Here is a 228,779-nt window from a genome sequence, read left to right as displayed (position 1 = left end):
CATGGCGCTGGTCGCCGGGCATTTCCGGCCCCAGCCATATCGCACAGTATTCGCCGGCGTCTGCGCCGCAGTGAGCCGGCGACTGAATGACGCTGCTTAACGTTCCGGTGTCATCAGTTAACCCGTTATCTGTCAGGTGCAGCACTTTCTCGGCCAGATGCGATGTAGCACCGTCCGTTTCTGCAATCCAACGGCCCGGGCGCTGCGACACCCAAGCGGCCGGGCGCATGCCGTCCATCAAGTAAACCCGATAGTCGGGGTCTGCTTCCACGCCGGTGTCGATCCCTTTGAGCCATTGGTCCCACCAGCGCAGCGCTTCTTGCAAGAACCCGATACGGGGCTCGGGGATCGCGAAATGTGGATATTTATGTACCCAAGGCCCAACAATACCCTTGGCACCGGGCAAGGCTTCGACCAGTTGAGGCACGGCGTTTTTATATGCATCACCCCAGCCGCCGATCGCCAGAACCTTGGCTTTGATTGCCGAATAATCCTCGATCACCGACCCCTGCTTCCAATAGGTATCGCGGGTCTGATGGCGCAGCCACAGTGAAGGGAGAAAGGGCTCCGCCTTCAGCCGTTCGAGCCACATCTCGCGCCAGTCGGGGCGCAGGGCAGGATCCGGAGCGCGGCTGGAATATGCCCACATGGTCGCGCCCCAGCCAAGGTTTTCGTTCAGCAGGCACCCGCCTTTATAGTGGATGTCATCGGCAAACCGATCAACGGTGGAACACAGGGTGATTACCGCCTTTAGGGGTTCGGGATCGTGCGCAGCCACTTGCAACCCGTTGAAGCCGCCCCAGCTGATCCCCATCATCCCGACACTGCCGCTGCACCAAGGCTGTGACGCGAGCCAGTTTATCACTTCGATGCAATCGGCCTGTTCGCGGGGGGTATATTCATCCTCCATGATGCCGTGGCTGTCACCGTTACCCCGCATGTCGACGCGGACGCAGGCATAGCCGCGTTCGGCGAACCACGGGTGTGTAAGCGCGTCGCGCGCCGTGGTCCCGTCGCGTTTGCGATAGGGAAGATATTCCAAAATCGCGGGTACCGGTTCTGCATCGGCATTTTGTGGACGCCAAATTCTTGCCGACAGGCGGCACCCGTCGGACAGGGTGATGCCCACGTCAGGGTCTTCGACCAACGGTAGTGGAAGGTTCGAGGTGTTTTCCATACATGTAGCCTTGCCAGCCCCGGCCGGGTTGTCAACTGGACACCTGATTTGCGCCTCCCGATCGAATGAGGAACAATCGTTAACAATTTGAATTTGTTCGATATTGGCATAGACGATTATTTGGTTGGTCAACCTCAACCACACGTTGAAAGTGTGGCCGATGTGCACAGGCAATTGTGGCAGCAATGTGCCGTTTTCAATTAAATCTTGGCTTTTTCAGGGCAAAAAGGGTATGCAATTTGCAATAATAAGTTTCGTTTAAAATAGCGAACATCACCAGGCGGCTGCACGGTTCACATAAGGGCCGGTGGTCATTCAATAGTTTGGTGCCGCGCGAAAGGCAGGCGCCGAGGCAGAGCGGGAGTATTATGGAGACGATAGATTTCGTCGTTCGCGATCAAGCGGGCGCATTGCAGCGTGGCACGGTTCTGGATGGTGTTGAGGGGCAGATTATACAGGCCCAGTCGGGTCAGGAAATTTCGCTGAACCTTCGCCAGACTGACTTTCTTTCTCAACAACGTGCAGGCAGCGACCTTTTGCTGACGCTTGCTGATGGTCGTGTCATCACGATTGAAAATTACTTCAATCAATCCGGGACGCCCAATCGTCTGTTCATTTCTTCGGATGGATATCTGAACGAGGTCGCTTTTGTCGAAGCGGACGGTGACAATCTTTTTGCCCAATACGGCCCTACCGAGCAATGGGGCAAGTGGAGCCCTTCGGACGATTTGATCTATCTCGGTCGCAGCGACGCAATCATGCCCCCAGGTGGCGCAATCACCGGCGGGGATGACGAGGTGTCGATGTTGGCGGCACCCTTGCTTGGTGGTATGGTCGGTGGCGGTGGGGCTGCGACAGTCGCGGCCGCAGCCGCGGTCGGTGGTGCTGCCGTGCTGGGCGCGGGCGGGAATGGTGCCGGCGGCGGCGGGTCAAAGGCGGCTCCATTCGTGAACGAACCTGACTCTTCCGCCACAGTCGGGGGCGATGGGGCCACGAAAAGTGTGACGGTCACCGGTGGGGGCGAACCGGGCGCAGAGGTCGTCGTCACGATAGGCGACAAGCAGATCACGACCACCGTTGGTGATGACGGTACTTTCGAAGCCGTCTTTGACGGTGAGGATTTTCCTGCGGACGGCAACCACGAGGCGGTTGTCACCGTAACGACGGACGGTGAAACAGCGACGCTGGACGGCCCGAGCTTTGTAATCGACACCACGGCACCGGTAGTGGCGGTGACCGAAGGGACCAAAAGCGTTTCGGACTACTTCAATGCGGACGGATTTACCAAAGGTGTCACCCTGAAGGGCACTGGCGAAGCCGGCACGGATGTAGAGGTCACGGTTGCTGACAAGGTGGCCACCACAACTGTCGCCGAAGACGGAACATGGTCGGTGACCTTCCAACCCGGCGATCTCGAAAGCGGTGAATACGAGACCGAAGTATCGATCCAGTCGACCGATCAATATGGCAACACATCCACCAGCGTGGAGACGTTGGTTGTCGATACACTGGCACCGACGGTAAAGGTCACGTCAGGCTCGCAGTCGGCGGGCGACATGTTTAACGGGGCCGCGTTCAGCAACGGTGTGACCCTTTCCGGCGAAAGCGAACCCGGCGCGACTGTTCATCTGACCGTGGGGGGCATCACGCGCACAGCCACGGTTGGGGAAAACGGCACGTGGTCCGCGACGTGGCAACCCGGCACATTGCCCGAAGGGGAATATGTCAGCGACATTACCGTTGTCGCTACCGATAAATTCGGCAATGCGACTACAATCACCGAACAGTTGGTCGTGGATACGGTTTCCGAAGTTACCCTTGCTGCGGACAGCGTCGAAGTGGACGGCGTGGTGAACGCGGCCGGGCGGGCCGACGGCGTTACCCTGACAGGCACGGCGCAGCCGGGGTCGACCGTCGATGTCACTTTTGGTTCGGCGACCAAAGCCGCAACTGTCGATGCGAACGGAAACTGGAGCGCGCAATTCGCTACGTCCGAAGTGCCCACCGGTGAAACGGTCGCGACAGTTACGGCGGTTGCCACCGATAGCGTCGGAAACAGCTCGACTGTGACCGGCCAGATACAAATCGATACTTTGGTGCGCGATCTTGCCTTTACAGGCCAGACCGGAGGAAGCGACGGCATTGTGAACGGTGCCGAGGCAGCGCAGGATGTCGTCATGACCGGCACGGTCGAACCCGGTTCTTCGGTGGTGGTCCAGCTCGGTCAGGTGTCCCATGCGGCTGCTGTGGCCCCCGACGGCAGCTGGAGCGTGACTTTCGCACCGTCGGATATTCCGGCGGGAACATATACCACGACCATGACCGCCACAGCCACCGATGCGGCCGGTAACACCGATAGCGTATCTCAATCGGTATCTGTCGACACGGAAGCTGGGCTGCTGACCATTAACCCGGCCCCGATCGAAGGTGACGACGTCGTCAATGCGGCCGAAGCAAGCGACGGCGTGGCTGTTTCCGGTACCGCTGACCCGGGCGCTGTCGTGCAGGTTACCCTTGCGGGAATTACCCATACTGTCGTGGCGGACGCAAACGGTCAGTGGACATCGTACTATGCAGCTGGAGAGGTCGCTCAGGGCGTTTATACCGCTGACATCACCGCCACGACAACCGACAACGCAGGCAACACGCGCAGCGCGACAGACAGCGTGCAGGTCGACACGCGGGTCGACAACCTTTCGCTGAACAAGGTTGAAGGCGACGATATTGTCAGCGGTGCAGAGCGCCTTGCCGACGGAGGCGTGACCGTATCGGGTACCAGTGAGATCGGGTCCACAGTGCTGGTAAGCCTTGGCAACGCGTCGATGAGCGGTGTGGTGGATGCGAACGGTAACTGGACGGTGACCTTCGCCCCAGGGCAAATCCCACAAGGCACGACCGACACCATCGTTTCCGTGAAAGCGACCGATAAGGCAGGGAACTCCGCCAGCGCAAGCCATGCGGTGCTGATCGACACGGTGGTTGATCCGTTGAACATGGCGCAGGCCGGTGGAAACGACGGGATCGTCAGTGCCCGCGAAGCCGAGGCCGGGATCGACCTCAATGGTCGGGTCGAAGCGGGCTCGACTGTCGTGGTCACCTTCGACGGCACGAACTACACCGCATCGGTCGACGCTTCTGGCAACTGGACAGTTATGATCCCCCCGGCGAGCATTCGTCCCGGTACCTATGACGCCGATATATTGGTCACAGCAACCGACCACGTGGGCAACACCGCCTCCATCTCTGACACGCTGGCGATTGACACCTATGCGCCAGAGGGTCCCGTCATCGCTTCCTATACGCGCGATGGGGATGGCATACGCGGCATCTCAACCGAAATCAGCCCGGACACGCTGGATGTTCATCAGGTCAACGCAGATAGGTCCATATCCGAAGTTGAATCGACCAGTTTTGACATCGACGCCATCGGAGAGCGTAACTTTCAGTTCAAGACCAACGTACCGGATGGGTCAGACCTGGTGGTGACAGCGACCGACACGGCGGGAAACTCTTCCGGTACCTATCTCGCACTGGATGACGAAAGCGCCAATACCCGGCTCAACCTCAGCAATCCCAACCTGGCGCAATACAATGTCGAAACTGTTGATTTGCAATTCGCCGAGGAAGCGCAACTGACGATCACCGAGGCGGCGTTGATAAATCTGTCGAAGAATACAAATTCGCTGGTCGTGAATGGTTTCAGCGATGACACGGTGACAATCACCGGCGCAGTACGCGACGGCGTTGAAGTCAAAAATGGCCAAACCTACGACATCTATACACTGGGTTCCGAGGGGACATTGATGATCGACAGTGACATCAATGTACTTATCTGAAGTCAACAGGCTGTAGCTAAAGACGGGACGGGGGCCGGTTTCCCCGGACCATCAAAATAATAATACCGGCACGTTAAGGGCAGGATATGGGGCAGAGCGTAAAAGGGGCAGGGGGCATGTGCGTTTTGGCGCTGGCCCTGTCCGGCTGCATGTCGGACATCGGGGAAAGGTATGCATCTGCCGACCTCGTCACACGCTTCAGATTACCTGGCGCGTCTCAGGCCATCGGGCCGACCTATGCGGAAACGATCACCGCCGACAGCCCGATTATCCAAGGGTTGGCGATGCGCACATCCGTTCTGCCTGCAAATTCCGTCGCGGCCACCGTCGCGTCGTCGGTTCTGGCGGCAAACAGCCGCACGGCAGAATCCGAGGTTCGCGCAGCCACGCTTCGGTCAGAGGCCGCCAGCAAGAATTGGCTGCCTAAAATCGGTCCGCAGATCAGCCTGACATCGCTTGGGTCGCTTGCCGCAAACCTAGTTGTTGATCAAGTGTTGTTTGATAACGGGCGTCGTGCCGGTGAACGTGCGTTTGCGGTGGCCGACGTCGAGGTTGCGGCCGTGTCGCTGGCGCAAGATACCAACGACCGTGTTGCTACCGCACTCAAGCTTTATACCACTGCGGCGCAGGCGCATGAGAACGCGGCGCTGGATGTGGTGACGCTGAAGGACATGACCCATTTTGAGTGGGTCATGCAAGAGAGGGTGAAGGGCGGTGTTTCGGACATGTCCGATCTGACGGTGCTCCGCCAGAAACTTGCCGAGATAAGGGCCCGCTACGAGGCATCAATCGAACGCGAGGCGACGTCCATTTCGGAACTTAACGCCATGTCGATTGCGCCGCTTGGAGATTTGCGCGGCATACCCGAATTTCATGTGAACGCATTTGCTGCGGAACCGCTGATTGTTGTCCGGGCGCAGGCGGAAAAGATCAGGGCGATCGCTTCGGCCAAGGTCAATCGCGCGAGCTTGTTGCCCGGATTATCCGCGGGCGGCACCATCGGCAAGGGAAGCAACCTGGGATTGCATGTCAAATCCGACAGCTTGCTGGGGTTTGGTACCGGTGCCTCGCTTGAAGCGGTAAAGATGGCCGAAGAAACCGCCACGCGAAAATTGCACCAGTCCACCGAGGATGCGAACCGCGATCTGCGGCGCCTTGAAAAGCAAATCAGCGCCAAGGCCCGGCAAGCCGCCGAAGCAACCACGCTGGCAGCCCAGGCCAAGCGCAATCTGGATATATTTCAGGCCCAGTACGATGCAGGCCAGCGCCAGGTTATGGATGTGGTTGGGGTCTACGAGACCTATACGCGGCAACAGCAAGCTCAGGTCGCGTTGAAATACGACGTGGTAAAACTGCGCGTAGAGATGGCGCGCATTCAGGGCGTTCTTGCCGACGGGAGCGCGATTTGACGCAGAGATCTCCTTTCACGCTGACCATCACCAATGGCAATCAAGGGCGTGTGACCTCTTCAAAGGCTCCGAAACCCAAGGCGGAAAATTCCAACCGGTTGGAAGATCGGCTGATGGCGCGGGCAAAACTGGCGTCGGTTTATTCGGGGGTGCTGGGTGTCAGCGCCTCGGCCAACGACATCTTCGAGATAATTTCGCGGCATTCCGTCGTCGGGGCACAGGCCGAGCAAGAGGCAAGCAGCATCGCCAAGGGTTTAGAGGCCGCAGGATTGTTGACGCAGGTAAGCCGCGTGGAGGCGATATCCAAAGAGCTTTGGCCGGCGCTGGCCTATATGACCTCTGGCCAGCTCTTGCTGGTGATGGGCCAGACGCGTGGCGAATTGATAGTGTATGACACGACTTGCACAGACAACCGCGCGATGGTGCCGGTGACTGACTTTGATCCGTTTTTTGCCGGGGTGATCGTCCGCGCCGAGGCCACGTTGCAAGCCGTGGCCCGGACCCACAAGACCGACGCCGCGCCGGCACATTGGTTCTGGGGTGAATTTCCACGGTTTCGCCGCCAGCTTGCCGAAGTCGCATTGGGATCGTTCGTCGCCAACCTTCTGGCGGTCGCTGTCGCGCTGTTTTCGCTGCAAGTCTATGACCGCGTCATCCCGCACCAATCGGAAGCGACCCTTTGGGTGTTGGCCATCGGTGCGATGTTGGCGCTGTTGATGGAGGCGTTCCTGAAAATGGCGCGCGCGCGGCTGATGGATGGGGCAGGGCGTCAGATTGAGCTGTCTGTCCAAGACCTGTTGATGAAACGGGTGCTGGGGATGCGCTCTGATACCCGAGGTCAGGCACCGAACCAATTATATTCGGCTATGCGCGAATTCGGTTCTGTGCGTGAATTCTTTACCGCTTCCACCATCGGTACCATCGCCGACATCCCGTTTATTTTCGTGTTTCTGTTTCTGGTCGCCAGTATCGCGGGCAACGTCGTATGGGTGTTGATCGTGGGCGGCATATTGATGTTGGTACCGGGATTCTTCCTGCAAAAGAAAGCCATCCAGCTCACGCAGGAAACCCAAGGTGCTTCGACCAAATCATCGCGGCTGCTGCACGAAGCGATATTCGAGCTCGACACGGTCAAAACCCAACGCGCGGAAGATCGTATCATCCGACTCTGGACCGAGCTGAACACCTTATCCTCGGTCAAATCCTCGGAACAGCGCGCATTGGCCTCCTTCCTGACCTTCTGGAGCCAAGGCATCCAGCAAGCGACATATGTGGCGGCCGTGATCGTCGGAACCTACTTGGTATTTGCCGGCGCTTTCACCGTGGGTTCGATCATTGCCGTGGGGATCCTCACCGGGCGAACCCTGGGGCCGCTCACTCAGTTATCGGGCACAATGGCGCGATGGGGCAACGTCAAGGGGGCGCTCGATGGGCTGGAAGCGATCGTAGCTGCGCCGCAGGACAGTGAAGCGGGTCGCACCTATCTTCGCCGTGTAAAATTGAGCGGACAGTTCGAGCTACGCGATGTGGTCTTTCGCTACGAAGACGACGGCCCTCCGACCGTCGATATCAAGGGGATACTGATTCAACCGGGCCAGCATGTCGCGGTGCTTGGCGCGAACGGTTCAGGAAAATCGTCTCTTCTCAAGCTTTTAAGCGGACTTTACGCGCCAAGTTCGGGACGTATCTTGCTGGATGGAACTGAATTGGGTCAGATCGAGCCGCGCGACCTGCGGCGTCTGATCGGTTATCTGGGTCAGGATGTCCGCCTCTTTTCCGGAACGCTGCGCGACAATCTGAACCTGACCTTGCTGGAGCACGACGACGACCGCCTGCACGCCGCCTTGGATTTCGCGGGGCTGGGGCTGTTCGTGCGCAACCACCATAAAGGTCTTGATCTTGAGATTCTAGACGCAGGCGCAGGCCTGTCGATCGGACAGCGTCAATCCATCGGCTGGGCACGGCTGTGGTTGCAAGATCCGTCGATCTGCCTACTGGACGAACCTACCGCCGCATTGGACCAGAAACTGGAAGCGTCGCTTGTCGCGCGCCTGCATACATGGATGGAAGGGCGCACCGCCGTCATCGCGACCCACCGGGCACCTATTCTGGCCCTTACCGAGCGGTCACTGGTGCTTCAGGATGGGCGGATGACGGTAGATGGCCCAAAGGAAAAAGTGCTTGCGCATTTGGCCAGCCGCCACGGAAGCGTTGCATGAACGCCGCCCCGGGGACGCGCTTTGGCACCCAGATAAACCTGCGTTTGCGCGGGCCGTCCATGGTCGTCTGGCTTTGTGCAGCCAGTGTGCTGGTGTTTTTGCTATGGGCCGCTTTTGCATGGGTGGATGAAATCGTGCGTGCCGAAGGCTCGATGGTATCGTCTTCGCGACCTCAGATCATTCAGAACCTGGAAGGCGGCATTCTGGCAGAACTCAGCGTCGGTGAAGGCGATATCGTGGAAAAAGGGGATATGCTGGCCCGGCTTTACGGGACGCAGTTCCAATCATCCGTCGACGACCTGGAGGATCAGATCAGCGCCTTCGAAATCCGGCGTCTGCGACTGGAGGCCGAGTTTGCGGGCCAGTATGATTTCGAGGTGCCAGCCGAATTGTCACAACGCACGCCGGATATTGTTGCATCCGAGCGCGCCCTTCTCAAGGCGCGGCAATCCGATTTCGTATCGCGATCAGACGGCGCAAAGCGGGTGTTGAAGGAAGCCACCAAAGAGCGGGATCTTTTGGAAAATATGCTGCGCAAGAAGATTGTATCGCTGATCGAGGTCACACGCGCGCGCAAGGTGCACGCCGACGCGAGGATCAAGCTCGACGAGATCATCACCGGTACCGAACTGGAGCGGGCGCAGGAATATTCCGACGTTCTGAAGGAGCTTGCAACGCTGAAGCAGAACCTGAAGGCGAGCACCGACCAGTTGAACCGGACCGTTCTGGTGAGCCCGCTGCGCGGCATTGTCAATAATCTGAGCATTACGACGATCGGCGGTGTCGTGCGCCCCGGTGAGGAAATATTGCAGATCATTCCCCTTGATGAAGAGCTTTTCGTAGAGGCGCGGGTGAAGCCCAAGGATATCGCCGGGGTGCGCCCCGGACAGGAGGCGACTGTCAAGCTCTCGGCTTATGATTATACGATCTATGGCACGCTGAAAGGAACGGTGAAGGTAATATCGGCGGACACGTTCAAGGATGAAAGGTCGCGCTCCGCCGATGGCGATCCACATTACAAGGTTACCTTGCAGGTGGACACCGAACATCTGACCCAGCGTCAGGCGTCATTGCAGTTCAGGCCCGGCATGCAGGCAAGTGTGGAACTGCATACCGGATCGAAGACTGTTCTGCAGTACTTGTTGAAGCCGCTTTACAAGTCCACAGAGGCGTTTCGAGAGCCATAGGGCAGAATGGGGGCTGTCTGCCCCCAAACCCCCGAGGATCAGGTGCCATTTGGAATTCAGAGATGTTCCGTATCGATCCAGATGGTGCAGGGACCCTGGTTCGTGGAACAGATCGACATTTCTGCACCGAACTCACCGGTTTGGGTTGGAATATCGAGCCGCCGCATGGACGCGATAAAATGCAGGTAGAGCGACTTTGCCAGGTCGGGGTGGCCCGCTCGGCTGAACCCGGGGCGCGTGCCGCGCGATGTATCGGCGGCCAAGGTGAATTGACTGACGATGAGAGCACTGCCCCCGGTTTGCGCAAGACTGAGGTTCATCTTGCCCTCTTTGTCCTTGAACAGGCGCAGTTTGGCGATTTTGGCGGCGAGACCTTGTGCGGTCGCCAAGGTATCGGCTGGCATGGCACAGACGAAGACGAGCAACCCCGCGTCTATTTTGCCGGTGACAACGCCATCGATTGTGACAGAGGCGTCGGTGACCCGTTGCAGCACTGCGCGCATCTTAACCGTGCCAGTCGATTATATCTGAGGGGGCGGCGCGGTCGGTGCGGAACTGGTTTACCGCAGCATCCGCATCAGGATAGCCGAATGAGATTGCGCAAAGGATCAATCGTGATTCAGCGATCCCGAGGTGTTCGCGAACGGTCGGGGCGTAGGCAGCAATGGCGGCCTGTGCTATTGTCGCGACCCCGAGAGCGGTGGCTGCGAGTGTGAAAGCGGTCACGAAGCCGCCGCTGTCCATCGCACCGTATGCGCCCAGTTCGGCGGGAGAGGAAACGATCGCGACGTGGGGCGCGTCGAACAGCGCATAATTGCGTCGCATTTGGGCCTGACGCTGGACGACGTCGGATTTGGCGATGCCCGCGGCTTGGTAAAGTTGGTAGCCGCAGGCGCGACGGCGGTCGCTGTAGACCCCGGTGTAGCTTGTGGGCCAGGCCAGGTCAGGTTCTGGCGGCGAGCCCATGTCGACTTGGGCGGCGAGCGCCTTGCGAAAACGATCGGTTGCATCGCCCCTGGTGATTGCCACCTGCCACGGTTGCGCGTTGCACCAGGACGGCGCGTGGCGCGCCGCCGCGACGATCCGTGAGATCACCTCATCGGGTACCGGCTCGGGCCGGAAGGCTCTGCAGGAATAGCGAGACTTCAAAATGTCGGTCAGTGTATCGATCTGGGTCATTGTTGCTGTGCCATGAAATATCCGATGATACCTGCAATGATCAGGCCAAGGATCACTGCGAAGGTAATTTTGAGGGTGGAGTAGGGCCGTTCGCCCTGGACATTGCCGGTGCGTCCATTGACGACAAAGCGGTAGGTTTTGCCCTGGTATTTATAGGCTGCCAGCCACACCGGCAGCAGCACATGTTTGAAAGTCACGTTGCTTAGCCTGGTCTGGATGTCGTGAACCTGCTGACGGTCGCCGCCGATATCAAAGCGCACATCGCGTTCGATCATCCGGTCCATGATCTGGCGGGCCTCGGCGAAGCCTTCCTCGAGCGTGACCGCATAGGCTTCGGCCCGGAAACCCGCGAGGTATTCCGGCGCGTAGGGTTCCAACGCGGCAAGATCCCAAGGCTCCAGTCCATCGGTAAACCGTTTTGGCAGCGAGCGTGACGCCAGCACAAGCACGTCGTCGAAAAACCGGCTTACCCGACCCGAGACCGATCGCCAACGGACCTTGGGAACCTGTTGCTGGACCGGCTTGCCGTCTCGCATCACGGTTTGTGTCACGTAATAGACTGTGCCGCGTTCGCCGGAGTAGCTGGATTGGGTGTCAGCATCATAGGTCCAGTATGGAACGTAAATGCCCTGCATCCGCCGACCCTTGCGCGCATAGGCCTGCAAGTTGTTCGGGGCGAACCAAAGACGGCCCAACCATTGGGCCATTGCGTCGCGCGCAGCTGTTTCGGTCAAGGCAAAGGGCAGCACGGCACGGGGTTTGATGTGACGGCTAGTGCCGGTGTCGATCACCACCGGTGTGGCACAGAACGGACACACCGTTGCGTGCTTGCCGGGGTCGAATTCGACCTGTGCCGCACAGTTGGGGCAGGTGCTGACCCGGATCTCTTCCATCTCGGCTTGCGGCAGTTGGCGGGTGATCGCCTTGCTAAAGTCGAGTTCCGCGATCGGTTGGTGCCGGCGGCGATCCGAGATGGATTCTGTATTGCCGCAATAGTCGCAGACAAGCAAGTTTTGCTGCGGATCAAAGCGCATGTCCGATCCGCAGGACGAGCAGGGAAACCGATGTTCCTCGACCGGGGTGCGTGGCGGGTCGTCAAAGGCAGGAGTGGGCGGCATCTGGGATCCTTTGGTCGGGCGTGGTCTAGACATAGAGCAGCGACACCACGCTCACCAGAGGTGCATCACAAAAAACGGTGCAGGACCTTGGGGGCGACAATCCGCAAAGCGTTGTCCCGAAGGGCGTAGTGACGCCAGATGTGAAATCCTGCATGCAAGGCGGCGATAAACGCCAAGCCGTAAAACTGAATACTGTGGATCAATCCGACCCAGCGGTGAGCACGGGGCAAGTCAAGGGGCACGGCGATAGGCACAATGCCACCCGCCCACAGTTGCACCGTGGATGTCAGACCAATCAGCAAGCCCGTCACTGCAACGGTGAATATTCCCCAGATCAACGTCTTGTGCACAACCGGGTGCATCCGCCGCGCCCAACCGCCAAGTTTTGGTCCGGGCCTGCCGAGCAATCCGCGACGCAGGTAGAAGAGGGTCCAAAACAGGGCCAGGCTGACGAACGCCAATCCCATGACGCTGTGAAAGCGAACCGCCATGGGACCAAGGCGTGCGACATCGGCCGGTTGCACGATTACGAACCAGGCAAACAGCGGTACCATCGTCCAGTGAACCACCTTAAACAGGCAACGCGCACGACACGCCTTGAATGGCGAAAACGTCTTCATGCCCCACACACGGTTGCGGCGACGCGTAAGTTTCGTTCGCCGTAAAATGCTACCGGACGCGGCCCGGGGTTATGTCAGTTCGGCCGAGCCCGGTGCAACCATTGAATATCAGGCATCAGGCATCGGGGGGGGCGGCGGCAGAACCGTGAAAAGCTGCGCCAGTTCAGCCACATCGTCAGCCTTTAACCAGCCATCCTGACCGGGGGTCCAGACAAATGTTGCCCGGGTGAGCCCGCCATCCGCTGCCATCCGACCAAGCGCGGCCTTTGAGAACGGGCCTTTGGTCTGACCGTCCTGAGCAAGATGCCACACCTTTTCCGGTGGCGGGGGCGGCGGCGGCGTGTGCGCAGCAGCCGGTCTGGGCCCCCACGGGCCCGCCTGCGCCGCCGCGGCATGGCCCATCTGCATACCAAGCCCGGCCCCCAAGCCGGTTTGCATCGCGCTTCCCGCCGGGCCTTCTTGCCCCAGAGCTTCGGCCGCCTGGAACTGGGTGTATTTGTTTAAATCCCCGATCACACCCATGGAAGACCGTTTGTCCATCACGTCTTCTACGGCTGGGGGAAGTGATATGTTTTCAATGTACAGCTCGGGAATGGTGAGGCCGTATTCCTCAATAGTTTGCGAAATTTCGCCGCTGACCAGTTTGCCCAGCTCGCGGGTGTTTGCCGCCATGTCGAGCACCGACATATTTGACAGCGCGATACGTCGCGAAAATTCCTGAACGATGATATTGCGAATTTGATAGCTGATTTCATCCATGGTGAATTCGCCGTCGGTACCGACGATTTCAGTGAGGAAACGCGCCGGGTCCGATACCTTGACCGTATAGGTGCCAAAGGCGCGCAGCCGTACCGGGCCAAATTCGGGATCACGCACGATAATCGGGTTTTTGGTTCCCCATTTCAGATTGCCGAAACGCGTTGTGTTTACGAAATATATCTCTGACTTGAAGGGGCTCTTGAACCCGTGGTCCCAATGCTGAAGGGATGTCATGATCGGCATGTTGTTGGTTTCGAGCATGTAAAGCCCCGGTGTGAACACGTCGGCCAACTGACCCTCGTGCACGAATACCGCCGCCTGACCTTCACGGACCGTCAGCTTGGCACCGTATTTGATTTCGTGGCCTTCGCGTTCAAACCGCCACACCATCGTATCGCGTGTGTCGTCTGTCCAGTGAATAACGTCGATAAATTGGCCAGAGAGAAAATCAAGAATACCCATCGGATAAGATCCTTTTGAGAAAGACAAGGCAATGCAGTCGGCCGGTCAAACCGGCCCACCGGTAAGTTCACGGGTGATGACACGCGTCACAGGTGCGGCTTCTTCGGCGCTCATTCCGGCTTGAAGTCGCGGATCGTAAAGCATCTTGAGCAGCAGCTCATCATGTTTGGTGAGCAGCGCAAATTCGTCGTCATCATTAAAGATGGACGGACGGGCGGTGGGGCTGTCATTGGCAAGCCCCAACCCTTGGGCGATCTCCTCGTGGATGCATGACATCCGCATCAGGTCGGGATTTTCAGCGCGGATAACCGCGACCGCCGCCGTATAGGTATTTGGATCGACGCCGCCCGCATACGCCGCCACGATACAATAGGTGTCGCGGCGCAAGTCGTTAAGGGTCTTCAGGCTTTCGGTGGTCACACCGGGCAAACGCCTCGCAGCTTTGTCCAATAGCGCCGAACGGTCATCTTCATTCGCGACGATAACGATGAAATTAGGAGACCCCGATACACTGATCGGGTGCTGAGTGACCTTTGCCAGACGGCGGGCATACGCCTTGATCGCCGAAGTGTCACTGATGCGCTCTGACGGCGGGACGCTTTCCCCGAACATGATCTCCATCCGGACCGGTTTTTCCCAGCGGCGCATCGAGGTCTTGTCGCCTTTCCCGGTCAGGGTGGCATTATATTCGTTGTAGAATGCGATTTGTTCGAAATTGCGTGCAAGCATATCGGCGGTAAAAGGCGTGTCCCCGCCGCCACCGTCGCTGCGCATCAGGCCCTGGCTCAGCTGGTTCTTCTGAATGTCGTTGAAATAGCTGCGCAACATGGCGCTCTTTTCCGAGGTGGGCTTGGCCACGACCGGGGCAGGAGGCTTGACGGGTGGTGCGGGCCTTGCCACGGGTTTTTGTACCGGTTCGGCAGGGGGCGGGGGTGAACAGGCCGACAGAATGGCGATGGCAACTGCTGTCACCGCCAAGGATCTGATCGAAAATCGGTACCGCTTCATGCCAGCCTGCCCCCCGCAGATTATGCAGCCGAAGCCGCAGGCTTTGACGCTTTGGCCGACGCCAGAGTGTCACGCAAGTTCGCCTCCATTTCCTGAAGCTCTTTTTCGGCCAGCGCACGACGCGCTTTGCCTTCGTCAGCAATTTGCAGCGATTCCTGAATGGTGCCTATAAGATCGGCATTGGCTTGTTTCACGGCCTCGATGTCAAAAACGCCGCGCTCCATCTCGGTGCGGATAACCTTGTTGCTGTCGCGCAGATTCTTGGCATTCGATGTCAACAGCTCATTGGTCAGGTCATTGGCCTCGCGCACAGCCGACGCCGCTTCGACGCTGCGCTGGATCGTGACCGCCTGTGCCAATTGTGTTTCCCACAGTGGTACGGTGTTGACGAGGGTCGAGTTAATCTTGGTGACCAGGCTCTTGTCGTTTTCTTGTACCAGCCGTATCGAAGGCAGTGACTGCATGGTGACCTGACGGGTCAGCTTCAGGTCATGGACCCGGCGTTCCAGATCGTCGCGCGCGGCACGAAGGTCGCGCAGCTCTTGCGCCTGCATGACCTGATCTTCCTCCGAGGCGGCTGTCACCTCGGCATCTTTGGCCGGGATGGTGGTGGCAGCGAGCTCGGCAAGCTTCGCTTCTCCTGCGGCGATATACAATGCGAGTTCATTGTAAAATTGCAGCGTCTTTTCGTATAGCATGTCGAGCGATTTGATGTCTTTCAACAAGGCATGTTCATGCTTGAGCAATTCATCGGTAACGCGGTCGATCTGGCCCTGGACTTCTTCAAACTTGGCCGTGAACTTGGCAAAGGGCGCGGCGCGACCCAGTAAACGTTCCCACCAGCTTTGATCGCGACGCACATCCAGTTCCGACACCGAAAACCCGCGAATGGTGGTGACGATATCGCGCAGGCTGTCGCCGGCGGGGCCGACATCCTTGTTGCGTACGTCCTGCAGCATCGCTTGGCTGATTTCCTGCAACTCTGCCTGTGCGGCAGAACCGAACCCGATGATGGATTGCGTATCGGCCATATCGATCTCGGCCATGCGGCTTTTGATCTCGGCGGCCTTCGACCCTTGGGCGTTTTCCAACGACACGATCTCGTCGGCCGATCCTGGGTCTAACAAAACCGACGCGTTTACTTCGTCGATAAGCGCGACAGAGGCGGCGGCTTTTTCGCGGACGGTATCAGACATGGTACATCTATTCCTATGCTGGGGGGTACGTCAGTCCAGACGCACGCCTTCTCGGGAAAGGCGCTCGCGCAGCACCTCAATTTCGATATTCAGATCGGTCTTGTCTTCCAGTAGAGATTTATGCGTACGCGCGGCAAAGTTTTTGTCCAGATCATCCAGCAATGCCAGATAATCGTCCCGCGCCTGACTGTCGCGGGTATTGGCGTAGATGTCCGCGAACTTGATCGTGGCATCGCGAGCACCGAGCAAATAGACCGAAAGATATTTACGGGCACCGGTCAGATCACGCGGGTCCTCTTCGACGGTGCGGATCAATGTCCGGGCGGTGGTCTGAAACTGCGCCAAACGATCCTGAACGGGCCGGTCCGATATCCGCAGCAACGCCGCGGTCATTGAGGCAAGATGCTGCTCTGCTTCGTCAACCACACGGGCGACCCGACCCTTTTGGTAGCTGTCGACGCCCTCCATCCCCTTGGATGTCAGAGGGTCTATCCCGAAAGCCGCGACATGCAGGCCCAGTGCCGCGATACCATACAGAACCGTGGCCAAGACGCCGGGGTCGTTTTTGTAAGCGGCAAGCGCCACACCGCTGCCGGTCAATGCGGCGGCCAGGATCTTGCGCGGCAAGGCTGGGCGTTCGGCAACTTTGCGAGCGCGGTAGGCCGCTTCGGCCTTCAGACCCTCGCGCAGCAACAGGGCGGCACCGCTTAGCACCGTGGCCGCCATCAGGCCAAGGACCAGACCCAACGCCCCGTCATTAAGGGACATGAACACAAGCAAAATCGGAGGGATAAACAGCGCATTGGCCCGTCCGCCAACGGGGTTCACCTCGGCGCGTGCGGCGCGCGGCGACACAGATTGCCGACCGTCGGCGCTATACTTCCCACCAAAACGCTGCGCCATCTGTCACAGCCCTCCGAGCCAGCCGGTGGCGATACCAAGCAGCAGCAAGATCAGCGCTGCATATGTAATCTGTTGAAATGGTGTCGGTACCATCCGGCCCTCTTTGCTGTATTCGTCCCGGGGTTCAAACGCTGAACGCCCAGCATCCAGAACCCGCCCTGCAATTGTCACCAAAAGCGCAACAATAGCAACGACCAGCGCAATTATGACAATAAACAGAAGCAATCGACTCATAGGACATTCCCTTTGATCGACATATAGGTGCGCCTCGCCCGCGCTTCTAGGGTGTGCGGGTGACAAGTCGAACCCTGCAGCCGCGGACCTGGCAAATTCAGGGCTTGCGCGTGCTTTTTACCCTGACACCGAATTTGCGCGGCGCTGTGGCATCGTGTGCGGGCCGGGAAGGCTTGGATTTGCCATAGCCGGGCTTGGGCTTGCCAGAAGCGGAATTAGCCGTCGCAAGCTTTTCCGTTGGTGCCTTGGGCAAGCCCGGGCGTCCCGGGCCGGGCGCACCGGGTTTGCGAGGGGTGCGTTTCAACTGGCTGGGTTTTTTCTTGACAGCGGTGCCTGAATTGTCAGCCAGCTCGATCCCGAGCTGATCGCGCACAACTTTCCGTTTGATCTCTTCGACTTCACCAGATTTCAGCTCACCCAATTGAAAGGGGCCATAACTGGTTCGAATCAATCGGTTGACCGAAAGGTGCACCGCCTCCATGGCGCGCCGGATTTCCCGGTTCTTGCCTTCACGAAGGCCGACGGTAAGCCAGGCATTGGCACCGTGCTGACGGTCTATTGTAACGGTCATCGGTTGGAATTGCTCGCCGTCCACTGTGATACCCTTGCGCAGGGGCTCAACGGTATCCTCGGAAGGACGTCCGTTCACCCGGACGCGGTAGCGGCGTAACCAGCCATTCGAGGGCAGCTCAAGCTTGCGTTTGACCTCGCCATCATTGGTCAACAAAAGCAGCCCTTCCGAGTTCAGATCAAGACGTCCGATGCTCATCACGCGCGGCATATCGTCCGGAAGGTCATCAAAGATGGTACCGCGCCCCTTTTCGTCGCGGTTTGTCGTCACCACACCAGTAGGCTTATGGTATAGCCACATCCGGGGCGGTTCCGGGTCGCCGACCAGCACACCATCAACCGAGATTTCGTCACGCGCCGTGACATTGAGGGCAGGGGAATCAATTTGGGTGCCGTTTACGCGCACCCGCCCTGCTTCGATCATGCGTTCGGCTTCGCGACGGCTGGCAATACCAGCACGCGAAAGGACTTTTGCAATGCGGTCTCCGGGAACGGAGCTCGACTGCGGGGACTGTTTGGGTGTGTTTTCGCTCATATTCCAGCGCATATCCTGTTTCAGACGCTTGCGAAAGGGTGGCATTTGCAGGCAAGTGAAGCAATGACCTTTACCTCTCATATGTCGTTGGCGCTTGATGCGGCGCGCGCCGCCGCCGGGCGCGGAGAAGTGCCGGTGGGGGCTGTCATTGTATCACCGGATGGACATGTCGTGGCCGTAGCTGGCAACCGGACGAGAGAGCAGAATGACCCGACAGCCCACGCTGAACTGCTGGCCATCCGCGCGGCCTGTGCGGCCCTGGGGTCACAACGGCTGGGCGGGCACGCCATGTACGTGACGCTGGAGCCTTGCGCGATGTGCGCGGCCGCCGTTTCAGCGGCGCGGATAGAAAGGTTGTACTACGGCGCATCAGACCCAAAGTCGGGCGGCGTGGCGCAAGGGGCGCGGGTGTTTTCACATGCGCAATGCCACCACGTACCCCAGATATTCGATGGCATTTCGGCCCGCGATTCCGAGGCTCTGCTGAAAGAGTTTTTCGCGAATAAAAGAAAAGGATAGAATAGTTTGGCAAATCGCGATGACTTGACCCTGTTCGTGCGTGAAGCACTGATTGCGGGCAAGAGCAGGGCAGAAATATCAGCCGCGTTGCTGCATGCAGGCTGGAGCGCCCCCGAAGTCGGGGATGCCTTGGCAGGGTGGGATGAGACCCCGTTTTCGCCACCGGTACCCAAACCTCGGGCGGCGGTTTCCGCCCGCGATTTCTTCGTCTATGCGCTGACCTTTGCGGTGCTGATATTGGGAGCGTTCAATCTGGTCGTCGTGCTGCAGGCCTTGGTGGATCTGGGATTTGCTGCGCAGGACCGTGCGGCCGATCGAGAGATCAGGTGGGGCGTCGCGGTCTTGATCATTACGGTGCCGTTGTATCTGTGGCTTACCTTTCGAGAACGGCGCAAGTTGGCCCAAACCCCGGCCCTGCGTCGATCCGCGATCCGGAAATGGATGATCCACATCGGGTTGTTGCTTGCGGCGCTTACCTTGCTGGCGGATTTGATCGCGACGGTATACGCTTTTCTGACCGGCGACCTGACCGCGCAGTTCCTGCTCAAAGCCGGGGTTGTCGTGGTCATAGCTGGCGGAATTTTCCTTTACTATCGCACTGTAGGGCTGCGGGCCGACCAACGGTGAACAAGATCTTGCTGATGCTTCTGCTGGTCTTGGTCGGCGGCGCGATTGCCGGTGGGTTGCTCGTCGTCGGCGGCCCCGGTCGTGCGCGTGCGGAACGTCAGGACGCCGCGCGTCTGGCCGATCTGCGCAGCTTGCACACATACCTGAGCTGCCCCGGGCGATCGAAGAGGCCGCTGCCGCGGGCCCTGGATGATGCCGAGTATTGCCCCGGTCCTTCAGGCGGTATCGCGGGGGCCCCCCATCTACGTGATCCGGTTTCCGGTCAAGCTTATGCCTATACCAGACTGGATGACCACCGTTTTGAAGTTTGCGCAACCGTGGCGGTGGATCCCGCCAAGGCACGCCAAAGGATCGGTGAAGAAAAGGGCGTGGTCTGGCATGGCCAGAATCTCATTTGTCTGCCCGGCGACAACGGGACGTACAGGCGTTGACCCCCCTGGAAAGGCACCGGGCAAGCGGTTTTTGCTTATAGCTTGATCGCCGTCATCACCTGAGGTTCGATCACATCGACACCGGGCAGCCCGTCGACAAGAGCGTCTGCCGTCTGTTCAAGCGCGCCGAATGTTCGATAATGACAAGGTATGACGGTTTTGAAGTCAAAGTATCTCTTGGCGGCATAGGCGGCTCCGGCCATGTCCATCGTGTAATGCCCGCCGGCGCTGAGAATGCCGATATCTGGTTTATGGTAATCGCCCATCCACTCCATATCCGCCATGATCCCCGTGTCTCCGGAGAAGTATATCGTGCGGCCCTCGCCTTTGATCATGAAACCGACTTCGGCACCCATATAGACCGGCCCGTTGTCGCCGTCGACTGAGGAGGAATGCGACGCCGGAACCATTGTCACGGCGACCTTGCCGCAGCTGATTGTACCGCCCTTGTTGAAACCGGTGGTGTTCTTTACACCTTGCGCGTCGAAGTAACCCATCAGTTCGACCATCCCAGCCACCGGTGCCCCTGTTTTTTCTGCCACCATGATCAGGTCTTGGGTATGGTCGAAATGTCCATGTGTGACAAGAATTTGTGTGGTGCCGTCCAAGGCGGTATCATAATTGCTTTCCTCGAGCATCGGGTTGCCCGTCAGCCACGGGTCGACCAACAGGATCTGGTCTTCGATTTCGATGCGAAAGCTGCCGTGACCTAGCCAAATGATATTCATGAGTGTTTTCCTTTGTGCGTACTGACGCGGAGTGTAGCGCGTGTTGCAGCGTTTGGGAGCCTCCGGCGGGAGTTTATTTGGCAAAATGAAGTTGTGCTGCCTTGTTTGGCCGGTCGGGAGCTAGCCCAGCCTTGCAGGGGCGGGCAGGGGGCGATAAACGGCATGCAAAGAGATAGAGGAGCACCCATGTCCATTGACGAGACCACAGCCGCACGGGTGGCGAAACTGGCCCGTATCAAGGTTGAACCCGATGCGTTGCCAGCCCTTGCGCAGGAATTCAATACCATCCTTGGCTTTATCGAACAGCTAAACGAAGTGGATGTCGAGGGGGTGGAGCCGATGACTTCGGTCACACCGCAACTGTTGAAAAAGCGCGACGACGTGGTGCGTGACGGCAACCAGCAGGCCAAGGTGTTGGCAAATGCGCCGGATGCGCGTGAAGGATTTTTTGCGGTGCCGAAGGTGGTCGAATAATGTCTGAACTGAACAAGATGGGCCTGGCAGAGGCGCGTGATGCATTGCGTGCAGGAGATACGTCATCTGTCGAATTGACCGATGCCTGTTTGACCGCGATCAACAGCGCCAGTGCATTGAACGCCTTCGTGCATCACACCGGTGATCTGGCGATGGAGCAGGCCACCGCAGCGGATAAACGTATCAAGGCAGGCGACGCACCGGCGATGTGCGGGTTGCCGATCGGGATCAAGGACCTGTTCTGCACCAAGGGCGTGCCATCGCAGGCAGGATCACGTATTCTTGAGGGGTTTTTACCCCAGTACGAGAGCACCGTGTCGCAGAAGCTCTTCGACAATGGCGCGGTCATGCTTGGAAAGCTCAACATGGACGAGTTCGCCATGGGCTCGTCTAACGAGACATCAGTTTACGGTAGTGCGGTTAATCCGTGGCGGCGTTCCGGCGAAGATACCAAGCTGACCCCAGGGGGGTCCTCGGGTGGTTCTGCGGCCGCGGTGGCCGCGGATTTATGCCTGGCTGCGACGGGTACCGACACGGGCGGGTCGATCCGTCAGCCTGCCGCGTTTACCGGCACAGTAGGCATCAAGCCAACCTATGGTCGCTGCTCGCGGTGGGGCGTAGTGGCATTCGCGTCGTCGTTGGATCAAGCGGGACCGATGACCAAGTCGGTCCGTGACGCGGCAATCATGCTAGAGGCCATGGCCGGGTTCGATGCCAAGGACAGCACTTCGGTTGATCTGGCGGTACCTGATTTCGAAGCCGCGCTGACCGGTGACATTCGTGGCAAGAAGATCGGGATCCCGCGCGAGTACCGTATGGATGGTATGTCGCACGAAATCGAAAAACTGTGGGCTGACGGAGTCACCATGCTGCGTGACGCTGGGGCCGAGATCGTCGATATTTCGTTGCCGCACACCAAATACGCACTGCCTGCTTATTATGTGATTGCGCCTGCCGAGGCGTCTTCGAACCTCGCACGGTACGATGGGGTGCGCTATGGCCATCGCGCCAAGATGAATCATGGCGACGGCATCACCGAAATGTACGAAAAGACCCGTGCCGAAGGGTTCGGCCACGAGGTTCAGCGCCGCGTAATGGTGGGAACTTACGTTCTCAGCGCCGGTTTCTACGATGCCTACTACAATCGCGCCCGCAAGGTGCGTACGCTCATCAAGAAGGACTTTGAAGACGTCTTTGCATCTGGGGTCGATACGATCCTGACGCCGGCAACGCCTTCGGCCGCTTTCGGACTGAACGAGATGGCCGAGACCGACCCCGTGGCAATGTACCTCAACGACATCTTTACCGTGACTGTCAACCTCGCTGGCCTTCCCGGCATTGCGTTGCCTGCGGGGACCAGCGCCCAAGGGTTGCCTTTGGGATTGCAGCTTATCGGGCGCCCATGGGAGGAAGCCGAGTTGCTGTCTACCGCCTATGCGCTGGAACGGTCCGCAGGGTTTATGGCCAAGGCTGAAAAATGGTGGTAAAGAGTTCGGCAACTAGGCAGCACATGTATAAAGTAGGTCCGATGATCACACGCGTTTCAATCGTCGCAGTCTTGGGCGTCGCCCTGGCTGCTTGCCAACCTGCTATTCCTGATAGCGGAAGGGGTGTAGGTTTCGATGGTACCTTCGAGGCGCAGCAGGCTGAACGCGACCGGGCATTGGCAGCAAGCGGAGCGTTTGCCGGGACGGCGATGCCGGCACCTCCGCAGGTCGCGTCGGCGTCGCTTGAGCCGGTAAACGATGGATCACCTGCGGCGGTCGCTGCCGAAACCTCGCGCATTCTTGACGCGACCCGGCCGGGCGGCGTCGGCAATGAGGCAGCAACGAATTCCGGCGTTGAACCTTTGAATGCCAGCCCGTCAAATCCGCCCCCTCCGGTGTTAACGGCAACGGGAATTTCAAGGGAAAACAACTTCGATGCCGTCGCGGGTCAACGCACGATCGAAAGCGACGCCGCACGCATCGCCGCCAACCGGGCGCAATACCGTGTCGTCGCGCCCGAAGCTTTGCCCGACCGGAGCAGTGCGGGACCGAACATCGTGGCCTATGCGCTACAAAACAAGCATGCCGTGGGGACACCGATCTATACGCGTCGTGGCTTTAACAAAGACCGCAAATATGCACGAGCTTGTGCACAGTACTCACACCCCGATCAGGCGCAACTGGCATTCTTAAGCGATGGTGGCCCGGCTAAGGATCGTGCCGGGATGGATCCTGACGGGGATGGATATGCCTGCGACTGGGATCCACGCCCCTACCGTCGGGGTGTCGAAGGCTGACGAAAATGCTTGCCGACGTAACCCTGCGGCCGTCACCCAATTTTGGGGTGCGCCGCAACGGTTTGAAGCCTTCCTTGATCGTTCTGCACTATACCGCCATGGATAGCGCCGCAAGCGCGCTTGACCGGTTGTGCGACGCCGCAAGCGAAGTGTCGGCGCATTACCTGATTACCGGACGGGGCAAGACGTATCAGCTGGTGGCAGAAGATCAGCGCGCATGGCATGCGGGGCAGGGGGAGTGGCACGGCCTGGATGACGTCAACTCACGGTCAATCGGGATCGAGCTGGACAATCGCGGCAACCACCCTTTCTCCGAACCGCAGATGGTCACGCTCGAAACGTTGCTGCGCGACATCATGGACCGCTGGCACATTCCGCCGTCCGGGGTGATCGGTCACTCTGATATCGCGCCCGGCCGCAAGATCGATCCCGGCCCGCGTTTCGACTGGGCACGCCTGGCCCTGGTGAACCTTGCGGGGGCGGGGGGCTCGTTTGACACTGGCGCAACGCCGTCCTCGGCTCAATTCAGCAGCGCAGCCCAAGCGGCAGGCTTCACTGCCAAGGTCGATATCGATACACTGCTTGCGTCAACCCGCCTGCGCTTTGCGCCGTGGCGGCAGGGTCCGCTCTGCGCGGCCGACATGGACCTTTGTCACAAGTTCTAGATGCGGCACCGGCTTCCAAATGGCCTTAAATCCCCGCCGGAGGCTTCCTCCCTACGAAACCGATTGACCCGCGTTGATCTTTACCGCTAGGTCTGCGCTGCGCGGAGAGCTGGATGGCCGCGGTCTTGGTAACAGGGTCGAGGAAAGTCCGGACTCCCAGAAGAAACGGTGCCGGGTAACGCCCGGGCGGGGTAACCCGACGGACAGCGCCACAGAAAACAAACCGCCATTGCGACGGGTCGGGCGACCGATACCACCGCGGTGGTAAGGGTGAAACGGTGCGGTAAGAGCGCACCGCGGAGGTGGTAACATCTCCGGCATGGCAAGCCCTACCGGGAGCAATGCCGAATAGGGACCGCGCGCCGCGCTTGGCAACAGGCAAGGCGGGGCTGCTTCTGCCCCAGCAGGTCCGGGTTGGCAGCTATAGCCGTGCAGGTAACTGCGCGGTCAGAGGAATGGTCATCCCCTGTCGCAAGGCAGGGACAGAATCCGGCTTACAGGCTCTCCGCGCAATTTGGGAACCTCATATGGAAATTACTCTCGGAAAACTGAATTTTTACGCGCTGTTTCGTGCTGCTTTTTGAAATAGCGGTTGACTCGGGCGCAGGCGTGGCTAGAACCCAAAACTCAGGATTTCACGAGTACCGGTCGATCAACGGCCTGCTCGTCGTTGCAGGAGAACGACTATGGCGAAGCCAACCACGATCAAGATCCGTCTGAACTCGTCCGCGGGCACAGGCCATTTCTACGTCACAAAGAAAAACGCGCGTACCATGACCGAAAAGATGGTCATCAAAAAGTATGACCCCGTTATTCGCAAGCACGTTGAATACAAAGAAGGCAAGATCAAGTAAGATCTTTCCGACAATGTGATAGCAGGACCGCACCTCGAGAGTGCGGTCTTTTGCGTAGTGCCTCCACGAATTGTAGCATTTCTGTCTAGAAAGCCATGCGATGCCCAAAGAAGGTCACTATATCAATCGCAGCAATTGGCTTCGTGCCGCCGTTCTTGGGGCCAATGACGGTATCGTTTCAATTTCCAGCTTGCTGGTCGGCGTTGCCGCTGCGGGCATGGCTTCGGGCAGTGTCGCCCTTACCGGCTTTGCCGGCCTTACAGCCGGTGCCCTGTCCATGGCGGCGGGGGAATATGTGTCGGTCTCGGCCCAGGCTGATGTTGAGGCTGCCGATCTGGAGCGTGAACGGATCGCTCTTGAGGAAGACCCCGATTACGAGCTCGAGGAACTGGCCGAGGGGCTCGAAAGTCGCGGCGTCGAAGCAAAACTGGCCATGAGGGTCGCGACCCAGTTGACCGACCATGACGCGCTTGCCGCCCATGCCCGCGAGGAGCTGGGGATGTTTGGGCTTGCAGGTCAGGCAGATCCACTTCAGGCGGCCGGGGCATCGGCGTTGGCCTTTGCCGTCGGTGGAATATTTCCGTTATTGGCTGCTTTGCTTGCGCCGCAAGGGGCTGCGGTCCTCCCGATCGCGGTTGTGGCGACCTTGGCGCTGGCGCTTCTTGGGGGCTGCGGTGCCAAGCTGGGAGGGGCACCGATGCGACCCGCTATCCTGCGTGCCGTGACATGGGGGGCGGTTGCGATGGTGTTTACCGCAGGGGTAGGTCAGTTGTTCGATGTCGCGGTTTGACCCGAGCTTCTTGAATCGACTGTTTCCGGCTTCCGCACGCAGCGACGCGCCTTACACATCGTTGCTTACTGCGCTAGGCGGCACCCTCCCGCGTTGGTGCGACGGTCGTCAGGCATACTGTTTGATCAGCCTCAACATTCATCACTGCAAATAAAAACGCCTACCGGAAGGAATTCCGATAGGCGTCAGACCCTTGCTTGGTCATTCTGCAAACTGGCAGATAGACTTATTCGCGATTGCCGAACAGCTGCAACAGCATCATGAACATGTTGATAAAGTTCAGGTACAGGCTCAGCGCGCCCATGATCCCCGACTTTTGCAACCATTCCTGATCACCGTGCTGCGCATGGGCAAGATAGGTGTTCTTGATGTTCTGGGTGTCATAGGCGGTCAGACCGGCGAAGATCAGCACACCGATGGCCGAAATTGCGAACACCAGTGCTGGCGACCCGAGGAAGATGTTAACGATCGATGCAACGACCAGACCGATAACGCCCATGATCAGGAAGCTACCCCAGCCCGAGATGTCCTTTTTGGTTGTATAACCCCAAAGAGACAAACCGGCAAAGGCGATCGAGGTCACGAGGAAGATCTGGATGATCGAGTAACCGGTGAATACCAGAAAGATCGAGCTGATCGAAACGCCCATTACCGCCGCAAACGCATAGAACAATGTCTGCGCCGTAGCCGCCGAAATCCTGTTCATGGCTGCGCCAAGACCGAAGACAAAGGCGAGAGGGGCGAACATCACGACCCACTTCAGCGGCGACATGTATAGCGCCGATCCGAACGATGTCAGGTATTTGCCAGTACCGATCTGCGCGGCGGCAGCGGACGGGTCAGTCGTGACAGCGAGACCAGAAATGGCCCAAGCTGCTGCAAAGGTAATCAACATGCCGATCGACATGGTGCCATACACTTTGTTCATGTGGGCGCGCAGCCCTTCGTCGATAGCGGCGGCGCGGGTTCCGGCTGCGGACCGGATGGTGTTCACGTCGACCATGAATGTCCTCCAATTGGTACAAGAGTTGCGAAGCGGATTGTCCGACCTCGGTATTGCCTTGAATATCGTGACAGGAGTCAATGTTTTCAAGAGTTTTTGATACATAAAATATATCAAGTTATCGTTCTTCTTGCTAGTGTCACATCCGGAGCATTGGGAGCTTTCACGAGCTCATGCCGAGCGAACGGGTTGTCGGGTGGCCTCTATCCATAAATGACTGGGCAGCAGACGTAATTTACCATTTAGCGGTTTTCCGGCAAACATGGCCGCTGAGCCGAAATTGCTGCACCCGCGTTTTTGCGATATCATGAAGGTGCCGGTAATTTTTAGATTCCGGCGTGTAATCATAAACGTCAAAGTCAGGGAAATACGGCATGATTCCCTGATATGACTCGAAAACCGCTTGGACGGCGCTAAATTTGAGGAAATTACTCAGGAAAACTGTTTCATCCAAGATTGCGACGTAAAGTTTATTCAATCGTCGGGGGAATATTGTAGATTAATTTTGAAACAGTGTGTTTCCAGAATAATTGTCTGGCGCGGTAGGCCTGACTTTGCGTCAACGAACCGAAAGCTTGGACTATATCATAGAAAACTTGAACTAATTTGCATGAATGAAAGAAGTTCTTTTTTGCGGAGGAGTAAATCATTGCTAACCTAATCGCACGGATAAGGTGTAAACTTAGTTGTTGTTGCAACGTACGATGATTCTGATGCGCGGAAACTCTGGAAAATATTGGACAGCCGTCCACTTTCATTTCGTTTGCGCATGAAGCTTAAATTTGTAAGTTGCACCCCAGTTTGGAAATTGTCTGATCTTAAGGGCTGTTTCTTGTGAAAGTAACGAATAGCGCAAATCTACGCGCTTTTGTCAGGAAAGAAAATTGATGCCGCACAAAGTAGATGTTCACGTAGGGCAACGTATCCGTCAGCGTCGCTGGTTGGTGGGCATGACCCAGCAAAAGCTTGCTGAAATGGTTGGCATTAAGTTCCAGCAAATCCAAAAATACGAAACAGGGGCCAACCGGGTCAGTGCTTCGCGTTTGTGGGAAATAGCGGATGCGCTCGATATTGATGTGGCGCATTTCTTTGAAGGCATAGAAAACGAAAAAGTCAACGCGGGCTCAACCCCGTCGAATGTGCCGGCCGATCTGGTCGGCGACAAGGAAGCGATGGACCTTGTACGGTCTTATTACGCGATACCTGAAAACCAGCGGCGCCGCTTGTTCGAGCTTGCCCGCGTGCTGAGCGATGTGGCTTGAGGCTGTACATTACCATCTGATGTTGTAACCGTAGGGCGAAACTTCAGGCCGGTTACATGAATAAAAGCACTCATTTTGATCCCGACGTCTTGCGGGTAGGGCATTTGCTGGCCGATGCGGCGCGCGCCGCCACGCTGCCGTTTTTTCGCAGGGCTGATCTTGTCGCCGACAACAAGCTGGCCGGTGGCTATGATCCGGTGACCATCGCGGATCGTGAAGCAGAACGTGTAATGCGCGAGATACTTGCGCGAGAGCGCCCTCGGGATGCGGTTCTGGGTGAAGAATACGGTGCCTTGTCCGGGACGTCGGGTCTGACATGGGTGCTTGACCCGATCGACGGAACCCGAGGGTTTGTGTCGGGAACGCCGACCTGGGGTGTTCTGATCGCGCTTGGCGACGCCGAGGGGCCGTTTTTTGGGATCATTGACCAGCCCTATATCGGTGAACGTTTTGTCGGAACGCCGTCAGGGGCCGAATTGACCGGCCCTGCGGGAAAAACCGCGCTGGTAACGCGGGCTGCACGCGATTTGTCCCAGGCCACTGTCATGACGACGTTTCCCGAAGTGGGCACGCGCGACGAGGCGACAGCGTTTGCCGAGGTATCGCGCCAGGCAAGGCTTACCCGATATGGGATGGATTGCTACGCATACGGGTTGGTGGCGGCGGGCCAGATCGACCTGGTGATCGAGGCCGGATTGCAACCTTATGACATCCAGGCACCTATCGCTGTGGTTCAGGCCGCGGGGGGCATTGTGACCGATTGGCAAGGGGGCCCGGCCCATAATGGCGGGCGTACGGTCGCTGCTGCTAATGCCGACATCCACGCGCAGGCGCTGGCTGTGCTGGGATCTTGTCCGCGATGATTGAACTGCTGATCCGAAACGCCGGGCATATCCTGACGATGGATGATACGCGCCGTGAGCTTTCGAATGCCGATGTGTTGATCCGTGACGGAGAGATCGCGGCGATCGGGCAGGGCCTTGTCACGACCGGCGAGACATTGGACGCAGCGGGCTGTGTCGTAACGCCAGGCTTGGTAAATACACATCATCACCTATTCCAATCCTTGACCCGCGCGGTGCCGGGCGGCCAGGATGCCTTGCTTTTCGGATGGTTGAAAACGCTGTACCCAATCTGGGCCAGATTCACGCCGGACCATATGTTTGTATCGGCACAGGTCGGGCTGGCCGAGCTGGCGCTTTCTGGATGCACGCTCAGCTCGGACCATCTTTACCTGTATCCAAACGGTACCAGCATCGACGACACCATCTATGCCGCCGCAGAGATCGGCATGCGGTTTCACCCGACACGCGGCGCGATGAGCATAGGTGAAAGCAACGGCGGCTTGCCGCCGGATCATCTGGTCGAAACCGAAGCCGCGATTTTGGAAGATTGTGTCAGGGTCATCGACAGGTTTCACGACACGGCGGCCTCTTCTATGTGCCGGGTCGGGGTCGCGCCCTGTTCGCCGTTCTCGGTCAGCCGCGATCTGATGCGTGACGCCGCAATTCTTGCAAGAGACAAAGCCGTCATGTTGCACACGCATCTGGCGGAAAACGATCAGGACATCGCCTATTCACTTGAAACCTTTGGCTGTCGGCCCGGCCAATATGTGCAGGATCTGGAATGGGTCGGGTCAGATGTTTGGCATGCCCATTGCGTCAAGCTGGACCAGAGCGAAATTGATCTGTTTGCGGCAACCCGAACCGGCGTTGCCCACTGCCCATGTTCGAACTGTCGGCTTGGGTCGGGGATCGCACCGGTTCGCGCCATGCGAGACCGAGGCGTCCCCGTCGGCATCGGCGTGGACGGATCGGCCAGCAACGATGCAGGAAACTTGATCGCCGAAGCGCGCCAGGCGATGCTGTTGCAAAGGGTGGCAAACGGCGCGGATGCCATGAGCGCCCGCGAAGCGCTGGAGCTTGCCACCCGTGGCGGTGCCGATATTCTGGGACGCCCGGAATGTGGCCGTATCGCCGTCGGAGCGCGCGCGGATATTGCAATCTGGGACGTCAGCGGGATAGAATCTGCGGGGAGCTGGGACCCAGCTGCGCTGCTTCTTGCCGGCCCCACAACCGTTCGGGACCTGTTGGTTGAGGGACGCAGGGTGGTGCGCGACAGGCAGATATGTACCATCGACCTGCCGGCGCTGATCGCGAGGCAAAACAAGCTCGCCCAGGCTCTGAAGGACTGTCTATGAAAAGTTTCATTATTGGTTTCGCGTTGACCCTCGCCACCGCATCATCTGGTTTTGCTGATCCAGAGGCGACCCGGATCGTGAACGAGATACGCGCGGCGAAGGGTCGTGCAGGGCTGGTTTATTCGTCCAGGCTCGAGGCTGCTGCCAGAGTTCATGCGCTGGACATGGCCAAGCATGGCTATTTCGCCCATGAGGGGCGTAACGGAGAAACCGTCGGTGATCGAGTGCGCAACCAAGGCTATGAGTGGTGTTTCGTCGCGGAAAACATTGCCAAGGGGCAGCGCGATCTGAATCAGGTGATGCAGGGTTGGGCCGCATCACCGGGGCATTACAAGAATCTGACAAGCGGTAAAGCGGTGGCGTTCGGGCTGGCGCGGGGACCAGGGCGAATATGGGCGATGGTTCTCGGCGCGCCATGTTAGCCTTGGGAAGCGGTATCTGCTTTGCGCTGATGGCCCTGGTTTTGAAAGCAGGTTGTCAACGTGACCGGCGTGGGGGTTGATTGCGCTGGACGCTCCGCGGGGAGTTTATCTGGCAAAATGAACAGCAGGATCAGGGACGTTTTCGCCCGTTGACCCAGACCGATTGGACCGCGCGGTCGTCGCCCATCATGATCGTGGCAAATAGCCTGTCCCAGACTGAATTGGCATTTGCGCTACGTTGTTCGATAGCGGGGGTCGAAGCAAGGTCGAGCACGGTGATATCCGCCTCGCGCCCCGGGGTCAGGCTGCCGATTTTATCGTGCAAATGAAGGCTGCGCGCCGAGCCGGCCGTTGCCAGCCAGATCAGCTGGGCTGCGTGCAGCGGGGTGCCGCGAAGCTGTCCGATTTCATAGGCCGCGGCCATGGTTCGCAGCATTGAGAAAGATGAGCCACCGCCTGTGTCGGTCGCCAGCCCCACGGGGATCTGCCGGGAGGCGAGTTTGGCCATATCGAACAGGCCCGATCCGATGAATGTGTTTGATGTCGGACAGTGGACGACGGCGGCACCGGTTTCTGCCAAACGGTCCAGTTCACGTGGTTCCAGGTGGATGGCGTGGCCGAACAGGGCGCGTTCCCCGATCAACCCGTGTTCCTCGTAGGTGTCGAGGTAGTCGCGCGCGCCTGGCACAAGATCGCGGACCCAGGCGATTTCGTCCAATTGTTCGCTCAGGTGGGTTTGCATCAGGCAGTCCGGGTGCTCGGCCCAAAGGGCCCCCAAGGCCGCAAGCTGGTCCGGGGTCGAGGTCGGCGTGAAGCGCGGGGTGATGGCATAACCGGCGCGTCCCTTGCCGTGCCAGCGTTCGATCAGTGTCTTGCTGTCATCATAGGCGGATTGTGCCGTGTCGCGCAGGCCTTCGGGGGCATTGCGGTCCATGCAGGTTTTGCCAGCGACGACGCGTTGACCCCGCTGCGCGGCGGCGGTGAATATCGCGTCAACGCTGTGAGGCGCGACAGTGGCAAAACTACAGACGGTGGTGGTGCCGTGGTCCAACGTCAGATCCAGGTACCGCCCGGCGATCCGCGCTGCATAATGCGGATCGGCCAGGCGCATTTCTTCGGGGAAGGTGTAGCTGTTAAGCCAGTCGATCAGTCGTTTGCCCCAACTGGCGATGATTGCGGTTTGTGGATAGTGCACGTGGGCGTCGACGAAACCGGGGCAGAGCAGCGCATCGCCATAGTCGTGAACTGTTGCTTCGGGATGCGCGGATCGCAAGGCCGAGGCAGGGCCGACGGCGATGATCTTGCCCGCCGCGACCAGCACCCCGCCCGCGCTGTCGATCCGCACCGTGTCTTCCCATGACGTTGTCATCGGGTTGCCTGAAAAATGCAGGGTCTGGCCCAGCAGAAGGTTCGTTTTTGTCATGGCACCTGTCTAAGGGCCATCTTTGACAGGGACAATCGGCTTGATGCTGATTTTCACGCCATTGTAACCGTTGCTTGCCGCGCATATGGTCTGAGCCAACAACAAACGGGAGCAGCCATGGTAGACGAACCTCAGGAATTCGAACTGGCCGCCGATGCTGACGATGATTCCGAAGCCTACAAGCTGAACAAGCGGGCGGTGGATTCCATCCTCTATGCGGTCGAGATCGACGATGCCGCGAAGCTGACCGAATTGATGGAGCCGTTGCACGCAGCGGATATCGCGGACCTTCTTGAGCAAATCAGTGGATTTGAACGGACCAAGCTGATCCGTCTTTACGATCGGGAGTTCGACGGTGAGATCCTGTCGGAACTCGACGAATCGATCCGTGAAGAAGTCATTGCCATTCTGACGCCGGAAGTTCTGTCGGATGCGGTTCGCGACATGGACAGCGATGATGTCGTTGACCTGATCGAAGATCTAGAGGATGCACAGGCCGCGTCTATCCTGGGTGCCTTGGAAGATGCCGACAGGGTCGCGGTTGAGCAGGCGCTGACATACCCCGAATATTCGGCTGGTCGCCTGATGCAACGCGAGGTCGTGATGGCCCCTGAACATTGGACCGTAGGCGAGGCGATTGACCATTTGCGCGCCACCCCCGAGGAGGACCTGCCGGATCAGTTCTATCACATCGTGATGGTAAACCCGCGCCTGCACCCGGTGGGCAACGTAACTTTGGGCAAGCTGATGCGGTCGAAGCGCAATACGTCGCTTCGTGATATCCTCGAGGAGACCTTTCAGGTCATTCCCGCCCTGCGCGACGAGGGCGACGTGGCTTATGCCTTTAACCAGTATCACCTGATCTCTGCCCCGGTGGTAGATGACGAGGGCCGGTTGATCGGTGTGATTACCATAGATGATGCGATGTCCGTGTTGGATGAAGAACACGAAGAAGACATCCTGCGCCTTGCGGGTGTCGGGGAGGGGTCGCTCTCTGACCGCGTCATCGAAACCACCAAACAGCGCCTGCCTTGGCTGGCCGTCAATCTGGTCACAGCGATTGCCGCGTCGCTGGTGATCGCCCAGTTCGAGGTCGCGATCGCGCAGATTGTGGCGCTGGCTGTCCTGATGCCGATCGTTGCGTCGATGGGGGGCAACGCAGGCACGCAGAGCCTGACCGTTGCCGTGCGGGCGATTGCGACCCGCGACCTTACCGGTTCCAACGTCTGGAGAGTTATCCGCCGCGAATGTCTGGTCGGACTGGTCAACGGGGTGATATTTGCCGTCATCATGGCTATCGTCGGGTTCATCTGGTTTGGATCGCCCGCCCTTGGCTATGTGATCGCGACGGCGATGGTGGTAAATATGGTGGTTGCCGGTCTGGCCGGTACGGGTATCCCGATTTTGCTGGAACGTATCGGTGTCGACCCTGCATTGGCATCGGGCGCATTTGTGACGACCGTGACGGATGTCGTCGGGTTCTTTGCCTTTTTGGGGCTCGCGGCGGCTGTGCTTTTGTGACTGATCTGGCGACTGTCAAGGCAGCAGCTCGCAAGGCCGGGTTTGCCCGCCGAAAACCGCTGTTCGAAGCGGCGACTGCCGCGCAGGCGGGGTATCTGAGCGAGGTGTTGGCAGGATATCGCGCGGTACCTCTGTCGGGCTTCATGCCGATCAAAACAGAAATAGACCCGCGACCCGCAATGGCCGAAGCCGCGGCGCATGGTCCTGTGGGCGTACCGGTGATTATCGATGCGGCCAAGCCTTTGCGCTTTTCACGCTGGACGCCGGATGCGGTTCTGGTCGGGGGGCGCTTTGGGGCGCAAATCCCCCAAGTCGAAGATTTCTTCGACCCTGAAATCGTGATTGTGCCGTTACTGGCATTTGACCGCCGTGGGGGGCGGCTTGGCTATGGCGGCGGCTTTTACGACCGCACGCTGGAACAACTGCGCGCCCGCCGCGCTACGCTTGCCATCGGGTTTGCCTTTGCGGGGCAAGAGGTCGACGATCTGCCGCTTGAGCCGACCGATCAGCCGTTGGACATGATCGTCACCGAGACAGGGGTGATCGAGGTAGCAGCCAAGCGGGGTTGAATCTCGAAATCCTCGTTGCCCTCTTGCCCTTCGCGTCTGCGCGGCCTAACCGTGGGGCATGAAAATACTCTTTCTTGGCGATGTCATGGGCCGTGCGGGCCGCCGCGCGATTACTGAAAACCTTTCGCGTTTGCGGACGGAATGGAAGCTCGATTTTGTCGTGGTGAACGGTGAAAACGCGACTTCGGGAATGGGGCTTTCGGGCACCCACGCGAAGGCGCTGCTGGACGCGGGCGCAGATTGTCTGACCTTGGGCGACCATGCGTTCGATCAAAAAGACATGCTCGGTTTCATTGAACAAGAACCGCGCATCATCCGTCCGCTGAATTTCTCAAAGAACGCGCCCGGCAAAGGAGCACGTCTGTTCACGGCACAAAACGGGCGCAAGGTACTGGTGACGCAGGCCCTCGGCCAAGTGTTCATGAAACGGCCCTACGACGATCCTTTCTCGGCGCTTGAACCGGTGCTCAAGTCGCACCCTTTGGGGGGTATGGCGTCGGCTGTCATCGTGGACATACACTGCGAGGCTACGTCGGAAAAAATGGCCATGGGGCATTGGTGTGACGGACGCGCCAGCCTCGTTGTGGGAACCCACACGCATGTACCTACATCGGATGCGATGATCTTGCCCAAGGGCAGCGGATATCTGACCGACGCCGGTATGACTGGCGACTATAATTCAGTGATCGGAATGGAGAAAACCGAACCCCTGCGTCGCTTTGTTACCGGTATGCCCAAAGACCGTTTCACGCCCGCCAACGAAGAGGCGACCCTGAGCGGCGTCTATATCGAAACCGATGACCGTTCCGGCAAAGCCACGCGCATTGTGCCGATCCGGCAGGGCGGCAAGCTGCAACAAAGCGCACCGTGACACGTCGGCAGATTGCGTTCTACACCGCGTTCCTCGCAGTGTTGGGGGCAGGCTGGGGCTTTACGCAACCGATGACCAAGATTGCGGTCAGCACCGGATATCAGCATTTCGGGCTCGTGTTCTGGCAAATGGTCATTGGGGCGGTCTTCATGACCGTGATCAACACGTTTCGGCGCAAGCGCTTGCCGATCAGGCGACCCTACCTTTGGCTGTACCTGCTGCTTGCCCTGATCGGCACAATCATCCCCAATACGGCCGGATATCAAGCGGCGGTCTGGCTGCCGTCCGGCGTGTTGTCGTTGTTGCTCAGCATTGTGCCGATGTTCGCATTCCCCATCGCGTTGGCAATGGGGCTTGACCGTTTCAGCATACGTCGTATGGGGGGCTTGGCGTCCGGGCTTGCAGGGGTGCTGGTGCTGGTGGTGCCGGGGTCCGACCTCTCGGGGTCGCTACCGGCATTCTGGATATTTGTCGCGCTGATTGCAGGCCTGTGCTACGCGTTGGAAGGCAATATCGTCGCCAAATGGGGCATCCTCGACCTTGATGCCTTTCAGGTCCTGCAAGGTGCCTCGGTTACTGGTGCGTTGATCATTCTTCCGGTGGCGATAGCGACGGGGCAATTCATCGACCCGACACCACCGCTTGATGCTGCACAAATGGCGCTGCTGGCGTCGTCTGTTGTGCATGTCCTGGTGTACTCTGGATACATGTGGCTGGTGGGGCGCGCCGGTGCGGTATTTGCCGTTCAGGTAAGCTATCTGGTGACGGGGTTCGGGCTGATCTGGGCCAAGATCATCCTGTCCGAGGCATATGCGCCTACGTTATGGATCGCGCTTGCGATGATGTTTGCCGGGCTTTATCTCGTGCAGCCGCGCCCCAAGGCAGCGCTTGCCCAAGTTGATCCGATCAGCGACACTGACAGCTGAATTTCATCTGCCTGTGCTGGATATATTTGAATGGATTTTCTGAACCTTTCGCAAGGCTCCTCTGCAATATTGGCCTTGATCGTCGTCGTCGTGATGTTGGTCTTGTTCGTACGCGAAACGCTGCCCACCGAAGTCGTCGCCCTGGCCGGCACCGCCGTCATGTTGGCGCTTGGCATCTTGCCTTATGACGACGCCCAGGCGGTGTTGCAGAACTCGGCCCCCTGGACCATCGCGGCGATGTTCATCGTGATGGGCGCGCTGGTGCGTACCGGCGCGCTTGATGTGCTTACACGGCTGGCCGAGCGCTATGCCAAGACACATCCCAAGACCGCAGTCGTGGGGGTGATTATCGCCGTCATGGCGGCGTCAGCGATCATGAATAACACGCCGGTGGTCGTCGTGATGATTCCGGTTGTCGTGCAGCTTAGCCAAACCTTGGGCACCAAGGCATCCAAGCTGCTGATCCCCCTCAGCTACGCTGCGATAATGGGGGGATCACTGACCCTGATCGGTACCTCGACCAACCTGTTGGTCGACGGCGTCGCCCGCTCCCAGGGGCTGGAACCTTTCGGTATTTTCGAGATATTGCCGATCGGTTTGGTCGTCTGTACGTGGGGGCTGATCTACATGGCGGTGTTTGCTCCGAAATTGCTGCCGGCCCGTGACAGTATGGCCAATATGCTGTCAGACCGTTCAAAGATGAAATTCTTCACCGAAGCGGTGATTCCGCCCGAGTCCAATCTGATCGGCCGTCAAGTAACCGATGTACAGTTGTTCAAACGCGAAGGCGTGCGTCTGATAGATGTGGTGCGCGGGGACCAATCACTGCGACGCGACCTGTCGGCGGTGCAGCTTCAACTAGGCGACCGCGTGGTCTTGCGCACCCAAATGACCGAACTGCTGAGCCTTCAGGCGAACAAGGAACTAAAGCGTGTCGATCAGGTGTCAGCCGTCGAAACCTCCACGGTCGAGGTGCTGATTACGCCGGGCTGCAAGATGGTAGGCCGCTCCCTGGGGGCGTTGCGCCTGCGGCGGCGATACGGGGTCTATCCGCTGGCGGTACACCGCAGAAACCAGAACATAGGGCGGCAACTTGACGAACTGATCGTCAAGGTCGGCGACACACTCTTGCTCGAAGGCGCGATGGCCGACATCCAGCGCCTCGCCTCGGACATGGACATGGTAGATGTCTCGCAGCCCTCGGCCCGGGCTTTTCGCCGGGGCCATGCGCCCATCGCGATCGCGGCGCTGATCGGCATCGTGGTCCTGGCAGCTCTGAACGTTGCACCGATCCTGCTGCTCGCCGTCCTTGCGGTGGCACTCGTGCTTGTCACCGGCTGCATTGACGCAGAAGAAGCCTTCAGCTTTATAGACGGTCGCCTTCTGGCGCTGATTTTCTCGATGCTTGCCGTTGGCGCCGGCTTGCAGAATTCAGGGGCGATCAATCTTATTGTAGACAGCACCGCTCCGTTTCTAAGCACATTATCGCCTTTCTACGTGATCTTCGCCGTCTTCCTTTTGACCACAACACTGACCGAAATCGTGTCGAACAACGCCGTCGCCGTAATCATGACACCCATAGCGATCAGCCTTGGCTCGGCGCTGGGCCTGGACCCGCGCCCGCTGGTCGTGGCTGTGATGATCGCCGCTTCATGTGCATTCGCCACGCCCATAGGATATCAAACCAACACGCTTGTATACGGCCCGGGCGGGTACAGGTTTACCGACTTCATGCGCATCGGCATCCCCCTGAACCTGACAATGTCGCTGCTGGTGTCCGCCGTGATCCCGCTTATCTGGTAAAGCCGCCAACAGCCCCCAAATGGAACGAAATCCCGGGGGTCCGGGGGCTGGCCCCCGGTTTCCCCCCAAACTGCTCTAAAGGGGCCAGAACACCAGGATCGCCGGGATGGACACGGCAACAACAATGATCTCCAATGGCAGACCCATTCGCCAGTAATCGCCGAAAGAATATCCGCCCGGCCCCAGTATCAGGGTGTTGTTCTTGTGCCCGATAGGCGTCAGGAACGCACTTGATGCAGCCACGGCGACCGCCATGAGGAATGGATCGGGCGATACATCCAGGGTCTGCGCCATCGTGATACCCACCGGGGCCGCGACGATTGTGGTTGCGGTGTTGTTCAATACATCCGACAAGGTCATGGTGACGATCATCAAAACCGTCAATACCACCCATGCAGGCATCCCATCGGTCAGGCCGATCAAGGCGTTCGCGATCAGTTCGGTCCCTCCCGATGTCTCAAGCGCCGCTCCCAGCGGTATCATGGACCCCAGCAATACGATCACGGGCCATTCGATATGGGTGTAAAGCTCCGACAGGGGTACGATACGGGCCAGAACATAGGCGACCACCACAAGCCCCAGGGCCACCGGCAAATAGATCAGCCCAAAGCTCGCCGCTGTGACGCCGCCGGCAAAAAGACCGATCGCCAACCAAACCTTGCTGTCTTCGGTTACCGCCAGCCCGCGATCGGCAAGTGGCAGCACACCGAGCCATTCAACCACATGGGCCGCTGTGTCCCGCGGCACCAGCAGCAGCAGGATATCACCGGCCTGAAGCTCGGTCTTGCGCAATTGCGATGTTATGCGTCTGCCGCGGCGGGAAATTCCCAAAAGCACCGATCTTTGCCGCCACGAAAGACCGACCGCCTGTGCGGACCGGCCATGCAACCGTGAATCAGGGGTGACCACCACCTCGACGATCTCGACGCCTTCTCCACCAGCCTTGAGCAACTCCTCACGATCCGCGTCAGTGACGTTCAGGCCCAAGGTGGTGCGAAATTCGTCCAGTGCATCAGGGGTTGCCTCCAGCACCAGTGCATCACCTTGCTTGAGCGATACGTTGCGCGCTTGGCCATACATCCGGTTGCCTTCCCGTATGAGGCCGAGAATGACGACATCGGCCTTGTCGGCCGCCTCTTGCAGCTCGGCCAGACGCTTGCCAATTTGCGAATTACCCTCCGGTACAGTCAATTCGGCGATGTATTGCGAAAGATCTTCTGGCTGCAACGCGTTGTGTTCTCGCGCAGGTATGAACCGCCAGCCGATCAACGCGACAAATGCAAGCCCGGCAACCGCAGCGATGCCTCCGACCGGGGCAAAGTCGAACATTCTGAACGGCGCACCCAGCGATTCTTGCCGGATGGACGCGATGATGATGTTGGGCGGGGTCCCTATCAAGGTGACCATGCCGCCCAGAATGGTCGCAAAACTCAGGGGCATGAGGCTCAGCCCCGGGTTGCGCTTGGCCTTGCGCGCGGTCTGAATGTCTACGGGCATCAGCAGGGCAAGCGCCGCTACGTTGTTCATGAACGCAGACATCACCCCGCCAATCACCCCCATCAGGGTGATGTGCGCGCCCAGGCTACGCGAGGCATCTACCAGCGTGCGCGTGATCAATAACACGGCACCCGATCTGACCAGACCAGCCGATACCACGAGAACCAGTGCCACGACCAGCGTTGCCGGGTGACCAAAGCCGTCAAAGGCGTTCTCGCTGTCGACAACACCCAATACCACAGCGATCATAAGCGCGGAAAATGCCACTAGATCATACCGAAACCGCCCCCAAAGCAGCATACCGAATACGGCTGCAAATAACGTAAAAAGAATAATCTGGTCTGGGGTCATGGGGCTTTACTCTGATAAGGTTACGACAATCGCCTTACCAGCCATATCAAAGCCTGTCTGCCTTAAACACAGGCCCGCGTCGGGATTGACCATACGGCAGGTGACGGTCGGGCGGGCTTCGGGGTGGCTTGTTCAGCGCCGTGGGCTGGCATATAGAGAGCCAATTCCAGCTTTTAACACATGAGGTCACCATGGCAGGTCACTCAAAATGGGCAAACATCCAGCACCGTAAGGGGCGCCAGGACAAGATCCGCGCCAAGGTGTTTTCGAAGATGTCCAAGGAAATAACGGTTGCGGCCAAGATGGGCGACCCCGACCCCGACAAGAACCCGCGTCTGCGTCTGGCGATCAAAGAAGCCAAGTCGGTATCGGTACCGAAGGACGTGATTGATCGCGCGATCAAGAAGTCGCAGGCGGGCGAGGGCGAGGATTACGAAGAAATCCGCTACGAAGGCTATGGCCCCAACGGCGTCGCTGTTATCGTCGAGGCGATGACCGATAACCGCAATCGCACGGCGTCGACGGTACGGTCCACCTTTACGAAGAATGGCGGAAATCTGGGCGAAACCGGCAGCGTCGGTTTCATGTTCGACCGTAAAGGCGAGATAACCTACCCGGCCAGTGTCGGCGACGCGGATACTGTGATGATGGCGGCGATCGAAGCCGGGGCCGAAGACGTCGAAAGCTCGGAAGAAGGACATGTGATCTGGTGTCTCGACAGCGACTTGAACGAGGTCGCGACGGCCCTGGAAGCCGAACTGGGCGAATCCGACAGCACCAAGCTGGTGTGGCGTCCCACGACGACAACCGAAATGGACCTCGAGAGCATGGAAAAACTGATGAAGCTTATCGATGCGCTGGAAGACGACGATGATGTACAACGGGTCACCAGCAATTTCGAAGCCTCAGACGAAGTGATGTCACAGCTCTGAACTTCGATGGGGCCCGATATGCTGGCCGCGTGGCCGATATGCATGTGAGATTGATCGAAAACGAAAAAACCGCCCCTTGATCAGGGGGCGGTTTTTTCTATGCAAATCCAAACCTTGGGTGGTTCCTAACCGAACAGGCGCGACATCCGGAAGATACTGCCCATTCCCCGCTTGTCGGTGCGCGACCGCGCAGGTTTCTGAATATCTATGGTCGCAAGAACGCGTTTAACGTCGTTCAAGCGTGCCAGCGCTTTCGATCCGCCAGCGCTGGCCTGCACCCCTAGTATTTTTGATTGCGTGTGAAGCGCTGCCTCAATGAGGGCTAGCTCGTCTTGGCTGATTTCCAGCTTCTGTTTTTCGTCCAACATGACTCGTTCCTTGCTTGTATGCGGCTCAGATAGGGGCTGTGCTTCGGTTTCGCCAGTAGTTACGGCGGTGTTCACGTATTTGTTTCACGTTGCGCGGAAATATTTCCGTCGCTCTTTTCGTCGGTGACATGTAAAGGGCGGGCGTCCACAAGAGTTTATCGCTGGATCCAGGTCACCACAGGTTGAATATGACATCTGCATTCTTGCCAGGTTTTGCCCTGAGTTTGACGTTGATCCTGGCTATCGGAGCGCAGAATGCGTTTGTCTTGCGGCAAGGCCTGAAACAGCAGCATGTTTTTTGGGTCTGCGCGACCTGCGCCTTGTCGGACGCTTTGTTGATCGCAGCGGGGGTGGCCGGGTTTGGAGCGCTCGGGGTGGCGCTTCCGTGGTTCGAGCCGATCATGCGTTACGGCGGGGCCGCTTTTCTGATTTGGTACGGGGCGCAGAACGCGTTGTCGGCGTGGCGAGGGGGCGAAGCTCTTACCGCCGACGGGGGGGCGAGTCGTAGTTTGTACCACACGATCCTGACGCTGTTGGCACTGACCTGGCTCAACCCGCATGTTTATCTTGATACCGTGGTCTTGTTGGGTTCGGTCTCTGCACAGTACCAAGATCGGTTGGCGTTCGGTATCGGCGCTGTCTCGGCCAGCTTTATCTTCTTTTTCGGCCTCGGCTACGGTGCACGCCTGCTGACGCCATTGTTTGCAAAGCCTCGCAGTTGGCAAATACTCGATATGTTGATTGCTCTCACCATGTGGGCGATCGCCGTGAAACTGCTGTTGATGTGACCTTGCTCTTGGGGACGCATTAGGAAATGTTGCTGTCATGACAACAGCGCTTCCTCATCGACCCCTCTCAGGCATTTTTTGGATGGTCGTCACCGGTCTTTGCTTCATATGCGTGACCGCCCTGGTAAAATATATGGGCCCGCGCCTGCCATCAGCCGAAGCAGCCTTTATTCGCTATGGCTTCGGTTTGGTGTTTCTGCTGCCAGCCTTGGGGTCGTTGAAGGCGGCACATCTGACCAGACGGCAGTGGACCCTGTTCAGTGTGCGGGGAGCATTGCACGCGATGGGGGTGATCTTGTGGTTCTATTCGATGACCCGGATCTCAATCGCCGAAGTAACCGCGATGAATTATCTTGCGCCCATATACGTGACGATCGGTGCCGCGCTTTTTCTTGGTGAAACCTTGGCGTTGCGCCGCATCACAGCGGTCATCTTGGGCTTGGCGGGGGCAGTTATCATCCTGCGCCCGGGTTTTCGTGAATTGACGGGGGGGCATTTTGCGATGTTGGTCGCCGCCGTGGTGTTTGGTGGGGCATATCTGCTGGCCAAGGTGTTGGCAGACGAAGTGAGAGCGTCGATTGTCGTGGGCATGATGTCCCTGTTCGTGACGCTGTTTCTGGCCCCAGTCGCCTATTATGCGTGGATAGCACCTTTGTGGACGGAAGTGGTCATTCTCGCCGCTGTCGCGTGCTTTGCCACTGCCGGCCACTATACCATGACGCTGGCCTTCGCCGCAGCGCCGCTGACCGTGACCCAACCCGTCACCTTCCTGCAACTGGTCTGGGCGACTGCATTGGGCGCTTTGGTCTTTGCCGAACCCATTGATGTCTGGGTCATAATCGGCGGGTTTGTCATCCTCGGCTCTGTGACCTTCATCACCTGGCGTGAGGCTATGCTGAACCGCCAAATCACCCCATCGGCACCTGCAACCAAGCTATAGAGGGTCCTTTTCGACCCCGAACTGCGACCTGGCAAGGGGCGCGCGCGCTACAGTTTTTTATTGACTTGTCAGTCAATATTATTACCAGATAGGGGAAAGCCGCCACTCAAACACCAAGGACATCGGCCTTATGCCCAAGCTCGGAATGGAACCCATTCGCCGCGATGCGTTGGTAAAAGCCACCATTGCTGAGATCGGAGCCGCGCAATCGCTGGACGTTACGGTTGGCCAGATAGCGAGAAGGGCAGGTATGTCGTCTGCGCTGGCGCATCATTATTTTGGCGGCAAGGACCAGATCTTTCTGGCCGCGATGCGGTACATTCTGACAGAATACAGCGCCGAAGTCCGCCGCGAGCTGCGCTTGGCCAAATCGCCGCTGAAGCGGGCGGAGGCAATCGTTCGGGCCAGTTTCGACGAAAGCTGCTTTGATCCCGCCACGGTCAGCGCCTGGATGACGCTCTATGCGTCATCGCGGACGAGCACGGAAACCTACCGTCTGCTGGTGGTGTATCAAGGACGGTTGCGGTCAAACCTGACCCACGCCTTGCGCCCCATATCGACCGATCCGGCCGGTGATGCCGAAACCATCGCCGCATTGATCGACGGGTTGTATCTGCGGGCGGCGCTATCAGACGGCGGCAGTTCCACCGCGGCCAGTGCGCAGGCGCTCAGCGTGTTGCACAAACTGCTTGGAGAAACCGAATGACTGCCCCCAACATATTGATTTTGATGGTCGATCAGTTGAACGGCACATTGTTTCCCGATGGTCCTGCCGAATGGCTCCATGCGCCAAACCTGAAAAAGCTGGCCGCAAGGTCAACCCGTTTCAAGAATGCCTATACCGCCAGTCCTTTGTGCGCCCCTGGTCGCGCGGCATTCATGTCTGGTCAGTTGCCGTCGGCTACGGGTGTCTACGACAACGCTGCCGAATTCCCGTCAAGCGTGCCAACCTATGCGCACCACCTGCGCCGCGCCGGGTATCAAACCTGCTTGGCCGGCAAGATGCATTTCGTCGGCCCCGACCAACTCCACGGGTTCGAGGAACGCCTGACCACCGATATCTACCCCGCCGATTTCGGCTGGACCCCCGATTACCGCAAGCCCGGAGAACGAATCGACTGGTGGTATCACAATATGGGGTCCGTGACCGGTGCCGGAGTGGCCGAGACCACGAACCAGATGGAATATGACGATGCCGTCGCCTATGAGGCGACGCGCAAGATTTATGATCTGTCACGCGGTCTGGACGATAGACCTTGGTGCCTGACCGTCAGCTTCACGCATCCACACGATCCCTATGTCGCGCGCAGGAAATACTGGGATTTATACGAAGATTGCGATCACCTGCTGCCCACCGTGCCCGACCTTGGCTATGATCAGCAAGACCCGCATTCAAAGCGTCTGTTCGATGCCAATGACTGGCGCAGCTTTGACATCACCGAAGACGATATCAAGCGGTCGCGCCGGGCCTATTTTGCCAACATCAGCTATCTGGACGACAAGATCGGCGAGATTTTGCAAACAATGGAGGACACGCGCCAGGAAGCGATCATCGCGTTTGTATCCGATCACGGTGATATGCTGGGCGAACGCGGCTTGTGGTTCAAGATGAGCTTTTTCGAAGGCTCGTCGCGCGTTCCGATGATGATCAGCGCACCGCAAATGGCACCGGGCCTCCAAGAGGTTCCGGTCAGCAACATCGATATGTGCCCGACCTTGTGCGATCTGGCTGGCGTTTCGATGGACGACATCGCGCCGTGGACCACAGGTCAATCCCTGTTGCCGATGGGGCAGGGGGTTGAACGGACCGAACCCGTCGCCATGGAATACGCCGCCGAAGGGTCCTATGCCCCGTTGGTGTCGCTGCGATATGGCAAGTGGAAGTTCAACCGCTGCGCATTGGACCCGGACCAGTTGTTCGACCTTGAGGCTGACCCGCACGAGCGCACGAATCTGGCCGAAGAACCCGCGCATCAGGGGACCCGTATGACGCTATCGGCCAAGGCCGAGGCGCGATGGGACCTGAAAGCCTTTGATGCCGAGGTACGCAAAAGCCAGGCCCGCCGCTGGGTTGTGTACGAGGCATTGCGCAAGGGTGGGTATTATCCGTGGGATTACCAACCTCTCAAGAACGCATCGGACCAATACATGCGCAATCACATGGACCTGAACCTGCTTGAGGAAAGTAAACGCTTCCCGCGGGGCGAATGACCGACCCTCGGCCGGGAAAAGGCAATCGGAACCGTGCGGTTCGATATTTGTCACGAGGCCGGTTCCGAAGGCTCGCCCAGACAGGCACGGCAACCTGTCGCGAGATCTAAATGCAAAGGCCGATCCGACAACACGGGACTTGGCGCAACTGAAAAAGAGAGACCAATGCAAACGCAACCCAAAGCGAGCCATTTCATCGGCGGTGAATATGTTGAGGATACCAATGGCACGCCGATCGAGGTGATCTATCCAGCGACCGGTGAAACCATTGCAACCGTCCATGCCGCAACGCCCGCAGTGATTGAAAAGGCGATAACGGTGGCGCGGACAGCGCAGGTGGAATGGGCCAGAATGAGCGGGACCGAACGCGGGCGCATCCTGCGCCGCGCCGCTGACATCATGCGCGAGCGCAATCATGAGCTGTCCGTGCTGGAAACCTACGACACCGGCAAACCGTATCAGGAAACCTCTGTCGCAGATGCGACCAGCGGCGCGGATGCACTTGAGTATTTCGGCGGCATCGCGGCGTCGCTTACCGGCGAACACATACAACTGGGCGACGACTGGGTCTATACCCGCCGCGAGCCGCTTGGCCTGTGCGTGGGGATTGGCGCGTGGAATTATCCGACGCAAATCGCCTGCTGGAAGGGCGCGCCCGCGCTGGCGTGCGGCAATGCGATCATCTTTAAACCCTCCGAGACCACGCCGCTTTGCGCGCTGAAGGTCGCTGAGATCCTGGTCGAGGCGGGATTGCCGGCCGGTCTATACAATGTGGTTCAGGGCATGGGCGAAGTCGGTGCATCGCTGGTATCTGACCCGCGCGTTGACAAGGTGTCGCTGACCGGGTCGGTGCCTACGGGGCGCAGGGTCTATGCCGCCGCGGCCGAAGGGATCAAGCACGTCACGATGGAGCTGGGGGGCAAATCTCCGTTGATCGTGTTCGAGGATGCCGATATCGAGAACGCCGTCAGCGGCGCGATCTTGGGCAACTTTTACAGCTCCGGGCAGGTGTGTTCGAACGGCACACGGGTATTTGTCCACCGGGATATCAAGGAGGCTTTCCTGAACCGGCTGGCAGAGCGGCTTGGACGGGCGGTGATTGGTGACCCGCTGGACCCTGCGACCAGTTTTGGCCCGATGGTATCGAAGCGGCAGTTGGACATAGCCCTGGGCTATATCGAAAAGGGCAGGGCCGAAGGCGCGCGTGTTGTGTTTGGCGGAGCCGCGATCGACCGCGACGGCTTTTACATGCAGCCTACGGTGTTTGCGGACGTGACCGACGACATGACCATTGCGCGCGAAGAGATTTTCGGCCCGGTGATGTCTGTGTTGGATTTTGACGACGAAGACGACGTGATGGCCCGCGCCAACGATACCGAATTCGGCTTGGCGGCGGGCGTGTTCACGCGCGATCTGACCCGTGCGCACCGGGTCGCGGCAAGGTTCGAAGCAGGAACTTGCTATATCAACACCTATAACGACGCACCCGTGGAAGCACCTTTTGGCGGCATGAAGAATTCCGGCGTCGGGCGTGAAAACTCCAAGGCGGCAATCGAGCACTACAGTCAGCTGAAATCCGTCTACGTGCGCATGGGGGACCTGGAAGCGCCCTTCTAGCAAAGGGTTGATTCAATGGAGCGCTGACGCGCACATGATTTTTGGTGCGAGACCCGGGCCTGAGCCCACCCTTGCGGGGGATAGGCAAGAGGTCAGCCGGCTTGGGGAAATGCTGAGAGGTGCTTGAGGGATCGGTCTGATCCTCAAGTCACCTCGACAATTTTGGGATGCGAGTCGTGAGTGCGTCAAGGACCAGCCGCGCAAAAGCGCGGTGCCTGACGGCATCCTTGACCCGCCCAAGACTCACGAGAAAGGTGATAGGATGGACGCGGAATTTATCATTGTCGGGGCTGGTAGCGCAGGGTGCGTGATGGCGTATCGGCTGGCTTTGGCCGGGCGCAAGGTATTGGTTGTCGAGCATGGGGGCACCGACGCGGGACCGTTCATCCAGATGCCCGCGGCGTTGTCTTATCCGATGAACATGCGCCGCTATGACTGGGGGTATACATCGGAGCCGGAACCACATTTGAACAACAGGCGTCTTGCCTGCCCCAGGGGCAAGGTCATTGGCGGGTCATCCTCCATCAACGGGATGGTCTATGTCCGGGGGCATGCGCTGGATTATGATCATTGGGCGCAAGCCGGTGCCGACGGCTGGAGTTACGCGGATGTGCTGCCGTATTTCAAACGGATGGAGACGTGGCATGACGGAGGGCATGGCGGTGACCGCGCGTGGCGTGGGACCGACGGCCCGATGCACGTGAGCCGAGGGCCGCGCAAGAACCCTCTGTTCGAGGCTTTCGTCGCGGCGGGTAAGCAGGCCGGCTATGAGACTACCAACGATTACAACGGTGAAAAGCAGGAGGGTTTCGGCCCGATGGAACAGACCGTTTGGATGGGCCGGCGGTGGTCGGCCGCGAACGCGTATCTGCGGCCTGCGAGGAAAACCGGCAATGTGCGGCTATTGCGCGCCCATGCGCAGCGCGTGGTGATCGAAGACGGCCGTGCCGTTGGGGTCGAGGTACGTCACAGCGGCAGGACCGAAGTAATCCGCGCCAGCGGAGAGGTGATCGTGGCGGCGTCGTCGATCAATTCGCCCAAGCTGTTGATGTTGTCGGGTATCGGGCCCGCAGCGCATCTGGCCGAACACGGCATCGAGGTTGTCGCCGATCGTCCCGGTGTGGGACAGAACCTGCAAGACCATCTTGAGCTGTATATCCAGATGGCGTCCAGTCAGCCCATCACGTTGTACAAACACTGGAACGTGTTTTCCAAGGCAGTCATCGGGGCGCAGTGGCTGTTCACCAAGACCGGTATGGGGGCTTCGAACCAGTTTGAATCGGCGGCCTTCATCCGATCAAAGGCCGGGATCAGGTACCCTGACATCCAGTATCACTTTTTGCCGATCGCTGTACGGTATGACGGCAAGGCGGCGGCCGAGGGGCACGGGTTTCAGGCCCATGTCGGGCCGATGCGGTCGACATCACGCGGAAACGTGACGCTAGCGTCGAACAACCCCGAGGCCGCCCCGAAGATTGTGTTCAACTACATGTCACAAGAGCAAGACTGGGAAGAATTCCGAAACTGCATCCGGCTGACCCGCGAGATTTTTGCTCAGGATGTTTTCAAACCCTATGTGAAAAGCGAAATCCAGCCCGGTGCCGCGTTGCAGACCGACGACCAGCTTGACGCCTTTATTCGCGACCACGCCGAGAGCGCGTATCATCCGTGCGGCACATGTCGGATGGGGCGGGCAGATGACCCCGATGCCGTGGTGGACCCGCAGGGGCGGGTGATCGGGGTCGCCGGATTGCGTGTCGCCGACAGTTCCATTTTTCCGCGCATCACCAATGGCAATCTGAACGCGCCGTCGATGATGGTCGGAGAAAAAATATCCGATCATATCCTGGGCCTTGACCCGTTGCCCGCATCGAATGGCGAGCCGTGGATCAACCCTGCGTGGGAAACGTCGCAGCGCTGAGGGATAATTAACTTAGATTAACAAAACATGTTGCCTGGCCCGTGAGAACGGTCCAAATCAGGAACATGACAAGATTAATCGCTTATTTAAGTTTGTGTATTACGGCGAGTATGTGGGCCGTACCGGCGATCGCCGTGGATATGAACGTTTCGGGTGTGGTGCATGTTGTTGATGGGGATACCATTGATGTCGGTCGCACGCGCGTACGTCTTTTTGGCATTGACGCGCCTGAAGCAGACCAGACCTGCGTCGGGGCTGATGCGGCTGTGCTGCCGTGTGGGGCATGGGTTACGGCCCAGGTGCGGGCAATTTATCAGGGTGAACATGCGAATTGCGTACGTGTCGACACGGATCGTTACGGGCGCACGGTCGCGCGATGTGACGTGGCGGGCAATGACATCGGCCAAACGCTTGTCGCACGCGGCCTCGCGTTTTCCTATCCACGCTACAGTCGCGATTACATCGACCTTGAGGCTTCGGCGCGTCGGGCGGCGGTGGGGGTGCATGCGTATGAAATACTGCGCCCTGCCGACTACCGCGCGACCCGAAGGGTGGGAAGCAAGGTCAACCGGGGGGCAGGGCACCAGACGGTTGTCTCTGATTGTCTGTTGAAGGGAAATATCAATGCCATGGGGGCACGGATATTTCACGCCCCCGGTCAACGCGATTACAGCAGGACCAAGATAAACCCGGCGAAGGGAGAGCGCTGGTTCTGCACCGCCGCGCAGGCGCGCGCCGCCGGCTGGCGTGCCGCGCGACGCTGATCATTCGACCTGATAGGGCAGTATGTCGCGCAGGTTTGCGTTGACGGTCAACTGGCGTTCCAGCGGCGGCACCGAGCGCTGGTGGCAGGCTTTCCGTTCACAGATACGGCAGGAAATCCCGATTGGTTCGAATGCGGACGCGCGGTTGGTGTCCATTCCGTCACCGTAAACCAGCGCCGGGGCGTGTCGCACTTCGCACCCCAACGAGATTGCATAGCGCCGGACCGGTGCGCCGAAACGCCCCGCTGGTTTCGAGATATCTCTTGCCAGTGACAGGTAGCGCACGCCATCCGGGGTCTCTGCAAGCTGGCGCAGGAAGCGCCCCGGCGTTTCAAAGGCGCGATGCACATTCCAAAGCGGGCAGGCCCCCCCGAACCGAGCGAATTGCAGGCGCGTAGCGGAATGCCGCTTGGTGATGGTGCCAGCCTGATCAACGCGCACAAAGAAGAACGGGATGCCCTTTGCGCCGGGCCGCTGCAACGTCGAAAGGCGGTGTGCGACCTGTTCGATCGAAGCGCCGAAATGCCCGGCGAGAACCTCAAGATCATGACGGCAACCCTGCGCCATATCCAGAAATGCACGGTAGGGCATCAGGGCTGCTCCGGCAAAGTAATTCGCGAGTCCGATTTTGGCGATGTCACGGGCGGATGTGCTATGAAAACGCGCGAGGTCAAGCGTGGCTTCAAGCAGGTCATTCTGCCGGGTCAGCGCGACTTGAAGCAACAGCTGGAATGTCTGCGTCTCGTGAGCTGCGCGTGCGGACATGTGCAGTACCCCGGTCTCGGGGACATAGCGGCGCAGGGCATCGACGTCGTCGAATGTTACCTTGATATCGGATTTTTCCAGCGCCTCGAGCGCTATGCGGCGTAACGCATGGGGGCCGTTCGTGCTGGATGCGAAATATTCTGCGGCGCGATCGATTGGGTCGATGTAGTTATCGCAGTAATGAAAGAAATCGCGCACTTCTTCCCATGGGCTGGGAGAGGCCCGGGCGTCTTCGCGCCCCAACGCTTCATCCAGATAGGCAAGCCGTTCGTGGGTCTGGCGATGGCTCTGGTGCAGCTTGATAAAGGCGCGCGCCAGCCCCGGGGCATTGGAGGCCGTCAGTTGCAGGTCGGCCAAGGGGATGATGTGGCCCTCGAATACCGGATCGGACAAGATTTCGCGCATGTCGCTGACAAGGCGCTCCGTGTCTCCGCTGGCAAGTTCCGTCACATCCATGCCGAATTCAGAGGCAAGCGCCAAAACAACGGTCGTACTGACCGGGCGGTTGTTGTTCTCCATCTGGTTCAGATAAGGCAGCGAAACCCCAAGGCGGGCGGCAAAATCCTTTTGCGTGTGCTGCAGAGTTGTACGGACTTCACGCAGCTTTGCCCCTGCATACAGCTTTTGGGTCGCCATTTTACAGGGTCCTTTGCAAATTCTCGCTCCTGTCAAAGCCTAGCTTTGCAAACTCTTGGCTTCAAGGGGTCAGTTTAACCCCAGCTTTCGTTCGCGTCTGATGACGACAAGGATCGAACCCACCCCTGCCACAGCGGTGACAAGCATGATCCAGATCAACGGATACGCACCTGTTTCCGTGCTTAGCAACGCACCTGTAAGAATGCTAAGGCCAGCTCCGCCCCCGATCATGATAGCCCCGCCCAGGCCCGATGCCGTGCCCGCAAGATGCGGACGGACCGACAGCAGGCCCGCTGTTGCATTAGGTATGGACAGCCCATTTCCCAACCCGACCAGCGTCATCATGCCGAAAAATGCGAGCGGCGACCCCAAACCAGCGAGAAACAACAGCAACGACAAAACACCACCAAGCAAGTTGGCCAAACACCCCAAAAGGACCAGTTTGTTGACGCCGTAGGCGGTCGCCTTTCGGGCGGTGATGAAATTGCCTGCGAAATATCCGATGGCAGGGGCACCGAAATACAAGCCAAGCTCGGCAGGTTCCATGCCAAAGACTTCGCTACCGACAAAAGGCGCGCCGCCTAAGTACGCGAAAAATGCACCGGAGCTGAACGCGGCCGCCATTGAGTAACCCCAGAAGCGCGGTGAGCCGAGCAGCTCTGGATATTCTCCGAACTGCTGGACCAGCGTCTTGCCGGATTTCACCGATGTTTCGCCCAGATCATACCATGTGACCGTAAACACCAACGCGCCGATCAGAAACATCAGCCAGAATGTTGACTGCCAACCAAAGTGCTGCTGCAACACGCCGCCAATCGCCGGAGTGATCATCGGTACGACTGCCATGCCCATGGTCACATAACCGATCATGGACGCCGCCTTGTCCTGGGTGAACATGTCACGCACGACTGCGCGGCTCAGGACCATGCTGACCGCCACGATGGCTTGCGCGCAACGAAACACGAGGAAAATGCCCGGGGTCGGTGCATAGATACATCCGAGCGTGGCGATCATGAAAATGGCAATGCCCCACAGCAACACATTTCGCCGCCCGAGGTTGTCCGAAACAGGTCCAATAATCACCTGCAACCCCGCGCTGCACAGCAAATACAGCGGCACGGAAAGCTGCATGATGGCATAATCAACCCCAAAATAGCGCGACATTGCCGGCAAGCTGGGAAGAAACATGTTCATCGCCATCGCACCGATACCCGACAAGAGTATCAAAGTGGAAATGTGTGGCGGGGAGGTTTTGTCCAAAAAGCGGACGGGGTTATCGCTGTGCATGCATATGCACTTATGCTTACGGTTGTTTGTTGTCTACGCTCATCGCCAGGCTTAGCAAATTTTCAATTAACAGACGATGTCATGTAAATTATTTGCAAATTTGCAAAATTGCTCTTTGGTTGACGCTCCACCATCGTTATTGTGGCGAAAATATCAAAGGGGTCCGTCATGAAAGATATTCTGGAACAGCTCGAAGATCGCCGCAGTCAGGCCCGACTGGGTGGCGGCCAATCGCGTATTGACGCTCAGCACGCCCGTGGCAAGCTGACAGCGCGGGAAAGAATTGACCTGTTGCTGGACGATGGATCTTTCGAAGAGTTTGACATGTTTGTCACCCACCGCTGTACCGACTTTGGCATGGAAAGCCAAAAGCCCGCCGGTGACGGCGTGGTGACCGGGTGGGGCACCATCAATGGGCGTCTGGTCTATCTGTTCAGTCAGGATTTCACGGTATTTGGTGGCTCGCTTTCCGAAACGCACGCTCAGAAGATCTGTAAAATTCAGGACATGGCGATCCAGAATGGTGCGCCGGTCATTGGGATCAACGATTCCGGTGGCGCTCGTATTCAGGAAGGCGTCGCGTCGCTGGCGGGTTACGCCGAGGTATTCCAGCGCAACATCGAAGCGTCGGGCGTCATCCCGCAAATCAGCGTGATCATGGGCCCATGTGCAGGGGGGGCTGTGTATTCGCCTGCGATGACCGATTTTATTTTCATGGTCAAAGACACGTCTTACATGTTCGTGACAGGCCCGGATGTGGTCAAGACGGTTACAAATGAACAGGTCACCGCCGAGGAACTGGGTGGGGCCTCCACCCACACCCGGAAATCTTCCGTCGCTGACGCAGCCTTTGAAAACGACGTAGAGGCCTTGGCCGAAGTGCGGCGTCTGGTTGACTTTCTGCCAGCAAACAACCGCGAAAAACCACCGGTCCGTCCGTTTTTCGACACGCCCGACCGGATCGAGCCTTCTTTGGACACTTTGGTGCCAGCGAATGCCAACACTCCCTATGACATGAAAGAGCTGATCCATAAACTTGCCGACGAGGGAGATTTTTACGAGATCCAGGAAAACTATGCAAAGAACATCCTGACCGGCTTTATTCGCATCGAAGGGCGTACCGTGGGTGTGGTTGCAAATCAGCCGATGGTGCTGGCGGGGTGTCTGGATATCGACAGCTCGCGCAAGGCGGCGCGGTTTGTGCGTTTCTGCGATGCATTTGAAATTCCGATCCTGACACTTGTCGACGTGCCCGGCTTTTTGCCCGGGACCAGTCAGGAATACGGCGGCGTGATCAAGCACGGGGCGAAGTTGCTTTTCGCCTACGGCGAGGCCACGGTCCCTATGGTCACGGTGATTACACGCAAAGCCTATGGTGGCGCATATGACGTGATGGCGTCCAAGCACCTGCGTTCTGATTTCAATTATGCATGGCCCACAGCCGAGATCGCGGTTATGGGGGCAAAGGGAGCGACCGAGATCATCCACCGCGCCGATCTGAACGACCCCGAGAAAATCGCAAGTCATGCCGCCGACTACGAGGCCCGATTTGCGAACCCCTTCGTGGCCGCCGAACGCGGCTTTATCGACGAAGTAATTCAGCCCCGCACAACGCGAAAGCGCATCGCAAGGGCGTTTGCATCGCTGCGGAACAAGAAGGCCGTTATGCCATGGAAAAAGCACAACAACATACCGCTTTAGGCAACCTGTTGACGTAAAACGAAAAGAGAGGCCCACGTGGCTTGGTGTTCAATATATAAAGCGGCGCGGTTTGCGGGCTTGCAGGGGCGGTGCATATGAAGCTGGCTTTGGCTTTCATATTGGCGGCGACGACGGCCCAGGCTGTTGATGTCCCTTCGGGGCAGCCGGTAGAGCTGCAAGAAGTGCTGGTTGATCAGGTCAGTGGTGAGACTTGGCTGCGGTTTCGGTTTGTCGCGCCGCAGATTGCCCGCGATACAGGCAGCATTGATGCTGTTCAGGCTGAATCTGACATGGCATTTCTATGCGAAGCAGTGGCGGCTCCGTACATTACGCAGTATGACTTGCAGGGCGATGTGATCGTCATATCCATGTCTGACAAGCGTGCAGAATTCGGAGCTGCGGACCCCGAGATGACGCAGTTTTTCGAGCTATACCGTCTTAAAAATAACACCTGTATCTGGGAAGGTTTGTGATGCGCCCACTACATATTGCGCCAAGGCATATGGTCGCGGTTCCGACTGCGTCTTTGGGGACACATGTTTCCGGTTTGAACCGAGCCCCGTATCCAAGGCGATTGAACTGCGGTAATGTAAACTTAAGGAATACCCGAGTATCCCTTGCCTCTCATCTGGGGTCCTTTTGGCATGAGGCAGTGCCAACCCCTTTAACCAACGTCAGGAGACATAGATGTCAAAGAGCATCGCAATGTTGGCCGCATTCGGCCTTATCGCAGCCGTTTCGGCCTGCGCACCTAAGCAAGAAGAATACGTTGTGGTTGCACCCGAGCCCATCTCGGTTGAGCCAGTATACACAGGTAAGTACAAGTAAGACTTGCCGGGGGCAGGCCGATGTGCCTGCTCCCACGCAACCACAACCGTGCGTGACCCTTGTTGTTCGGGGGGTATCATGCTGAAACATCGCGGTTTTCCGGGTCGCATGCCCGGTTCGGACTTTCAATTTACAATTCGTCGCGCCAATCCAAAAGGCGTTACGCCGTTGATACGTCGTGAACGCCGATCGGACCGCAAATCTGTGGATCGTCGCGCCGACACGGCATTTATGCAGGCATTGTGGGACTGCTTCGGCTCTGAACCATTCGAAAGAGGCAATCTGGACGCCGGCCGCTTGTCATGGCTGTTCGGTCGCGAGGTTGTTGCTGCGCAAGATCCGTTCGATCCTGCCGATTACGAAGCTTTGCTGGTCATCAATGAAAAGATAGCGAGAGCGTCCTATCCTGACGTCTTTGAGGATGAAACGTGAGCCTGCTATTCCCGATAAACAACGTCATTGACCAGAGTGAGCGCGCCGCGATGAGCAGGTTTGCGCCCACCGGGTGCAAAGAATTTGCAGCGATGGAACCTTCGGCAACGAGAGGCGTTTGTCACCGTAAGTCAAATGTAACTTCGCCTATCGAAAAAGGAATACCATCATGTATATCAAGAATATTTTGCTCGCCATTACCGCTTCGGCTGGTCTGGCCGCGTGCGGTGACACCATTGGGAAGCAAGCTCTTGGTGGTGGTGCAGTCGGTGCTGGCGCTGCGGCGATCACGGGCGGAAGCCTCGCTCAGGGTGCTGCAATCGGTGCAGGCGCAAACGTACTTGCCTGCCAGTCTGGCGCAGTCCGCTGTAAGTAAGTCTTATCCTGCTGAGCTCACGACGTTCGGCAGAGATCTAAAAGTGAAACAACCCCGCTCAGCCGACGCTGATGCGGGGTTTTTCCGTGTATCAATATCAAAAGGGATGGCCCATGTTTAACAAGATCCTGATCGCAAACCGGGGCGAAATTGCCTGTCGTGTAATCAAGACCGCACAGAAGATGGGCATCCAGACGGTCGCCATCTATTCGGACGCAGACGCTCAGGCGCTCCATGTCCAGATGGCCGACGAGGCGATTCATATCGGTCCGTCCGCAGCCAACCAGTCATATATCGTGATTGACAAGGTGATGGCCGCAATCAGGCAATCCGGTGCCCAAGCGGTTCATCCCGGTTACGGCTTTTTGTCGGAAAATTCGAAATTCGCCGAAGCACTTGCCGCGGAAGGGGTGGCATTTGTCGGCCCTCCGGTGGGGGCGATTGAAAAGATGGGTGACAAGATCACCTCCAAGAAAATTGCCAAGGAGGCCGGCGTTTCTACCGTTCCGGGGTATATGGGGCTGATTGCTGACGCTGACGAGGCTGTGAAAATCTCGAACGAAGTCGGGTATCCGGTGATGCTCAAAGCGTCTGCGGGGGGCGGCGGTAAAGGCATGCGCATTGCCTGGAATGACGACGAGGCGCGCGAGGGCTTCCAATCGTCGAAAAATGAAGCTGCCAACAGCTTTGGTGATGATCGTATATTCATCGAAAAATTTGTGACCCAGCCGCGCCATATCGAAATACAGGTGCTGTGCGACAGCCACGGCAACGGGATCTATTTGGGCGAACGTGAATGTTCGATCCAGCGGCGCAACCAGAAGGTCGTTGAAGAAGCGCCATCGCCGTTTCTGGACGAGGCGACGCGAAAGGCCATGGGCGAACAAGCCGTCGCGCTTGCTCAAGCCGTAGGATACACGTCGGCAGGGACCGTCGAATTCATCGTCGATGGCGACAAGAATTTCTACTTCCTTGAGATGAACACACGTTTGCAAGTCGAACATCCGGTGACCGAACTGATTACCGGGGTCGATCTGGTCGAACAGATGATCCGGATTGCCAACGGGGAAAAGCTGGCCCTGACCCAGGATGACGTGAAGCTGACCGGGTGGGCCATCGAAAACCGTCTTTATGCAGAAGATCCGTATCGGGGTTTTCTACCGTCGATCGGGCGTCTTACACGGTACCGTCCACCCATGGAAATCGCCGCCGGCCCGCTGCTGGACAACGATAAGTGGCAAGGTGATGCGCCGTCGGGCGAAACGTCGGTGCGCAACGATACCGGCGTGTATGAGGGCGGTGAAATCTCCATGTACTACGATCCAATGATCGCCAAGCTATGTACCTGGGCACCATCGCGCGAAGAAGCGATTGAACGCATGCGCGTGGCTCTGGATAGTTTTGAGGTCGAAGGTATCGGTCATAACCTTCCGTTTTTGTCTGCGGTTATGGATCATCCCATCTTCATCGCAGGAGAGATGACCACAGCCTTTATTGCAGAGGAATTCCCCGACGGTTTCAACGGCGTTGACCTGCCCGAACAGGACTTGCGGCGTATCGCAGCGGCAACAGCCGCAATGCATCGGGTGGCTGAAATTCGCCGTACGCGGGTTTCTGGTCGGATGGACAACCACGAACGCAAGGTCGGCACCGCGTGGAACGTGGCGCTTCAGGGCCATTCATTCGACGTGGATATTCAAGCCGATCATGCCGGCGCAACCGTCAAGTTCGACGATGGCAGTGCATTGCGGGTTGCGGGGAACTGGACGCCGGGTGACCAACTGGCCAACATGACCATCGACGGCACGCCGTTGGTGTTCAAGGTCGCTAAAATTTCCGGCGGTTTCAGAGTGCGGGCACGCGGGGCCGACTTGAAGGTGCATGTACGCAACCCACGACAAGCCGAACTGGCCCGGTTGATGCCCGAGAAACTGCCTCCGGATACTTCAAAGCTGCTGCTTTGCCCGATGCCTGGCCTGATTGTCAAAATTGACGTCGAAGTTGGTGATGAAGTTCAGGAAGGTCAGAACTTGTGCACCATCGAAGCGATGAAGATGGAAAACATTCTACGCGCCGAGAAAAAAGGGAAAGTGTCCAAGGTAAATGTCAGCGCCGGAGACAGCCTGGCCGTAGACGACGTTATCATCGAGTTTGAATAATCGACATGATTGCCGACACCCGCACCACCACACCCGCTTGCCTGGCAGATGATGCCGGTCAGGTAGGTGGCGGTGTCGGCATTCCGGTTCGACCGCCAAGCAAGATCCACCAAGCTGGTGTCGCAGACACGTCTCAGTCGAAAATTTTACCGGCTTTTTCCTTGTTCTCACGAATTTCACGCTGTCGGATCGTCGTTTTGTCGATGCTGCGTGTGATTTCCCTCACGTCCCAAGGCCTGGGTTTGCGCAGCTTGATACCACCATCCTTGCCGACCAGGACCAACATAAAACCGCGCGGGCGCATCTTTAGTCGCAAGGCGCTGCGCGCAGCGGGGTCTGTATCGGTCAACACGATCACGTCAAGCTCAAGCAAATCCTGGGGTTGTTCTTGCAATAACTCCATCTGTACGCGAAACGCAGGGTCATCTTCGCTGTTGGCAAATACCAAAACGGGTCTTTTTTTCCAGAGAAATTCGCTCAAATCAGCCATATCTGCTGGCGCGAACAATCCCGGAGGAGGTGTTTCGGGTATCGTTTGCGACGCCGTAGAGGTGGCGAACAATCCTGCAAAAACAACGGTGATCAGACGTTTCATTTTTTCTCCTGTTCGTACGAATATAATCTTCATCAACAGGATTACGATATGCAATCCCACCCAGAGTGGGATTAAGCTTAGTGCAACAGGTTCGGGCGCATGACTGGGGGGGTTACCCTTGGCGGGCCGGATCGGGTGGCCCCTTGGCAAAGATTGGGCTATAGGCTGATGGATATTTTTCTGCATGTTGGTGCGCATCGTACGGCAACCACTAGTTTTCAACATTACCTGCACGCCAACACAGGACCGATAAAGGCCTTGGGCGTAAGCGTCTGGGGGCCACGCCAGGTTCGCAATGGTCTGTTTTCAGGTATCTTCCCGAAATACCGCGCGGCCCCGAACCCTGCTTCGGTAAAAAGAGCTTGCGGGCGGGTGTCGCTGCAACTTGCAAAAATCAGCGACGCCGGTACCTCAAAGTTGTTGGTGTCGGAAGAGAACATGATCGGATCCGCGCGGCAATGTGTGCACAACGCAACGTTGTATCCGGCCATCGGCGAACGTATGGCGCGATTTAACGAAATCTTCGGGCACCGGGTGAAGCGTGTCATGCTCACACTGCGCTCTCCGGATATGTGGTGGTCTTCGGCGATTGGATATACGGTGTCGCGGGGCCACACCGTTCCCGATGACGCGGCGATTGGGTCTATCGCGGCCTCGCCACGCAGTTGGCGCGATGTCATAACCGATTTGGCCTGCGCGCTGCCGAATACGGAAATTCAAGTCAGCACCTTCGAAGAATACGCTGCCCGTCCCGATGCCCTGTTCGCGCGGATCACCGATGAACCTGCGCCGCCAAACACCCAGACGTTCTGGCGCAATCGCACCCCCGATCTGACCGCGCTTCGCAGGTTGCTGGCGGAATATGGCAAGCCGCAAAATCCGTTGCCGCAAACGACCTCCGGGCGCTGGCAACCGTTCACCGATGCCCAAACGCATGCGATGCGTGAATCATATGCAGATGATCTGTTCTGGCTGGCAGCCGGGGCCGATGGTCTTGCCACACTGACAGTGGATCCGACCCGTAAAAGAGCAGGCGCGAGTCAGCCGCCGGGCGAATTGAAAAAAGGACACGACAATGACAGCCGACAAAGAAAACTGGCGTAACCTGGCCGAAGCGGAATTACGTGGCCGCAGCGTCGACGACCTGACCTGGCATACTCTGGAAGGCATAGCCGTCAAACCGCTTTATACCGCCGAAGATACGGCGGGCGTGGACCATCTGGGCGGTATTCCCGGGGCGGCACCGTTCACGCGCGGGGTGAAGGCCACAATGTATGCAGGCCGGCCCTGGACTATCCGTCAATACGCCGGGTTTTCGACGGCAGAGGAGTCCAATGCATTTTATCGGCGAGCGTTGGCGGCAGGGCAGCAGGGCGTCTCTGTGGCGTTTGATCTGGCTACGCATCGCGGGTACGACAGTGACCACCCGCGCGTAGAGGGGGACGTCGGCAAGGCCGGGGTCGCCATCGACAGTGTGGAAGACATGAAGATCCTGTTCGACGGCATCCCCCTCGATAAGGTGTCAGTGTCGATGACGATGAATGGCGCGGTCATCCCTATCCTGGCCAATTTCATCGTCGCGGGTGAAGAGCAGGGGCATGATAAATCAGTGCTTTCCGGCACGATCCAGAATGACATTCTGAAGGAATTCATGGTCCGCAACACCTATATCTATCCGCCTGAACCTTCGATGAAGATCATTGGTGATATCATCGAATACACCTCGGACCACATGCCGAAGTTCAATTCGATATCGATCTCGGGTTACCACATGCAGGAAGCCGGGGCGAACCTGGTCCAGGAATTGGCATTCACCCTGGCAGACGGGCGCGAATATGTGCGTACCGCCATAGCCGCGGGTATGGATGTTGACCGATTTGCGCCAAGGTTGAGCTTTTTCTTCTGCATTGGCATGAACTTCTTCATGGAGGCCGCCAAGCTGCGGGCCGCACGCCTGCTTTGGTCACGGATCATGGCGGAATTCGAACCCAAGAACCCCAAATCCTCGATGCTGCGCACCCATTGCCAGACCTCGGGAGTGAGCTTGCAAGAGCAAGACCCCTATAACAACGTGATCCGAACCGCTTACGAAGCCATGAGCGCGGTACTGGGGGGGACACAATCGCTTCATACCAACGCGCTTGACGAAGCCATCGCACTGCCGACCGAGTTTTCGTCGCGGATTGCGCGAAACACCCAGTTGATCCTGCAGGAAGAGACTGGCGTAACCAATGTCGTCGACCCGCTTGCAGGCAGTTACTACGTCGAAAAGCTGACCCATGATTTGGCCGAAGCGGCCTGGACGCTGATCGAGGAGGTCGAAGAGCTGGGGGGCATGACCAAGGCTGTGGCCACTGGCATGCCCAAACTGCGCATCGAGGAAGCCGCAGCCAACCGACAGGCAAAGATTGACCGGGGTACCGATGTGATCGTCGGGGTAAACAAATACCGTCGCGAGACCGAAGACGCCATCGACATTCTTGACGTGGATAATGTGGCGGTACGTGAAAGCCAGATCAAAAGGCTGGTCAAAATTCGCGCGTCCCGCGATGAAACGGTTTGCACCGCCGCACTTGCCGAATTGACCCGGCGCACGACGGAGGGCGGAAACCTTTTGGAAGCCGCCGTCGAGGCCGCCCGTGCCCGCGCTACCGTAGGAGAAATCAGTATGGCGATGGAAGAGAAGTTCGGGCGACATCGTGCCGAGGTGAAAACGCTCGCCGGGGTTTATGGTGCCGCATATGAAGGCGATAGTGGATTTGCGGAAATTCAGCAGTCCGTCGAGGAATTTGCGCAGACCGAGGGGCGTCGCCCGCGCATGCTGGTCGTGAAAATGGGGCAGGACGGGCACGACCGGGGCGCTAAGGTCATCGCTACGGCCTTTGCCGACATCGGGTTTGACGTGGATGTGGGTCCGCTGTTCCAGACCCCGGCGGAGGCTGCGCAAGATGCCGTCGACAATGACGTTCATGTTATCGGCATCTCGTCGCAAGCAGCCGGACACAAAACGCTTGCCCCGCAGTTGATCAAAGCACTGAAAGCCGCCGGAGCGGAAGATATTCTGGTGATCTGTGGTGGCGTCATTCCGCAGCAGGATTACAAGTTTCTCTACGATGCCGGGGTAAGGGCAATTTTCGGACCTGGTACCAATATCCCGAACGCGGCTCAGGATATTTTGAAATTGATCCGCGCCGCCCGCTCGTGAGGCCGCGATGAGGGGGCTGTCGGCCCCCTCAAACTCCCCCGAGGATTTTTGACCATTTGGAAAGCGCGATGAAGTTGGAACTGGATCATATCGCTGTCGCCGGCGAGACTTTGCAGCAAGCAACTGACCATGTAGCGCATAGCCTGGATGTAGCGATGCAAACCGGGGGCGAACATGCGGTTTTCCATACTCATAATACACTGTCGGGCTTGGGAGACGGGCTGTATCTTGAGGCGATCGCGATCAACCCGGATGCACCTGAGCCCGATCGTGCCCGGTGGTTTGATCTTGACCATTTTTCCGGAGCGGCGCGACTGACCAACTGGATCTGTCGATGCGATGACCTTGATGCTGCTCTTGAGGTATTGCCACAAGGTTTCGGGCGACCTGTGTATATCCAGCGGGGAGATCTGCGGTGGCGTATGGCGGTGCCAGAGTCCGGCGTGCTTCCTTATGACAACTGTGCGCCGGCATTGATGGAATGGCTGGGAGACCTGCGCCCGATGCACCGGCTTCGCCCAGGCGACAGCCGATTGCGGGGGTTGGAAGTCCGTCATCCAAACGCATTCGACATGGCCGCCATGCTGGCCCCCCATCTGCGTGATCCGCGTGTAACATTTACGGAGGGACACCCTGGGTTATCGGCTCGTTTCAAGACACCTTCGGGGTATCGGACCTTGTCATGAGAATACGCGGTGCACAGCCGGACGATGCCGAAGCCTTGGCCGCGATGTGGAATGTCATGATACGGGAGACCTTGTTCACGTTCACCACCGAGGAGAAAAGCCCCGGTGGGATCGCGACCATGATCAAGGATCGGCCGGGGGCGTTTTGGGTGGCGGACGCGCCGGAACCTGTTGGGTTTGTCACATATGGCCAATTCCGTGCCGGACCTGGTTATGCCGCAAGCGTCGAGCACAGCATTGTTTTGACGCAGTCGGCGCAGGGCCACGGGATAGGGCGCGCCTTGATGACCAAGGCTTTTGGAAGCGCCGCGCAGCAGGGGCGTCACGTCATGATGGCGGCGATCAGTGGTGCCAATCCCGGCGCGGTGGCGTTTCACAGCGCGTTGGGATTTTTGCCGGTTGGACGGTTGCCAGAGGTCGGTCGAAAACACGACCAATGGATAGATTTAATTTTGATGCAGAAAATGCTGAGCGGGCGCTGACTTCCTGAACGGGGGGTATTATGGTTGATGCTATGTCTATCTGGTCTCGTATTACTGAAGCATTATCGGCGCTTACCGCAGGTGAGACGCTTGCGTCGGTGTTTGACAAGTTACGCAGCCCGCCTGAGCGGTCGGTGGCGTTTACCATTGCCGTCATCGCCCTGGGGGCGAAGATGGCCAAAGCGGACGGGCAAGTCACCCGGGATGAGGTGACTGCGTTTCGCGAAGTGTTCCAGATTGCGGATGCCGATCAGCAAGGGGCGGCACGTGTCTTTAACCTCGCGCGTCAAGATGTTGCCGGATTTGAGGATTATGCCACACGGATCGCCCAGATGTTCGAGGGCCAGCCCGAAATGCTGCGTGACCTGGTAGAGGGGTTGTTTCACATTGCCATGGCGGACGGTCAGTATCATCCGAACGAAGACGCCTTTTTGGCCCGTGTCGCCGAAATATTCGCAATGGACGAAAGTGATTTCGCGTCGCTGCGCGCGCGTTTCGTTCCTGATACATCGCCGCTTCCGCATACGGTGTTGGGGATCAGTCCCAACGCCACATTCGAGCAGGCGCGATCGGCGTGGCGTAAGCTGGTCCGCGATAATCATCCCGATGTATTGGTCGCGCGGGGATTGCCGCAGGAGGCGGTCGCGATTGCCCAAAAGCGCATGATCGATATCAACCGCGCTTGGGAAACCTGGTCTGGCAAAAGCCGCTGATGCGGGTCGCCACCTATAATGTCGAATGGTTTACCAACCTGTTTGATGAAGAGAACCAGCTTTTCAACGATACTGAGTGGTCCGGTCGTCGCGATGTGACCCGCGCGCAGCAGACTGAGGCCTTGGGCATCGTCTTTGCTGCAATCGAAGCCGACGCGGTGATGATCATCGAAGCGCCGGACCAGAATCGCAAACGCAATACTGTCGCGGCATTGATGGCTTTCGCCGCCGCGTACGGGTTGCGGGCGCGGCGTGCGATACTGGGGTTTGCCAACGACACCCAACAGGAAATCGCGCTGTTGTATGACCCTGACAAGATTACCGCACGTCACGCCCCGGGTGGGGACGCTACCGATGAGCACGGGGCGGCGGGGGCACCACGGTTCGATGGAACCTTGCGTATCGACCTCGATATCGATGCAACAGAAGATCTGGTCCGATTCTCGAAACCGCCGCTGGAGCTGAGAGTGGAGACGCGCGCGGGATTTATTTTCCAGATGATCGGGGCTCATTTGAAGTCGAAGGCACCGCATGGGGCAAAAACACCGGAAGACATGTTGCGCATCGGGATTTCCAACCGGCGCAAACAACTGGCGCAGGCGATTTGGCTGCGCCGACGTATCGACACGCATCTGGATGAAGGCAGCGCCGTCATGGTGCTGGGGGATCTGAATGACGGACCGGGGCTGGACAGTTTCGAGGATCTATTCGGGCGGTCTTCCGTCGAAATCATATTGGGCCACCGCGGCCCAAACGCGCTCAGAGATCCTCATGCGGCAAGGGCGCTGGCACAGCGCATCGGCGCGATGCCTACGACATCAAGGTTTTGGATCGCGCCTGAAAACCGATACCTCCAGGCGTTGCTGGATTATATCATGGTTAGTCCCGACTTTGACGTGCGGTCACCACGTTGGCGGATATGGCATCCCTTCGATGACCCGCAATGTTGGTCAGATCACCGTTTGCGCAATGCGCTCATCGCGGCATCGGATCATTTTCCGGTCACCATCGATTTTGACGATGAAATCATAGCGCGAGCAGGCTACAGTGAGACAGCTTAGAGAGGGCATGGTTGGGCAAATGAAATATATCATCTTGATCATTGTCTTGTTGGCGCAGCCGGTCATCGCGTTTGCTGAAGATGACAAGCCTTCGGGTTTGTCCTTGATGGGGCGAGGCGCAAAGGATTTCTTTGAGGGGATGAAGCAGGAAATGGCACCTGCCATCGAAGGCTTGTCCGATTTGGGAAGCAAGGTCAGCCCGGCACTGCGCGACTTTACCGCCCAGATGGGGCCGGCATTTACAGAGCTGTTGAACGATGTCGACGACTGGAGCGTCTACGAGCCGCCGCAGAAGATGCCCAACGGCGACATCCTGATCAGACGCAAGCCTGAAAAACCACCCGCACAAGATGCGCCACCGGTGATTTTGCTGGATGAGGTACCGCAGGTCGACCTTTAGACAGACCAGGGTTGGATCAGGATTTTCCGGTTCTCAAATGAACCTCGGCACCGAGCGATGATGCGAGCGAGTTGAACCGCGCTTCGGCGACTTCCCCGAACAGGGGGATCATGTCATTGGGTAGCCAAAGTTCCAGTATCTTCTTTTTGGGGAACCAGCGCAGAGTGCTGCGCTGATCGTCCTTGTTCATCCACATCATCGCCCCGAAACGCATGGCTTTACCCAAAATCTCGGCCTCGTTGCGGGTCTTTTCATCCACCATCTGATACAGGTCTTCGAAACGGGTATTCTCGCGCTTGTTTGAATACCTGTGCAACAGGGCAAGGCCCAGATAGATGCGTTCGGAGTGTTTCAATCCCCCTAGGTTGGCGCGGGTCGCATTGTCAAAGCAGACCTCGGCGCGATAGTCGGGATGCGCGCGCCAACTGACATCATGAAGCAGGCAGGCCGCCTTTACCAAGCGTTTACGCTGCGGTGGCGCAGCCTTGTAGAGCGGCAGGATGAAATCATACAACACCTTGCCAAAGCCCGGAGTGCGGGCATCTTTGGCTTCGGCGAACCGGCAGGCTTCTATCAGGGGATCGCGGTCACGCAACCGTTGCGGCATTTGTTCGTAAAGCATGCCTTCGCGAATGCCATAGCTGGAGACGGCGATATCTTTGGGTTTGAAGGTCTTGACCAGACGGGACAGAACCTCGGCCGCATAGGGGACAAGGGCCATTCGGCTCGCGGAAACTCCGCTGATTTGTCGAAGCTCTTCAAGATCATATTTCTGAATGTGCTTGACGGTTTCACGCACAGATTTCGCCGTCATGCGATATTCATGCAGAACATGGAGCGGATAGCCCCGGCGCACCATGTCGATCCGCGCAATTGCACGCCACGAGCCGCCGACCAGAAACAGCCGGTCGCGTTGCGCGCCCATTTTCTCGGTCAGGGCCTGCATCGTGTCCCTGATATGCGCTTCGCGCGCCTTGGCACCTCCGCTCATATCGCGCAGTTTCAGCGGCCCAAGTGCAGAGCTGACCCGTTTGCCCACGCGGCCACCGGAAATTTCCGCCAGTTCCATCGAAGAGCCGCCGATGTCGCACACCAGCCCGTAGGCCCCCGGCCAGCCCAACAATACGCCCTGCGCCGACAGACGGGCTTCTTCCTCTCCGTCGATGACCCAAATCTTGAGGCCGGTTTCACGCTGGACCTCATCACAGAACTCGCGCCCGTCCGACGCATCACGCACAGCCGCTGTGGCGACGACGGTCAGTTCGGTCAGCTCCATGCGTTCAGCCAACTTGCTGAAGCGGCGCATGGCCGACAGCGCGCGCGCCCGACCGGTTGGCGACAGGTGACCTGTTTCGGCCATTCCCGCCCCCAGAGCGCACATGATCTTTTCGTTGTAAAAATACGCCGGCGACCGGGCCGCGCCGTCAAACACCACCAAGCGCACCGAATTCGAACCGACATCAACGACACCGACGCGCGCCAGGGCCCGGGCGGACGGGTCCAGAAAGAGTGGTTTGCCAAAGAGCCCCAAATCAGCCACCCCGGTTTCGGGCACAAGAGAGGGCGGAGGATTGTCGGTTCTATCTGCCACGGACGCTCCTGCGAGGCTTGGGTTGTCGGGTAAATTGGCGCAGCGGGGGGGTAAGGTCAATCACTAACCTTGGTGAGGCGAGTATGACAAAGCCGGTATTGACCGCAGAAACCACATGCATATTCCCGTTACCCGCCCGTGAACGAACACTGCCGGGATCGCAGACGAGATGTGCGCCTTCGGCGAGAGTTTTCAGGGCAAAATGAAATGATCAGTCTTCCGCATGGGTGAGCATTGGAACGTCAGATGCCCCTGCTGATCCGCGCCCGGACAGGGAAGGGTTTTCCATAAAGAAGCGGTGGCAGTTGAAGGCGAATGTGCCCTCTTCGAGGTCGGGGCGAGAAAAGCTGCCATCGGGGGCCATGACCCAACTTTGCGCGACATCGGCAAGGTTGGCGGCCATGATCTGGCTGGTGATCTGGGCCTTGACTGTGGCGTTTTCGATTTCCACCAGGGTTTCCACGCGTCGGGTCAGGTTGCGCCCCATCCAGTCGGCGGAGGAGATGAAAACCCGTGCTTTCTTGTGGGGCAGTCCGAATCCGTTGCCGAAACAGACGATGCGGGAGTGTTCGAGGAAACGCCCGATGATGGATTTCACACGTATATTTTCGGATAGCCCCTTTATACCCGGGCGCAAGCCACAGATGCCACGCACCACCAGGCTGATCTTGACCCCCGCCTGGGAGGCGGCATAGAGCGCGTCGATCACATCTGCATCGATGATGGAGTTCATTTTCGCCCAAATCTCGGCTGGCCGACCGGAAGCTGCGTGCTTTGCCTCGGCGTCGATCATCGCGAGTAGACGCGGTTTCAGGGTGATCGGAGAGATCGCCAGGTTATCGAGCCTGTCGGGCTGTGCGTAACCAGAAAGATAATTGAAGACTTTGGTCGCATCCCGGCCAAGTTTCTGGTCGCAGGTGAACAGCGACAGATCAGTGTAGATGCGGGCGGTGATCGGGTGATAATTGCCGGTTCCATAGTGTGTATAGGTGACCAGTTGGTTGCCTTCGCGCCGGACGACCGTGGAAATCTTGGCATGGGTTTTGAGATCGATGAATCCATAGACCACATGGGCACCGGCGCGTTCCAACCGACGGGATTGGCGAATGTTGGCGGCTTCGTCGAACCGGGCTTTCAGTTCGACCAAGGCGGTGACCGATTTGCCGTCTTCGGCAGCTTCGCACAGGGCTTCGACGATCGGGCTGTCCCGCGAGGTCCGGTAGAGCGTTTGTTTTATCGCGACGACATCAGGGTCGCGCGCCGCCTGCGCCAAAAACCGCACGACCATATCGAAGGTCTCATAGGGGTGGTGCAACAGCATGTCCTTGGAGCGGATTGCCGCGAACATATCGCCATCGTGGTCTTGGACCCGTTCGGGGATGCGGGGGGTAAACTGCGGCCAGAGAAGATCGGGACGGCTGTCGATCACCAGTTCGGAAAGGTCGTTGATGCCGATCATTCCGTCCAGTTCGATGACATCTTGCGGTCGTACTCCGAGTTCGGCCATCACCACGGATTTCAGTTTTTCCGGGGCTCCTGCGGAATGGGTAAGCCGTACGACTTCGCCGCGGCGTCGGCGTTTCAGCGCCACTTCGAATTCGCGCACCAGATCTTCGGCTTCGTCCTCGACTTCGAGGTCGCTGTCGCGCAGCACCCGAAATTCGAAATGCGCCTTGAGCTTGTAGCCGGGGAACAGGCCCGGGATATTGAGAACCAGCAGGTCTTCGAGCGGGAGGAAACGGTGACACCCGTCCGGGGCCGGGAGGGCGACGAAGCGGTCAATCTGCGCGGGGATCGGCAAAAGCGCCTGCAAGGGGCGTTTGTCAGCGCTACGTTCCAGTTGTAGTGCCAGAGCATAGCCCGTGTTCGGGATGAAGGGAAACGGGTGTGCGGGATCGATCGCCAACGGCGACAGAACCGCGAAAACCTGGTTGAAAAAGACATCCTCCAGATAGGCCCTGTCGTTGTCGTCCAGGTCGGCGGCCCGTTCCAACATGATGTTGTTTCTGTCCATTTCGCCCATGAGATCAAGCAAAACCCGTTGCTGGGTCATCATGAGCTTGCGCGCATCTTCGTTGATCAGAACCAGTTGTTCGGCAGGCGTCAACCCGTCGGCGGCGGGTGTCATGTTGCCCGCTTGGGCCAATTCACGCAATCCTGCCACCCGCACGGTATAGAATTCGTCAAGGTTACCCGCCGAAATCGACAGGAAGCGAAGCCGCTCCAGCAACGGCACCCGGGTATTTTCAGCTTCTTCGAGGACGCGCCAGTTAAAGCCCAGCCAGCTTAGTTCGCGGTTGTAAAAGCGACCGGGACCGGTGGCGTCTAGATCAGCAAGATCTTGGGCCTCCGGAAACGGAGCTTCTAGGAAATCTGCGTGCGTCATGCCGACCTTATGGTATTGGAATGTAACGGGTTTGCTAATAATTTTGGTGAGTATCGCGCGGCTCAGGCGTCATTGTCCAGTACTTGCGCCGCAAGGCCACGGGTCACGGGCTTTTTCTGTGCCAGGCTTGCCTTGTCGAGAGCGGCCACCAGTTTGCCCGCCGCAGCGAAAGATCGATCCATGCGCCGGAGCAGATACGGGATCAGGTCAGGTTTAGGCGTCAACTGTCGATCTGCCAGCAACTTGACAAGTACCGCAGTGAGCAAGACGTCATCAGGGGCTTCGAGCGCCGCGGTAGGTGACGCGCGCATTCGGCTTGTCAAATCGGGTAACCTTAGGTTCCAACTGCCGATAGGGGCTGTTCCTGTCAACAGCAGGCTGTGGCGTTCGGCGAGCAACAGGTTGTGCAGGTGGAACAATGCTGTTTCCGCACGATCCCGACCTGCGATGTCGGGGACGTTTTCAACGGCCAGATTGCCTTGGCAAAGGCTGGGGATATCCGCCGTTTCGAGCATGTTGGCGTCGATTATTCTCGCGTTGGCCAGGTTTGCCCACACGTGGGTAAGGTGGGTCTTGCCCGCGCCCTGGGGGCCGGTCAGGACCAGTTTGGCCCCGGCCCAGGTGCGCCAGCCGTCAATCATTGCCGCGGCAATGGCGTTTGAGGGGGCGATGAAGAAATCTTCGCGCCCCAGTGCGGTGCGGCTGGGAAGCGCGAGGCCAAGCTGTTGTGCCATGTCAGTCTGCCGATTCATCCAGTGATATGGCCGGGGCACCCTTGTACAGCTCACTTTGTCGATACTGTTCGGTCGCGAACCGGGCGATCACCCCCAAGGCCGCCGCAATCGGGACCGCGGCCAGCATGCCGACAAACCCAAAGAGCGAGCCGAAGACAGACAATGCCAGGATCAACCAAACCGGGTGCAGTCCGACGGAATCGCCAACCAGTTTTGGCGTGAGAAAATTGCCTTCGACAATTTGGCCGACCACGAAGATACCGGCGACCAACCCGATTGAGAACCAGTCCCCCCAGAATTGAAAGAGCGCAAGTCCGATTGCCAAGGTCCCTCCTAGCATGGCCCCAAGGTAGGGGATGAAGGTGACCAGCCCGGCGATAAATCCGACGACAAGGCCGAATTGCAGACCGACAAGCATCAAGGCGATGGCGTAATACGTGCCAAGGATCAGGGAAACGGTGCCCATGCCGCGAATGAATCCGGCGAGGGTCTTGTCTATTTCGCGGGCCAGTCTGCGAATGGTCGGGGCATGGTCGCGTGGCAACAGGCTGTCGATCTGCGCGACCATGCGGTCCCAATCCAACAACAGATATACGGCGACCACCGGGACAATGACGAACAGAATGAGCAAATTCAACAATGAAGCCGCCGAAGCCACGGCAGTATTGAACAGCTCTCCGCCCCGTTCCTGTACTGTCGCGCCGATCGAATTGACCGAGCTGCGCAGAGAAGACTCCTGATCCAGAAGCGTGGGGAAACGTTCTGTCAGAAAGTTGACGAAATTCTTGGCAAGTTCGGGTGCGACCGCGACAAGGTTGCCGGCCTGGTTGATCAGGGTCGGAACGACCAGTACCGCCATCAGGACGAAAATCAGCAAGGCCACCAGCGTAATGACCATCGTGGCCATCGTACGGCTGAGCCCCCATTTTTCGAGCCTGTCTGCCACCGGATCGAGGAAATACGCTATCGCCGCTCCGATTATGAAGGGCAAGAGTATATCACCGGTAAACCACAGGATGACCAGCACCACCGCCCCCGCGATGCCCCAGTACTTCATATGATCTTTGTTCGGCAGAGCCATGTGCTGTCCTTGCGACCGGTTTAGACTGACATTGCGCAATAAGAGCAGGTTTTCAAGGGTGGTGATAGAGCGCAAGCGGGGGCGGGTATTGCGGTGGCGGTGCCTCCGGCGGTGATTTCAGGCCATTTGGAAGGGCGGGCGCGGTCAGTGGATTCGGACATTCTGGACGCGCAGGGTCTGTTGCACAGCCTCGATCGAGACCTGATCGAGGGCGCAGCGTTGCGCGATTGCCAATGCCGCTGCGACTCCAGCGCCCTGGCCGGTGACCGCGCAACAGGCCATGTTGCGGGTGGCGGCGTGGGCGATCCTGTCGCCGCCGATGGCGCGGCCCACCACCAGCAGGTTCTTGACCTGTTTGGGGAGCATTGCGCGGTAGGGAATGTGCATGTAGCGGCCGGTCGTCGGGATGATCAACACGCCGTACCCGTCGATGAATTCGGGGTAGATCCCGATGCTGTCATCGAAGCGGGCCTGTTGGCGCACGTCTGTTTCGGTCATGTTGTAGCGGGCGTCGATCTTACGGGTGTCGCGAATGCCGATGCTCATGCCGAAATTGCGCAGACGCGCCGCCTCGCAGCCCGGGGTATAGGCCTTGAGCGCATCGATGGCGTGCATGGCCTGGGCGCGGCCTTCGATTTCAAAGCGTGTCATGCTGTCGGGATCGGTGCCGTCGCATTCGGCGAGATGCACGAGGTTCATGTAGGTCATTTCGCCGCTGTCGTGCACAGCGCCCCAGGTGCCGCCGATAGTGTTGAGATTGGCGGGCATTCTGCCGTCGCGGATCGCCTGGGCAAAGGGCTTGGCGAGAAAGGGTGAGAACATGGAATCTTCTTTGCCGTCGGTTTCGACCACCCATTCGCCAGTGGACCAATTCGCATAGGTTTGCGGATCATCCTTCACGCCGGCCATGAAGGCGGCCTTGTCCACTCCTGCGATATGGAACATGACCGAAGCCGCCTGCATTTGCTCGACCGGTGTTTTGCGGGTGGGGGCACCTGCGCGATATGCGACATCCGCGTCACCGGTGGCGTCGATCACGATTCTGGCGAGGATCGCCTCGCGGCCTGCCTTGGATTCGACGATCACGCCTTTTATAGCGTCGCCGTCCATGATCGGGGCAACAAACTGGCGGTGCAGCATCGGGTGCACGCCTGCTTCCTCCACCAGACGGTCGGCGACCAACTTGAAGCCCTCGCTGTCCAGTTCGTAGCTGAGTGATTGCGATTCGGGCGTAGCAGCCCCCATGGCCTTGGCACGTTCTTCGAATTCCCGGCCGATGCCGCCAGCCTCGACGGTCTGTTCGTGACGGTACCATGCGAAGCCTTCGACCCCCACCACGGTGATGTTGCCACCAAAGCAGCCAAAACGGTCAAGCAGGGTCACGTCGGCCCCTGCGCGTGCGGCGGCCAGGGCGGCAGTGAGCCCGCCGGGGCCGGAGCCGATGACCAACACGCCGGTTTCATGGATCACTGGTGTTTCGCGGGCGGGTTCGAATATCGTGGTCATGGGGGGGTCTCCGATCGTGTGGCGGCTTGCAGGGTAGCGGATAATTGATCGGTCAATCAAGGACTACCCCGCTTGACAACGCGACCGGCCAGGCAGTCTTTTGCAGGGTCAATGGGAGTCTGAAAATGCGTAGTGATTTTGATCGAGAATTGGAAGAGCGGCTGGTGCGGTACGCCGCGATCGACAGCCAGAGCGACGAGGCCAGCGCACAGCGCCCGAGTACTGATGTCCAGCTGGAAATGTCGCGGTTGCTGGTATCGGAGTTGAACGCCATGGGGGCGGTGGACGTGACGTTGACCGACTATGGCGTCGTGCTTGCGACAGTGCCCGCGACCGCCGAAGGAAAAACCGTGATGGGATGGTGTGCCCATGTCGACACCGCCCCGCAATACAATGCCACGGGGGTCAAGCCGGTGGTGCATCGAGGCTACAACGGTGGCGATATCACATTTGCCGATGCCCCCGACCTGAAGCTGTCACCCGCCAATTCGCCCTATTTGGCGCAGAAGCTGGGCGAAGATATCATAACGGCCAGCGGCACCACGCTATTGGGAGCTGACGACAAAGCAGGTGTCGCGATCATCATGACCGCCGCGAGGCATCTGTTGGAAAACCCTCAGATTCCCCATGGAGCGGTGCGTCTTGCCTTTACTCCGGACGAGGAAATCGGGCGCGGCGTCGATCCGCGCCTGCCGGCTGATTTCGGTTGTGATTTCGCCTATACATTTGATGGGTCCAAGCCCGGCGAGATTGAATACGAGAGTTTTTCTGCGGACGGGGCCGTCGTGACGATAACCGGCGTTTCGGCGCATCCGGGCTGGGCCAAGGAAAAGATGGTGAACGCGCTCCATCTGGCAGCGAAGATATTGATGACCTTGCCGCATGCCACGATGACGCCCGAGACCACAGACGAGCGTGAGGGGTTCATTCACGCCACGACAATCAAGGGTGGGTCGTCAGAGGCTGAAATCAAATTCATCCTGCGCGACTTTGAGCGTGATGGGCTGGCGGCCAAGGGTGATCTGCTGCGCAAGGTATGCGCGGCGGTGCAGGCATCGGAACCACGGGCAGGGATACGTTGTGAGATCACGCCACAGTACCGCAACATGCGGTACTGGCTGGAAAACGATATGACGCCGGTGGAACTGGCGCGCGATGCGGTCCGGGCAGGAGGGATGGACCCGGTATCGGTTGCCATTCGTGGTGGTACCGACGGGTCGCGCCTGACGGAGATGGGCATTCCATGCCCGAACATCTTCACCGGCATGCAGGAGATACACGGCCCACTGGAATGGATTTCGGTGCAGGATATGGCAAAGGCAACGCAGGTGGCGCTGGAACTGGCGATGCGTACCGCGACACTCCCCACGTCCGAATAGCAAACGCGGCGCGCCGACAACGCACACGGATGACCCAAGCCGTCTGGTCAGCCAAGTATCTCGGGTCTTGGTGATTGTTTCCCTCATGGGTTTGGCATAATCAGGTCTGAATTCAGTCTGAGAGGATCATCATGCGTCTGTCCCGTTATTTTTTGCCTGTGCTCAAGGAAAACCCGTCCGAAGCGCAGATTGTCAGCCACCGGTTGATGTTGCGGGCGGGCATGATCAAACAATCGGCGGCGGGGATTTATTCTTGGTTGCCGTTGGGCTTCAAGGTGCTGCGTAAAATCGAGAACATCGTGCACGAAGAACAGCAGCGCGCCGGGCACATTCCCATGCTCATGCCAACGCTTCAATCCGCCGATCTTTGGAAGGAATCGGGGCGATATGATGCGTATGGTCCTGAGATGCTGCGCATCAAGGACCGTCAGGACCGGGACATGCTGTATGGTCCGACTAACGAAGAGATGATCACCGACATCTTTCGCAGCCACGTCGGATCATACAAGGATCTGCCGCTGACCCTGTATCACATCCAGTGGAAATTCCGCGATGAAGTCCGTCCTCGGTTTGGGGTGATGCGGGGGCGCGAGTTTCTGATGAAAGATGGGTACAACTTTGATTTGACAAAAGAGGACGCATTGCACGCCTACAATCGCCACTTGGTCAGCTATTTGCGCAGTTATGAACGCATGGGGCTGCAAGCCATCCCGATGCGCGCCGACTCCGGGCCCATCGGCGGCGATGATACGCACGAATTTCTGGTGCTGGCGGAAACCGGAGAATCAGAAGTGTTCTATGACAGCCAGATCACTGAACTGAATTTCGGTGAGCGCGAGATTGACTACGATTCGGTTGAACAGTGCCAGTCGGTGCTCGAGGAGTTCACCTCGCGGTACGCGCGGACAGATGAAACTCATGATGCCGCCTTGTTCGAGGAAATTCCGGAAGACCGACGCCGCACGGCCCGTGGCATCGAAGTTGGCCAAATTTTCTATTTCGGCACCAAATATTCCGAGCCTATGGGGGCTACCGTGCAGGGCCCCGATGGCAAACCTGTGCCGGTGCACATGGGTTCACACGGGATCGGGGTCAGCCGTTTGGTCGGGGCGATCATTGAGGCAAGCCACGACGACAAAGGCATCATCTGGCCGGAAGGCGTCACGCCGTTTCACGTCGGGATCGTCAACCTCAAGCAAGGCGACGATCAGGCGAACGGTGCGTGCGACGCCTTGTATGACAGCCTAAAGGCGTTGGGTCTTGATCCGCTTTATGACGATCGGGATGAACGGGCGGGCGGCAAGTTTGCCACGATGGATCTGATCGGCCTTCCGTGGCGTATCACGGTTGGCCCGCGCGGGTTGAAAAACGGTGTGGTTGAATTGACCTCGCGGCGGACCGGCGAAAGCGAGGAGATGGCCCCTGAGACAGCCGTCGAAAGGTTGGCCGGGATTTATCGCGGTATCGTCTAAACGCAACACGGAGGGTCGAGAGATGGGAACGATGACCGCTGGCTCGACTGATGCCTGGTTCCCATGATCCTTCGCGCGCTGACATTTGCTGGCGGAATCACCGGGGCGGTCCTGGCATCGCAGTTCCCCGAGTATTCGCAGCAGTATCTGCAAAGGCTGGGCGGGGCGGTCGATGCCTTGCACGAGGTCACCGCTGATTTCGACGCCAGCGCCCAGGCCGTGGGCATGTCACGCGCAGAGGCGTTGGCCCAAATGACCGGAAGCCCCTTCATGGAGCGCCATCGCATGGACATGTCAGCGACATTCACGCGCTATGAAACGCTGCGCGATACGCTGCACAAGCTAGAGGGGCAGGGACCGTTCATGCGCGCGTATTATCTGCCGCGCATGAACGACCCGCAGATAGCCAAGGCCGCATGGGGGGCTTTCCAGCCTGCGGTGCCGCTTGGGTTTGCCGGGGCGGTATTTGCGGGATTTGGGTTCGTGATCGGTGCATTAGGGGTGGGCATCCTGCTAGGGGTATTGGCGCAGCCTTTCAAACGGCGCAGGCACCGAACGCAACTTCCGTCGCATGATTGATATCCGCACCCGCTGACTTTAACCTATACCGACCCTTGCTCATCACTCGCAGCTTGACCCTATGCGGCTAAACCAGCAGGTTGCGCCCGATTGATCCTTGCCCGGAGACCCCCCTTGGCCAACCCAGTTTCCAAGACACCACCCTTTGCCCCATTCGAATGGATGATCGCATGGCGATATCTTCGGGCGCGACGTGCCGAAGGCGGTGTCAGCGTCATGACGTGGATCAGTCTGATCGGCATCACGCTGGCCGTGTTTGCGCTCATCGCTACTTTGGCGGTCCGGTCGGGGTTTCGAGCTGAATTCGTCGATACGATCCTGGGGGCGAATGCCCATGTGACCGTGTACAACATGGCGGCCGTGGACGACAACGGCGTTACCCAGACCGGGATCGCGGATTATACCGAAATGGCCGCGCGGGTCGCCCAAGTTCCCGGCGTCACCCACGTAGCCCCGTTGGTGCGCGGGCAGGTTATGGCGAACAAGGGCCAGGCGAACGCGGGCATCGAAGTGTACGGGATCGAGGGTGCCGATCTTGCGAAACTTCCACGCATCGCCAACCCGGAAACCGCCGAAGGTGACCTTGCCGATTTTGACCAAGGCATTGCGATCGGTTCCGGTGTGGCACAGGCGTTGCGCGTCGGTGTGGGCGACAAGATCAAGCTGATCTCTCCGAACGGCGTCAAGACAGCATTCGGAACCAGCCCGCGGGTGAATGCCTATGACGTGGTGTATATCTTCAGCGCCGGGCGCTATGATATCGACCGTACCCGGGCCTATCTGCCGCTGGCTGAAGCGCAATCGTTCTTCAATCGCGAGGGCGTCGCTGACGAGCTTGAAGTCATGGTCGAGAACCCCGACAACGTCGATGCGCTGACCATGCCGTTGCTCTCGGCTGCCGGTGACCGCGGTATGATCTGGACATGGCGAGATGCGTCCGGGTCATTCTTGGATGCTCTTGATATCGAGGATCGGGTGATGTTCGTAATCCTCAGCATTCTGGTGCTGATCGCTGCAATGAACATCGTGTCGGGGCTAATCATGCTGGTCAAGAACAAGGGCCGCGATATAGGTATTTTGCGCACGATGGGGTTGAGCGAGGGATCGGTCCTGAGGGTCTTTTTCATCTGCGGGGCCTTCACAGGCATCATTGGAACGGTGATGGGGGTGATTTTGGGCAGTCTTTTCGCGCTGTATGTCGACCAGATATTCGGCGTTGTGAACTGGCTTTCCGGGGGAACCGCTTGGGATGCGTCGATTAGGGGCATCTATTTTCTTCCCGCCAAGCTTCAGCTCGGTGACGTTCTGTCGGCGGTGGGGCTTTCCTTGGGTCTCTCGTTTGTGGTGACCATATTTCCCGCGCGTCGTGCCGCTCGGATGAACCCGGTAGAGGCGCTGCGCTATGAATGACCCCGTGTTGCGCCTTGCCGGCATCGACAAATCCTACAACCCCGGATTGCCCAACCAGGTAAACGTATTGCGCGGCATCGACCTGACCGTCGCCTCGGGCGAGGTCGTCGCCCTGGTCGCCCCATCGGGTGCAGGAAAATCCACACTGCTGCACATCGCGGGGTTGCTGGACACGCCGGATAACGGCATCGTTGAAATCGCCGGGACGGACATGACCGGTGAATCGGACCGCAAGCGTACCGGAGTGCGGCGGCGTGATGTCGGGTTCATCTACCAGTTTCATCACCTTCTGCCCGAATTTTCCGCACTTGAGAACATCGTTCTGCCCCAGCTTGCCAACGGCGTATCGCAAGCGGATGCGCGCAGCCGCGCCCTGTCATTGTTGGACGAGGTCGGCATCGGTCATCGCGCAGATCACCGTCCCGCAGCCCTGTCGGGGGGCGAGCAGCAACGTGTCGCTTTTTGCCGGGCGCTTGCCAATGCACCCAGATTGCTGCTGGCCGACGAACCTACGGGTAACCTTGACCCTGCGACGTCTGATCAGGTCTTTGCCGCGTTGATGGCGCTGGTGCGTGGGACCGGCCTGTCGGCGGTGATTGCCACGCATAATCTTGAACTGGCATCGCGTATGGATCGGCAAATAAGGTTGGACAGTGGTCGCCTGGTCGCCATTTGAATCCATTCACTGGTTGAAAAACGCCCATTGGTGACACAAAAGCAGGGTAAACGCCTTATTTATATCACATGTTCACCCAAAAGGTGACATGCTGAATCAGCATACCGATTCCGAACAGGATATTGATATGTCACCTCTTTTATTACTTCTTTTCGCAGCCTTTGGTTCGATGGTTGCCGTATTCGACCCGTTTAGCGGGAACGACGACACAGACATGCCTGAAGATGATTCGATGCGGATAGGCGACGAAGACCAGTTTGTCGACAGCAATGGAACGACCTTGTCAGAATTCGCCGCAGAACTCGAGGCAGAGAGCTCGAATGAAGGGCTAAGCGACAGCGAGTCCGTTTCGGGAAGCGACGATGACGACATCCTGAACGGGAGTTCGGGGGCTGACATCATCGAGGGCGGCGACGGGGACGATGTGCTTTCAGGCAGTGAGGCGGGCTCCGCTGACGACGACATGCCCGATCAGTTATTCGGAGAAGACGGCGACGACCTCTTGTACCTCGGCTCCGAAGACACGGGCACGGGTGGAGAAGGCGCGGACACCTTCATTGCGACAGCAGATGCGCAAGGGAACGTGACGATAGAAGATTATAACGTCGAACACGACGCGCTGGTTGTCGAAACCGATGACGAGAACACGTTCGTCACGCATCAGACGGTGTCTGAGGGATCGCTGAAAGTGTCATTGAGCACCGGTTTGACGATCACCTTGCCAGGTGTCGATAACCCGTTGAACGACGATGTCATTTCGTTTGTTCTGACGAACCCGCTGCGCGACGGGGGCTGATCGGCTGTGCCTGCGTATCGCGCCGCACCAGCAATGCAAATCACCGCTACGCCGCAATCGGAGCCGATCGTTTAGGCGCGTCCCCCAAAGCCGGGGCGGGGCAACGCTCACCCGCAGATGCCGTTCAGATCAACGCCGCTCCAAGGCATCTTTACCTCGTATGTGCGATTTTGCGGCAGCTCGGCCACGGGCATGACCTGGCTGATCAACGCGCGCAGACGCTGGGTCCGGGGCGCTTGCGGCGCAAGTGCGCGGCAACAGACGAATTCCTCGACTATGGAGCCTTGTTGTTCATAGGCGAAATCGCTGAACTTGGGATCAGAGTCGAGATCGAACAAATACGGATCAACCCCGCCGGTGTGTTCAAACGCCGCGCGCAGGGGGCTATAGCCGGTGGTCGCCCGGTTTTGCCATTGCCAAACATGGGTCAGCTCGTGGCTGAATATCATCGCGGCGATCAATCCGATCCGGTCGGGATAATCGGGCAGATAATCGTCGAGATACCAGTCCTTGTCGAACAACACAGTATTCCAAAGCGCAATGGCGGCGGGCTTGGTGGTGATGACTTCGCCGACCTTTTCAGGCGGCAGGATCCGTTCGCGACAGGTGGTGCGCGGCCGCGCCTGACGCGTCATCGTCACCCCCCGCGAAGGCGACCCATTATGCAGCCGCGCTTGGCGTACGTTCAGGGTTTCGCCCATGATGGTGCGGGCGAATGCCTGCTCATTCTCGGTTAACGGGCGCCCACAAGAGGCGAGGAACAGCAAAAGGGTGAGGGTACGGATCATACCGAAACGTTGGGTGAAAGCGGGGTGGTGATCAAGCGGTATTTTGCGAGGGGGGTGAGACCCGTCTCGGAAACCTTCCGGGGGAAGGTTTCAGGGTCGAACGGGCGGGGCCTCGGATGGGCGGCAGTTAGGGGCCGTAGCGGATACCCGGCGGAACAGATGTTAAGGGTCGTGCCTGACCCTGGGGCGGAGGCCGTCTTGCAAACTGTCCGGGGGACAGTTTGAGGCTGGAGCGGTCGAAGACCAGGGGGCACGAAGTGCGCCCTCCCGTCGGGAGGGTCGGGCGCGGCCCGAGGCGGGGCCTCGGGTGGTAAATACCAATGTGTCGAGATTAATATTAAACTTCGTCAAAAAACGTTTCGTCCAGTTCCATTAGTCTAACGACTGATTTTTGGCGACATCCAATTCCATAAGTTATCATTAAGTTTGCCAGTCTTTCGCCATCGATTAGCACGATGCGGCCTCCCAATGCTTGTGCGGTGTCCTTGGCGGAAGTGGTGAACTTTGACGTGGTTACAAATATACCTTTGGTTGCTTTATGGATGCTCAACGCACCAAAAAAATCTCTGATATCACCTGACCCAACAACATTTTCGGAAGCATAGCGCTTTGCTTGGATATATATCTGGTCGACGCCAAGAGGATCCTGGTCAATTACGCCATCAATACCGTTGTCACCTGACTTCCCAAGTGCACGGCCAGCGTTTTCTGACGAACCTCCGTAACCCATGCCAATTAACAATTCAACAATGAGTTGTTCAAAGAACGCGGGGGAGGCTTCCTGTGTAGCTTTCAATAAACTGGTTGAAAGAGTTTTGTTCCAGCGCTTGAGGGCATCCTCAATTTGTTCGTCCGGGGTTTCGCCTTTAGTCGCAGTTGTATCAGAAACTTCTAGCTCACCAGTCTTATTTGAACGCTGGCGAAACTCCTGAAATGCTTCGTACTTATCTAGATACTTGACGTCTATTTCGTTGGTGACGTCGTTGAGCGCTAGTAATCCTGTATCTGTTAACTCGAACCACCCCCGCTGGGTATTTTTGACAAGCCCGGCTTGCTTTAGATAGGATCTTGCCCAGTGTATACGGTTGGCGATTACGGTCTGTTTCCCACTGGGAAGCAAGACTTCGCGTTGATTGCTAGATAAGCCTAATGCGTCAGAAATTTCCTCTACAACTTCCGATATCTTTCGGGGACTACTTTCAGCTGACTTCAAAACCGGTCGCATGAGCATTTGGTAGGTCGGAATGCCATCCCTTTCATCAAACATCCAGCTCCTCCACAAACTGGGCGTTCTCCTGGATGTACTGGTATCGCAGTTCCGGTTTCTTCCCCATCAGACGCTCGACCAGATCGCTGGTTTCCCCGGCGATGTCCTCTTGCACGGTGACGCGGATCAGCTTGCGCGTCGTGGGATCCATCGTGGTTTCTTTCAGGTCCTTCGCGTCCATTTCGCCCAGACCCTTGAAGCGTTGCAAATCAATCTTGCCTTTGCCGCCAAGACCTTTTTCCAGCCACATGTCCTTTTCTGCGTCGTCAGACACATAGACGCGCTTGGCGCCTTGGGTCAGGCGGTACAGCGGCGGGCAGGCGAGGTAGAGATGCCCCGCATCGATCATCGGGCGCATCTGCGTATAGAAGAACGTCATCAGCAGCGCCGCGATATGGGCCCCGTCGACATCCGCATCGGTCATAATGATGATCTTGTCATAGCGCAGATCATCAAGGTTGAACTTCGTGCCCATCCCGACGCCAAGCGCTTCGCACAGGTCGTTGATCTCGGCGTTGGTGTTCAGCTTGCCGGATGCCGCGCCCAGAACGTTCAGGATCTTGCCCTTTAGCGGCAGCAGCGCCTGATTGACGCGGTTGCGCGCCCCCTTGCCGGAGCCACCGGCGGAATCGCCCTCCACGATGAACAGCTCGGTGCCTTCGCGGGTCTTGGACGTACAGTCGGTCAGCTTGCCGGGCAGGCGCAGCTTTTTCGTGGCGGTCTTGCGCGCGGTCTCTTTTTCCTGACGACGGCGCAGGCGTTCTTCGGCGCGCAGCACAAGGAAATCAAGGATCGCCCCGGCGCTTTTGGTATCCGCCGCCAGCCAGTTGTCAAAGTGGTCGCGCACGGCGTTTTCCACCATGCGCTGCGCGTCCACCGTGGCCAGCCGGTCCTTGGTCTGGCCGACGAATTCCGGCTCGCGGATAAAGCAGGACACCAGCGCGCAGCCGCCGGTGATCAGATCATCGCGGGTGATGGTGCCGGCCTTCTTGTTGCCGACCAGATCGCCGTAGGCTTTGACGCCCTTCAGGATCGCGGACCAGAAGCCGGCCTCGTGGGTGCCGCCTTCGGGGGTGGGGATGGTGTTACAATAGGACTGGATGAAGCCATCGCGCGACGGCGTCCAGTTGATTGCCCATTCGACCTTGCCCGGTGCGTTGAATTTCTCGCGGAAGTCGACGGTGCCGCCAAAGGGGTGTTCGGCGTAGGTTGTCGACCCTTTCAACGTTTCGTTCAGATAATCCGATAGGCCGCCGGGAAAGTGGAACGTCGCCTCTTGCGGGGTGTCGCCGTCCTGCTGGCCGCATTTCCAGCGGATTTCGACGCCGGAAAACAGATAGGCCTTGGACCGCGCCATCGCGAACAGCCGCGCGGGCTTGAGCTTGAGCGCGCCAAAGATCTCTGCATCGGGGTGGAAGGTGACAGAGGTACCGCGCCGGTTCGGGGCCGCGCCGATCTTTTCAAGCTTGCCTTGGGGGATGCCGCGCGAAAACTCCATCGCGAAAAGCTCGCGGTTGCGCGCGACCTCGACCCGCAGGTGGTCTGACAGCGCATTCACGACCGACGAGCCCACGCCGTGCAGACCGCCCGATGTTTCATAGGAATCGCCCGAGAACTTGCCACCTGCATTCAGCGTGCAGAAAATGATCTCCAGCGCCGATTTGCTGGGGTCTTTGGGGTGCGGATCGGTAGGGATTCCGCGCCCGTTGTCGCGCACGGTGACGTGGCCGTTTTCATGCAGCTCCAGCTCGATCCAGGTGGCATGGCCCGCAACCGCCTCGTCCATCGAGTTATCGATGATTTCCGCGACCATATGGTGCAGCGCGCGGTCGTCCTTGCCCCCGATGTACATACCGGGGCGCAGGCGCACGTGCTCCATATCCTCGAGAACCTGGATCGAAGAGGCATCATATTCCTTGGCTTTGGGCTGCGCACCGGAAAGGAGATCGGACATGAAGGGGCCTGCCTGTATATTGCTTTTGTTAGGGTGGTACTATGCCAGACCGTTAGCGTCGGGGGAAGGGTGGATGGCATCGCAAAAACCACAGTTTGCAGAGGTTGTGGCGTCGGACCGCAGCTTGGCTGCGCACGGGCCCGTGGCGGGACCCGCGAGGCGGCGCTCGTTCCTAGAGCCACCTGAGAATCGCGTCGGCGATTTCGTCCGGCTTTTGGTGGTGCAACCAGTGGTCGGCACCGTCGATCGACACGCGGGTCAGGTTCGGGGCAAAGTCTTCCAGCCCTTCGGTAGACTCGGGCAACAGCGCGGTGTCGTCCCTGCCCCAGATCAACAGGTGAGGGCAGCGGATTTGCAGTCGGGCGGGGTCGAATGTCAGCGCGTTTTCCAGCCGCTCGCCCGGCCCACCAAGTCTGAGAGGCGATGCACGATACCAGTTGATCATCCCACGCAAACCCGCTGCATCACGCCACGCCGCTTTGTAGCCGACCAGGGTATCGCCGTGCAGCCAACTCATGTTCATATGCGCGGAAAACAATCCCATCAGTTTAGCAAAATCATCTGCGGCAAGAATATCCTCGGACCCCTCACGCCGCAAAAAGTGGATGTATTGCGAGGCATCGGTCTGCGGACCGCCCTTGGCAAGTTCGCGCTGGAATGGCGCAGGGTGAACGCCGTTCATGATGCTAAGCTTTGACACAAGATCCGGGCGGCCGATCGTCAATGCATAAGCGACCGACGCCCCCCAGTCATGGCCCAACACGATAACGGGCGCGTCCCCGATAAGCGCCACCATATCCGACACCAGTTGCGACGTTTTATAGTGTTCAACTTCTGACGGTCGCCAGCTTTGGCCATAACCGCGTTGGTCGGGGGCGATGCAGTGGAACCGTTCAGCCAATAAAGGCGCAAGTTCGGCCCACGCGCCCGAATGCTCGGGGAAACCGTGCAGCATCAATAACCGTGGTGCATTTTCATCGCCCCAGTGGCGGATGTAAAAGGGCTTGCCATTCAGGTCGACGGTTTCGGTCCAATGGGCTGTCATGCTGTCATCTCCATTTTTCGGCACGGCTGGGTTGAAATTTCGCGGTCGTCACAAGACAAGCGGGTCTTTCCCTTACCACGATCGCACAGTATGTGGGAAAGATGACAATGAAAATGACATATGCGGGGCACGCGCGCGCGATCACCATAATGGGTCTGCCGCTGGTCGGAGGACATCTGGGGCAGGTGGCCATTGGGGTCACCGACACTGTCATGGTGGGGTGGTACAGCGTCGAAGGGCTTGCCGCCGTCACACTTGCAAGCACCTATTTCTTTGTCCTGCTGATATTTGGATCGGGCTTCGCATGGGGGGTGATGCCAATGGTGGCCGCCTTTGACGCCGAAGGCGACGAAGTCGGGCTGCGCCGCGCCACCCGCATGGGGCTGTGGCTCTCGCTCGGATTTGCGCTGCTCGCGTTGCCGCTGTTCATATGGTCCGGGCCGATCATGGGATTGATGGGGCAGGAACCTGAGCTGGCTGAAATGGTCCGGCAATATCTGATGATCGCAGGCTGGGGCATCATTCCTGCGCTGCTGGTCATGGTGCTCAAAAGTTATCTTGCAGCGCTAGAGCGCACTCAGGTTGTGTTCTGGATCACGATATTTTCCGCGGTGGTGAACGCTCTGGCCAACTACATGTTCATTTTCGGGAACTGGGGCGCACCGGAACTGGGGGTGCGCGGCGCGGCCATTGCATCGCTGACGTCGCATAGCGCGTCTTTGCTGGCGGTCGTTATATACGTGCTGAAAGCGATGCCTGAACATCAGATTTTTGTGCGTTTATGGCGTCCCGATTGGGAAATGCTGGCACGGGTATTCCGCTTGGGGCTTCCCATCGGGGTGACAGGGTTAAGCGAGGTAGGGCTGTTCGCGGCGTCCGCGGTGATGATGGGGTGGCTGGGTACTATCGCACTGGCCGCCCACGGTATTGCGCTGCAACTGGCGTCTATCACGTTCATGATCCACCTGGGAATCAGCAATGTCGCGACAATACGCGCCGGCAATGCCTTTGGCCGTCGCGATCCAGCACACCTGGTTCGGGGTGCGGTTACAGCCACGACGATGTCGCTGTTGGTGGCAGCGGCGACCATTGTCGGTTTCGTTCTATGGCCGGAGCCATTGATCAATGCATTCATGCAGCGTGATGAGCCCGCCCGGGACCAGATTCTTGCGGTTGGGGTCGGCCTGCTGGCGATGGCAGCGCTGTTTCAGCTGGTCGATGGGGCCCAAGCCGTGGCACTGGGGCTATTGCGGGGCGTTCAGGATACCAAAGTGCCGATGATCCTTGCCGGGATCAGCTATTGGGTCGTCGGCATCCCGGCGTCTTATCTTTTTGGGTTCATGTTGGGGCTGAACGGCATCGGGGTCTGGCTTGGTCTGGTGGTAGGGTTGGGTGTGGCGGCGCTGCTGCTAAACGCACGCTTTTGGACGACCACCCTGAAGGCACTAATGCCGGCCCCAAGCATTAACATCTGACTAAGGAACGTGCGCCGGAGCCTAATTGAGCCGGTCCGCCTTTTTACGCACCAAGGCGTTGCGCAAATCATGCATGGCCATCAGCAAACGGTCAGTAACGACGTCAAGCTGGTCTTCCGTCGCCTTGGACTGAACCCATTGAGTGGTCAGGTTCAGGTGGTCCAAGGCACGGTGGATGTCATCCATTTCACGTCGCGCAAGAATTTGTTTTCGCTCTTCCATCCATGCCTGGATACGCGCCAGGTCGTCGTCGGACAGCACACGTTCGCCTTGTGGCTTGATCTCTCCGTTACGGATATTGACCACGGCAATCTGATCCATCTCGATCCGACGTTGCCGATTTTCGGTATCCACACGAAACACCGCTGCTCCGTTTTCGCGAACCCTAAAGTAATAGTCTGGCAAATCGCTCGACATGGCGTGGTCCTTCGTGCTTCAGGTCAATTTTGCGCAAAAGCTCTGAATTCGTGTGCAAGCTTCCTTGAGCGCCTCGTCGGAGGTTGCATAGCTGATGCGAAAATTCGGTGACAGACCGAACGCCGCCCCGAAAACCACAGCGACGCCGGTTTCCTCCAGCAATGCGGTGGCAAAGCTTTCGTCATCGGAGATTTCGACGCCCGCCGCCGATGTCTTGCCGATCAGCCCCGCGATGGAAGGATAGACATAGAATGCGCCTTCGGGAACAGGACACACGATGCCGTCGATATCGTTCAGCATATCCACCACCAGATTGCGACGGCGCACGAACATCTTGTTGTTCTCGGGAATGTAATGCTGCGTACCATTCAACGCTTCTACCGCCGCCCATTGGCTGATGGTGCAGGGGTTTGACGTGGACTGCGATTGTACCTTGCGCATCGCCCCGATCAGCTTTTCTGGACCGGCGGCATAGCCGATGCGCCAACCCGTCATGGCATAGGCTTTGGACACGCCATTCACGGTCAACGTGCGGTCATACAGGGCCGGTTCAACCTGCGCGGGGGTGCAGAATTTGAAATCATCATAGGCCAGATGTTCATACATATCGTCGGTCATTACCCAGACATGCGGGTGCCGCATCAAAACATCCGTAAGCGCTTTCAATTCATCCCAGCTATAGCCCGCGCCGGTGGGGTTCGACGGCGAGTTGAAGATGAACCATTTGGTATTTGGCGTAATCGCTTCTTCCAACGCGTCCGGCGTAAGTTTGAAATTATTCTCAAGCGTGGCGGGGGCAATAACCGGAGTACCGCCTGCCAGCAGTACCATGTCGGGGTAGCTGACCCAATACGGGGCCGGAATTACCACCTCTTCGCCGGGGTTCATTGTCGCCATCAGCGCGTTGTACAAGATCTGCTTGCCGCCGGTGCCAACGCTGATCTGCGCGGGCACATAGTCCAACCCGTTGTCGCGCTTGAATTTGTCGCAAATCGCACGCTTCAGTTCGGGAATCCCATCGACAGCGGTGTATTTGGTCTTGCCTGCGTTGATTGCAGCGATACCGGCATCCTTGATATTCTGCGGCGTGTCGAAGTCGGGTTCACCTGCGCCGAGCCCAATCACATCCTTGCCTGCGGCTTTCAGTTCGGCTGCCTTTTGGGTTACAGCGATGGTGGGCGACGGTTTTACGCGCGCAAGGGTCTTGGACAGCAGTTCCATTTCGGCCTCAGTTTGATATATGTACGTCACCCTCATACGGCTGAGCCACGCACCGTTCAAGCGACATCGGTGTCAAAAACAGGAGAGACACAATGACTGAGAATGAAGACTGGTACGGATCCGAGGTTGCTACCTTTGGTGATCGTGTCGCTGCTGCACGCGAGAACGCAAACATGACCCAAGCGGCATTGGCCAAACGTATCGGTATCAAGCAGTCAACGTTGCGCGCCTGGGAGGATGATCTGTCTGAACCACGCGCGAACCGCCTTTCAACCTTGGCGGGTATACTGGGGGTCTCCATGATGTGGCTGATCAATGGTGAAGGCGAGGGGGTCGATGCGCCCGAAGACGTATCGACAAATGCTGCAAGCGTGAAGGAAGTCTTGATCGCGCTGCGTGAAGTGCGTGCCGACATGCTGAAGCGGGCCGAACAGGTCGGACGTCTGGAAAAGCGACTACGTGGCATTCTTCAGGGTGAAACCCGTGACTGAGCTTTATGAATATAAGGTGAAACGCTTGCATATGAGATCGATGCGGCGTGGCATAAAGGAAATGGACCTGATCTTGCCGTCCTATGCTTCTCAAAGGCTTGCGACGATGGATGAGGACGGTTTGTCGCTGTATGATCAAATGCTCAGCGAAAATGATCACGATCTTTATCAATGGGTTACGGGGCAGTCTGTCGTACCGGATGAATATTCGGGCCTAATTGCGGATATCCAGGCGCATCTGGCGGACAACCCTCTGTAAGTCCCGAAACTTGCGCGAAAACCACCCATTTGAACGGCATCCGTTTGGTTTAACGATATATTTTAGTTTCTTCTCCAGTTTCTGACCCACAGTCAGAGTTGGAGAAGAAATATGAGTATTCAAGATTCCCTTACCATACCGGGCTCTCATGCGAACTTTATGCAAGGTTATCTTGATGCATTAAGCCTTGTTGAAAGATTGCACCGCTTGCTGCTGGACGTGATCAAAGATGAATTCGAACGGGTCGGGGTGATAGAAATCAACGCCGTTCAGGCATTGCTCCTGTTCAACATCGGGGACAACGAAGTAACCGCGGGCGAGCTGAAAACGCGCGGATATTACCAAGGCAGCAACGTCAGCTACAATTTGAAAAAGCTGGTTGATATGGGCTATATGCATCATCAGCGATGCGAGATCGACCGCAGATCAGTGCGGGTGCGCCTGACGGAAAAAGGCCGGCATATAAGCGGGGTGGTATCGGACCTGTTTGGCCGTCACGCTGTAGGGTTGAAAAAGAAAGGTGTTCTTGGCCCGGCCGGGATGGAAGATGTCACCCTCTCGCTCAAGCGGATGGAGCGATACTGGTCCGATCAAATTCGCTATATTTACTGACTTTCTTCCGTACGCTTTTTGATATGAGGCATTCCGGATCAGTGGGTCTGGACCTCGGCAATCTTGCGGATCATGATGGCGTCATGCACGAAACCCTAGGTTAGGCGGAAAATGAACCTGATGCACCCATTGCGGCTTGCTGCTTTCGCGATTGACCAACAGGGGGGCAATCCTGCCGGGGTTGTGATCGCGGATCACCACCCAACGGACGCAGAGATGCGCCAGATCGCAGCTGATGTGGGGTATTCCGAAACAGTTTTTGCCCGCGCCGCCGGGGACGGATGGCGCGTTCGTTATTTCTCGCCGGAAAGCGAAGTCCCTTTTTGCGGTCATGCCACCATTGCCTTGGGGGCTGCCTTGGCGGATCGGTTCGGCGACGGCATCTTTGATCTGACCTTAAATGCAGCCCAAATAACCGTCGAGGGTCGACATTCAGACACCCATTTACACGCAGCGCTGCAATCGCCGCCCACGAAAAGCAAACCCGCAACGGAGCCGGTTACCGAGGCGGCGCTGCAATTGTTCGGCCTAACCGCCAACGACCTGGACCCACGGATAAAACCCTCGCTGGCCAACGCTGGTGCAGATCACCTGATCCTCACTTTGAACAGTCGCGCCACGCTGGCCGGCATGGCTTATCCGCTGGATCCAGGCAAGAAGTTGATGAGGACGCACGGATTGGTCACCATCGCGCTGGTCTGGCCAGCATCCGACACACTGTTTCACGTAAGAAATGCCTTTGCCTCCGGCGGTGTCCTGGAAGACCCGGCCACAGGGGCTGCGGCGGCGGCATTTGCCGGGATGCTGCGCGATATCGACTGGCCCCATGGGGGCGAGATTACCTTGATCCAAGGCGAGGATATGGGCGCAAAATCAATGATAACCGCCCAGATTTCGCCCACTCCGGGAAGCTCGATCCGCATCAGCGGGGGGGTGCGCTATCTTTGATCCGCCGTAAGCTGGGCGACAGACAGACCGGCCAATTCACGCAATAACTTGCGTACCATTGCAGCCTCATAATCGGCATACCCTCTCGCGGTCTCAGCAAAAGCGTCGGCACCTGTAATGACTTCCGCTTTGAAATATGCCGCTAGATCTTCGTTGCCGGCATCGCTACCTTCAACGGGGCGCGGACGGTCCAAAGTGACAACCAGCGCATTGACCGTTATCCCCATGCCCGCCATGTTGTTTTTGACATCTCGGGGACGTGGCCCGAGGTTGGACTTTCCATCACCCGAAATGTCCAAGGTGCGCTTTGCACAATCCGGGCGCTGGCTCAGGTGTTGTGCGCCCGCTGCCATGGCCGCGCCAAGTGCGGTACCCGGCGACGCATCGCGACGCGCGGTGCTGGCCAACTGATCAATAACTTCATCTATTGTGGCGCTTCCGGAGATATCGGTCCAAGGCACCAGAACTCTTTGATCATCCGGGCCGCTCCATTCATAGATCAGCACCGAAACCACTGCGGGTCGTGTTGCCAGCAAAGCGTCACGCACATTGGGGTTGCCCAAGGCTGACGCGACACCATCCAGCTGCAATCGATATTCGCGCGCATCGACCGATCCCGAAACATCAAGCCCCAGAACCAGCGCTTGGCGACATGGGGCGGCGTTTGCAGTCCCTGTCAGTGCAAGAGCCGCGGCCAACGCCCTTATCATCCGGCGGACTCCGGCTTGCGAAGCTGCCCAATGGCAGGGGGTGTCAGTTCTCTCTCCAGTTTAATCCGCATCGCGCGCTCATAGTCTCGAAAGCCGTTGGCTATGATCAGAAAAGCCCCCGGGCCGTGCAGCACCTGGTTTTGGTAATAGTCAACCAGTTCCACTTCGGCTTCAAACTCTGCAGCGTTCACCACCAAACCGTTGACCGTCACGTCGCCAAACGGGAATTCCGTATAGGCAAGCTGCGGTCCAAAACCTTCGTTGTTTTGACCGTCACCAGCCATGTCGAGAGTGGCATAAAGACATTCCGGCCCGCGCTCCAGCAGTGCCGCCCCAAAACCAAGCCCGTATCCCATGGCGGTAGGGAAATCATTATAGCTCCGCTTGCTGTATGCGATGGTTTCCGATGCTTCGCGCAGGGCGGAGGGGCTATCGATCATCCGCCAATCCAGTATGATGTGCTGATTGTATCGCCCTGACCATTCATAAACAGCCAGAGCGACAGGCAGATCAGACGAGAAAAAGGCTGTTCTGACCGGTTCGGACAGCAACGCCGAGGCCAATCCGCCGCGTTGCAACCTGTCTTCTTCGGCATCGACCGAACTGGACACATCCATCGCCAGAACCAAGGCCAACCTGCACCCTGCGGCGGATGCCGCCGCCGGCACAGTCATCAACAGTACTGAAAACGATAAATTTTTCAGCACCTTTCCGATCATTACCAATGGCCGGTGTTTGCCATGCTTGCCCAAGGTTCGGCTGGCTCAAGCGCGTCACCTTCTTGGAGCAATTCGATTGATACATTGTCAGGCGACCGAATAAACGCCATGCGCCCGTCACGTGGGGGGCGATTGATCGTCACGCCGTTATTCCGAAGCATCTCGCAAGTCTCGTAGATGTTTTCAACCGTATAGGCGAGGTGACCGAAATGGCGACTGTCGTCCGGCAATGCATCATCACCGTCCCAATTATAGGTAAGCTCTACATCCGCATGACCGTCATCCTGGCCCGGGGGGCACATGAATATAAGCGAAAACCGGCCTTCTTCATGATCGATCCTGCGGCGTTCTTGCAGCCCCAGCAGTTCATAGAAAGCCTGGGATTTTTCCAGATCTTTAACGCGTACCATTGTGTGAAGATACTTGATCGGCATGGGAGGTCCTTTTGATCTAATTGCGCCTTGAACCTAGCATGGCTGGTAGATCATGCCAGCACTTCTCAGAATTTTGATCGAATGCCCACGGCGACAGAGATTTCTCGGGTATCGAACCTGCTGACATTCGACTGGGTGCGTCCTGCGCGGATCCTTACCGTGGGGGCAAAGCCCGCGTAATCCATATCAGGCAAAAAGATATTCACATCTGCATAGGCTGACCGGTCCTGTTTGCCGCCGGGCACGTTGAAAACGGCTACGTAGTCTGGATAATCTGATCGGCCAAGCACCAGCCCCACGCTTACCAGCGCGGGACCAATCTGGTCGGCAAAGCTATAGGTCATACGCACGGCGGCGGCCGAGACACGGCTGTTTACAAAGTCGCTGGCGGTGTTCAGCAGGTTCAGTGATACAGAGACACTGTCCCCCCATCCCAAAGTGTGCCGCGCACCGGCGACGACCCCGAGCGTGCGGCTGTCATAGATGTCTGACCGCGCGGAAAATCGTTGTTCCACGCTGGAGTTCAGGGTCAATGCCGTCCGCGCGTTCATCTGCCACTGATGGCCTGCCCCCAAGCGGACAAAGCCATAATTGGGGTTACCCCCTATCCAGTATCGGCCAACCGCGGCATTAACGTCTACGCTGCTTCCCGGGCTACCGATCGCGAATTGTTGGTTCAACGCGATTTCGCCATAGGTGCTTGCCAAGTCGCTGTTGCGCACATTGGGCGCGGTTGTATTCGCTGCGCTGTCCAATGCGATGCGCTGCACAAACACCCGCGCGGAAACGTCCATGCGCGACGTAGCCGTACCGCGCAATCGATAGCCCACGATCCCGTCGATTGACCCAATCACGCCGGACAACGCCTGCGCCGATCCGCTTAGCTGCCCCGTGAACGGAAGCCCGTCGATCACTTGCTGGGCGGTATCCGCCCCGTTGTTGACGTTGGTAGAAGGTCTTAGCCCGCCGCTCAGAGAAAAAGAAAACGGGTTTTGTTGCCGGACTTTGGCGTAATCCTTTGCCAGCTGTGCCTCTATCTGCGCGGAGGGAGCGTGCTGCACCGCGCGACGCAACCATAGCTGCGTCAGGGTAGGCCGTTCTTCTGCATAGGAAAGCCGGGCTGCCAGCTCGGCCGCCTCGAATTTCTGGACGGGTACTGTTGAATAGCGATAGGCACGTGACGCCGCCTGGCGGCCTTCGCGGTTGCGGCCCATCTCGGCGTAAGCGTTGGCCAGCACGTAATGCCCATATGTGGATCTGGGGTCGGCCTCCAGCAGACCGCCGGCTATCTTTGAGGCCAGTTCGGGTCGGCCATTGGACAATGCGTGCGCCGCCAATGCCCGTGCCTCGGGTAACGAAAGCTCAACAGCGTTTTGCTGCGCCCGGGTCCAGTGGGGGGCGACGGATAGGGCAACTGCGACGCAGACCACGGCAAGAGTTTGCGGTTTCAAGACACCTTGCATGCGCGCCCTTAGCGCACGGGCTGATTGCAGATCGGATCTTCGTTCGGCTGGCCACACTGCGCCAACACGAATGCACCATATTCGATTACCGGGTCCAAGTTGTCTGTCGGGGATGCCAGATGCTGCTCGGCGCGAACCACTCCTGCCACCTCGGTCGCGCCGACACCGCCGAAAATCCCGCCATATTCGCCGACGGTCGTATTCCTCTGCGATGCGGTACCAAGGAAGCTCCCGTCTTCGGCAATAGCCGTCCCATCCAGCGCAATGTTGGGAACGCTATAGGGCGCGTCGGTTTTATAGTCCACGATTTCCCGCTGGTAGATGATCCCATCAACGGTTGCATCGGTAAAGTCGCCGGTGATAACTACTTTTCCGGTAACCTCCGCCGCCTGCACAGACAGCGGGTCATCCGGTGTGCCTGGCGTGACTGAGGTCAAATCCTCGCCTGAGCCTTCGATATTCAGCAGCCCGACATAATTGCCAGCATAAGTCACCAGACCACCTTCGCCCTGCGTTCCGGGTTGTACCGGTGCTACATACGACGCACTTGAATATCCAGCGCCCGAAAAGAATTCCTCAAACTGGCCGCCGGTAACGATTACAGTTGCACGGGTACCATTGATGTCTTTCACGTAGGCGGTGACGTGGCGATCCAGTGAACCGTCCTGTGCTGTGTATGCTTCATATCCCGCTCGATCCAAGCCAGGACGGCGGCGATAAGCTGCGGTAAACTGGCTGTCGTCTGCGTTGATGCCCGTAACGGTGAGGGTCTGGGCAGTGGGGTTATACGCGAAGCTTTTCAAGTTGTTGGCCAGTGTTTCGGGGATGGCGGTGCCGCCTGTCCCGTTTCCACCACCATTTACAACGGTCACGGAGTTGAACGGGGTACCACCGCCGCATGCCGCCAACCCCAGACACAGCGCGAACCCTGATACACCGGTTTTCATAATCCATTTGCCTCAAATATTCTTTTTGTTGAGACAACAGTCGCTATTTCGCGGTGCGATTGTCAATGTTCCAACAACGTTCGGGCGTATTCTCCGCGAAAGTGCTACCCAAAAACAATACTGCATATAGCGGTTTCGATGTGGGCTTGGCGCAGATATAGTGAGGGCCGAATCTACGCCCATATGACAGGACGTCCCCCATGCCACTGAATAAAGACCAACAAGCCGAAATCGACGCCCTGCGCGCGCATCCCAGACCTACCTTGCGGGCTGTGTCCGAAGGCATGGAGGCCCATCTGTACAAGGCGATCCCCGTTCTGGACCACGGGTTTGTGCGCGTCATTGACTATATGGGCGATGATGCTGCGATTTGCCAGGCGGCACGGGTCAGCTATGGCAAAGGCACAAAAACAGTACAGAATGACGAAGGGCTGATCCGCTATCTCATGCGGCACTGGCATTCCACCCCGTTTGAAATGTGCGAAATCAAGTTGCACGTCAAACTGCCGGTATTTGTCGCGCGGCAGTGGATACGCCACCGGACAGCAAACGTGAATGAATATTCTGCCCGCTATTCGATCCTTGACCGCGAGTTCTATATTCCGAGCCCCGACCACGTGAATGCGCAAAGTGTCGTGAACAATCAGGGGCGCGGCGGCGTGCTTGAGGGCGAGGAAGCGGCCCGTGTGCTTGAAATTCTCAAGACCGACAGCAACCGCGCATATGACAACTACGAGTCGATGATCGGCGAAACCGGCCCCGATGGGCAGCCCCAGGACGGCCTGGCACGGGAACTGGCGCGGATGAATCTACCCTCAAACATCTACACGCAGTGGTATTGGAAGGTAGATTTGCACAACCTGTTCCATTTCCTGCGACTGCGGGCCGATGCCCATGCCCAATACGAGATCCGCGTTTACGCAGATGCAATCTGCAACCTCGTGGCAGATTGGGTCCCAGCCGCTTATTCCGCGTTCGAGGATTACCGCCTGGGCGGGGCGACACTGTCGGGCAAGGCTCTCGATTGCATTCGCAGAATGGTGAAGGGCGAAGAGGTCACCCAGGAAAGTTCCGGGATGTCAAAAGGGGAATGGCGCGAATTTCAGCAGGTTGTACGGTAGCCCGCTTTTTTTAAATGAAATCAGCAGCATAAGCTACCGCTCCTCCTGCCCTGAAGGTCGGTGATGCATGCGAAGCGGCCGTCTCGTGCAGGATCTTGAGCGATCGCCTTGTTGCTTCTGGAGACGTTCCGCGCATTGACATAAAATGACCTCTGTGTTCTCGATCGGAAAGCAATGTCGGCCGGAAAGCTACATAGTATGCCCGAACCCTTTGAGCGCCTCGTAGAGCGGCAAATCCAGAAGGCCCTTGCTGAGGGCAAACTGCGTGGCCTAGAAGGTGAGGGGAGACCGCTAGCAGACCGCTCGGGCGAGGCATTCATTGACATGGCGACGGCAGTAGCGGGCCGCATAATGGCCGAGGCAGGTGCCTTGCCCGAGGAATTCAAAATCAAGAAGCTGCTCGATGCGGCGAAGCAGAGCTACAGGGAGGCAGAGGGTGACGATGCCAAACACGTTGCGATGGCTCTGATCGCTGACCTCCAGCAACGTTACAACATAGCCGTGGAGGCGCGGCGGCGGTTCATGGGGACTTAGCAGCAAGCGGTTCAGTGTCCGCCGCACAGCATCGGAAAACGCGGACCCGGAGCCAATCCACCACTGCATGGGGACCACCGACACACGCCTTGTCTACCTCGACGATATACTCCAGCGGCCGCAGCTCTGCGTTCCGGTCGTTCATCAGCTGCGTGATGGCGTGACCCATCGTCCACGCGGTTTTCTGCTTCCGCACTTCATAGGCAGCGTTGACACTCCGACGAAACCGGGCACATTCAAGGCATGTTCACCCTCTCATCGCCCCCGGACGGATTCATCGAGGATCCGTTTCCATTTTACGATCAGTTGCTGGATCAGACTCCGGTCTGCCCTCAACCCGATGGGTCATTCCTGATCTGCAAACACGCAGACCTGAGCGCGATCTACCGCGATACCAACATCTATGTATCTGACAAGAAAACGGCTTTTGGCCCGAAGTTCGGGCAGGGGTCAGCGTTGTATGAGCACCACACCACGTCACTGGTGTTCAATGATCCGCCGCTGCATACCCGCGTGCGACGCATCATGACTGCCGCCCTGACGCCCAAGGCGCTTGCCCGGATGGAACCGGGACTTATCGATGTAGTCGATCAATTGTTGGACACGATGCCGCGCGAACCTGACCTGATCGACGATTTCGCCGCGACCATACCGGTTCAGATTATCGGTAATCTGCTGGACGTGCCCATGGCCGAACGCGGACCCCTGCGGGACTGGTCGCTGGCCATCTTGGGTGCGCTGGAGCCGACGTTGACCCAGACCCAGCTTGAACAGGGAAACCGGGCGGTCAGCGAATTCAAAACCTATCTGCAAGACTTGATCGCGCGGCGCAAAGCGACCCCGGGCGACCCTGATACCGATGTGCTCACCCGGCTTATCTTTGGCGACAGTCACGGGGAACTGACAGAAAACGAGTTGATTCATAACTGTATTTTCATCCTGAACGCAGGGCATGAAACGACAACGAACCTGATTGGGTCGAGCCTTGCGTTGCTGCATGACCACGCCGATCAACGCTCCAAGCTTGCGCGTGATCCAAGCTTGATTACGTCATGTATCGAAGAGGTTTTGCGCTTCCGGTCACCCAATCAGTTTGGCAATCGGGAAACAACAAGGCCTGTAGCGATCGGCGGGTATGAAATTCCGGCTGGAACGAATCTGCATTTGTGTATCGGCGCGGCCAATCGCGACCCCGAGGTATTCGACAATCCGACCCATTTTGATATTACCCGGCACCCCAACCGTCATCTGGCATTCGCAGGTGGCCCGCATGTCTGCGTCGGCCTGACGCTTGCCCGTATGGAAGGGCGGATCGCGATTGATCGTTTCCTGAAAAAGTACCCGAAATTCAGTCTGTCCCCTTCGCGCACATATGGCAGGCGCATACGGTTTCATGGGCCAGCGCACCTTCCTACACGGCTGTTTTGACACCTGAAAATCGGCTTTCCGGACGAAATGACTAGACACATGCGGGTGAGCTGGGCACATTGAAAGAAGGTTATTCAGATATCGCGGGGGACAAGATGCGTTTTAAAATGGAATTATTTGGCATAATCGGGATGGTCGGGGCGGTCTTGGTGCCCGTTCAAGGTTCTGCCGAGGTGAAAGTATACCCTTATCCCAGTTCGGCAAACTATTGTCCCGCAGGGCTTCAGCCGGTCGCTATCAACGGTATCATTTCTTGTGGTACCCCAAACCAGTCTATGACCTATCAACAGGTCAAGGTGCACCCGGCACGCCACAGAGCTCACCACGAACGCCACTATCATCCGCAACACCAACCCCGGGCTGTCCGGTATTCCTGTTTCCCGGGTGACAAAGGCTGCCGCTAGTCACGACCAGGCCGGCAGAGCCGGTCAGGGCGGCCGTTCGTTCATGCGCCAACGGTCGTCCGTGTGCTGTGCCACGCGCTGAAAACCCAATAGGATGATGACAGCGCCATGATAACGCACCCCGTTTGCAATACGCCCGCATGATAACGCGCTCCCGTATTGACAAGGCAGGATGCTGCGGTGGCGTGAAGCCAAGCTAGGCAGAACGCGTAAATTTAGGATTGAGAATGCTGATCTACGGACTCAAGAATTGTGACACTTGTCGCAAGGCAATGCGAAGCCTACCGGATGCAAAGTTGGTTGACGTCCGCGCACTGGGTGTGCCCGCCGATGTGATGGGCCACGCCTTCGAGGCGTTTGGCGAAGCGCTGGTGAACAAGCGTTCGACCACGTGGCGCGCGTTGACCGACGCTCAACGCGCCGAAGATACCCTGGTGTTGTTGTCGAACCATCCGACATTGATGAAACGCCCGTTGATTGCGTTCAACGATCAGGTTTTTCTAGGTTGGAACAACGAAATAGAGGCCGAAGTTAAAGCTTTGTCATAGCGCATTTTGAAGCCGGGAGGGTCGCAGGCCTGCCAAGCGGTCGACAGCGAAAGGCCCGCCGCCCTTTATGACCAGCGTCAAAAGCACAAACACCCAGAAACTCCGCTGGTCCAATATTGTACTGTCGGGAAATCTGTCAAACCAGCCGCCCAACGCATCAACCTGTCCGTGCCCAAATACATCCGTGAATGACTGCACCATCACGAATACGATCAAACCCAGGGCTGCAATTCTGGTGAACAGCCCCAACACGATGAGTACCGGCAAGATGAATTCTGCGAGTATGCCGGCGTATACGATGATGTGCTGAAGCATGCCCAAACCCGACGGATCATAACCGGCGGCCTCGAACGCTTTGGGGAGAATTTGGACATATGCGCCCATCGAGGGCGATAATGCACCGCTAAACCCTTGGCCAATCTTGGTTAAGCCGGAATTGATGAAATACATAAAAAGGGTCGCAGCAAAAAGCAGGCGGCCACAAGTTGGAATGATCCATTCCTGATCCGCCATATTAGCTACGATATTGCCATAGATGTTCAGGGGTCTCAGCATCTCAAAAACCCTGAACTTTGCAGAACGCAGCGCTTTGGAATGCTACAATCAAGCTTTTCGAGAGATCAAATTCTGGCGTGGCGGCCAAGGCTGCATCGTATGCTTGTTCAAATGTATCACCCATGCCGAGCCTATTCAGCCAAAAGGCAGCACCCATCGGTAACAGGTAGGGTTGGGGGTCGAATTCAGGACGCGTTATCAAGACATCCTGCGCCTGCGGTGTGGGTTTTGGCGCGTCCGCGACATTGTTGAAGCGCCAGATGTCGAATATCGGCCAGTTGGATCGCAGGATGCGCGTGGAGGCCGCAAGCAACATCCTTTCCTGCATCAACACGTCCAGCGGCAGAGATTGAAGCACGGTGGGGTCAATCGGAACAGTGTCCGCCGCATGGTATGACGCGCGAAAAGCAAGGTCTAGCTTGGCGCAATCTGCCAGATACCCAAACTTGGAAAGCTCTGGCATGTCGGCCAGAAACTGAGGAAATTCAGCGCCATAATGCATCATCAAAGGAGAACGGGGCGGGTGCGCCCGTACAAACGCCGGTGCCAGGGTGTCAAAGCTTTTTCCGCCCAGAATTTTGTATACCAGCGGAAAGGCTGTCCGAAGTGCGGCGATCAGCGAATGTGTGACGTTGTTGCGGTAGACGTCATAGCGATTGCCTGCGGCCTGGCGGGTGCCGTTTTCCAGACCCTTAGGGGCGGGGTAGCCGGGATCGAGCAACCCCAAGCGGAATGTATCAAGGGATGTCATGCGGCCAGAACCTCTGCGATGCGTTTGGTTTCGGCTTGTAGCGCGGGCCAATCGGGCACGTCGTTGTCCCATTCAACCAATACTGGCTTGGGACCGGTTTTGCCCAACGTGTATTTCAAAAGCTCCCAAACTGGCTCATCCACTGGTTGACCGTGTGTGTCGATCAAGAGCGGCGCGCCGGAATCGTCGGTTTGCGTATCGTGGCCCCCGACGTGAATCTCGTGAACATGGTTAATCGGATAGGCATCAATGTAGTGGGACGCAGATATGCCAAGATTCACTGATGAAATGAACACATTGTTGACATCCAGCAAGAGACCGCAGGAAGTCTTGTGGACAACTTCGGCAATAAAGTCAGTTTCAGATAAGGTTGATTCAGCAAAAACAAGATAGCTGGATGGGTTTTCCAGCAGCATCTTTCTACCTAACGTGTCTTGAACCTGATTGATGTGATCCGCAACACGCGCCAGCGTCGCTGGTGTATAGGGAAGCGGAAGAAGGTCGTTCAGGAACTCTGAACCGTGGGTGGACCATGCAAGATGTTCCGAGAAACTGGCCGGTTTTGCCCAATCGCATAGGGCTTTCAACCGTTTAAGGTGGTCGACATCCAGCGGCATTTCTCCTCCGATGCTAAGTCCAACCCCGTGGATCGAAAGGGCGAACCTTTCAGACAGCGCGGCAAGCTGCGCGCGGGGGCGGCCGCCGTCACCCATATAGTTTTCCGCATGCACCTCAATCCATTCAACTGGATCAGGATCGTCGCAGAGCTGTTTGAAATGCTGAGGTTTATATCCTACGCCAGGCGTATTGGGGAGCCGGTCAAATTGTCTGGTACTGTCAAGCATGACATGTCTCCCCTCGAGGTTGGCGCGGTCTGACGGCGGCGCATGAAACCATTGATATCATGCGCCTCTGTAGGCTTAGCTAGGAACGTCGCGGGTCAATGCTTCCAGCGAACCGGTGCGCTTGGAACCGTCTGCCGCATTGGGCAATTCCATGGTTTCGCACGTTCCCGCATCAACCAATGTCCACGAGTTGCCTTGATAGTCATTGACCGATGTGCCGGCGCAGGTCGTACCGGGACCGGCTGCACAGTCGTTTTTACCCGCGAGCGAAACGCCATAGCATTTTTCTTTCGAGGCCGCGTTGGCGCTGGTAGCGGGTGCGGACATTGCCGCGGCGATCGCTCCGGCGACCGCAAGGGATTTCATAGTAGCTGACATATGTTCGTCCTTCTAATGGTTTGGTTTGATGGGTGATAAGACAAGTAAATCCGCGAACCTGCGACAAATCCACTCACGTAGCAGTGTGTCACAGCCGCGTCAGTATTTGGGTAGGTTTCTTGTAACAATCGGTAAATTATCACGGATCGTAACCGCATTGTTGAAATATTCAGTTATATTCCAAACAATGCGGTCGCGAAATAATTACGAATGTTTCAGTCAGCGGCGCAAATCGGGGGGGGTGGCCTCAAGCGCCAAAGCGTCCGCCACCTCGGCCAAAGGTTGGACCGAAGTCTGCTTTTCGCCCAAGCGTCTGACCGAGACAGTCTTCTCTTCCACTTCACGTGCGCCGACCGCCAGAATGACAGGCACTTTGCCGACCGAATGCTCGCGCACCTTATAGTTGATCTTTTCATTGCGCACATCGGCCTCGGCGCGCACACCTTGTGCTTGTAGCGTCGCAACAACCTCGCGGACATAGTCATCTGCGTCTGAGGTGATGGATGCAACGACGACCTGGCGCGGAGCCAGCCAGAACGGCAGCTTGCCCGCATGTTCTTCGATCAGAATCCCGATAAACCGTTCAAATGACCCCAAGGTCGCCCGATGCAGCATCACAGGACGGTGCTTCGCGCCGTCCGACCCGATATAGGACGCATCCAACCGTTCCGGCAGCACAAAATCAACCTGGTGGGTGCCACACTGCCAATCGCGGCCAATGGCATCGGTCAATACAAATTCAAGCTTTGGGCCGTAGAACGCGCCTTCGCCGGGATTCAACGTCGGTTCAATACCGGCAGCGCGGGTGGCAGACAAAAGGGCGGATTCCGCTTTGTCCCACACCTCGTCAGAGCCTGAGCGTTTTTCGGGGCGGTCTGAAAATTTGACGCTGAAGCTTTCAAAACCGAGATCTTTGTAGATCTCAGACAGGAACGCGATGAATGTGGCGGTTTCCGCTTCGATCTGGTCTTCGGTGCAGAAAATATGTCCGTCGTCCTGGGTAAATCCGCGCACCCGCATGATGCCGTGAAGAGCCCCAGAGGGTTCATACCGATTGCACGAACCGAACTCAGCCATGCGCAACGGCAAGTCCCGATAGGATTTCAAACCCTGGTTGAAAACCTGAACGTGGCAGGGGCAGTTCATCGGTTTAAGCGCGTTGACGGCTTTTTCCCGCGCATGTTCTTCATCGACTTCCACGATGAACATGTGGTCTTGGTATTTTTCCCAATGGCCCGACGCTTCCCAAAGTTTGCGATCGACAACCTGGGGCGTATTCACCTCGACATAGCCACCCTTGCGTTGTTTGCGGCGCATATAGTCTTGAAGCTGGGTATAGATCAGCCACCCGTTGGGGTGCCAGAAAACCTGTCCGGGTGCTTCTTCTTGCATGTGAAACAGGTTCATCTCGCGACCCAGCTTGCGGTGGTCGCGCTTGGCGGCTTCTTCAAGCATATTCAGGTGGGCGCGCAGTTTCTCCTTGCCGGTGAAGGCGACACCGTAGATGCGCTGCAACATGGGGCGGTTGCTGTCGCCGCGCCAGTATGCACCGGCAATGGACATCAGTTTAAACGCGTCGCCGGGAACCTGTCCGGTGTGCTGAAGATGCGGACCTCTGCACAAATCCTGCCAGTCACCGTGCCAATACATGCGCAGCGGCTCATCGCCGGGGATCGCGTCGATAAGTTCGACCTTGTAGGGTTCGTTCAGGTCTTCGTAATGTTTGATGGCGCGGGGGCGGTCCCATACTTCGGTGCGGATAGCGTCACGCTTGTTGATGATCTCTTTCATCTTCTTTTCGATCAGACCAAGATCTTCGGGGGAAAACGGTTCCTTGCGGTCAAAATCGTAATACCAACCATCCTTGATGACCGGCCCGATGGTCACTTTGGTCTCTGGCCAGATTTCCTGAACGGCGCGGGCCATGATATGCGCAAGGTCATGGCGCAGCAATTCGTTGGCCTGATCTTCGTCCGCCATGGTATGGATCGCGATGTCGGCATCGGCGTTGATTGGCCACGCCAGATCGACATGCGCACCATCCACGGTCGCACTGATCGCCTTCTTGCCAAGCGACTTCGAGATGTCGTTGGCCACGTCGCCCGCAGTTATACCTGCGTCATATTGCCGTGCGTTGCCATCGGGAAGGGTGAGAGTAATCTGAGCCATGCTGGCCTCCTCGTCGGTTTGGCGCCTACGAGACGCCCGGTTGCGGGTTTATATCCGTGGCCTATCTGGCGGTGCTGCGCAGGCTTGTCAATATCACGACGGCACCGGCGTGGCGTTTGCGACCGTTGCGGACCCATAGGCCGGGTTGCCCCGGGGCGTCTGCGGCAATTGGTCCCGCGCGGGCCCAAGGTGCCGATTGAACGCAGGCGACACAGCTTCTATGATGCAAGGATGAATTTGATCCAAGAGAGGTTCATCATGTCCAACTACAATCGCAATTTCGATCTCTCGATAAGCGATATTGACCTGATCGAGGCAGCACTGCACGTGACCAAGCGCGATCTTTCCATGGATGCCCTAAACGGCACGCAGGCGATGTTGCCTGTCGATGCGACAGAAGATTCCTTGCGTAAAATCGACGATCTGCTTGGACGCCTGCACAATCAAAAGATTTTCTATAGACCAACCAAGGGCACGTATCTGGGCGGATGACAGCGACCTCGTATCTGGACACGCCACAAGGCCGCAAACTGGCCTTTCACCGGGTTGAGGGACGCGGCCCCTGCGTTGTTTTTCTGGGTGGTTTGAAATCAGACATGCTGGGAACCAAGGCGGTTTTCTTGGAAGAATGGGCTGTTCGGACAGGCCACGCCTTTTTGCGCTTCGACTATTCTGGTCACGGAGAATCCTCGGGGGTATTCACCGACGGCTGCATCGGCGATTGGGCCGAAGATACAAGAGCCGCTGTTACGGCACTGACTGACGGCCCGATCATTCCGGTGGGGTCATCGATGGGGGGGTGGCAGGCGTTGCTGCTCTCGCGGGCTATGCCCGATGCTATTGCCGGATTGGTCACCATCGCCGCAGCCCCCGACTTTACCGAAGACGGTTATTGGGCCAGCTTCACGGATGCCCAAAAGCGGACGCTTGTCGATGAAGGGCAGGTCGAACTGCCGTCGGACTATATGGAGCCCTACGTCATAACGCGCCGCATGATTGAGGATGGCAGAAAGCAATTGGTGCTGCGCGACACGCTTTCCCTGCCGTTTCCCACGCGGTTTCTTCAAGGAACAGCCGATACTGCGGTCAGCGTTGCCACCGCTGTGCGTCTGCTTGAACATGCACAAGGACCAGACATGCAGTTGCAGCTGGTCAAGGATGCTGATCATCGGTTTTCTGATGACAGATGTCTGTCGTTGTTGTCGGATGCGCTGAACCAGGTGATCGCATTGGCGACCTAGGCAAGCCTTGAACTGCGCAAGGCGACGTGGTTCGAAACAAAGGACGTGTCCATGCGAAAACCTGCCAGCATGTGGAGCCTGGAGACCTTTGGAAGGACGCGCCTGTCGAAGCACTTTTTCATGCGTGACTTTCTTTTTTCTGAGATATCCGCCTTTCACGGCATCCCGAATATTCCCGACCGGCCAGACGTGGCCATCAAGAACGGGCGTGCCTTCTGCACGACGCTGCTTGACCCCCTTGAAGAAACGTTCGGCAGAATAGCGGTGCGATCGGGGTACCGTTCACCCTCTCTCAATCGCTTTGGGAACGTTCACAAGCTTAACTGTGCCGCGAACGATAATCCGGCCGAATGCCATATTTGGGACCGGGGCAGGGGCGCTGATGCGATCGCCGGCGCAACCATCGTCATCCCCTGGTTCGCGGATCAGTACCAACAAGGGCGCGATTGGCGCGATCTGGCCTGGTGGGTCCATGACCATCTGGCCTATTCCGAGATGTGGTTTTTCCCCAAGCTGGCGGCATTCAATCTGGTTTGGCGCCCCGGTCCGCTGCGAACGATATCCAGTTACGTCACACCAAGGGGCATGCTTTTACGTAGCGGTGCGATGCCGTCAGAGCCTCCCGACCTTCGCAAACAACGCTACGCTGATTTTCCGCCCTTGCGTGGGATCGCCTATCCGTGATGTTATCGGCCGTAATGGCCGTGTTACATCATATCCGCAGGCGAGGAACGAAATGAAAAGTCGGTGTGACGCTTATGGCTGAACCTTTGGTTCTCTTGCCCGGTCTGATGTCCGACGCACGAGTCTTTTGGCCGCAAATCGCCGCTCTGTCATCGACGCTTTCCGTTACCGTTGCCCCAGTCACCTTGGGTGAAAGGGTCGAGGAGATTGCCTCGGGGTTGTTGGATCAACTGCCTAAACGCTTTGCTTTGGCGGGTCTTGGGCTAGGCGGCATTATCGCCTTGGAGGTCATGCGCCGTGCCCCGGATCGCATCACGCGGATTGCGTTGATCGACACCAACCCGATAGCCGAAACGCCTCAGGTCGCGGCGGCGCGGGAACTGTTGATCGTCAAGGCGAAATCCGGTCGGATGGCGGATGTCATGAACCACGAAATCCAACCGGGCTTTTTGGCACCGGGGCCCAACCGCAATGCGATTATCGACATTGCGATGGATATGGCCGAAACGCTCGGCCCCGAGGTGTACGTGCGCCAGGCGCGTGCCTTGCAGCGCGGGCGTGATCAGCAACCGGTATTGCGCAAGTGCAAAGTCCCCGCTTTGGTGATGTGCGGCGATGTCGAAAAGCTGAACAGGATCAAACGTCACAGTTTCCATGGCGGAACTCATTCCCAACGCGACCCTGAGCGTCATCGCCGGTGCCGGTCTGCTTCCCACCCTGGAGCAACCTCAAGCGTCAACCGTCGCTTTGAGAAGTTGGATGAAGATACCGTCTGCGCTTCGCTGAAAATGGCAAGACCCGCCCAAACACCCGGTCAGGGGCGATTATGGGCGGGTGATAGATTAGACTGGCGTCGATTTGGTCGGCGGAGTCTTGGCTTCGGGTGCTGGCGTGGAAGGCCCCTTGGCTTCAGCAGTCTTGGGTGATGTCGCCTTGGCTGCACCGGGTACCGAAGCAGGCGCTGGACTCGCCGCCGACTTTGACGGCGCGTCTTTGGCGCTGGCAGGTGCAACCGGCGCGTCTTTGGCGCTGGCAGATGCAGCCGGCGCGGCTTTGGCGCTGGCAGGTTTTTCTACGACTGCTTTTGTCTGCGGTGCCTGGTTTGCATCGATGAACTTGAGAACCAGAGGGCGGATGTTGTCGCGCCAGCTTTTCCCCGCGAAAATGCCATAGTGACCGGCACCCTCTTCAAGATGGCTCGCCTTTTTGTCTTCCGGCAAGCCGGTGCATAGGGCCAGCGCCGCGATACACTGGCCGGGCGCGGAAATATCGTCTTTCGTCCCCTCGACAGTTTTGACGGCAACAGTGGTGATCTTGCCGATATCGATTGGCTTGCCGCCGACGCTGAACTGGTTTTTCCCGACTTCGTTATTTTTAAAGATACGTTCAACCGTGGAAAGATAAAATTCGGCGGGCATGTCCATGACAGCAAGATATTCGTCGTAGAACTTGTTGTGTTTATCGTGATCAGTCGCTTCGCCCTGCGCGACCCGCATGATTTGATCACGGAAAGCCTTGGCGTGAGTTTCCATGTTCATCGAGATGAAGGAATTAAGCTGAAGCAGACCGGGATAGACTTTGCGTCCCACGCCCTGATGCTGGAAGCCGACTTGCTGGATCATCATCTCCTTGAGCTGGCCCATGTTCACGCGGTGGCCGAAATCGGTAACTTCGGTCGCCTTGGCTTCGGGGTCGATAGGCCCGCCGATCAAGGTCAGCGACCGAGGCTGAGCCTTGGGGTCCTCTTCGGCAAGGTAGGCAGTCGCCGCCAGCGTCAGCGGTGCAGGCTGGCACACGGCAATGACATGGACGTCAGGCCCAAGATGGCGCATGTATTCGACAAGATGCAGCGTGTAATCTTCAACGTCGAACTTCCCCGCGCTGACGGGAATGTCGCGGGCGTTGTGCCAGTCGGTGATGTAAAGATCGGCATCCGGTATCAGGCTGATGACCGTGGATCTTAGCAGGGTCGCATAGTGGCCAGACATCGGTGCGACCAACAGGATTTTGCGTTTGGGGATTTCACGGCCCTGAACCACAAACCGGATGAGGTCTCCGAAAGGGCCTTCTATTACTTTTTTGATATCCACCGAATGATCGGCACCATCGTCACCAACAGTCGGAGGTATGTTCCAATCTGGTTTGACGACCATGCGCGAAAAGCTGCGCTCGGTCACTTCGCCCCATGCGGCCATCCAGTTCAAAGCCGGATTGGGGATCGCGGCAAAAGCCGGGGAGGAAGCCATAGCCAATGCCGTCGCACCAAGCCACTGATTGGTGTTTCTCATCGTTTCCATTAGGTCGTAAGATGCCATATACTTCATGAAGGGGTCTCCTGTTGGTTGGCCCTGTGCTTGGGCATTCCGCCGGTCCCCTCCCAGTCAGGTCGGCGCGATGCTGCGAGTGCAAACATAGGGAGGAACGGTTACCATGACAACAACAACAAACACGACCGAAGCCACGAATACTGCCGCATTGGCGAGGATGACGGAAAACCTGAACAAAGTTGAAGCACTAGGTGCACGATTGACGCAGATACTGATTGGTCGGGAAACCCATCAATCAAGCCTAGACGCCCCGAATCAAGAGCTGTTTACAAAAGCCGCGCAGTCTTATTGGTCCGAAGCCATGCAAAACCCCGCCAAACTGATTGAGCATCAAGTGTCCTTTTGGAGTAAATCGGTGGGACATTTCATCGAGGCGCAGCAAGCTCTAGCCAAGGGGTCGCTGAAAGCCCCCGAGGATAAAACCCCCGATGACCCCCGATTTGCCAACCCGTTATGGAGCTCGCATCCATATTTCAATTTTGTCAAACAGCAATACCTCATCAATGCCGAAGCCCTGAGCCAAGCTGTCAATGATGCCAGCGACCTGGAACCCGCCGAGAAAAGACGCCTGCAATATTTCAGTCGCCAGATTATCGACATGATGAGCCCCACGAATTTTCTGGCGACCAACCCCGATGCCTTGGAACGCGCTGTGCAGACCGAAGGCGAAAGCCTTATCAAAGGCCTGGAAAACCTGATCTCGGATCTTGAGGCCAACAACGGAGAGCTGGTCGTCCGCTTGGCCGATGAAAACGCTTTTGAGCTTGGCCGCAACATTGCAACGTCGCCGGGCAAGGTGGTGTTTCGCAACCGGATGTTCGAGCTTATCCAGTACAGCCCCAGCACCGAGACAGTGCACGCGACACCCGTGGTGATATTTCCACCCTGGATCAACAAGTTTTACATCCTGGATTTGAAAGAGCAGAACAGTCTGGTGAAGTGGATCGTCGATCAGGGCCATACCCTGTTCATGGTGTCGTGGATCAACCCCGACCGATCCTATCGCGACACCGGTATGGGGGACTACATCCAGGACGGATTCATGACCGCTATTGATGAGGTCAAGAAAATCACCGGCGAGGATCAGGTTAACGCAGTGGGCTACTGTATCGCAGGGACCACACTGGCGCTCACGCTTTCATTGATGAAGCAGCGCGGTGATACATCGGTAAAGTCTGCGACCTTTTTCACGGCGCTTACAGATTTTTCGGATCAAGGCGAATTCCAACCGTTCCTGACCGATGACTTTATTGACGGAATAGAAGCCGAAACCAAAGACAAAGGTATTCTGCCTTCGATTATCATGGCGCGGACATTCTCTTTCTTGCGGTCGAATGATCTGGTCTATGGGCCTGCGATCAAGAGCTATATGATGGGCGACACCCCCCCAGCTTTTGACCTGCTGTATTGGAACGGCGACGGCGCAAATCTGCCCGAACGCATGGCGATGGAATATCTTCGCGGGCTTTGTCAGCAGAACAAGCTGGCCGATGGAGGCTTTGATTTGTTGGGCCACCATCTGGAACTGAGCGATATCGATGTGCCGCTATGCGCGGTTGGTTGCGAAACCGATCATATTGCACCCTGGAAAGACAGTTATCGCGGCGTTCAGATGATGGGGAGTAAGGACAAGACCTTTATCATGACCCAATCAGGCCACATCGCCGGGATCGTCAATCCACCCAGCAAAGGCAAGTATGGGCATTACACCAACGCCGCCACCGGGCTTGACCACGAAGCATGGTTGCAAGGCGCGACGTTTCACAAGGGATCATGGTGGCCGAGATGGGGAGACTGGCTGGCGAATCGATCCAAAAAGCAGATCCAAGCGCGTAACCCCGGTGACAACGGCCAAGAAATTTTGGGCGACGCTCCAGGAACTTATGTGACCAGGAAGGCAAGGGGCTGATCTAATTGTGGTAAATTAGTGGACAAACTCAAATGCTGCATTGCAGAAAAAAACTTGCAATGCCGCAGTGCAGCATGTATATACGGCTCAGTCATAACGAAGCGGTAAACGCCGCTTAGCCCAGAAAGAGAGTTTACCATGACAAAGACACCAGATATCGCCGCCATGATGAAAGACGTTATGGGAGCCTTCCCAATCGATACATCCGCCATGAGCGATGCGTTCAAAACCACTGCTACACTGAACGAGAAACTGTCCGGCGTTGCGCTGACAGCCGCTGAAAAATCCGCGGAAATCTCCAACAAGTGGACAAAAGACACGCTGGCAAAGCTGTCTGACATGTCGAAGGTAAAGCAAGAGCCTGCCGACTATGCAAAAGCCATGACCGAGTTTACTTCTGCTTCTGCCGAAGTAGCCGCCGAGCACATGGCAGCTTTCGCAGAGATCGCCAAAAAGGTTCAAATGGACACAGTTGAGCTGATGATGGCGGCCGGCAAAGATATGTCGGAAGAAGCTACAGCCGCGGTCAAGAAAGCCACAGCTGACGCGACAGCAGCATCTAAAAAAGCGACAACCAAGTAAGCCGTTAATCGATAATCAATGGTTGACGAGTTTCAAAGGCAGGCTTTTTGAGCCTGCCTTTTTTTGTGGCATCTATCTTTTTCTTTTCGGCTGTCCTAAGCTGCGGTGCAGCACGCATTTTGAAAAGGATCCGCCGTGACCGACACTGTCAAGCCACTGCTCATCAAACGCTATGCCAGCCGCAGACTTTATAACACCGAAACAAGCGACTATGTAACGCTCGACGACATATCCGGCTTCATCCGTGATGGGCGCGAAGTGCAGATCGTCGATCTGAAATCCGGGGATGACCTGACCCGGCAGTATCTCTTGCAGATTATCGCAGAGCACGAAAGCCGCGGTGAATCGGTGCTTCCGGTGGACGTTTTGAACGATCTGGTGCGCAGCTATATGTCACCGGGGGCCAGCGTGGTGCCGCAATTTCTCAAGGCATCCTTTGATATGCTGCGCGATGGCCAGTCACGGGTTCTGGAAAACATGAACACGATTAACCCGATGGCAAAGATGCCGGGTTTCAAGGTCATGCAGGCTCAGCAGGAAGCATTCATGAAAGCCATGACCGGAAAGATTCCTACGGCTTGGCCCAGCGTTCCCGGGTCCGAAAAAGAGCCACCCGCCAAAGCTGGTCAGGGTGAAGATCTGGAGACCATCAAAAAACAACTGGCAGAGCTGCAAGAGAAGCTGTCAAAGCTGAAATAGCTTTTGGGGCGGCTCCGAGCCGCCCGCGTTATGACAGTTGGGGCCAGGCGGAGCGACCCAGATGCGATGTGGTGTCGGTGGGTAATGTCGGTGCCTCCGGCGGGAGTTTATCTGGCAAAATGAAACGCGAATATCACGCTGCAACTGCTTTGATGACCGAATTCAGGGCACCCAATACAACGTCGGTGACCGCCTCCAGGTCATCTGGTTGAAGCTGCACGGGGAGCCGCAGGTCGCACGCAGACATTAGCATCTTGCGGGTTTTGGGCAGATCCTGCCGAGGCTCGATAAATTCCCAATTCCAAAATGCGCGGGCATTGTCGGCGCTTAGGCCAAACACCTGAACCTTGACACCTGCGGCAGCGCAGGCGTCAGCAAAAGCCGTAATCGATTTGTCATCGAGATTGACAAGGTTGAACTGAATGGAATCCGGCGCCCGGGTTTCAGGTGCCAAGGCCGGGGGTACCACGATGTATGGGCAAGTCTCGAGACGGGCCGCGACGAGATCATGGTTGCGCAAGCCGTCTGCGATGCGGCGGGGCAGCTCGGGCAGTTGTGAGCGTGCCAGCGCCGCCGAAAGGTTATTCATCCGCAGATTGTAAAGAGGCAGCTTGTTTTGCCACTTCGTGCACGCCTGGGAAACGCCGGGATGTTTCTTCCAATTGTGTTCGTAGGCTCCGGACATGATGATCGCGCGGGCAACGAGGTTCTCGTCGTCAGTGATCAATATGCCGCCTTCGCCTGCATTGATCATCTTATAGGACTGGAACGAGAAGCAGCCGATCTGGCCAATGGTCCCGATCTTTCTGTCATGCCACAGGGTACCCAACGAATGAGCGGCGTCTTCGATCACCGGAATGCTGGCGGCATTGCACAGGGTCATGATAGCATCCATGTCCGACGTGTGACCGCGCATATGGCTGATGATAACTGCGTCCACCGAAGGAAGCTTTGCTGAGAAATCAGCCAGATCGATCCGGTAATCGTCGCCGACTTCACAGAGTATGGGGATGCAATTGGCATGCACGACGGCCGATGGTACCGCCGCAAATGTAAACCCTGGGATCATCACCTTGGCGTCGCGCGGTAAATCAAGTGCCAGCAGCGACAGGAAAAGTGCTGCCGAACATGACGAGACCGCAAGCGCATAGGTGCTGCCCATCATCCGCGCAAATTCTGCCTCCAGCAATGAAACAGGTGCGTCCTTAGAAGCGGTGTATCGAAACAGATCACCGCTTTGTAAAAGCCGTTCGATTTCGATACGCGCGCTGTCCGGAATAGGTTCGGCTCTTTGCAGGTCTGGCAGGGACATATTTCAAAATCCTGAATAGTAGTTTCCGGAAATGTAAAACAAGCGCGCATCCACACCAAGCATTTTCGACGTTCAGCGATGTGAATATATTGTGACTAAATACCTAGTCTGTCGCGGAGGCTATACCACGTCATCGCCAGCGCCAGTAAAGGAGGGCGCAATGAGGTGCCACCCGGAAAAGGCAGAGCAGGAATGACGCTCATCGTATTAAAGCCATCTGAATCGCCCTGGATCGCACGCGCCATCAATTGGCCCGCATGTACCGCCGTACCTACTCCGTGACCTGAATACCCCGACGCAGACAAGATATTTGGGGCCACGCGTGATACATAAGGCATGCGTTTCATGGTAATCGCCAAGGTTCCACCCCACGCATAGTCAATGGCGACATCTTTAAGGGACGGAAATATCTCAGTCATTGGTCGTCTTACCTTCGCGGCGATATCTGTGGGGAAGCGATAGCCATAGCTCTCCCCTCCGCCAAAAAGCAACCTGCCGTCATGGCTAAGACGAAAGTAATTGACGACGAACCGGCTATCCGCCACCGCGACGTCGCGGCGCAATACGTCGTCAACCCTGCCGCCAAGCGGTTCGGTGGCCACAATGAAATTATTGATCGGCATGACACGAGCTGCAACCTGACGGTTCAGATTACCAAGATACCCGTTACACGCCAGCACGACATGATCAGCGGCTACACGCCCGGCTTCCGTCTGTACGGTGACCCTGGCACCTTCATGGATGGCTCGAACCGCACTTTGTTCAAAGATACGTGCACCTGCGGCTTTTGCTGCCTGCGTAAGCCCAAGCGCCAGGTTCAGCGGATGCAGATGGGCGGCATCCATATCCAGAATTCCCCCGCTGTAGTCCGGCGATGGGCAGATCTCGTGCAAACCTTCGCGACTAAGGGTTTCCATCCGGTCATAGCCATAACGATCATTCAAGAACCCGGCATAGCGGTGAAGGTGTTGCACGTCAGCGTTGCGGGATGCGGCCCAGGCAACCCCGGGTTTCAAATAACATTCGATATCATGCTGAACAATCAGCTCTTTGACCAATGCCTTGGCGTCCTCACCAAGCTCCCACAACCGGCGGGCCGTATCGATCCCTAGCATCTTCTCAAGTGCTTGTTGATCAACGCGCTGACCGCTACCCAACTGGCCGCCGTTCCGCCCCGAAGCGCCGAAACCTACCCGCTGTGCCTCCAGCAACACAACGCGCCGGCCAGCCTGGGCCAGATGCAGCGCCGCAGAAAGTCCGGTGTATCCGGCACCCACCACACACACATCGGCGGTGATACGCTCCTGCAGCGGCGCAAAGCCGACGCTTGGCACACGGGTCGCCGCGTACCAGCTCTTGGGGTAGGTGCCTTTTTCGTCATTAGCGTATAGGAGATTCATCGATGCAGGCCGCTTCCTCTATTTCCAAATGGTTGAAAATCCCCGCCGGAGGCATCCATCGCTTCCAGCGCGCTCAGACGTTCATCAAAAGAAACTCGCGTTCCCAAGGTGAGATAACGTGAAGAAATTCTTCATACTCGGCGCGTTTGACGATTGCATATACACGGGCGAACTCTGGGCCCAATACTTCATGCAGGCCGACCGCATCTTCGAATAGATCCAGTGCCGACCCAAGGACCTGGGGGATATCTCCATCGCCATGGTAGGCGTCGCCCTTGAACTCGGGTTTTGGTTGTTTCTTTTCCATCAACCCCAGATATCCGCATGCAAGTGATGCAGCGATACCAAGGTAAGGGTTGCAATCCATCCCGGCCAGCCGGTTTTCCACACGGCGCGATGATGGCTTGGACAACGGGATACGTATCCCGGTGGTACGGTTGTCGCGGCCCCATTCAAGGTTAATAGGAGCGGCGTGATCCTTCACATACCGGCGATAGCTGTTCACATAGGGTGCAATCACCGCCAGTGCGTCAGGCATGTGGTTCTGCATGCCGGCGATAAAGTGATAGAACGTATCGGTTTCATCACCCTGTGCGTCCGAAAACATGTTTTCGCCGGTTTCCGCATCCAGCACCGAATGATGAATATGCATCGCGCTGCCAGGCTCGTTCGCGATTGGTTTGGCCATGAAGGTTGCATAGCAATCATGGCGCAGCGCTGCTTCGCGTATGAGGCGTTTGAAGTAAAAGACCTCGTCAGCGAGGCGAACCGGATCGCCATGGATCAGGTTGATCTCAAGCTGTCCGGCTCCGCCCTCTTGAGTAATGCCGTCAATCTCAAACCCCTGGGCCTCGGCAAAATCATAAATGTCGTCGATCACCGGGCCGAATTCATCCACCGCGGTCATTGAATAGGCTTGCCGCGCCGCAGCAGGGCGCCCTGATCGGCCCATCATCGGCTTGATTTCATGCGCAGGGTCCAGATTGCGGGCAACCAGAAAGAACTCCATCTCGGGCGCGACGACTGGTTCCCACCCCTGAGCACGGTAAAGTTCGACCACGCGCTTTAATACATTGCGCGGGGAATACTCCACCGCATTGCCGTCACGGTCATAGGCGTCATGAATAATCTGCAAGGTCCAGTCGGCAGTCCAGGGTGCGGCTGTCGCTGTCGACATGTCAGGGCGCAGGATCATATCCTTTTCGATAAACCCGTCAGCGCCAGCGGCTTCGCCCCATTCGCCAGTGATGGTCTGGTAGAAAATGCTGTCGGGCAAATGGAAATACTCTTGCCGGGCAAACTTTGTCGCAGGTACCGCCTTGCCACGAGCGATACCGGGCAAGTCCGGAATAATACATTCGACCTCGTCCAACCTTTTGTCGTCCAGATATTCGCGTGCGGCCGCAGGTAACTTGTCAAGCCAGTCGGACATTATGATCTCTCTTTTTTGAAAAAGTCAGCGATATGATCCGCGATTTTGGCATTGTCGGTTGGCGCATCCAAAAGCGCGGCGGCGGCGTCAAGCTGACGATCAGGTACCACCCCGCGGCCGCGCGTCCGGATCAACCCGTCAATAAAGTCATGCCCAAACTCGGGGTGTGGCTGGATGGTCCAGATGTTATCATCATAGAGCAAGGCCGCGTTCGCACAAAACTCTGACGACCCTACGACCTTGGCATCGGCGGGCAAAGCGGTAACTTGATCCTGGTGCCAGGCGTTCAACGCCAGCTTCTTGCCCTCGATGGTATATTCGGTGCGCCCGACGGCCCAGCCACCGGCAAATTTCTCTACCGTCCCGCCAAGCGCCTGGGCGATGATCTGATGACCAAAGCAAACGCCGACCAAGGGCTTGCCAGTCTCGCGAATGGCGCGGATCAACTCTTCCAATGGTGCGATCCAGTCGTGATCTTCATACGCGCCGAACTTGGATCCGGTGATCAGCCACCCGTCGGCATCCATCGCGGACGCCGGGAATTCGTTGTCCACGACGGACCATATCTGGAACGTGAAACCACGGTTATCCAAAAGCTTTTCGAACATCTGGCCATAGTCACCCATTGCCTCTTTCATGTTGTCAGGCGAATGGCCGGTTTGAAGAATGCCGATTTTCATGGGTTCACCTTTTCAAACGGTATCAAGATAGATTTCGACCTGCTCTTGCGGAGTCAGCTCCTGCATATAATGCAGTTCCTGGCGTTTGGTCAGGATGAAATTACGTATCATTTCCGGCGCGAATATCCGTGCAACTTCCGGGGACGCTTCAAACGCATCAATGGCGGATTTCCAGTCGCCGGGTATCTGGGGCAGACCGGCGGTATAGGCATTCCCGGTGATCGGTGCGGGCGGCTCGGTGCCGTCCTCTATCCCATTCATCGCGGCCCCCAGAACCGCCGCCAGCATCAGATAGGGGTTCACATCCCCGCCGGATACGCGGTGTTCGATCCGTCGCGCCTTGTGGCTGCCTGACGGAATGCGGATGGAGGACGTCCGGTTTTCGTAAGCCCAAGAAATACCTGTGGGTGCATGGGCCCCGGGTACCATCCGGTCAAAGCTGTTGGCATGGGGTGCGAACACCAACGCGCTGCCAGCCATTGCGTTCATACACCCCGCAACGGCGTGGCGCATCAATGCCGTGCCTTCCGGGCCGCCGTTGTCAAAGACATTTTCCCCTGTCTTGTCCAGCACGGAAAAGTGTGTGTGAAGCCCCGATCCGGGATAATCTCCATACGGTTTGGCCATGAAGCTTGCGGCAAAGCCGTGGCGACGCGCCAGCCCCTTGACCAGCATCTTGAACAGCCAGGCATCATCGGCGGCGCGAAGCGCATCGTCGCAATGCATCAGGTTGATCTCGAACTGGCCCAAGCCCGCCTCGGAAATTGCCGTGTCAGCGGGGATGTCCATTTCCTCGCAGGCATCATAAAGATCGGTAAAGAATTCGTCGAACTGATCCAGCGCCCGAATTGACAAAGTCTCGGCGGCCTTGCGTCGCTTTCCCGAACGCGGTGACAGTGGCACCTGAAGCTTGCGGCCAGAATCGTCGATCAGGAAAAACTCGAGCTCGACTGCGCACACAGGGGTGAGGCCGTGTTCCTTGTATCGGTCCAGCACCGCACGCAGGGCATGGCGCGGGTCACCGCCATAGGGGCGTCCGTCTTCGTGAAACATCCAGATCGGAAGCAACGCGGACGGCGCATCCAGCCAGGGCATCGGCAGAAAGCCGCGCTCAGTAGGGCGTAAGATCCCATCGGCATCACCGGATTCAAACACCAGCGGACTATCGTCGATGTCTTCGCCCCAGATATCGAGGTTCAGCACCGACATTGGAAAACGTGTACCATCTTCGACCACTTTATCGGCAAAGCGCGAGGGAATGCGTTTGCCGCGTGCCTGTCCATTCAAGTCGGCGGCGGCCACGCGAATTGTACGGACCTGTGGATGTTTGCGGAGCCAGTTCTTCATAACACACCTTGTAAGCGGCGGGCATGAAAACGGAGTTCTGAAGACGCGAAAACCCGGGTCGGCGCCCACGCGCCAAAAAATTTGATCAAAAAATCAATACTACCGTATCAGATTAGGACGCAAGCGAATTTTCTGAACCGCGTTCTGTGGCAGGTGTCGGTTCAGACGTCGGTTTATGACGCCGAAAATACCGATGATGACCAGGGTAAGAAGGATGAAATAACCCGCCAGAATTGGATAAGGGACAAACGGGTTGAATGTTTTATCGGCAAAGTAACTTGCATAATACAAGGCATCGCCGCGCTGTTGCCACGCGGGGAACCCGGTAAAGAACACCAACGTCGTTGCGTGAAACAGAAATATGGCCTCGTTGGTATAGGCGGGCCACGCAAGCCGTAGCATAGTCGGCCAGACGATCCGTCTGAAGCGTGGCCACCCCGCTATGCCGTATGCGTCCGCGGCCTCGGTGTCGCCCTTGGGGATGGACTGCAACGCCCCGTAGAAAATTTCGGCAGAGTAGGCTGAAGTATTGAAGAACAATACAATCAACGCCCCCAGCCACGCCGAGGTAAACATGTCGAAGAACGGGTGAACGGATTTGAGGCTGAGAAACAGGAAATAGCCAAAGAAGAACTGGATGAAAAGCGGCGAGCCCCGGAATACAAAGATGAACCATTCGGCAGGTTTGCGCACCAGGGGATTGGGCTGCGCCTTGGCAAACCCAAGCGCTGTGGCAAAGACAAATCCGGAAATCAGGGCGAAAAATCCGAAGTAGATATTCCAGATCATACCTGATCCGATCAGCGTGAACTGATCACACAAGGTAAAATCACTGCGCGGTAGCAGCCTTTCGCCGACCCCCAGCGATCTCAGCCCGTAGGACTGTATCGTGTCCCAGCAGCTCATGTCATCGCCTTTCGCTGGTTTTCACCGCCAGCCGTAGCTTGACCATGGGTCAATCGCCGCATCAGCCGGTCGAGAACGATTTCGGACAGCCGGGTAAAGCACAGGTAGAAGACCAACAGCGCCAAGAAATACCACATGCGCCAGTCCGGGTGGGGATAATCAGTAAAGCGCGGCGTCTTGGCTCCACCCAGTTCGCGGGCCCAATAGACAATATCTTCGACGCCAAGTAAAAACAGCAATGGCGTGGCTTTGATCAAAACCATCCACAAGTTCCCTAGGCCGGGCAGGGCATAGACCCACATTTGCGGTACGAGAATACGCCAGAACGTCTGGCGGGGTGACATGCCATAGGCTTCGGCGGTTTCAAGCTGGGCGTGGGGTACGGCTCGCATGGCACCGAAAAGCACATTGGCGGCAAATGCGCCGAACACGATGGCAAAGGTCAGCACCGCCAGTGAAAACCCATAGACCTCGTGTACCCATTGCGGCGAGCTTCCCAAGGGCATCTTCGCAGCCTGACAGACGATGAAATCGCTACCTTGTCGAATTGGTTGATCCCAATCGGGGCACTTAACCTTGTGCCGCAGGTATTCCAGCGCTTGGTCCAGCGCGATGACAAAGAACAGGAAAAATGCAATATCGGGCACGCCGCGTACAATGGCGATGTAACTGCGGCCGATCCAAGACAGGGGCTTGAACGGTGACCGCGCTGCCATGGCACCGCCAAAGCCAAAGACCAGCGCCGCGGGAGCCGTGATTGCAAGCAGCAACAAAACCGTGCCGAATGCGCCGTAGAACGCCATGTGCTTGCCTGTCGTCAGGTAGCAGGACAACCAGGACAGGCCAGAAAGTGTTTCGGGGTCAGTGCAGACAAAAATGGTGAAATGTCCCGGATTGGTCGCGCCTCTGATAAGGCACCCGCTGGAAAGACGTCAGTGGATATGGGGCGGCATATTGGCCGCCCCCAATCAGTTCAGAATGTTTTGGCGTCGTCGCCGAACCACTTGCGGATAAGCTCGTTCAGGCTGCCATCATCCTTCATGGATTGAATAGCGGCATCAAACTTTGCCTTCAGCTCAGTGTCGCTTTCACGCAGTCCCAGGCCGATACTACCGCCCAATGGAACGTCATCCCCGACGAAAACCAAAGCGCTGCCCGATTCTTCGACGGTGGGGGCCAGCGCGTCTTTGTCGGCAAACACCGCGTCGGCTTCGCCATTGTTCACGGCTGAAACGGTTTCATCGTAGGTTGCGAATTCGAGCAAGGTCGCGCCGGATTCCGCAACATAGCCCGCCTGGATTGTGCTTGTCTGGGCGGAAACGACGCCGCCTTTGATGTCGGCATCAGCAGATTTCGCGACATAGGCAGAGGCCGCAGGCGGGAAATAGTTTTGGGTGAAATCAATTACTTTTTCACGCTCATCGGTGATGCTCATACCCGCGATGATGGTGTCATAGTTGCCGGATGTAAGGTTGGGGATGATGCTGTCCCATTCGTTCGTAACCCATTCGCAGGTCAGTTCCGCACGGGCGCAAAGCTCGTCACCGACTTCGCGCTCGAACCCGTCCACTTCACCGGCATCGTTCAGAAAGTTATAGGGAGGATAGGCACCTTCGGTTCCCATACGGATGGTTTTACCATGCGCATCGGCCATCGCAAAGCCGGTGCTCAGTGCAAGTGCGGCTGTCGCCAATAGTAGTTTTTTCATGTTTAAATCTCCCAAATTGTTATTTCTACGCGGCGTGTGTAGCAGAAAGAAAGCCACGCAGACGTTCTGATTTAGGTGCGCCGAACACTTCGTCCGGCGTCCCTTCTTCCTCGATCAGGCCTTGGTGCAGAAATACGACGTGATCTGACACATCGGCCGCCAGCTTCATGTCGTGGGTCACGATCATCATCGTGCGGCCCTCTGCGGCCAGGTCCTTGATTACCTTGACAACCTCTTGCTCCAGCTCGGGGTCCAGAGCCGACGTCGGTTCGTCAAATAGCAGCGCTTCGGGTTCCATACACAGCCCGCGCGCAATAGCAGCCCGCTGTTGCTGCCCCCCCGAAAGCTGAGCAGGGTACGCATCGGACTTGTCGCCGATACCCACCTTGTCCAGATACCCTTGCGCTGCGCGTTCAACTTCGTCGCGGTCGCGGCGCAATACGGTCAGCGGGGCTTCCATGACGTTTTGCAAGATGGTCATGTGCGCCCATAGATTGAACTGCTGGAATACCATCGACAGATTGGTGCGAATACGCAGCACTTGCTTGGCATCTGCAGGGCGGCGGTGGTGGTCGCGACCTTTCCAGGCAACGGGTTCACCGTTGAACAAAAGCTCCCCCTGTTGGCTATCTTCCAGCAGGTTGCAACACCGCAGCAAGGTGGATTTGCCGGAGCCCGACGATCCGATCAGTGAAATCACGTGCCCCTTGGGGGCAGTCACCGAGACGCCTTTAAGAACTTCGAGTGGCCCATATGCCTTATGAAGGTTTCTTATTTCAATTACAGGTGGCTGCTGTGTCACTGTTCTGCCTTGTCGCGCTGTAAGACCCGAGTAAAGGTGATTTTCGGGGTCATTTGCAATCGCGAACTTGCGAAGGGGCCGGTTAATGTTCAACTGACCCGACGTAAGTTCAACAGATGCAGGAATTATCTTTCATCGTCGATCCGCTGGCGTACCAATGCGCTATCGGTGTCCGTAACGCCCAAAAGGTTGCTGACCAAACGCAAAAGCGCATTTTCTTCGTCAGATCGCGTCCCGTCCGCCAGGACCACGCTCCACAACGCCTCGATTACATCCAGACGTGATTCGTAGGGAACGGCATCTTTGATGGCACGCGTGAACCGAACCGTATCAGGGGCTTCGGCCTCGAGCGCCTCGGCATCACTGCGCAAATCGGCGATTTCAGCTTCATTCAAGCCATAGCGTGTGCCAATGATCCGGTTGATCTGAGCCCGTTCGGCGGGGGCATAGTCATTGTCCGATTTGGCGATACGTACCAATAACGCAGTCAACGCCAAACGCGCATCGGCGTCGGGCAATTGGGCGGGGTCAGGCTGGGTCAGCCGCTTAAGGAAATCTGAAAACATTTTTACCGTATAAAGTGGTCAAGGATAAAGGCCAAGGTCACAATGTACGCAAAGCCTTTTCGCGTGCGGATGCCATGTCTTTGTCGGTCAAGCCAAGCGCGGTTTCAATCGCCAAAAGCTGGATTTCTTCGTCTTCGTCGCGACCGCCATCCGCGAGCGCGACCGCCCACATCGCGTCACCCAAGGCTTTGCGATCTTCATAACTCACCTCTTCGCGCATGATCGCCGCGTATTCGGGTGTCCCCGGCGCATGGCGTTCAAGGGCTTCGCATGTAGCGCGCAGCTTTGCGGCCTCGAGGGGTTTGAGGCCGAACGTCTTCGCCAGAATTTTGTCAATCTGTCCGACTTCTTCCACACGGTAGGACCGGTCCGCCAACGCAACGCGCACGAGCAAAGCACCCAACGCCAACTGAGGTGTCGGCTGTGGAAGCGGCTTCGGGTCGGGCTTGCGACGGGGAAACAAACGGTCAAACATAGGCACTCTTTATCCTTCAAGATGTCCTATTTTAACACGAAGCTTAAAAAGCGGTTCCCCTATATGCGCTTTGAAGCGTGGGTGGTGCATAAAAACCTCAGACTATGGGGTATAGCCCTCGACGATGACCAGATTACCGTCTGATACACTGGCGCGGATGTCCTTTGCGGCTTGGTAACCCGCGCTTTCATAGCAGGCTACCGCATCCGCAAGACTGGCAAATTCGATCACGACGACTCGGGGGTGCGATGATCCTTCACGGATGTCAGGCGCAGCCCCCCTGACCAGGAACTTTGCCCCGAAATCGGCAAAGGGTTTGGCATTGGCTGCGCGGTATTTTTCATACACGGCGGCATCGTGGACATCGACATTGGCGATCCAGTAACCTTTGGGCATAGAGAGGGTCCTTATCTGGGCAAGCTCTTGAACTTGAGACCGAGCTTAGCCGCTTCTTCCCTCAGACCAAAGGGGGGATTAATCACGAACAAGCCCGAACCGACCATGCCGTGACCTGGGCGGGCAGGGGCAAAGTCAACCTCGTGTCGCAGCGCGTCAGGGTGGGCGGATACCAAGGTGCTTAGCATCCCGTGATGGGCTTTGCTGGTCAAAATGGGGTACCAAAGCGCGATAACGCCGACGTTCCACGCCTTGGCCAACTTGCCGATATTGCGGGGGATATCAACATAGTCGGTCTTGATTTCAAAGCTTGGGTCGATCAGCATAAGCCCACGGCGCGGCGTCGGCGGGGTCAGGGCAAAGGCCATGTCGAACCCGTCGCTATAGTGGCATTTTGCCTGATAGGGTGACATCGCAAGATCCAGCGCACTGTGTTCACCGGGGTGAAGTTCAGCAAGGTGGATACTGTCACCTTCGCGCAGCAGTTTGGCGGCGATAAGCGGGGAACCAGGATAGGCATGCGCGCCCTTTTCCCGGTTTACCTCGTCCAGTACCCGAACATAGGGATGATCGGGCGCGAACCATTTACGAGCGCGGCCAATGCCTTGCTCGGCTTCGCCGGTTTTCAACGCGGGCGCGTCAGACAGGTCGTACAGGGCGCGACCGGCGTGAGTTTCCAGATAGCTAAGAGGTTTATCCTTTCGCGTCAGGTAACTTAACATCCACGCCAACAGGCTGTGTTTGTGGACGTCCGCCAGATTGCCGGCGTGATAGATGTGTTGATAGCTTAGCATATCGGGGTCGCCTTTCGACAGGATCAGACGAGCCGCGACATGTCCTTGGCTGCGCGAACGAAATCCTTGAACAACGGGTGCGGGTCAAAGGGCTTTGATTTGAGTTCAGGATGAAACTGAACGCCGATGAACCATGGATGGTCCGACCATTCCACGATCTCGGGCAACTTTCCGTCAGGAGACATTCCCGAAAACGTCAGGCCGGCTGTTTCCAGCTGGTCTCTGTACGCGGTATCAACTTCGTAGCGATGGCGATGGCGTTCATCAATCGATACGGTGCCGTAGATATCCGCCACACGGGACCCTTCTTTCAGCGTTGCGTCATAAGCTCCCAGGCGCATCGTGCCGCCCTTGTCGTCGCTGAGCTTGCGTTCAACCTTGTGATTGCCCTGCACCCATTCTTTCAGGTGGTAAACCACTGGTTCAAAACGTTTCTTACCGGTCGATTCATGATCGAACTCCTCTGACCCGGCGGTGGCCAATCCCGCCACGTTCCGAGCCGCTTCGATCACGGCCATCTGCATGCCCAGACAAATGCCAAGATAGGGGACTTTGTGTTCCCGCGCATACTGCGCCGCCTTGATCTTGCCTTCGGTGCCGCGTTCGCCAAATCCACCGGGTACCAGAATTGCCTGAAAGCCTTCCAAATGTGATGCAAGGTCATCGGACTGGTCAAAGACTTCTGCATCTACCCACTCGATATTTACTTTGACCCGGTTGGCCATGCCGCCATGGGTCAGCGCCTCTGCGATGGATTTATAAGCATCCTCAAGCTGAGTGTACTTGCCCACGATCGCCACCTTGACCGACCCTTCGGGGTTATGAACTCGGTCGGATACATCACGCCAAACCGACAGATCGGGCTTGGGTGCAGGTGATATCCCGAAGGCATCCAGAACCGCTTGATCCAGGCCCTGCGCATGATACGCCAAAGGCGCGTCGTAGATCGTCTTCAGGTCATAAGCAGCGACCACGGCTTCCTTACGCACATTACAGAACAGGGCGATCTTTTCGCGCTCTTTCTCCGGAATGGGGTGTTCAGAACGACAGACAAGAATATCCGGGGCGATACCGATGCTTTGCAATTCCTTGACCGAATGCTGGGTGGGTTTGGTTTTCAGCTCGCCACTTGCGGCAAGATAGGGCAGCAAGGTCAAATGCATGAAGATACACTGACCCCGAGGCTTGTCATGACTGAATTGGCGGATCGCCTCGAAGAACGGCAGCCCCTCGATATCGCCTACAGTACCGCCGATTTCGCACAGCATGAAATCGACTTCGTCGCCGCCGACATCAAGGAACTCTTTGATTTCGTTGGTGACATGCGGAATGACCTGAATAGTCTTACCCAGATAATCTCCACGGCGTTCCTTTTCGAGAACCGTCGAATAGACCCGGCCGGAGCTGATTGAATCGGTCTTTCGCGCGGCAACACCCGTGAACCGCTCATAGTGGCCGAGATCCAGGTCAGTCTCTGCTCCGTCGTCGGTCACAAACACTTCGCCATGTTCGAAAGGCGACATCGTGCCGGGATCGACGTTGAGATAAGGGTCAAGCTTGCGCAGCCTTACCGAAAAACCGCGGGCTTGCAGCAACGCGCCTAGTGCTGCGGAGGCGAGACCTTTGCCAAGGCTGGAAACCACACCGCCGGTGATAAAAATATAGCGTGCCATGTGATCGAAGACCCCCGTGAAATTCAGATTTGATGTGGCAATAGCCAGCCAAATGAGCTGCGGAAAACCACAGCACCACGGGACTTAAGGCTAACAGGATTCGTAGGTGCAAGGCAAGGCCGTGCCGCAACATCGTGTGGCGTTTATCGACCTAAGCCCAAGCGATTGTAGAGGCTGAATTAATCAGCCGTCGGAACTTGCGGCGTGTTTTCCTCGGCGGTGGGTGGCAGCAGGCTGTTGCTGTCGGGCAGGGCCGGGGACGCGGGTACATTAGCGGCGGGCGGTGTGACGCCAAGCCGATCAATTACAGACGAACCGGCCGACTTTTCCGCAGCGATGATTGTCAACGTAATTGATGTAATGATGAAGAGTGTGGCAAGAACCCAGGTAATCTTGCCCATCGCTGTCGCAGCAGAGCGCCCGGATACCGCACCGCCACCGCCGCCACCGCCCATACCAAGGCCACCGCCTTCCGACCGTTGCAGCAACACGACTGCAATCAGACCAAGGGCCAGAATAAGATGGATGATCAGGACGACATTTTCCATTGGTACCTACGGCTCTTCGCTTTTCACTTTGGGCGTATCTAGGCAAGTTTGCCCATGGGGGCAAGGGAGGATTGGGGCCGCGATGCTTGTTCGCAATCCTTTGAGGGAAATTTGGTCACGGTCCCGGCTTTGCCATAGCGCTGTATCTACGCCGGTGTCGATCAGGTTTCAACGTCATCCACATCGGCCTGACCCGAAACGGCACGACGAAAGATGCTCCAGCTCAGGCCGATTCCAAGGACAAAGCTTAAGGCAAGAATCGCGATCCACGTGTTGAAGCTCGGGTTATCCAGTCGCAATATCCCAAAGTCATATAAGACCCACAAACATGCGCTGACCAGCGCAATTACCAGCAACATCCCCAAGCCTCCGATGGAACGAAGGGTGGCGCGCAGATAAATGATATATCCTATAAACAGCAACAGTCCCAACAGGACTGCGATCGACAGGTTCATATAACCATAGGCACGCACCCAGCTTACATAGTTATAAGCCGTAGGGTTAAAAGTTACCGCCAATAGAACAAAGGCAAACGCCCACCGCATCAAGAAACCCATTCGTATCGCCCTCGCCATGAAGCTGTGACCGAAAGTCGCTATGCTTCGGCCGTCCGCTTGAAAACTTATGTCATTTCTCCGGTAAATCTATAATCAAAGCGGATATTTGCGCTCTCATTGGTGCCGCGCATCATTTTGCAGTTTCGGTTCCGTGCCGCCGCCGCTATACCGGCGCGGGTTTGCACGGTTATTTGAACTGTTAAAGGAATATCATCATGGCCAATGTCGTTGTCGTAGGCGCTCAGTGGGGCGACGAGGGAAAAGGCAAGATCGTTGACTGGCTTAGCGAACGCGCCGATATCATCGCGCGGTTCCAAGGGGGCCACAACGCAGGCCACACGCTGGTGATCGACGGAACTGTCTTCAAGCTAAGCCTACTACCGTCAGGCATTGTGCGGGGCGGTAAATTGTCGGTAATTGGCAATGGTGTCGTGCTTGATCCCTGGCATCTGGTCAAAGAGATCGAAGCGCTGCGTGCCCAAGGTGTAACGATAACGCCCGACACGCTGATGATTGCGGAAAATACCCCGCTTATCCTGCCGATCCACGGTGAATTGGACCGGGCCCGCGAAGAACAGGTCGGTGTGGCAAAGATTGGTACCACTGGCCGGGGTATCGGCCCTGCGTATGAGGACAAGGTCGGGCGCCGTTCTGTGCGCGTGGCGGATCTGGCGGATGACGCCACGCTGGAGCTGCGCGTTGACCGGGCCTTGGTGCACCACGACGCGCTGCGCCGTGGGCTTGGGCTTGATCCCGTTGACCGTGACGCATTGATTGCGGCGCTGCGCGAAATTGCCCCTTCTGTGCTGGAATATGCTGCACCAGTTTGGAAAGTGCTGAACGAAAACCGCAAGGCGGGAAAACGGATTCTCTTTGAAGGTGCCCAAGGTGCGTTGCTTGATATCGATTTCGGCACTTATCCCTATGTGACGTCATCAAATGTGATCGCCGGTCAAGCGGCGACAGGTACCGGGATCGGACCGGGTTCGATCGACTTTGTATTGGGCATCGTCAAAGCCTACACCACCCGCGTTGGCGAAGGGCCTTTCCCTGCGGAATTGCACGATGCCGATGGCCAGCGTCTGGGGGAGCGGGGGCATGAGTTTGGCACGGTCACCGGGCGTAAGCGGCGGTGTGGATGGTTTGACGCCGTATTGGTCCGGCAGACCTGTGCGACATCGGGTGTAAACGGAATAGCCTTTACCAAGCTTGATGTTCTGGACGGTTTTGAGACCCTGAAGATTTGTGTCGGCTATGAACTGGACGGGAAAACGCTGGAATATCTGCCCACCGCAGCGGATCAACAGGCCCGCTGTACACCTGTCTACGAAGAAATGGCCGGTTGGTCCGAATCTACCGAAGGCGCGCGCAGTTGGGCCGACCTGCCGGCCAACGCGATCAAATATGTACGTCGCGTAGAAGAATTGATCGGCTGCCCGGTTGCGCTTCTTTCTACATCGCCGGAACGCGATGACACGATCTTGGTGACCGACCCGTTCGCCGACTAGGCTGGAGATATATCCAGCGCGGCGGATGCCGCAGTGATGGAGATGATCAAAGGAGACCCGCAAAATGGCACTCGGTTACAAAGCACGACGCAGATGGGCGCTGATCATATTACTTGTCGGCTTGCCGCTGTACATCATCGCCGCAGTCTGGGTGGTTGCGCTGTTTGATCGCCCGTCGGTGCTGGTCGAGATACTTGTCTACGTCGGTCTTGGGGTCGTATGGGCCATTCCGTTCAAGTTCATCTTCAAAGGGATAGGTCAGCAAGACCCTGACGACCGAGAATAACCTGTTTACAATAAAAAACGGCCCCAAACTCGGGGCCGTTTTTCATATTGTCCGTAATATTCTTAGCTCGCAGCGCGTGCATCAGGTTGAAATCCGATGTCATCAGTTGCTTTGAACTGTCCGCCGTTCAGTTTTTGCAGCTTACCTGTGCGCAACAACTGCCCGAAGTGCCGCAATCCTTCTTCGCGGCTAAAGTCTTCGTCGCTGCTCTGGCGCACCGTATTCATCAGCTGGGGTCTGGAAAACTGGTCCAGCCCTTCGACGAACGCCATATAGGCCGCAGCCGCTTCCAACAGATCAGGCAACTTGGTTGCCCCCATTTCGGATGCGAATTCGGCAAAGCCGCCGGCGGCGGCTGCCGGCGCATCTGGAACGGCCACTGCTGCAACGCGGCGGGGACGTACAGGTGCCGATACATGGGGTGCGTTCGTGTCGATACGCTGTTCTGCCACAAGTTTCAGCGGCGCAGGACGGCCCTCTGACGGACGCTCCGTCCGGGCATTGCCAGTCGCAGGGCGGCGCGGTCTTACTACTTCGGCTAGATCACTCCGATAGGCATTCTTGTCCTTTTCGTGGGCATCCGTACCTCCCAGTGCCGCGTCTGCCTTTCGGGCGGCGACTGCTGCACGAAGATGGGTAATCGCGTCGCGACGCGTGGCACCTTCCGGGTCGTCCATCTGGTTGTCGGTTTCCGCCAGCAAGCGGTTCATGTCTGATTCCTGATCCGCATCCAACGTCGGAAGGACCCGCCGGGCGGAGCCATCGAGCTGATGCGCATCTTCGGCCTCTTGCGATCCATCTGCCAACGTCGCCTCAACGGCGGCCAATTCACGCGCCAGTTCGTCTTCGTCTTCGTCAGATAGCGTCGATACAACACCGTGGTCTGGCTCGGAAGACGAAGCGTCAACGCTCTCTGTTTCCGGTGCGACCTCCTCCAACGCTCCTTTGGCGATGGCGTGTTCAAGATCCGCGCGCTTTACCTTGATCACGCGGCCACGGGGTGCATCCATCTCTTTGGGTTCGGATGCCACTTCGTGCTTTGTGTCTTCTTCCGCTTCAGCGACAGCGTCAGTTTCACTTGCCTTGGCTTCGGTTGGAACTTCTTCAGAAACCTGATCTTCGATATCGTCGTCCGAAGCCAGCGCCTCTGCTTCAGCCGAGGCGGAACCCCGTGTCACAACGGCGTCGTTAGCTTGCTCGGCAAGGGGGCTTTCGTCTTGGATCGCTGTCTCGGGGTCGGATGCCAGTTCGCTTTGTTCATCAAGGCGGCTCAGCAGCGAATTTACTTCCTCATCGCTTTGTTCACCTTGGTCGCGTTGCCGTGCACTGGTCATTTCCACCGCGTCATCAGCGTCCAATGCTTCTTCAATGTCGTGTACCGCGTCAGAAACGAGATCGGATCTCGGTGAAGATTGAGGTCCACGGTCCGTGTCTTCGGCATGCTCGTCTTCGCTGTAGTCGACCTTGGTTGCCTTGGTTTCCTGCTTGGACACGACCGCGCGGATGCGTTGCAGCTTTGCGGCAATACTATCGTGAGCCGAGACGCTTGGGGAGGGGATATTGGCACTATCCTGGATGTCTTCGGCAACAGGCTCCTCGTGGCGGCTCTCTGCGAAGAACGCGTCGATTTCATCGTCAGACTGATCGGAGACAGCAACTTCCTTGTGCTGAACCGGTTCCGCGGCCACTGCTGGTGCTGCGGTTGGCTCGGGTGCCTTGATCTTTGCGTCATCTGTCTGGTTCGCAGGCGCATCACGCTTGGCTTCGACAGGTTTCTCAATGGACTGATCTGCATCCTGCTCGGCTACGGGTTGGTCCGAAGGCTTGGCAGCATCGGGCTCAGGGGTCTTCGGTGTGACCTTGCGCGCATGACCCAACGCTTTCAGTGGGCTCACCTGATATGTCACATAGTAGGGTGAGGTATCCTTTTCGCCGCGAAGAGAGATACGATTGGCAGGTTCAGCTGTGGGTGCTTCGGCAGCGGGTTGCACTTCATCGCGCTGTTTATCGGCATTTGCATCGGGCTGAGCGCTCAGGACAATCTTGCCATCCTGCTGACGCGCCTCCACCCTGCGCGAAATTTCTTTCTGCGCAATGTGGGCCAACATGTCAGCGTCCGGTTGTGGCGGTTCTGCCCCGAAATAGCGGTCTTCCGATGCGAGGTCGCGAAAATACTCCGCAATCGCCTTCATGGTGCCGAATGAATCGTCAAAGCCTTCTAACGTACACGAAAAGGTGCCGTATGAGACCGTTAGAATTTTATTGTTATTCATCATCGGATGGTCGTCCTCTGCCTATTTGCAGCTTACTGTTTACCATGTTGTTCAAGTCTAAAGCGGCTCGAATCTGTGCCTATCAGCGTATCATTTTATGTCAACTTTGTGGCATTGTTTCCCGAGACCAAGGAATTTGCGTGATTGACATGATTGTTTCCAGTTTAACACCGCTCACCCTGGTGGGCGGGGGCGAGGCCTGCGTAGGCGACCTGAACGAGGCTCTGACGATCGCGCCGACCTGTGTTGCGGCGGACGCCGGGGCCTTGCTTGCGCTGAAGGCAGGCGTGCCTCTTGCGGCGCTGATCGGCGATTTCGATTCGATAGCCGAAACCGCTCTGGCGCAAATACCAAAGGATCGGCAATTCAAAATCGATGAACAGGATACAACCGATTTTGATAAAGCTTTGCGCAATCTGGATACACCTCTGGTAATAGGGGTGGGTTTTTGTGGCGGTCGCTTGGACCACCAACTGGCAGTATTGCATAGTTTGGTACGATACGCACATCGGCGCTGCATTCTGGTGGCGCAGTCCCAGATCGTTCTGCTGGCACCCCCCGAACTTGAAGTGGCAACCGTACCGGGCGACGTCGTATCGATCTTTCCGTTGGGACCGACACAGGGTCGCAGCGACGGGTTGGAATGGCCGATCGATGGGCTGGACCTGAACCCGCTCTCGCAGATTGGAACCTCGAATCGGGCGCTCGGCCCCGCTCGTTTGGAAATGGACGACCCGAATGCAATTTTGATGCTGCCGCGGCGCATTATTCGGCAGGTTGCTGAGGATTTATTGCATCCAGACGCCGCTGGATGGCCCCCTCCCGGATAAGAATATACACGCCTGCGGCCATCGTGACGGCTATGCCAACCATCGCCCACCCATCGGGGAAATCGTTGAAGATCAGCAAACCAATAAGCGTGGCGATCGGAATTTCCAGATACTGCATCGGGGCAAGCGTCGCGGCAGGCGCATAGCGCAACGACCAGGTCATCAACAGGTGAGCAAGACTGCCGAGAATTCCGATAGCGAGCAAGAGAAACCACTGGTCTGTGTTGGGCGTGATCATCGTGAAAGCGCCAATGCCCAGTTTTTCACCCCCCCATATCACGGGAACCATCAGCGCCACAGCCATCGCGCCGCTTACGGCTTGCAGGCTGATGGGGTCGGTATGTTTCGCAATCTTACGGGTCACCAGGATGAAAACCGAAAAGTTGGCAGCGACAAATACTGGAAGGATCGCTGGCCAACCGACCTCGGAAAAGCTGGGTTGCACGATAAGCAAGGTACCACCGAATCCGGCGACACACGCCAGTAATCTGCGACCTCCGACTTCTTCGGATAATACGAACTTACCCAGGATCAGCATGAAGAATGGCATGACAAACACGATAGCCACGGCATCTGCCAAAGGCAGGTATTTCAGCGCCGTGAACATGGCTGCGATCCCTGCGATATGCAGCAATGTGCGCAATACGGTCAGCCACAATACAACGCCGCGTATCCGCAATGGCCTGCGCGATAGCCAGACCAACGGGGCCAAAATAATCAGCTGTACCGCGAAGCGAATAAGAACCACCTGTGCAAGAGGGACCGAAGCCCCCAGCAGTTTCGCAACGGCATCGCCAAAAGGTGCCACGATGCAAAACCCGAGCATCAAGGAAATACCAATCAATGGGCGGTCTGTGGTCATACAAATCTTTCCTGCTGGTTACTTCGTGGCTTGCCGAAGGTGAAATTCGCAGCTCCCGATGTTGCAATGGGTCTTTCCCCAAAGCATAGAATATTGCGGTCAAAACATCAGGCTGCTTGGCGGATGAGCCTGACCTGATTTCGACCAAGGCTTTTCGCGCTGTAAAGTGCCCGATCCGCATGATTGATCAGTTCAGCCGCAATCTTGTTCACGGGGCGCGCCATCAAGGTATCGGCCGTGGCGATGCAAATGCCTATGCTGATTGTCAGGCTTACGGACGTCGGACCGTTGGGCAGCGTAAAGGGAGCGTCGCTGAATATGCTGCATATCTTTTTTGCTAATCTTGTCGCATCGGCATCCGTGATACACGGGAGGATCAACAAAAACTCTTCCCCCCCAATGCGCGCCAAAATATCTACAGGGCGAAGCTGCGACTTTAGCCTGCGCGACGTTTCCACAAGCGCGGCATCGCCCGACGCATGGCCAAAGGCGTCGTTTACGCGCTTGAAATGATCCATGTCAGCGATCATCACGGCAAACCCCTTGCTGGTGTTTTGGGTGTTCTCGGCAAGCCGCGTCAGCTCAGCCAGCGCGTGCCGGCGGTTGTACAGTCCGGTCAACGGGTCAAGTATCGCTTCGCGCAGCTCAGTGTCGACGCAACGGCGATTCAAATCCGCCTGACGTTTGCGCCGCAGCAGGCTGGTCAACCGCAACGACAGCTCCTCTACTTCAAAACCGTGGGGCATCAAGTCGTCGGCACCCAGATCAAGAACATTCGCACCGACAAGTTCGTCGGCAATGCTCTGGATGACCAGAATACCGCAGTGCCGCGTTACGGCGTTGGAGCGGATCGACGATATCATGCTCAATTGCGTCGCGACGTTTTTGTCGTTGCCTGACAAACCGATCACAAAGATATCGGGCACTGTCGAATTGCGCAGACACTCCAACGCGTCACCGAACGTCGATAAAGTTAACTTATTGGGCGACATGTCCCTGAGTTGTGACGCCCAAATATGGTTCACACGCTTTTCATCGCCCACCAGCTGAATGTGTCCGGGATGCACGAACCCGCTTTGAGATTCCGCCAGGCCAAAAGTCCGGCCAGCCCCGCCGCGCGTGTTCCATTCCTCGGAGGAGTTATACGCCCTGATCAAACTGCGTACCCGCCCCAGTAGCAGGGCATCTTGAACCGGACGGGTCAACACGTCGTGCACCCCTTGCGACAGCAGCGTCTTTCGGATCGCGGGATCGGGGTTGTCGCCGATCGCCAGAACGGGAATTCGCGCTGTCTGAGGCAGTGCCGCCAGCCCGCTGCACACCGCCGTTGCGTTGGCATCCGGGAGATTGAACGTCGTTATCACAAGGTCAGGTGGGGTCCGCTGGGCTATCGCCAAAGCCTCGGCCACAGTCGTCGCCTGGGTGACATCATAAAAAGAGGACAGAAGCTTTATCTTCAACATAATGCGATTGGTTGCAACGGCATCAATGATGAGGATTTTACCCTGCACTTGCGTTCCCTTCGCTAAAAAATTATTCGACCACCACATTCTTTTTGACCTTAATAGTTAACAAACCGTTTCGAAGATCTGTAACGGGAGGAAAAACCCCTGTGATCAAGCGAGAAGCCGCCGAAACTTTTGCGCTCCAAGCCCTGGCATGGCTTGCCGCAAATGATGACTTGATGCCGGTTTTCATGGGGGCCACCGGTGCGTCGGCGCAGGACCTGCGAAATCAGGCCGGCGATGCAGCCTTTCTAGGGGCGGTGCTGGATTTTTTGATGATGGATGATGCTTGGGTGATCAGTTTTTGCGATAGCGTTAACGCGCCTTACGACAGGATCATGCAGGCCCGCCATGCGTTGCCCGGCGGAGAACAGGTGAACTGGACATGACCGAAATAAAGGCTCTGCTTTTCGATAAGGACGGTACCCTTTTCGATTTCTCCGCGACGTGGGAAGCATGGGCGGCAGGCTTTCTGACGCGGCTAAGTGCGGGTTCGGACGCACGGGCGACGGCCTTGGGCCATCTCATCGGTTTTGACTTCAGGACCCGGAAGTTTTCCCCCGACAGCATCGTCATCGCGGGTACTCCGGCCGAAGTCGTACAGATATTGGCTCCGCAGGTTCCCGAGCTGTCCCCGCATGCGCTGCTTGATCTTTTGAATGAAGAAGCCGAGTTGGCACCGCAGCTTGAAGCTGTGCCCTTGCGGCCTTTGTTGACGTTGCTCAGGGAAAAGGGATTGGCGCTTGGGGTGGCAACGAACGATGCAGAGGCACCAGCGCAGGCGCACCTTGCGGAAGCTGGCATTACGGACATGTTCGATTTTATTGCGGGGTTTGATAGCGGTCACGGCGCAAAGCCCGGGCCGGGCCAATTGCTGGCCTTTGCGTCAAAGATCGGGGTCGAGCCGGGTCATATCGCCATGATCGGCGACAGCACCCATGATATGGTTGCAGGCCGCGCTGCCGGGATGGTTTGCGTCGCGGTGCTTACCGGACTTGCGACCAATCGCGACCTTGAAGGCCATGCAGATGTGGTTTTGCGCGATATTGGCGGCCTGCCGGATTGGCTGGATTCCCGATAGCGTTCGCAAACTGACGTGTAAAAAAACGACATCTGCGGTCGGAAACGGCAACGCCCTGGCGCACCTGTCGGTCTTTCTTGGAAACAACCGAGGGAGAACACCATGGCTGCACCCGATCATAATCGTCGAACCCGAAACGGTGGCCGGACAGGCGCGCGCACCCGCAGGGGGCGTTCAGCTATCGAACAGATGCCGTGGAACCCACCCGTCAACATCGACAGACCAACGGAACCGCTGACCCCCGAGGGCGTGCATGCGATCCATGACGGTGCCATGCGCATTCTCGAAGAGATCGGCGTCGAGTTCCTGAACCTCGAAGCGTTGGATATCCTGCGCAAAGCCGGCTGCACGATCAACGGTGAAAACGTGCGCATGGGGCGTGAATTTGTGATGGAGTGGATCGGCAAGGCACCCTCTCAGTTCACGATAACCCCCCGAAACCCTGATCGCACAATCACCATCGGGGGCAAGCACCTGCTGTTTGGCAACGTGTCTTCACCGCCCAACTATTGGGATATGTCTATTGGTACCAAAGTTCCCGGTACCCGCGCCAGGTGCCAAGATCTGCTTAAACTGACGCAGTACTTCAACTGCATCCACTTTGCTGGGGGATACCCGGTGGAACCCGTCGATATCCACGCGTCGGTGCGACACCTCGATGTTCTGTACGACAAGCTTACCATCACCGACAAAGTCATGCATGCCTATAGCCTTGGCAAGGAACGGGTAGAGGACGTGATGGAGATGGTCCGTATTGCCGGAGGGCTTAGCCACGCCGAATTTGACGCCACGCCGCGAATGTACACCAACATCAATTCGACATCGCCGCTTAAGCACGACATCCCAATGTTGGATGGGTGGATGCGACTTGCCAGACGGGGGCAGGGGCTGGTCGTGACGCCCTTTACCCTTGCGGGCGCGATGGCACCCGTAACAATGTCCGGTGCCGTCGCGCAATCACTTGCCGAAGCGCTTTGTGCTGTGGTGCTGGCTCAAATCATCAACCCGGGTGCCCCGTGCGCGATAGGCACGTTCACATCAAATGTTGACATGAAAACCGGCGCACCGGCCTTTGGGACACCCGAATACATGCGCGCGACGCAGATGACCGGCCAACTGTGCCGATACTACAATCTTCCGATGCGATCTTCGGGTGTCTGTGCCGCGAATGTACCCGACGGGCAGGCGATGTGGGAGACATCGAACAGCCTCTGGGCAGCGGTGCAGTCAGGTACCAATATGGTGTATCATGCCGCCGGTTGGCTGGAGGGCGGGCTGATTGCGTCGCCCGAGAAATTCATCATGGATTGCGAAGTTCTCCAGCAAATACAACGGTATATGGACCCTGATATATGCGCGACCGGACCGGATGAAATCGCATTGGACGCGATTAAGGCGGTTGGGAATTCCGGGCATTTCTTTGGAATTCAACACACCCAGGACCGCTACAGCACTGCCTTTTATCAACCGTTTTTAAGCGACTGGAAAAATTACGAAGGCTGGGAAGCCGCAGGAGCGGTCTGGACCCCCGAGCGCGCTCATCTGATCTTCAAGGAGATCATCGCGGAGTTTGAAGAACCGCCGATGGATGTTGCGATCCGCCAAGAGCTTGCAGAATTTGTGGCACGGCGGAAATCAGAGGGCGGTGCACCGACGGATTTCTAGCGCGTAGACCGGTTACCGAACCGAACGACTCTGCAGATGGATATCTGCACAATGCCGCAATTTCGCCGCAGAATCTTGGCGGATTGTTAACACGGAGCACCGATGTTCGGTGTTGGTAGCGGTAAAGGGTATTCATGCACGGGCTTATAAATAGAACTATCCAAAATTTTATCAGCGATAACTTCGGCGTTGCTGTCTGGAAGCAAGTCGCCAGACGCGTCGGAATGGACGATGAAGAATTTGAACCGATGCTGACCTATGAATACCGTCTGACGTCTGACGTGATTGACGCGATGTCGGACGTTTTGGAGCACCCCAAGTCCGAACTTCTGGAAGATCTCGGGGCTTACCTTGTCTCGAATCCTTCCCAAGAGGGGGTGCGCCGTCTGTTAAGATTTGGCGGGGTGGGATTTGAGGATTTTCTATATTCGCTTGACGACCTGCATGATCGTGCAAAACTTGCTGTTCCCAACCTTGATCTCCCGGTGATGGAGATTGATCAGGTTGAACAGGGTCATTTCACCTTGGTGTGTCGTGGTCCCATGCCGGGATTTGGCAATGTAATGACCGGCGTGCTGCGGGTTATTGCCGATGATTATGGGGCGCTGGTCCTGCTCGACAATAGTTGCAGTTCTGACGGATGTGAGAAGATTTGCATCAAACTGGTCGAACGCGATTTTGCAGAAGGGCGAGGTTTTGAATTGGGCGCTCCTGTCCCATGACCAGATCGGCCCATTCGCAAGTGCTGGATATCTTGTGCCCGATGCACCTGGTCGTCGGCAAGACCGGAAATATCCTGCATGTGGGTCCGACGCTGCGTAAGTTGCGCCCCGATGACACATATCCCAACACGTCCTTTTTCGACCATTTCGCAGTGATGCGACCAAAGATGATCCATTCGATCGAGGATATGCAGTGGCAATCGGGCATGACCATGCACTTGTGTTTCCGTCAAGATCCCTCCAGCACCTTCAAGGCTGTGATGGCCCCCTTTGGCGAAACCGCCGAAATATTTGTGATTAACCTGTCGTTCGGTATCACCATCCAGGAAAGCGTGCGCCGCTTCAATCTGACGAACGCCGATTTTGCCGCGACCGATATGGCGATGGAAATGCTATATCTCGTCGAAGCAAAGTCGTCGGCCATGTCTGCAACACATCGGTTGAACCTGAAACTGCAAATAGCTAAGATCGCCGCGGAAGAGCAGGCATTCACCGATACCCTGACGGGGCTGAAAAACCGTCGGGCGGTCGATCATGTATTGGGGCGATTGGTCGAAAGTGCCCAGGGTTTTGCGGTTATGCAGGTCGATCTTGATTTCTTCAAAAATGTGAATGACACGCATGGGCATGCGGCGGGTGACCATGTGCTCCAGGCTGCGGCAAGGATAATGGTAAACGAAACCCGCGCAGAAGATACGGTTGCCCGCGTGGGGGGCGATGAATTCACTTTGATCCTACCAAACCTTCACGACGCAAAAGATCTTCAAGCTGTCGGGGAGAGGTTGATCAACCGACTTGAACGGCCAATCATGTTTCATGGTCGCCAGTGCCGCATATCTGCCAGTATCGGTACCGTTTGGATACGGCCAAACAAGAACCTGGCGGCAAAGGATATTCTATCCTACGCCGACACGGCTTTGTATCAGTCAAAGAATACGGGCAGAGCGCGGCAAACAGTTCTGGAGAATACCGGTTCTGACCGACTTTGACCCATAGATGGTAAATACCTGCCGCGCAGGTGCCTAGGCCGCATCTTCTATTTCGTCCCAATCCGCGATCGGACAGGTGAACCAGAACACCGTTTCTTCGCCGGGATCACTTTCAAACCCGATCTCACCCCCCATTGCTTCGATCAAGTGACGCGAGATGTTGAGCCCCAGACCGGTCCCGCCCCGTTGTCTCGTGTCGGAGTTGTCAGCTTGCGAGAACGGTTGAAAGATCTGGCCGCGGAATTCCTCGGAGATACCTTTGCCCAGATTGCTTACAGATACCTTGGTGAACGTCGGAAAGGCTTCGGCGGTCAAGCAAACTTTGGTGCCAGGATAGGCAAATTTGCACGCATTCGATAAAAGGTTGGTCAAAACCTGCGTCAGACGCAGTTTATCTGTCAGAATATACTGATCTCCTTGGGGTGTATCGACCTCTAGGGCGACCTCCCATTGTGATGCGTAGGTCTCAAGTTGCTCAGCGGCAAGCATCATGATGTCGGTCAGATTTTCGGGTTTGGTGTCGTGGGTCATGCTGCCAGCGTTCAACTTCTCCATGTCCAGCAAATCATTAACCAGCTTCGTCAGCCGGTCGCAGTTCGACGTTGCTATTTCAATCAGGCGGTCAGTCGCTTGCGGCTTGTCGCCCTTGACCTGAGGGGCCAACAACCCAAGAGCGCCCTTGATGGATGTTAACGGTGTGCGCAGTTCATGGCTGACTGTCGCGACAAAATCGTGCTTCATCTGATCAAGGTCAAAGCTTTCCGTGACATCCAGCTGAATGCCAAGCATGCGCAGCGCAGTACCATCTGCGGCGCGCTTGACCACCACCGCATCGGATTTTATCCAGCGCCATTCATCTTGGCCGACGTTTACCCGAAAACACGCCTTGGCATGATCGGTTTCACCGTCGATGCACGCCATTTCGGCCAGCTGCAGGGCCGGCAGATCGTCTGGATGGATGCGGTCCAGTTGCAAGCGGTACGGGTCGCGCGCATCCATATGGCCTTCAATGCGTAGAGTGTTGCGCCAAGTGTCCGAAACAATCGAGGTATCATGCTCTAAATTCAGGTCAAACACACCGATTTGCGCGCCCATCAGCGCCAGGTTCCAGCGCTGTTCGGCCTCTTGCAATTCCTGAGCATGACGTTCGCTGGTGGTGATGTCACGCAAAAGAAGTGTGATGCGGGTGTCACCATCGGCGGTGACCCAGGTATTTTTCTCAATTTCGATTGTCAGGCTGTTCGCCTTTCCGGCGGCATTAAGATGCAGTTTGGATGCGCCGTCGGGGCTGTGGATGTTGAAGGATGGCAACAGCTGATGCAGAAGCTTGCCTTTGACCCGTTGGTGAGCGTCAAGCGGCCGGAGAAGTTTTTTGGCGGCGTCGTTGGTATCTAGAATTTCGCCTGCGGCATTCGCGGAAACAATCGCAAGCATGGCGTTTTCCAGAATCGACCGTTTTTCCTTGTCCTGGGTTTCCAGATCTCGGGTTTTCTGTGCGACTATTGCAGTTATCATGCGGTCTCTTCTGGAGAAAACCGCAAAAATCGTGGAAATCAGAGCAGTAATCAACACTCCAAGCAGCAACACGATCCACCGTGCCCTGAACGGCTGCAGCGCTTCGAATTCAGGGGTGCTTTCCCATACCAGGTTGAGTTCCTGACCATACATCTGCAAAGATTTGTGAACGACGAACTTTGAATTCGATAGCACCGCGTGGTCGGTGTGAGTGTTATATTCCACACGAAGCGAGACAAGGTCTTTCTGTGCGGATGCTAAGTCGACAAAGACGCGATTGAAGTTAGTGACCAGAAAAGCAAATCCGACAAACGCCTTCTCGGGCGTATCGGGTTTTGTATCTGGTAGTGTTCTGTAGACAGGCCTTAACAAGAACATTTCTCGTGATGCCGATGTCCGGCTTCCCTTGGGGACCCCGATAGATGCGATGGCTTCGCCGGTCTCACGGGCGGTCAGCGCGGCGGCAAGCAAATCGGGTTCATTCGCGAAATCGTACCCCAGCAGACTTGCGTGTCGCGGCCGAGGTTCTGCCAATCTGATGACAAAATGCTCGGAACCCGCGCCATCAACAGGGGCCGGCAACGCGGATTCAACCAAGTGGGTGTTCACATAGTTCACCGGGTTCTGATCGGTAACTTCCCCAAGCGAGGCAAACCCGATCGCAGTCGACGCCAACTTGTCCTGATGCAGGTTAAGCGCATCCGCATATTCGCCCAATTCGGTCGATGTCACTGTGTCGGACGCAAGCACCAATCCGGCGAGACCGTCGAGCGTCCGATTGAATTTATCTCCCTGCTGATGGATCAGGTTAAGGCTTTGATCGACCAATACGTCAAAATTTCCTTGCGAACGTGTACTGGCGATGTTGTGAACCAGCGCAAACGAAACGTACGACAGGGAAAGGCACACAACGACAAGAACTGCTTGAGATATACCTGTTCGGTGAGTGTTCGTCATACTATGCCTGCCGTTTGTATCCGGGTCTGTCGGTCTTGAACTGGTAAAATCGCTATTTTTGCTCGTACATGACCCATTAATACGAACAAGTTGGTTAAACTAAGGCGCAAATTCGACGGAGAATGTCTTGGACCATCGGCGCGCAGGGCGAGGTTGAACGTCACGCGACGGTGGCGGCGCAACCGCCGAACGTCAAACCGAACCGGCGGCGCTAGGTGGAGCAGAACAATATTCAAGACACTGCCGTGCAAATTCTAGATTTTGGATCTCCGGTTTCGCACAGAAATCGCGATATCGAATAAGGCCGATATCTAAGCCTTGCTTGAAACACCTGAATTCGTGGGAAAATACGGGTTTTTAAAAACTTTTCGGAACCTTCCAGCGCGGGAAGGTAGTTGCATCTCTATACAATTCAATTTTTTGAGAGGTCCTTATGTCCTATTGGCGTTTTTTCGCGATGATCATCACCGCCACGGTTGTGATGTTCGGAATGATGTATCTTAACAGCTACGCTTGGGATCATCTTTTTTACAGTGAAACCCGCACATACATGGCGATCTTGATGGGTGCGATGATGGCGATCATCATGCTGGCGTTCATGCTTGGCATGTATTCCAACAAAGCCGCCAACATGTCGATCTTTGCAGGCAGCGCAGTCGTTTTTCTGCTCGCGTTGTTTCTGGTCCGCAGTCAGGCCACCGTCGGGGACATTTCATGGATGCGCGCCATGATCCCACACCACTCCATCGCGATCTTGACCAGTGAGCGCGCAAATATTTCAGATCCTCGTGTTCGCAAACTGGCAGATGAAATCATCAAGGCACAACGCTTGGAAATAGCCGAGATGAAAGCGCTTATCAATGATTTGCAGGGTGGGCCAACCGCCACCCCTGAAATTGACGGCAAATAACAGGGGAAATCGCATGGCCCAGGTCGATCAGGTAAAAACTGCCAAACTTTACAGAATGGTAATGCCTGGGCACATGTGCCCCTACGGTTTGAAATCGAAGGATCTGTTGGAGCGCCAAGGTTACACGGTCGAGGACCATCACCTGGAGACAAGCGCGGAGACCGAAGCATTCAAGGCGCGGCATGGTGTGAAAACCACGCCGCAGTCATTTATCGGTACAGAACGGATTGGGGGATATGATGACCTGCGGGTGTTTTTCGGCCTCGATAAACCCAAGGATCAGCAGTCCGATACCTCTTACCAGCCCGTGATCGCGATTTTCGGGATGGCGTTTCTGATGGCCTTGGCGTTGTCATGGTTCAGCTTCCAGACAATTTTCACGCTGCGCGCTTTTGAGTGGTTCATCTCCATCTCGATGTGTTTTCTGGCCGTCCAGAAGCTTCAGAACGTGGAAAGCTTTTCTACAATGTTCCTGAACTATGACTTGCTCGCGCAACGTTGGGTACCCTATGGGAAGCTTTACCCATTCGGTGAAGCCTTGGCCGGTATCCTGATGACTGCGGGTGCAATGATGTGGCTATCAGCGCCTGTGGCAATTTTCATCGGGGGGATCGGGGCGGCATCCGTTATCAAAGCCGTCTATATCGAGAAGCGAGAGCTTAAATGTGCATGCGTTGGCGGTGATAGCAATGTACCCTTGGGGTTTATCTCTCTGACCGAGAACTTGATGATGCTTGGCATGGGCATTTGGATGCTGGCAAAGATCCTGTGAAACTGGCTGTCTGATAGACGCAAGATCCATGCGGCACGGGTCGCCCCTGTGCCGTTTTTGCCTGATCAAACCAACTGGGTGCGAAGTTTCCTCGCCCGAATGCCGGTATGAAAGACGCGAACGATCGGTCGGAAAAGCGCAGTTCCGGAATGCGCCGATGCCTACACCATTAACCTAACGGCAAAGGAGCTGACATGTTTTTCGATGACGCCATTTTGGACGCCTTGGCAAAAGGGGCTAACTTAAGCGCTTTGGGGCTTTTCTGGATTATTTTTCTAGTACGCGTTGTCGGGTTGCGGTCGTTTTCCAAGATGACAAACTTTGATTTCGTCATGACGGTGGCCATGGGATCGCTGCTCGCTGGGGCGTCGCAGTCAAGCGAATGGACCGGGCTGTTGCAGACCCTGACCGCCATGGCAAGCCTGTTCGCCGTGCAGTACCTGGTGGCATATCTGCGACAACGCTCTGCGACGCTTGACGACGTGGTTCAAAATAGACCGGTTCTTTTGATGAAAAACGGCGTCATCCTGCATGACGCGTTGAAAGAGACCCGTGTGAGAAAAGAGGATCTGGTCGCCAAGCTACGCGAAGCGAACGCACTTGATCTGTCCCAGGTTCAGGCGGTCATCCTTGAAACGACCGGGGACATTTCCGTTTTGCACGGTGCGAAGAGTGATGAAATGCTAACCCACGGGGTCAGGGAGGTCTGAGACGTCGAGCTGTCGGATCGTCCGCTCAAAGAGGGTAGTTTACTGCGGTACCGTTCCTTGTGGCATTCGGAAGGTGAATTTGGTTTCACGTTCATCCGACACCACATTCAGCGTTCCCCCGTGGGCTTTTGCGATCTCGGACGCGATATAGAGACCAAGCCCAAGGCCCTTGCGTTTTTTATTTGCACCGCCTTGTTGAAAAGGTACGAACAGGCTGGGCAGTATACTGGGCGGGATCATTTTACCTTGGTTCGCCACCGAAAGAATTATCTCGCTGTCGACCCGCTTCGCGACAAGATCGATCCGCTGCCCCTCAGCGCCGTGGGTGATTGCATTGCGTAGCAGGTTCGACAGCATTTGGGCGATGCGTTCCCGATCACAATCGACATTTCCGTCAAGATCGATGTCGCATTCGATGTCATGGTCAGGTGATACGGATTTGATTTCGGCGACAATTTGCTGAATTACCGGTTCCAATGGCTCGGCTGCGTCGCGTTCGATGATGACCCCCCCATCATGCCGCTGGCGGGCACGATCCAGAAGGTTTTCAATAAGATTGCTCATACGTCCAAGCGAAGCCTTCATGAGCGTGACGAGCTTGGTCGTAGGTTCGTCCAGATCTTTGCGCGCCATAATGCGCAGACCGGATTCAAGAGCACTGATAGGATTGCGCAGATCGTGGGCCAAAATGGCGATGAACTGCTGTTGTACCTCAGTCAGGTGCCGTTCCTGGTCGATAGCGATCTGGCTTTCCTTTAGCTTGTCTTCGATTTCCAGACTGTCGCCAAGCAATGATGCGAACAGTCGAAACATCGCCAGGATGTTCGGTGTCTTCAGGGTTCTGGGGTTGGGGTCAATTGCGCATAATGTGCCGAAGAACGTCCCATCTCTCCTGTGTATCGGAACCGAAATATAGCTTTGGATCCCGTACGTTGCCGGTGTGTGGTGATTGCAATATATCGGGTCATTGGCAACGTCGTCGATCACGATCTCTGTATTGGAGAGCCTGACTTCGTGGCACAGCGTGCTCTCTACGTCCAGTTCGTCGCCCGGTTCCAGGCCAAAAGAAATCTTGTCCACGGTCTGACAGGTGATCCACCGCGATTCCGTCACACGGGCAACGGCGGCAAAACCCATTCCTGTCGCCAATGTCGCGGTTTCCAACAAAGTAGGGACCATCGAATTGCGCCCGATCTCTTCCAGATCGCTGTAAAAGTCATGAGTGTTCAGTTGGCGCGTCACGGCAAGGTCATCGCTTGGGTTGTTATAATGTGGCTTAGTTTAACGGGGTGTTACTGCGGAAAGGCCTCTCTAACCTTTCCATAACTTGATTTATCCGACCAGAACCTGTCGTGACTGTCAACTCCAAGTTGTCGTTAGGTCAACCTGACGGGTGACGATAAATTTGTATCGCCTGTGATCATGGGGCAATCTGTGAAACCTCGATCAGCCTCGTCGGATACCCTGCGAACTGCCCGCTGACGTTCGGCCACTGCATGGTTTTGCCTTGACGTGTAGACTTTGGAACTCCAGCACTAAGTAAGACCCAAGGGTGGGCGCATGGCCCGTGTCATAAGCGCGACCCAGCTTGCAACTAACCCACTGAAGAAAATGTGAGAGGTCAGCGGCTTGAGGGACAAGAAAACAAGTATCACCTGTTCATTCCTGACTATGAAGGGAGCACCATGCCGTCCGATTTAGAAAATCTGGAAATTGAGTTATCATCGCATGGCTTTTTCTTTGATCTCGATGGGACGCTTGCGCCAATCACCGACGATCCATCGGCGGTGACGATCTCTGAAGGCATGAGGCAATCGCTGTCGACGTTGATCAACCTCACGAACGGGGCGGTCGTCGTGTTGACGGGCAGGGGGCTGAATGACGCAGCAAAGATTTTAGGGCCTCTGGATTTGCCGGTGGTCGGGTCTCATGGCTTGGAATACGACCATCGGTTTGACGGCCCAGACGGCGATCCGAAATCATCCGGGCAACTGCGCCAGGCGTTGAGCTTTCTTGAGACATTCGCAGCGGAAGCCAGGCTGAAGCTGGAGCACAAGCCCGGCTCGATCGCGATCCACTATCGACACGCGCCGGAACAAGGTGAAATCGCCCGGCAAACGGTGGAGAACGTTGCAAACCAGATGCCCGGCCTGCGCGCGATACACGGCAAGATGGTCAGCGAAATAGCGATCGCTTCGGTGAATAAGGGTACGGCGCTGGCGTATCTTATGCATCGCCCCGAATTTGCCGACCGGATACCGATTATGATCGGCGACGATGTAACAGACGAGGACGGCTTTGAGGCTGCTCAAAGACTGGGTGGAAGCGGGATAAAGATCGGGGCCGGTCCGACGCAGGCGATGTATCGCGCGCAGACCATAGGTTCGTTTCATCAATGGCTTACACACCTGCTTGCGAAAGGAAAATAAATGGAACTTGGGATTATCGGCAATTGTGCTGTTTCCGCGCTAATTGACCCTGCTGGTGTGATAAACTGGTACTGTCTGCCGCGTTTTGATGGTGATCCGATTTTTCACGGTCTGCTGGGGCACGGAAAGGGTCGCCCCGACGACGGCACGTTTCGGGTCGAGCTGGATGGTTGCTTTGAGACAGAACAATCATACTTGGCCAACACAGCCATTTTGCGCACCGTGCTGCGCAGCGCATCGGGTGCGGTCGAGATCATTGATTTCTGCCCGCGTTTCGAAGCGCGCGGCCGGTCCTTCAGACCGCAGATGCTGATCCGTCAGGTGCGCCCGTTGGACGGGGCACCGCGCGTCCGGTTTTGTATCAGGCCACAGTTTGAATGGGGCACGGTACCCCCTTCGATGACGCGCGGTTCAAGCCACGTGCGGTTTGTCGGTCCTGATCAAGTGGTACGTCTGACAACCGATGCACCGCTGGACCACGTGCTGGACGAAAGGTTGATCAACCTCGACCAGGAGATGTCATTTGTTCTGGGCCCGGATGAAACCTTGTCCGAAAGCCCACAGCACATCGCCCGAGACTTCTGTGACCAGACGACACGCTATTGGCGACGCTGGGTGCAAAGACTGGCTATCCCTTGTGAATGGCAAGAGGCCGTCATCCGCGCCGCAATCACTCTAAAGCTGTGCAGCTATGAACCGACCGGAGGCATCATCGCTGCGATGACGACGTCGGTGCCCGAAGCACCCGGCAGTACCCGAAATTGGGATTATCGCTATTGCTGGGTCCGTGATGCGTTGTTTACTGTACGGGCACTGAACAGCCTTGCCGCTACTCGTACATTGGAAAACTACTTTCAGTGGTTGATGAATCTGGTGGCTGACGCCAAAGGCGGGCACATTCAACCCGTGCTCGGCGTGGGTTTGGAAACCGAACTGACCGAGACCATCGCCGAGGCGCTTCAGGGGTATCGGGGCATGGGGCCGGTGCGCATCGGCAATCAGGCCCATGAACATTTTCAACACGATACCTATGGCAACATCATCCTCGGCGCCGCTCCCGCTTTCTTTGACAAGCGGTTGTTCATGAACACCGGCAAAGCCGCTTTCGAGCATCTTGAAGCATTGGGGGAACAAGCCTGGCTCCTTCATGATCAACCCGATGCCGGTTTGTGGGAGCTGCGCAGTCGTTCGCGCATACACACGTCATCTTCGCTGATGTGCTGGGTTGCTTGCGATAGGTTGGGCAAGATCGCAGCGCATCTGGGGCTACCCAAGCGGGCGACATATTGGACAGAGCGCGCCGATATCATTCGCGCCAAGATCCTTGAACGCACCTGGTCGGAAAAGCGTCAGTCCTTCGTCGAAAGCTTCGACGGCAGCACGCTCGACGCCAGCGTATTATTGATGGGCGAGGTCGGTTTTCTGCCTCCTCAGGATCCGCGGTTCGTGGCGACGGTCGAAACCCTGTCTGCCACATTGGGTCGCGGTCCCTTCATGTTGCGCTATGAAGAAGCGGACGATTTCGGCGTTCCGGAAGTCGGGTTCAACCTGTGTGCTTTCTGGCGCGTCGACGCCTTAACCCGCATCGGGCGCAAAGACGAAGCACGCGACTTGTTCGAGGCGCTGCTCGATGCGCGCAACCCTCTGGGGTTGATGTCCGAGGACACATCATTTGCGACTGGCGAGGCTTGGGGGAATTTCCCGCAAACCTATTCGATGGCAGGTATCATCAACGGGGCAATGCGGTTATCGCGGCCTTGGGAGGAAGAACTCTAGGAATATGTGCTAAAATCCCCGTGGAGGGGAACCATACGCGAGCGGGGTAATTATATTACTATAGTCACTTTGTGGTTAATTATCGCAATGAACATCACGTTCTGGCGGTGACTTTGCTTTTTAACGGTTCTTTGAGAGGTCGCCATGGGGGGTAGATTAGTCGTCGTTTCAAACCGCATTCCAACCGAGGCAGAACCTTCTGGCGGCTTGGTTGTTGCGTTGCACAGCGCGCTTTGCGCAAAAGGCGGCATCTGGATCGGATCACATCCCGATTTGTCCGAAGCGCCATCCGCCCAACTGCAACCAATCGGTAACGAACAACGATACACGCGTCTGGCCTTTCAGATCACTCAACGTGAACATGAAGAATTCTACCTTGGCTTTGCCAACTCTGTCCTGTGGCCAGTCTGCCATCGCCGCGGGGATTTGGTTGATTTCAAGCGCAGCTTCCAGAACGCCTACATGGAGGTGAATAAACGCCTCGCCCGGCTTATCGTCGATGTGGTTGAACCAGATGACCTGATCTGGATACAGGATTACCATTTTTTTCCTTTGGCATCCGAACTGCGCAAGCTTGGATTCACGGGGCGTATCGGCTTTTTCCTGCATATCCCGTTTCCCACCCTGGGGGATCTGGGGGCGTTGCCGGAAAGCGCCAACTTGGCTGATTGGCTTGCGGATTACGACCTGGTCGGGTTGCAGACCCGTGCCGATGTTGCGCGCTGCCTTGAAATGTTCCGCTCGCAAAACCAAGCCGAAGTCATGCTCGATGGGCGAATCAAGTACGGCGCACAGGTTTTTTCCGTCCGCTCCTTCCCGATCGGCATAGACGTGACGGCGTTCGCCCGGGCTGCCAGCCAAACCCCTACCGGCGCCGATCTTGGCCCCGACATGCGCGGCGAATACATCCTGGGGGTGGATCGCCTCGACTATTCCAAAGGCCTTCCAAACCGGTTTCGTGCCTTTGCGCAATATCTTGAAAAACGTCCCGACAAGGACCGGCGCGTAAGCCTGTTGCAGATCGCACCGCCGACCCGCGAAGAGGTCATGGCGTATAAACAAATCAGGTCCGAACTGGAGGAACTGGCAGGCCGGCTGAACGGCGAACATGCCGAACTGGACTGGACGCCGCTGCGCTACATTCACCGAAATATCAATCGTAACCTGCTGGCAAAGCTTTACCGGGGTGCGCGCGTGGGGATGGTGACGCCCTTGGCTGACGGAATGAACCTTGTCGCCAAAGAATATGTCGCCGCCCAGGATCCCGACGATCCGGGCGTATTGGTATTGTCACATCTGGCGGGTGCTGCCGAGGATCTTACCGAAGCGCTATTGGTAAACCCTTATGATATTGAAGGCATGTCAGACGCGTTGTCCCAGGCTTTGGATATGCCGCTCGAGGAAAGAAAGCGGCGTTATACGGCCTGCATGGATCAAGTCGAAAAGACCGACGTTAATGTCTGGTGTAACAGCTTTATTTCGGCGCTCGAAGCCTGCGAAGCGCCGCTGGGGTGGGGTAATTCGACAATGAATCACAACCCGCGAAAGACGCTCAAACCCGCGACCTGACATTGCCGATCAAACTCCCGCGCTGCGCCAAGCACGCGCTATGACCCTACCAGCTTCACCGGTTGAACACCGGTTGAACGTCGTAGGGGTCAAAACGGCACCCAGAGCTGCGTTTCGGTTGCAATGGCGGAAAATGCCGCCCCGGGCCGCTAGGAAACTGGCCAGAACGGCCGGTCACGCGGTCTTACCACCTGCAAAGGCATCACTCAGGGAGTTACAAGTGGCAGCCCGTAGGGGACGAGAAGACATTTTGCCTTAACAGCCTTTTTTCCTTGCAGTGTTGGTTATCATGCATAGACCTATGGTAAAAACATATGGGAAATTGTCTATGGTTAAGCAAAACTCCTACCTTGAGAAGCAGTATAATACGTATTTTGCGGTGCTCAGGATTCCCGTGGATGTTCAACGTTATTTCCAAGGAAAGACACGCCTCAGTGCTACGCTAAAGACTAGCAGCTTAGGTGAAGCAAACCGCCTGAAGTGGCCATACATCGAAGGCTGGAAGGCCAGTATTGAACTTGCAAGACGTACAATGAGCGGGGACGTTCCCCAAAGCGTAGCAGAACAAGCAGCCCGTTATGCTCTTTGGCTGCAAGGTCACCAAAACGGCCCAGAAGAGGCAAAAGGCGATCTGTTCGGTATGCTGGACGAAACTGTTTGGCGAGACTACGACTGCAGGGATCGCGCTGATAACCCTACCCTACGGCACGACACCACAGAACAAGAGAAAGAAGAGGCTTACCTTGCCTACAGCATGGCAATCAAAGAATGGACTGGAGGCTACGTCGAAGAATATTTGAAGCAATATGAAGCTGAAGATAAGACGAAGGATGAAGGCAGGCGCGCCCTTAAAATCTTCTATGAGCGGTTTCCACATTTAGAAGAAATCACTCGTCATGCTGTGGAGGACTGGGTTGAAGATATGCTGGAATCCCGTTCACGACCTACTATCAAGAAGAGGATTGGCTTCATCCGTGGTTACTGGAATTGGTGTAGTCACAGGAAGCGGGGATATTTCCCCCCAGAAAACCCGTTTGAGAAAGACCCCTTGCCTCAAGCAGCAAAGAGCAAGCAAGCTTCCTCTCAGAAAGCGCAAAGCAAACGTCCGGCATTTACTCGCGAAGACTACTTAAAATTCCTAGACGCCGCACAAGATCAAGAGATGCAAGACTTCATCAAGATCGCTGCACACACAGGTTGCCGCATCAGCGAAATCATGCACTTCAAGCTGCAAGACGTTGCCCATGACAGATTTACTGTAGAAGATGCCAAGTCAGAGTCCGGTTGGCGTGAAATCCCAATTCACAACGAGATCAGGCCAGTTGTCGAACGCTTAGCCACCCACTCTAAGGATGGTTTTCTTTTTACAGATCAGACCCCGAATGTGTACGGCAAACGTACAGCACGAATGGGCAAGAGATTTGTCAGGCTTATCAAAAAGGTTGGCAGCTATAAGAACGGTGTTGGCGCTCATAGTTTCAGGAGGGCGCTTGCGACAATGATGCAGGAGAATGGCGTTGAGGAATTTAAGGCTGCTGCAATTATTGGGCATGAGGTTGGAACCATAACATATGGCGTTTATGCTGGCAGCCTGTCGTTTGCAGACAAAAATGCGATTATTCAAAACATATCTTATAACATGACCGACGCAAAGCCACTCAGAAACCCGTAGGCTGCGCTAAATCGACGCTTTAAAGGCCACCAACGTCTTTAGGCTAGGGCACCATCAGAGACCTGTAAGTGGGCCTCTATGGGGGCTATTTAGCCCTCTCACACCGGCAAGCAGCCACTTAAGGGCAAGGATTTTGAAGTGACGGCCAAATCAGCAACAAAAAAGACTGAAGGCACCTTTGCGGTTCCAAGATATTTCTTGCAAGATACCAATCCTGTCAGCCCCGTCTATCACGATGTGCAAAAGCTGTTTAAGCGGATCAATTGGGCCAAGCCCCCAAAAAGAGCAGACGCCATAAAGCACAGATTCAATGCCTTCACTAACTTGCTGAACCTGAATTAAGTGAACAAGAGTGGTCAGAGTCTCAGGAAAGCCTTTTAGGTGAAGGTTCGCCTGTGTCTTGGATAGCCTCTCAATAAGGCAAAATTCCAGCGATCCAACAAAATCAAAGGCGGTAGAAAAAGCCAGTATGACGCGATTTTAGGGGCTTGAGTTGCGCTAGGCCACCGTACCCGCTTAAGCCCCTAAGTCGCCCCCTAAACGGCCATTGTAGCCCACTTAAAACACCTTGCACGGGCTAGTGTCTGGTTGCGCTATCTGACAATCTGCACTTGCTGTAATATTTGCTCTGTTAGGGGCGTGAGGTCATTTGATAGGGTTAGCCCGCCTAAGCCCAGACCTTGCGCTGTACGGGCAAATATATGCACTCAGAATAAGGGTTTGCGCTGGGCATGTAAGGCCATAATGACAAGTTCAACGGATGAGGTCACAGAATGAAGAAAATACTAGCAGCGATTACCATAGCAATGACTCTGATAGGGTCAGGTGCATCAGCCTTCGATGCCGAGCATGTAAAGCAACTTAAAGAGACTGGAAATTGTGCTGGCTGTGACTTGCGTAATGCCAACCTTGCAGATGCCGCCCTGCCTAATGCCAACCTACAGAGTGCTGACCTGCGGGGTGCTAGTCTTCCGGGTGCTAGGCTGACTAGGGCCAACCTTGGGGGGGCTGACCTACAGAGTGCTGACCTGCGGGGTGCTAATCTGTTGGGTGCTAATCTGTTGGGTGCTGACCTGCGGGGTGCTGACTTCGATGGCGCTGAACTAACTGGTGCGAGCATGAATGGTGCGAGCATGAAAGGTGCTATCCTTTGCAATACCACAATGCCAAATGGTAGCGTTGAGTATAGTGGCTGTTAGAAATGAGGCTGCTCAGGGCATTGGCTTAGACATTTCATAGCGCTTAAACCATCGCCCAGCGCCTGCTTGTAGCATGGGGATATTGGGTCCTAATCTCAACTCTTCCTAGTAATGATTGGAGGGAGGTGGTAGCCAGTAGGTGTGTTCGTATTTAGTGTCTCTATATTGAATAAATCTTAATAATCGTTCTTCATATTGGCTTGTCTTATCATTGATAGTAGCTGTCTCATTATAGAGGTCGATGAAGGTGTCTTGTCCTGCTACTCTGTCTGGTGCCTTGATCTCAATAATATCTTCATAACTTAAAGTTTCTTGTTCCATGGCGAGACTTGAGCCAACAACCTTTAATGAAGCATCTCTCATTAGTTCTAGAAGTAGTCCAACATCAAAGATTGATACAATGTAACTATCATGGACTGACAGAATTGGGACTTTAAGTTCTGTGCTTGCTTTGAGAACTTCTGTTGTGATCTGACTATCAATCTTCATCAATCTTATGCCCTGATCTGAGCATAAATCGTCTCTTAGATGTGGATGTTTATCTATGAATGCAGAGAGGAATAGGGATAGTTCATCGTTGGCCAATTTCTTTTGTGGTGTACCTGTCGGCTGATCATTTCTAAATGCACTAAACGCGCTGTCTTCTGTCTTGGCATTGATGGCCGTTAGTACGAGTAATTTGACTATGGCCCTTTGCTCTTCAAGATTGAACTGAGGAAGGATTTGGTAGCCAAGATTGTATCGGTCCTTGGGGTCGTCTTGGATACCCTTCTGTGCACTGAGAATAGCTACATGAAGACCTTTATAGTCAACTTCTACAGTCGGTTTATTGTTGATGGCTATCTGCTTTCTGAGGTCTTTGCTAACCTGTTGCCACCATCCCCCATAGTAACGGCCATTTAGGTCCCATTGACCACGACTAAACACCCTTCTAACAAATTTGTTGGCTTGATTGATTGGAACGACCTGAACCTGACCGTTTGACTTAGTGCGGGTTATTTGTGGCTCTTCAAGACTTGGAATGTCTATGTAAGTTTCCATTAGAAGATCGTTGTAGGCTGTTAAATCCGCCCTCATACGTTCTGTTTCAGGCGTATCCTTATATTCGATTGGTTTGCTCTTCTTAGCCCCAGATTTAGTCTTGATCGGTTCCCCATCTTCATCAACATCAAGATTATTTAGAACAACGCATTCCCGATTATGATGAAGGTCTAACTCATAAAGTTCAATATCGAGTAAGGAGAACATTTCTCCGAGCTTATGCGTTGCCCTTATTCTTGAAGTATGGCTACCCCAGCCTGTACCCGTTCTGTTGTTGCTGCCCTGTTTGAAATCGATGAAATCCTCAATCCAAAGGGCCTTAATAATCTTCCTGATCCTGCCTGAAATATGCAGAGCGTTGTATCTGCTGTTCACCTTGTAGGCGTCATTCCCTTGCGCAACTCCAATGCAGAGCAGAGGGTCAGTCTTCCAAGCCACATAGAGATCAATCAAAACGACTTTGAGCATAACTTTTCCAGATGCCTTGCCAGAATTGTTGCTCTTACCACTTATTTGTAGGCGATTATCATCACTCAGGCTGTCATAGATCGTATCCACAACCATGTTGATCTCAGGGTGCTCAGACCAGACATGCACATCTAAGGGCTTAGAATGCCAAACGTCTATCTCACCTATGTCAGTCATCGTGTTGATACAAATACGGCAAGAACCGTAGCCCAAAGTTCTTTCATTTCATCACGTTACATGCATGCGGACGCTGTGCAAAGAAGAAAGCCTATTCAAGTCATTATCCCTGATCTGGCTGTACTTACCTATCGTTCGATCATGTGGATTATCGCAAGTGCATGGGTTGTCCGGCTTAAATAAATCGCCGAATTTGGCTGACCCATCACGCCCCGTCCTAACAACAAGATAATCTGACTACGCTGTGGGTGTTCGTCGTAGGGGGGACGGGAAGCTGACCATAGAGTTAAGGATTGCTGGGCAAATGGAATCCAACCCCCTTACTTCGTTCCGTCTCGCTTAGATCAGGTTGAAATAAGCCTTCAAAATCTAAGCATATCTGATTAAGCAGTCTATGCATCCCTTCCTTAAAATCCAGTGATACCTTAACGGTATCCTCACTTGAACCTACGGCTACAGAGAACCCGTCCGATTTTAGGGACATTGATACAATTGATCTGAGCATCGAATAACCGTCACCTTCAAGATCATTCAGCCTGAGGCCAACCCCCATTTCTATGGGCTGTAGGTTCAAAAGACGCTGGCCGTAGGTGCTAAATGCCGCGTCATTGTGGCCTCCCTCGGTTGATATTGGCCCATGAGGGGGGATAGCACGCACATTCGCTTTATCGCACCCAAGAAAATCTGGCAGGCGATCTATGATTTCATGACCAAGCCTTTTGCTTTCGAAGCTTTGAGTAATCGAGCGGTTGCCATAGTCCTTGGCAAGGTGTTGGAGGTCGTCAAATTTTGTCATCGCAATGTCCCGCGTCGCTAGAATTGTCATCTATCAAACTTTCTTACGCGGATGCAGGATAAGTAAAGGTCTACTCCACTCTGTCAGTATTGATATGGTAAGTACTGAGCCCCTTGTAAGCCAAGTTTACGAGTTTATAAAGCGAGTCCAACGTTGAATATATATAAACCTAGTGATAGGTTGGTATCAACAGAAGGAATCGGCCATGAAACAGTTTGTCATTTATTACCGCGTAAGCACCCGCCGTCAGGGTGATAGTGGTTTGGGCCTTGGTGCTCAGCGCCGTGATGTTGACCTATACCTAGAGACCTATGCTGACGTCCCGTTTGAGGTGGTTGGTAGTTTTACAGACGTTAGGTCGGGTAAGGACGATGATAGGCCAGAACTTTGGAAAGCTATTGAACTGGCTGAGAAGACAGGTGCCACGCTGTTGGTAGCCAAACTTGATCGCCTCAGTAGGAAGGTGTCCTTCATCGCCAATGTTATGGACCTTAAGAGGCTGAGCCTCACAGTGGCCACCATGCCTCACGCCGATAAGTTCCAGCTTCACATTTATGCTGCCCTAGCTGAGCAAGAGCGCGAGTTTATCTCTCTGCGCACCAAGGCCGCATTGGCCCCTCTGAAGGGTACAGGCAAGCTAGGTGGAAACCGAGGGAATATCGACAAGGCCAATGACGCTGCCATTGCTCTCGCTGACAACCATGCTGCCAAGGTGATGGATACGATCAGACCCCTGCGTGATGCTGGTCGTACCCTTCAACAGATTGCAGACACCTTGAACAAATCGGGGGTTACTACTGCACGTGGTGGCAAGTGGCACCCCACAACAGTGAAAAATGTGCTGGCTCGTGAGGTTGCCTAAAACCATGAGGCTCCCCCAGATTCTAAGGCTGAGGGATCAATACACCACGTTACCTTACCTTTACCCGCTAAAAAAAGAAAAAACTCAGGACCTTTCTCAAGTTCAGCAGCCAATTCGAACCTGAAAAACCGTGAGGAAAATCAAAATTGGGCCTTCAGGGTTTCAGACAAGGTGGGGATGTCTTCAGGAGACAGCAGCAGCACACCAGTAGAAGCAGAAAGCTCTTTGGCGCTACGGGTGAATTCGGCATTGGTCAGCACGGCAGCTACATCTAAGCCCATGTGTTTTGCGCCTGAAAATGCCTCTTGAACAGCTTTGTTCCCTACAGACCCTGAATAGCGTTTACACTGAATGCCTACTGACAGGCCATCTTTGATGGCGACGACATCAACACCCTGATCGCCGCTTCCTTGTGTAGCTCTGGCCTCCCAGCCAAATCCTTGAAGAGCTTCCGCTACCCAGTGCTCAAATTCGTGACCATTTGCGGGTAGGTCTACGGTGGAGAAACCTTTGGCCTTTTGTTCCTCATCTAACTTAGCAACAGTTTTCAGAACGATATCGATAGACTCCGCAAAATCGACCCTTTTATAGGGGATTCCGATACTGCTCAAAAATTCTCTAGCAACTCTTCTTCTTAAATCGAGTACTAGTGCGCCATAATCATTGTACTTCACGCTGTTTCGCATGTTGCGCTGCAAGGCAGGAAAATGTTTTTTGCACTGATAATTCAGATATATGTGGTTAGCCTTGGTTGCATTCTGAACCAACTTAGCCCGTTTTTCACGCAACCGCTCACGGTCTTCATGGGACATAGTGAATTTTTTTGGTTTGTTCTCTATACCAACAGATTCGGTGTAGGTCTTCGAAAGATTTCTATCCAAGCCAGCCCGCTTTCTGCGAAGTCGCTCTCGATCTTTCTCAGACATTACATACTTTTGGGGTTTGTGATCAGAACGGCCCTCTTTGCCGCCTGCATTCTCGGTGGGTTGATTCAGACCAGCCTCTTCTCTGCGCACCAGCTCACGATCTTCGTCAGACGATATGTCTTCTCTCAAAGTAACTTGATTAGCAGAGCCTTCCATAGCCAAAGCAGCCCGTTGTCTTCTTTCGTCTCTTTCTGTGATATCCTCAGGGGTACGCGATTGTTCGATTTCACTTTCAGAAAGGCGAGTCTCAGACGGGTTTTCGATTTCAGCTTCCAGTTTAGCGATGGCTTTGTGAAGATGCTCTATTTCTTCGTTGCTCGCCGAAAGCAACTCCTGCACGCGCTTCAATTCAGCAGCATTTTCTTGACACGAGGCACAGGTCTTCTTCCTAAAAAACATTATGCTTCATCAATCCTCACAGCAGTGCCAGAGGCGACCAAAAGCACCATACTGCCCGCCCCACTGAGTTCCACATAATCCAAATCTACACCGACAACCGCGTTGGCTCCAACCCTGTGGGCTTCTTTCTTAAGCTCATAAAGAGCCGTGCGCCTGCTATCCCGCATAGTGCTTTGAACAGCCTCTGAGCGCCCTCCTACAATGTCTCTGATGCCAGCAAACAGGTCTTTGAAGACATTCATACCGAAAGCACATTCAGCAGTCACAATTTCGATGCGCTCTGTGATTGGCAGGTTTGGAGCAGTTTCTGTGGTTAGTAGGATTGCCTCTATCGCTTCGTCACGCTCTGCAAATGTTTTTTGCTCTTCTTGAGCTTGAAACGTTGTGCGACCAGCTTCTACCCCAAGGTTGCATTGACCACAAAGTCCGTCTGACCCCGGATCGAATAGGCCAAGTTTCTTTCCGCATTCAGTACACTTCGGCATCGGCTAGACCTTTTTTAACGTCTTCCAGTAGCTTAGGTGCAGGAAGGACGACTGCAACCGCAATCTGCCAAAGCTAGAGGTACGACATGCCCGACCAGCCCCAAGACCTCCTGTTTTCAGCAGGTGTGACCCACGTGGAAGTTCGTTGCTGGTCCTGTGGGCACTCTGTCGAACTAACCCCTGAGCACGTGCCGATGGGGATCACACGCCATGACTTCGAGCGTAGGGCTAAGTGCAAGTGTGGAACTGGATGGCCTCACATTAGGCAAGTCCCCAAGCTCCTGAGGCGTTGGTGATGCTTTAGGCCATCTATCCTACCTGCACCGTCTCTAGGTCGAAGATTCGACGTAGGTTTGGTGTTGGATTATGCAATTGGTAGGTGCCGCATCCAAAATGCAAAAGCAAACCTATGGTAAAAATCTATGGGTAAAGGCAACGCAACTAAAGCGTTAAGTTTATGATTTCATGTGGAATAAATAAAGTGGCAGCCCGTAGGGGAGTCGAACCCCTCTTTTCAGGTTGAAAACCTGACGTCCTAACCGATAGACGAACGGGCCACTTAGCTTGTGAGCGGTTCTTTAAGCAAAGCTGGCAAAGGGCGCAAGCAGAAATCGCCAAGAAATGAAAAAACATTTAAGCCGGTGCGGCGTCTTCCAGTCGCAGTTGTATTGATTGACGGCCGCGCCAGCTATTGATGTCCAAACGGCCCGCCAGATGAAACCGAGCCCCACCATGATTTTCCAAAGCAGGGCCCAGTTTTCCGTCGAACGCCCCAAATGCGATGGCATCGATGTAGGTGCCTCCGCCGTCACCAAAGCTAATTTTCAGATGGCTTTCTCCGACGCGCTTGGCGTGACGGATTTGCACGCCGGAAAATGCATAGCGGGGGGCGGGGGCACCGGCACCAAAGGGACCCGCCTGATCTATCTGTTGGGCAAGCTCTACGGTGGCCGCTGCGGGCATCAACATACCGTCCAGACGCAAATCCGCTGCACCGCCAAGATGTGCACCCTGTTTTTCCAACAGCTCTGAGAGCCGCGTCATGGCCGCGTCAAGCTTGTCTTCGGCCACGGTCAAGCCTGCGGCCATCTTGTGCCCGCCCCCCTTCAGCAACAGACCCTCGGCAACCAGCCGCTGGATCGGAGCTCCCAGATCGATACCGCTGACAGACCGGCCGGATCCCTTGCCGATTCCGTTTTCAAAGCCGATCACGATCGAGGGCCGGTTCGACGCCTCCTTGAGGCGTGACGCCACAATGCCGACCACACCGGGATGCCACCCCGCGCCCGACGCCCAGGCCAGAGGCGCGTCAAATCCGCGCTTTTTCGCCTGCTCTAACGCGACAGCACGCACATGGGTCTCTACCTCACGACGTTCGCTATTCAAAAGATCCAGTCGCTCGGCCAGGGCCGCAGCCTCATGCGGGTCATTACAGGCCAACAACCGGGCACCCAGATCAGCCTGTCCGATGCGCCCGCCCGCATTGATGCGCGGCCCCAGCAAAAAGCCGAGATGATATGCATTTGGGGCCGTATCCATACGGGCCAGATCGGCAAGGGCCGCCAATCCTGCGCGGTCGCGCCTCGCCATAACCCTCAACCCTTGCCGCACGAAAGCACGGTTAACCCCGACCAGCGGGGCAACATCCGCCACCGTTGCCAACGCGACAAGATCCAGGAACGCCATTAAATCAGGACCTTGGGACCCATCGTCGCGCAACTGACGTCCCACTTCAACCAGCAACAGAAAAACCACGCCCGCGGCACAAAGATGCGCCAATGCGCCATCTTCGTCTTGTCGGTTCGGGTTCACTACGGCAACGGCCCCGGGCAACGTCTCACCACCCAGGTGATGATCAAGCACAATCACATCCGCGCCGACGGCCGCCGCGATCGGCCCATGAGAAAGCGTTCCGCAATCTACACAAACGATCAGATCATGGCTGATCGCCAAATCTGCCATCGCTGCGTCATTGGGTCCATATCCCTCGTCGATCCGGTCGGGCACGTAAAGCGTGGCGGCACAGCCCATCTGGCGCAACCAAACCAACAGCAACGCGGCAGAGCTGCCGCCGTCCACATCATAATCGGCAAACACAGCAATCCGCTGCCGCGCTCTCACCGCGGCCAAAAACCGCCTCGCGGCCTTTTCCATGTCGCGCAGCGATCTCGGATCGGGCAACAATTCCCGCAGTGACGGCTCAAGGAACGGACCGGTCTCGTCCGCTGTGACGCCGCGCCGCGCCAGCACCTGACACAGGGCAAGTGGTAAACCGGTCTGCTGAACCAACACTTCCGTTGCACGCTCGGTCTCGACCCCGGGGCCCACCCACCGTCGCCCGCTCAAGGACATCTCAACATCTAAAAAGCTCACGCGCGCTCCATTCCAAATGGTAAAAAATCCTCGCCGAAGGCTCCCGCATTTACAACAGGCGGCATCGGCTCATGTCCAACCACGGCTGGGTGCCGAAAGCGCGGGCGCTACAAATCCTCGATCCGCAACGCGACAGGGTCGGTGGCCAAAACCCCGGTTCGCGTCATCGCCTCCAAGGCTTCGTCCAGCGCGCTGCGGCTGGTTTTATGGGTAACGATCAAAACCGGTGCCAGATCACTGCGATGTTCGGTCTGGCGCATTCTATCGATGCTGATGCCAGCCTCTCCCAGCACGGTGGCAATTTTCGCCAGGGCACCGGGTTTGTCCAGCAGGCCCATCCTCAGGTAAAACGCAGCCGGGCGCTGCGACAATGCGGAAGTCGCCGATGCCAAAGTGGTGGCCTTGCGCCCGAATACCGGACCATGCCAACCCCGCGCGATATCGCAAATATCAGACAGCACGGCACTTGCGGTAGGGCCTTCTCCGGCACCTGGCCCGCGCAGGACGACCTGACCGATTGCGTCGCCTTCCAGTACGATCATGTTGGTGCCGCCAGCAAGCTGCCCCAACGGCGACGTATCGGGTACAAGACAGGGTTGCATGCGTTGCTCAAGACCCCGACCGGTCATCTGCGACACCCCAAGCAGCTTGATCTTATAGCCCATATTCGCGGCGGCCTGAATGTCTTCTATGCTGACACGTTGAATGCCTTCGATCTCGATCCCGGCAAAATCGACCTGAGTGCCAAAGGCGATGGATGACAGAATCGCCAGTTTATGGGCCGCGTCGATACCGCCGACATCCAGGTTGGGATCGGCCTCAAGATAGCCAAGCGCCTCTGCTTCTTTGAAGAGTGATTCATAGGTGTTGCCGGTCTCTTCCATCCGGGTAAGGATATAGTTGCAGGTCCCGTTCATCACGCCGATGACCCGGCTGATCTCGTTTCCCGCGAGGGCTTCGGTCAGGGTTTTGATAACCGGGATACCACCGGCCACGGCCGCCTCGTACCGGATCAGACAACCGGCGGCTTCGGCTTGTTCAGCGAGCGCCTGCCCATGGATCGCCAGCATCGCCTTGTTCGCGGTGACGACATCCTTGCCCGACGCCAGGGCTGCCTCGGTCGCGTCCTTGGCAGGCCCTGCGTCGCCGCCTATCAGTTCTACGAACACATCGACATCGTCAAGCTTGGCCAGCGCCACGGGGTCATTCTCCCATGCATAGCTATCCAGCGTGACCCCGCGATCCTTGTCGCGGTTCCGCGCTGAAACTGCCGATATCGTTACCGGTCTGCCGGTGCGGGCTTCGATCAGCGCAGCCTGCTTGCGAATGATCCGGACCACGCCGACACCGACAGTGCCCAATCCGGCAATCCCAAGACGAAGCGGCTGTGACATGGTGAAATCCTTTGTGGTAATGCGCGACGGCGCAGAGGGCGATCAAGGTTGCTTGCGCCGCGATGTAGCGGTTTCACATGGTGCACGCAACGCGGCATCGTGAATTTCCCTAGCGTTGCCCCTGTGCCAGCCGCTGTTTTTCCGCGCGCGACAGAACGGACCCGCGCAACCTGGTGGCGCGGGCTCGCAGACCAGCGACACGACCGGTCAATGCCGTTTCGGTTTTGACAGCGTCAATCTGTCCGGCAGTCGCAGACGCGAGCAAGGGATCGATCGGTACCAGCTTAGGGTAATCTGCCGCCAGTAACTCGGGGGTGGCCCGGCGATCCAGCGCAGGGAACTGGGTGCACGCGGCCATCAGCAGAATCGTCGATGCAACTATGCAAAATGAAATGCGCCTGATCATGGATCACTTTTGCACCAGCCGCGTTTGCGGCGCAAGCGGGGTTTGCGTTTGAACACGTGTTCAATTAACCTCGTGATATGGCACGTACGACCGGCTCTCATTCTGATATCACTGGCCCCAAGGTGCGCGATGCAGCCTTGCGTCTGTTTGCGCAAAACGGATACGCCGCTGTTTCGATGCGCGCCATCGCAACCGAAGTCGGCGTGCAGGCCGGTGCGCTTTATAATTATACGCCCGACAAGCAAACGCTGTTGTTCAATCTACTCCACGATCACATGGAAGAACTGCTCGAGGCGCAGCGCGACGACATCACCACGAGCCCGCTCGACAGGCTGCGCGATTTCGTCGATTTTCATATCCGGTTTCACGCAGATCGGCCTGACGAAGTATTCATATCCTATATGGAATTGCGGAACCTGACTGCCGAGAATTTCAATGTCGTTGAAACGTTGCGGCGCAGTTATGAAGATCGCCTCGAGACCATTCTGCAACATGGCGCGGCCACGGGTGACTTCGTGATCGCCGACACCAAGATTGCGACGCTGGCCGTTATCGCGATGTTAACCGGGGTGAACACCTGGTTTCGCAGTGGTGGCCGGCTGTCGTTGGACCAGGTCATCGCGCAGTATTGGGACATGGTACGCAAAGCGGTCCTATAAGGGGCAGGGGCCTCAGGCCCCCGCCCCGGAATCCAGTCTTTAACGGGCCTAGTGGGCGGGTTTGATGAACGTACCGTTGTTCAGATCCTGCATTGCCTGGCGCAACTCAGCTTGGGTGTTCATCACGATCGGACCGTGCCATGCAACGGGTTCGTCGATAGGCGCACCGGAAATCAGCAAAAACCGCACACCTTCGGGGCCGGCTTGCATGGTTACTTCGTCACCGGAACCAAAGCGGATCAATGTGCGATCCCCGCTCAAGTCGCGGATATTTACCTCGGCCCCGGCGATTTCCTTTTCCAGCAGCACGCCTGAAGGTGCCGACGCATCAGCAAACGCCGCCTCACCTTGGAACACATAGGCGAAGGCCCGACGATATGTGTCGATCCTGAAGGTTTTGCGCACGCCTGCCGGAACAGTGATATCAAGATATTGAGGATCGGCTGCTATGCCGTCGACCGGGCCTTTCTTTCCCCAGAATTCTCCGGTGATCACACGTACGGTGGTACCGTCGTCATCGGTGACCACCGGGATATCCCTCGACGTCACGTCCTGGTACCGGGGCGCGGTCATTTTCTGTGACGCGGGCAGGTTACCCCAAAGCTGGAACCCGTGCATCTGGCCTTTGGCGTTTCCGTGGGGCATCTCTTGATGCAAGATACCTGACCCTGCGGTCATCCACTGCACGTCGCCCGCGCCAAGTGTGCCGACGTTGCCCAGCGAATCCCCGTGGTCCACTGTTCCTTCCAGCACATAGGTGATTGTTTCGATGCCGCGATGGGGGTGCCACGGAAAGCCCCTCTCGAAATCCTGCGGACGCTCGTTGCGAAAGTCGTCGAACAGCAGAAACGGGTCAAGCTCTGATGGGTCCTGAAACCCGAACGCGCGGTAAAGCTTGACACCTGCGCCTTCCAGGGTCTGCTTTGCGGCGCGGGTTTCCAATGTAGGTCGGATCGACATGGTATGCTCTCCATTGATTGCTTGCCCCGAAGATAGGAACCGCACGGTATCACCGCAATACGCGGACGACGAACGCCATCTGTGCGTGATTGCACCGTCATCGTCCCCCGCGCACCGACAGGCCGACGGTGCGCAGACAGAAGGTACGCCGTCGCAAACAGGCGGGCACCTTGCAGCGTGTCAAGGTTCACTGGTCCAAACAACAATGGAAAGCGAACGACATGAAGGTAGGATTTATCGGCCTGGGCAATGTGGGCGGCAAATTGTCCGGGAGCCTGCTGCGCAACGGCGTTGACCTGTATGTGCACGACCTCGACCCGGCGTTGGTTGCAGGCAAGGTGGCCAAGGGGGCGAAGGACGGCATGACACCCGCCGACCTAATGCAAGTGTGCGACGTGGTGATTACGTGTCTGCCAAGCCCTGCCGCATCAGCAGCGGTCATGGCGGACATGCTGCCGCATGTCGGACCAGGCAAAATCTGGCTCGAGATGTCGACCACCGACGCCGCTGAAATCGCGCGTCTGGGCCGCGCGGTCATCGACGCGGGCGGTGCGGCGGTCGATTGCCCGGTTTCGGGTGGGTGTCACCGTGCAGATACCGGCAACATCAGTATTTTCGCCGGGTGTGACCGTCCCACGTTCGAACGGATATTGCCGTTGTTGACAGTGATGGGCCGTCGGATCCTGCATACGGGCGATCTGGGAACGGCTTCGGTGCTGAAGGTCATGACGAATTACCTGGCGACGGTGAACCTGATTTCGGTCTGCGAGGCGATGACGGTGATGAAAGCCGCCGATATCGATCTTGCAACAACGTTTCAGGCGATTTCAATGTCTTCGGGGACGTCCTTTGTACATGAAACCGAAAGCCAGCTCATACTATCGGGGGCGCGCGATGTGAATTTCACGATGGATCTGGTGCAAAAGGACATCGGGTTGTTTCAAAAGCTCGCCGATCAGTTTTCGGTCCCGCTCGAAATATCGCCCATGATCATCGACATCATTGCGGATGGCCAGAAACGCTATGGCATGCGGGCCCAGTCCGACCGGATCATCGAGAGGCTTGAAGACGCCACGGGCCTCAAGATCCTCGCCGACGGGTTCCCGCAGGAATTGGTGGACGATGAACCCGAAGAGCGCGGTTACGAAGTGCGGGCCAACGTCAACGGCTGATTTTGAAGTGCAGACTTTCCCCAAACGTGGAAGGCTTGCGTCGATGGATGGTCGCTCATCAGGTGCTGTAGCGTCGCGATCGCCCCCGGACTTCAGTCGTCAAAGCCGACGAAGCGGGCCAGTTCCTCAACCGGGCGACGCGTAGATACCACCTCATTGGCCGAAAAGCTTTCGTCGGGCCAGCCGAGTGCCACACAGGTCATGATAACCTGATCGTCAGGGATCTGTGCATGCTCGCGCACGACGGGTGACTGCATGATCCCTTGGCCATTGATGACGGACCCCAGACCCTTGCTCCATGCCGCAAGCACAAGGCCATAGGTCACCGCACCCAGATCGAAATGCGCGATGGTGCCGTTATCATCGAGCGACTTGTCGAAGCACACCACGATGGAAACCGGTGCGTCGAACTGGCGAAATCCGCGCATGACCCAGTCTTGCCGGCGCTCCTTGTCATCTCGTTCGATGCCCATGGCCGCGAATAGTTGCTTGGCAATGCCGACCTGCCGGTCGCGGTGCACCCCGGCATAGGCCCCATGGTCGCTGATCTCGCGCACCGGGGGAATGCCTTGCAACATGCGGGTCGAATTGCCTTCGCGGACTTTTTCCAGCGGCTCTCCGGTCAGCACGTGCAAGTGCCAGGGCTGCGTGTTCATCGACGACGGAGCGCGGTTTGCAAGCGCAATCACTTCTTCCAGAAGTTCGCGCGAAACCGGGTCTTTCTTGAAACCTCTGATGCTGCGCCGTTCCTGCATTGCCTGCTGTAAGTCCATCGTGCCGCTCCCGCCCATTTGCCTGACAGACGTCAGATTGTGGCAGTTACCCCGCGGGGTCAAGCGTTGCCTTGGGCCGTTCCGTAGCGTCAGGTCAGCAATTCGGGACGTTCACAGCCAGGCCGCCAAGCGATGTTTCCTTGTATTTTTCAGACATGTCCGCACCGGTCTGGCGCATGGTCTCGATACAGGCATCCAGCGGCACAAGATGCGTGCCGTCACCGCGCAGGGCAAGCGATGCGGCGGACACCGCCTTGATCGCGCCAAGGCCGTTGCGTTCGATGCAGGGTACCTGCACCAGGCCGCGCACCGGATCACACGTCATACCCAGATGATGTTCGAGCGCGATTTCGGCGGCGTTTTCGATTTGCGCGGGCGTGCCCCCCATCACCGCACACAACCCGGCCGCAGACATCGCAGCAGCCGAGCCAACTTCGGCCTGACATCCGGCTTCGGCTCCCGATATCGACGCATTGAACTTCACCAGCCCACCGATGGCGGCGGCGGTAAGCAGGAAGTCTTCGATATGGCTTTGGGATGCGCCGGGAACGTGATCGAGATAGTACCGCAAGGTTGCGGGCATCACGCCTGCAGCTCCATTGGTAGGCGCTGTGACCACCTGACCACCTGCGGCGTTTTCCTCGTTCACCGCCATGGCGTAAACGCTCATCCAGTCGTTGATTGTGTGGGGCGCGCGGTGGTTCTGTCCCCGTTCAGCCAACAGCGCGTCATGGATGTCTTTGGCGCGGCGCTTGACGTTCAGGCCGCCGGGCAAGATCCCGTCGGTCTCAAGGCCCCGATTGATGCAATCGTTCATCACCTGCCACAGTCGCCTGGTTCCGTCGCGCAGGTGGACGGCACCGCCGCGCGCTTCTTCGTTTGCCCGTTTCATCTGCGCAATGGTTTTCCCCGACCTGTCTGCCATCTCAAGCATCTCGGCAGCCGATTTGAACGGGAAGGGGATCGGCGCACCTTCGTCCGTGTCCTTGCCTGCGGCCAGTTCAGCTTCGGTCATCACGAAACCACCGCCGATCGAGTAATAGGTTTCACGCAAGGTGACATCGCCTTGGGCGTCCGTGGCCATCAGCATCATTCCGTTTGCGTGACCGGTCAGCTTGGTTTCATAGTCAAAGATCATGTCGGTCTTGGGCGCGAATTTCAGGGTCCCGAGGTCAGGTAGGGCAATCTGCCCGGTGCTGTGTATCTGGGCAAGCACGGCCTCGGCCTTCTCGTGGTCGTAATCATGGGGCGTGAACCCGGCAAGACCCAGTATCGTGGCACGGTCAGTGGCGTGACCCACACCGGTAAAGGCCAGACTGCCGTGCAACGATGCGCGCAGTCCGGCAAAGTTGAAAGGCGAGGCCCGCATGAGGTCCAGAAAGCGCGCTGCGGCCACCATCGGACCCATGGTATGAGAAGACGATGGGCCGATCCCCACTTTGAACATATCGAACACGGACAAGAACATCAGGTAGCGGTACCTTTTTCAGGCGCGGCGTAAACCGGCGCAGTAAATGGGTTCGGGCCAAGCCCTTCGGCGGCTTGCGCCGCGGCGGTGCAGGGCAGTTGTTCGACGGCACGGCACATGGCGTGCAAATGTGGGGTGTCCGCCAGTGCAAACCAACTGCGATCGCGGTCAATCGGATACAGCGCGCACCACCGCAACAGGGCTGCCAGATAAAGCTGAAGCGCCAACGGCAAAGGTCCCTGGGACGCGCGCAGGTCAAGCGTCCCGAGGTGGGTCTGGATGGCTTTCGACGTGGATTGATACAGCGCCAGTTGGTGTGCCGCCTGATCCCCTGTATATTTCTCGGGGTAAAAGCACATCCGCAAGGCCGGATGCAGGGTGTTCGAGACAAAGAACAGCCACTTGAGAAAATCGGCGCGGGCCGGATCGGTGACCGAAGGGCCCAGTTCGCCATGCCGATCGTTCAGCCACAAAAGAATGGCACCCGTTTCAAACATCGCCCCCGCTGCGCCTTGCAGCACGGGGATCAGGCCATGTGGGTTGAGCTTTAGATATTCCGGCGACGTTTGGGCGTGACGCGACCGGTCCACCAAAACGGCGTCAAACGGCTGCCCTATCGCATCAAGAGCCATGCGAACGATAACGGATGCATTATCCGGGGCGTAGTGGAGAATATAGGGTTTCATGTCGGTGTCGTACCTCATTAAAATTTTTCGGCACGAACGAAAACGACATAATCTCGCTGATAGCGGAGCTTTGCGAAATAGGGCAGGAGCTAGCTGCGCCGCAAGGCGTGATCTTCGACCCGGATGCGATGATAGAGCATCAGGGCATTCAAGACACTGAACAGCACGGCAAGCCAAAGCAAGCCCAATACCATGGGCGCGACGAAAATCTCGAATACTACAAGTGTGTAATTGGGGTGCGGCAAGAACCGGAACGGACCTTTTGCGACCAGCGGTTCGTCAATGACAATGATCCGTGTTGTCCACCTCGGGCCGAGGGTCGCCAATATCCAGACGCGCAGGAATTGCAGTACAACGTAGACCGCAAGCCAGATCGCATTGATGGGTTCGCCAAACCCGAACGCCACCAACCCAAGCACCCATGCGGTGTGGAGCGCGACCATAACCGGATAGTGCCCGGCACCGGCTTCGTGTGCGCCTCGGGCCAGCAACGCCGCCGTGTTCCGTTTGGCCAGTACGAGTTCACCCAAGCGCTGCAAGACAATAAAGGCCAGGAATGAAAAGGTGCCAATGGTCACGACGGGGCCACCGTCAGCGGCAGCATCGACGCAGTGAAACCCGGCCCCAGGGCACACAGGGCCAGCTGACCGGACTGGCCTGACTTCAGCACCTTGTCCAGAACGAACAGCGCCGTTGGCGCGGACATATTTCCTTGGGCGCGCAGGGTGTCGCGTTCCGCATCAAGGCTGCCGGGTGCAAGTCCCATCGTGGCCTCGATTGCTTCCAGCACCTTGGCCCCGCCGGGGTGGCACACCAGCCGGTCGACGTCCCCTAATGTCAGATCGGCGCGGTCGAGCATCGCCTCCACCGCCTCGCGAAAGTGACTTTCGACAAAACCGGGAATGGACCGGTCAAACACGACGCCCAAGCCGTTATCGTCCACATCCCAGCCCATGATGGCCAGGGTGTCAGGCCACAGGTATTCTTGCCCTTCGCCCAGTGTGACCCTGCCAGCGGTCACCGCGGGTCCTGACTGCAAGACTGCCGCGGCGGCACCGTCGCCAAACAGCACGGTTGCGATGATATCGGCTTTCTGAAGGCGGTCCGTGCGGAACGACAAAGAACATGTTTCCACCGCAACCATAAGTACCGTCTGGCCCGGACGGGTGCTGGCAAGCCGCGCTGCCAGTGACAGGCCGCTGACACCGCCGGCGCAACCCAACCCGAACACCGGCACACGTTGCACATCATTGCGAAAACCCATGGCCTTGAATGCCTGCGCCTCGAGCGATGGAGTCGCGATGCCGGTGGATGAGACAGTAACAATTACGTCAACATCTTCCGCAGCGACCCCGGCATCGGCCAGAGCTGACCGCGCCGCGTGGATGAAAAGGTCGGGCGCGGTCTCAAGATAGGCGCTCCCACGTTCGGACCAGCTATGATCGCGTTCGTACCAACTTACCGGTTGTACCAGATAGCGCGTGTCGACGCCCGCATTCTCGAACGCTGGCGCAAGCCGGTCAAAATGGGTGTATCGCGGGCCAAGCAACGCTTTTGCATAGGTTTTCGCCATGGACTGAGAGAGCTGGTGCGGCGGGAGTGCAGTGCCAAGACCGGCGAGGCTTACGACAGTTTTGTCTACCACCGCGGGCATTGGCAGATTGGTCAGTTGCAGCATCGTTACGCCCCGCGAGCAATTATATTTGTCTGCACGACATAGCCCACGCCCCGGTGTTATCCACTGTCGGCCAGCGTTTATCCGGCGAACCTGTCGCTATGGTAACCAAGTTGAACGCATAGTCGATAAATAACACGGTTTTCAGGGGTCGCGCGTGACGCCCGCCACCGCTATAAGGGCTCCGATCAACGAGGAGTCGCAACTATGGCCGGAGAATTGTCTCCTATCGATAAGGCGAAGTTTGTCGCCGCTAAACGCGCTGCGCAATTTGTAGAAGACGGGATGCGCGTCGGGCTGGGTACCGGGTCTACTGCCGCCTGGCTGGTACGCTGTTTGGGAGAGATGGTGCGTGACGACGGGTTGCGGATCAAGGGTGTCCCGACTTCGACGCGGACGGCGCAGCTGGCGCGCGAGGTCGGCATCGAGGTCATCAGCCTGGATGAGGCGAAGTGGTTGGACCTGACCATAGACGGTGCGGATGAATTCGATGGTGAGCTGAACCTGATCAAGGGCGGCGGCGGTGCCCTGCTGCAAGAAAAGATCGTGGCAACAGCGTCTGACCAGATGGTGGTGATCGCTGATATCGGCAAGGAAGTCGAAACTCTCGGGGCGTTTCCGCTGCCGGTCGAGGTCATTCCTTTCGGGTGGCAAACCACCCAGGCTCTGGTCGAGGAAACCTTGATTTCGATGGATGTACTGGGCCGTACTTCTACATTGCGCATGAATGGCGACATTCCTTTTGTCACGGATGAAGGTAATTACATTCTGGACCTGCACCTGAACCGGATCGGCAACGCGCGTCAGCTTTCCCTGGTGATGAACCAAATGCCGGGCGTGGTTGAAAACGGGCTGTTCATTGATATCTGTGATGCGGTTGTCATCGGGTATGGCGATGGCCGTGTCGAAGTCCGAGATATCAACGAGGGCACGGTCGACCGTGATCGTCTGGATTTCGTCGAAACCGACAACCTGTTCTCCGACCTTAGCGACTGAAGCTGGAAAGGCCCCGACCATATGAGTGATTTTGACTTCGACCTGTTTGTCATCGGCGGAGGTTCAGGTGGCGTACGCGCGGCACGTGTCGCGGCGGGTGAATACGGGGCCAAGGTAGGCTTGGCCGAAGACGATAGATATGGCGGAACCTGCGTCATCCGCGGTTGCGTGCCGAAGAAGCTGATGGTCTTTGCTTCGGGCTATGCCGAAACGGTGGATGAAGCCAAATTTTTTGGCTGGGACATTAAGCACGGTTCCTTTGACTGGCATTTTTTCAAGGACCGGATGAACAGCGAACTGGACCGCCTTGAAGGGGTCTATCGCAAGCTTTTGGCAAACACCGATGTTGAAATGTTCGATCAGCGCGCCCGGGTCAAGGGTGCGCATACCATCGAATTGGCAAACGGCGAAACCCGCACCGCCAAGCACATTCTTGTGGCGACGGGCGGGCGGCCCATCCGCCCTGATCTGGCGAATGCGCACCTGGGCATCGTTTCTGACGATATCTTTCACCTCGAAAGCCTGCCCAAATCCATCCTTATAGTCGGGGGTGGGTATATCGGCTGCGAATTTGCCGGAATTCTGAACGGGTTTGGCGTCGAGGTAACGATGTACAATCGCGCCGCACAAATCTTGCGGGGCTTTGACGAAGAAGCGCGCGGGCTTATCGCGGATTCGATGCGGACCGCGGGCATTGATATTCATTGCGGTACGAGCATCGTTGAAATGGCCCTGGAAAGCGAACGCGAAAAAGTCCCGATGCCAAGCCATTCTGACGCCGCGACAGGGGCTTTGGCCTCGCGTCCCGGTGAGCTGAATGAACACGCCGACGTTTCACGCGCGGGTGCGCTGGGCCCGATTTGGGTCAAGTCCACCAATGGTGCAGAGAAGTATTTCGATATGGTGTTGTTCGCGACTGGCCGTGTGCCGAACACCGACAACATGGGACTGGAAGACGTCGGGGTAAAACTTGGGCGCCGCAACGAGATAAAGGTCGACGAATACAGCCAGACCGCGGTACCGTCGATTTACGCTATTGGCGACGTAACTGACCGCGTCAACCTGACCCCGGTTGCAATTCGCGAAGGCATGGCTTTCGTGCAGACGGTGTTTGGCGGGGTGCCCACCCCGGTCGATCACCTTTTGGTACCTTCTGCGGTGTTCACCCAGCCTGAATTCGGCACGGTCGGCCTGACAGAGGAACAAGCCGCCGAGCAAGAGCCGATCGAGGTCTATTCTACGTCGTTCAGACCGATGCAGACGGCCTTCGCTGAAAAGCAAACACGCGTCATGATGAAGCTGATCGTCAGCAAGGCGACACGTGTCGTTCTTGGGTGTCACATCGTGGCACCGAACGCGGGCGAGCTCATTCAGTTGGTCGGCATCGCCGTCAAGGCACAGCTTACAAAAGAGCAGTTCGATGCGACCTGCGCTGTGCACCCGACGATGTCTGAAGAACTGGTAACCATGCGTAACCCAACACGCACTGCTTGATTTCTGGGCAATCATGTCCAAATCTGAATAAGACGAGGCCAATGGCATGGCCATAATAGGGAAGAATTAATGACTGGAAATACAGGCGGTCCTTGGGGCGGCGGAGGAAACTCAGGCGGGGGCAATTCTGGTGATAACCAGAAAAAGCCAGGCAATAACCGACCCACGGGGGGCAATCGTGGCCCCGGCTCGGACAAGCCGCAGATACCAGAGATAGACGATCTTGTGAAAAAAGGCCAAGAACGGTTGCGCGTTCTGATGGGTGGCAAGGGCGGCGGCAATGGAGCCGGTGGTCCATCCGGTGGCGGAATGGGCAACGGCCCGCGGCTTACCCGTGGCACCGTCGGTCTTGGGGCTTTGGCCGCTGTCGTGCTCTGGGGGATGGCCAGCTTTTATACGGTCCGTCCAGAACAACAGTCGATCGAACTGTTTCTAGGTAAGTTTTCGGGTGTCGGTACCGAAGGTTTGAACTTTGCCCCTTGGCCGTTCGTGACTGCCGAGGTTTTCGATGTCACCACCAACCGGGCAGAGACCATCGGCGCGGGGCGCGGTGGCGATGACAACGAAGGCCTGATGCTCACGACCGATGAAAACATCGTCGATATCGATTTCCAGGTTGTCTGGAACGTCAAGGATGCCCGCAACTTCAAGTTTTCGCTCCGTGATCCTCAGGTCGCGGTCCGCGCGATTTCGGAATCCGCGATGCGCGAAATCATTGCTCAGTCAGAGCTTGCACCGATCCTGAACCGTGACCGTGCTGCGATCGAAGCCAATGCGCGCGAGTTGATCCAGTCCACGTTGGACAACCGGCAGACCGGCATCAACATCATTCGTGTCAACTTCAACAAGGTGGATCCGCCGCGGCAGACCGTCACCATCACCGACAACGAAGGTCGCGTGTCGCAGGAATCCGTTATCGACGCGTTCCGCGATGTTCAGGCCGCCGAGCAGGAACGTGACCGCGCCGAACGTCAGGCTGATGCTTACGCGAACCGCCGCACCGCCGAAGCACGTGGTGAATCCGCCCAGCTTCTGGAAGCCGCGGAAGGCTATCGCGCGCGGGTGGTGAATGACGCCGTGGGTGAGGCCAGCCGGTTCGAGGCTGTGTTGACGGAATACAACGCTGCCCCGGAAGTTACACGCAAACGCCTGTATATTGAGACAATGGAAAAAGTGTTGGGTGATGTCGACAAGATTATCCTTGAAAAAGGGAGCGAGGGGAGCGCGCAGGGTGTCGTGCCGTATCTGCCTCTCAACGAGCTTCGTAACAATAATCGAGGATCAAACTGATGCGTAAACTCAACATTATCATTCCTGTCGTGATCATTGCCCTCATTGCTGCCTTGTCCTCGATTTACATCGTTGATGAACGTGAAAAGGTTCTGGTGCTGCGGTTCGGCCAAATCAAGCAGGTGCGCGAGGAAGCCGGCATCGGTTTCAAGATTCCACTTCTGGACGAGGTTGTGCGTTACGACGACCGTATCCTGTCGCTGGAAACCCCGATGATCGAAGTCACGCCCGCCGATGATCGCCGGCTCGAGGTTGATGCGTTTGTTCTGTATCGTATCGCCGACGTGCGCCAGTTCCGTCAGGCTTTGGGTGTCGACGGCGGCCGTCAGGCTGAAATCCAGCTCAACGGTATTCTGGATGGTCAGATCCGTGCGGTTCTCGGATCGCAGGGTGTGACGTCGAACACTATTCTGTCTCCGGAACGCTCTGCCTTGATGGATCAGATCCGGGAGCGTTCGGACGCCCGGGCGCAGGCCTTGGGGTTGGACGTTGTGGACGTGCGTTTGCGCCAGACCAATCTGCCCGAGCAGAACTTTGACGCGACGCTTCAGCGGATGATTGCGGAACGCGCGCGCGAGGCCACGGATGAACGTGCCCGCGGACGTGAAGCGGCTCTCCGCGTGACTGCTCTGGCGGATCGTACCTATGAAGAAATCCTGTCTGAAGCCCGACGTGATGCACGCATCACCGAAGGTGAGGCGGATGCCGAGCGGAACAAGATCTTCGCGCAAGCCTACAGTAAAAATGTGGAATTCTTCGAATTTTACCGTTCTCTGAGCGCGTATGAACAAGCTCTCAAAGGTGAAAATTCGTCGATGGTTCTGTCACCGAATAGCGAATTTTTCGACTACCTGGGCTTTACCAATCGCACCGCGCCGTCCGACGCGCCGAGCAATACAGACGCAGCCAACACCAACGCTGCAACCAACGGCGCAGCCAACACCAACGCTGTGAACAACGGGGCGGCGAACACCAACGCTGTAAGCAACGGTGCAGCCAGCACCAACGCTGTGACCAACGGGGCAGCGAACAACAACGCTCCGACGGATCCCAACGCGGTGAACGACAATGCGGTGAACAACTAGGTTCGAGGCGAAATTGTTTTGGATAGGGCCGGCCAGTGCGCCGGCCCTTTTTTTGTGTCACGTCAAAATCTATATCAGGGTAACCAAACGTCGGAAATCTTAAGGTAAATGTCCCGCGACATCTTGGCAGGGGATCAACCCCAGTTGACATGCGCGTGAAGATACCCATCTTTCAGCTTGCGGCGGGGGAATTGCAGATGCACTCTGCTGTTGAACCATTCTTGGGCCCCTACGCCCGTCTTATGATCTGGAGATGATGCATGCAGCCAAAGGCCGTGTCCCTGTCGAAATCCGATGCAATGACGCCCAACCTCAAATATTTAATGATGGGTATGTTGGCACTGGCCTTTGTTTTATTGCAATCGGTCATGGCTCTGGCAAAGCCTGAAAGCTTGGCACCGCTGGCCGAGAAAATCAGCCCCTCGGTGGTGAATATCACCACTTCGACAACGGTCGAGGGGCGGACCGGCCCCCGCGGCATCGTCCCCGAAGGATCCCCCTTCGAGGATTTCTTCAAGGAGTTTCGTGACCGCAACAACGATGGTGCCCCCCCGGCACCCCGCAAATCCGCCGCCCTTGGATCGGGGTTCGTGATTTCCGAGGACGGGTTTGTCGTTACCAACAATCACGTCATTGATGGCGCAGACGAGATCACGATCGAATTTTTCACCGGCGAAGAACTGAAGGCGACCGTGATCGGTACGGACGCGAACACCGATATCGCCCTTCTCAAAGTCGAAGCCCCCAATGCTTTGCCGTTTGTCAGCTTTGGCGACAGCAACGCGGCCCGCGTCGGTGACTGGGTGATCGCGATGGGTAACCCACTGGGGCAGGGGTTCTCGGTTTCGGCTGGTATTGTGTCGGCACGCAACCGTGCGCTTTCCGGCACCTATGACGACTATATCCAGACCGATGCCGCGATCAACCGCGGTAATTCGGGCGGCCCACTGTTCAACATGGACGGCGAAGTGATCGGCGTGAACACTGCTATTTTGTCGCCTAATGGCGGGTCCATCGGCATCGGGTTTTCGATGGCATCCAATGTGGTGACCCGCGTTGTCGATCAACTCAAGGAATTCGGCGAAACCCGCCGGGGCTGGTTGGGCGTGCGCATTCAGGACGTGACCCAGGACGTTGCGGATGCGATGGGCCTTGCCAAAGCGTCCGGTGCGTTGATTACCGATGTCCCCGAAGGACCAGCGAAAGAAGCCGGGCTGAAAACCGGCGATATCATTCTTAGCTTTGCCGGTGTGGATGTCGAAGATACGCGCGGGCTGGTGCGTCAGGTCGGCAACAGCACCGTCGGCGCTGCAGTACGTGTCACCATTCTGCGCGATGGTAAGTCGCAAACCCTGAAAATTACCTTGGGCCGCCGCGAAGATGCCGAAAACGCCAGTATGCCCGCGGAGAATTCGGACACCGAAAACGCGCCGATGGCTCCGGCCAGTAAATCGCTGCTGGGTCTGACCGTGACCCCGTTGACCGACGACATCCGGGCCGAGCTTGGTGCGGATGACGCAACAACCGGTCTTGCTGTGACCGAAGTTGATGAAACATCGGAAGCCTTTGAGAAGGGGCTGCGGATAGGAGACATCATCACCGAAGCCGGACAGGAAGCGGTCGAAACAATTGATGGGCTGGAAAATCAGGTTAAGTCTGCCCGCGACGCCGGGCGCAAATCGCTGTTGTTGCTGATACGCCGCGCAGGCGACCCGCGCTTTGTCGCGCTAAGTCTTGGTGAATAGACTGACCCTACCAATTTAAGCTGCTTTAACCCCCGTCGATGTCACGCATCGGCGGGGGTTTTGGTTTATCCAGGGGTCGTGGTTCGTTATTGTTCCGAATATCGAAAGGCGATAGGTTTTTGTGAAAAGGAAGCCTGTATGCCCGACACCACCCTATCCCCTGATCGTATGGATCGGCTGCATGCATTGCGCACGAAAGTGTTGGTCGAAGCCGATATCACCAGTGTTCAAAATCAGTCGCTGATCCAGAACCGAAGGGAACAAATCTGTGATGCTGCGTTAAGCCTATTTCTTGAAAAAGGTTTCGCTGCGACGACCATTCGCGATATTTGTGCACGGTCAGGGGTAAATCAGGCCAGCATCTACGATTATATTGCCAACAAGAATGACATCTTGCGCCGCCTTCTGAACCAGCTTTGGTTTCGCGAAGATGCCCTGACGTTGCCGGTCATTCTGTTGGACCCCTCCATTTCGCTGGAGGCGGCGTTTGAAAAATACTTTCGCGAAAGCTGGACCACCAAACGTGATGGAACGCTGCTGGCGTATCGCAGCGTCCCGCACATGCAGGCGCAGGACCGCGCCACACTTCAGGCGCGAGAGTTTGCGGTGATGAAGGATCTAGCCGACCAGTTGGTCGTGCGTCTGGGGTTGAACGAAAACGATCAGCGCCTGGACATAGTGGCGAACTTGATAGTGTTCCTGTCGGCTTTTGGCCCGATGCGCGACTGGTTGAATCGCGATATCCCAGATGACGTCATCCTGCGTACCATAGCCGCCGGCGCGGCTGCGATGGTCCGATCTTTGGTGCCTGACGAAGCGATTTAACGTTTGCGTGCACGGATGACGGTGTGGTGACTGACGATCTCGTACCCCAGTTCCGAGGCCACACGGTTCATGACATCTGCAATATCTGTGCCCGGTATTTCCACCAGTTCGCCGCTTTCAAGGTCCACCAGATGATCGTGATTGGTCGGTGGCATCATTTCATACCGGGCGGGGGCATCGTTCAACACCAGCTTGCGCACCAGCCCTACATTTTCGAGCACCGACAGGGTACGGTACACGGTGGCCACGGAAATAGTGTCATCCAGCTTACGGACTTTCTCGTAAAGCTCTTCGACGTTGGGGTGGTCATCAGTTTCGGACAGGATGGTTATGACCGACGCACGCTGCGGCGTTACGCGTAACCCGGCGTCGCGCAAGACCTGTTTAAAGTCGGGTTCATTGTTCAAAGTGTTCACCATTTTATCTTGCCCGACTTTAAGCGAGCAGGGGGGCTTTCGCAAGTTGATGCAAGTCATTATCAATTGCATATTTGACATTTGCGAATAATTCGCATTAACAGATAGGATCCGTCGTGGTGAGGAGAATACCAATGTTGAAACGCACGCTTGTCGCATCTGCCATTATTGCCCTCACAGCTGGGTTGCCCGTGTACGGCGCGGACTTCAAGGTCGTGACAACGTTCACTGTCCTTGCGGATATGGCGAAACATGTCGGCGGTGATACGGTCGACGTGGTTTCGATAACCAAGCCCGGCGCAGAAATTCACGGCTACCAACCGACCCCGCGCGATATAGTAGGGGCCGTGGGGGCCGACCTGATCTTGTGGAACGGCATGAACCTTGAACGGTGGTTCGAACAGTTCCTTTCCAACCTTGGCGACATTCCTTCTGTCACGTTGACCCAGGGCGTCGTTCCGATTTCGATCGGAGAGGGGGAGTATGAAGGCAAGCCCAACCCCCATGCGTGGATGGGTTTGGAAAACGCGCTGATCTACGTCGATAACATAGCCACTGCCTTCGCCAAATATGATCCCGAGAATGCCGAAAAGTATCGTTCAAACGCAGAGGCTTATAAAAATGAAATTCGCGCCACCATAGCACCGCTGCGGGATCGGATCGCCCAGATTCCAGAGGACCAGCGGTGGCTGGTAACCTGCGAGGGCGCGTTCAGTTATCTGGCTCGGGATTTCGGTATGAAAGAGCTTTATCTGTGGCCGATGAACGCCGACCAGACCGGAACCCCACAGCAGGTGCGCAAGGTGGTCGACGCGGTCAGGGATCATGACATCCCGGTGGTGTTTTGCGAAAGCACCGTCAACACCTCACCCGCGGAGCAGATCGCCCGTGAAACCGGTGCCGCCTATGGTGGCGTGCTTTATGTCGACAGCCTGAGCACCCCTGATGGACCAGTGCCGAGCTATCTGGATTTGCTGCGTGTGACATCCCAGACCGTCGTCGACGGGCTTACCGACAACCTCAAGTGAATGGATCCAGCGTATGATCTTGGCAACCATGGCCGCAAAGACGACGGACCCGACTACTGACACCGGGGGCATTGTGGTCAGCAACGTGACCGTGACGTATCGAAACGGGCACACCGCGCTGTACGACGCAAGCTTTGACATTCCGCGCGGAACGATCACTGCGCTGGTCGGGGTGAACGGGGCGGGCAAGTCCACGCTGTTCAAGGCGATCATGGGCTTTGTGCCGGCAGCGCAAGGCGATATCACGTTGCTGGGAAAATCCGTGAAACAAGCACTGCGCGAAAACCTCGTGGCCTATGTGCCGCAATCCGAAGAGGTCGATTGGGCCTTTCCGGTGCTGGTTCAGGACGTGGTGATGATGGGGCGCTATGGTCACATGGGGTTTCTGCGTCGCCCAAAGGCTGCGGACCATGCGGCCGTCGCGGACGCTCTGCGTCGGGTGAATATGACAGACTATCGCCACCGACAGATCGGAGAGCTTTCAGGCGGCCAGCGCAAGCGGGTGTTTCTGGCCCGTGCTCTGGCCCAGGATGGCAAGGTGATCCTGCTTGACGAACCGTTCACCGGTGTCGACGTGAAGACCGAAGATCAGATTATCGGTCTGCTGCGCGAATTGCGGGATGAAGGCCGGGTCATGTTGGTGTCCACTCACAACCTCGGCTCAGTGCCCGAGTTCTGTGATCGGACCGTCCTGGTCAAGGGCACGGTGCTGGCCTATGGGCCAACCGAAACCGTCTTTACCCATGACAATCTGGAAAGCGCTTTCGGCGGCGTCCTGCGTCAATTCACCCTTGGCGGGACTGATTTGCACGATGACGATGACGGTCGGGAGCTCCGCATTATCACCGACGACGAACGTCCGTTCGTGCATTACGGGGAGCGCGTGACACCCCCCGAGGAAAACCCATGATCGACCAACTGATCGAGCCTTTCGCATATGGCTATATGTTCAACGCCATGTGGGTGTCGGCGATGGTCGGTGCAGTATGCGCGTTCATCTCGTGCTATCTCATGCTCAAGGGGTGGTCGCTTATCGGTGACGCGCTGAGCCACTCGGTCGTTCCGGGTGTTGCCGGCGCGTACATGCTGGGGCTACCCTTTGCACTTGGCGCATTTCTGGCCGGGGGGTTGGCCGCCGGAGCAATGCTGTTCCTGTCTGGGCGGTCCGGTCTGAAGATTGACGTCATCATCGGTATCATCTTTACGTCGTTCTTCGGTCTGGGCCTGTTCATGGTGTCGCTTTCGCCGATGTCAGTCAGCATCCAGACCATCATCATGGGAAATATCCTTGCCATCACCCCGCAGGATATTGTGCAGCTTACGATCATCGGGGCCATCTGTCTGACTGTGCTTTTGCTGAAGTGGAAAGATCTGATGGTCACCTTCTTCGACGAAAATCATGCGCGGTCGATCGGTTTGAAACCCGACCTGCTAAAGGCCGTGTTCTTCATGTTGCTTTCGGCGGCTGTCGTCGCCGCGATGATGACGGTGGGCGCGTTTCTGGTGATCGCGATGGTCGTGACGCCGGGTGCCACGGCCTATCTGTTGTGTGACAGGTTCCCAAGGCTGATCGTGGTATCGGTGGCAATCGGCACGCTTACCGGTTTCCTCGGGGCCTATGCCAGTTATTTTCTGGATGGTGCCACAGGGGGTGTCATCGTCACGATGCAAATGGTTCTGTTCCTGCTGGCCTTTGTCCTTGCCCCCAAGCACGGCGTGTTGGCGGCACGCCGCAAAGCAGCCGATACCCTGAAGTCCTTGCGCGATAAGGTGTCCTCATGATCGACACGTTGCTGTTTCCGTTTCAGTTTCCCTTCATGCAGAACGCGTTTTGGGTGGTGTTGCTGGTGGCCCCGCCTGCGGCGTTGTTGTCGTGCTTTCTTGTGCTCAAAGGGTGGGCGCTGATGGGGGATGCAGTCAGCCATGCGGTGCTGCCCGGCGTTGTATTGGCATGGATCACCGGAATCCCGTTGATCATCGGTGCATTTGCGGCCGGGATGTCCTGCGCATTGTTAACAGGCTATCTAAGCCATAACAGCCGGGTAAAGCAGGATACGGTTATGGGGGTCGTTTTCTCTGGCATGTTCGGGATCGGGATCATCATGTACACGTCGATCACGACCAATCAACACCTGGATCACGTCCTGTTTGGCAACATGCTGGGCGTCGGCCCCGACGACCTATGGACCACTGGCATAATCTCGGTCTTCGTTACGGGTGCCCTTGTGGTCAAGTGGAAAGACCTGCTGTTGCATGCGTTTGACCCTGCTCAGGCTCAGGCAAGCGGGCTGCACACCAAGACATTGCACTATGGGCTGCTGGCGGTTTTGTCCTTGACCATCGTGGCGACGTTGACAGCGACCGGTTTGATATTGGCGGTGGCGTTGCTCATTACCCCCGGGGCCATCGCCTTTCTGGTGGTGCGCAGCTTTGGGCGAATGTTGATCGTGTCTGTGGCCGTGTGCACAGCATCCATGTTCGCGGGTACCTATTTCAGCTTTTTCATCGACAGCGCGCCGGCTCCGACGATTGTGCTGATATTGACCGGCTTGTTTGTCATCGCGTTCATAAACCGCCTGGTGGTGACGCGCCGAATGTCGCGTCAGGCGATCGGCAGGGCAGATAGTCGCTAAATCTGACCGACCTTAAACCCCCGAGAAAGGTGGTTGCGCATCGCGAACAACAACACCGCACCGGGAAGCATCGAAACGAGGGTAAACGCCATGACCAACCCGATATCGGTCTGAAAACCAAACATCGCGCTTAGCGCCATACTGATCGGTTTGCCATTGGTCGTCGTTAAGATGCGGGCAAAGACGACCTCTACCCACGAAAACATGAAGCAGAAAAAAGCGGTCACCGCGATGCCCGGCGCGATTTGCGGCAGCAGAATTTTCCAAATGAAACGCGGGCGGGAATACCCATCCAGAAACGCGGTCTCGTCCATCTCTTTTGGCACAGCCGCTATGAATCCCTGCAATATCCATATCGAGACGGGCAAGTTGAACAAGGTATGCGCCAACGCGATGCCGAACACCGAATTCACGATCCCCAGCGTCGAAAACAGTTGAAAGACCGGCAGGGTCAGTACCACCGGTGGGGTGATCCGGAACGCGATAAAGCTGAAGAACAGATGTTTGTCACCGACGAAAGACAGGCGGGCAAAGGCATATGCTGCGGGCAGGGCCACCGGGATGGTCAGGGCGATATTGATAAGTACATAGGCGATGGAATTACCAAAGGCCGAACGCAAGGCGGGGTCTTTGATGATATTGGCAAAGTTGCGCAAGGTCGTGTCGCCGACAGTGACGCCCGGTCGGGGCAGGGTGACGATGAAACTGAGCGCCGTCATCTGTACCAACGGCAAAATCGTGAAGATCATGAACGCCAGCAACAGCACCAGCTTGCACCACGCCAGCGCCCGGTGGGGCACCCGCATCATACGCGTCCCGGCTGCGGGTCATCCAGCCCGGCCCGTGCTTTTACGAACAACCACGCAATCGTCAAAACGATCAGGAAATATAATACCGAACGCGCCGCTGATGGGCCGTAGTTAAAGGCCTTGATTTCTTCGCCCAGATCGATGGCCAGGAACAGGCTTGCGTCGTTGGGGCCACCGGCGTTGATGGGAAACGCCTCGGTGTAGATCATGAAGCTGTCCATGAAGCGCAGTAGAACCGCCATTAGCAAAACATGGAGCAATTTTGGTAGTTGAATATGCCGGAACACTTGCCACGGGCGCGCGCCGTCTATCGCCGCCGCCTGATAATACGGTGCCGGGATGGTGCTGAGGGCGGAATAGCTCAAGATCACCACGAGGCTTGTCCAATGCCATGTGTCCATGGCCAGGATCACGATCCATGTCAGTACGGTATAATCCTTCCATGCCACCGGCCAGCCATAGTGGGTAAGGAGCTGACCTAAAATACCCGTGTCGGCGTTCAGCAGGCTTAACCATAAGGCCGGGATCATATTCCACGGTACCAGCAACGGCAGGGACAGCACGGCCAAGGATAACCCCGCCCACAATCGCCGTTTGGGAATGCTCAGGGCGAGGGCGATGCCAAGCGGGATTTGTATACTTAGAACCAAAAGCGAGAATAAAGAGCTGCGGCCAAAGCTGGCCCAAAATCGCGATGACGTCACTAGGGCCTTGTACCATTCTGTTGCCACCCAGAACCGCGATTCCAACGTGAAAATCTCGAACAAGGAATAGTTGACGACGGTAATCAGCGGGATGAGCCCTACCACCCCCAGCACCACGACAGAGGGAAGCACATACACCCACCCGCCGCTGCTGGCGGGCTTTGTAGGATTAAATCCGCTGTGCCGCTGGGTCATCGGCTAGGCCGTTACCACTTCGGTTCCCCAACCGGCGCAATCGCCGCTTAACCCGTTCCGCAACGGCATATCGGTGAAAAGAATATTCACGTCCTTGAGTGAACAGATGGTCAATGGTGCCTTGCGTTGAAACTTCAGGTGATCGGCCACGACCATAACGGTGCGCGACCGTCCGATGGCAGTGCGGCTGACCAATACCTCTTGTCCATCAAAATCCAGCAGGTCGCCGTCCGCATCTATGGCAGAACATCCCAGTACGGAGAAATCGAACTTGAACTGCCGGACCATTTCCGCAGTCAGACCGCCGACCATTCCCCCATCTGCGCGGCGCAAAACACCCCCTGTCAGGATGATTTCGCAGCTTTGGTTGGATGCCAGAATATTGGCGATATTAAGATTGTTGGTCACCACCAACAGGTTGTCATGATCCAGCAGCTCGCGGGCCACGGCTTCTGTACTGGTGCCGATGTTCATGAAAACAGACGCGCCATGAGGGATGGCTTGGGCGCAACGACTTGCAATTGCCCGTTTGCCGTCTTCGTTAAGCCGGCGGCGTTCATCATAGACGATATTCACCACCCCCGACGGGATGACAGCACCACCGTGCACCCGTTCAAGGCGACCGCTGTCGGCCAATTCCGAAAGATCACGGCGGATGGTTTGTACGGTGACATTATAGATTTCTGCCAAACCATCGACAGTGACTTTCCCTTCCTTGCGCGCCAGCTCAAGTATCTCGCGTTGTCTGAAGTTTGACATCAATCCCCCCGTATCGGACCGCCGTCGACTGCGCTTTGGCCCGCCATAGAAGATCACAATCAACGTTACGTCATGCGCGTCAAGGCCGCGAATCGTGAAATTGGCCCAATTCTGCAGGTTCACGTGGGTAAACCGAAAGAAAAACCTGTTTGCATTCAAGGTAATAGCGAAAAGCGAAAGTAAACGAACATTCCTTCTTGAAATAATACGAGGCTTGGTGTCTTGTGACCAAACGCCACGGGCGGCTTTGTCCGGGCCGCTAATGATGTTGGGAGGCCTCATTGAGCCAGTCTGAAACACCAGAAACTGTTGACCTGTTCATCATCGGAGGCGGTATCAACGGGTGTGGTATCGCCCGTGATGCAGTCGGTCGCGGTTACAGTGTTCAACTGGCTGAAATGAACGATCTCGCCTCTGCGACGTCTTCGGCCTCGACCAAGCTGTTTCACGGTGGACTGCGCTATCTTGAATATTGGGAAATCAGGCTGGTACGCGAAGCGTTGATTGAACGCGAAACGCTTCTTAGGGCGATGCCGCATATTTCGTGGCCGATGCGATTTGTTTTGCCATATCATAGGGATATGCGGTTCGAGGGGGATACGCCGACCTCGAAGCTGCTAAGCGTGGTCATGCCGTGGATGAAAGGCCGACGCCCTGCCTGGCTGATCCGGCTGGGTCTGTTCATGTACGACAATCTGGGCGGCCGACAGATATTAAAGGGCACCACGTCGCTGAAATTGCACGGTACCCCCGAAGGGGAACCGTTGCAGGATCAATTTGAAAAAGCCTATGAATATTCCGATTGCTGGATCGAAGACAGTCGACTGGTGGTCTTGAACGCGCGCGATGCCCAGTCACGCGGTGCGAAGATCAACACCCGCACCAAGGTTGTATCCGCCGAACAGGTTGACGGGGCGTGGCAGATCACGCTGGAGCCCGCCACGGGCCCTCGGCGAATTGTGCGGGCGCGGATGTTGGTAAACGCGGGTGGCCCCTGGGTTGAGGACGTGATCCGCAACACGGTGCGCATCAACACGACCGAAGGTGTGCGGTTGGTACGGGGCAGCCACATTGTGACCCGAAAGCTTTACGATCATGACAAATGCTATTTCTTCCAGGGCGAAGACGGGCGGATCATATTTACCATACCTTATGAAACCGATTTCACGTTGATCGGCACCACCGACGCCGACCATGCAGATGTTCGGACGAAACCGGTCTGCACACCGGAAGAACAATCGTATCTGGTTAACTTCGCATCACAGTACCTCAAGACACCGATCACGACCGACGACATTGTCTGGACTTACTCGGGGGTGCGACCGCTTTATAATGATGGTGCCAGTTCCGCCACCGCAGCGACCCGTGATTATGTTCTCAAGGTTGATCAATCGGCAGGTGCGCCTGTCCTGAATGTCTTTGGTGGCAAAATCACCACCTATCGACGCCTGGCGGAAACGGCGCTCCAAAAAATCGAGCCGTTTTTTGGCAAGAACGACAAACCCTGGACTGCCGGGGTTGCTCTGCCCGGCGGGGATTTCCCTGTTGACGGGGCTCACGCCTTAAAAGACCGCCTGCGTGACTCATATCCGTTCCTGAGCGTACGTTGGGCGGACCGGCTGATCAAAGCCTACGGCAACGAAGCCTTTGATATGTTGGGGGACGCCAAGACCGCTGAGGACTTGGGGCGCGATTTCGGGGCGACGTTGACCGAGCGCGAAGTGAAATGGATGGTCCGAAATGAGTTCGCGCATACCGCAAATGATATCGTTTGGCGCAGATCAAAATTGGGTCTACGCCTGAGCGCACAGGAAATAGCTGAACTGGACGCTTGGCTGACCGAAAATGCCGCCGCGCCGTCACAGAAATACGCCGTCTGAAACGGCGAACAGGGAGACTGAAATGTCATTGCTTTTAGAGGGTGTGTCGAAGGTCGTGAACGGCCAGACACATATCCACCCGACAGATCTTGAGCTCCGGTCCGGAACGATGAATGTGCTTTTGGGGCCGACATCTTCGGGCAAGACTTCGCTTATGCGGTTGATGGCGGGGTTGGATGTGCCGAACCGGGGCAAGGTCATCTGGAATGGTCAGGATGTCACGGGCATGCGGGTGCAGGACCGTGGTGTGGCGATGGTTTACCAACAGTTCATCAATTATCCCTCGATGACGGTCTACAACAACATTGCAAGCCCGATGCGCCTGTTGGGGAAATCCAAGACCGAGATCGACCACGCCGTGCGCAAAGCCGCTGATTTGATGCAGCTTTCCGGGATGCTGGACCGTAAACCGCTTGAGCTTTCCGGGGGCCAGCAACAGCGCTGTGCGCTGGCTCGGGCGCTGGTCAAGGATGCGGGGCTGGTGCTGCTGGATGAACCTCTGGCGAACCTCGATTACAAACTGCGCGAAGAGTTGCGCGCCGAAATTCCGAAAATTTTTGAAGAAGCCGGGTCGATCTTTGTCTACGCCACCACCGAACCGGAAGAGGCGTTGTTGCTGGGCGGATATACGGCGACCTTGTGGGAGGGTCGGGTAACGCAATTTGGCCTGACACCGGTTGTGTATCGCCAGCCGGTTGATGCGACAACGGCACGGGTTTTCTCCGACCCTCCGATGAATTTTCTTAATGTCCGCAAATCAGGGGATAACCTGGTTCTTGATGACGGCCAGACAACGGCGGCATTCGGGGGGTTCAAGGGGCTTTCAGACGGGAAATATGTTGCAGGCTTCAGGCCTAACCACCTTGAACTGGCACGAAAGTCCTCGGATGCGTTGGAATTTTCCGGAAAGCTGAATGTGACCGAGATCACGGGGTCAGAGACATTCATCCACCTGGATCACCATGGCGAGAACTGGGTGGGGCTGGTTCACGGCGTAAAAAATCTTCAGATCGGAGCGCCGCTCAAAGTCTATCTTGACCCCAGACATGTCTATATATTTGCGGAAGACGGCACATCAGTCGCCGCCGCATCCTACGCAATTGCGGCCTGAGGGGGACCTGAACTCATGGCAAAAATAACCCTCGACAATCTGGCGCATTCATATCTGCCCAACCCCAAGGGCGAAGATGATTTCGCGTTGAAAGAGCTGAACCACGACTGGGTGGACGGTGAGGCCTACGCGCTGCTCGGGGCGTCGGGTTGTGGAAAATCCACGTTGCTAAACATCATTTCGGGCCTGCTGCATCCCAGCCAAGGGCGCATCCTGTTCAACGACCGTGATGTCACCCATGAGCCCACGACCCAGCGAAACATCGCGCAGGTTTTTCAGTTTCCGGTTGTTTACGACACGATGACTGTCCGTGATAATCTGGCGTTCCCCCTGCGCAACAGGGGTGCCGATGCTGCCTATGTTGCCGAGCGCGTTCAGCAAATTGCCACGATGATCGGCATGGAAGACATGCTGAACCGCAAGGCGCGCGGGCTGACGGCGGACGCCAAGCAGAAGATATCGCTCGGGCGGGGGATGGTGCGTGAGGACGTGAACGCGCTGCTGTTTGACGAGCCGCTGACCGTGATCGACCCCCATATGAAGTGGGAGCTGCGCACGCAGCTGAAATCGCTTCACCATGAATTCGGTCACACGATGATCTATGTGACCCACGACCAGACCGAGGCACTGACTTTCGCTGATAAGGTTGTCGTCATGTATGACGGCCGCGTGGTGCAGATGGGCACACCCCAAGAACTGTTCGAGACGCCGCAGCATACTTTTGTCGGCTATTTCATCGGCTCACCGGGCATGAACGTGCTGGATGCATCCGTGCAGGGCGACAAGGCAGTGATCGACGGGACCGAAATCTCGCTTGGGCAGGGATTCGGGACCCCGACAGGCAAAGTAGAAGTCGGCGTGCGGCCAGAATTTACGACGCTTGCATCCGGCGATGTCGGGCTGCCGGTCACTGTCAAGCGGGTCGAAGACGTAGGGCGACACAAGATTGTGCGCACTGACTTCAAGGGGACTGCAATCAACGTGATAGCCGAAGAAGGTGCCGAGATTTCACCCGATATGAACCGCATTGTTTTCGATCCTGCGGGCGTAAACGTCTATTCAAACAGCTGGCGCGTCGCGCCGCAGGGGGCCTGAGATGAGGCATGCACTTTCTTCCGCCGTCCTGACCCCTGCTGAAAGGACCGTGTCATGAACAAGACCGTCAATCAAAAAGCATGGCTTCTTGTGCTGCCCGTGCTGCTGCTTGTGGCTTTTTCCGCCGTTATCCCGCTGATGACTGTGGTGAATTATTCGGTGCAGGATACATTCGGAAAAAACCAGTTTTTCTGGGCGGGCCTTGAGTGGTTCCGCGAGATGATCTCCTCTGAACGGATGTGGGATGCCTTGGGGCGGCAGGTCGCATTTTCGGCAATCATCCTTGCCATCGAAATTCCGCTGGGGATCTTTGTCGCGCTTAACATGCCGAAAAGGGGGTTTTGGGCATCGCTTTGTCTTGTGCTGATGTCGCTGCCTTTGCTGATCCCGTGGAACGTGGTGGGCACCATCTGGCAGATCTTCGGCCGCGTCGATATCGGGCTTTTGGGTTATACGTTGGCGGCACTGGGCATCGACTATAACTACACCCAAGATTTTTATGCGGCTTGGGTAACTGTTATCATCATGGACGTCTGGCACTGGACGTCACTGGTTGCCTTGCTGGCATACGCCGGTCTGCAATCCATCCCCGATGCCTATTATCAGGCGGCCAAGATCGACCAGGCGAGCCGCTGGAAAGTCTTCCGCTATATCGAGCTGCCCAAGATGATGGGCGTGCTGATGATCGCGATCCTGCTGCGGTTTATGGACAGCTTCATGATCTACACCGAACCGTTCGTCGTGACGGGCGGGGGGCCTGGTAACTCTACCACGTTCCTGTCGATCGATCTGGTCAAGATGGCCCTCGGACAGTTTGACCTTGGCCCTGCGGCGGCGTTCTCGATCATGTATTATCTAGTGATCCTGCTGATCTCCTATGTGTTCTACACCGTGATGACGAACCTTGATAAAAGGGATGGCCACTGATGTCTGATCTTGCACAAAAACGTGGGTTTGCCCTGCCTGGGTTCAAGGGCAACGCGATTGTCATGGCGCTCTATCTGCTGTTCTTGCTGCTGCCGATCTATTGGCTGCTGAACATGAGCCTCAAGACCAACACAGAGATCCTCAACAGTTTTACCCTGTGGCCGCGTGATCTGACGTTCGACAACTACGTGACGATCCTCACGGATGCATCGTGGTATTCGGGCTATCTGAACTCGATGGCCTATGTGGTGATGAACATGGTGATCTCGCTCGCTGTGGCGCTGCCGGCGGCCTATGCCTTTTCGCGCTACAGCTTCATGGGTGACAAGCACCTGTTCTTTTGGCTGCTGACCAACCGGATGGCCCCGCCTGCGGTTTTTGCGCTGCCATTCTTCCAGCTCTATAGCTCGGTCGGGTTGTTCGATACGCATATCGCCGTGGCGCTGGCGCATGCACTTTTCAATGTGCCGCTGGCGGTCTGGATCCTCGAGGGGTTCATGCGCGGCGTCCCGAAAGAGATCGACGAGACCGCCTATATCGACGGCTACAGCTTTCCCCGGTTCTTTATCCGTATCTTCACGCCGCTGGTGGCATCCGGGATCGGGGTGACCGCATTCTTCCTGTTCATGTTCAGCTGGGTCGAACTTCTGCTGAGCCGTACGTTGACCAGTGTGAACGCCAAGCCGATTGCCGCCACCATGACCCGCACCGTCGGTGCCGCCGGGATCGACTGGGGTGTGCTGGCCGCGGCAGGGGTGCTCACAATCGTGCCTGGGGCGTTGGTGATCTATTTCGTGCGCAACTACATCGCCAAAGGCTTTGCCTTGGGCCGCGTTTAACAAAGAAAGACCGGAGGAAACATTATGGACTGGATGGCTTGGACTTGGCCCACCGCCGCTTTCTTTGGGATCATCGCGGTGACGCTGATCACCTTTACGATCCTTGCAATCAAATTCCCCGAAGTGCCGCGCGCCGGTATACTGGGGATGGAAACGACGCGCGGTGACCGGTTGTTCATCACGCTTCTGGGCTCGGCCTTTATCAATCTGGCTTGGCTCGGGCTGCTAAATGCGCCCCAATGGGGGGCATTGGTTGTCTGCCTTTTCTATGCCATCGCGGTTTTCCGCTGGGTCTAGGAAAGGAAAATAAGGGGGGCCGGCCTGCAAGAACCGGACCTCTCAAATGTTCAATTCTAGGGAGGAACATCATGAACTTGCGCTTAAAGGGAACGACTGCGATCGGGCTTGCGGCTTGCATGTTTGCCGCACCTGCGTTCGCCGACATGGAGGCCGCAAAGGCTTTCCTTGATAAGGAAATCGGCGATCTGTCCGCGCTGTCGCGGGAAGACCAGGAAGCCGAACTGCAGTTCTTTATCGACGCTGCAAAACCGTTTGAAGGCATGTCGATCAACGTCGTGTCCGAGACAATCGGCACGCACACCTACGAATCTACCGTTCTGGCTCCGGCTTTCGAAGCGATCACCGGCATCAAGGTCACTCATGACCTGATCGGCGAAGGTGACGTTGTTGAAAAGTTGCAGACACAAATGCAGTCGGGCGAGAACATCTATGACGCCTATATCAACGATTCCGACCTGATCGGGACGCACTGGCGCTATCAGCAAGCCCGCAATCTGACCGACTGGATGGAGGGCGATGGCAAAGCCGTGACCAACCCCGGTCTCGACCTTGAAGACTTCATCGGCCTGTCCTTCACCACCGGTCCCGATGGCAAGGTCTACCAACTGCCCGACCAGCAGTTCGCGAACCTGTACTGGTTCCGCTACGATTGGTTCAACGACGAACAGAACAAGGCTGACTTCAAAGAGAAATATGGCTACGATCTGGGTGTACCGGTCAACTGGTCGGCATACGAGGACATCGCCGAATTCTTCACCGGTCGCGACCTGTCGCGTCTTGGCGTCGAAGGCGAAGTCTTTGGCAACATGGACTACGGCAAGAAAGACCCGTCGCTTGGCTGGCGCTACACCGATGCGTGGCTGTCGATGGCCGGTGCCGGTGATGTAGGCGAACCAAACGGACTGCCCGTCGATGAATGGGGCATCCGCGTCAACGAAAACTCGCAGCCTGTGGGCTCTTGCGTTGCGCGTGGCGGTGCCACAAACGGGCCGGCAGCAGTCTATGCCGTGACCAAGGCGATCGAATGGCTGCAAAAGTACTCGCCTCCGGCGGCTGCGGGTATGACCTTCTCTGAGGCGGGCCCAATTCCGGCGCAGGGCAACGTGGCCCAGCAGATGTTCTGGTACACCGCGTTCACCGCCGCGTCGGTAGAGCCGGGTTTGCCTGTGATGAACGAAGATGGCACGCCAAAGTGGCGCATGGCACCTTCGCCACACGGTGCATATTGGACCGAAGGCACCAAGATCGGGTATCAGGATGCCGGATCGTGGACGCTGATGAAATCCACGCCGGTTGATCGTGCACAGGCGGCCTGGCTCTATGCTCAGTTCGTCACCTCCAAAACTGTGGACGTCAAGAAAAGCCACGTTGGCCTGACCTTCATTCGTGAATCGACGATCCAGCATGAAAGCTTTACAGAGCGTGCGCCGAAACTGGGTGGTCTGGTCGAATTCTACCGCTCACCAGCACGGGTTCAGTGGTCGCCAACCGGCACCAACGTGCCTGACTATCCAAAGCTGGCGCAGCTGTGGTGGCAGAACATCGGCGACGCAATGTCCGGTGCAAAGACCCCTCAGGAAGCGTTGGACGCACTTTGCGCCGATCAGGAAAAGGTCATGATCCGGCTTGAGCGCGCAGGCGTTCAGGGCGACATCGGCCCCAAGATGAACGAAGAGCGTGATCCATCCTATTGGCTGGAGCAGCCCGGTTCGCCGAAGCCAAAGTTGGAAAACGAGGACGAAGAGCCAAAGACGATCGCTTATGACGAGCTGATCAAATCCTGGCAGTAAGCCGATCGTCCGGGGCCGGATATCTGGCCCCGGACTTTTCATCTTTCACCATCTTTTTCACCCTTCACTGATGACCGGGCCATCTGGTCGGGCCTGCTGTCCCTTGATATGCTGGGCCGCAGTTGACGCTTACTATTTTACGGGGGCCGCGCATGACGTACATCCTTGCCATCGACCAGGGCACCACCTCCACTCGGGCGATCCTCTATGACGGCGCGATGAAGTCCGTTGCCAGCGCCCAGGAAGAATTCCCCCAGCATTTCCCCCAGTCCGGCTGGGTTGAACACGATCCCGATGATCTGTGGCGCACCACGCAGGCGACCTGCCGCGGGGCGATCGACAAGGCAGGGATCACGGCGGGCGATATCGCCGCCATCGGCATCACCAACCAGCGCGAGACTGTTGTGGTCTGGGACAAGCAAACCGGCCGTCCGATCTATAACGCCATCGTCTGGCAGGACCGCCGCACCGCCAGCCAGTGTAGCGCCCTGCGCGATGCGGGCCACGAAGAGATGTTCACCGACCGCACCGGCCTGCTGCTGGACCCGTATTTCTCGGGCACCAAGCTGGCGTGGATATTGGACAACGTCGAAGGTGCGCGCGACCGTGCCGCCAAGGGCGAGCTGCTGTTCGGCACCGTCGATTGCTTTTTGATCTGGAAGCTCACCGGCGGGGCGTCGCATGCGACAGACGCCACCAACGCCGCGCGCACCATGCTGTATGATATCCGCAAGGGCCGGTGGAGCCGTTCGATCTGTGACCTGCTCGACATACCGATGGAGATGTTGCCAGAGGTCAAGAACTGCGCCGATGATTTCGGCCATACCGATCCCGATATTCTGGGCGCTGCCGTGCCGATCCACGGGGTCGCGGGCGACCAGCAGGCGGCCACGGTGGGGCAGGCGTGTTTCGAGCCGGGGATGCTGAAATCCACCTACGGCACGGGCTGTTTCGCGCTGATGAACACAGGCGACACGCCGGTGCGGTCGGAAAACCGGTTGCTCACGACCATTGCCTATCAGTTCGACGGCAAGCCGACCTATGCGCTGGAAGGGTCGATCTTTGTCGCGGGGGCCGTGGTGCAATGGCTGCGAGATGGTTTACGGATCATTCAGGATTCGGCCGAGACGCAAGGGCTGGCCGAACAGGCGGACCCGCATCAGAACGTGGTACTGGTGCCGGCCTTTGTCGGGCTGGGTGCGCCATACTGGAACCCCGATTGTCGCGGCGCGGTCTTTGGTCTGACCCGCGGCACGGGGCCCGCCGAAATGGCCCGCGCGGCGCTGGAAAGCGTCGGCTACCAGACGCGCGATCTGCTCGAAGCGATGGCCGCCGACTGGAAAGTCGATGGCGTGCAGCCCACCTTGCGCGTCGATGGCGGCATGTCTGCCAGCGACTGGACCATGCAATTCCTATCCGACATCATCGCCGCGCCCGTTGACCGGCCCACGGTGCATGAAACCACCGCCCTCGGGGTCGCGTGGCTTGCGGGGATGCACGCGGGCGTTTATCCTGATCAGGAACAGTTCGCGAAATCGTGGACACAGGAAACCCAATTCACGCCGAAAATGGACGATGACCAGCGCAACGCGAAATACGCGCTCTGGAAAAAGGCCGTTGACGCGACCCTGAATTTTTAAGGACACCTTTATGACCGCTCCCACACTTCGCCGGTATCTGACCCAAAACAGCTTTGACCCCGATCTGGTGTTTCTGCTGGAAGACATCGCCTCGGCGTCGCGACTGATCGCCGGTCTCGTGCGTCGTGGTGCCTTCGAGGGCAACCTTGGTGCCGCCGGAGAGATCAACGTGCAGGGCGAGGCGCAAAAGACGCTCGATATCATGGCCAATGACGTGTTCGAGCGTGAGTGTGCCAACAGCCCGCGGCTGGCAGCACTTGTGTCGGAAGAGGTGGAAGAGGTCACTTGGCTGAAAGAGCCGCAAAAGGGCGACTACCTGCTGTATTTCGATCCGCTGGACGGGTCGTCAAACCTTGATGTGAACCTGTCGGTGGGGTCGATCTTTTCGGTCATGCAGGTGCAGGCCGATGGCGACCGCAACGTGCTGCACAACGGGCGCAACCAGATTTGCGCGGGCTATGCGATCTACGGTCCCTCGACCATGTTTGTGGTCACCAAGGGCGACGAGGTGGCGGGCTTCAGCAGCGATCCGGACACTGGCGAATTCAGCTTGACGCACCCCAAGATGACCGTGCCGGCCGAGACCTCGGAATATGCGATCAACACCTCGCGCGCACGCTATTGGTATGCGCCCGTCAGCCGCTATGTGGACGAGGCCGTCGCGGGCAAGGAAGGGCCCCGTGGCCGGTCGTTCAACATGCGCTGGACCGCGTCCATGGTCGCGGATGTGCACCGTATCCTCACGCGTGGCGGCGTCTTTCTGTACCCCGCTGACAACAACAACCAGAAAACCGGCGGCAAGCTGCGTCTGATGTACGAGGCGAACCCGATGGCGATGGTGATCGAAGCGGCAGGCGGTGCTGCGTCGACAGGGCAGGGCGCGATCATGGACGTCGCCCCCACGGCACCGCACCAGCGCGTTCCGGTGATCCTTGGCTCGCGCGACGAGGTTGCCGTGCTTGACAGCTACCACAAAGACGCCACTGACAGCTAAGCCGATGTTTTCGTTCTTTAGCCCCCAGGCACTGTATTTCGGGCGCGGGCAAGCTGCGCAGGCCGCGGCGTTGGCCGCAGGTTTTGGCCATCGTGTGCTTATCGTCCATGGGTCGAACCCAGCCCGTGCCGCTTGGTTGATCGAAAGCTGTATTGATACTGGATTGGACGTGCAAACCCAGGGCTGTCCGGAAGAACCAAGCTTGCCTGCGATTGAAGGTGCATTGGCGTGTCTGAAACAGCAATCGTTTGATGTGGTCGTCGGTCTGGGTGGCGGATCGGTCATCGACTTTGCGAAGGCGCTCGCCGCCTTGATCCCCTGCGATGGCACGCCGCTTGACTACCTTGAAGGGGTGGGCGGGGGCCAGCCGCTGCCGTGCGCGCCCATACCGATGATTGCCGTACCAACGACCGCTGGAACCGGTGCGGAGGTCACCAAGAACGCCGTGATTACCGTGCCGACCCATAACGTCAAGGTCAGCCTGCGCGACCCGCGTATGATCCCCGATATCGCCATCGTCGATGCCGCGCTGATGGAGGGTGCCCCGCGTCGGGTGATCCTCGCGGCGGCGCTGGATGCGATTACTCAGGTCATTGAACCATACGTATCGTCGAAATCCAATCCGATGACCGATGCCCTGTGCCGCGCTGCAATTCCTGTGGGCTTGTCGGCCCTGCGAGACGTGGTCGAAAACGGGACCCCCAAAGCGTGGGACGATATGGCGTGGGTAAGCACTTGCGGGGGCTTGGCCCTGGCCAATGCGGGACTAGGCGCGGTGCATGGATTTGCCGGAGTAATCGGCGGTTTGACCGGGGCACCGCACGGCGAGATATGCGGTGCCTTGCTGCCTGCCGTACTGGCATCCCACCTGCGCAAGGCCAGGCCCGGTTCCGAAACTTATCGTCGCCTGGATTTCATATTGACCGAACTCGATCATCAATTCGCAACAACCAGTGCACCCGGTTCTGGCCTGAAGGCGCTTGACGCCTGGTCGCGGCAAATGGGTCTGCGCAGCCTCGGCGCGCTCGGGGTGGGGGAGGCTTTGCATGCCCAGATCGCCAAGGCCGCTGGAACGGCTTCGTCGATGAAGGCAAACCCGTTCGCCTTATCCCAAGCCGAACTGATCGAGATTTTGTCTGACGCCCAGTGACGCCAGACATTTACCGTAACGGCACCGTTGTGACCCTACATGCATAAAAGGTGCCCGAAGGTCGCCGGTTTAAATAAGGCAAAGAGCCGTGCACCTCTCGCGTCGGTGCGCCCGGATTTTCCCGTGTGCATGGGGTTGCGTGCCCCCGGTACAAATGCCGCGGCGTTAGACACAAGCGTCAATGCGGTCTTTTGTGTATAGGGATGAAGTCAGGCGAGGCCCGTCACTTCAACCCATCGCGGCCCCACAGCCGACAGGTCTTGGGAGGGCTGGAAGCTACCGCTGAGGTCGAACTGCGCCGTTCGCCTTGCAGTGACCAATATTATTTGCCCCGACCGATGTGGGTAAACACAGCGCGGCATCCATAGGTCCAGGTTAACGTGACGAAAGATAATCGGCCGACACATAGCCCGTGATTTGAGGTGCGGCGGTAAGCGAGACACGGCACCACAATTGACCTATTTCGGTGACACAGTCCCGGCGATTCAGCGCGGTTCCGTCCGGCAGGCCCAAGATAACGCTAAATCCAAGCCCCGGACCTGCGCGCAGCTTCAGCAATTCGTCTGGGCCGGTACCTACGACCAAAGTGCGGTCGGCGGCAATGTTGCTGCAACCTGACGCGAGCATGAAAGTCAAAATTACCGAAATGGTGCTGCGCTGCATGATTTAACCTCGTTCGTTTTCCTATCAATAGACCTGTTTCAAACCGAAGCCTAGCAATCTTCGCCGCACCTGCGGCTTGTGTCGAACATTGCTGTCTTGCGTAATTGGGGCCTGATCGACGCGGTGCTGCGCCCTGTCTTGATGTTCGCCCTATGACGGTGGTGCGATGGTCATTCCCGCGATCATCGCGCCGAGTGCGACAAGGTGGACCAGCATTAACGCCTTGTCATTCCACAAGGCACCAACAGCAAACCACCCCAATACGCCGATCAAAAACAGATAGAGGTTCCATGGCGTCCATCGGAAGCCCGTAGCGGTGTAGCCCATGATCTGGATGATCGAAGCGCCCCATTTAACCCCGAAAACCAAGCGGTCCAATCGTGGGCGTCCAATGGTGATATCAGACGGCACGGGTCAGACCCCCGTCGATACGCAGGTTTTGCCCAGTGATGTAGCCGCCCCCTTCAGAGGCGAGAAACGAAATCACCGATGAGACCTCTTGCGTCTGCCCATAGCGCTGCATCGGAATGCGCGCCTTGCGATCCTCGGTTTCCGGAAGGCTGTCAATGAAACCGGGCAGCACATTGTTCATGCGAATGTTGTCAGCGGCATATTTGTCGGAATAAAGCTTGGTGAAAGCTGCAAGGCCCGCCCGGAATACGCCCGAAGTCGGGAAGAGCGGGTCAGGCTCGAACGCCGCAAATGTCGAAATGTTGATGATAGTACCGCCGTTCTGCGCCTGCATCACGGGGGTGACCAACCGTGTCGGGCGGATAACGTTCATCAAATAGACTTCCATGCCCATGTGCCAATCATCGTCCGAAATCTCCAGCACCGGCCCTTTGGGGCCATGGCCAGCGGAATTGATCAGCGCGTCCACCCGACCCCAACGTTCCATGGCACCTTGCACCAATGCGGAAATGTCTTCGGGACTGGTATTGGAACCTGTGACGCCAAAGCCCCCCAGCTCGACGCCAAGCGCCTCGCCTTTCCCCGACGATGAGAGGATACCAACCTTAAATCCGTCTGCGGCTAATCGACGGGCGGCGTCTGCCCCCATGCCACTCCCGCCTGCGGTGATGAGCGCTACTTTTTCTACTGACATTGTTCTCTCCGTTTGTGTGTTGGCGTATAAGTGCTATACGTGGGGTGATGTTCTGCCTGAGAATTGATGTGTCGTGCCTGTAGGAATACTATTGTCATATGTCCCAACTTCCTCCTCTCAACGGACTACGCGCTTTTGACGTGGCTGGTAGGCTTCTGAATTTTCGTGCCGCTGCGGATGAACTGGGCGTCACTCAAGGTGCGGTCGCCCAACAGGTGCGTCAGCTTGAGACGTATTTGGGTGTGCCACTATTCGAAAGGCTGCCCAAAGGGTTGGCTTTCACTTCAGCAGGGCGGAGCTATCACGTAACCATCGGTGCCGCGTTCGACGCGCTCCGTAGGGCAACCGATCAACTGAGACCGGAACCTGGCAAAGTGCTTGTCAGTGTCACGCCAACATTCGCCGCCAAATGGTTGATCCCTAGCTTGCCGGACCTATCGGCCAAACACCCCGATATCGATCTGCGCATTATGGCAACAGAAAAGGTTTCGAGCTTTCACAGCGACGGGATTGACCTTGCTGTAAGGCAGGGAAAACCACCCTTCGGTGCTTCCCTCAATGCTCATCTTCTGTTTCGTCAGGAAATTATCGCCGTGGCGGCACCAAGCCTTGTTGAAAAGTATGCTTTGCCTGCCACGTCACACGCCATCGCATCGATGCCCAAGGTTCACGACGCGCATGATCTGTGGCCGGAATTTCTGGGATTGTTACAAGTCGAGGATAGGGGAGGTCGCGGACTGCGCCTTAGTCAGACATCCTTGGCCGTGGATGCCGCGATCTTTGGTCAAGGTGTTGCTTTGGTTAGCCGTTTTCTGGTGGCGACAGAGCTTGAAGCCAAGCGATTGCTCCAGATCACACCACTTACCCTCTCGGGCGAGCAGGATTTTTATCTGCTTGCCAAGCGACAATCCAAGCAGAATGCCGCGATCGATGCTGTGGTGACGTGGTTCCTGGAACGGGCTGAAAATTAGATATTTCCTAGCCTTCGACGACCCCATTACCGCCCGTCCCAGCGTGCCGGCACAGCGTCTGCGGCTCTCGATACCCGTGCCCCCGCTCTCAAAGCGTTCAAAGAACCCTAAAGGGGCGAGACACGTTTAGAAAAAAAAAGGGCGAGATCAAAGCGATTACGCCTTGTTTATGTGGCGGTTTTTTTGATCGATTGGGAAAGTGGCGGAGACGAAGGGATTCGAACCCTCGAGACCCTTCCGGGCCTACTCCCTTAGCAGGGGAGCGCCTTCGACCACTCGGCCACATCTCCGCTGACGCGTATAGCCAAGCAAACCTAGGTAGTACAAGACGAAAAAACCTTTTTTTGAAATTAGCCGTCCGGTGACAAACCCTGATATCCGGCGACGTTTACCGATCATGCGCCCCATCTGGCGCAGATTGCGCAATTGATCACACTGGGCGTCGCCGTATTGTCCTTTTCGGGCAACTGTTCCTGGAGATTTTTTGATGAACCCCACGGGCAGGTGGGTTGCGAAGTTCTCGGAAAAGTCGAACACCGAAATCAGCGTCCTTTTAATGTTCAGCTTATGATAAATTTGCCTTACCGATGGCACGAAACCTGCCTATGCTTGGCGTAAACTTACCTAGCCCTTCGAGAGATCCCCGTCATGAATCAGTGCTCCAGTCACGTATTCCCACGTCATTGCCACGTCGACCTACCACAAGCGGTCGGCGGCGAGGGTTGCTATCTCATCGCGGCGGATGGCAAGCGTTATTTCGACGGGTCGGGGGGGGCCGCGGTGTCTTGCCTTGGTCATTCCAACCAACGTGTGCGCGACGCGGTGAAAACGCAGATGGATCAGCTTGCATTTGCGCATACCAGCTTTTTCACCTCTGAACCGGCCGAGCAACTTGCCGATCTGTTGATTGCGAATGCGCCGGGAAATCTGGACCGGGTGTATTTCGTTTCAGGTGGCTCTGAGGCTGTGGAAAGCGCGATCAAACTCGCGCGTCAGTATCACGTCGAGCGCGGCGAACCGCAACGCCGACACCTTATCGCACGTCGCCAAAGTTACCACGGCAACACCATCGGGGCACTGTCTGCGGGTGGCAACGCTTGGCGGCGACAACAATTCGCACCATTGTTGGTCGAGGTGAGCCATATAGCACCCTGCTATGAATATGCCGAGCGTCGACCGGATGAGAGCCTCGAGGCTTATGGAGAGCGCGTCGCGAATGAGCTTGAGGCGGAAATTCTCCGGTTGGGAGAAGATAGCGTCATGGCGTTTATTGCCGAACCGGTGGTGGGGGCCACGCTGGGGGCCGTGCCGGCGGTCGCAGGGTATTTTAAGCGTATCCGCGAGATTTGTGATCGTTACGGGGTGTTGCTGATACTCGATGAAGTCATGTGTGGCATGGGCCGAACCGGGCATCTGTTTGCCTGTGACGCAGAAGATGTCGCGCCGGATATATTGTGTATCGCCAAGGGATTGGGTGCAGGGTATCAGCCGATAGGTGCGATGCTGTGCTCTGAAGAAGTGTATAATACGATCGCCGAAGGCACCGGCTTTTTCCAACATGGGCATACTTATATCGGCCACCCGGTAGCGGCTGCCGCAGGTCTTGCCGTGGTGTCGGAACTGCTGGAACGGGACCTTGTTGCGCAGGTTCAAACCAAAGGAGACTATCTGCACGAGGCTTTGAATGCCCGGTTTGGTGACCACGCCAACATCGGCGATATTCGGGGGCGCGGACTGTTTCGCGGTTTGGAATTCGTGGCCGACCGCGACACCAAGGAACCCTTGGACCCGGGGCTGGGTCTGGCAGGGAAGCTCAAAAAAGCGGCGTTTGCCGAAGGGCTGATCTGCTATCCGATGCCCGGTACACGCGATGGCCGTAAAGGCGACCACATTTTGCTCGCTCCGCCGTTTATCGCGACTGAGAAAGAACTGGACGAGATGGTCGAGAGACTATCCCGCGCTGTCGACACTGTGATGGCGGCAGTTTGAAACGCCCCGAACCGCCGGCTATTCCAGCCTCGGCTTAGCCCGCGGCTGCTTTGGTTTGCGCGGTATTTGGACGCGAGCTTATTCCTAGGAATTCGTCGATACCTTCGTATCGGATCCTGACATCCTCGCGGGTTTGGTAATATCGAAACAGTTCGCTCAGGGGCGCGGAGAAATCTTTGTACGCAGCGATGACCGCCACCAGTGCACCGAGGGTCAGCTTGCCATTGATCACAAGATAGCCCCCGATGGCATAGAAGAAGAATGGCGTAAGAGCAGACAGGAAGTTATTGAGGCTCTTGGCAAAAAACTTTGCGCGATGGATGCTGAGCCGGATACGCTCCATTTCCTTCAGGCTGGTTCCCACCGCCTTTGACGGGCCGGAGGGCAGTTCAGACGACCCCGATTGGTACCCAAGTTGACCGCTCAGATTGCGCACCTCGATCATCCTGCTTCGTGCAAGTACGTTTACCTTTCGTTGCAGCCTGGGGATAAGCGCAAGTTGAAGCGGAAGCAGTGTAATCGCCGCAGCCCCCAAATAAGGGTCCTGCAAGAACATGAACGTAAGGATGGTAAGAAATGTGCCGCCCTGAAACACCGGCAGGGCGAAAGCCTCGGCGGCGAAGCCACCGATCGGTTCGACTTCTTGGGTAACGATCGGGATAACCTCGGATCGCTGCTCGGTGCCTGACCCTGATCTCCAACGGTAGTATATCTCGAGCCGGAGCCGCCGCAAAAGCCGTTCACCGACTTTTCCTTTGTAGACGTTCAGGCTGAATTTCATCAGCCCGCTTATGATGATCGCGAACAGGTACAGCCCGCACAGAAAGAACAGATGTTCGGTTTGACTAAGCTTTATTCCGAAAATGATCGTCGTATGTTCCGGCCCGTCGATAGCCCTGTTGATGATGCGCTTTGGAAGCTCGAGCGTCATGTAAAGCACCGGCAACGAGATCAGCCCCAGTATCACAAGATAAAGCTGATCGCGTCGGGTATGGCGAAAGATAAGCTGAAAGACCGAAGTGGGAAGTCCCGATTGCGTCAGGGCGTTTGCCTTTTTCAAAAAACGGCGGGCGAATCTTAGAACAGCTCTCACGCCGCCCAACAATAAAACTAGAAAAAGAGCAAGCGGGGCCCAGAGAAGGACAACGTGAAACAATGCATAAAAAGCAGACGATGTATCACCCGGAATTTCATGGCCAAGCTGGGTACTGATCCAATTCAATACATCGGTGAGCGCTTGCATATCGGCTTCCGTTCTGGCTAAATATGGTGACGCGAGGTCTTAGTGCTTCGCATTGCCGACTACAAGGCGCACAACGACGCATTTCGGTTGACCTTTCGATTGGGTCGAAAACTTTTCACAACCTTCCAGTTATAGAACCCGTTTACTGAAATATGCTTTAGGCGTAGCCGGTAGGCCTAAGCAGATTTCATTTTAGCGAAGGAATGGCGATGTCGAGTGATAAGCTGACGTTTTTAAATAGACGAGGGTTTGTGTCCGGGGCATTGGGGTTAGGGTCAGCAGCCTTGCTTCAGAACGTAATATCGAGCGAAGCGCAGGCAGCGGGTGCGCCCGCGGAAAAGTCACCGGGTGTATACGACCTGACGATTGCAAAAACGCGCGTCAAAGTGGGCGGTAAAAACGGCCGCGGCGTGACAGTTAACGGTGGCATCCCTGGCCCGCTTCTCCGTTTCAGGGAAGGCGACGACGTCACGATCAACGTGCGCAATACCCTAAGCGAAGATACGTCCATTCACTGGCACGGTGTGATCTTGCCAAACGCGATGGACGGGGTCCCCAAGGTGACTTTTCCCGGCATCAAGCCGGGACAGACATTTACATACCGCATTCCCATTCGCCAAAGCGGTACATACTGGTACCACAGCCATTCGGGATTGCAGGAACAATCGGGTCATTATGGTCCATTGGTCATTGATCCGATCCGCCCCGATCCCTTTAAGTACCAACGCGACTATGTCGTCATGCTGTCGGACTGGACGTTCGAAAACCCGTACAGTGTCCTGCGCAAGATCAAGACGATGGGGTCGTACTATAACTTTCAAAAACAGACCGTCGTCGACTTCATGAACGATATCCGGAAAAACGGTGCCCGCGCGACCTTTGCCGACCGTATGCGGTGGGGCGCGATGCGGATGGATCCGACAGATATCGCGGATGTCACCGGCGCGACTTATCACTATCTGATGAACGGTATGACTGGTGCAGAGAACTGGACCGGGCTGTTCCGGTCTGGCGAGAAGATCCGCCTGCGCTTCATCAACGGGTCGGCGATGACCTATTTCGATGTGCGTATCCCCGGCCTGAAGATGACGGTCGTCGCGGCCGATGGTCAGAACGTAAAACCGGTGCGTGTCGACGAATTCCGCATTGGCGTTGCCGAAACATTTGACGTGATTGTCGAACCTGACAGCAACAAGGCCTATACGGTATTTGCCGAAACGATGGACCGCAGCGGTTTTGCGCGCGGGACACTGGCCCCGCAGATGGGGATGCAGGCAGGCATCCCGGCACGCCGTGTTCGCCCGGTCAGAACCATGGCCGACATGGGGATGATGCCCGGTGGCATGTCGATGGACGGTATGAACGAAATGCCCATGCAGAATATGACCGGTGCAAGCATGGATATGCAATCGGCTGGCAATATGGACATGAGCGGCATGAAGTCGATGCCCGCCCACGATATGTCCGGCATGGCTAAAGGCATGAAAATGCCATCCGCTGGAATGAAAAACATGAAAGGCAAAAAGCCTGTGCCAGCCGGGGAAATGGCTGGAATGGCGATGCCGTCCAAACCCGCGGGCAAATCCTATAAGCACGGACCGGACAAGCACCTGCCAGGCAGTGCTATGGTGTCGATGTACGCCACCGATCAGACCGACAACCCCGGAATCGGCCTGGGGCAAGATGGTCGTCGGGTGCTTGCCTACAGCGATTTGCGCAGGCTTGTCCCATACGAAGACAAGCGCAAGCCATCGCGTGAGATCGAACTGCACCTGACCGGGGTCATGGAACGGTACATGTGGTCGTTTGATGGCAAGAAGTTCTCGGAAGTGAACGGGCCGATCCAGTTCCGCTACGGGGAGCGGCTGCGCTTGGTTCTCAGAAACGACACGATGATGGAACACCCCATTCACCTGCACGGCATGTGGATGGAACTGGAAAACGGGCAGGGGCAACATTTGCCCCGCAAGCACACGGTCAACGTCAAACCTGCCGAACGTGTTTCTGTTCTGGTGACGGCCGATGCGCCTGGAAACTGGGCGTTCCACTGCCATCTTCTCTATCATCTCGAAATGGGAATGTTCCGCGTTGTCACGGTTTCCTGAAAGAATGAGGATTTCAAAAGTGCGAAATATGAAAACTAGAAGCGGTCGGAATTTGGTGTTCTCGGTTCTGTGTCTTGGACTTTTGGGCGCGTTTTCCGCGGCCGGGTCCGCAGATGCGCAGGTAATGGACGACGTATCCTTTGGCACCGTTACCGTCGATCAGCTTGAGCTGAGAAACAACAAATCAGGATCAAATACCATCAACTGGGATATCCAGGGCTGGTATGGGGGCGACCGCGACAAATTCTGGGTCAAAACCGAAGGGGAAAGCAGCACGAATTCCAACAAGGAAGGCGAAGCGGAATTGCAGTTGCTTTACAGCCGCATGGTTGCGCCGTTCTGGGATATGCAATTTGGTGTGCGTCAGGATTTGAAATTCGGCCCCGGTCCCAATGCCACGCGTACCTACGCGGTGGTGGGTTTCCAAGGGCTCGCGCCCTATTGGTTCGAGGCGGAGCCAGCGATTTTCATCAGTGACAAAGGCAACGTCGCTGCCCGGTTCCAAGGGACGTATGATCTGTTGTTTACCCAAAGGCTCATTGCGCAAGGGCGGTTTGAAACCATGGCCGCCACAAAGGCCGACCCCGAATTCGACATAGGCTCGGGGCTGAACAATGTTGGTGTCGGCCTCCGTCTACGCTACGAGATCTCCCGACAGTTTGCACCTTATGTAGGGGTCTCGTGGAAACGTTCTTTCGGAAATACGGCTGATCTCGCTCGGGCTGCTGGCAACAATGTTGACAATACGTCGGTGAACGTCGGTATCCGCATGCGCTTTTGACACGCATCGCAGTCAACGGGTGCCGTGTTTCCAGTTGTCCTGTGTGCACCGTACTCCATGAATACCCGGTACCCCTGGATGAAAGTCCAGGGGTTTTTCTTTGGGGATCTGACCCAGAGACCTAGTCGCGGCTGAACGACCACATCGTCGACAAACTGATGTTGCCTAGATAGTGCTGGATCAGTGCAAGACCGGCGTGCCCGATCAGATATGCCCAGGCCAGGTTGGCCAGCGTCAGGTGAATGAACATCACGACACCGACCAGACCGCCCGCATCCGGGTTGTCGTTGTTTATGAAGTAATACACCGTTCCCGAACCGGCCATTGCGGTAATAAGCAGCAGACCCAGCCCATGCACAGCCGACGCGAGGGGGGCGTGGTTCTCAAAGGGCGGAAACCGAAACTTGCTGAGATATCTGACGTGGTGTTTGATATCTTCCCACAGTGCAGCCAGCCGTTCACCCGAGAACCACGGAAACAGCAGGCCAAACGACGTCTCGCGCATTTTGACCAACAGGCGCAACCAGAACAATATCACGAAACCAAAGCCGATCAGTCCCCCGTATTCGTGGACCTCGAAATACCAGTTTCCAGTCGCATCCGGGGCAGGGGCCTGCAGGACCAAACTGGTCAGTAATTGGTTGATAACCGCGATGGCCAGTCCGCCATGGGCCAGTCGTAGTATCAGCCCATGTTTCTCTTGGTGTTTGTGACTACGAGACGAGGGGTTATTATACGCCATAATCTGCTACCTTGATGAATTTTCTGTGATGCTATGCTTATCATGTAAGCCAAACAAGAGACATGTCTTGCCTGTTGCAGAACGTTCTAACCATCAATCTGCTACCATGATGCAAGGGAAGTTTCCTTGAAATAATCCATAGACGCAGGTGTAATCAGCGCCTACGGATCAACCACGTAGCGCGTCCGCGCCAAGGTTCCACCAGTCTCGCGAATATCTGACCGGTCCACTACACAGGATCGTGAGTTTCAACCTAAGGTGACGTTTCGGGCGCAAATGGTCTTTGAAATTTGTAACAGCCGTGCTACGAGCCAAGGATGGGAAGTCTTCGCGCCAAGCATATGACAAGGTTTTTGAATCCAGTTATGGGTTACATACTCGCGTTGGCGCTTTCGGTGTCCGCGTTGATGTCACATGCCACGCACGCCGCTTCTGAAGGGGCGATGCTGCACGAAACGGTTTCCCATGCTGCCATGCTGGAAGAAAACCGGTTGGCCGAGGCGAACGCTGATCACGTTATGAACAAATGTGGCTTGCCGCAGGGTCCTTCTGACGAAGCAAACGCCTGCGGGGCGACTGCGGGGCATTGTCAGACCGTGTCCTGTGACGCTTACGTGATGACAGAGCTGTTCGAGATTCAGTTTGACGTGACTCACCCCCCATTTCACGTAAAATCCTATACCAGTTTTAACTCGATCGACACTCCTCCACCACGGGCGTGACATCGACTTAAATTGCTGACCGTTACTGTCGGTGCATTGGCTTGTCTTCAGGCCGGCACGGTATCGAAGCGGGTATTCAGCCCATAAAACTCCAATAACAAGACATTGAACGCTGCGTGTTCTGCGCAACGCTTCGCCCTATAACCTTGAAAGGAATGGAAATGAGTTCCAAATCCATATTCCGTACAGCTCTTTTTGCGCTGGCGGTCTCTGCGGTAGGTGCCTTCAGTGCTGCAGCTGAAACCTATGACATCTCTGTTGACAATATCCGCATCAATACAGGCAACTTTGTTAAGAAAGGCGTCGGATATAACAACAGCCAGATTCCGACCGTCTTGAGATTCAAAGAAGGTGAAGACGTCACCATCAGGGTCAAGAATAACCTGCGTGACTGGACATCGATCCATTGGCACGGGCTGATTTTGTCATTCGAACAGGATGGGGTGCCTGATATCAGCTTTGTCGGGATCAAGCCCGGCACGACGCACACCTACAACTTTCCGATCAAGCAATCGGGCACGTACTGGTTTCACAGCCATTCCGGTTTCCAGGAACCCGATGGTGCTTACGGTGCCATTGTAATTGAACCAAAGGGCCGCGATCCGATCCGCGCGGACCGCGATTATGTGGTTCAGTTGACTGACAAACACCCCCACAGCGGTTACAAGATCTTCCGCAACCTGAAACGTTCGGCGGACTACTACAACCGGTCCCAGCGTACGCTGGAGGACCTGATCGAGGATTCCCGTGCAGATGGGCTCAAGGCCACTCTGAAAGAACGCCGGATGTGGGGCAAGATGCGGATGACCCCGACAGATATCGAGGATGTCCAAGGTTTCACGGCCCTGATCAACGGCCAGAGCACCATGCAAAACTGGACAGGGATATTCAGAGCGGGCGAAAAGGTGCGCTTGCGCTTGATCAACTCGTCGGCGATGACCTATTTCGATATTCGGGTACCTGGTCTCAAGATGACAGTGGTTCAGGCCGACGGCAACAATGTCAAACCCGTCGTGGTTGACGAACTGCGTATCGCAGTTGCCGAAACCTATGACGTTATTGTTCAACCTACCAAGAACATGCCCTATTCGGTAATCGCTGAATCCATGGGTCGCACAGGATTGGTTCGTGGTACGCTTTCACCGCAGCCCGGTCTTGCAGGACCAGTTCCACCGTTGCGTAAAAAACCACTGCTCACGATGGCTGACATGTCAGGCATGATGGGCGGCATGGGTATGGATATGGGCGGCATGGACATGGGCGGTATGGACATGGGTAACATGGACATGGGCGGCATGAAAATGAACCTCATGGATACCGAAATGGCGCAAATGCCAGGTATGGAAAAGCCAGCCGCCGAGGCTGATCCTCACGCGGGCCATAACATGCAAAACATGGATATGGGCACGATGGACATGTCCAAGGAAACCGCGCCAGCGGCCGGTCACAACATGGAAAACATGGACATGAAGAACATGGACATGGGCGGCATGAAGATGCCCAAGAAGGCCGATGCCAAAGCCGGACATGACATGAAGAACATGGACATGGGCGGTATGAAGATGCCCAAGAAGAAAGCTGGTGCCAAAGCTGGTCATGACATGGCTGGAATGGACATGAGCGGCATGAATATGGGCGGCAAGAAAATGTCCAAGTCATCCATGAAAGGCATGAAGGGGATGGAAGGCATGGACCACGGCGCGTCCAACGCAAATCCGTTCTTCGCAGCGGGAAGCGGCCTGATACCCCAAGCTGCCAACGGTGGTAAGTTCTTGTCCTACAGCGATCTTACAGCAAGCGCTCCGATGTTTGCCGATCGCGAGCCAGCGCGCACGATCGAAGTGCGTCTGACCGGCAACATGGAACGCTATATCTGGTCGATCAATGGTGTGAAGATGAAAGACGCCGATCCGATCATTCTGCGTTACGGCGAACGCGTTCGCTTCAAGTTCGTCAACGAAACCATGATGGCACATCCCATGCACCTGCACGGCATGTGGTCACTGCTTGATACAGGTAAGGGCAAGTGGAACCCCATCAAACACACAGTCAACATCAACCCGGGTACCACCGTTTATACCGAAACCGAAGTTGACGCTTCGGGTCAGTGGGCATTCCATTGCCATCTGTCCTATCACGCCGAAGCGGGCATGTTCCGCCGGGTCGTCGTCGTCGGGGGACCGGCATGATCAATCAGACATTCAAAAAGGCTAGATCAATGAACAAACTTCTTGCAAGTGGGGTGGCGTCTTTGGCGCTGCTGAGTGGCGGTGCCGCCATTGCCCAGCCGGGTGTAGGCCCGCTTATCTATGGGCTTCAGGCTGAACAGCTCGAATACCGGATTGATAAGAACAACGAGAAAATTCTTGTTTGGGATTTCGATGTGATCGTCGGTAACGACGAATTACGCCTGGTTTACCGCAGCGAAGCGGAAATGGAGACAGCCACCAAGGATTTCGAAACGCTCGAAAACCAGATCCGCTTGCAAAAGCCGATTTCCACGTTCTTTGACGCGGTCGTTGGGGTGCGGGCAAGTACGCCGACCAACGCACCCGAGCGTTACAACGTGGTGCTCGGGGTAAAGGGGCTGGCACCGCAATGGTTTGAAATCGACGCCGATCTCTATCTTTCGGAGTATTCCTTCGGTCGGTTCGAAGCGGAATACGAAGTGCTGTTCACCAACCGGGTGATATTGACCCCGAGTATCGAGATCACCATGCCCTTCGTTGACGATCTTGCGTCGGGGCAGGTTGCCGGGGGTGCCACCGTAGAAACGGGTGCCCGGCTAAGCTATGATCTCGTTGATCGCGCGATCTCGCCCTATATCGGTGTCAACTATCAAAAGTCCTATGGCGGGACGGGAGACTTGCTGCAAGCAGCCGGTCGCCCGACCGAAAACATTTCGTTCGTTATCGGTACGCGCCTGTTCTTCTGATACCGATCAAGCTCCGTTGTCTCGCAGGTGTTGGCCTGCGGGACATCCCAAGCCCGGCCTTGGCAAAGTCCACACGGATAGCCCGGTCAGCCTTGCCGTGTCCCAATAATTCCATTTCATTTCGGATTGAGCACGTCCGCCGACTTGCGATCCTTGGCGCGGGATACCCGTGCCGCGGGCTGGCCTATTTTGGCCCATCGCCAATGACGCAAATGTATCGCCAGCATTTTCCCCAGCAACATCATCACGACAGGGCTGCGTTCACTAACTACAGCTTGGCGCTGCCAGGTGATCCATCTCGGTGTGTAGAAGCCTCAGGGGTCTGTCCCCGGCTTTCACAAAAGTTCGGCAAAAGTGAAAATCATTGTCTTGGAACGGGAATAATGCAGTAATCGCTCCATGAAACCCGAACAGGCCGCGACTGTCACATCCGTGTCGCATCGGCTCTTTATAATCGGGGACTCCTGTGTGGCGTAATGTGGATGTTACTTTCACGCGGGCAACAATGGAGACTATCATTATGAAATCGACACTGATCCTATCCACGGCGGCGGCGATGATGCTGTCATCTGCGGCGGTACATGCAGAAACCCTGCGCCTGCTAACATGGGGTGGCTACGCCCCCGATGAAGTCATCGCCAAATTCGAAGAGAAAACCGGCCACAAGGTTGAAGTGACCAAATCGAACAACGAAGAAATGATCGCCAAGCTGCGCGCGACCAATGGCGGCGGGTTTGACCTTGCGCAACCGAGCCAGGATCGAATCGCAGGCCCGCAGGCCGAATTTGGCATCTACAAACCGCTCGACATGTCCAAGATCGACACCAGCCTGTTTATTCCGTCGATGCTGGAAGCAACCAAGGGCAACACGACCGTCGACGGAGAAGTTTACGCCGTGCCCCATATCTGGGGAACCTCGGGTCTGGTGGTGAACACCGCCGCGGCGGGCGACGTCAAAGATTATGTCGACCTGTGCAACCCTGCCTATGCGGGCAAGGTTTCTTATCGCCTCAAGCGGCCAACACTGATCGGTTTTGCGTTTTCCATGGGCATGGACCCATTTGCCGCATATGCGGACGAAGCCGCATACAAGGACATTCTGGACAAGGTCGAAGCCAAGCTGGCCGAATGCAAACCTAATGTGAAAACGTATTGGGATGGCGGTGATGAGCTGAAAAACCTGATGCGCTCGGGCGAGGTCGTGGCGTCGATGGCCTGGGACACAGGCGGCTGGCAGCTTAACGACGACAATAAAGACATCACTTTTGTCGCTCCGACCTCTGGCGCATTGGGGTGGATTGATACGTTCGCTCTGCCTGCACGGGGCCGTGCGGATGAAGCGGCCTATGCATGGATCAACTTTGTCATGCAGCCCGAAATCGCGGCGATGATCACGAAATCGGCGGGCAATTTCACTGCGTCTCAGGGCGGGGATGCCGATGTAGATGAAGCGCTGAAAGCCAAGTACAACGCCAGCTTTCCGCAAGAGGCGATCGACAACATCAAATGGTATCCGTCGGTGCCTGCAGGTCTAGAGGCGCTGGAAGGCGCAGCGTTGGACAGAATAAACGCGGCAAAGTAATCTTAACGATATGACGAAAGGGAAGCGTGGTCATTGCGCTTCCCGTTTTTATTGAAAGCCTAACAATGTCTCAGACACCCGACTTAGAATGTCGCGCAATCTCGAAAAGCTTTGATGATTTCAAGGCGGTTAAAGATGTCAGCTTCAGCGTGCCCCAAGGCACCTTCTTTTCCATCTTGGGGCCATCGGGCTGCGGCAAGACAACGTTGTTGCGTATGATTGCTGGGTTTCAGAAACCCACAAGCGGCGACTTGTTGATCAAGGGAAATTCGGTGTTGGAGGTACCGCCCAACAAGCGCCCGGTTTCGATGGTGTTCCAGCACCTTGCACTGTTCCCGATGATGAATATCGGGGCGAACGTCGGTTTCGGGCTGCGGCAACGCGGCGTGAACAAGACTGATATCAAGCAACAGGTTGAACGGGTGCTTGAACGTGTCGGCCTTGGCGGCGTGGCCGACCGACCGGTTGCGTCGTTGTCGGGCGGGCAGAAACAACGCGTCGCCATCGCCCGCTGCATGGTGCTTGAACCTGATGTGCTGCTTTTGGATGAACCGCTTGGCGCGCTCGACCTGAAGCTGCGCGAACATATGAAGATCGAACTGAAACAGCTTCAGTCCGAGTTCAACACAACCTTTGTCTATATCACCCACGACCAGTCCGAAGCGCTGGTGATGAGCGACCAGATCGCCGTCATGAATCACGGGGTCTTTGAACAGCTTGGCACCGCCAAAGAGCTTTACTACGAACCATCGACTGCTTTTGTCGCGGGCTTCGTCGGCGAGGCAAACCGTTTTGCCGCCACGGTCGAAAGCGTCACCGGGACGGACGTGCAGATGATCACCGATCAGGGCAAGGCGTTGCGCGGTGTCGACGCGGGGCAGGGTGTTCAACGGGGCGATTCTGTCGATGTGTTCGTCCGCCCCGAAGCCGTGCGCCTGTCGCGCGACGTGTCCCAAACCGGACAGCTGGGAAATGGCGGTGCGGGCAAGGTCGAAAACATCCTTTTCAACGGGGCGAACAGCCAGTTGATCCTGCGCGATCAGGCCTCTGGTGCAGAGATGAACATCGCCATGCCTCAAACCGGAGAGTTTCGCGATCTGACACAAGGTGACGTCATAGCCTATGGTTGGGAACCTCAGCAAACGCGGGTATATAGCAGCGCACGGGGGCGGCATGGTCTCTGATAAATCCAAACTGACGTTCTGGTTGCTGATGGCACCATTGTTGATCTGGCTGGTGACCTTGATCGTCCTGCCGCATGTGGGGATGTTTTTGGTCAGCATGCGCGAAAAGATCGGTGTGCGTGAATACCAGACCAGCTTTGCCAACTATGAGGTGTTTTTCAACGAACCGCTGTATTGGAACACCTTCGCGCGCACTGCGTATATGTCGATCACTGCCACGGCGCTAACCTTGGGAATTGGATTTCCCATTGCCTATTACATCGCCAAACTGACACGCGGGCGTACCAAGACCACCTTATTCTTGATGTGCTTGATCCCGTTTTGGGTCAGCGAACTGGTACGCACCTTTGGCTGGATGATCTTGTTGCGTGAAACCGGCGTATTTTCGAACGTGCTTCAATACCTCGGGTTGGTCAGCGGCCCGGTCGAGATGTTGTATAACGACGCCGCGATCATGACGGGGCTGGTCTATACTTCGATGCTGTTCATGGTGGTCCCGCTGGTGACGACGCTTGACAGCCTTGACGATAGCCTGATCGAAGCGGGATATGATCTGGGGGCCAGCAGCTTTGCGATCCTGCGCGAAATCATCATTCCGCACGCGATGCCGGGGATCGTTTCAGGGTGTATCGTGGTGTTTATGCTGAGCTTGGGAAACTATCTGACACCGATCCTTCTGGGCGGCAAGGATAGCCTGTGGTTCACCGGCCTGATCTACAGCCAGTTCATCACCCGATTTAACTGGGAACTGGGGTCGGCGTTCGGGTTCCTGTTGCTGGGGCTGTCGTCGCTGATCGTGTTCGTCGGTCTCAAGCTTTCGCGTCAATCCTTGACCAAGACGATGGGGCAGGCATGATCACGGGCATCCCGCAAAGTGGCGCGTTCAAATGGACCTATCGGGCCTATGTGACGCTGTTTTTTATCTATCTCGCACTGCCCTTGGCCACGGTCTGCGTATTCGCCTTCAACGACAGCGTTTTCCCTTCGCTCCCTTGGGAAGGATTTACCTGGGCATGGTTCTTTGGCGACAACGCCCCCTATATCGGCGTGTTTCACGAACGGGCCATCCTGCGGTCAATCGTGACCTCGGGGGTGGTCGCGTTCTGGGTGTCGCTGCTTGCGGTAGCGGTTGGGACGACGAATGCCTTTCTGTTCGTGCGGCACGATTTCAGGGGCAAGGGGGTGCTGTACATCCTGATGCTGCTTCCGTTGATTATCCCCGGCATCATCCTTGGTATTTCGATCCTGGTATTCACGTCCTCTGTCGCCAACTATCTTGAGGATGCGACGGGCATGTGGTTCGACGGCCTGCGTCCTGGGCTGGTGCTGGTTATCCTGGGGCAGTTTTCGTTCATCACCACCTTTGCAACTCTGGTGATTTCGGCGCGCCTGCAAAAGTTCGACCCCAGCCTCGAAGAGGCCGCGTTGAACCTCGGCGCGACCAGATGGGGTGCGGTGCGCGCGATAACCTTGCCGTTCCTGTACCCTGCCATGGGGGCGGCTGCGGTGGTGTCGGTGTTGATGAGCTTTGAAAATTTCAACACCACCCTCATGCTCGTCGGGTCCGACGCACCCTTGACCATCACGATGTTTGACAGGCTCAAGCTTGGCTCCACGCCGGTGCTGAATGCTGTCTCACTGCTCTTGATCGTGGTCTCCGCCGCCTTGGGACTGGCGTCGTTGTTGCTGCAGAAGCGCCAGGACTAGACAACCGGTCGCGACGGCTGGTGGCGCGCCACGTCGCACCGCTTCGATTTGCCGCGCAGTGACGTGACAAAAGTACGGGGCGGTGGCCATCGCTGGTTATCGCCCCGAACCTCTTGGGCGTACCGTGTCAGGCGGCGGTTATTCCATCGCGGCGTGAATTCTGTGCGGTCATGTACAGGACGATCCCCACGATGACCGCTAGAAACAGAACGCTGGTAATTGTGGTCCCCAACCCCATGCCGCCGTATTCGACCGGCTGCGACAACAGGTCGCCAAACGATGCGCCAAGCGGTCTGGTCAGGATGTAGGCTAGCCAGAACGCCAGGATACCGTCAAGCTTTAGCACGAAGTAGCCAAAGGTAATCGAAGCGATGATCATTCCGAACAGGATGCCGCTGGCCATGTAGCCCAACGCGAAATGTTCGGCCACCAGGTCACCCGCTGCGGTGCCAAGCGCGAATGTGAACAAGATCGCCAGCCAGTAGAAACTTTCGCGGCGTGTGGTGGTGACCTCGTGAATGGAAAGTGTGCCTTCGACGGCGTACCATATGGCCAGCGTGGCCGCCAAAGCGACGGTAAAGACGATGGTGGTCGTAACCAGGGAGACCCCGAAATTATCGACAAGATTATCGGTGACCAAAGTCCCGACAACCGAAATCAGTACCACCGCAAGCCAATAGTAAGCGGGCACATAGCGCTTTTGGCGGAACTGAAAAACCAATGCCACCGCCAGAACGGCGGCCATCAGTAACGAGGTGGCGGTAAGCCCGAACCCCAGGTTCACGGCAAGAAAATCAGCCGCGGTTTCCCCCATCGTCACGGCCATCAATTTGATAAGCCAGAAATCCACCGTTACGTCGGGCACGCGGTTGGCCGCGTGTGTAAGGTGATCAGCCGAGGATGAGGCGGATGCTAGCGTGTCTTCATGTGCAAGATCATAGGTCATGGTAAAGCTCCTTTCCGAGGCTCAGTTCGACATCAGGGCGATGCCCTGCGCAAAGAAATCGTCAGCGCGGGTATCGTCATCGGCATTACAGCGTTCGGTACCTTTCACCTCCAGAGTATCAACCCGATCGACATTGGCCGGCAGGATATGCGCTGCAGCGCGAGCAGTGCGGAACTGATCAAGCATCACCTCACAAGGCAGGGCACGGCCGTTCGCGTCTGTGGTGACAATGCCGGCCACAGTGACTTGTGTGCCGTTTTTCTTCATACCGTCTGAACCTGAAGGGTTGGCCAGCTTTTCCTGCAACGTCGTCAGCGTCTGGTCCACTTTCGCAGGGTCAGGCGTTTTCGCACGTATCGCGCTTAACGCGTTGTCTATCGCCTCGTCGACATTCCCCCAGGCCGCGGCGTTCGCCTGCCGCAGGGCTTTGGCTTGTTCATCCCATGCGGTTTCAAGATCCGTGATGCGGGCCTGCGCATTTGGAAGGTCATTCTGCGACGCGCGTTTTTGCACATCAGTCGTGATCGCGACGAAGGCCGACATATCCCCCAATGGTTGTGCCGCCTGTGCAGAGGCTGCTTGAGGTGTCGCAGTGGCAGGGGTTAACGCCGCGTACCCTGCGGCAAAAACAACGACGGGCACGATAATCAATACCGTACTGAGAAGAAAATTTCGCATGGGAGGGGGAGCTCCGATCATTTGGCGAGCATGATATGCTGGCCGGTACAGTCCATGGGTCTTACGGCGAAATGCCCGCCCTTGTGCTGTCTAACCTAGCCAGACAAACAGGCAGGCGTTTTTCCGAAACATTGAATCCGTGCAATGATCATGCCGCAACATCAACGCAGAACGTGTGTACCAGCCCCTGCGGCAGTCAAATCCGCCGCCAGTTGACCCAGAACCTTATCGCTCATCGCGCCGGTATCGGGGGTGATGCTTTCCTCGTCTGCACCGTCCAGTTGCCGCTCTCGTGTGATGGTTGCAACATACACGATCGCGCCGCTCTCCAACCTGAACCTGCTGTCCCAGAACCGCGCATGAAGCACCGGTGTATCAGCGGTATCCGAGGTTGTCGTCTGTGTGAACGCCAGCTTGTTCGGCCGGTTATCCCAAAAAGTCGGAACGACGATGGGGTCGGTGACTGGCCGTCCTGTCCATTCGTCAACGACGGCGGTCATCATGCGAAACGGTCCGGGGGACGGTGCCAAGACCCACCCGGCCGCGGTCATCGCGTCTTTTAATCCTGTCTGATCGGGCACGGTGACGATCAAATTCACCTTTTGTCGATCTACTCCGGTCAGGGTTTGCGTGGTGGCGGGCAGCATGCCGGTTTGTATCAACGTCGCCGGGGTCGCCGTCGTCTGTAATACCGGTTCAAGCGTTGGGTTCAACGGATTGGCAGTGTTGAAGGCAAAATATCCGGTGGTCGCCAGTGCCAGGGCCACGCTGACCGCCGCAATCCTTTTGCGCATAACCCCGACAGGCGCGACCGGTGCCGTCCGGCGCCATTCGCAAAAGGCGATCCCAAGAATAAGCCAGACGCCGCCGACGAGGTATCCATTCACCACGTCGGACACATAATGTTCGATCAAGTAGATGCGGCTGAGGCCGATCAGAAACACCATCGTCACGGCGAGCGTCACCGCAGTTGCGGCCGTCAGAAGCCGCAACCTCCACGCGAGGTAAAACAGCATGGCCCAAACGGCCACCGACCCGGCCGCGTGCCCGCTGGGAAAACTGCCCGAGGTTTCCACGAAATACCCCAAGGTCGATCGGGGGCGGGCAAAAAAGCTTTTCAGCAAGGTTACTGTGGCCTGGTTGCCGATTGCGGCGATCCACATCCCAGTCAACAGATCGAACCGGCGCAGGATCAACAGGGCAACGGTCGCACCGACCAGCATCGGTATGACCCCGTGTCGTCCGCCCGCATCGGTGATCCAGGTGAATACGGTTATCAGGTTAGGGTCGCGCATGGTGTAGAGAATGTTGGCGATGCGGGTGTCGGTCGATATGACGCCACCGGACCCCATGAAATCAAAGACAGATTCCGCCCAAGCGCCCGCGATATATATGAATAGCAGGACGAGCAAGGTTGCCGTGAGGCCCAGAAATTGCCCCGTTCTAAAGCGGGCTGATACAAAAGACGACACTCCGGGATATTGATCGAGCCTTGCGCGGATAAACGGCCTGTTCCCGAACCCGGCGGTCAGAGACCTGCCGATTTCGGCCAGCAGAGGCAGTGAACGAAAGACGCGTCGGATGATCAACCAAAGTACGAATATGACAATGAGCGTGGTCGCCCCGACGGCGATAAGCCGCGGTGCGGCAGCGCCCAAGATACCGATGGCATGCCCCGAAAAATACCCCACCGCCGGCAAAACCAGCGCATAGGGAACCGCACTCAGCAGGTTCCAGACCCGGAATTTCCGTTGCCCCATGCCTGCCATAGCTGCGGAAAATGGTACGAAAGCCGAAAGCGGGCCGAAGAACCGCCCGATAACGATCGCGAAGCCTCCGTAGGTATCCAGTAAACCCCTGGCGCGGGTAATGTGGCGCGAACTGGCATACGCCGTCGTTCGTTTCAGCCCGTTGGATGCCACCCGTCCCAGATAAAAACTCAACTCGCTTCCAATTACCGCCCCTGCGGCAACAAACCACGCCATATCGAAAAAATCTACATAGCCGCGTTGTGCCAAAACGCCGCCAGCGATTACAACAAGCCCGCCAGGTGCGATAACGCCGGTCACGATGGTTGCTTCGAGAAATGCAAAAAGCGCCAAAACCCAATAGGTCCACAACCCCAAGGACTGGAGCGAGGGCAATAACTGGTCGATGGAATAAGACATGGTGGTGACGTCAGCCTTTCGTGGGCGATGGTGTCCCTGGGTGCCAACGGACAGGTCAGCAGGTGATAGTCGCAACAGCAATGCCGCATGCGTCATCTTCTATACTATAGGCGGCCCGAATGCTTTGCCCATGTCATTGCGCAAGGTATGCGCATTTTCACAAAGCTTTAGTCTTGGCAGGGGAAAGGCCACATGGCGGGGCGCGTGGCTCAACGTGGATGATTTGTAATGAACGCGACAGGCATGCGCCGCAACGGCCTCCTAAGTTCTTCGTAGTCGTGAGGCGATGTTGCCCACGTTCAACCAAGGAGAAGACCTATGAAGTTTACTCAGACCAAAACCAAGGCGACCGCTGCGGCAATTCTTGTGGCATTGGGTTTAGGGGCAGCAGGATCCACCGCTGTTCTGGCCAAAGACTCCTCTGACCAGCAGGACAAGGCCGAGGTGCAGGCGTTTTTGAAAGAATCCGCGTCAATCACGGATGCCATCAAGGCCGCCGAAAGCGACACGGGCGGCAAGGCGATGAGCGCGGAATTTGACAATGAGGACAGTCAGACCGGTTCTTACGAGGTCGAAGTCGCAATGACCGATGGCACCACGAAAACCGTTGCAGTAGGCTTTGACAACGGTACGGCCAAGGTTGTGGCGGTGCAGTCGCATGATCAGGGTAACGAAGCCGATGATGATGACGAGGGCGAGAAGGGCGAGACAGACAACAACTGATTGTCACGCTGAACGAAAATCATGCTGGCGGGGGGCAGATCTCTGCCAGCAGGGGGCGGTTGTAGGGATATTATGAAGATACTTGTGCTGGAAGATGACAATGCCATCGGGTCATATATCGCCGATGGTCTGCGCGAAGAGGGTCATTCGGTGGACCTGATTGCTGATGGTGCTGACGGCTTGGTTCAGGCAACAGTGGGCAGTTACGACGCAATGGTCGTTGACAGAATGTTGCCCGGTCTGGACGGGATGAGCGTTGTCAAAACCCTGCGCGCCACCAAGAATCTTACGCCGGTGTTATTCCTGACCTCGCTTGGCGGCGTCGATGACCGTATCGAAGGGCTGCTTGCCGGCGGCGATGACTATCTTGTCAAACCCTTCTCGTTCGGAGAGCTGAGCGCCCGCATCATGGCGATCAGCCGACGCCCGCGCACAGAGGCGGAACCCACAATTCTGAAAGCCGCGGATCTTGAGATGGATCTGCTGCATCGTCGGGTGACGCGCGGGGGGCAGACGCTTGATCTTTTGCCGCGCGAATTTGCCCTGCTGGAACATCTGTTACGTCGAAAAGGCCGGGTGCAAACCCGGACGATGTTGATGGAGGCTGTATGGGATATTCACTACGACCCCCTGACCAATGTGGTTGATACCCATATCAGTCGCCTGCGGGGCAAGATCGACAAACCCTATGAAACCGAGCTTATCGAAACGGTGCGCGGCTCGGGCTACCGGATCAACGACGTATGACCCCGGTTTTCGGGTTTAACCAAATCAGGTCGACGCCCTTGCGCCTGACGTTCCTGTTGCTGACGATCTTCGCACTGGCGGCACTCGCGTGTCTTGCTGTCGCTTTCGAAGTCACCCGAACAAGCATTGACGCCGCTGTCGCTGCCGAATTGCAACAAACGATCAATGAATATCGGGGTATCCGGGACGGCGATGACCTGACAGAGCGTCTGGCGGAAGCAGCCGCAAAAACGGACGCGGATGTCCGTATCCTGTTCTATGTGCCCGATCGCGGATCGGTGGTCTCGAACGTCGCGTCTTTCCCCCCCGTCAGCGGGGTGACGGTCGTGTCTGACAGCTATATCCGGGCCAAATCAGGCAGCGTATCCGACAGCTATCTCGCGCTGAGCGCTCGGGTCGGCGCAGGTCATCTGATCGTCGCGCAAAGTCGCGAGCAGGTCGAGGAAATGGGCGAAATTTTTCTGGCGGTTTTGCTTATAGGACTGTTGCCGGCACTGTTGATCGCGGGGCTGGCCGGCCTGTGGGTCGCCAGGGGCGCACGCATCAAGATTGACGCGATCCAGCATACCCTGCTCGAATTGAAAGGCGGGACCTTGTCGGCGCGGATCGAGGGGGTTGAAGATCAAAACGACGACCTTTCCGGTATCGGCCAAGAGGTGAATCGCATGGCGCGTGCCCAAGAGGCTTTGGTGGCTTCGATACGCCAGGTATCGAGCGATATCGCCCATGACCTCAAGACACCGATCCAACGGGTGGCCGTCGTGCTTGATCAGGTGATGAACAAGACGACATTGACCGAAGGTCAAGAGGAACTGTTGTCGAAGGCGATCGGAGAAACCGAACGGATTGTGCAGACTTTCCAGTCGTTGCTTCAGTTGGCACAGATTGAAGGCGGGGCGGTGCGCGACAGATTGCATTCGGTCGATCTTGCGGAAATCTCGCGCGATATCGTTGATTTTCTCGAGGTGGAGGCAGAAGAACGTGGCTTTGCACTGAGCTTGCGGATTCAGCCAGATGCAGCGACCTGCGTCAGGGGCGACCGGCACCTGCTGTCACAACTGATTGGCAACCTGGTTCAGAACGCGCTCACCCACGTGCCGCAGGGGGGGCCTGTCGTGGTCGGGGTGACACGCACAGGAGGCGAGACCATACTGACGGTTTCCGACAACGGCCCCGGCATCCCCGAGAGCGAGCGGAGCAAGGTTTTGCAACGCCTTTACCGCCTGGATCAAAGCCGTACGACCGAGGGCAACGGGCTGGGGCTGAGCCTTGTTTCGGCGATAAGCGATCTGCACGGTGCGCGGCTTACGCTTGAAGACAACAAGCCCGGTTTGACGGTGCGCATAGCCTTTCCGGCGACAGAGCCGGCGTGAACACACGGGGCCTGCCGCGGGATAGGCCGGAACCGGAGAGAGCATCATCTTGCCCCACAGCCAAAGCCGGGGGGCGTTGATCTTACCTGCGATTATGAACAGGGTTTGGCAGGGCCCCCGCATTGATACCGCGCGCTACCACAGCGGCGGCGGATCGGTCCGGCCGGAGGCGTCATTCGGCGGGAAGAGCTGCGATTGTCCTGAATCGGCCCACGGCGGGTATTTTTCCATGATACAGGCAAACCCGTCGGACGATAGGAAACGGTTCAACCAATGTTGGAGCCGCGGCCAGTTTTGGGCATCGAACCAAGGTTTGTCGATAAAGGCGAATTGGCGCACGAAAGGGACAATCGCAAGGTCCGCCAAGCTCGGCCGGTCCAGAATAAAGGTGCCGATCTGGTCATTCAGGTCCTGGAGGAACAAGGCGGCCCGGTCGCGGCTAACCGCGGCATCGAGTTCGGGATATCTGCTGCTGTATTTGGTGCGGTCCAGATTGTGCTTGAAAGGGCCATCACAGCGTTCGATCCAAGCCCAGCCCTCGGGCTGCATGGTTGACAGGCCCTGCGGATCGGACGACCCGAGCGCCCAAACCATGATATCCAGACTTTCGTCGATGACACGGTCGGGCAGCACAAGGCAGGGGACAGTCCCGCTGGGAGAGGCGCGCAGGAAAGCATCGGGTTTGTCGCGCAAAGCCACCTCGCGCAGCGCCACCTGTGGCCCGGCTGCATGGAGCAAGGCCAGTCGTGCACGCATCGCATAAGGGCATCGGCGGAAGGAATAGAGCAGCGGCGTCATGGCAGCAGTGATATCCACATCCACGCCGTCAGTACAGATGCACCGGTGGCGATCAGCACCGAACTGGCCGCGACTCGTCGCGCCCGGCCGTACATGTTGGCAAAGATGTAGGCATTGAATCCGGGTGCCATGGCCGCCGTCAGCACGCCCGAGCGGAACAGGTCATCGGGGAGCGCGAAGCTGCGCCCCAGCATCCAGACGATTGCCGGGTGAATGAGCAACGCGATGATGCAGACCATGAGAATGGTCTTGAGATCGCCTTCGGGGCGGTACTGGATCAACACGCCGCCGAGGGCGAACAAGGCGGCGGGCAGTGCTGCGCGAACGATGAGAGACAAGGCATCGTCGACCACACCCGGGATCGGCAGACCGCTGAAATTGACCGCAAATCCCGATACGATACCCAGCACCAGCGGGTTGCGGAACATGGCAACGGCGATATTGCGCAGCAACGACAAACCGGTCTGGTCCCGGTTGCGTACAAATTCCATCACCGTGATGCCAAGCCCGTAGCAAAACGGGGAGTGGATCGCGATAATGGCGAAATTTCCCGTCAGGGCATCCGGCCCGTAGGCCCGTTCAGTGATCGGCAAGCCCAACAGGATCGAATTTGAGAACAGGCAGCAAAAGCCGATTGCCACACTGTCCTCCCATTCACGTTGGAACAAGAAGCGTGCCCCGACGATGCCCAGAGTGAAAGCGATGGCCGCACCGGCGTAAAAGCTGGTGAGCAGCGCAGGGTCGAATGACGCGGAAAGATCAAGCTTTGCGATGGATTGAAACAACAGGCAGGGGATCGCGAAACTTTGCGCAAACCGCATCACGCCGTCGATGCCCGACACCGGGAACAGGCCTCGCCAGACTGCGACGTACCCGAAACCGATGACCAAGAAGACAGGAAGAATAACGTCTAGGAGGGTTTGCACTGGGAAATCGGCCTTAGTGGAGGTGGCGTCGGTCGGAGTGGGGGTTTCACACCCCCACGCCCCCGTGGAGTTTATTTGGCAAAATGAAAATCAGGCGGGGAAGCTTAGGGTAAGGCCATCATAGGCGGGTTGGATGTGGTCGGGCGTCTCATCGGCAAGGGTTTGGTAGTCGAGGTCGTTGTGCATATTGGTCAACACCGCTGTGCGCGGGGCCATCCGTTCGATCCAGCCAAGGGTTTGAGCGAGATGGCTATGGGTCGGGTGCGGATCCCGGCGTAGCGCATCGACGATCCAGCATTCGAGGTTTCCCAGAAGTGGCCAGGCGGTATCGGGTATGGTTGCGACGTCGGGCAGGTAGGCCACGTCGTTCATGCGAAAGCCGAGTGCATCGATGCTGCCGTGGTTCACGGTGAACGGCGTGAAGGTCAGGCTGCCGCCCGCGCCGTCGATGGTCACGTCGCCCTGAATATGGTTCATTTCCAGAATAGGGGGGTAGGAGGATCCGGGTGGTTGGATGAAAACGTAGCCGAAGCGGTCCAGTAATGCCTGGCGGGTAGGGGTGTCGGCCCATACCGCCAAGCGCTTGCGCATGTTGATGACGATCATGCGCAGGTCATCCAGGCCATGAACGTGATCGGCGTGCGAATGCGTATAGAGCACCGCGTCGAGTTGGCCGATATCGGCATCAAGAAGTTGGCTGCGCATGTCGGGCGAGGTATCGATCAGCACCGACGTCGTGCCGGAATCGCTGAGGCGTTGCACCAGGATCGAGCAGCGTCGGCGATTGTTCCTGGGATTGGTGGGGTCGCAGGCCCCCCAGTGGCCTCCGAGCCGCGGCACACCGCCAGAGGAGCCGCACCCGAGGATCGTGATCTTCATCCGCTCCATCACGAGGTCGCCTGATAGGCGGCTGCCTTGGCGAACAGCCGGTCGAAATTGGCTTGGGTATGCGCCGCGAAGTCGGCGTAGTCGATGCCAAAGGTTTCGGCTCCGCGCCGTGCCGTGTGGGCCGTAAAGGCCGGCTCATTGCGTTTCCCGCGGTGGGGCGGGGGTGCCAGATAGGGGCTGTCGGTTTCGACCAGGATACGGTCCAGCGGCGCGTTTGCAAAAATATCGCGCAGGTCCTGGCTTTTGGGGAACGCGGTTATACCGGACATGGAGAGATAAAAGCCGAGATCAAGGGCGGCGCGCCCCAGTTTGGCTGAGGATGAGAAGCAGTGCATCACGCAGGGAAACGCCCCGTTGGCGTGTTCCTGAGTCAGGATGTCGGCCATGTCGTCATCCGCGTCGCGGGCGTGAATGATCAACGGCAGGCCAGTGTCGCGGGCCACTGCAATATGGGTGCGCAGGGACGTTTGCTGGGCCTGAGCCGAGTCAGCCGTGTAGTGGTAATCCAATCCGGTTTCGCCGATCCCGACCATTTTCGGGTGTTTGGTCAGCGCCAGCAGGTCCTCATACGTGGCCATCGGTTCTGCGGCGACGCTCATCGGGTGGGTGCCCGCAGCATAGAACACCGGCGCATGGGCTTCGGCGATGGCACGCACGGCAGGTTCATTGGTGAGTTTGGTGCAAATCGTGACCATGCGGGTGACGCCAGCGTCGGACGCGCGCTGGATGACGTCGTTCAAATTCCCTTCGAAGTCGGGAAAGTCAAGGTGACAATGGCTGTCGGTGATCTGAGGTGTGTCGCTCATGCCTGTCCTGCCTGTTGATCTACGCGGGCTACCTTGGTGCGGCTTCGCCCATTTTGAAAAGGGTATCTAGGACCAGTGCAGCAGGGTCAAGGTTGACGGCCATCCCGTGACGCGCCCGGGTGCTGATGCCCTGTGCCGCTTGCGCCCATTCGCGGCCCTGTTCAGGGGTGGGCGACAGACGCGACAGGATCGCTTGCTCGTCCGGCGCGGCCGCAACGTCGGGAGGGTGCCCCAAAGCGCCGGTGCGGGCAAGGCGCAGCATCAACAGGTCGGTGAGATCGAAGAGCAGTGCCAGTTTTTCTTCCGCCCCCCGTGCCGCCGCCGCTTCTGCCAGTTTAAGGGCCCGGGCCCGGTCAAGACGGGGGAATGTGCCAAGCAACGCAACCAACTCTGCATACAGTTGAAGCCCCCCCATCAACGACAAAGACAGCGCGGCACCCACGGACCCACCGGAAAGCGCCGCCAGTGCCGTCGGGTCGCCGGTGACATCCACGCCAGATAGCTCAAGGGCCTGCGCCATTTGATCGGGGGTCAACGTCCCCAGCCGCAAGGTGCGACAGCGCGACCGTATCGTGGGCAGCAACCCTGACGGCCGATGGCTAATCAGTAGGATGACGGCCCGCGCCGGAGGCTCTTCGAGCATTTTCAGCAAGGCGTTGGCGGCATTCGGGTTCATCAGGTCGGCGTCGTCAACGATGACCACGCGCCGCCCGCCGTCGGCAGCCGACATCTGGAAAAATCCGTTAAGCTTGCGTATGTCATCCACCACGATCTGCTTGCGCAACCGTTTGGTTTTTTCATCGACTGACCGGGTGACGACCTTCAGGGCACCTTCGCCCCCGGCCGAGATCCGCCGGGCCACGGGATGTTCAGGGTCTATATCTAGGGTCGAGGGAGCAACGGAAGCAAACATGCCGCCGTCATCGGGATCAGGCGTCGCCAGCAGGAAACGCGCTAGTCGCCACGCCAGCGTTGCCTTGCCGACACCGCGCGGCCCGGTCAGCAACCAGCCATGATGCAGTTTGCCGGAATTGAAAGCATCGAGAAATGCCGCCTCTGCCGCTTCCTGGCCAATCAGCCTCGCGGTGTCGCGCGGGTGCCGCGCCCCGTCTATACGGTCGGGTTGATACAGATCGTCAGTCATGTGAGCGGTCTAGCAGATTGCCGCGTCAGTAAAAGAGCCGTGGCGATGCCGAAACACGTCATTGCGCCGAACATGCGTGGGGATCGGCCCCGGTCCGACCTGTCTGGGCGATACGGGCCTGGGTCTGGCTGAAGATATCTGCGGCGACACTGTCGATTGGGCCGGATCCGTCGATCACGACAAACCGGTCCGGAAACTCTTGCGCCAGCGACAGGAATCCGGCGCGCATGGCGACCTGTAGATCTTCGCCGAAATCCTCGAACCTTTCTTCGACCGTGTGTCGCGCAAGCGCGCGGCTCAGGCCTTCGGTCGGATCCATGTCGATCAACACGGTCAAATCAGGCTCGACCCCGATCATCAACTTGTGCAAACGGTCCACACAATCGCGCAGATCACCCCGGCTGAGACCCTGATACATACGGGTGGAATCCGCGAACCTGTCGCATATCACGATCTTCCCGCTGGCCAAAGCGGGTTGAATAGTCCGCTCCAGGTGGTCGCGCCGGGCGGCGGTGAACAACAAGATTTCGGTGTGCGCCGACCATCTGTCGGGGTCACCCTGCAACACCAATGCCCGGATTTCCTCGGCTCCGGGTGACCCGCCGGGTTCACGGGTTAGAACAACGTCATGACCGGCCGCCTCAAGCTGGTCCCTAAGCAGTTTCGTCTGCGTGGACTTGCCGGATCCGTCAATGCCCTCGAAGCTGATGAAGAAACCCTTGCAGATCACGAAGCGGCCTCGGGTCCTTCGTTCAGCCGGGTCAGAAGATGGCGTGCTGCGGCTTCGAGTTTGACCAGGAAGCCACCGGCGGCAACACTGTCTTTTGCCACAAGCGGGACGCGCACCTCGGGTAAATCGCCACGGGTCAGGACCAGTTCACCCACGCTCTGCCCTTTGGTGATGGGCGCGCGCAATGGGCCTGTATAGACGACTTCAGCCGACACATCGCTACCGCCAGAAACCGGGACAAGCACCGAAAGATCGTTCTCCAGCTCCATCCCGACAGTGCCCTGCGCACCAAGCACGACGGGGGCTTCGGCGATCAAGGTACCCTTGTCCCCCATCGACCGCTGAGAGAATTGCCGGAACGCCCAGTTCACGATAGCCTCGGATTCCTGTGCCCGCGCCGCGGTGCTGTCGAGCCCGGACAGAACGAAAATCACCCGGCGGTCGCCTTGTTTGGCAGACCCGACAAGCCCATAGCCTGCTTCCTGAGTGTGGCCGGTTTTCAACCCGTCTGCGCCAATCCCCAAGCCCAACAACGGGTTACGATTTGACTTGTTCTGCGGTGCACGGCCATCAAAGAGGAATTCCTGTTGCGCAAACATCGGGTAGTATTGCGGATAATCCGTAATCAGACGCATTGCCAGCAGCCCAAGATCGCGTACCGACATGCGATGTCCGGCGGCAGGCCACCCGTTCGAGTTCGCAAATGTCGAATTCGTCATGCCCATTTGCTGTGCACGCTGGGTCATCAGCCTGGCAAAACCGGCTTCGGTGCCATCGGGGCTCAATGCCTCGGCGATCACAACGCAGGCGTCGTTGCCCGATAGCACGATGATGCCGCGCAACAGGTCTTCGACCTTGACGCGGTCTGTCGTATCAAGAAACATCGTCGACCCGCCATAGGACATCGCGTGTTGCGAGACCGGTAATTCTTCGGTCAGGTCAAGACCACCATTGCTTTTCCCACGTTCGACGGCCTCGAATGCCATGTATAACGTCATAAGCTTTGACATCGAGGCAGGGGGCAAAGGCTCGTCCGCGTTCTTGGTCATCAACACGGTTCCGGTCGTCTGGTCGATGACGTAAGCCGCTTTCGCCTGAGTTTCGAATGCATAGGCAGGCACGGAAAGCAGGATCGTTGCCAAGAATGCTGCAAATAGGCGGATCATGGGCGGGCTCCTCTTTAGATTGGGTTAGCTGGATACCGCGTAGGCGTCCGAATACCCTTCGGTTTTGATGGATTTGAGCAACGAATTCAGCTCTGAGTTTGTCGCTGCCGGCCCGACAACCACGCGCCAGAACGCCTTGCCGTTGATCTCGCTGCGCTTGACCGACGGGACCATGCCGGCGCTGCGCATCTGATTGGCGGCACGGTTGGCATTGGCTTCGATGCTGAAAATACCAATCTGTACGTAAGGCTTGGCCAGCGTCGACGTGGGGTTCGGTGTAGCGGCGGGTAAAGCGGCGGCTTTCGGGGCCGGCGGGGCGCTTACGGCTACCTCAGCAGCGGATGCGGGTTCGGCATCAGGTGTCGCCGGGGGTGACGCGACAACAGGTGCCAGCGCTGTTTCAGTCACCGCCGAAGGTGTCTTGATGGTTGCATCAGGTGCAGAATCCTGAACAGGTGCGTCAACTTCTTCGCGGCGCAGAGCGGTCACATTCAACGGCGCGGGTGCCCCGGCAAGAATGTTCAGCGCGGCGGCCGCGTCGGACGAAATTTGCAACTTGGGGCCGGGCAGATCGCGTTCGCGACGGAACAACGCACCGATAACGAACTTGCCGTTTGCTTCGTTACGGATGATCACCCTTTCAGGTTCTGTGACATCAGGATGCGCAACCCAAACGCCACCCAGGCTGGGGCGACCGTCCCATAACCCCTTGTCGGTCACCGAAAATACATCTGGTGCTTCGACATCGCGTTCGACCAGTTTGGTCGACTCCGTCTGGCCGGACGCGGAATTTCCCTGTCCCAGTCCCAGTGGTCCGATGCCTTCGCACCCCACAAGCACCGTCAGCGCGACCAATACGCCTATGGTCCGGCTTGTGTGGGGAAGGGGAAGCGTTAGCCTGTTCATGATCAGTCGTCCTTGCCTGCAAGCCCGGCGATCCACCCAGAGCTTTGCGCCGATTATACGGCATGTTTATTGCCCCATTGGCGGGGTCTTGCCCACACAGTAACGCGGGCAGGCTGCGGTGAAAAGACCAGCACTTCACGATAGGCAAATTTCCCCATTCGACTTTGTTGCCACCATACGATTTCGATGTTTGCAGAATCGCCAAGACCCCTCTATGCGGTCCCTGCTGCGGAGGAGTGGCAGAGTGGTCGAATGCACTGGTCTTGAAAACCAGCGTGCGTGAGAGCGTACCGTGGGTTCGAATCCCACCTCCTCCGCCATATTTCTTTAAATTAGTAAGTTGTTTCAAGTGCTTATAGAATGTTTTGATTGTGGCGTCCCCCAATTTGACCCCCAGTTCCAATTTGAGTGACCGATTTTTTAAATTGATTTTGACGGTCAGCAAAACTGACAAATTGTTGCGGTCCCCAGCCCTTCAGGCGTTGGAGCGCGTTTTTTCCCGCTTACTTTCTCGGAGCCAACGGGGTTATCCAATCAAAAACTTAAATTCACATTTCTTAAGGAATGCCTATATAAGATGTCTGAGAGGAAGAATTTGATGACATATGACGCCCGCCAAGTTGCTAACTGGTTTGTAAACCGCGCTGGGCGGGACGGGAAGACTTTGTCACTTATGTCGCTTTTAAAGCTGACCTACATCTCTCACGGATGGCATCTTGAGACTCGTAACATGCCACTGTTCTCAAACCGCATAGAGGCGTGGCAGTATGGACCTGTTGTGCCTGAAGTTTACCGGGATTTCCGAAAACAGGGCATCAACGTTTCTGCCCCAGTGAACAGCGTTCCTGATGCCTCGTTCACCGAGCAAGATGAAGATTTTCTCGAGCAGATTTACAAAATATATGGGAGTCTTGCCGCTTTTCAGCTTTCGGATATTACACATGTACCCGGCGGGCCGTGGCATATCGCTACGAAGACGGGGGGGTATTACGCTCAGATACCTGATGAGTTAATCAAGCAGCATTACGTCTTAAAGCGCACTGAGGCGAAAAAGCATATAGCCAATGCCTGACGATATCCCTCCGATTGATCCAGATTTGATTCAAGATGGATCATCCCAACACGCAGGTAGGGAGGAACTTGAATTTGAATTGCTTGAAGCTGAAGCGAGCCTAAAGCGTCTGGCGCATCGTGAACTAGGGCAGCGCTATATCATTAAGTGGGTGGCCGTCTCAACTGGAGTAATTGTTATCCTTGGTATGTCAGGGGCGCTTTGGCACATGGTCCATAGTGTAATCTGGGGGCCGTTCGTTTTCGCCAATGCAGCCTTCTCGGTTGCAATGATAGTTGCCCCCATCACTTCGATAACCGCCATTACCGTAGCGCTGTTTGTGGGAGCGTTTCGGAAATTTGAGGAAAAAGACTTAGAAGTCGTGGGCAACGGAGTCGCTGGTGCCGCGAATTTCATGCGTGGCGACTAACCTTCAATCGGTTGCTTGATTAAGTGCATTTGCACTAATGCCCGAAATACATCTCACGTTCCTCTGGGTTGAGAAGATGTGCAAATTTGCTTAGAAAATGGTGGGTTGCTTGGTTCTCGCACCACTCAATTTCAAAACGCTTTCTTTGATACGTCCGTTGCCACATGCCCTTGGGTTTGGCCGCTATCGAATGCGCGATGCCTGGTTTGCCGCCCAGCGCGGTGCGCAGCTTGTTTGCGCGCCTTAACATGCGGTCATAGCGCGGCTCTGACTGGCTGGCATAGGCGACGTTGTGGCAATGGCGGCAAAGGAAATATCTGCCCCCTGCAAACACCTTGCCGACGCGACGTGTGCAATGCCGACCATTCACTATGCCCTTGCACCTGAAATAGGGGCGAGTGCCGCCATAGTTGCACTCTGCATAGGTCAGGGGTATGGATTGCGTGATGGTTTCCCACTCGCCACCGTAGAGGCGCACCTTGTAATCCAAGACAAGGTGACGCTCCTCTGCGTGGTAGGCGATGCGCCCTGTTTCTATGCCATCCCTTGACCAGATCCAATACCCGCGCCTACCGGGCCTTAGACAGCCCTCGCGGTGCAATCGGTTCACGTCCAGCGATTTTAGGTGTTCGGCTTTCTGGCTGTAGCCACTGCGTCCAGAACCATATCCGCCCATGCGGTGTCTCCTGTAATTTTCCGAAATCATAAACCAAATTCATGTTTTATCGGTGCGCTAAAACCGGAATGCCCAAATTGTGGATGCGCGGTTTTTGCAGCTTGACCCGGTCACGAAATCATCACGCCCCAACTTTCTACCGCCCCCCGCTATCGACGTGCTTATCACGCGTGGCGCATACGCTTAAGGGGAGTGGTTAGTATTAGTGTCCCACCTTAGTACCCAAGCGGGCCTTTGAAATCGCTTTGACGGGTTCTCTGGTGGACCCAGAAACGGGCCTTGGGTTTCGAGGTGGACCCATTGGCGAGGGTGACGGGTACTCTGGTGGACCGCCTCTTGTTTTTGCTCGCCAGCTTTGCCAATCGTGCGTTGCCACTTGAACGCCTCTGGCGGTTTGCATCCGCTTTGTTGTGAGACGCCATTCATGCGCCTTACGGTGATACCAATTGCCAGGGTTTTGCAGGGCTATGAAACCCTTTTCCTCTAGTTCGATAAAGGCGCGCTGGGCGGTGCCTTTGGATATGCCCAGCGCCTTGACCGCTTCATTCATAGATAGCCTGACGTTGCCGTTGTTGCCGCCATTGAAACGGGTGTGCAGTTCCAGCCAGACCTTGACAGCGGCCCCCGAAAGGGACCGCCATGCTTCGGACTTAAGTTGGGCATAGGGCAAGGTGGTGTACTGTCCGTCATTGTCGTTGCGTTTGCCTTTGGCCATCAGCGATGCCCCCCGCGCAATTCGTCATAGGTGCGCGCCCAATGACTAGGATAGTTGTGCTTGTGGATCAGATGCCGCTCAAAGGGTGTGACAGGGGCAACGGGTGGTGGTGTGGGTTCCGTTCTCATGTCATCACCTCAGACCCTAGCAATTGCACCTGAGCGTCACAGGACAGGACATAACGGGCGTGCTGGCCGGGGTATTTGCCATCGTGTGGTTCCATGATGGTTTCTATCGGGATGCCGAGTTCTCTGAGGTCGAAAACATAGCCGCTCCACCGGGGCGCAGGGCGTGTGATGGCGGTGACGCCTTTTGCGCCAGCTTCGGCAAGTTGCACCATCGCCCAACCTAAACGGCCTTTAAGTTCAAACGTGCGGGATTGTTCACTCAGATTGAGTGTTGCTCGGATTTTCATTTTACTGAATCCTTGATTGATGGATTGCAGCGCGGTATCTGGAAGGAAAACTACCCAGCGCCCGCGCCAGTTTTGCTACTGCGTGGGCGTTGCTTTACCCGACACGTTCAGCGGTAGGGCGGGATGCCAGCCAAGCGGTCACGGCACTTTCGGGCCATGCCACGGCGCGTTTGCCGATGCGGACAGGGCGGGGGAAGTCGTCTGTATCCATCATAGCGTAAATGCTTGATCGGCTCAGGCCAGTAGCGGCTTCAACGGCTGGGCGGCGTAAGTGTCGATCGGTTTCACGTCGTTCCATCATTGAACGCTTCGAGTTTTGTTCTGCCATGCGGCAATCCTTCTGTTCGCAGCCGCTTCGCAAATTCGTTGCGACTCACGGCGAATTTTGCGAAAGAGGAACGATGAATGGGGAGTTCTATTCCATCCTGTTCCGGTTGCCTTGATCGTTGACGCGGTCTTGGCAGCCACTTAGAGTTTCGCTCTATGCTAAGCACTTCCTTGATACACCAACTGATTCTGATTGCACAAATTGTATAAGTTGTGGATAACCGGAACTGGTATCTCGCCACATCATGTAGGGTTTTTTCAGGCGTCTCCGTCAATATGTTGTGTGTAATTTTTGAAGATTAGTAAAAAAAATCACATGTATGTAGAGCAGAGTATATTGGTCCCTGAAGCCATTCCAACATGAGTCCAGTTTTTTTATCGTTAAGTTACATGTGTTTACAAATTTAAATTGTTTTTTCGGGTTCTGGCCGACGTGGATCGAATCTATGGGTTATGTTCGCTCATTCAGGCGACTTCAGCCTATAATTGAAATTATCACGCTTTCACCATTACTTACATGACGTTCCCAATGTTCTATTAGCTTCCTGCGCTTGTCAAAGAAATCGGACCGCGCATAGGCCGCCTCTGCCTTATCCTTCACCGTATGGGCCAACGCCGCCTCTGCTACATCGCGGGGCGTGTTGGTGCGTTCTTGGGTCCATGTCTTGAACGAGGTACGAAACCCATGCACGTCCACATCATAGCCCAGCGCCTTGGTCAGCTTTGACAGGGTCATGTCAGACAGCGGCTTGCCGTATTTAGTGCCGGGGAACACCAGACCATCGCCTGACCCCAATTTGCGGGCCTGTGACAGCACCTCAACAGCACGGGGCGATAGGGGGACGCGATGCTCTTTCTTGGCTTTCATGCGGTGCGCTGGGCGGGTCCAGATGGCTTGGTCCAGATCAAACTCCGACCATTCCGCCAAACGCACCTCGCCAGACCGTGAGGCTGTTAAGATAACCAATTCTAACGCCAGTTTGGTGGCGTCCCCTGCATCAGACGTTTTAAGAGCGTCGATAAATTCAGGCACCTTGTCATAGGGCAGGGCTTTGCGGTGCGCTTGGGCCTTGTCCTGTTTGGGCAGGGCTTGGGCGATGGCGTCCGCTGGGTTGTCTTGTCGCCATCCGTTTGCCACGGCCCATTTCATCACGGTGCCAATGCGCTGACGTACACGCCGCGCCGTTTCAGGCTTTTCCAGCCATATGGGTTGCAGCACGGCCAATACGTCCGCCGTGGTCACCTCTGACACCTTCAACTTGCCGATGCGTCGGAAGGTATAGGTTTCCAGCGTCGATATGAATTGCGCCGCGTGTTTCTTGTTGCGCCATGTCGGTTCGTGGATTTTGTGAACTTTGCGCGATGCCTCCTCAAATGTGAGTAAAGCCTCTGAGGCGCGTTTCGATTGCAGGGGGTCACCACCCGCCCGCGCCAGCTTGCGGTTCTGTAGGGCGGCTTCCCGTGCCTCTGCCGAGGTGACAAGCGATGCACTCCCCATGCCTATCTCTGTCCGCTTGCCGCGTATCATAATGCGCTGCACCCAACGCTTCGCGCCAGATGTATCAACCTTGAGAAACAAGCCGTGGCCATCGGTGTATTTGCCGTGGGCGGTGACGGTGCGCACAAACGCAGCCGACAGCGCCTTTTCTGCCCGCTTGCTTGGTTCAGCTCGTTCGATTGCTGTTTTGTCGTCCGCCATTCCGTCCCCCATTATTATCTGGAATATGGGGGACGGCGCTGGAATATTCAAGACGTACATGGGTCTTAAATTATTGAATTATATGATTGTTTAGCGCTTTATGGAATTTGCATTGGCGGACACCTCCTCCGCCAATACAACAGACTATTACGATAATTCTGTTGCAGTGATGTGATAACATCGAAGCGGACGACGACGATTGGTCCCTATTGCACCGCTTGCTCGTTGCATCGGTCCATTCCCTTCGTGCCTTTTGAACACCGGCGCGTGCGTCGCCAGGGACCAGAACGCGCTGGCGTTGTCGACTTGATTTGGAGATATTGGCAAAAGTTGGTGACGCCTGATCAGGCGGCGGTTTGAAGTTGGCGGATCCCGTCTCGGAACTCAATCCCTTGGATGATCTCGGGCAGGCGATTTTGCCCGTCGAGCTTTCGCCATTTTTTCTGCGCCGAC

221 protein-coding genes, 3 tRNA genes, 1 other RNA gene and 1 pseudogene (1 of these 226 running past the window's edge) are annotated in these 228,779 nt (G+C 56.8%); 123 read left to right on the top strand and 103 right to left on the bottom strand.

Annotated features, from left to right (window positions below):
• Positions 1-1,177, bottom strand: the 5' portion of a protein-coding gene (locus tag AC13DE_RS10625; protein ID WP_483047793.1) for a CocE/NonD family hydrolase. 818 nt of this gene lie to the left of the window's left edge; the window shows 1,177 of its 1,995 coding nt (coding positions 1-1,177); its start codon is at positions 1,175-1,177; its stop codon lies off the left edge, out of view.
• Between the two features lie 368 nt (positions 1,178-1,545).
• Here AC13DE_RS10625 and AC13DE_RS10620 point away from each other — a divergent pair, with 368 nt between their 5' ends.
• The 4 genes from AC13DE_RS10620 (at position 1,546) to AC13DE_RS10605 (ending at position 9,828) form a co-directional block, all read left to right on the top strand.
• On the top strand, positions 1,546-5,013 hold the full coding sequence (locus tag AC13DE_RS10620; RefSeq protein ID WP_483047792.1) for an Ig-like domain-containing protein: 3,468 nt from the start codon (positions 1,546-1,548) through the stop codon (positions 5,011-5,013).
• A gap of 86 nt (positions 5,014-5,099) precedes the next feature.
• Positions 5,100-6,422: a TolC family protein gene (locus AC13DE_RS10615; protein WP_483047791.1), complete on the top strand. Its 1,323-nt coding sequence runs from the start codon at positions 5,100-5,102 to the stop codon at positions 6,420-6,422.
• Positions 6,419-8,641, top strand: a complete 2,223-nt coding sequence (locus tag AC13DE_RS10610) for an ATP-binding cassette domain-containing protein (RefSeq protein WP_483047790.1) — start codon at positions 6,419-6,421, stop codon at positions 8,639-8,641. Before AC13DE_RS10615 ends, AC13DE_RS10610 begins: the two co-directional genes overlap by 4 nt.
• Positions 8,638-9,828 carry an HlyD family type I secretion periplasmic adaptor subunit gene (locus AC13DE_RS10605; protein WP_446297366.1) on the top strand — a complete coding sequence of 397 codons (1,191 nt, stop codon included), beginning with the start codon at positions 8,638-8,640 and terminating at the stop codon, positions 9,826-9,828. The genes AC13DE_RS10610 and AC13DE_RS10605 overlap by 4 nt, the downstream gene beginning before the upstream one ends.
• 56 nt (positions 9,829-9,884) lie before the next feature.
• Here AC13DE_RS10605 and dtd read toward each other — a convergent pair whose 3' ends face one another.
• From dtd to AC13DE_RS10555, 10 genes are all read right to left on the bottom strand, one after another.
• Positions 9,885-10,331, bottom strand: coding sequence for a D-aminoacyl-tRNA deacylase (gene dtd, locus AC13DE_RS10600; RefSeq protein WP_483047789.1), 447 nt, complete (start codon positions 10,329-10,331; stop codon positions 9,885-9,887).
• 1 nt (position 10,332) lies between these two features.
• On the bottom strand, positions 10,333-11,007 hold the full coding sequence (locus AC13DE_RS10595; RefSeq protein ID WP_446314214.1) for a nitroreductase: 675 nt from the start codon (positions 11,005-11,007) through the stop codon (positions 10,333-10,335).
• Positions 11,004-12,125 (bottom strand): TFIIB-type zinc ribbon-containing protein, encoded by a 1,122-nt coding sequence (locus tag AC13DE_RS10590; protein WP_483047788.1) that lies wholly within the window; start codon positions 12,123-12,125, stop codon positions 11,004-11,006. The genes AC13DE_RS10595 and AC13DE_RS10590 overlap by 4 nt, the downstream gene beginning before the upstream one ends.
• A gap of 65 nt (positions 12,126-12,190) precedes the next feature.
• On the bottom strand, positions 12,191-12,745 hold the full coding sequence (locus tag AC13DE_RS10585; RefSeq protein WP_446297362.1) for a cytochrome b/b6 domain-containing protein: 555 nt from the start codon (positions 12,743-12,745) through the stop codon (positions 12,191-12,193).
• A gap of 108 nt (positions 12,746-12,853) precedes the next feature.
• On the bottom strand, positions 12,854-13,966 hold the full coding sequence (locus AC13DE_RS10580) for an SPFH domain-containing protein (RefSeq protein ID WP_446314211.1): 1,113 nt from the start codon (positions 13,964-13,966) through the stop codon (positions 12,854-12,856).
• A gap of 45 nt (positions 13,967-14,011) precedes the next feature.
• The gene (locus tag AC13DE_RS10575) at positions 14,012-14,974 is read right to left on the bottom strand and encodes a DUF2927 domain-containing protein (protein WP_483047787.1); all 963 of its coding nucleotides are present in this window, start codon (positions 14,972-14,974) and stop codon (positions 14,012-14,014) included.
• 20 nt (positions 14,975-14,994) lie between these two features.
• Positions 14,995-16,170, bottom strand: a complete 1,176-nt coding sequence (locus AC13DE_RS10570; RefSeq protein ID WP_446314209.1) for a toxic anion resistance protein — start codon at positions 16,168-16,170, stop codon at positions 14,995-14,997.
• A gap of 30 nt (positions 16,171-16,200) precedes the next feature.
• Positions 16,201-17,073: a 5-bromo-4-chloroindolyl phosphate hydrolysis family protein gene (locus AC13DE_RS10565; RefSeq protein ID WP_483047786.1), complete on the bottom strand. Its 873-nt coding sequence runs from the start codon at positions 17,071-17,073 to the stop codon at positions 16,201-16,203.
• Positions 17,074-17,076: 3 nt separating this feature from the next.
• Positions 17,077-17,307, bottom strand: coding sequence for a hypothetical protein (locus AC13DE_RS10560; RefSeq protein WP_446298015.1), 231 nt, complete (start codon positions 17,305-17,307; stop codon positions 17,077-17,079).
• Positions 17,308-17,404: 97 nt separating this feature from the next.
• Positions 17,405-18,412 (bottom strand): pseudouridine synthase, encoded by a 1,008-nt coding sequence (locus tag AC13DE_RS10555; protein ID WP_483047785.1) that lies wholly within the window; start codon positions 18,410-18,412, stop codon positions 17,405-17,407.
• A gap of 63 nt (positions 18,413-18,475) precedes the next feature.
• On the opposite strand from AC13DE_RS10555, the gene AC13DE_RS10550 reads away from it, so the two are divergent.
• The 3 genes from AC13DE_RS10550 to AC13DE_RS10540 are packed head-to-tail and all read left to right on the top strand — an operon-like array spanning position 18,476 to position 19,989.
• A complete protein-coding gene (locus tag AC13DE_RS10550; protein ID WP_446314206.1) occupies positions 18,476-18,931 on the top strand; it encodes a nucleoside deaminase in 456 nt (151 codons plus the stop codon).
• 6 nt (positions 18,932-18,937) lie between these two features.
• Positions 18,938-19,558, top strand: coding sequence for a DUF5671 domain-containing protein (locus tag AC13DE_RS10545; protein WP_483047784.1), 621 nt, complete (start codon positions 18,938-18,940; stop codon positions 19,556-19,558).
• Between the two features lie 14 nt (positions 19,559-19,572).
• A complete protein-coding gene (locus AC13DE_RS10540; protein WP_446298019.1) occupies positions 19,573-19,989 on the top strand; it encodes a hypothetical protein in 417 nt (138 codons plus the stop codon).
• Between the two features lie 35 nt (positions 19,990-20,024).
• Here the strand turns inward: AC13DE_RS10540 and AC13DE_RS10535 are convergent, their stop codons facing one another.
• Positions 20,025-20,717 carry a metal-dependent hydrolase gene (locus tag AC13DE_RS10535; RefSeq protein ID WP_446298020.1) on the bottom strand — a complete coding sequence of 231 codons (693 nt, stop codon included), beginning with the start codon at positions 20,715-20,717 and terminating at the stop codon, positions 20,025-20,027.
• A gap of 186 nt (positions 20,718-20,903) precedes the next feature.
• Between AC13DE_RS10535 and gatC the strand changes: the two genes are divergently transcribed.
• The 7 genes from gatC (at position 20,904) to AC13DE_RS10500 (ending at position 25,784) form a co-directional block, all read left to right on the top strand.
• The gene (gene gatC / locus AC13DE_RS10530; RefSeq protein ID WP_446298021.1) at positions 20,904-21,191 is read left to right on the top strand and encodes an Asp-tRNA(Asn)/Glu-tRNA(Gln) amidotransferase subunit GatC; all 288 of its coding nucleotides are present in this window, start codon (positions 20,904-20,906) and stop codon (positions 21,189-21,191) included.
• Positions 21,191-22,678: an Asp-tRNA(Asn)/Glu-tRNA(Gln) amidotransferase subunit GatA gene (gatA, locus tag AC13DE_RS10525; RefSeq protein WP_483047783.1), complete on the top strand. Its 1,488-nt coding sequence runs from the start codon at positions 21,191-21,193 to the stop codon at positions 22,676-22,678. Before gatC ends, gatA begins: the two co-directional genes overlap by 1 nt.
• A gap of 41 nt (positions 22,679-22,719) precedes the next feature.
• Positions 22,720-23,475, top strand: a complete 756-nt coding sequence (locus AC13DE_RS10520) for a hypothetical protein (RefSeq protein ID WP_446298023.1) — start codon at positions 22,720-22,722, stop codon at positions 23,473-23,475.
• Positions 23,476-23,480: 5 nt separating this feature from the next.
• Complete coding sequence (locus AC13DE_RS10515; protein WP_483047782.1) at positions 23,481-24,140, top strand: N-acetylmuramoyl-L-alanine amidase; 660 nt, start codon at positions 23,481-23,483, stop codon at positions 24,138-24,140.
• A gap of 101 nt (positions 24,141-24,241) precedes the next feature.
• An RNA gene (rnpB, locus tag AC13DE_RS10510) (RNase P RNA component class A) lies at positions 24,242-24,653 on the top strand.
• Between the two features lie 173 nt (positions 24,654-24,826).
• Positions 24,827-24,994 (top strand): 50S ribosomal protein L33, encoded by a 168-nt coding sequence (rpmG, locus tag AC13DE_RS10505; RefSeq protein ID WP_005852281.1) that lies wholly within the window; start codon positions 24,827-24,829, stop codon positions 24,992-24,994.
• A 100-nt stretch (positions 24,995-25,094) separates the two neighbouring features.
• Positions 25,095-25,784, top strand: a complete 690-nt coding sequence (locus tag AC13DE_RS10500; protein WP_446298025.1) for a VIT1/CCC1 transporter family protein — start codon at positions 25,095-25,097, stop codon at positions 25,782-25,784.
• Positions 25,785-26,010: 226 nt separating this feature from the next.
• On the opposite strand, the gene AC13DE_RS10495 is transcribed toward AC13DE_RS10500, so the two are convergent.
• Positions 26,011-26,787, bottom strand: coding sequence for a Bax inhibitor-1/YccA family protein (locus AC13DE_RS10495; protein ID WP_446298026.1), 777 nt, complete (start codon positions 26,785-26,787; stop codon positions 26,011-26,013).
• A gap of 887 nt (positions 26,788-27,674) precedes the next feature.
• Here AC13DE_RS10495 and AC13DE_RS10490 point away from each other — a divergent pair.
• From AC13DE_RS10490 to AC13DE_RS10475, 4 genes are read left to right on the top strand one after another with little or no spacing between them, the layout of a single operon-like run.
• Positions 27,675-28,049 (top strand): helix-turn-helix domain-containing protein, encoded by a 375-nt coding sequence (locus AC13DE_RS10490; protein ID WP_446312914.1) that lies wholly within the window; start codon positions 27,675-27,677, stop codon positions 28,047-28,049.
• Between the two features lie 56 nt (positions 28,050-28,105).
• Entirely contained in the window at positions 28,106-28,912 is an 807-nt protein-coding gene (gene hisN, locus AC13DE_RS10485; protein WP_446298028.1) for a histidinol-phosphatase, read from the top strand.
• The gene (locus AC13DE_RS10480) at positions 28,909-30,249 is read left to right on the top strand and encodes an 8-oxoguanine deaminase (RefSeq protein ID WP_483047781.1); all 1,341 of its coding nucleotides are present in this window, start codon (positions 28,909-28,911) and stop codon (positions 30,247-30,249) included. Before hisN ends, AC13DE_RS10480 begins: the two co-directional genes overlap by 4 nt.
• Positions 30,246-30,671, top strand: coding sequence for a CAP domain-containing protein (locus tag AC13DE_RS10475; RefSeq protein WP_483047780.1), 426 nt, complete (start codon positions 30,246-30,248; stop codon positions 30,669-30,671). The genes AC13DE_RS10480 and AC13DE_RS10475 overlap by 4 nt, the downstream gene beginning before the upstream one ends.
• A gap of 130 nt (positions 30,672-30,801) precedes the next feature.
• On the opposite strand, the gene guaD is transcribed toward AC13DE_RS10475, so the two are convergent.
• Positions 30,802-32,094: a guanine deaminase gene (gene guaD / locus AC13DE_RS10470; RefSeq protein ID WP_483047779.1), complete on the bottom strand. Its 1,293-nt coding sequence runs from the start codon at positions 32,092-32,094 to the stop codon at positions 30,802-30,804.
• Between the two features lie 117 nt (positions 32,095-32,211).
• Between guaD and mgtE the strand changes: the two genes are divergently transcribed.
• The 5 genes from mgtE to AC13DE_RS10445 are packed head-to-tail and all read left to right on the top strand — an operon-like array spanning position 32,212 to position 37,784.
• Complete coding sequence (mgtE, locus tag AC13DE_RS10465) at positions 32,212-33,615, top strand: magnesium transporter (RefSeq protein WP_483047778.1); 1,404 nt, start codon at positions 32,212-32,214, stop codon at positions 33,613-33,615.
• Positions 33,612-34,184, top strand: coding sequence for a 5-formyltetrahydrofolate cyclo-ligase (locus AC13DE_RS10460; RefSeq protein WP_446312920.1), 573 nt, complete (start codon positions 33,612-33,614; stop codon positions 34,182-34,184). The genes mgtE and AC13DE_RS10460 overlap by 4 nt, the downstream gene beginning before the upstream one ends.
• 58 nt (positions 34,185-34,242) lie before the next feature.
• The gene (locus tag AC13DE_RS10455) at positions 34,243-35,055 is read left to right on the top strand and encodes a TIGR00282 family metallophosphoesterase (RefSeq protein ID WP_446298150.1); all 813 of its coding nucleotides are present in this window, start codon (positions 34,243-34,245) and stop codon (positions 35,053-35,055) included.
• A complete protein-coding gene (locus AC13DE_RS10450; protein WP_483047777.1) occupies positions 35,052-35,981 on the top strand; it encodes a DMT family transporter in 930 nt (309 codons plus the stop codon). Before AC13DE_RS10455 ends, AC13DE_RS10450 begins: the two co-directional genes overlap by 4 nt.
• Before the next feature lie 30 nt (positions 35,982-36,011).
• Positions 36,012-37,784, top strand: coding sequence for an SLC13 family permease (locus AC13DE_RS10445; RefSeq protein ID WP_483047776.1), 1,773 nt, complete (start codon positions 36,012-36,014; stop codon positions 37,782-37,784).
• Between the two features lie 75 nt (positions 37,785-37,859).
• Here AC13DE_RS10445 and AC13DE_RS10440 read toward each other — a convergent pair whose 3' ends face one another.
• Entirely contained in the window at positions 37,860-39,632 is a 1,773-nt protein-coding gene (locus AC13DE_RS10440; protein WP_446298147.1) for an SLC13 family permease, read from the bottom strand.
• Positions 39,633-39,823: 191 nt separating this feature from the next.
• Here AC13DE_RS10440 and AC13DE_RS10435 point away from each other — a divergent pair, with 191 nt between their 5' ends.
• The gene (locus AC13DE_RS10435) at positions 39,824-40,564 is read left to right on the top strand and encodes a YebC/PmpR family DNA-binding transcriptional regulator (RefSeq protein ID WP_446298146.1); all 741 of its coding nucleotides are present in this window, start codon (positions 39,824-39,826) and stop codon (positions 40,562-40,564) included.
• Positions 40,565-40,689: 125 nt separating this feature from the next.
• On the opposite strand, the gene AC13DE_RS10430 is transcribed toward AC13DE_RS10435, so the two are convergent.
• Positions 40,690-40,932, bottom strand: coding sequence for a hypothetical protein (locus AC13DE_RS10430; protein ID WP_446298145.1), 243 nt, complete (start codon positions 40,930-40,932; stop codon positions 40,690-40,692).
• A 188-nt stretch (positions 40,933-41,120) separates the two neighbouring features.
• Between AC13DE_RS10430 and AC13DE_RS10425 the strand changes: the two genes are divergently transcribed.
• From AC13DE_RS10425 to AC13DE_RS10395, 7 genes are all read left to right on the top strand, one after another.
• Positions 41,121-41,720 (top strand): LysE/ArgO family amino acid transporter, encoded by a 600-nt coding sequence (locus tag AC13DE_RS10425; RefSeq protein WP_483047775.1) that lies wholly within the window; start codon positions 41,121-41,123, stop codon positions 41,718-41,720.
• Positions 41,721-41,757: 37 nt separating this feature from the next.
• Positions 41,758-42,660 carry a DMT family transporter gene (locus tag AC13DE_RS10420; RefSeq protein WP_483047774.1) on the top strand — a complete coding sequence of 301 codons (903 nt, stop codon included), beginning with the start codon at positions 41,758-41,760 and terminating at the stop codon, positions 42,658-42,660.
• 130 nt (positions 42,661-42,790) lie between these two features.
• Positions 42,791-43,366 carry a choline-binding transcriptional repressor BetI gene (gene betI / locus AC13DE_RS10415; RefSeq protein WP_446312924.1) on the top strand — a complete coding sequence of 192 codons (576 nt, stop codon included), beginning with the start codon at positions 42,791-42,793 and terminating at the stop codon, positions 43,364-43,366.
• On the top strand, positions 43,363-44,871 hold the full coding sequence (gene betC, locus AC13DE_RS10410) for a choline-sulfatase (protein WP_483047773.1): 1,509 nt from the start codon (positions 43,363-43,365) through the stop codon (positions 44,869-44,871). The genes betI and betC overlap by 4 nt, the downstream gene beginning before the upstream one ends.
• Before the next feature lie 165 nt (positions 44,872-45,036).
• Positions 45,037-46,488, top strand: a complete 1,452-nt coding sequence (gene betB, locus AC13DE_RS10405; RefSeq protein ID WP_483047772.1) for a betaine-aldehyde dehydrogenase — start codon at positions 45,037-45,039, stop codon at positions 46,486-46,488.
• Positions 46,489-46,750: 262 nt separating this feature from the next.
• Positions 46,751-48,409 carry a choline dehydrogenase gene (gene betA / locus AC13DE_RS10400; RefSeq protein ID WP_446312927.1) on the top strand — a complete coding sequence of 553 codons (1,659 nt, stop codon included), beginning with the start codon at positions 46,751-46,753 and terminating at the stop codon, positions 48,407-48,409.
• A 140-nt stretch (positions 48,410-48,549) separates the two neighbouring features.
• Positions 48,550-49,173, top strand: coding sequence for a thermonuclease family protein (locus AC13DE_RS10395; protein ID WP_483047846.1), 624 nt, complete (start codon positions 48,550-48,552; stop codon positions 49,171-49,173).
• On the opposite strand, the gene AC13DE_RS10390 is transcribed toward AC13DE_RS10395, so the two are convergent.
• Both AC13DE_RS10390 and AC13DE_RS10385 read right to left on the bottom strand, forming a co-directional pair.
• Positions 49,174-50,574 (bottom strand): helix-turn-helix domain-containing protein, encoded by a 1,401-nt coding sequence (locus tag AC13DE_RS10390; protein WP_289083075.1) that lies wholly within the window; start codon positions 50,572-50,574, stop codon positions 49,174-49,176.
• A 69-nt stretch (positions 50,575-50,643) separates the two neighbouring features.
• On the bottom strand, positions 50,644-51,861 hold the full coding sequence (locus AC13DE_RS10385) for a multidrug effflux MFS transporter (protein ID WP_289083074.1): 1,218 nt from the start codon (positions 51,859-51,861) through the stop codon (positions 50,644-50,646).
• A gap of 168 nt (positions 51,862-52,029) precedes the next feature.
• On the opposite strand from AC13DE_RS10385, the gene AC13DE_RS10380 reads away from it, so the two are divergent.
• From AC13DE_RS10380 to AC13DE_RS10355, 6 genes are all read left to right on the top strand, one after another.
• Positions 52,030-53,562 (top strand): acyl-CoA carboxylase subunit beta, encoded by a 1,533-nt coding sequence (locus tag AC13DE_RS10380; protein ID WP_483047771.1) that lies wholly within the window; start codon positions 52,030-52,032, stop codon positions 53,560-53,562.
• Positions 53,563-53,657: 95 nt separating this feature from the next.
• Positions 53,658-54,035, top strand: a complete 378-nt coding sequence (locus AC13DE_RS10375; RefSeq protein ID WP_446298114.1) for a DUF6497 family protein — start codon at positions 53,658-53,660, stop codon at positions 54,033-54,035.
• 214 nt (positions 54,036-54,249) lie between these two features.
• Entirely contained in the window at positions 54,250-54,390 is a 141-nt protein-coding gene (locus tag AC13DE_RS10370) for a hypothetical protein (protein WP_446298115.1), read from the top strand.
• A 78-nt stretch (positions 54,391-54,468) separates the two neighbouring features.
• Complete coding sequence (locus AC13DE_RS10365; protein ID WP_446298116.1) at positions 54,469-54,822, top strand: SH3 domain-containing protein; 354 nt, start codon at positions 54,469-54,471, stop codon at positions 54,820-54,822.
• Between the two features lie 169 nt (positions 54,823-54,991).
• Complete coding sequence (locus AC13DE_RS10360) at positions 54,992-55,198, top strand: hypothetical protein (RefSeq protein ID WP_446298117.1); 207 nt, start codon at positions 54,992-54,994, stop codon at positions 55,196-55,198.
• Positions 55,199-55,311: 113 nt separating this feature from the next.
• Positions 55,312-57,357 (top strand): acetyl-CoA carboxylase biotin carboxylase subunit, encoded by a 2,046-nt coding sequence (locus AC13DE_RS10355; RefSeq protein ID WP_483047770.1) that lies wholly within the window; start codon positions 55,312-55,314, stop codon positions 57,355-57,357.
• A 133-nt stretch (positions 57,358-57,490) separates the two neighbouring features.
• Here AC13DE_RS10355 and AC13DE_RS10350 read toward each other — a convergent pair whose 3' ends face one another.
• Positions 57,491-57,952, bottom strand: a complete 462-nt coding sequence (locus tag AC13DE_RS10350) for a DUF4174 domain-containing protein (RefSeq protein WP_483047769.1) — start codon at positions 57,950-57,952, stop codon at positions 57,491-57,493.
• Between the two features lie 99 nt (positions 57,953-58,051).
• Here AC13DE_RS10350 and AC13DE_RS10345 point away from each other — a divergent pair, with 99 nt between their 5' ends.
• The 7 genes from AC13DE_RS10345 (at position 58,052) to AC13DE_RS10315 (ending at position 64,499) form a co-directional block, all read left to right on the top strand.
• Entirely contained in the window at positions 58,052-59,056 is a 1,005-nt protein-coding gene (locus AC13DE_RS10345; RefSeq protein WP_483047768.1) for a hypothetical protein, read from the top strand.
• Positions 59,028-61,157, top strand: coding sequence for a methylmalonyl-CoA mutase (gene scpA / locus AC13DE_RS10340; protein ID WP_483047767.1), 2,130 nt, complete (start codon positions 59,028-59,030; stop codon positions 61,155-61,157). Before AC13DE_RS10345 ends, scpA begins: the two co-directional genes overlap by 29 nt.
• A gap of 68 nt (positions 61,158-61,225) precedes the next feature.
• Complete coding sequence (locus AC13DE_RS10335; RefSeq protein WP_483047766.1) at positions 61,226-61,843, top strand: VOC family protein; 618 nt, start codon at positions 61,226-61,228, stop codon at positions 61,841-61,843.
• Positions 61,840-62,325 (top strand): GNAT family N-acetyltransferase, encoded by a 486-nt coding sequence (locus AC13DE_RS10330; RefSeq protein WP_483047765.1) that lies wholly within the window; start codon positions 61,840-61,842, stop codon positions 62,323-62,325. Before AC13DE_RS10335 ends, AC13DE_RS10330 begins: the two co-directional genes overlap by 4 nt.
• 32 nt (positions 62,326-62,357) lie before the next feature.
• A complete protein-coding gene (locus tag AC13DE_RS10325) occupies positions 62,358-63,038 on the top strand; it encodes a TerB family tellurite resistance protein (protein WP_446298124.1) in 681 nt (226 codons plus the stop codon).
• On the top strand, positions 63,038-64,099 hold the full coding sequence (locus AC13DE_RS10320) for an endonuclease/exonuclease/phosphatase family protein (RefSeq protein WP_483047764.1): 1,062 nt from the start codon (positions 63,038-63,040) through the stop codon (positions 64,097-64,099). Before AC13DE_RS10325 ends, AC13DE_RS10320 begins: the two co-directional genes overlap by 1 nt.
• Before the next feature lie 19 nt (positions 64,100-64,118).
• Entirely contained in the window at positions 64,119-64,499 is a 381-nt protein-coding gene (locus AC13DE_RS10315; protein WP_483047763.1) for a hypothetical protein, read from the top strand.
• 16 nt (positions 64,500-64,515) lie between these two features.
• On the opposite strand, the gene ppx is transcribed toward AC13DE_RS10315, so the two are convergent.
• The 5 genes from ppx to AC13DE_RS10290 all read right to left on the bottom strand — a co-directional run bounded on the left by ppx (position 64,516) and on the right by AC13DE_RS10290 (position 71,797).
• Positions 64,516-66,090 (bottom strand): exopolyphosphatase, encoded by a 1,575-nt coding sequence (gene ppx, locus AC13DE_RS10310; protein ID WP_483047762.1) that lies wholly within the window; start codon positions 66,088-66,090, stop codon positions 64,516-64,518.
• A 211-nt stretch (positions 66,091-66,301) separates the two neighbouring features.
• Entirely contained in the window at positions 66,302-68,476 is a 2,175-nt protein-coding gene (locus AC13DE_RS10305) for an RNA degradosome polyphosphate kinase (RefSeq protein ID WP_446312937.1), read from the bottom strand.
• 62 nt (positions 68,477-68,538) lie between these two features.
• Positions 68,539-69,210, bottom strand: coding sequence for a P-loop NTPase family protein (locus tag AC13DE_RS10300; protein ID WP_483047761.1), 672 nt, complete (start codon positions 69,208-69,210; stop codon positions 68,539-68,541).
• A gap of 1 nt (position 69,211) precedes the next feature.
• Entirely contained in the window at positions 69,212-70,291 is a 1,080-nt protein-coding gene (locus AC13DE_RS10295) for an AI-2E family transporter (protein WP_446306385.1), read from the bottom strand.
• Between the two features lie 144 nt (positions 70,292-70,435).
• A complete protein-coding gene (locus tag AC13DE_RS10290; protein WP_483047760.1) occupies positions 70,436-71,797 on the bottom strand; it encodes an FAD-dependent oxidoreductase in 1,362 nt (453 codons plus the stop codon).
• 125 nt (positions 71,798-71,922) lie between these two features.
• Here AC13DE_RS10290 and pepT point away from each other — a divergent pair, with 125 nt between their 5' ends.
• The 6 genes from pepT (at position 71,923) to AC13DE_RS10260 (ending at position 78,109) form a co-directional block, all read left to right on the top strand.
• Positions 71,923-73,176: a peptidase T gene (pepT, locus tag AC13DE_RS10285; RefSeq protein ID WP_483047759.1), complete on the top strand. Its 1,254-nt coding sequence runs from the start codon at positions 71,923-71,925 to the stop codon at positions 73,174-73,176.
• A gap of 131 nt (positions 73,177-73,307) precedes the next feature.
• Positions 73,308-74,648: a proline--tRNA ligase gene (gene proS / locus AC13DE_RS10280; protein ID WP_483047758.1), complete on the top strand. Its 1,341-nt coding sequence runs from the start codon at positions 73,308-73,310 to the stop codon at positions 74,646-74,648.
• A gap of 63 nt (positions 74,649-74,711) precedes the next feature.
• Positions 74,712-75,227 carry a DUF2937 family protein gene (locus tag AC13DE_RS10275; RefSeq protein WP_483047757.1) on the top strand — a complete coding sequence of 172 codons (516 nt, stop codon included), beginning with the start codon at positions 74,712-74,714 and terminating at the stop codon, positions 75,225-75,227.
• A 162-nt stretch (positions 75,228-75,389) separates the two neighbouring features.
• Positions 75,390-76,637 (top strand): lipoprotein-releasing ABC transporter permease subunit, encoded by a 1,248-nt coding sequence (locus AC13DE_RS10270; RefSeq protein ID WP_446312943.1) that lies wholly within the window; start codon positions 75,390-75,392, stop codon positions 76,635-76,637.
• The gene (locus AC13DE_RS10265; RefSeq protein WP_446297693.1) at positions 76,630-77,313 is read left to right on the top strand and encodes an ABC transporter ATP-binding protein; all 684 of its coding nucleotides are present in this window, start codon (positions 76,630-76,632) and stop codon (positions 77,311-77,313) included. The genes AC13DE_RS10270 and AC13DE_RS10265 overlap by 8 nt, the downstream gene beginning before the upstream one ends.
• 127 nt (positions 77,314-77,440) lie before the next feature.
• Positions 77,441-78,109 carry a calcium-binding protein gene (locus AC13DE_RS10260; protein WP_483047756.1) on the top strand — a complete coding sequence of 223 codons (669 nt, stop codon included), beginning with the start codon at positions 77,441-77,443 and terminating at the stop codon, positions 78,107-78,109.
• A 107-nt stretch (positions 78,110-78,216) separates the two neighbouring features.
• On the opposite strand, the gene AC13DE_RS10255 is transcribed toward AC13DE_RS10260, so the two are convergent.
• The 4 genes from AC13DE_RS10255 to AC13DE_RS10240 all read right to left on the bottom strand — a co-directional run bounded on the left by AC13DE_RS10255 (position 78,217) and on the right by AC13DE_RS10240 (position 83,163).
• A complete protein-coding gene (locus AC13DE_RS10255) occupies positions 78,217-78,897 on the bottom strand; it encodes a hypothetical protein (protein WP_446312450.1) in 681 nt (226 codons plus the stop codon).
• Positions 78,898-79,234: 337 nt separating this feature from the next.
• Positions 79,235-80,164: a restriction endonuclease gene (locus AC13DE_RS10250; RefSeq protein WP_483047755.1), complete on the bottom strand. Its 930-nt coding sequence runs from the start codon at positions 80,162-80,164 to the stop codon at positions 79,235-79,237.
• Positions 80,157-82,118: a DNA gyrase/topoisomerase IV subunit B gene (locus AC13DE_RS10245; RefSeq protein ID WP_483047754.1), complete on the bottom strand. Its 1,962-nt coding sequence runs from the start codon at positions 82,116-82,118 to the stop codon at positions 80,157-80,159. The genes AC13DE_RS10250 and AC13DE_RS10245 overlap by 8 nt, the downstream gene beginning before the upstream one ends.
• 172 nt (positions 82,119-82,290) lie before the next feature.
• Positions 82,291-83,163, bottom strand: a complete 873-nt coding sequence (locus AC13DE_RS10240) for an alpha/beta fold hydrolase (protein ID WP_483047753.1) — start codon at positions 83,161-83,163, stop codon at positions 82,291-82,293.
• A gap of 101 nt (positions 83,164-83,264) precedes the next feature.
• On the opposite strand from AC13DE_RS10240, the gene AC13DE_RS10235 reads away from it, so the two are divergent.
• Positions 83,265-84,638, top strand: a complete 1,374-nt coding sequence (locus AC13DE_RS10235) for an MATE family efflux transporter (RefSeq protein ID WP_483047752.1) — start codon at positions 83,265-83,267, stop codon at positions 84,636-84,638.
• A 21-nt stretch (positions 84,639-84,659) separates the two neighbouring features.
• Here the strand turns inward: AC13DE_RS10235 and AC13DE_RS10230 are convergent, their stop codons facing one another.
• The gene (locus tag AC13DE_RS10230) at positions 84,660-85,055 is read right to left on the bottom strand and encodes a hypothetical protein (protein ID WP_446295098.1); all 396 of its coding nucleotides are present in this window, start codon (positions 85,053-85,055) and stop codon (positions 84,660-84,662) included.
• Between the two features lie 18 nt (positions 85,056-85,073).
• A complete protein-coding gene (locus AC13DE_RS10225) occupies positions 85,074-86,276 on the bottom strand; it encodes a pyridoxal phosphate-dependent aminotransferase (protein WP_446295097.1) in 1,203 nt (400 codons plus the stop codon).
• A 92-nt stretch (positions 86,277-86,368) separates the two neighbouring features.
• Here AC13DE_RS10225 and AC13DE_RS10220 point away from each other — a divergent pair, with 92 nt between their 5' ends.
• From AC13DE_RS10220 to AC13DE_RS10205, 4 genes are all read left to right on the top strand, one after another.
• Entirely contained in the window at positions 86,369-86,767 is a 399-nt protein-coding gene (locus AC13DE_RS10220; protein ID WP_483047751.1) for a helix-turn-helix domain-containing protein, read from the top strand.
• Positions 86,760-87,026 (top strand): succinate dehydrogenase assembly factor 2, encoded by a 267-nt coding sequence (locus tag AC13DE_RS10215; RefSeq protein WP_446295095.1) that lies wholly within the window; start codon positions 86,760-86,762, stop codon positions 87,024-87,026. The genes AC13DE_RS10220 and AC13DE_RS10215 overlap by 8 nt, the downstream gene beginning before the upstream one ends.
• Before the next feature lie 111 nt (positions 87,027-87,137).
• A complete protein-coding gene (locus AC13DE_RS10210; protein WP_483047750.1) occupies positions 87,138-87,638 on the top strand; it encodes a MarR family winged helix-turn-helix transcriptional regulator in 501 nt (166 codons plus the stop codon).
• A 111-nt stretch (positions 87,639-87,749) separates the two neighbouring features.
• Complete coding sequence (locus AC13DE_RS10205; RefSeq protein ID WP_483047749.1) at positions 87,750-88,586, top strand: PhzF family phenazine biosynthesis protein; 837 nt, start codon at positions 87,750-87,752, stop codon at positions 88,584-88,586.
• On the opposite strand, the gene AC13DE_RS10200 is transcribed toward AC13DE_RS10205, so the two are convergent.
• From AC13DE_RS10200 to AC13DE_RS10180, 5 genes are all read right to left on the bottom strand, one after another.
• On the bottom strand, positions 88,577-89,296 hold the full coding sequence (locus tag AC13DE_RS10200) for a DUF1194 domain-containing protein (RefSeq protein ID WP_483047748.1): 720 nt from the start codon (positions 89,294-89,296) through the stop codon (positions 88,577-88,579). The genes AC13DE_RS10205 and AC13DE_RS10200 overlap by 10 nt on opposite strands.
• Positions 89,293-90,003, bottom strand: coding sequence for a DUF1194 domain-containing protein (locus AC13DE_RS10195; protein WP_446306425.1), 711 nt, complete (start codon positions 90,001-90,003; stop codon positions 89,293-89,295). The genes AC13DE_RS10200 and AC13DE_RS10195 overlap by 4 nt, the downstream gene beginning before the upstream one ends.
• Positions 90,004-90,014: 11 nt before the next feature.
• Positions 90,015-90,449: a VOC family protein gene (locus AC13DE_RS10190; protein ID WP_446295090.1), complete on the bottom strand. Its 435-nt coding sequence runs from the start codon at positions 90,447-90,449 to the stop codon at positions 90,015-90,017.
• A gap of 65 nt (positions 90,450-90,514) precedes the next feature.
• Positions 90,515-91,912: a tetratricopeptide repeat protein gene (locus AC13DE_RS10185; RefSeq protein WP_483047747.1), complete on the bottom strand. Its 1,398-nt coding sequence runs from the start codon at positions 91,910-91,912 to the stop codon at positions 90,515-90,517.
• Between the two features lie 8 nt (positions 91,913-91,920).
• Positions 91,921-92,859: a thymidylate synthase gene (locus AC13DE_RS10180; RefSeq protein WP_446295088.1), complete on the bottom strand. Its 939-nt coding sequence runs from the start codon at positions 92,857-92,859 to the stop codon at positions 91,921-91,923.
• A gap of 200 nt (positions 92,860-93,059) precedes the next feature.
• On the opposite strand from AC13DE_RS10180, the gene thyX reads away from it, so the two are divergent.
• From thyX to AC13DE_RS10160, 4 genes are all read left to right on the top strand, one after another.
• Positions 93,060-93,980, top strand: a complete 921-nt coding sequence (gene thyX / locus AC13DE_RS10175) for an FAD-dependent thymidylate synthase (RefSeq protein WP_483047746.1) — start codon at positions 93,060-93,062, stop codon at positions 93,978-93,980.
• A 198-nt stretch (positions 93,981-94,178) separates the two neighbouring features.
• Entirely contained in the window at positions 94,179-94,514 is a 336-nt protein-coding gene (locus AC13DE_RS10170) for a DnaJ family domain-containing protein (protein WP_446306426.1), read from the top strand.
• A gap of 243 nt (positions 94,515-94,757) precedes the next feature.
• The gene (locus AC13DE_RS10165; RefSeq protein ID WP_483047745.1) at positions 94,758-95,942 is read left to right on the top strand and encodes a cytochrome P450; all 1,185 of its coding nucleotides are present in this window, start codon (positions 94,758-94,760) and stop codon (positions 95,940-95,942) included.
• Positions 95,943-96,573: 631 nt separating this feature from the next.
• Positions 96,574-96,894 (top strand): ArsC/Spx/MgsR family protein, encoded by a 321-nt coding sequence (locus AC13DE_RS10160; protein WP_483047744.1) that lies wholly within the window; start codon positions 96,574-96,576, stop codon positions 96,892-96,894.
• On the opposite strand, the gene AC13DE_RS10155 is transcribed toward AC13DE_RS10160, so the two are convergent.
• From AC13DE_RS10155 to thrS, 5 genes are all read right to left on the bottom strand, one after another.
• Complete coding sequence (locus AC13DE_RS10155) at positions 96,889-97,449, bottom strand: DoxX family protein (protein WP_483047743.1); 561 nt, start codon at positions 97,447-97,449, stop codon at positions 96,889-96,891. The two genes, AC13DE_RS10160 and AC13DE_RS10155, sit on opposite strands and share 6 nt — an antisense overlap.
• Before the next feature lies 1 nt (position 97,450).
• A complete protein-coding gene (locus AC13DE_RS10150; protein WP_483047742.1) occupies positions 97,451-98,200 on the bottom strand; it encodes an HvfC/BufC family peptide modification chaperone in 750 nt (249 codons plus the stop codon).
• A complete protein-coding gene (gene bufB / locus AC13DE_RS10145) occupies positions 98,197-99,045 on the bottom strand; it encodes an MNIO family bufferin maturase (protein WP_446295081.1) in 849 nt (282 codons plus the stop codon). Before bufB ends, AC13DE_RS10150 begins: the two co-directional genes overlap by 4 nt.
• 75 nt (positions 99,046-99,120) lie before the next feature.
• Complete coding sequence (locus AC13DE_RS10140) at positions 99,121-99,423, bottom strand: BufA1 family periplasmic bufferin-type metallophore (RefSeq protein WP_446295080.1); 303 nt, start codon at positions 99,421-99,423, stop codon at positions 99,121-99,123.
• 219 nt (positions 99,424-99,642) lie between these two features.
• Entirely contained in the window at positions 99,643-101,592 is a 1,950-nt protein-coding gene (gene thrS / locus AC13DE_RS10135) for a threonine--tRNA ligase (RefSeq protein ID WP_483047741.1), read from the bottom strand.
• Positions 101,593-101,850: 258 nt separating this feature from the next.
• Here thrS and AC13DE_RS10130 point away from each other — a divergent pair, with 258 nt between their 5' ends.
• From AC13DE_RS10130 to AC13DE_RS10115, 4 genes and pseudogenes are all read left to right on the top strand, one after another.
• On the top strand, positions 101,851-102,084 hold the full coding sequence (locus AC13DE_RS10130; protein WP_446295078.1) for a hypothetical protein: 234 nt from the start codon (positions 101,851-101,853) through the stop codon (positions 102,082-102,084).
• On the top strand, positions 102,081-102,833 hold the full coding sequence (locus AC13DE_RS10125; RefSeq protein ID WP_483047740.1) for an alpha/beta hydrolase: 753 nt from the start codon (positions 102,081-102,083) through the stop codon (positions 102,831-102,833). Before AC13DE_RS10130 ends, AC13DE_RS10125 begins: the two co-directional genes overlap by 4 nt.
• A 69-nt stretch (positions 102,834-102,902) precedes the next feature.
• Positions 102,903-103,517 (top strand): hypothetical protein, encoded by a 615-nt coding sequence (locus AC13DE_RS10120; protein WP_483047845.1) that lies wholly within the window; start codon positions 102,903-102,905, stop codon positions 103,515-103,517.
• Positions 103,518-103,591: 74 nt separating this feature from the next.
• Positions 103,592-104,303 (top strand): annotated as a pseudogene (locus tag AC13DE_RS10115) (alpha/beta fold hydrolase).
• Positions 104,304-104,359: 56 nt separating this feature from the next.
• Here AC13DE_RS10115 and phaZ read toward each other — a convergent pair.
• Positions 104,360-105,841, bottom strand: coding sequence for a polyhydroxyalkanoate depolymerase (phaZ, locus tag AC13DE_RS10110; RefSeq protein ID WP_483047739.1), 1,482 nt, complete (start codon positions 105,839-105,841; stop codon positions 104,360-104,362).
• 106 nt (positions 105,842-105,947) lie between these two features.
• Here phaZ and AC13DE_RS10105 point away from each other — a divergent pair, with 106 nt between their 5' ends.
• From AC13DE_RS10105 to phaR, 3 genes are all read left to right on the top strand, one after another.
• Entirely contained in the window at positions 105,948-107,753 is a 1,806-nt protein-coding gene (locus AC13DE_RS10105) for a PHA/PHB synthase family protein (RefSeq protein WP_483047738.1), read from the top strand.
• 138 nt (positions 107,754-107,891) lie between these two features.
• Entirely contained in the window at positions 107,892-108,335 is a 444-nt protein-coding gene (locus AC13DE_RS10100; protein ID WP_446296135.1) for a phasin family protein, read from the top strand.
• 135 nt (positions 108,336-108,470) lie between these two features.
• Entirely contained in the window at positions 108,471-109,034 is a 564-nt protein-coding gene (gene phaR / locus AC13DE_RS10095) for a polyhydroxyalkanoate synthesis repressor PhaR (RefSeq protein WP_446296134.1), read from the top strand.
• A 133-nt stretch (positions 109,035-109,167) separates the two neighbouring features.
• Here phaR and AC13DE_RS10090 read toward each other — a convergent pair whose 3' ends face one another.
• The 16 genes from AC13DE_RS10090 to AC13DE_RS10015 all read right to left on the bottom strand — a co-directional run bounded on the left by AC13DE_RS10090 (position 109,168) and on the right by AC13DE_RS10015 (position 123,630).
• Entirely contained in the window at positions 109,168-110,346 is a 1,179-nt protein-coding gene (locus tag AC13DE_RS10090; RefSeq protein ID WP_483047737.1) for a DegT/DnrJ/EryC1/StrS family aminotransferase, read from the bottom strand.
• A gap of 95 nt (positions 110,347-110,441) precedes the next feature.
• A complete protein-coding gene (locus AC13DE_RS10085) occupies positions 110,442-111,746 on the bottom strand; it encodes an NAD(P)/FAD-dependent oxidoreductase (protein ID WP_483047736.1) in 1,305 nt (434 codons plus the stop codon).
• A gap of 73 nt (positions 111,747-111,819) precedes the next feature.
• Positions 111,820-113,178 (bottom strand): glutamine synthetase family protein, encoded by a 1,359-nt coding sequence (locus tag AC13DE_RS10080; protein WP_446296128.1) that lies wholly within the window; start codon positions 113,176-113,178, stop codon positions 111,820-111,822.
• Positions 113,178-113,858, bottom strand: coding sequence for a type 1 glutamine amidotransferase (locus tag AC13DE_RS10075; RefSeq protein WP_446296126.1), 681 nt, complete (start codon positions 113,856-113,858; stop codon positions 113,178-113,180). The genes AC13DE_RS10080 and AC13DE_RS10075 overlap by 1 nt, the downstream gene beginning before the upstream one ends.
• 12 nt (positions 113,859-113,870) lie before the next feature.
• Positions 113,871-115,205, bottom strand: a complete 1,335-nt coding sequence (locus AC13DE_RS10070) for a glutamine synthetase family protein (RefSeq protein WP_483047735.1) — start codon at positions 115,203-115,205, stop codon at positions 113,871-113,873.
• 99 nt (positions 115,206-115,304) lie between these two features.
• The gene (locus tag AC13DE_RS10065; RefSeq protein WP_483047734.1) at positions 115,305-116,111 is read right to left on the bottom strand and encodes an ABC transporter permease; all 807 of its coding nucleotides are present in this window, start codon (positions 116,109-116,111) and stop codon (positions 115,305-115,307) included.
• On the bottom strand, positions 116,108-116,914 hold the full coding sequence (locus AC13DE_RS10060) for an ABC transporter permease (RefSeq protein ID WP_483047733.1): 807 nt from the start codon (positions 116,912-116,914) through the stop codon (positions 116,108-116,110). The genes AC13DE_RS10065 and AC13DE_RS10060 overlap by 4 nt, the downstream gene beginning before the upstream one ends.
• A gap of 170 nt (positions 116,915-117,084) precedes the next feature.
• A complete protein-coding gene (locus AC13DE_RS10055; protein ID WP_483047732.1) occupies positions 117,085-117,819 on the bottom strand; it encodes a transporter substrate-binding domain-containing protein in 735 nt (244 codons plus the stop codon).
• Positions 117,820-117,844: 25 nt separating this feature from the next.
• Positions 117,845-118,621 carry an ABC transporter ATP-binding protein gene (locus tag AC13DE_RS10050; RefSeq protein WP_446296117.1) on the bottom strand — a complete coding sequence of 259 codons (777 nt, stop codon included), beginning with the start codon at positions 118,619-118,621 and terminating at the stop codon, positions 117,845-117,847.
• A gap of 125 nt (positions 118,622-118,746) precedes the next feature.
• Positions 118,747-119,187 (bottom strand): tellurite resistance TerB family protein, encoded by a 441-nt coding sequence (locus AC13DE_RS10045; protein WP_446296116.1) that lies wholly within the window; start codon positions 119,185-119,187, stop codon positions 118,747-118,749.
• Positions 119,188-119,224: 37 nt separating this feature from the next.
• Positions 119,225-119,662: a tellurite resistance TerB family protein gene (locus AC13DE_RS10040; RefSeq protein ID WP_446296114.1), complete on the bottom strand. Its 438-nt coding sequence runs from the start codon at positions 119,660-119,662 to the stop codon at positions 119,225-119,227.
• Positions 119,663-119,764: 102 nt separating this feature from the next.
• Positions 119,765-120,058 (bottom strand): DUF1330 domain-containing protein, encoded by a 294-nt coding sequence (locus AC13DE_RS10035; RefSeq protein ID WP_446296113.1) that lies wholly within the window; start codon positions 120,056-120,058, stop codon positions 119,765-119,767.
• An 11-nt stretch (positions 120,059-120,069) separates the two neighbouring features.
• The gene (locus tag AC13DE_RS10030) at positions 120,070-120,852 is read right to left on the bottom strand and encodes a 23S rRNA (adenine(2030)-N(6))-methyltransferase RlmJ (RefSeq protein ID WP_483047731.1); all 783 of its coding nucleotides are present in this window, start codon (positions 120,850-120,852) and stop codon (positions 120,070-120,072) included.
• 23 nt (positions 120,853-120,875) lie between these two features.
• Positions 120,876-122,525 (bottom strand): CTP synthase, encoded by a 1,650-nt coding sequence (locus tag AC13DE_RS10025; RefSeq protein ID WP_446296109.1) that lies wholly within the window; start codon positions 122,523-122,525, stop codon positions 120,876-120,878.
• Positions 122,526-122,704: 179 nt separating this feature from the next.
• A complete protein-coding gene (gene secG, locus AC13DE_RS10020; RefSeq protein WP_446296108.1) occupies positions 122,705-123,073 on the bottom strand; it encodes a preprotein translocase subunit SecG in 369 nt (122 codons plus the stop codon).
• Between the two features lie 161 nt (positions 123,074-123,234).
• Entirely contained in the window at positions 123,235-123,630 is a 396-nt protein-coding gene (locus AC13DE_RS10015) for a DUF6524 family protein (RefSeq protein ID WP_446312473.1), read from the bottom strand.
• Between the two features lie 215 nt (positions 123,631-123,845).
• On the opposite strand from AC13DE_RS10015, the gene AC13DE_RS10010 reads away from it, so the two are divergent.
• Together AC13DE_RS10010 and AC13DE_RS10005 are read left to right on the top strand one after the other, a co-directional pair.
• Positions 123,846-125,138 (top strand): adenylosuccinate synthase, encoded by a 1,293-nt coding sequence (locus AC13DE_RS10010; protein ID WP_446312474.1) that lies wholly within the window; start codon positions 123,846-123,848, stop codon positions 125,136-125,138.
• Between the two features lie 64 nt (positions 125,139-125,202).
• Positions 125,203-125,424, top strand: coding sequence for a DUF2842 domain-containing protein (locus AC13DE_RS10005; RefSeq protein ID WP_446312475.1), 222 nt, complete (start codon positions 125,203-125,205; stop codon positions 125,422-125,424).
• A 62-nt stretch (positions 125,425-125,486) separates the two neighbouring features.
• On the opposite strand, the gene AC13DE_RS10000 is transcribed toward AC13DE_RS10005, so the two are convergent.
• Entirely contained in the window at positions 125,487-127,700 is a 2,214-nt protein-coding gene (locus AC13DE_RS10000) for a hypothetical protein (RefSeq protein ID WP_483047730.1), read from the bottom strand.
• A 146-nt stretch (positions 127,701-127,846) separates the two neighbouring features.
• Here AC13DE_RS10000 and AC13DE_RS09995 point away from each other — a divergent pair, with 146 nt between their 5' ends.
• Positions 127,847-128,527 (top strand): thiamine diphosphokinase, encoded by a 681-nt coding sequence (locus AC13DE_RS09995; RefSeq protein WP_483047844.1) that lies wholly within the window; start codon positions 127,847-127,849, stop codon positions 128,525-128,527.
• On the opposite strand, the gene AC13DE_RS09990 is transcribed toward AC13DE_RS09995, so the two are convergent.
• Together AC13DE_RS09990 and AC13DE_RS09985 are read right to left on the bottom strand one after the other, a co-directional pair.
• Positions 128,463-129,389, bottom strand: a complete 927-nt coding sequence (locus AC13DE_RS09990) for a DMT family transporter (protein ID WP_483047729.1) — start codon at positions 129,387-129,389, stop codon at positions 128,463-128,465. The two genes, AC13DE_RS09995 and AC13DE_RS09990, sit on opposite strands and share 65 nt — an antisense overlap.
• Positions 129,390-129,496: 107 nt before the next feature.
• Positions 129,497-130,900, bottom strand: a complete 1,404-nt coding sequence (locus tag AC13DE_RS09985; RefSeq protein WP_483047728.1) for a diguanylate cyclase domain-containing protein — start codon at positions 130,898-130,900, stop codon at positions 129,497-129,499.
• Between the two features lie 104 nt (positions 130,901-131,004).
• Between AC13DE_RS09985 and AC13DE_RS09980 the strand changes: the two genes are divergently transcribed.
• From AC13DE_RS09980 to AC13DE_RS09960, 5 genes are all read left to right on the top strand, one after another.
• Positions 131,005-131,283 carry a DUF3572 domain-containing protein gene (locus tag AC13DE_RS09980; RefSeq protein WP_446296141.1) on the top strand — a complete coding sequence of 93 codons (279 nt, stop codon included), beginning with the start codon at positions 131,005-131,007 and terminating at the stop codon, positions 131,281-131,283.
• Positions 131,280-131,975, top strand: coding sequence for an HAD family hydrolase (locus tag AC13DE_RS09975; RefSeq protein WP_483047727.1), 696 nt, complete (start codon positions 131,280-131,282; stop codon positions 131,973-131,975). The genes AC13DE_RS09980 and AC13DE_RS09975 overlap by 4 nt, the downstream gene beginning before the upstream one ends.
• Before the next feature lie 102 nt (positions 131,976-132,077).
• Positions 132,078-133,640, top strand: a complete 1,563-nt coding sequence (locus AC13DE_RS09970) for a trimethylamine methyltransferase family protein (RefSeq protein ID WP_483047726.1) — start codon at positions 132,078-132,080, stop codon at positions 133,638-133,640.
• Between the two features lie 134 nt (positions 133,641-133,774).
• Entirely contained in the window at positions 133,775-134,362 is a 588-nt protein-coding gene (locus tag AC13DE_RS09965; RefSeq protein ID WP_446312481.1) for a heme NO-binding domain-containing protein, read from the top strand.
• Entirely contained in the window at positions 134,359-135,351 is a 993-nt protein-coding gene (locus AC13DE_RS09960; RefSeq protein ID WP_483047725.1) for a diguanylate cyclase domain-containing protein, read from the top strand. The genes AC13DE_RS09965 and AC13DE_RS09960 overlap by 4 nt, the downstream gene beginning before the upstream one ends.
• 33 nt (positions 135,352-135,384) lie before the next feature.
• Here AC13DE_RS09960 and AC13DE_RS09955 read toward each other — a convergent pair whose 3' ends face one another.
• On the bottom strand, positions 135,385-137,823 hold the full coding sequence (locus AC13DE_RS09955) for an ATP-binding protein (protein WP_483047724.1): 2,439 nt from the start codon (positions 137,821-137,823) through the stop codon (positions 135,385-135,387).
• Between the two features lie 433 nt (positions 137,824-138,256).
• Between AC13DE_RS09955 and AC13DE_RS09950 the strand changes: the two genes are divergently transcribed.
• The 3 genes from AC13DE_RS09950 to AC13DE_RS09940 all read left to right on the top strand — a co-directional run bounded on the left by AC13DE_RS09950 (position 138,257) and on the right by AC13DE_RS09940 (position 140,215).
• Positions 138,257-138,733, top strand: a complete 477-nt coding sequence (locus AC13DE_RS09950) for a DUF305 domain-containing protein (protein ID WP_446296090.1) — start codon at positions 138,257-138,259, stop codon at positions 138,731-138,733.
• Positions 138,734-138,746: 13 nt separating this feature from the next.
• Complete coding sequence (locus AC13DE_RS09945) at positions 138,747-139,505, top strand: MauE/DoxX family redox-associated membrane protein (protein WP_446296089.1); 759 nt, start codon at positions 138,747-138,749, stop codon at positions 139,503-139,505.
• A gap of 194 nt (positions 139,506-139,699) precedes the next feature.
• On the top strand, positions 139,700-140,215 hold the full coding sequence (locus AC13DE_RS09940) for a DUF421 domain-containing protein (protein ID WP_483047723.1): 516 nt from the start codon (positions 139,700-139,702) through the stop codon (positions 140,213-140,215).
• Positions 140,216-140,254: 39 nt separating this feature from the next.
• Here the strand turns inward: AC13DE_RS09940 and AC13DE_RS09935 are convergent, their stop codons facing one another.
• Positions 140,255-141,457, bottom strand: coding sequence for a GAF domain-containing sensor histidine kinase (locus AC13DE_RS09935; RefSeq protein ID WP_483047722.1), 1,203 nt, complete (start codon positions 141,455-141,457; stop codon positions 140,255-140,257).
• A gap of 443 nt (positions 141,458-141,900) precedes the next feature.
• On the opposite strand from AC13DE_RS09935, the gene otsB reads away from it, so the two are divergent.
• The 6 genes from otsB (at position 141,901) to AC13DE_RS09905 (ending at position 148,860) form a co-directional block, all read left to right on the top strand.
• Positions 141,901-142,644: a trehalose-phosphatase gene (gene otsB / locus AC13DE_RS09930; protein WP_483047721.1), complete on the top strand. Its 744-nt coding sequence runs from the start codon at positions 141,901-141,903 to the stop codon at positions 142,642-142,644.
• Entirely contained in the window at positions 142,645-144,420 is a 1,776-nt protein-coding gene (locus AC13DE_RS09925; protein WP_483047720.1) for a glycoside hydrolase family 15 protein, read from the top strand.
• Positions 144,421-144,564: 144 nt separating this feature from the next.
• On the top strand, positions 144,565-145,989 hold the full coding sequence (locus tag AC13DE_RS09920; RefSeq protein WP_483047719.1) for an alpha,alpha-trehalose-phosphate synthase (UDP-forming): 1,425 nt from the start codon (positions 144,565-144,567) through the stop codon (positions 145,987-145,989).
• Positions 145,990-146,317: 328 nt separating this feature from the next.
• Positions 146,318-147,661 (top strand): tyrosine-type recombinase/integrase, encoded by a 1,344-nt coding sequence (locus tag AC13DE_RS09915; RefSeq protein WP_483047718.1) that lies wholly within the window; start codon positions 146,318-146,320, stop codon positions 147,659-147,661.
• A 138-nt stretch (positions 147,662-147,799) separates the two neighbouring features.
• The gene (locus tag AC13DE_RS09910; protein ID WP_483047717.1) at positions 147,800-148,003 is read left to right on the top strand and encodes a hypothetical protein; all 204 of its coding nucleotides are present in this window, start codon (positions 147,800-147,802) and stop codon (positions 148,001-148,003) included.
• A 431-nt stretch (positions 148,004-148,434) separates the two neighbouring features.
• A complete protein-coding gene (locus AC13DE_RS09905) occupies positions 148,435-148,860 on the top strand; it encodes a pentapeptide repeat-containing protein (RefSeq protein ID WP_483047716.1) in 426 nt (141 codons plus the stop codon).
• A gap of 105 nt (positions 148,861-148,965) precedes the next feature.
• Here the strand turns inward: AC13DE_RS09905 and AC13DE_RS09900 are convergent, their stop codons facing one another.
• Together AC13DE_RS09900 and AC13DE_RS09895 are read right to left on the bottom strand one after the other, a co-directional pair.
• A complete protein-coding gene (locus tag AC13DE_RS09900) occupies positions 148,966-150,582 on the bottom strand; it encodes a hypothetical protein (protein ID WP_483047715.1) in 1,617 nt (538 codons plus the stop codon).
• Between the two features lie 250 nt (positions 150,583-150,832).
• Positions 150,833-151,342 carry a hypothetical protein gene (locus AC13DE_RS09895; RefSeq protein WP_483047714.1) on the bottom strand — a complete coding sequence of 170 codons (510 nt, stop codon included), beginning with the start codon at positions 151,340-151,342 and terminating at the stop codon, positions 150,833-150,835.
• A 205-nt stretch (positions 151,343-151,547) separates the two neighbouring features.
• Between AC13DE_RS09895 and AC13DE_RS09890 the strand changes: the two genes are divergently transcribed.
• Positions 151,548-152,204, top strand: coding sequence for a recombinase family protein (locus AC13DE_RS09890; RefSeq protein WP_483047713.1), 657 nt, complete (start codon positions 151,548-151,550; stop codon positions 152,202-152,204).
• A 140-nt stretch (positions 152,205-152,344) separates the two neighbouring features.
• Here AC13DE_RS09890 and AC13DE_RS09885 read toward each other — a convergent pair whose 3' ends face one another.
• The 6 genes from AC13DE_RS09885 to AC13DE_RS09860 all read right to left on the bottom strand — a co-directional run bounded on the left by AC13DE_RS09885 (position 152,345) and on the right by AC13DE_RS09860 (position 158,139).
• Positions 152,345-153,529 carry a restriction endonuclease gene (locus AC13DE_RS09885; RefSeq protein ID WP_009826089.1) on the bottom strand — a complete coding sequence of 395 codons (1,185 nt, stop codon included), beginning with the start codon at positions 153,527-153,529 and terminating at the stop codon, positions 152,345-152,347.
• Entirely contained in the window at positions 153,529-154,014 is a 486-nt protein-coding gene (locus AC13DE_RS09880) for a YbjQ family protein (protein WP_037954152.1), read from the bottom strand. The genes AC13DE_RS09885 and AC13DE_RS09880 overlap by 1 nt, the downstream gene beginning before the upstream one ends.
• A gap of 482 nt (positions 154,015-154,496) precedes the next feature.
• A tRNA-Glu gene (locus tag AC13DE_RS09875) sits at positions 154,497-154,571 on the bottom strand.
• A 76-nt stretch (positions 154,572-154,647) separates the two neighbouring features.
• Positions 154,648-156,387 (bottom strand): single-stranded-DNA-specific exonuclease RecJ, encoded by a 1,740-nt coding sequence (recJ, locus tag AC13DE_RS09870; protein WP_483047712.1) that lies wholly within the window; start codon positions 156,385-156,387, stop codon positions 154,648-154,650.
• A 107-nt stretch (positions 156,388-156,494) separates the two neighbouring features.
• On the bottom strand, positions 156,495-157,781 hold the full coding sequence (locus AC13DE_RS09865; protein WP_483047711.1) for a homoserine dehydrogenase: 1,287 nt from the start codon (positions 157,779-157,781) through the stop codon (positions 156,495-156,497).
• A gap of 109 nt (positions 157,782-157,890) precedes the next feature.
• Entirely contained in the window at positions 157,891-158,139 is a 249-nt protein-coding gene (locus AC13DE_RS09860) for a hypothetical protein (protein WP_446297907.1), read from the bottom strand.
• A gap of 125 nt (positions 158,140-158,264) precedes the next feature.
• Here AC13DE_RS09860 and AC13DE_RS09855 point away from each other — a divergent pair, with 125 nt between their 5' ends.
• Positions 158,265-158,846: a TetR/AcrR family transcriptional regulator gene (locus tag AC13DE_RS09855; RefSeq protein WP_446297908.1), complete on the top strand. Its 582-nt coding sequence runs from the start codon at positions 158,265-158,267 to the stop codon at positions 158,844-158,846.
• A 48-nt stretch (positions 158,847-158,894) separates the two neighbouring features.
• Here the strand turns inward: AC13DE_RS09855 and AC13DE_RS09850 are convergent, their stop codons facing one another.
• Positions 158,895-159,806 (bottom strand): pirin family protein, encoded by a 912-nt coding sequence (locus AC13DE_RS09850; RefSeq protein WP_446297909.1) that lies wholly within the window; start codon positions 159,804-159,806, stop codon positions 158,895-158,897.
• 221 nt (positions 159,807-160,027) lie between these two features.
• Between AC13DE_RS09850 and AC13DE_RS09845 the strand changes: the two genes are divergently transcribed.
• The gene (locus tag AC13DE_RS09845) at positions 160,028-160,978 is read left to right on the top strand and encodes an NAD(P)-dependent oxidoreductase (RefSeq protein ID WP_483047710.1); all 951 of its coding nucleotides are present in this window, start codon (positions 160,028-160,030) and stop codon (positions 160,976-160,978) included.
• Positions 160,979-161,070: 92 nt separating this feature from the next.
• Here AC13DE_RS09845 and AC13DE_RS09840 read toward each other — a convergent pair whose 3' ends face one another.
• The 5 genes from AC13DE_RS09840 to AC13DE_RS09820 all read right to left on the bottom strand — a co-directional run bounded on the left by AC13DE_RS09840 (position 161,071) and on the right by AC13DE_RS09820 (position 165,583).
• Positions 161,071-161,751 (bottom strand): nitroreductase, encoded by a 681-nt coding sequence (locus AC13DE_RS09840; protein ID WP_446297910.1) that lies wholly within the window; start codon positions 161,749-161,751, stop codon positions 161,071-161,073.
• Between the two features lie 94 nt (positions 161,752-161,845).
• Positions 161,846-163,219, bottom strand: a complete 1,374-nt coding sequence (locus AC13DE_RS09835) for an L-serine ammonia-lyase (RefSeq protein WP_483047709.1) — start codon at positions 163,217-163,219, stop codon at positions 161,846-161,848.
• Positions 163,219-163,905, bottom strand: coding sequence for a glutathione S-transferase family protein (locus tag AC13DE_RS09830; protein ID WP_483047708.1), 687 nt, complete (start codon positions 163,903-163,905; stop codon positions 163,219-163,221). The genes AC13DE_RS09835 and AC13DE_RS09830 overlap by 1 nt, the downstream gene beginning before the upstream one ends.
• Positions 163,906-163,994: 89 nt before the next feature.
• Positions 163,995-164,483: an isoprenylcysteine carboxyl methyltransferase family protein gene (locus tag AC13DE_RS09825; protein WP_446312506.1), complete on the bottom strand. Its 489-nt coding sequence runs from the start codon at positions 164,481-164,483 to the stop codon at positions 163,995-163,997.
• Positions 164,480-165,583: a type III polyketide synthase gene (locus AC13DE_RS09820; protein WP_446312507.1), complete on the bottom strand. Its 1,104-nt coding sequence runs from the start codon at positions 165,581-165,583 to the stop codon at positions 164,480-164,482. The genes AC13DE_RS09825 and AC13DE_RS09820 overlap by 4 nt, the downstream gene beginning before the upstream one ends.
• A 204-nt stretch (positions 165,584-165,787) precedes the next feature.
• Between AC13DE_RS09820 and rpiA the strand changes: the two genes are divergently transcribed.
• The 6 genes from rpiA to AC13DE_RS09790 all read left to right on the top strand — a co-directional run bounded on the left by rpiA (position 165,788) and on the right by AC13DE_RS09790 (position 173,015).
• Entirely contained in the window at positions 165,788-166,576 is a 789-nt protein-coding gene (gene rpiA, locus AC13DE_RS09815; protein WP_446297915.1) for a ribose-5-phosphate isomerase RpiA, read from the top strand.
• Positions 166,577-166,597: 21 nt separating this feature from the next.
• Positions 166,598-168,070, top strand: a complete 1,473-nt coding sequence (locus AC13DE_RS09810; protein WP_483047707.1) for an FAD-dependent oxidoreductase — start codon at positions 166,598-166,600, stop codon at positions 168,068-168,070.
• 69 nt (positions 168,071-168,139) lie between these two features.
• Entirely contained in the window at positions 168,140-169,360 is a 1,221-nt protein-coding gene (hflK, locus tag AC13DE_RS09805; protein WP_446297917.1) for an FtsH protease activity modulator HflK, read from the top strand.
• Positions 169,360-170,445, top strand: a complete 1,086-nt coding sequence (gene hflC, locus AC13DE_RS09800; protein WP_483047706.1) for a protease modulator HflC — start codon at positions 169,360-169,362, stop codon at positions 170,443-170,445. The genes hflK and hflC overlap by 1 nt, the downstream gene beginning before the upstream one ends.
• Before the next feature lie 260 nt (positions 170,446-170,705).
• Complete coding sequence (locus AC13DE_RS09795; protein WP_446297919.1) at positions 170,706-172,190, top strand: DegQ family serine endoprotease; 1,485 nt, start codon at positions 170,706-170,708, stop codon at positions 172,188-172,190.
• A 138-nt stretch (positions 172,191-172,328) separates the two neighbouring features.
• Entirely contained in the window at positions 172,329-173,015 is a 687-nt protein-coding gene (locus AC13DE_RS09790) for a TetR/AcrR family transcriptional regulator (protein ID WP_483047705.1), read from the top strand.
• Here AC13DE_RS09790 and AC13DE_RS09785 read toward each other — a convergent pair.
• A complete protein-coding gene (locus tag AC13DE_RS09785; protein WP_446297932.1) occupies positions 173,012-173,431 on the bottom strand; it encodes a Fur family transcriptional regulator in 420 nt (139 codons plus the stop codon). The genes AC13DE_RS09790 and AC13DE_RS09785 overlap by 4 nt on opposite strands.
• Positions 173,432-173,565: 134 nt before the next feature.
• Here AC13DE_RS09785 and AC13DE_RS09780 point away from each other — a divergent pair, with 134 nt between their 5' ends.
• Genes AC13DE_RS09780 through AC13DE_RS09765 form a run of 4 tightly spaced genes read left to right on the top strand, consistent with a single transcriptional unit; the run spans position 173,566 to position 177,092 of the window.
• Positions 173,566-174,459 carry a metal ABC transporter substrate-binding protein gene (locus AC13DE_RS09780; protein WP_483047704.1) on the top strand — a complete coding sequence of 298 codons (894 nt, stop codon included), beginning with the start codon at positions 173,566-173,568 and terminating at the stop codon, positions 174,457-174,459.
• A 28-nt stretch (positions 174,460-174,487) separates the two neighbouring features.
• Positions 174,488-175,369: a manganese/iron ABC transporter ATP-binding protein gene (locus tag AC13DE_RS09775; RefSeq protein ID WP_446297933.1), complete on the top strand. Its 882-nt coding sequence runs from the start codon at positions 174,488-174,490 to the stop codon at positions 175,367-175,369.
• On the top strand, positions 175,366-176,241 hold the full coding sequence (locus tag AC13DE_RS09770; RefSeq protein WP_446297922.1) for a metal ABC transporter permease: 876 nt from the start codon (positions 175,366-175,368) through the stop codon (positions 176,239-176,241). Before AC13DE_RS09775 ends, AC13DE_RS09770 begins: the two co-directional genes overlap by 4 nt.
• Complete coding sequence (locus tag AC13DE_RS09765) at positions 176,238-177,092, top strand: metal ABC transporter permease (protein WP_483047703.1); 855 nt, start codon at positions 176,238-176,240, stop codon at positions 177,090-177,092. Before AC13DE_RS09770 ends, AC13DE_RS09765 begins: the two co-directional genes overlap by 4 nt.
• On the opposite strand, the gene AC13DE_RS09760 is transcribed toward AC13DE_RS09765, so the two are convergent.
• The 3 genes from AC13DE_RS09760 to AC13DE_RS09750 are packed head-to-tail and all read right to left on the bottom strand — an operon-like array spanning position 177,089 to position 179,559.
• Positions 177,089-177,898 carry a carbohydrate ABC transporter permease gene (locus AC13DE_RS09760; protein WP_483047843.1) on the bottom strand — a complete coding sequence of 270 codons (810 nt, stop codon included), beginning with the start codon at positions 177,896-177,898 and terminating at the stop codon, positions 177,089-177,091. The two genes, AC13DE_RS09765 and AC13DE_RS09760, sit on opposite strands and share 4 nt — an antisense overlap.
• A complete protein-coding gene (locus tag AC13DE_RS09755) occupies positions 177,898-178,800 on the bottom strand; it encodes a carbohydrate ABC transporter permease (protein WP_483047702.1) in 903 nt (300 codons plus the stop codon). Before AC13DE_RS09755 ends, AC13DE_RS09760 begins: the two co-directional genes overlap by 1 nt.
• 3 nt (positions 178,801-178,803) lie before the next feature.
• Positions 178,804-179,559 (bottom strand): DeoR/GlpR family DNA-binding transcription regulator, encoded by a 756-nt coding sequence (locus tag AC13DE_RS09750; RefSeq protein WP_446297934.1) that lies wholly within the window; start codon positions 179,557-179,559, stop codon positions 178,804-178,806.
• A gap of 281 nt (positions 179,560-179,840) precedes the next feature.
• On the opposite strand from AC13DE_RS09750, the gene glpD reads away from it, so the two are divergent.
• The 10 genes from glpD to AC13DE_RS09700 all read left to right on the top strand — a co-directional run bounded on the left by glpD (position 179,841) and on the right by AC13DE_RS09700 (position 191,285).
• The gene (glpD, locus tag AC13DE_RS09745) at positions 179,841-181,439 is read left to right on the top strand and encodes a glycerol-3-phosphate dehydrogenase (RefSeq protein WP_483047701.1); all 1,599 of its coding nucleotides are present in this window, start codon (positions 179,841-179,843) and stop codon (positions 181,437-181,439) included.
• A 22-nt stretch (positions 181,440-181,461) separates the two neighbouring features.
• Entirely contained in the window at positions 181,462-182,550 is a 1,089-nt protein-coding gene (locus tag AC13DE_RS09740) for an ABC transporter ATP-binding protein (RefSeq protein WP_446297927.1), read from the top strand.
• 15 nt (positions 182,551-182,565) lie between these two features.
• Positions 182,566-183,645 carry an ABC transporter ATP-binding protein gene (locus AC13DE_RS09735; protein WP_483047700.1) on the top strand — a complete coding sequence of 360 codons (1,080 nt, stop codon included), beginning with the start codon at positions 182,566-182,568 and terminating at the stop codon, positions 183,643-183,645.
• Positions 183,646-183,699: 54 nt separating this feature from the next.
• On the top strand, positions 183,700-184,572 hold the full coding sequence (locus AC13DE_RS09730; protein WP_483047699.1) for a carbohydrate ABC transporter permease: 873 nt from the start codon (positions 183,700-183,702) through the stop codon (positions 184,570-184,572).
• Positions 184,572-185,411 carry a carbohydrate ABC transporter permease gene (locus AC13DE_RS09725; RefSeq protein ID WP_483047698.1) on the top strand — a complete coding sequence of 280 codons (840 nt, stop codon included), beginning with the start codon at positions 184,572-184,574 and terminating at the stop codon, positions 185,409-185,411. The genes AC13DE_RS09730 and AC13DE_RS09725 overlap by 1 nt, the downstream gene beginning before the upstream one ends.
• A gap of 24 nt (positions 185,412-185,435) precedes the next feature.
• Positions 185,436-185,708: a DUF2160 domain-containing protein gene (locus tag AC13DE_RS09720; RefSeq protein WP_446314098.1), complete on the top strand. Its 273-nt coding sequence runs from the start codon at positions 185,436-185,438 to the stop codon at positions 185,706-185,708.
• 71 nt (positions 185,709-185,779) lie between these two features.
• Entirely contained in the window at positions 185,780-187,501 is a 1,722-nt protein-coding gene (locus tag AC13DE_RS09715) for an ABC transporter substrate-binding protein (RefSeq protein WP_446314097.1), read from the top strand.
• Between the two features lie 152 nt (positions 187,502-187,653).
• The gene (glpK, locus tag AC13DE_RS09710) at positions 187,654-189,141 is read left to right on the top strand and encodes a glycerol kinase GlpK (RefSeq protein WP_483047697.1); all 1,488 of its coding nucleotides are present in this window, start codon (positions 187,654-187,656) and stop codon (positions 189,139-189,141) included.
• Between the two features lie 10 nt (positions 189,142-189,151).
• Positions 189,152-190,135, top strand: a complete 984-nt coding sequence (locus AC13DE_RS09705; protein ID WP_483047696.1) for a class 1 fructose-bisphosphatase — start codon at positions 189,152-189,154, stop codon at positions 190,133-190,135.
• Positions 190,136-190,139: 4 nt separating this feature from the next.
• Positions 190,140-191,285: an iron-containing alcohol dehydrogenase gene (locus tag AC13DE_RS09700; protein WP_483047842.1), complete on the top strand. Its 1,146-nt coding sequence runs from the start codon at positions 190,140-190,142 to the stop codon at positions 191,283-191,285.
• Between the two features lie 375 nt (positions 191,286-191,660).
• On the opposite strand, the gene AC13DE_RS09695 is transcribed toward AC13DE_RS09700, so the two are convergent.
• From AC13DE_RS09695 to AC13DE_RS09685, 3 genes are all read right to left on the bottom strand, one after another.
• Positions 191,661-191,948, bottom strand: a complete 288-nt coding sequence (locus tag AC13DE_RS09695) for an SH3 domain-containing protein (RefSeq protein ID WP_446314096.1) — start codon at positions 191,946-191,948, stop codon at positions 191,661-191,663.
• A gap of 150 nt (positions 191,949-192,098) precedes the next feature.
• A complete protein-coding gene (locus AC13DE_RS09690) occupies positions 192,099-192,359 on the bottom strand; it encodes a DUF6552 family protein (protein WP_483047695.1) in 261 nt (86 codons plus the stop codon).
• Positions 192,349-193,053, bottom strand: a complete 705-nt coding sequence (locus AC13DE_RS09685) for an SDR family oxidoreductase (RefSeq protein WP_483047694.1) — start codon at positions 193,051-193,053, stop codon at positions 192,349-192,351. The genes AC13DE_RS09690 and AC13DE_RS09685 overlap by 11 nt, the downstream gene beginning before the upstream one ends.
• Positions 193,054-193,151: 98 nt before the next feature.
• Between AC13DE_RS09685 and AC13DE_RS09680 the strand changes: the two genes are divergently transcribed.
• The gene (locus AC13DE_RS09680; RefSeq protein WP_483047693.1) at positions 193,152-194,024 is read left to right on the top strand and encodes a LysR substrate-binding domain-containing protein; all 873 of its coding nucleotides are present in this window, start codon (positions 193,152-193,154) and stop codon (positions 194,022-194,024) included.
• 200 nt (positions 194,025-194,224) lie between these two features.
• Here AC13DE_RS09680 and AC13DE_RS09675 read toward each other — a convergent pair.
• A tRNA-Ser gene (locus tag AC13DE_RS09675) sits at positions 194,225-194,314 on the bottom strand.
• A gap of 358 nt (positions 194,315-194,672) precedes the next feature.
• On the opposite strand from AC13DE_RS09675, the gene AC13DE_RS09670 reads away from it, so the two are divergent.
• Positions 194,673-196,013, top strand: a complete 1,341-nt coding sequence (locus AC13DE_RS09670) for an aspartate aminotransferase family protein (RefSeq protein WP_483047692.1) — start codon at positions 194,673-194,675, stop codon at positions 196,011-196,013.
• Between the two features lie 34 nt (positions 196,014-196,047).
• Here AC13DE_RS09670 and AC13DE_RS09665 read toward each other — a convergent pair whose 3' ends face one another.
• Positions 196,048-197,256, bottom strand: a complete 1,209-nt coding sequence (locus AC13DE_RS09665) for an ABC transporter ATP-binding protein (RefSeq protein ID WP_483047691.1) — start codon at positions 197,254-197,256, stop codon at positions 196,048-196,050.
• 209 nt (positions 197,257-197,465) lie between these two features.
• Here AC13DE_RS09665 and AC13DE_RS09660 point away from each other — a divergent pair, with 209 nt between their 5' ends.
• Together AC13DE_RS09660 and AC13DE_RS09655 are read left to right on the top strand one after the other, a co-directional pair.
• Positions 197,466-199,361, top strand: a complete 1,896-nt coding sequence (locus AC13DE_RS09660) for a copper resistance system multicopper oxidase (RefSeq protein WP_446314090.1) — start codon at positions 197,466-197,468, stop codon at positions 199,359-199,361.
• 28 nt (positions 199,362-199,389) lie between these two features.
• Positions 199,390-200,142: a copper resistance protein B gene (locus AC13DE_RS09655; RefSeq protein WP_483047690.1), complete on the top strand. Its 753-nt coding sequence runs from the start codon at positions 199,390-199,392 to the stop codon at positions 200,140-200,142.
• A gap of 121 nt (positions 200,143-200,263) precedes the next feature.
• Here AC13DE_RS09655 and AC13DE_RS09650 read toward each other — a convergent pair whose 3' ends face one another.
• Entirely contained in the window at positions 200,264-200,884 is a 621-nt protein-coding gene (locus AC13DE_RS09650) for a cytochrome b/b6 domain-containing protein (RefSeq protein ID WP_483047689.1), read from the bottom strand.
• A gap of 365 nt (positions 200,885-201,249) precedes the next feature.
• Between AC13DE_RS09650 and AC13DE_RS09645 the strand changes: the two genes are divergently transcribed.
• The 7 genes from AC13DE_RS09645 (at position 201,250) to AC13DE_RS09615 (ending at position 209,014) form a co-directional block, all read left to right on the top strand.
• Positions 201,250-201,606, top strand: a complete 357-nt coding sequence (locus tag AC13DE_RS09645; RefSeq protein ID WP_446297648.1) for a hypothetical protein — start codon at positions 201,250-201,252, stop codon at positions 201,604-201,606.
• A 161-nt stretch (positions 201,607-201,767) separates the two neighbouring features.
• Positions 201,768-203,795 carry a multicopper oxidase domain-containing protein gene (locus AC13DE_RS09640; RefSeq protein ID WP_483047688.1) on the top strand — a complete coding sequence of 676 codons (2,028 nt, stop codon included), beginning with the start codon at positions 201,768-201,770 and terminating at the stop codon, positions 203,793-203,795.
• 29 nt (positions 203,796-203,824) lie between these two features.
• Positions 203,825-204,541: a copper resistance protein B gene (locus AC13DE_RS09635; RefSeq protein WP_483047687.1), complete on the top strand. Its 717-nt coding sequence runs from the start codon at positions 203,825-203,827 to the stop codon at positions 204,539-204,541.
• A 520-nt stretch (positions 204,542-205,061) separates the two neighbouring features.
• Positions 205,062-206,123, top strand: coding sequence for an extracellular solute-binding protein (locus AC13DE_RS09630; protein WP_446297651.1), 1,062 nt, complete (start codon positions 205,062-205,064; stop codon positions 206,121-206,123).
• Between the two features lie 65 nt (positions 206,124-206,188).
• Complete coding sequence (locus AC13DE_RS09625; protein ID WP_483047686.1) at positions 206,189-207,307, top strand: ABC transporter ATP-binding protein; 1,119 nt, start codon at positions 206,189-206,191, stop codon at positions 207,305-207,307.
• Positions 207,297-208,163 (top strand): ABC transporter permease, encoded by an 867-nt coding sequence (locus AC13DE_RS09620; protein ID WP_446314084.1) that lies wholly within the window; start codon positions 207,297-207,299, stop codon positions 208,161-208,163. The genes AC13DE_RS09625 and AC13DE_RS09620 overlap by 11 nt, the downstream gene beginning before the upstream one ends.
• Positions 208,160-209,014: an ABC transporter permease gene (locus AC13DE_RS09615; protein WP_446297654.1), complete on the top strand. Its 855-nt coding sequence runs from the start codon at positions 208,160-208,162 to the stop codon at positions 209,012-209,014. The genes AC13DE_RS09620 and AC13DE_RS09615 overlap by 4 nt, the downstream gene beginning before the upstream one ends.
• Positions 209,015-209,141: 127 nt before the next feature.
• Here the strand turns inward: AC13DE_RS09615 and AC13DE_RS09610 are convergent, their stop codons facing one another.
• The 3 genes from AC13DE_RS09610 to AC13DE_RS09600 form a co-directional block, all read right to left on the bottom strand.
• Positions 209,142-209,960, bottom strand: coding sequence for a COG4705 family protein (locus tag AC13DE_RS09610; RefSeq protein WP_483047685.1), 819 nt, complete (start codon positions 209,958-209,960; stop codon positions 209,142-209,144).
• A 21-nt stretch (positions 209,961-209,981) separates the two neighbouring features.
• The gene (locus tag AC13DE_RS09605) at positions 209,982-210,638 is read right to left on the bottom strand and encodes a hypothetical protein (protein WP_483047684.1); all 657 of its coding nucleotides are present in this window, start codon (positions 210,636-210,638) and stop codon (positions 209,982-209,984) included.
• Positions 210,639-210,799: 161 nt separating this feature from the next.
• The gene (locus AC13DE_RS09600; RefSeq protein WP_483047683.1) at positions 210,800-212,902 is read right to left on the bottom strand and encodes a bifunctional DedA family/phosphatase PAP2 family protein; all 2,103 of its coding nucleotides are present in this window, start codon (positions 212,900-212,902) and stop codon (positions 210,800-210,802) included.
• Between the two features lie 222 nt (positions 212,903-213,124).
• Here AC13DE_RS09600 and AC13DE_RS09595 point away from each other — a divergent pair, with 222 nt between their 5' ends.
• The 3 genes from AC13DE_RS09595 to AC13DE_RS09585 all read left to right on the top strand — a co-directional run bounded on the left by AC13DE_RS09595 (position 213,125) and on the right by AC13DE_RS09585 (position 215,649).
• Entirely contained in the window at positions 213,125-213,529 is a 405-nt protein-coding gene (locus AC13DE_RS09595; protein ID WP_483047682.1) for a PepSY domain-containing protein, read from the top strand.
• A gap of 72 nt (positions 213,530-213,601) precedes the next feature.
• Positions 213,602-214,276, top strand: a complete 675-nt coding sequence (locus AC13DE_RS09590; RefSeq protein ID WP_446297659.1) for a winged helix-turn-helix domain-containing protein — start codon at positions 213,602-213,604, stop codon at positions 214,274-214,276.
• A complete protein-coding gene (locus AC13DE_RS09585; RefSeq protein WP_483047681.1) occupies positions 214,273-215,649 on the top strand; it encodes a sensor histidine kinase in 1,377 nt (458 codons plus the stop codon). Before AC13DE_RS09590 ends, AC13DE_RS09585 begins: the two co-directional genes overlap by 4 nt.
• Before the next feature lie 135 nt (positions 215,650-215,784).
• On the opposite strand, the gene AC13DE_RS09580 is transcribed toward AC13DE_RS09585, so the two are convergent.
• The 8 genes from AC13DE_RS09580 to AC13DE_RS09545 all read right to left on the bottom strand — a co-directional run bounded on the left by AC13DE_RS09580 (position 215,785) and on the right by AC13DE_RS09545 (position 223,013).
• Complete coding sequence (locus AC13DE_RS09580; protein ID WP_483047841.1) at positions 215,785-216,447, bottom strand: glutathione S-transferase; 663 nt, start codon at positions 216,445-216,447, stop codon at positions 215,785-215,787.
• On the bottom strand, positions 216,444-217,373 hold the full coding sequence (locus AC13DE_RS09575; RefSeq protein WP_483047680.1) for an AEC family transporter: 930 nt from the start codon (positions 217,371-217,373) through the stop codon (positions 216,444-216,446). Before AC13DE_RS09575 ends, AC13DE_RS09580 begins: the two co-directional genes overlap by 4 nt.
• Before the next feature lie 90 nt (positions 217,374-217,463).
• Complete coding sequence (locus tag AC13DE_RS09570) at positions 217,464-218,261, bottom strand: MBL fold metallo-hydrolase (RefSeq protein ID WP_483047679.1); 798 nt, start codon at positions 218,259-218,261, stop codon at positions 217,464-217,466.
• Positions 218,261-219,067: a TatD family hydrolase gene (locus AC13DE_RS09565; RefSeq protein ID WP_483047678.1), complete on the bottom strand. Its 807-nt coding sequence runs from the start codon at positions 219,065-219,067 to the stop codon at positions 218,261-218,263. Before AC13DE_RS09565 ends, AC13DE_RS09570 begins: the two co-directional genes overlap by 1 nt.
• Positions 219,068-219,095: 28 nt before the next feature.
• The gene (locus tag AC13DE_RS09560; RefSeq protein ID WP_446314077.1) at positions 219,096-220,211 is read right to left on the bottom strand and encodes a DNA polymerase III subunit delta'; all 1,116 of its coding nucleotides are present in this window, start codon (positions 220,209-220,211) and stop codon (positions 219,096-219,098) included.
• 58 nt (positions 220,212-220,269) lie between these two features.
• Complete coding sequence (gene tmk, locus AC13DE_RS09555; RefSeq protein WP_483047677.1) at positions 220,270-220,941, bottom strand: dTMP kinase; 672 nt, start codon at positions 220,939-220,941, stop codon at positions 220,270-220,272.
• The gene (locus AC13DE_RS09550) at positions 220,938-222,107 is read right to left on the bottom strand and encodes a D-alanyl-D-alanine carboxypeptidase family protein (protein ID WP_446297666.1); all 1,170 of its coding nucleotides are present in this window, start codon (positions 222,105-222,107) and stop codon (positions 220,938-220,940) included. The genes tmk and AC13DE_RS09550 overlap by 4 nt, the downstream gene beginning before the upstream one ends.
• A gap of 24 nt (positions 222,108-222,131) precedes the next feature.
• On the bottom strand, positions 222,132-223,013 hold the full coding sequence (locus tag AC13DE_RS09545; protein WP_483047676.1) for an SPOR domain-containing protein: 882 nt from the start codon (positions 223,011-223,013) through the stop codon (positions 222,132-222,134).
• Positions 223,014-223,243: 230 nt separating this feature from the next.
• On the opposite strand from AC13DE_RS09545, the gene AC13DE_RS09540 reads away from it, so the two are divergent.
• The 3 genes from AC13DE_RS09540 (at position 223,244) to AC13DE_RS09530 (ending at position 224,494) form a co-directional block, all read left to right on the top strand.
• Positions 223,244-223,333: transfer RNA gene (locus AC13DE_RS09540), tRNA-Ser, on the top strand.
• 278 nt (positions 223,334-223,611) lie between these two features.
• Positions 223,612-224,085 (top strand): Panacea domain-containing protein, encoded by a 474-nt coding sequence (locus AC13DE_RS09535; RefSeq protein ID WP_483047675.1) that lies wholly within the window; start codon positions 223,612-223,614, stop codon positions 224,083-224,085.
• Complete coding sequence (locus tag AC13DE_RS09530) at positions 224,078-224,494, top strand: hypothetical protein (RefSeq protein WP_483047674.1); 417 nt, start codon at positions 224,078-224,080, stop codon at positions 224,492-224,494. Before AC13DE_RS09535 ends, AC13DE_RS09530 begins: the two co-directional genes overlap by 8 nt.
• A gap of 34 nt (positions 224,495-224,528) precedes the next feature.
• Here the strand turns inward: AC13DE_RS09530 and AC13DE_RS09525 are convergent, their stop codons facing one another.
• From AC13DE_RS09525 to AC13DE_RS09500, 6 genes are all read right to left on the bottom strand, one after another.
• Entirely contained in the window at positions 224,529-225,170 is a 642-nt protein-coding gene (locus AC13DE_RS09525) for a hypothetical protein (protein ID WP_483047673.1), read from the bottom strand.
• 202 nt (positions 225,171-225,372) lie between these two features.
• Positions 225,373-225,885: a helix-turn-helix domain-containing protein gene (locus tag AC13DE_RS09520; protein ID WP_483047672.1), complete on the bottom strand. Its 513-nt coding sequence runs from the start codon at positions 225,883-225,885 to the stop codon at positions 225,373-225,375.
• On the bottom strand, positions 225,885-226,013 hold the full coding sequence (locus AC13DE_RS09515) for a hypothetical protein (protein ID WP_483047671.1): 129 nt from the start codon (positions 226,011-226,013) through the stop codon (positions 225,885-225,887). Before AC13DE_RS09515 ends, AC13DE_RS09520 begins: the two co-directional genes overlap by 1 nt.
• A complete protein-coding gene (locus tag AC13DE_RS09510; RefSeq protein ID WP_483047670.1) occupies positions 226,010-226,300 on the bottom strand; it encodes a winged helix domain-containing protein in 291 nt (96 codons plus the stop codon). Before AC13DE_RS09510 ends, AC13DE_RS09515 begins: the two co-directional genes overlap by 4 nt.
• Positions 226,301-226,394: 94 nt before the next feature.
• Positions 226,395-226,598, bottom strand: coding sequence for a helix-turn-helix transcriptional regulator (locus tag AC13DE_RS09505; RefSeq protein WP_483047840.1), 204 nt, complete (start codon positions 226,596-226,598; stop codon positions 226,395-226,397).
• Positions 226,599-227,102: 504 nt separating this feature from the next.
• Positions 227,103-228,326, bottom strand: a complete 1,224-nt coding sequence (locus tag AC13DE_RS09500) for a tyrosine-type recombinase/integrase (protein ID WP_483047669.1) — start codon at positions 228,324-228,326, stop codon at positions 227,103-227,105.
• Between the last annotated feature and the right edge of the window lie 453 nt (positions 228,327-228,779).

This window comes from Sulfitobacter sp. L-8 (genome assembly GCF_056859255.1).
Note: the sequence above shows the minus strand (reverse complement) of the source record. Positions and strands in the feature narration are given on the sequence as shown.

Excerpts from the sequence above, each read along its gene's own strand:
- AC13DE_RS10565 (WP_483047786.1), bottom strand. The coding sequence starts at position 17,073 with ATGGCGCAGCGTTTTGGTGGGAAGTATAGCGCCGACGGTCGGCAATCT.
- AC13DE_RS10210 (WP_483047750.1), top strand. The coding sequence starts at position 87,138 with ATGAGTATTCAAGATTCCCTTACCATACCGGGCTCTCATGCGAACTTT.
- AC13DE_RS09695 (WP_446314096.1), bottom strand. The coding sequence starts at position 191,948 with ATGCAGCGCAGCACCATTTCGGTAATTTTGACTTTCATGCTCGCGTCA.
- AC13DE_RS09855 (WP_446297908.1), top strand. The coding sequence starts at position 158,265 with ATGGCACGTACGACCGGCTCTCATTCTGATATCACTGGCCCCAAGGTG.
- AC13DE_RS09650 (WP_483047689.1), bottom strand. The coding sequence starts at position 200,884 with ATGGCGTATAATAACCCCTCGTCTCGTAGTCACAAACACCAAGAGAAA.
- AC13DE_RS10490 (WP_446312914.1), top strand. The coding sequence starts at position 27,675 with ATGCCGCACAAAGTAGATGTTCACGTAGGGCAACGTATCCGTCAGCGT.
- AC13DE_RS10385 (WP_289083074.1), bottom strand. The coding sequence starts at position 51,861 with ATGCACAGCGATAACCCCGTCCGCTTTTTGGACAAAACCTCCCCGCCA.
- AC13DE_RS10320 (WP_483047764.1), top strand. The coding sequence starts at position 63,038 with ATGCGGGTCGCCACCTATAATGTCGAATGGTTTACCAACCTGTTTGAT.
- AC13DE_RS09960 (WP_483047725.1), top strand. The coding sequence starts at position 134,359 with ATGACCAGATCGGCCCATTCGCAAGTGCTGGATATCTTGTGCCCGATG.
- AC13DE_RS09920 (WP_483047719.1), top strand. The coding sequence starts at position 144,565 with ATGGGGGGTAGATTAGTCGTCGTTTCAAACCGCATTCCAACCGAGGCA.
- AC13DE_RS10570 (WP_446314209.1), bottom strand. The coding sequence starts at position 16,170 with ATGTCTGATACCGTCCGCGAAAAAGCCGCCGCCTCTGTCGCGCTTATC.
- AC13DE_RS09950 (WP_446296090.1), top strand. The coding sequence starts at position 138,257 with ATGTCCTATTGGCGTTTTTTCGCGATGATCATCACCGCCACGGTTGTG.
- AC13DE_RS09755 (WP_483047702.1), bottom strand. The coding sequence starts at position 178,800 with ATGACCCAGCGGCACAGCGGATTTAATCCTACAAAGCCCGCCAGCAGC.
- AC13DE_RS10030 (WP_483047731.1), bottom strand. The coding sequence starts at position 120,852 with ATGCTAAGCTATCAACACATCTATCACGCCGGCAATCTGGCGGACGTC.
- AC13DE_RS09750 (WP_446297934.1), bottom strand. The coding sequence starts at position 179,559 with ATGTCAAACTTCAGACAACGCGAGATACTTGAGCTGGCGCGCAAGGAA.
- AC13DE_RS09975 (WP_483047727.1), top strand. The coding sequence starts at position 131,280 with ATGACCGAAATAAAGGCTCTGCTTTTCGATAAGGACGGTACCCTTTTC.
- AC13DE_RS10150 (WP_483047742.1), bottom strand. The coding sequence starts at position 98,200 with ATGACATCCCTTGATACATTCCGCTTGGGGTTGCTCGATCCCGGCTAC.
- AC13DE_RS10045 (WP_446296116.1), bottom strand. The coding sequence starts at position 119,187 with ATGTTTTCAGATTTCCTTAAGCGGCTGACCCAGCCTGACCCCGCCCAA.
- AC13DE_RS10075 (WP_446296126.1), bottom strand. The coding sequence starts at position 113,858 with ATGAAAATCGGCATTCTTCAAACCGGCCATTCGCCTGACAACATGAAA.
- AC13DE_RS09880 (WP_037954152.1), bottom strand. The coding sequence starts at position 154,014 with ATGCCGAAGTGTACTGAATGCGGAAAGAAACTTGGCCTATTCGATCCG.
- AC13DE_RS09970 (WP_483047726.1), top strand. The coding sequence starts at position 132,078 with ATGGCTGCACCCGATCATAATCGTCGAACCCGAAACGGTGGCCGGACA.
- AC13DE_RS10500 (WP_446298025.1), top strand. The coding sequence starts at position 25,095 with ATGCCCAAAGAAGGTCACTATATCAATCGCAGCAATTGGCTTCGTGCC.
- AC13DE_RS10185 (WP_483047747.1), bottom strand. The coding sequence starts at position 91,912 with ATGCAAGGTGTCTTGAAACCGCAAACTCTTGCCGTGGTCTGCGTCGCA.
- AC13DE_RS10170 (WP_446306426.1), top strand. The coding sequence starts at position 94,179 with ATGCCCGAACCCTTTGAGCGCCTCGTAGAGCGGCAAATCCAGAAGGCC.
- AC13DE_RS09585 (WP_483047681.1), top strand. The coding sequence starts at position 214,273 with ATGACCCCGGTTTTCGGGTTTAACCAAATCAGGTCGACGCCCTTGCGC.
- AC13DE_RS10305 (WP_446312937.1), bottom strand. The coding sequence starts at position 68,476 with ATGACGCACGCAGATTTCCTAGAAGCTCCGTTTCCGGAGGCCCAAGAT.
- AC13DE_RS10015 (WP_446312473.1), bottom strand. The coding sequence starts at position 123,630 with ATGGGTTTCTTGATGCGGTGGGCGTTTGCCTTTGTTCTATTGGCGGTA.
- AC13DE_RS10005 (WP_446312475.1), top strand. The coding sequence starts at position 125,203 with ATGGCACTCGGTTACAAAGCACGACGCAGATGGGCGCTGATCATATTA.
- gatA (WP_483047783.1), top strand. The coding sequence starts at position 21,191 with ATGTCTGAACTGAACAAGATGGGCCTGGCAGAGGCGCGTGATGCATTG.
- AC13DE_RS10315 (WP_483047763.1), top strand. The coding sequence starts at position 64,119 with ATGAAATATATCATCTTGATCATTGTCTTGTTGGCGCAGCCGGTCATC.
- AC13DE_RS09790 (WP_483047705.1), top strand. The coding sequence starts at position 172,329 with ATGCCCGACACCACCCTATCCCCTGATCGTATGGATCGGCTGCATGCA.
- AC13DE_RS09940 (WP_483047723.1), top strand. The coding sequence starts at position 139,700 with ATGTTTTTCGATGACGCCATTTTGGACGCCTTGGCAAAAGGGGCTAAC.
- AC13DE_RS09645 (WP_446297648.1), top strand. The coding sequence starts at position 201,250 with ATGGGTTACATACTCGCGTTGGCGCTTTCGGTGTCCGCGTTGATGTCA.
- betB (WP_483047772.1), top strand. The coding sequence starts at position 45,037 with ATGCAAACGCAACCCAAAGCGAGCCATTTCATCGGCGGTGAATATGTT.
- AC13DE_RS10190 (WP_446295090.1), bottom strand. The coding sequence starts at position 90,449 with ATGCCGATCAAGTATCTTCACACAATGGTACGCGTTAAAGATCTGGAA.
- AC13DE_RS09895 (WP_483047714.1), bottom strand. The coding sequence starts at position 151,342 with ATGACAAAATTTGACGACCTCCAACACCTTGCCAAGGACTATGGCAAC.
- AC13DE_RS09820 (WP_446312507.1), bottom strand. The coding sequence starts at position 165,583 with ATGCTGCAACTGACCAATCTGCCAATGCCCGCGGTGGTAGACAAAACT.
- AC13DE_RS09885 (WP_009826089.1), bottom strand. The coding sequence starts at position 153,529 with ATGTTTTTTAGGAAGAAGACCTGTGCCTCGTGTCAAGAAAATGCTGCT.
- AC13DE_RS09845 (WP_483047710.1), top strand. The coding sequence starts at position 160,028 with ATGAAGGTAGGATTTATCGGCCTGGGCAATGTGGGCGGCAAATTGTCC.
- AC13DE_RS09715 (WP_446314097.1), top strand. The coding sequence starts at position 185,780 with ATGAACTTGCGCTTAAAGGGAACGACTGCGATCGGGCTTGCGGCTTGC.
- AC13DE_RS10380 (WP_483047771.1), top strand. The coding sequence starts at position 52,030 with ATGAAAGATATTCTGGAACAGCTCGAAGATCGCCGCAGTCAGGCCCGA.
- betI (WP_446312924.1), top strand. The coding sequence starts at position 42,791 with ATGCCCAAGCTCGGAATGGAACCCATTCGCCGCGATGCGTTGGTAAAA.
- AC13DE_RS09775 (WP_446297933.1), top strand. The coding sequence starts at position 174,488 with ATGGCCGCAAAGACGACGGACCCGACTACTGACACCGGGGGCATTGTG.
- AC13DE_RS09995 (WP_483047844.1), top strand. The coding sequence starts at position 127,847 with ATGATTGTTTCCAGTTTAACACCGCTCACCCTGGTGGGCGGGGGCGAG.
- AC13DE_RS09770 (WP_446297922.1), top strand. The coding sequence starts at position 175,366 with ATGATCGACCAACTGATCGAGCCTTTCGCATATGGCTATATGTTCAAC.
- bufB (WP_446295081.1), bottom strand. The coding sequence starts at position 99,045 with ATGCTTGACAGTACCAGACAATTTGACCGGCTCCCCAATACGCCTGGC.
- AC13DE_RS09835 (WP_483047709.1), bottom strand. The coding sequence starts at position 163,219 with ATGTTCTTGTCCGTGTTCGATATGTTCAAAGTGGGGATCGGCCCATCG.
- AC13DE_RS09630 (WP_446297651.1), top strand. The coding sequence starts at position 205,062 with ATGAAATCGACACTGATCCTATCCACGGCGGCGGCGATGATGCTGTCA.
- AC13DE_RS10225 (WP_446295097.1), bottom strand. The coding sequence starts at position 86,276 with ATGGAACTGCTGTCCAAGACCCTTGCGCGCGTAAAACCGTCGCCCACC.
- AC13DE_RS09990 (WP_483047729.1), bottom strand. The coding sequence starts at position 129,389 with ATGACCACAGACCGCCCATTGATTGGTATTTCCTTGATGCTCGGGTTT.
- AC13DE_RS09730 (WP_483047699.1), top strand. The coding sequence starts at position 183,700 with ATGAACAAGACCGTCAATCAAAAAGCATGGCTTCTTGTGCTGCCCGTG.
- AC13DE_RS10420 (WP_483047774.1), top strand. The coding sequence starts at position 41,758 with ATGACAACAGCGCTTCCTCATCGACCCCTCTCAGGCATTTTTTGGATG.
- AC13DE_RS10155 (WP_483047743.1), bottom strand. The coding sequence starts at position 97,449 with ATGCTGAGACCCCTGAACATCTATGGCAATATCGTAGCTAATATGGCG.
- AC13DE_RS09550 (WP_446297666.1), bottom strand. The coding sequence starts at position 222,107 with ATGATCCGCCTATTTGCAGCATTCTTGGCAACGATCCTGCTTTCCGTG.
- AC13DE_RS09580 (WP_483047841.1), bottom strand. The coding sequence starts at position 216,447 with ATGACGCCGCTGCTCTATTCCTTCCGCCGATGCCCTTATGCGATGCGT.
- AC13DE_RS10010 (WP_446312474.1), top strand. The coding sequence starts at position 123,846 with ATGGCCAATGTCGTTGTCGTAGGCGCTCAGTGGGGCGACGAGGGAAAA.
- mgtE (WP_483047778.1), top strand. The coding sequence starts at position 32,212 with ATGGTAGACGAACCTCAGGAATTCGAACTGGCCGCCGATGCTGACGAT.
- secG (WP_446296108.1), bottom strand. The coding sequence starts at position 123,073 with ATGGAAAATGTCGTCCTGATCATCCATCTTATTCTGGCCCTTGGTCTG.
- AC13DE_RS09840 (WP_446297910.1), bottom strand. The coding sequence starts at position 161,751 with ATGGACTTACAGCAGGCAATGCAGGAACGGCGCAGCATCAGAGGTTTC.
- AC13DE_RS10060 (WP_483047733.1), bottom strand. The coding sequence starts at position 116,914 with ATGGCGTTCTACGGCGCATTCGGCACGGTTTTGTTGCTGCTTGCAATC.
- AC13DE_RS09905 (WP_483047716.1), top strand. The coding sequence starts at position 148,435 with ATGAAGAAAATACTAGCAGCGATTACCATAGCAATGACTCTGATAGGG.
- AC13DE_RS10065 (WP_483047734.1), bottom strand. The coding sequence starts at position 116,111 with ATGAGCTGCTGGGACACGATACAGTCCTACGGGCTGAGATCGCTGGGG.
- AC13DE_RS09965 (WP_446312481.1), top strand. The coding sequence starts at position 133,775 with ATGCACGGGCTTATAAATAGAACTATCCAAAATTTTATCAGCGATAAC.
- AC13DE_RS09600 (WP_483047683.1), bottom strand. The coding sequence starts at position 212,902 with ATGACGCATGCGGCATTGCTGTTGCGACTATCACCTGCTGACCTGTCC.
- AC13DE_RS09520 (WP_483047672.1), bottom strand. The coding sequence starts at position 225,885 with ATGGCCAAAGGCAAACGCAACGACAATGACGGACAGTACACCACCTTG.
- AC13DE_RS10100 (WP_446296135.1), top strand. The coding sequence starts at position 107,892 with ATGACAAAGACACCAGATATCGCCGCCATGATGAAAGACGTTATGGGA.
- AC13DE_RS10355 (WP_483047770.1), top strand. The coding sequence starts at position 55,312 with ATGTTTAACAAGATCCTGATCGCAAACCGGGGCGAAATTGCCTGTCGT.
- AC13DE_RS10430 (WP_446298145.1), bottom strand. The coding sequence starts at position 40,932 with ATGTTGGACGAAAAACAGAAGCTGGAAATCAGCCAAGACGAGCTAGCC.
- AC13DE_RS10540 (WP_446298019.1), top strand. The coding sequence starts at position 19,573 with ATGCTTCTGCTGGTCTTGGTCGGCGGCGCGATTGCCGGTGGGTTGCTC.
- AC13DE_RS09665 (WP_483047691.1), bottom strand. The coding sequence starts at position 197,256 with ATGCAAGCGCTCACCGATGTATTGAATTGGATCAGTACCCAGCTTGGC.
- AC13DE_RS10535 (WP_446298020.1), bottom strand. The coding sequence starts at position 20,717 with ATGAATATCATTTGGCTAGGTCACGGCAGCTTTCGCATCGAAATCGAA.
- AC13DE_RS10520 (WP_446298023.1), top strand. The coding sequence starts at position 22,720 with ATGATCACACGCGTTTCAATCGTCGCAGTCTTGGGCGTCGCCCTGGCT.
- AC13DE_RS10120 (WP_483047845.1), top strand. The coding sequence starts at position 102,903 with ATGTGGAGCCTGGAGACCTTTGGAAGGACGCGCCTGTCGAAGCACTTT.
- AC13DE_RS10455 (WP_446298150.1), top strand. The coding sequence starts at position 34,243 with ATGAAAATACTCTTTCTTGGCGATGTCATGGGCCGTGCGGGCCGCCGC.
- AC13DE_RS10240 (WP_483047753.1), bottom strand. The coding sequence starts at position 83,163 with ATGACAGCCCATTGGACCGAAACCGTCGACCTGAATGGCAAGCCCTTT.
- guaD (WP_483047779.1), bottom strand. The coding sequence starts at position 32,094 with ATGACAAAAACGAACCTTCTGCTGGGCCAGACCCTGCATTTTTCAGGC.
- AC13DE_RS10550 (WP_446314206.1), top strand. The coding sequence starts at position 18,476 with ATGACCTTTACCTCTCATATGTCGTTGGCGCTTGATGCGGCGCGCGCC.
- AC13DE_RS09830 (WP_483047708.1), bottom strand. The coding sequence starts at position 163,905 with ATGAAACCCTATATTCTCCACTACGCCCCGGATAATGCATCCGTTATC.
- AC13DE_RS09890 (WP_483047713.1), top strand. The coding sequence starts at position 151,548 with ATGAAACAGTTTGTCATTTATTACCGCGTAAGCACCCGCCGTCAGGGT.
- AC13DE_RS10580 (WP_446314211.1), bottom strand. The coding sequence starts at position 13,966 with ATGGGTATTCTTGATTTTCTCTCTGGCCAATTTATCGACGTTATTCAC.
- AC13DE_RS09635 (WP_483047687.1), top strand. The coding sequence starts at position 203,825 with ATGAACAAACTTCTTGCAAGTGGGGTGGCGTCTTTGGCGCTGCTGAGT.
- AC13DE_RS10270 (WP_446312943.1), top strand. The coding sequence starts at position 75,390 with ATGATCGCATGGCGATATCTTCGGGCGCGACGTGCCGAAGGCGGTGTC.
- AC13DE_RS09955 (WP_483047724.1), bottom strand. The coding sequence starts at position 137,823 with ATGACGAACACTCACCGAACAGGTATATCTCAAGCAGTTCTTGTCGTT.
- AC13DE_RS09670 (WP_483047692.1), top strand. The coding sequence starts at position 194,673 with ATGAATCAGTGCTCCAGTCACGTATTCCCACGTCATTGCCACGTCGAC.
- AC13DE_RS10325 (WP_446298124.1), top strand. The coding sequence starts at position 62,358 with ATGTCTATCTGGTCTCGTATTACTGAAGCATTATCGGCGCTTACCGCA.
- AC13DE_RS10620 (WP_483047792.1), top strand. The coding sequence starts at position 1,546 with ATGGAGACGATAGATTTCGTCGTTCGCGATCAAGCGGGCGCATTGCAG.
- AC13DE_RS09865 (WP_483047711.1), bottom strand. The coding sequence starts at position 157,781 with ATGTCACAGCCGCTTCGTCTTGGGATTGCCGGATTGGGCACTGTCGGT.
- AC13DE_RS10255 (WP_446312450.1), bottom strand. The coding sequence starts at position 78,897 with ATGATCCGTACCCTCACCCTTTTGCTGTTCCTCGCCTCTTGTGGGCGC.
- AC13DE_RS10085 (WP_483047736.1), bottom strand. The coding sequence starts at position 111,746 with ATGAATCTCCTATACGCTAATGACGAAAAAGGCACCTACCCCAAGAGC.
- AC13DE_RS09685 (WP_483047694.1), bottom strand. The coding sequence starts at position 193,053 with ATGTCAGTAGAAAAAGTAGCGCTCATCACCGCAGGCGGGAGTGGCATG.
- AC13DE_RS10365 (WP_446298116.1), top strand. The coding sequence starts at position 54,469 with ATGCTGAAACATCGCGGTTTTCCGGGTCGCATGCCCGGTTCGGACTTT.
- AC13DE_RS09725 (WP_483047698.1), top strand. The coding sequence starts at position 184,572 with ATGTCTGATCTTGCACAAAAACGTGGGTTTGCCCTGCCTGGGTTCAAG.
- rpmG (WP_005852281.1), top strand. The coding sequence starts at position 24,827 with ATGGCGAAGCCAACCACGATCAAGATCCGTCTGAACTCGTCCGCGGGC.
- AC13DE_RS09915 (WP_483047718.1), top strand. The coding sequence starts at position 146,318 with ATGGTTAAGCAAAACTCCTACCTTGAGAAGCAGTATAATACGTATTTT.
- AC13DE_RS09735 (WP_483047700.1), top strand. The coding sequence starts at position 182,566 with ATGGCAAAAATAACCCTCGACAATCTGGCGCATTCATATCTGCCCAAC.
- hisN (WP_446298028.1), top strand. The coding sequence starts at position 28,106 with ATGAATAAAAGCACTCATTTTGATCCCGACGTCTTGCGGGTAGGGCAT.
- AC13DE_RS10080 (WP_446296128.1), bottom strand. The coding sequence starts at position 113,178 with ATGTCCGACTGGCTTGACAAGTTACCTGCGGCCGCACGCGAATATCTG.
- AC13DE_RS09615 (WP_446297654.1), top strand. The coding sequence starts at position 208,160 with ATGATCACGGGCATCCCGCAAAGTGGCGCGTTCAAATGGACCTATCGG.
- AC13DE_RS10290 (WP_483047760.1), bottom strand. The coding sequence starts at position 71,797 with ATGACCACGATATTCGAACCCGCCCGCGAAACACCAGTGATCCATGAA.
- betA (WP_446312927.1), top strand. The coding sequence starts at position 46,751 with ATGGACGCGGAATTTATCATTGTCGGGGCTGGTAGCGCAGGGTGCGTG.
- phaZ (WP_483047739.1), bottom strand. The coding sequence starts at position 105,841 with ATGAAGTATATGGCATCTTACGACCTAATGGAAACGATGAGAAACACC.
- dtd (WP_483047789.1), bottom strand. The coding sequence starts at position 10,331 with ATGCGCGCAGTGCTGCAACGGGTCACCGACGCCTCTGTCACAATCGAT.
- AC13DE_RS10585 (WP_446297362.1), bottom strand. The coding sequence starts at position 12,745 with ATGAAGACGTTTTCGCCATTCAAGGCGTGTCGTGCGCGTTGCCTGTTT.
- AC13DE_RS09610 (WP_483047685.1), bottom strand. The coding sequence starts at position 209,960 with ATGACCTATGATCTTGCACATGAAGACACGCTAGCATCCGCCTCATCC.
- AC13DE_RS10425 (WP_483047775.1), top strand. The coding sequence starts at position 41,121 with ATGACATCTGCATTCTTGCCAGGTTTTGCCCTGAGTTTGACGTTGATC.
- AC13DE_RS09850 (WP_446297909.1), bottom strand. The coding sequence starts at position 159,806 with ATGTCGATCCGACCTACATTGGAAACCCGCGCCGCAAAGCAGACCCTG.
- otsB (WP_483047721.1), top strand. The coding sequence starts at position 141,901 with ATGCCGTCCGATTTAGAAAATCTGGAAATTGAGTTATCATCGCATGGC.
- AC13DE_RS10475 (WP_483047780.1), top strand. The coding sequence starts at position 30,246 with ATGAAAAGTTTCATTATTGGTTTCGCGTTGACCCTCGCCACCGCATCA.
- AC13DE_RS10165 (WP_483047745.1), top strand. The coding sequence starts at position 94,758 with ATGTTCACCCTCTCATCGCCCCCGGACGGATTCATCGAGGATCCGTTT.
- AC13DE_RS10230 (WP_446295098.1), bottom strand. The coding sequence starts at position 85,055 with ATGTCGAGCGATTTGCCAGACTATTACTTTAGGGTTCGCGAAAACGGA.
- thyX (WP_483047746.1), top strand. The coding sequence starts at position 93,060 with ATGCCACTGAATAAAGACCAACAAGCCGAAATCGACGCCCTGCGCGCG.
- hflC (WP_483047706.1), top strand. The coding sequence starts at position 169,360 with ATGCGTAAACTCAACATTATCATTCCTGTCGTGATCATTGCCCTCATT.
- AC13DE_RS10595 (WP_446314214.1), bottom strand. The coding sequence starts at position 11,007 with ATGACCCAGATCGATACACTGACCGACATTTTGAAGTCTCGCTATTCC.
- AC13DE_RS10180 (WP_446295088.1), bottom strand. The coding sequence starts at position 92,859 with ATGAAAACCGGTGTATCAGGGTTCGCGCTGTGTCTGGGGTTGGCGGCA.
- proS (WP_483047758.1), top strand. The coding sequence starts at position 73,308 with ATGCGTCTGTCCCGTTATTTTTTGCCTGTGCTCAAGGAAAACCCGTCC.
- AC13DE_RS09505 (WP_483047840.1), bottom strand. The coding sequence starts at position 226,598 with ATGGAACGACGTGAAACCGATCGACACTTACGCCGCCCAGCCGTTGAA.
- AC13DE_RS09720 (WP_446314098.1), top strand. The coding sequence starts at position 185,436 with ATGGACTGGATGGCTTGGACTTGGCCCACCGCCGCTTTCTTTGGGATC.
- scpA (WP_483047767.1), top strand. The coding sequence starts at position 59,028 with ATGACAGCCGACAAAGAAAACTGGCGTAACCTGGCCGAAGCGGAATTA.
- AC13DE_RS09640 (WP_483047688.1), top strand. The coding sequence starts at position 201,768 with ATGAGTTCCAAATCCATATTCCGTACAGCTCTTTTTGCGCTGGCGGTC.
- rpiA (WP_446297915.1), top strand. The coding sequence starts at position 165,788 with ATGGCCGGAGAATTGTCTCCTATCGATAAGGCGAAGTTTGTCGCCGCT.
- AC13DE_RS09760 (WP_483047843.1), bottom strand. The coding sequence starts at position 177,898 with ATGCGGGTGCCCCACCGGGCGCTGGCGTGGTGCAAGCTGGTGCTGTTG.
- thrS (WP_483047741.1), bottom strand. The coding sequence starts at position 101,592 with ATGGCTCAGATTACTCTCACCCTTCCCGATGGCAACGCACGGCAATAT.
- AC13DE_RS10390 (WP_289083075.1), bottom strand. The coding sequence starts at position 50,574 with ATGGCGACCCAAAAGCTGTATGCAGGGGCAAAGCTGCGTGAAGTCCGT.
- AC13DE_RS09570 (WP_483047679.1), bottom strand. The coding sequence starts at position 218,261 with ATGGAGCGGATGAAGATCACGATCCTCGGGTGCGGCTCCTCTGGCGGT.
- betC (WP_483047773.1), top strand. The coding sequence starts at position 43,363 with ATGACTGCCCCCAACATATTGATTTTGATGGTCGATCAGTTGAACGGC.
- AC13DE_RS10090 (WP_483047737.1), bottom strand. The coding sequence starts at position 110,346 with ATGTCCCTGCCAGACCTGCAAAGAGCCGAACCTATTCCGGACAGCGCG.
- AC13DE_RS09545 (WP_483047676.1), bottom strand. The coding sequence starts at position 223,013 with ATGAACAGGCTAACGCTTCCCCTTCCCCACACAAGCCGGACCATAGGC.
- AC13DE_RS09765 (WP_483047703.1), top strand. The coding sequence starts at position 176,238 with ATGATCGACACGTTGCTGTTTCCGTTTCAGTTTCCCTTCATGCAGAAC.
- AC13DE_RS10435 (WP_446298146.1), top strand. The coding sequence starts at position 39,824 with ATGGCAGGTCACTCAAAATGGGCAAACATCCAGCACCGTAAGGGGCGC.
- AC13DE_RS10265 (WP_446297693.1), top strand. The coding sequence starts at position 76,630 with ATGAATGACCCCGTGTTGCGCCTTGCCGGCATCGACAAATCCTACAAC.
- AC13DE_RS09795 (WP_446297919.1), top strand. The coding sequence starts at position 170,706 with ATGCAGCCAAAGGCCGTGTCCCTGTCGAAATCCGATGCAATGACGCCC.
- AC13DE_RS10605 (WP_446297366.1), top strand. The coding sequence starts at position 8,638 with ATGAACGCCGCCCCGGGGACGCGCTTTGGCACCCAGATAAACCTGCGT.
- AC13DE_RS10495 (WP_446298026.1), bottom strand. The coding sequence starts at position 26,787 with ATGGTCGACGTGAACACCATCCGGTCCGCAGCCGGAACCCGCGCCGCC.
- pepT (WP_483047759.1), top strand. The coding sequence starts at position 71,923 with ATGCGTAGTGATTTTGATCGAGAATTGGAAGAGCGGCTGGTGCGGTAC.
- AC13DE_RS09595 (WP_483047682.1), top strand. The coding sequence starts at position 213,125 with ATGAAGTTTACTCAGACCAAAACCAAGGCGACCGCTGCGGCAATTCTT.
- AC13DE_RS09620 (WP_446314084.1), top strand. The coding sequence starts at position 207,297 with ATGGTCTCTGATAAATCCAAACTGACGTTCTGGTTGCTGATGGCACCA.
- AC13DE_RS10025 (WP_446296109.1), bottom strand. The coding sequence starts at position 122,525 with ATGGCACGCTATATTTTTATCACCGGCGGTGTGGTTTCCAGCCTTGGC.
- AC13DE_RS10515 (WP_483047782.1), top strand. The coding sequence starts at position 23,481 with ATGCTTGCCGACGTAACCCTGCGGCCGTCACCCAATTTTGGGGTGCGC.
- AC13DE_RS10055 (WP_483047732.1), bottom strand. The coding sequence starts at position 117,819 with ATGAAAAAACTACTATTGGCGACAGCCGCACTTGCACTGAGCACCGGC.
- AC13DE_RS10330 (WP_483047765.1), top strand. The coding sequence starts at position 61,840 with ATGAGAATACGCGGTGCACAGCCGGACGATGCCGAAGCCTTGGCCGCG.
- AC13DE_RS10295 (WP_446306385.1), bottom strand. The coding sequence starts at position 70,291 with ATGGCTCTGCCGAACAAAGATCATATGAAGTACTGGGGCATCGCGGGG.
- AC13DE_RS10375 (WP_446298114.1), top strand. The coding sequence starts at position 53,658 with ATGAAGCTGGCTTTGGCTTTCATATTGGCGGCGACGACGGCCCAGGCT.
- AC13DE_RS10260 (WP_483047756.1), top strand. The coding sequence starts at position 77,441 with ATGTCACCTCTTTTATTACTTCTTTTCGCAGCCTTTGGTTCGATGGTT.
- AC13DE_RS09925 (WP_483047720.1), top strand. The coding sequence starts at position 142,645 with ATGGAACTTGGGATTATCGGCAATTGTGCTGTTTCCGCGCTAATTGAC.
- AC13DE_RS10395 (WP_483047846.1), top strand. The coding sequence starts at position 48,550 with ATGAACGTTTCGGGTGTGGTGCATGTTGTTGATGGGGATACCATTGAT.
- AC13DE_RS10125 (WP_483047740.1), top strand. The coding sequence starts at position 102,081 with ATGACAGCGACCTCGTATCTGGACACGCCACAAGGCCGCAAACTGGCC.
- gatC (WP_446298021.1), top strand. The coding sequence starts at position 20,904 with ATGTCCATTGACGAGACCACAGCCGCACGGGTGGCGAAACTGGCCCGT.
- glpK (WP_483047697.1), top strand. The coding sequence starts at position 187,654 with ATGACGTACATCCTTGCCATCGACCAGGGCACCACCTCCACTCGGGCG.
- AC13DE_RS10105 (WP_483047738.1), top strand. The coding sequence starts at position 105,948 with ATGACAACAACAACAAACACGACCGAAGCCACGAATACTGCCGCATTG.
- AC13DE_RS09625 (WP_483047686.1), top strand. The coding sequence starts at position 206,189 with ATGTCTCAGACACCCGACTTAGAATGTCGCGCAATCTCGAAAAGCTTT.
- AC13DE_RS10615 (WP_483047791.1), top strand. The coding sequence starts at position 5,100 with ATGGGGCAGAGCGTAAAAGGGGCAGGGGGCATGTGCGTTTTGGCGCTG.
- AC13DE_RS10300 (WP_483047761.1), bottom strand. The coding sequence starts at position 69,210 with ATGGCACAACAGCTTGGCCTCGCGCTTCCCAGCCGCACCGCACTGGGG.
- AC13DE_RS10560 (WP_446298015.1), bottom strand. The coding sequence starts at position 17,307 with ATGAGTCGATTGCTTCTGTTTATTGTCATAATTGCGCTGGTCGTTGCT.
- AC13DE_RS09500 (WP_483047669.1), bottom strand. The coding sequence starts at position 228,326 with ATGGCGGACGACAAAACAGCAATCGAACGAGCTGAACCAAGCAAGCGG.
- AC13DE_RS09525 (WP_483047673.1), bottom strand. The coding sequence starts at position 225,170 with ATGGGCGGATATGGTTCTGGACGCAGTGGCTACAGCCAGAAAGCCGAA.
- AC13DE_RS09515 (WP_483047671.1), bottom strand. The coding sequence starts at position 226,013 with ATGAGAACGGAACCCACACCACCACCCGTTGCCCCTGTCACACCCTTT.
- AC13DE_RS10000 (WP_483047730.1), bottom strand. The coding sequence starts at position 127,700 with ATGATGAATAACAATAAAATTCTAACGGTCTCATACGGCACCTTTTCG.
- AC13DE_RS10070 (WP_483047735.1), bottom strand. The coding sequence starts at position 115,205 with ATGAAGAACTGGCTCCGCAAACATCCACAGGTCCGTACAATTCGCGTG.
- hflK (WP_446297917.1), top strand. The coding sequence starts at position 168,140 with ATGACTGGAAATACAGGCGGTCCTTGGGGCGGCGGAGGAAACTCAGGC.
- AC13DE_RS09590 (WP_446297659.1), top strand. The coding sequence starts at position 213,602 with ATGAAGATACTTGTGCTGGAAGATGACAATGCCATCGGGTCATATATC.
- AC13DE_RS09605 (WP_483047684.1), bottom strand. The coding sequence starts at position 210,638 with ATGCGAAATTTTCTTCTCAGTACGGTATTGATTATCGTGCCCGTCGTT.
- AC13DE_RS10555 (WP_483047785.1), bottom strand. The coding sequence starts at position 18,412 with ATGAGCGAAAACACACCCAAACAGTCCCCGCAGTCGAGCTCCGTTCCC.
- AC13DE_RS10250 (WP_483047755.1), bottom strand. The coding sequence starts at position 80,164 with ATGTTTGATGAAAGGGATGGCATTCCGACCTACCAAATGCTCATGCGA.
- AC13DE_RS10035 (WP_446296113.1), bottom strand. The coding sequence starts at position 120,058 with ATGCCCAAAGGTTACTGGATCGCCAATGTCGATGTCCACGATGCCGCC.
- AC13DE_RS09780 (WP_483047704.1), top strand. The coding sequence starts at position 173,566 with ATGTTGAAACGCACGCTTGTCGCATCTGCCATTATTGCCCTCACAGCT.
- AC13DE_RS10200 (WP_483047748.1), bottom strand. The coding sequence starts at position 89,296 with ATGATAAGGGCGTTGGCCGCGGCTCTTGCACTGACAGGGACTGCAAAC.
- AC13DE_RS09740 (WP_446297927.1), top strand. The coding sequence starts at position 181,462 with ATGTCATTGCTTTTAGAGGGTGTGTCGAAGGTCGTGAACGGCCAGACA.
- AC13DE_RS09655 (WP_483047690.1), top strand. The coding sequence starts at position 199,390 with ATGAAAACTAGAAGCGGTCGGAATTTGGTGTTCTCGGTTCTGTGTCTT.
- AC13DE_RS10140 (WP_446295080.1), bottom strand. The coding sequence starts at position 99,423 with ATGTCAGCTACTATGAAATCCCTTGCGGTCGCCGGAGCGATCGCCGCG.
- AC13DE_RS10360 (WP_446298117.1), top strand. The coding sequence starts at position 54,992 with ATGTATATCAAGAATATTTTGCTCGCCATTACCGCTTCGGCTGGTCTG.
- AC13DE_RS10445 (WP_483047776.1), top strand. The coding sequence starts at position 36,012 with ATGGATTTTCTGAACCTTTCGCAAGGCTCCTCTGCAATATTGGCCTTG.
- AC13DE_RS09705 (WP_483047696.1), top strand. The coding sequence starts at position 189,152 with ATGACCGCTCCCACACTTCGCCGGTATCTGACCCAAAACAGCTTTGAC.
- AC13DE_RS10275 (WP_483047757.1), top strand. The coding sequence starts at position 74,712 with ATGATCCTTCGCGCGCTGACATTTGCTGGCGGAATCACCGGGGCGGTC.
- AC13DE_RS10335 (WP_483047766.1), top strand. The coding sequence starts at position 61,226 with ATGAAGTTGGAACTGGATCATATCGCTGTCGCCGGCGAGACTTTGCAG.
- AC13DE_RS10350 (WP_483047769.1), bottom strand. The coding sequence starts at position 57,952 with ATGAAACGTCTGATCACCGTTGTTTTTGCAGGATTGTTCGCCACCTCT.
- AC13DE_RS10220 (WP_483047751.1), top strand. The coding sequence starts at position 86,369 with ATGACTGAGAATGAAGACTGGTACGGATCCGAGGTTGCTACCTTTGGT.
- AC13DE_RS09510 (WP_483047670.1), bottom strand. The coding sequence starts at position 226,300 with ATGAAAATCCGAGCAACACTCAATCTGAGTGAACAATCCCGCACGTTT.
- AC13DE_RS10575 (WP_483047787.1), bottom strand. The coding sequence starts at position 14,974 with ATGAAGCGGTACCGATTTTCGATCAGATCCTTGGCGGTGACAGCAGTT.
- AC13DE_RS10130 (WP_446295078.1), top strand. The coding sequence starts at position 101,851 with ATGTCCAACTACAATCGCAATTTCGATCTCTCGATAAGCGATATTGAC.
- AC13DE_RS10590 (WP_483047788.1), bottom strand. The coding sequence starts at position 12,125 with ATGCCGCCCACTCCTGCCTTTGACGACCCGCCACGCACCCCGGTCGAG.
- AC13DE_RS09535 (WP_483047675.1), top strand. The coding sequence starts at position 223,612 with ATGACATATGACGCCCGCCAAGTTGCTAACTGGTTTGTAAACCGCGCT.
- AC13DE_RS09530 (WP_483047674.1), top strand. The coding sequence starts at position 224,078 with ATGCCTGACGATATCCCTCCGATTGATCCAGATTTGATTCAAGATGGA.
- AC13DE_RS09810 (WP_483047707.1), top strand. The coding sequence starts at position 166,598 with ATGAGTGATTTTGACTTCGACCTGTTTGTCATCGGCGGAGGTTCAGGT.
- AC13DE_RS09860 (WP_446297907.1), bottom strand. The coding sequence starts at position 158,139 with ATGGCCGCGTGCACCCAGTTCCCTGCGCTGGATCGCCGGGCCACCCCC.
- AC13DE_RS10345 (WP_483047768.1), top strand. The coding sequence starts at position 58,052 with ATGACTGGGGGGGTTACCCTTGGCGGGCCGGATCGGGTGGCCCCTTGG.
- AC13DE_RS09560 (WP_446314077.1), bottom strand. The coding sequence starts at position 220,211 with ATGACTGACGATCTGTATCAACCCGACCGTATAGACGGGGCGCGGCAC.
- AC13DE_RS10205 (WP_483047749.1), top strand. The coding sequence starts at position 87,750 with ATGAACCTGATGCACCCATTGCGGCTTGCTGCTTTCGCGATTGACCAA.
- AC13DE_RS10040 (WP_446296114.1), bottom strand. The coding sequence starts at position 119,662 with ATGTTTGACCGTTTGTTTCCCCGTCGCAAGCCCGACCCGAAGCCGCTT.
- AC13DE_RS10235 (WP_483047752.1), top strand. The coding sequence starts at position 83,265 with ATGACAATGAAAATGACATATGCGGGGCACGCGCGCGCGATCACCATA.
- AC13DE_RS09660 (WP_446314090.1), top strand. The coding sequence starts at position 197,466 with ATGTCGAGTGATAAGCTGACGTTTTTAAATAGACGAGGGTTTGTGTCC.
- AC13DE_RS10160 (WP_483047744.1), top strand. The coding sequence starts at position 96,574 with ATGCTGATCTACGGACTCAAGAATTGTGACACTTGTCGCAAGGCAATG.
- AC13DE_RS10440 (WP_446298147.1), bottom strand. The coding sequence starts at position 39,632 with ATGACCCCAGACCAGATTATTCTTTTTACGTTATTTGCAGCCGTATTC.
- AC13DE_RS09565 (WP_483047678.1), bottom strand. The coding sequence starts at position 219,067 with ATGAGCGACACACCTCAGATCACCGACAGCCATTGTCACCTTGACTTT.
- AC13DE_RS10370 (WP_446298115.1), top strand. The coding sequence starts at position 54,250 with ATGTCAAAGAGCATCGCAATGTTGGCCGCATTCGGCCTTATCGCAGCC.
- AC13DE_RS10245 (WP_483047754.1), bottom strand. The coding sequence starts at position 82,118 with ATGTCCGATCTCCTTTCCGGTGCGCAGCCCAAAGCCAAGGAATATGAT.
- AC13DE_RS09680 (WP_483047693.1), top strand. The coding sequence starts at position 193,152 with ATGTCCCAACTTCCTCCTCTCAACGGACTACGCGCTTTTGACGTGGCT.
- AC13DE_RS10480 (WP_483047781.1), top strand. The coding sequence starts at position 28,909 with ATGATTGAACTGCTGATCCGAAACGCCGGGCATATCCTGACGATGGAT.
- AC13DE_RS09700 (WP_483047842.1), top strand. The coding sequence starts at position 190,140 with ATGTTTTCGTTCTTTAGCCCCCAGGCACTGTATTTCGGGCGCGGGCAA.
- AC13DE_RS09945 (WP_446296089.1), top strand. The coding sequence starts at position 138,747 with ATGGCCCAGGTCGATCAGGTAAAAACTGCCAAACTTTACAGAATGGTA.